Annotated in this window: 201 protein-coding genes and 14 pseudogenes (3 of these 215 only partly in view); 99 read left to right on the forward strand and 116 right to left on the reverse strand. The window is 59.7% G+C overall.

What is annotated here, in order from left to right:
• The 3 genes from ACSQ2W_RS23635 to ACSQ2W_RS23645 form a co-directional block, all read left to right on the forward strand.
• Window positions 1-326, forward strand: the 3' portion of a protein-coding gene (locus tag ACSQ2W_RS23635; RefSeq protein ID WP_436088576.1) for a hypothetical protein. 7 nt of this gene lie to the left of the window's left edge; only the last 326 of its 333 coding nucleotides appear in the window; its start codon lies off the left edge, out of view; it ends in the stop codon at window positions 324-326.
• A gap of 195 nt (window positions 327-521) precedes the next feature.
• A complete protein-coding gene (locus ACSQ2W_RS23640) occupies window positions 522-806 on the forward strand; it encodes a DUF1778 domain-containing protein (RefSeq protein ID WP_074063656.1) in 285 nt (94 codons plus the stop codon).
• Entirely contained in the window at window positions 806-1,294 is a 489-nt protein-coding gene (locus ACSQ2W_RS23645) for a GNAT family N-acetyltransferase (protein WP_436088577.1), read from the forward strand. The genes ACSQ2W_RS23640 and ACSQ2W_RS23645 overlap by 1 nt, the downstream gene beginning before the upstream one ends.
• 377 nt (window positions 1,295-1,671) lie before the next feature.
• Here the strand turns inward: ACSQ2W_RS23645 and panD are convergent, their stop codons facing one another.
• Both panD and ACSQ2W_RS23655 read right to left on the reverse strand, forming a co-directional pair.
• Window positions 1,672-2,124, reverse strand: coding sequence for an aspartate 1-decarboxylase (gene panD / locus ACSQ2W_RS23650; RefSeq protein WP_436088991.1), 453 nt, complete (start codon window positions 2,122-2,124; stop codon window positions 1,672-1,674).
• 968 nt (window positions 2,125-3,092) lie between these two features.
• Complete coding sequence (locus ACSQ2W_RS23655) at window positions 3,093-3,743, reverse strand: GntR family transcriptional regulator (RefSeq protein WP_436088578.1); 651 nt, start codon at window positions 3,741-3,743, stop codon at window positions 3,093-3,095.
• A 159-nt stretch (window positions 3,744-3,902) separates the two neighbouring features.
• Between ACSQ2W_RS23655 and ACSQ2W_RS23660 the strand changes: the two genes are divergently transcribed.
• From ACSQ2W_RS23660 to ACSQ2W_RS23690, 7 genes are all read left to right on the forward strand, one after another.
• Complete coding sequence (locus tag ACSQ2W_RS23660) at window positions 3,903-5,327, forward strand: malonyl-CoA decarboxylase (protein WP_436088579.1); 1,425 nt, start codon at window positions 3,903-3,905, stop codon at window positions 5,325-5,327.
• Window positions 5,324-6,838, forward strand: a complete 1,515-nt coding sequence (locus ACSQ2W_RS23665; protein ID WP_436088580.1) for a malonate--CoA ligase — start codon at window positions 5,324-5,326, stop codon at window positions 6,836-6,838. Before ACSQ2W_RS23660 ends, ACSQ2W_RS23665 begins: the two co-directional genes overlap by 4 nt.
• A gap of 96 nt (window positions 6,839-6,934) precedes the next feature.
• Entirely contained in the window at window positions 6,935-8,281 is a 1,347-nt protein-coding gene (locus ACSQ2W_RS23670) for an SLC13 family permease (RefSeq protein WP_436088581.1), read from the forward strand.
• 458 nt (window positions 8,282-8,739) lie between these two features.
• On the forward strand, window positions 8,740-9,927 hold the full coding sequence (locus ACSQ2W_RS23675) for an acyltransferase family protein (protein WP_436088582.1): 1,188 nt from the start codon (window positions 8,740-8,742) through the stop codon (window positions 9,925-9,927).
• Window positions 9,928-9,943: 16 nt separating this feature from the next.
• Window positions 9,944-11,047 carry a glycosyltransferase family 2 protein gene (locus ACSQ2W_RS23680; RefSeq protein ID WP_436088583.1) on the forward strand — a complete coding sequence of 368 codons (1,104 nt, stop codon included), beginning with the start codon at window positions 9,944-9,946 and terminating at the stop codon, window positions 11,045-11,047.
• 1 nt (window position 11,048) lies between these two features.
• Complete coding sequence (locus ACSQ2W_RS23685) at window positions 11,049-12,074, forward strand: glycosyltransferase family 2 protein (protein ID WP_436088584.1); 1,026 nt, start codon at window positions 11,049-11,051, stop codon at window positions 12,072-12,074.
• An 8-nt stretch (window positions 12,075-12,082) separates the two neighbouring features.
• Window positions 12,083-13,882, forward strand: a complete 1,800-nt coding sequence (locus tag ACSQ2W_RS23690) for an ABC transporter ATP-binding protein (RefSeq protein WP_436088585.1) — start codon at window positions 12,083-12,085, stop codon at window positions 13,880-13,882.
• Here the strand turns inward: ACSQ2W_RS23690 and ACSQ2W_RS23695 are convergent.
• Entirely contained in the window at window positions 13,767-14,216 is a 450-nt protein-coding gene (locus ACSQ2W_RS23695) for a GreA/GreB family elongation factor (protein ID WP_436088992.1), read from the reverse strand. The two genes, ACSQ2W_RS23690 and ACSQ2W_RS23695, sit on opposite strands and share 116 nt — an antisense overlap.
• Window positions 14,217-14,367: 151 nt before the next feature.
• On the opposite strand from ACSQ2W_RS23695, the gene ACSQ2W_RS23700 reads away from it, so the two are divergent.
• Window positions 14,368-14,622: a hypothetical protein gene (locus ACSQ2W_RS23700; RefSeq protein WP_436088586.1), complete on the forward strand. Its 255-nt coding sequence runs from the start codon at window positions 14,368-14,370 to the stop codon at window positions 14,620-14,622.
• Between the two features lie 232 nt (window positions 14,623-14,854).
• Here ACSQ2W_RS23700 and ACSQ2W_RS23705 read toward each other — a convergent pair whose 3' ends face one another.
• A complete protein-coding gene (locus tag ACSQ2W_RS23705; RefSeq protein ID WP_436088587.1) occupies window positions 14,855-15,616 on the reverse strand; it encodes a DUF429 domain-containing protein in 762 nt (253 codons plus the stop codon).
• Between the two features lie 778 nt (window positions 15,617-16,394).
• On the opposite strand from ACSQ2W_RS23705, the gene ACSQ2W_RS23710 reads away from it, so the two are divergent.
• The 3 genes from ACSQ2W_RS23710 to ACSQ2W_RS23720 all read left to right on the forward strand — a co-directional run bounded on the left by ACSQ2W_RS23710 (window position 16,395) and on the right by ACSQ2W_RS23720 (window position 18,937).
• Window positions 16,395-17,063: a DUF6946 family protein gene (locus ACSQ2W_RS23710; protein ID WP_436088588.1), complete on the forward strand. Its 669-nt coding sequence runs from the start codon at window positions 16,395-16,397 to the stop codon at window positions 17,061-17,063.
• Window positions 17,064-17,164: 101 nt separating this feature from the next.
• Window positions 17,165-17,626 carry a DUF1963 domain-containing protein gene (locus ACSQ2W_RS23715; RefSeq protein ID WP_436088589.1) on the forward strand — a complete coding sequence of 154 codons (462 nt, stop codon included), beginning with the start codon at window positions 17,165-17,167 and terminating at the stop codon, window positions 17,624-17,626.
• Window positions 17,627-17,746: 120 nt separating this feature from the next.
• The gene (locus tag ACSQ2W_RS23720) at window positions 17,747-18,937 is read left to right on the forward strand and encodes a hypothetical protein (protein WP_436088590.1); all 1,191 of its coding nucleotides are present in this window, start codon (window positions 17,747-17,749) and stop codon (window positions 18,935-18,937) included.
• A gap of 1,004 nt (window positions 18,938-19,941) precedes the next feature.
• Here the strand turns inward: ACSQ2W_RS23720 and ACSQ2W_RS23725 are convergent.
• From ACSQ2W_RS23725 to ACSQ2W_RS23750, 6 genes and pseudogenes are all read right to left on the reverse strand, one after another.
• The gene (locus ACSQ2W_RS23725) at window positions 19,942-21,693 is read right to left on the reverse strand and encodes an adenylate/guanylate cyclase domain-containing protein (RefSeq protein WP_436088591.1); all 1,752 of its coding nucleotides are present in this window, start codon (window positions 21,691-21,693) and stop codon (window positions 19,942-19,944) included.
• A 125-nt stretch (window positions 21,694-21,818) separates the two neighbouring features.
• The gene (locus ACSQ2W_RS23730) at window positions 21,819-22,232 is read right to left on the reverse strand and encodes a hypothetical protein (RefSeq protein ID WP_436088592.1); all 414 of its coding nucleotides are present in this window, start codon (window positions 22,230-22,232) and stop codon (window positions 21,819-21,821) included.
• A 459-nt stretch (window positions 22,233-22,691) separates the two neighbouring features.
• Window positions 22,692-23,821, reverse strand: a pseudogene (locus tag ACSQ2W_RS23735) (metallophosphoesterase).
• Between the two features lie 175 nt (window positions 23,822-23,996).
• Window positions 23,997-24,821, reverse strand: a complete 825-nt coding sequence (locus ACSQ2W_RS23740) for a nickel-binding protein (protein WP_436088593.1) — start codon at window positions 24,819-24,821, stop codon at window positions 23,997-23,999.
• A 756-nt stretch (window positions 24,822-25,577) separates the two neighbouring features.
• Window positions 25,578-25,757, reverse strand: a complete 180-nt coding sequence (locus ACSQ2W_RS23745) for a heavy-metal-associated domain-containing protein (RefSeq protein ID WP_436088594.1) — start codon at window positions 25,755-25,757, stop codon at window positions 25,578-25,580.
• 398 nt (window positions 25,758-26,155) lie between these two features.
• A pseudogene (locus tag ACSQ2W_RS23750) lies at window positions 26,156-27,168 on the reverse strand (metallophosphoesterase); the annotation flags it as partial.
• Window positions 27,169-27,502: 334 nt separating this feature from the next.
• Here ACSQ2W_RS23750 and ACSQ2W_RS23755 point away from each other — a divergent pair.
• Window positions 27,503-27,982 (forward strand): hypothetical protein, encoded by a 480-nt coding sequence (locus ACSQ2W_RS23755; RefSeq protein ID WP_436088595.1) that lies wholly within the window; start codon window positions 27,503-27,505, stop codon window positions 27,980-27,982.
• Window positions 27,983-28,259: 277 nt separating this feature from the next.
• Here the strand turns inward: ACSQ2W_RS23755 and pcaF are convergent, their stop codons facing one another.
• Genes pcaF through ACSQ2W_RS23770 form a run of 3 tightly spaced genes read right to left on the reverse strand, consistent with a single transcriptional unit; the run spans window position 28,260 to window position 31,103 of the window.
• Window positions 28,260-29,462: a 3-oxoadipyl-CoA thiolase gene (gene pcaF, locus ACSQ2W_RS23760; RefSeq protein ID WP_436088596.1), complete on the reverse strand. Its 1,203-nt coding sequence runs from the start codon at window positions 29,460-29,462 to the stop codon at window positions 28,260-28,262.
• Complete coding sequence (locus tag ACSQ2W_RS23765) at window positions 29,462-30,244, reverse strand: CoA-transferase subunit beta (protein WP_436083871.1); 783 nt, start codon at window positions 30,242-30,244, stop codon at window positions 29,462-29,464. The genes pcaF and ACSQ2W_RS23765 overlap by 1 nt, the downstream gene beginning before the upstream one ends.
• 10 nt (window positions 30,245-30,254) lie before the next feature.
• Entirely contained in the window at window positions 30,255-31,103 is an 849-nt protein-coding gene (locus ACSQ2W_RS23770) for a CoA transferase subunit A (RefSeq protein WP_436088597.1), read from the reverse strand.
• A gap of 134 nt (window positions 31,104-31,237) precedes the next feature.
• Between ACSQ2W_RS23770 and ACSQ2W_RS23775 the strand changes: the two genes are divergently transcribed.
• Together ACSQ2W_RS23775 and ACSQ2W_RS23780 are read left to right on the forward strand one after the other, a co-directional pair.
• Window positions 31,238-31,993, forward strand: coding sequence for an IclR family transcriptional regulator domain-containing protein (locus tag ACSQ2W_RS23775; protein WP_436088598.1), 756 nt, complete (start codon window positions 31,238-31,240; stop codon window positions 31,991-31,993).
• Window positions 31,994-32,097: 104 nt separating this feature from the next.
• Window positions 32,098-32,286, forward strand: a pseudogene (locus ACSQ2W_RS23780) (hypothetical protein); the annotation flags it as partial.
• A gap of 109 nt (window positions 32,287-32,395) precedes the next feature.
• On the opposite strand, the gene ACSQ2W_RS23785 reads toward ACSQ2W_RS23780, so the two are convergent.
• Window positions 32,396-33,904 carry a S10 family peptidase gene (locus tag ACSQ2W_RS23785; protein WP_436088599.1) on the reverse strand — a complete coding sequence of 503 codons (1,509 nt, stop codon included), beginning with the start codon at window positions 33,902-33,904 and terminating at the stop codon, window positions 32,396-32,398.
• Between the two features lie 676 nt (window positions 33,905-34,580).
• Between ACSQ2W_RS23785 and ACSQ2W_RS23790 the strand changes: the two genes are divergently transcribed.
• Window positions 34,581-35,462 (forward strand): Hint domain-containing protein, encoded by an 882-nt coding sequence (locus ACSQ2W_RS23790; RefSeq protein WP_436088600.1) that lies wholly within the window; start codon window positions 34,581-34,583, stop codon window positions 35,460-35,462.
• 79 nt (window positions 35,463-35,541) lie between these two features.
• Here ACSQ2W_RS23790 and ACSQ2W_RS23795 read toward each other — a convergent pair whose 3' ends face one another.
• The 5 genes from ACSQ2W_RS23795 to ACSQ2W_RS23815 all read right to left on the reverse strand — a co-directional run bounded on the left by ACSQ2W_RS23795 (window position 35,542) and on the right by ACSQ2W_RS23815 (window position 39,802).
• The gene (locus tag ACSQ2W_RS23795) at window positions 35,542-36,264 is read right to left on the reverse strand and encodes a hypothetical protein (RefSeq protein ID WP_436083866.1); all 723 of its coding nucleotides are present in this window, start codon (window positions 36,262-36,264) and stop codon (window positions 35,542-35,544) included.
• A gap of 89 nt (window positions 36,265-36,353) precedes the next feature.
• Window positions 36,354-37,715: an NAD(P)-binding protein gene (locus tag ACSQ2W_RS23800; RefSeq protein WP_436088601.1), complete on the reverse strand. Its 1,362-nt coding sequence runs from the start codon at window positions 37,713-37,715 to the stop codon at window positions 36,354-36,356.
• Between the two features lie 111 nt (window positions 37,716-37,826).
• The gene (locus ACSQ2W_RS23805; RefSeq protein ID WP_436088602.1) at window positions 37,827-38,942 is read right to left on the reverse strand and encodes a nucleotidyltransferase family protein; all 1,116 of its coding nucleotides are present in this window, start codon (window positions 38,940-38,942) and stop codon (window positions 37,827-37,829) included.
• A 21-nt stretch (window positions 38,943-38,963) separates the two neighbouring features.
• Window positions 38,964-39,380 carry a hypothetical protein gene (locus ACSQ2W_RS23810; protein ID WP_436088603.1) on the reverse strand — a complete coding sequence of 139 codons (417 nt, stop codon included), beginning with the start codon at window positions 39,378-39,380 and terminating at the stop codon, window positions 38,964-38,966.
• Between the two features lie 140 nt (window positions 39,381-39,520).
• On the reverse strand, window positions 39,521-39,802 hold the full coding sequence (locus ACSQ2W_RS23815) for a hypothetical protein (RefSeq protein WP_436083862.1): 282 nt from the start codon (window positions 39,800-39,802) through the stop codon (window positions 39,521-39,523).
• Window positions 39,803-40,109: 307 nt separating this feature from the next.
• Between ACSQ2W_RS23815 and ACSQ2W_RS23820 the strand changes: the two genes are divergently transcribed.
• The 9 genes from ACSQ2W_RS23820 (at window position 40,110) to ACSQ2W_RS23860 (ending at window position 55,862) form a co-directional block, all read left to right on the forward strand.
• Window positions 40,110-40,436: a hypothetical protein gene (locus tag ACSQ2W_RS23820; protein WP_436083861.1), complete on the forward strand. Its 327-nt coding sequence runs from the start codon at window positions 40,110-40,112 to the stop codon at window positions 40,434-40,436.
• Between the two features lie 631 nt (window positions 40,437-41,067).
• Window positions 41,068-47,733 carry a hypothetical protein gene (locus tag ACSQ2W_RS23825; RefSeq protein ID WP_436088604.1) on the forward strand — a complete coding sequence of 2,222 codons (6,666 nt, stop codon included), beginning with the start codon at window positions 41,068-41,070 and terminating at the stop codon, window positions 47,731-47,733.
• Window positions 47,734-48,159: 426 nt separating this feature from the next.
• Window positions 48,160-48,789: a LuxR C-terminal-related transcriptional regulator gene (locus ACSQ2W_RS23830; RefSeq protein WP_436088605.1), complete on the forward strand. Its 630-nt coding sequence runs from the start codon at window positions 48,160-48,162 to the stop codon at window positions 48,787-48,789.
• Window positions 48,790-48,968: 179 nt separating this feature from the next.
• Window positions 48,969-50,159 (forward strand): aminotransferase class V-fold PLP-dependent enzyme, encoded by a 1,191-nt coding sequence (locus tag ACSQ2W_RS23835; protein ID WP_436088606.1) that lies wholly within the window; start codon window positions 48,969-48,971, stop codon window positions 50,157-50,159.
• 22 nt (window positions 50,160-50,181) lie between these two features.
• Window positions 50,182-51,123: an HpcH/HpaI aldolase/citrate lyase family protein gene (locus ACSQ2W_RS23840; RefSeq protein WP_436088607.1), complete on the forward strand. Its 942-nt coding sequence runs from the start codon at window positions 50,182-50,184 to the stop codon at window positions 51,121-51,123.
• Between the two features lie 12 nt (window positions 51,124-51,135).
• Window positions 51,136-52,320 carry a malate--CoA ligase subunit beta gene (locus tag ACSQ2W_RS23845; protein WP_436088608.1) on the forward strand — a complete coding sequence of 395 codons (1,185 nt, stop codon included), beginning with the start codon at window positions 51,136-51,138 and terminating at the stop codon, window positions 52,318-52,320.
• Between the two features lie 13 nt (window positions 52,321-52,333).
• Window positions 52,334-53,233 (forward strand): succinate--CoA ligase subunit alpha, encoded by a 900-nt coding sequence (gene sucD, locus ACSQ2W_RS23850; RefSeq protein ID WP_436088609.1) that lies wholly within the window; start codon window positions 52,334-52,336, stop codon window positions 53,231-53,233.
• A complete protein-coding gene (locus ACSQ2W_RS23855; RefSeq protein ID WP_436088610.1) occupies window positions 53,234-54,205 on the forward strand; it encodes a 2-hydroxyacid dehydrogenase in 972 nt (323 codons plus the stop codon). It abuts the gene before it with no gap.
• An 85-nt stretch (window positions 54,206-54,290) separates the two neighbouring features.
• Window positions 54,291-55,862, forward strand: coding sequence for a BCCT family transporter (locus ACSQ2W_RS23860; protein ID WP_436088611.1), 1,572 nt, complete (start codon window positions 54,291-54,293; stop codon window positions 55,860-55,862).
• A 269-nt stretch (window positions 55,863-56,131) separates the two neighbouring features.
• Here the strand turns inward: ACSQ2W_RS23860 and ACSQ2W_RS23865 are convergent, their stop codons facing one another.
• The 5 genes from ACSQ2W_RS23865 to ACSQ2W_RS23885 form a co-directional block, all read right to left on the reverse strand.
• Entirely contained in the window at window positions 56,132-57,001 is an 870-nt protein-coding gene (locus ACSQ2W_RS23865; protein ID WP_436088612.1) for a glycerophosphodiester phosphodiesterase, read from the reverse strand.
• A gap of 53 nt (window positions 57,002-57,054) precedes the next feature.
• Window positions 57,055-58,119 (reverse strand): ABC transporter ATP-binding protein, encoded by a 1,065-nt coding sequence (locus ACSQ2W_RS23870; protein WP_436088993.1) that lies wholly within the window; start codon window positions 58,117-58,119, stop codon window positions 57,055-57,057.
• 5 nt (window positions 58,120-58,124) lie between these two features.
• Complete coding sequence (locus ACSQ2W_RS23875; RefSeq protein WP_436088613.1) at window positions 58,125-59,225, reverse strand: carbohydrate ABC transporter permease; 1,101 nt, start codon at window positions 59,223-59,225, stop codon at window positions 58,125-58,127.
• 1 nt (window position 59,226) lies between these two features.
• Complete coding sequence (locus tag ACSQ2W_RS23880) at window positions 59,227-60,180, reverse strand: carbohydrate ABC transporter permease (RefSeq protein WP_436088614.1); 954 nt, start codon at window positions 60,178-60,180, stop codon at window positions 59,227-59,229.
• 74 nt (window positions 60,181-60,254) lie between these two features.
• Complete coding sequence (locus ACSQ2W_RS23885; protein WP_436088615.1) at window positions 60,255-61,628, reverse strand: ABC transporter substrate-binding protein; 1,374 nt, start codon at window positions 61,626-61,628, stop codon at window positions 60,255-60,257.
• On the opposite strand from ACSQ2W_RS23885, the gene ACSQ2W_RS23890 reads away from it, so the two are divergent.
• The 14 genes from ACSQ2W_RS23890 to ACSQ2W_RS23955 all read left to right on the forward strand — a co-directional run bounded on the left by ACSQ2W_RS23890 (window position 61,620) and on the right by ACSQ2W_RS23955 (window position 76,800).
• Complete coding sequence (locus ACSQ2W_RS23890; RefSeq protein ID WP_436088616.1) at window positions 61,620-62,765, forward strand: LacI family DNA-binding transcriptional regulator; 1,146 nt, start codon at window positions 61,620-61,622, stop codon at window positions 62,763-62,765. The genes ACSQ2W_RS23885 and ACSQ2W_RS23890 overlap by 9 nt on opposite strands.
• A gap of 37 nt (window positions 62,766-62,802) precedes the next feature.
• Complete coding sequence (locus ACSQ2W_RS23895) at window positions 62,803-63,612, forward strand: glycerophosphodiester phosphodiesterase (protein WP_436088617.1); 810 nt, start codon at window positions 62,803-62,805, stop codon at window positions 63,610-63,612.
• Window positions 63,613-63,811: 199 nt separating this feature from the next.
• Entirely contained in the window at window positions 63,812-64,840 is a 1,029-nt protein-coding gene (locus ACSQ2W_RS23900; RefSeq protein WP_436088618.1) for a substrate-binding domain-containing protein, read from the forward strand.
• Between the two features lie 67 nt (window positions 64,841-64,907).
• Complete coding sequence (locus ACSQ2W_RS23905; protein ID WP_436088619.1) at window positions 64,908-66,446, forward strand: sugar ABC transporter ATP-binding protein; 1,539 nt, start codon at window positions 64,908-64,910, stop codon at window positions 66,444-66,446.
• A 28-nt stretch (window positions 66,447-66,474) separates the two neighbouring features.
• A complete protein-coding gene (locus ACSQ2W_RS23910; protein ID WP_436088620.1) occupies window positions 66,475-67,467 on the forward strand; it encodes an ABC transporter permease in 993 nt (330 codons plus the stop codon).
• 1 nt (window position 67,468) lies between these two features.
• Window positions 67,469-68,473, forward strand: a complete 1,005-nt coding sequence (locus tag ACSQ2W_RS23915; protein WP_436088621.1) for a sugar-binding transcriptional regulator — start codon at window positions 67,469-67,471, stop codon at window positions 68,471-68,473.
• Complete coding sequence (locus ACSQ2W_RS23920) at window positions 68,470-69,465, forward strand: aldo/keto reductase (RefSeq protein ID WP_436088622.1); 996 nt, start codon at window positions 68,470-68,472, stop codon at window positions 69,463-69,465. Before ACSQ2W_RS23915 ends, ACSQ2W_RS23920 begins: the two co-directional genes overlap by 4 nt.
• A 12-nt stretch (window positions 69,466-69,477) precedes the next feature.
• Window positions 69,478-71,226 carry an FAD-dependent oxidoreductase gene (locus tag ACSQ2W_RS23925; RefSeq protein ID WP_436088623.1) on the forward strand — a complete coding sequence of 583 codons (1,749 nt, stop codon included), beginning with the start codon at window positions 69,478-69,480 and terminating at the stop codon, window positions 71,224-71,226.
• Window positions 71,199-72,041, forward strand: a complete 843-nt coding sequence (locus ACSQ2W_RS23930) for a class I fructose-bisphosphate aldolase (RefSeq protein ID WP_436088624.1) — start codon at window positions 71,199-71,201, stop codon at window positions 72,039-72,041. Before ACSQ2W_RS23925 ends, ACSQ2W_RS23930 begins: the two co-directional genes overlap by 28 nt.
• A 33-nt stretch (window positions 72,042-72,074) precedes the next feature.
• Complete coding sequence (locus ACSQ2W_RS23935; protein ID WP_436088625.1) at window positions 72,075-73,604, forward strand: FGGY-family carbohydrate kinase; 1,530 nt, start codon at window positions 72,075-72,077, stop codon at window positions 73,602-73,604.
• Complete coding sequence (locus ACSQ2W_RS23940) at window positions 73,601-75,220, forward strand: GMC family oxidoreductase (protein ID WP_436088626.1); 1,620 nt, start codon at window positions 73,601-73,603, stop codon at window positions 75,218-75,220. Before ACSQ2W_RS23935 ends, ACSQ2W_RS23940 begins: the two co-directional genes overlap by 4 nt.
• A 226-nt stretch (window positions 75,221-75,446) precedes the next feature.
• Window positions 75,447-75,653: a cold-shock protein gene (locus tag ACSQ2W_RS23945; protein WP_183835065.1), complete on the forward strand. Its 207-nt coding sequence runs from the start codon at window positions 75,447-75,449 to the stop codon at window positions 75,651-75,653.
• 236 nt (window positions 75,654-75,889) lie between these two features.
• Window positions 75,890-76,321 (forward strand): antitoxin Xre-like helix-turn-helix domain-containing protein, encoded by a 432-nt coding sequence (locus ACSQ2W_RS23950; RefSeq protein WP_436088283.1) that lies wholly within the window; start codon window positions 75,890-75,892, stop codon window positions 76,319-76,321.
• Window positions 76,318-76,800, forward strand: a complete 483-nt coding sequence (locus ACSQ2W_RS23955; protein ID WP_436088627.1) for an RES family NAD+ phosphorylase — start codon at window positions 76,318-76,320, stop codon at window positions 76,798-76,800. Before ACSQ2W_RS23950 ends, ACSQ2W_RS23955 begins: the two co-directional genes overlap by 4 nt.
• 532 nt (window positions 76,801-77,332) lie before the next feature.
• On the opposite strand, the gene ACSQ2W_RS23960 is transcribed toward ACSQ2W_RS23955, so the two are convergent.
• The 4 genes from ACSQ2W_RS23960 to ACSQ2W_RS23975 all read right to left on the reverse strand — a co-directional run bounded on the left by ACSQ2W_RS23960 (window position 77,333) and on the right by ACSQ2W_RS23975 (window position 79,668).
• Window positions 77,333-77,575 carry a BrnA antitoxin family protein gene (locus ACSQ2W_RS23960; protein ID WP_436088628.1) on the reverse strand — a complete coding sequence of 81 codons (243 nt, stop codon included), beginning with the start codon at window positions 77,573-77,575 and terminating at the stop codon, window positions 77,333-77,335.
• 22 nt (window positions 77,576-77,597) lie between these two features.
• Window positions 77,598-78,002 carry a type II toxin-antitoxin system VapC family toxin gene (locus ACSQ2W_RS23965; protein ID WP_436088629.1) on the reverse strand — a complete coding sequence of 135 codons (405 nt, stop codon included), beginning with the start codon at window positions 78,000-78,002 and terminating at the stop codon, window positions 77,598-77,600.
• Window positions 78,002-78,256, reverse strand: a complete 255-nt coding sequence (locus ACSQ2W_RS23970) for a type II toxin-antitoxin system Phd/YefM family antitoxin (protein WP_436088630.1) — start codon at window positions 78,254-78,256, stop codon at window positions 78,002-78,004. The genes ACSQ2W_RS23965 and ACSQ2W_RS23970 overlap by 1 nt, the downstream gene beginning before the upstream one ends.
• A 638-nt stretch (window positions 78,257-78,894) precedes the next feature.
• Window positions 78,895-79,668 (reverse strand): TIGR01458 family HAD-type hydrolase, encoded by a 774-nt coding sequence (locus ACSQ2W_RS23975; protein WP_436088631.1) that lies wholly within the window; start codon window positions 79,666-79,668, stop codon window positions 78,895-78,897.
• A gap of 536 nt (window positions 79,669-80,204) precedes the next feature.
• On the opposite strand from ACSQ2W_RS23975, the gene ACSQ2W_RS23980 reads away from it, so the two are divergent.
• From ACSQ2W_RS23980 to ACSQ2W_RS23990, 3 genes are read left to right on the forward strand one after another with little or no spacing between them, the layout of a single operon-like run.
• On the forward strand, window positions 80,205-80,861 hold the full coding sequence (locus ACSQ2W_RS23980) for an ABC transporter ATP-binding protein (protein WP_436088632.1): 657 nt from the start codon (window positions 80,205-80,207) through the stop codon (window positions 80,859-80,861).
• Window positions 80,861-83,269, forward strand: coding sequence for an ABC transporter permease (locus ACSQ2W_RS23985; RefSeq protein WP_436088633.1), 2,409 nt, complete (start codon window positions 80,861-80,863; stop codon window positions 83,267-83,269). The genes ACSQ2W_RS23980 and ACSQ2W_RS23985 overlap by 1 nt, the downstream gene beginning before the upstream one ends.
• Window positions 83,259-84,350, forward strand: coding sequence for a lipocalin-like domain-containing protein (locus ACSQ2W_RS23990; protein ID WP_436088634.1), 1,092 nt, complete (start codon window positions 83,259-83,261; stop codon window positions 84,348-84,350). Before ACSQ2W_RS23985 ends, ACSQ2W_RS23990 begins: the two co-directional genes overlap by 11 nt.
• Before the next feature lie 310 nt (window positions 84,351-84,660).
• Here the strand turns inward: ACSQ2W_RS23990 and ACSQ2W_RS23995 are convergent, their stop codons facing one another.
• Window positions 84,661-84,888 (reverse strand): hypothetical protein, encoded by a 228-nt coding sequence (locus tag ACSQ2W_RS23995; RefSeq protein ID WP_436083223.1) that lies wholly within the window; start codon window positions 84,886-84,888, stop codon window positions 84,661-84,663.
• A 779-nt stretch (window positions 84,889-85,667) separates the two neighbouring features.
• Here ACSQ2W_RS23995 and ACSQ2W_RS24000 point away from each other — a divergent pair.
• On the forward strand, window positions 85,668-85,835 hold the full coding sequence (locus ACSQ2W_RS24000; RefSeq protein WP_436083224.1) for a hypothetical protein: 168 nt from the start codon (window positions 85,668-85,670) through the stop codon (window positions 85,833-85,835).
• 811 nt (window positions 85,836-86,646) lie between these two features.
• Here the strand turns inward: ACSQ2W_RS24000 and ACSQ2W_RS24005 are convergent.
• Together ACSQ2W_RS24005 and ACSQ2W_RS24010 are read right to left on the reverse strand one after the other, a co-directional pair.
• Complete coding sequence (locus ACSQ2W_RS24005) at window positions 86,647-87,531, reverse strand: transglutaminase family protein (protein ID WP_436088635.1); 885 nt, start codon at window positions 87,529-87,531, stop codon at window positions 86,647-86,649.
• 323 nt (window positions 87,532-87,854) lie between these two features.
• Window positions 87,855-88,124 (reverse strand): hypothetical protein, encoded by a 270-nt coding sequence (locus tag ACSQ2W_RS24010; RefSeq protein ID WP_436088636.1) that lies wholly within the window; start codon window positions 88,122-88,124, stop codon window positions 87,855-87,857.
• A gap of 721 nt (window positions 88,125-88,845) precedes the next feature.
• On the opposite strand from ACSQ2W_RS24010, the pseudogene ACSQ2W_RS24015 reads away from it, so the two are divergent.
• Window positions 88,846-89,926: pseudogene (locus tag ACSQ2W_RS24015) on the forward strand (IS630 family transposase).
• Between the two features lie 105 nt (window positions 89,927-90,031).
• Here ACSQ2W_RS24015 and ACSQ2W_RS24020 read toward each other — a convergent pair.
• Window positions 90,032-90,307 (reverse strand): hypothetical protein, encoded by a 276-nt coding sequence (locus ACSQ2W_RS24020; protein WP_436088637.1) that lies wholly within the window; start codon window positions 90,305-90,307, stop codon window positions 90,032-90,034.
• Window positions 90,308-90,318: 11 nt separating this feature from the next.
• Window positions 90,319-90,962, reverse strand: a pseudogene (locus tag ACSQ2W_RS24025) (Tn3 family transposase); the annotation flags it as partial.
• 1,340 nt (window positions 90,963-92,302) lie between these two features.
• On the opposite strand from ACSQ2W_RS24025, the gene groES reads away from it, so the two are divergent.
• The 3 genes from groES to ACSQ2W_RS24040 all read left to right on the forward strand — a co-directional run bounded on the left by groES (window position 92,303) and on the right by ACSQ2W_RS24040 (window position 95,473).
• Entirely contained in the window at window positions 92,303-92,599 is a 297-nt protein-coding gene (gene groES, locus ACSQ2W_RS24030; RefSeq protein ID WP_436088638.1) for a co-chaperone GroES, read from the forward strand.
• A gap of 59 nt (window positions 92,600-92,658) precedes the next feature.
• On the forward strand, window positions 92,659-94,284 hold the full coding sequence (gene groL / locus ACSQ2W_RS24035) for a chaperonin GroEL (RefSeq protein ID WP_436088639.1): 1,626 nt from the start codon (window positions 92,659-92,661) through the stop codon (window positions 94,282-94,284).
• Between the two features lie 310 nt (window positions 94,285-94,594).
• Window positions 94,595-95,473, forward strand: coding sequence for a beta-1,6-N-acetylglucosaminyltransferase (locus ACSQ2W_RS24040; protein ID WP_436088640.1), 879 nt, complete (start codon window positions 94,595-94,597; stop codon window positions 95,471-95,473).
• A 48-nt stretch (window positions 95,474-95,521) separates the two neighbouring features.
• Here ACSQ2W_RS24040 and ACSQ2W_RS24045 read toward each other — a convergent pair.
• From ACSQ2W_RS24045 to ACSQ2W_RS24065, 5 genes and pseudogenes are all read right to left on the reverse strand, one after another.
• Window positions 95,522-95,674, reverse strand: a pseudogene (locus ACSQ2W_RS24045) (Tn3 family transposase); the annotation flags it as partial.
• A gap of 19 nt (window positions 95,675-95,693) precedes the next feature.
• Entirely contained in the window at window positions 95,694-96,527 is an 834-nt protein-coding gene (locus ACSQ2W_RS24050; protein WP_436088005.1) for an IS5 family transposase, read from the reverse strand.
• A 77-nt stretch (window positions 96,528-96,604) separates the two neighbouring features.
• Window positions 96,605-97,065: pseudogene (locus ACSQ2W_RS24055) on the reverse strand (Tn3 family transposase); the annotation flags it as partial.
• A gap of 324 nt (window positions 97,066-97,389) precedes the next feature.
• Window positions 97,390-98,421: an L-idonate 5-dehydrogenase gene (locus ACSQ2W_RS24060; protein ID WP_436088641.1), complete on the reverse strand. Its 1,032-nt coding sequence runs from the start codon at window positions 98,419-98,421 to the stop codon at window positions 97,390-97,392.
• Between the two features lie 10 nt (window positions 98,422-98,431).
• Entirely contained in the window at window positions 98,432-99,379 is a 948-nt protein-coding gene (locus ACSQ2W_RS24065) for a 2-hydroxyacid dehydrogenase (RefSeq protein ID WP_436088642.1), read from the reverse strand.
• An 89-nt stretch (window positions 99,380-99,468) separates the two neighbouring features.
• On the opposite strand from ACSQ2W_RS24065, the gene ACSQ2W_RS24070 reads away from it, so the two are divergent.
• The 5 genes and pseudogenes from ACSQ2W_RS24070 (at window position 99,469) to ACSQ2W_RS24090 (ending at window position 103,270) form a co-directional block, all read left to right on the forward strand.
• The gene (locus ACSQ2W_RS24070) at window positions 99,469-100,227 is read left to right on the forward strand and encodes an SDR family oxidoreductase (RefSeq protein ID WP_436088643.1); all 759 of its coding nucleotides are present in this window, start codon (window positions 99,469-99,471) and stop codon (window positions 100,225-100,227) included.
• A 129-nt stretch (window positions 100,228-100,356) separates the two neighbouring features.
• A complete protein-coding gene (locus tag ACSQ2W_RS24075) occupies window positions 100,357-101,244 on the forward strand; it encodes an NAD(P)-dependent oxidoreductase (RefSeq protein WP_436088644.1) in 888 nt (295 codons plus the stop codon).
• Window positions 101,241-101,573, forward strand: coding sequence for a hypothetical protein (locus ACSQ2W_RS24080; protein ID WP_436088645.1), 333 nt, complete (start codon window positions 101,241-101,243; stop codon window positions 101,571-101,573). The genes ACSQ2W_RS24075 and ACSQ2W_RS24080 overlap by 4 nt, the downstream gene beginning before the upstream one ends.
• Before the next feature lie 258 nt (window positions 101,574-101,831).
• Window positions 101,832-101,954: pseudogene (locus ACSQ2W_RS24085) on the forward strand (ABC transporter permease); the annotation flags it as partial.
• A 26-nt stretch (window positions 101,955-101,980) separates the two neighbouring features.
• Complete coding sequence (locus ACSQ2W_RS24090) at window positions 101,981-103,270, forward strand: amidohydrolase family protein (RefSeq protein ID WP_436088646.1); 1,290 nt, start codon at window positions 101,981-101,983, stop codon at window positions 103,268-103,270.
• Window positions 103,271-103,319: 49 nt separating this feature from the next.
• Here the strand turns inward: ACSQ2W_RS24090 and ACSQ2W_RS24095 are convergent, their stop codons facing one another.
• Together ACSQ2W_RS24095 and ACSQ2W_RS24100 are read right to left on the reverse strand one after the other, a co-directional pair.
• The gene (locus tag ACSQ2W_RS24095) at window positions 103,320-104,006 is read right to left on the reverse strand and encodes a Vgb family protein (RefSeq protein ID WP_436088647.1); all 687 of its coding nucleotides are present in this window, start codon (window positions 104,004-104,006) and stop codon (window positions 103,320-103,322) included.
• A gap of 34 nt (window positions 104,007-104,040) precedes the next feature.
• Window positions 104,041-105,261: a helix-turn-helix domain-containing protein gene (locus ACSQ2W_RS24100; protein WP_436088648.1), complete on the reverse strand. Its 1,221-nt coding sequence runs from the start codon at window positions 105,259-105,261 to the stop codon at window positions 104,041-104,043.
• A gap of 121 nt (window positions 105,262-105,382) precedes the next feature.
• Here ACSQ2W_RS24100 and ACSQ2W_RS24105 point away from each other — a divergent pair, with 121 nt between their 5' ends.
• From ACSQ2W_RS24105 to ACSQ2W_RS24120, 4 genes are all read left to right on the forward strand, one after another.
• On the forward strand, window positions 105,383-106,180 hold the full coding sequence (locus tag ACSQ2W_RS24105) for a DUF899 domain-containing protein (RefSeq protein ID WP_436088649.1): 798 nt from the start codon (window positions 105,383-105,385) through the stop codon (window positions 106,178-106,180).
• A 7-nt stretch (window positions 106,181-106,187) separates the two neighbouring features.
• Window positions 106,188-106,496, forward strand: coding sequence for a hypothetical protein (locus ACSQ2W_RS24110; protein ID WP_436088650.1), 309 nt, complete (start codon window positions 106,188-106,190; stop codon window positions 106,494-106,496).
• Window positions 106,497-106,639: 143 nt separating this feature from the next.
• Complete coding sequence (locus ACSQ2W_RS24115) at window positions 106,640-107,086, forward strand: SRPBCC family protein (protein WP_436083826.1); 447 nt, start codon at window positions 106,640-106,642, stop codon at window positions 107,084-107,086.
• Between the two features lie 268 nt (window positions 107,087-107,354).
• Window positions 107,355-108,413, forward strand: coding sequence for an adenylate/guanylate cyclase domain-containing protein (locus ACSQ2W_RS24120; protein ID WP_436088651.1), 1,059 nt, complete (start codon window positions 107,355-107,357; stop codon window positions 108,411-108,413).
• Between the two features lie 125 nt (window positions 108,414-108,538).
• On the opposite strand, the gene ACSQ2W_RS24125 is transcribed toward ACSQ2W_RS24120, so the two are convergent.
• The 4 genes from ACSQ2W_RS24125 to ACSQ2W_RS24140 form a co-directional block, all read right to left on the reverse strand.
• Window positions 108,539-109,366 carry an HpcH/HpaI aldolase family protein gene (locus ACSQ2W_RS24125; protein WP_436088652.1) on the reverse strand — a complete coding sequence of 276 codons (828 nt, stop codon included), beginning with the start codon at window positions 109,364-109,366 and terminating at the stop codon, window positions 108,539-108,541.
• Window positions 109,367-109,439: 73 nt separating this feature from the next.
• On the reverse strand, window positions 109,440-110,453 hold the full coding sequence (locus ACSQ2W_RS24130) for a TRAP transporter substrate-binding protein (protein ID WP_436088653.1): 1,014 nt from the start codon (window positions 110,451-110,453) through the stop codon (window positions 109,440-109,442).
• Between the two features lie 40 nt (window positions 110,454-110,493).
• Window positions 110,494-111,774 (reverse strand): TRAP transporter large permease subunit, encoded by a 1,281-nt coding sequence (locus ACSQ2W_RS24135; RefSeq protein ID WP_436088654.1) that lies wholly within the window; start codon window positions 111,772-111,774, stop codon window positions 110,494-110,496.
• Between the two features lie 110 nt (window positions 111,775-111,884).
• On the reverse strand, window positions 111,885-112,442 hold the full coding sequence (locus ACSQ2W_RS24140) for a TRAP transporter small permease (RefSeq protein ID WP_436088655.1): 558 nt from the start codon (window positions 112,440-112,442) through the stop codon (window positions 111,885-111,887).
• 221 nt (window positions 112,443-112,663) lie between these two features.
• Between ACSQ2W_RS24140 and ACSQ2W_RS24145 the strand changes: the two genes are divergently transcribed.
• The gene (locus tag ACSQ2W_RS24145; protein ID WP_436088656.1) at window positions 112,664-113,743 is read left to right on the forward strand and encodes a LacI family DNA-binding transcriptional regulator; all 1,080 of its coding nucleotides are present in this window, start codon (window positions 112,664-112,666) and stop codon (window positions 113,741-113,743) included.
• Between the two features lie 288 nt (window positions 113,744-114,031).
• Here ACSQ2W_RS24145 and ACSQ2W_RS24150 read toward each other — a convergent pair whose 3' ends face one another.
• From ACSQ2W_RS24150 to ACSQ2W_RS24165, 4 genes are all read right to left on the reverse strand, one after another.
• Window positions 114,032-114,286, reverse strand: coding sequence for a hypothetical protein (locus ACSQ2W_RS24150; RefSeq protein WP_436088657.1), 255 nt, complete (start codon window positions 114,284-114,286; stop codon window positions 114,032-114,034).
• Window positions 114,287-114,649: 363 nt separating this feature from the next.
• On the reverse strand, window positions 114,650-116,215 hold the full coding sequence (locus ACSQ2W_RS24155) for an AAA family ATPase (protein ID WP_436088658.1): 1,566 nt from the start codon (window positions 116,213-116,215) through the stop codon (window positions 114,650-114,652).
• A 181-nt stretch (window positions 116,216-116,396) separates the two neighbouring features.
• Window positions 116,397-116,534 (reverse strand): hypothetical protein, encoded by a 138-nt coding sequence (locus ACSQ2W_RS24160; protein ID WP_436088659.1) that lies wholly within the window; start codon window positions 116,532-116,534, stop codon window positions 116,397-116,399.
• 107 nt (window positions 116,535-116,641) lie between these two features.
• A complete protein-coding gene (locus ACSQ2W_RS24165; RefSeq protein ID WP_436088660.1) occupies window positions 116,642-117,526 on the reverse strand; it encodes a LysR family transcriptional regulator in 885 nt (294 codons plus the stop codon).
• 126 nt (window positions 117,527-117,652) lie between these two features.
• Here ACSQ2W_RS24165 and ACSQ2W_RS24170 point away from each other — a divergent pair, with 126 nt between their 5' ends.
• Window positions 117,653-118,777: a TauD/TfdA family dioxygenase gene (locus tag ACSQ2W_RS24170; RefSeq protein WP_436088661.1), complete on the forward strand. Its 1,125-nt coding sequence runs from the start codon at window positions 117,653-117,655 to the stop codon at window positions 118,775-118,777.
• A complete protein-coding gene (locus ACSQ2W_RS24175) occupies window positions 118,774-119,535 on the forward strand; it encodes a class II aldolase/adducin family protein (RefSeq protein WP_436088662.1) in 762 nt (253 codons plus the stop codon). Before ACSQ2W_RS24170 ends, ACSQ2W_RS24175 begins: the two co-directional genes overlap by 4 nt.
• Before the next feature lie 183 nt (window positions 119,536-119,718).
• Here ACSQ2W_RS24175 and ACSQ2W_RS24180 read toward each other — a convergent pair whose 3' ends face one another.
• Window positions 119,719-120,732 (reverse strand): 1-aminocyclopropane-1-carboxylate deaminase, encoded by a 1,014-nt coding sequence (locus ACSQ2W_RS24180; protein ID WP_436088663.1) that lies wholly within the window; start codon window positions 120,730-120,732, stop codon window positions 119,719-119,721.
• 157 nt (window positions 120,733-120,889) lie between these two features.
• Between ACSQ2W_RS24180 and ACSQ2W_RS24185 the strand changes: the two genes are divergently transcribed.
• Together ACSQ2W_RS24185 and ACSQ2W_RS24190 are read left to right on the forward strand one after the other, a co-directional pair.
• A complete protein-coding gene (locus ACSQ2W_RS24185; protein ID WP_436088664.1) occupies window positions 120,890-121,354 on the forward strand; it encodes an Lrp/AsnC family transcriptional regulator in 465 nt (154 codons plus the stop codon).
• A 277-nt stretch (window positions 121,355-121,631) separates the two neighbouring features.
• Window positions 121,632-123,485 carry an ABC transporter ATP-binding protein/permease gene (locus tag ACSQ2W_RS24190; protein WP_436088994.1) on the forward strand — a complete coding sequence of 618 codons (1,854 nt, stop codon included), beginning with the start codon at window positions 121,632-121,634 and terminating at the stop codon, window positions 123,483-123,485.
• Between the two features lie 419 nt (window positions 123,486-123,904).
• On the opposite strand, the gene ACSQ2W_RS24195 is transcribed toward ACSQ2W_RS24190, so the two are convergent.
• The 8 genes from ACSQ2W_RS24195 to ACSQ2W_RS24230 all read right to left on the reverse strand — a co-directional run bounded on the left by ACSQ2W_RS24195 (window position 123,905) and on the right by ACSQ2W_RS24230 (window position 133,131).
• The gene (locus ACSQ2W_RS24195; protein WP_436088665.1) at window positions 123,905-125,068 is read right to left on the reverse strand and encodes a CapA family protein; all 1,164 of its coding nucleotides are present in this window, start codon (window positions 125,066-125,068) and stop codon (window positions 123,905-123,907) included.
• Window positions 125,069-125,306: 238 nt separating this feature from the next.
• Window positions 125,307-126,506 (reverse strand): efflux RND transporter periplasmic adaptor subunit, encoded by a 1,200-nt coding sequence (locus ACSQ2W_RS24200; RefSeq protein ID WP_436088666.1) that lies wholly within the window; start codon window positions 126,504-126,506, stop codon window positions 125,307-125,309.
• Between the two features lie 3 nt (window positions 126,507-126,509).
• A complete protein-coding gene (locus tag ACSQ2W_RS24205) occupies window positions 126,510-128,873 on the reverse strand; it encodes an ABC transporter permease (protein WP_436088667.1) in 2,364 nt (787 codons plus the stop codon).
• A 5-nt stretch (window positions 128,874-128,878) separates the two neighbouring features.
• Window positions 128,879-129,598 (reverse strand): ABC transporter ATP-binding protein, encoded by a 720-nt coding sequence (locus ACSQ2W_RS24210; protein ID WP_436088668.1) that lies wholly within the window; start codon window positions 129,596-129,598, stop codon window positions 128,879-128,881.
• Window positions 129,599-129,861: 263 nt separating this feature from the next.
• Window positions 129,862-130,479, reverse strand: coding sequence for a hypothetical protein (locus ACSQ2W_RS24215; protein WP_436088669.1), 618 nt, complete (start codon window positions 130,477-130,479; stop codon window positions 129,862-129,864).
• 56 nt (window positions 130,480-130,535) lie between these two features.
• Complete coding sequence (locus ACSQ2W_RS24220) at window positions 130,536-130,808, reverse strand: DUF2249 domain-containing protein (RefSeq protein WP_436088670.1); 273 nt, start codon at window positions 130,806-130,808, stop codon at window positions 130,536-130,538.
• A gap of 398 nt (window positions 130,809-131,206) precedes the next feature.
• Complete coding sequence (locus tag ACSQ2W_RS24225) at window positions 131,207-131,593, reverse strand: YybH family protein (RefSeq protein ID WP_436088671.1); 387 nt, start codon at window positions 131,591-131,593, stop codon at window positions 131,207-131,209.
• Window positions 131,593-133,131, reverse strand: coding sequence for an MFS transporter (locus ACSQ2W_RS24230; RefSeq protein ID WP_436088672.1), 1,539 nt, complete (start codon window positions 133,129-133,131; stop codon window positions 131,593-131,595). The genes ACSQ2W_RS24225 and ACSQ2W_RS24230 overlap by 1 nt, the downstream gene beginning before the upstream one ends.
• A 121-nt stretch (window positions 133,132-133,252) precedes the next feature.
• Here ACSQ2W_RS24230 and ACSQ2W_RS24235 point away from each other — a divergent pair, with 121 nt between their 5' ends.
• The 4 genes and pseudogenes from ACSQ2W_RS24235 to ACSQ2W_RS24250 all read left to right on the forward strand — a co-directional run bounded on the left by ACSQ2W_RS24235 (window position 133,253) and on the right by ACSQ2W_RS24250 (window position 137,380).
• Entirely contained in the window at window positions 133,253-133,852 is a 600-nt protein-coding gene (locus ACSQ2W_RS24235) for a TetR/AcrR family transcriptional regulator (RefSeq protein ID WP_436088673.1), read from the forward strand.
• A 230-nt stretch (window positions 133,853-134,082) separates the two neighbouring features.
• Complete coding sequence (locus ACSQ2W_RS24240) at window positions 134,083-134,394, forward strand: hypothetical protein (RefSeq protein WP_436088674.1); 312 nt, start codon at window positions 134,083-134,085, stop codon at window positions 134,392-134,394.
• A 217-nt stretch (window positions 134,395-134,611) separates the two neighbouring features.
• Window positions 134,612-135,957: pseudogene (gene hemN / locus ACSQ2W_RS24245) on the forward strand (oxygen-independent coproporphyrinogen III oxidase).
• Between the two features lie 952 nt (window positions 135,958-136,909).
• Complete coding sequence (locus tag ACSQ2W_RS24250) at window positions 136,910-137,380, forward strand: cupin domain-containing protein (protein ID WP_436088675.1); 471 nt, start codon at window positions 136,910-136,912, stop codon at window positions 137,378-137,380.
• Between the two features lie 370 nt (window positions 137,381-137,750).
• Here ACSQ2W_RS24250 and ACSQ2W_RS24255 read toward each other — a convergent pair whose 3' ends face one another.
• On the reverse strand, window positions 137,751-139,052 hold the full coding sequence (locus ACSQ2W_RS24255; RefSeq protein WP_436088676.1) for a mechanosensitive ion channel family protein: 1,302 nt from the start codon (window positions 139,050-139,052) through the stop codon (window positions 137,751-137,753).
• Window positions 139,053-139,451: 399 nt separating this feature from the next.
• Here ACSQ2W_RS24255 and ACSQ2W_RS24260 point away from each other — a divergent pair, with 399 nt between their 5' ends.
• From ACSQ2W_RS24260 to ACSQ2W_RS24270, 3 genes are all read left to right on the forward strand, one after another.
• Window positions 139,452-139,778, forward strand: a complete 327-nt coding sequence (locus ACSQ2W_RS24260; RefSeq protein ID WP_436088677.1) for a GYD domain-containing protein — start codon at window positions 139,452-139,454, stop codon at window positions 139,776-139,778.
• A gap of 237 nt (window positions 139,779-140,015) precedes the next feature.
• Window positions 140,016-140,399: a VOC family protein gene (locus ACSQ2W_RS24265; protein ID WP_436088678.1), complete on the forward strand. Its 384-nt coding sequence runs from the start codon at window positions 140,016-140,018 to the stop codon at window positions 140,397-140,399.
• A gap of 11 nt (window positions 140,400-140,410) precedes the next feature.
• A complete protein-coding gene (locus tag ACSQ2W_RS24270; RefSeq protein WP_436088679.1) occupies window positions 140,411-140,611 on the forward strand; it encodes a DUF4334 domain-containing protein in 201 nt (66 codons plus the stop codon).
• A gap of 151 nt (window positions 140,612-140,762) precedes the next feature.
• Here the strand turns inward: ACSQ2W_RS24270 and ACSQ2W_RS24275 are convergent, their stop codons facing one another.
• The 3 genes from ACSQ2W_RS24275 to ACSQ2W_RS24285 all read right to left on the reverse strand — a co-directional run bounded on the left by ACSQ2W_RS24275 (window position 140,763) and on the right by ACSQ2W_RS24285 (window position 144,999).
• Window positions 140,763-141,068: a DUF982 domain-containing protein gene (locus ACSQ2W_RS24275; RefSeq protein ID WP_436088680.1), complete on the reverse strand. Its 306-nt coding sequence runs from the start codon at window positions 141,066-141,068 to the stop codon at window positions 140,763-140,765.
• Window positions 141,069-141,355: 287 nt separating this feature from the next.
• Window positions 141,356-143,746: a phosphoketolase family protein gene (locus ACSQ2W_RS24280; protein WP_436088681.1), complete on the reverse strand. Its 2,391-nt coding sequence runs from the start codon at window positions 143,744-143,746 to the stop codon at window positions 141,356-141,358.
• 65 nt (window positions 143,747-143,811) lie between these two features.
• Complete coding sequence (locus tag ACSQ2W_RS24285; protein WP_436088682.1) at window positions 143,812-144,999, reverse strand: acetate/propionate family kinase; 1,188 nt, start codon at window positions 144,997-144,999, stop codon at window positions 143,812-143,814.
• Between the two features lie 722 nt (window positions 145,000-145,721).
• On the opposite strand from ACSQ2W_RS24285, the gene ACSQ2W_RS24290 reads away from it, so the two are divergent.
• Both ACSQ2W_RS24290 and ACSQ2W_RS24295 read left to right on the forward strand, forming a co-directional pair.
• Window positions 145,722-146,105, forward strand: a complete 384-nt coding sequence (locus ACSQ2W_RS24290; RefSeq protein ID WP_436088683.1) for a hypothetical protein — start codon at window positions 145,722-145,724, stop codon at window positions 146,103-146,105.
• Between the two features lie 409 nt (window positions 146,106-146,514).
• The gene (locus ACSQ2W_RS24295) at window positions 146,515-146,979 is read left to right on the forward strand and encodes a YbhB/YbcL family Raf kinase inhibitor-like protein (protein WP_436088684.1); all 465 of its coding nucleotides are present in this window, start codon (window positions 146,515-146,517) and stop codon (window positions 146,977-146,979) included.
• 207 nt (window positions 146,980-147,186) lie between these two features.
• On the opposite strand, the gene ACSQ2W_RS24300 is transcribed toward ACSQ2W_RS24295, so the two are convergent.
• Complete coding sequence (locus ACSQ2W_RS24300; protein ID WP_436088685.1) at window positions 147,187-147,435, reverse strand: cytochrome c peroxidase; 249 nt, start codon at window positions 147,433-147,435, stop codon at window positions 147,187-147,189.
• Between the two features lie 111 nt (window positions 147,436-147,546).
• Between ACSQ2W_RS24300 and ACSQ2W_RS24305 the strand changes: the two genes are divergently transcribed.
• From ACSQ2W_RS24305 to ACSQ2W_RS24330, 6 genes and pseudogenes are all read left to right on the forward strand, one after another.
• Window positions 147,547-148,227 (forward strand): LuxR C-terminal-related transcriptional regulator, encoded by a 681-nt coding sequence (locus ACSQ2W_RS24305; RefSeq protein WP_436088686.1) that lies wholly within the window; start codon window positions 147,547-147,549, stop codon window positions 148,225-148,227.
• Between the two features lie 118 nt (window positions 148,228-148,345).
• The gene (locus ACSQ2W_RS24310; protein WP_436088687.1) at window positions 148,346-148,630 is read left to right on the forward strand and encodes a CheR family methyltransferase; all 285 of its coding nucleotides are present in this window, start codon (window positions 148,346-148,348) and stop codon (window positions 148,628-148,630) included.
• Window positions 148,630-149,283: a chemotaxis protein CheW gene (locus tag ACSQ2W_RS24315; RefSeq protein WP_436088688.1), complete on the forward strand. Its 654-nt coding sequence runs from the start codon at window positions 148,630-148,632 to the stop codon at window positions 149,281-149,283. Before ACSQ2W_RS24310 ends, ACSQ2W_RS24315 begins: the two co-directional genes overlap by 1 nt.
• Window positions 149,280-150,930, forward strand: a pseudogene (locus ACSQ2W_RS24320) (methyl-accepting chemotaxis protein). Before ACSQ2W_RS24315 ends, ACSQ2W_RS24320 begins: the two are co-directional and overlap by 4 nt.
• On the forward strand, window positions 150,908-153,040 hold the full coding sequence (locus tag ACSQ2W_RS24325; RefSeq protein ID WP_436088689.1) for a hybrid sensor histidine kinase/response regulator: 2,133 nt from the start codon (window positions 150,908-150,910) through the stop codon (window positions 153,038-153,040). Before ACSQ2W_RS24320 ends, ACSQ2W_RS24325 begins: the two are co-directional and overlap by 23 nt.
• A gap of 8 nt (window positions 153,041-153,048) precedes the next feature.
• Window positions 153,049-154,095: a chemotaxis protein CheB gene (locus ACSQ2W_RS24330; RefSeq protein WP_436088690.1), complete on the forward strand. Its 1,047-nt coding sequence runs from the start codon at window positions 153,049-153,051 to the stop codon at window positions 154,093-154,095.
• Window positions 154,096-154,110: 15 nt separating this feature from the next.
• Here ACSQ2W_RS24330 and ACSQ2W_RS24335 read toward each other — a convergent pair whose 3' ends face one another.
• The 4 genes from ACSQ2W_RS24335 to ACSQ2W_RS24350 form a co-directional block, all read right to left on the reverse strand.
• Window positions 154,111-155,082, reverse strand: coding sequence for a type II secretion system F family protein (locus ACSQ2W_RS24335; RefSeq protein ID WP_436088691.1), 972 nt, complete (start codon window positions 155,080-155,082; stop codon window positions 154,111-154,113).
• A 7-nt stretch (window positions 155,083-155,089) separates the two neighbouring features.
• Window positions 155,090-156,091 carry a type II secretion system F family protein gene (locus tag ACSQ2W_RS24340; RefSeq protein WP_436088692.1) on the reverse strand — a complete coding sequence of 334 codons (1,002 nt, stop codon included), beginning with the start codon at window positions 156,089-156,091 and terminating at the stop codon, window positions 155,090-155,092.
• 31 nt (window positions 156,092-156,122) lie between these two features.
• Complete coding sequence (locus ACSQ2W_RS24345) at window positions 156,123-157,553, reverse strand: CpaF family protein (protein ID WP_436088693.1); 1,431 nt, start codon at window positions 157,551-157,553, stop codon at window positions 156,123-156,125.
• A 96-nt stretch (window positions 157,554-157,649) separates the two neighbouring features.
• Complete coding sequence (locus ACSQ2W_RS24350; RefSeq protein WP_436088694.1) at window positions 157,650-157,811, reverse strand: Flp family type IVb pilin; 162 nt, start codon at window positions 157,809-157,811, stop codon at window positions 157,650-157,652.
• A gap of 281 nt (window positions 157,812-158,092) precedes the next feature.
• Here ACSQ2W_RS24350 and ACSQ2W_RS24355 point away from each other — a divergent pair, with 281 nt between their 5' ends.
• The gene (locus ACSQ2W_RS24355) at window positions 158,093-158,587 is read left to right on the forward strand and encodes a pilus assembly protein N-terminal domain-containing protein (protein ID WP_436088695.1); all 495 of its coding nucleotides are present in this window, start codon (window positions 158,093-158,095) and stop codon (window positions 158,585-158,587) included.
• Between the two features lie 19 nt (window positions 158,588-158,606).
• Here the strand turns inward: ACSQ2W_RS24355 and ACSQ2W_RS24360 are convergent, their stop codons facing one another.
• The 4 genes from ACSQ2W_RS24360 to ACSQ2W_RS24375 are packed head-to-tail and all read right to left on the reverse strand — an operon-like array spanning window position 158,607 to window position 162,146.
• Window positions 158,607-159,032: a TadE/TadG family type IV pilus assembly protein gene (locus ACSQ2W_RS24360; RefSeq protein WP_436088696.1), complete on the reverse strand. Its 426-nt coding sequence runs from the start codon at window positions 159,030-159,032 to the stop codon at window positions 158,607-158,609.
• Window positions 159,029-160,780, reverse strand: a complete 1,752-nt coding sequence (locus ACSQ2W_RS24365) for an AAA family ATPase (protein ID WP_436088697.1) — start codon at window positions 160,778-160,780, stop codon at window positions 159,029-159,031. Before ACSQ2W_RS24365 ends, ACSQ2W_RS24360 begins: the two co-directional genes overlap by 4 nt.
• A 25-nt stretch (window positions 160,781-160,805) precedes the next feature.
• Window positions 160,806-161,597, reverse strand: coding sequence for a Flp pilus assembly protein CpaB (cpaB, locus tag ACSQ2W_RS24370; RefSeq protein ID WP_436088698.1), 792 nt, complete (start codon window positions 161,595-161,597; stop codon window positions 160,806-160,808).
• Between the two features lie 36 nt (window positions 161,598-161,633).
• Entirely contained in the window at window positions 161,634-162,146 is a 513-nt protein-coding gene (locus ACSQ2W_RS24375) for an A24 family peptidase (RefSeq protein WP_436088699.1), read from the reverse strand.
• Window positions 162,147-162,351: 205 nt separating this feature from the next.
• Here ACSQ2W_RS24375 and ACSQ2W_RS24380 point away from each other — a divergent pair, with 205 nt between their 5' ends.
• Window positions 162,352-163,638, forward strand: coding sequence for a pilus assembly protein TadG-related protein (locus tag ACSQ2W_RS24380; protein WP_436088700.1), 1,287 nt, complete (start codon window positions 162,352-162,354; stop codon window positions 163,636-163,638).
• A gap of 79 nt (window positions 163,639-163,717) precedes the next feature.
• On the opposite strand, the gene ACSQ2W_RS24385 is transcribed toward ACSQ2W_RS24380, so the two are convergent.
• The 6 genes from ACSQ2W_RS24385 to ACSQ2W_RS24410 all read right to left on the reverse strand — a co-directional run bounded on the left by ACSQ2W_RS24385 (window position 163,718) and on the right by ACSQ2W_RS24410 (window position 170,415).
• On the reverse strand, window positions 163,718-165,340 hold the full coding sequence (locus tag ACSQ2W_RS24385; RefSeq protein ID WP_436088701.1) for an FGGY-family carbohydrate kinase: 1,623 nt from the start codon (window positions 165,338-165,340) through the stop codon (window positions 163,718-163,720).
• A gap of 2 nt (window positions 165,341-165,342) precedes the next feature.
• Complete coding sequence (locus ACSQ2W_RS24390) at window positions 165,343-166,071, reverse strand: SDR family oxidoreductase (protein WP_436088702.1); 729 nt, start codon at window positions 166,069-166,071, stop codon at window positions 165,343-165,345.
• A 30-nt stretch (window positions 166,072-166,101) separates the two neighbouring features.
• Window positions 166,102-167,361, reverse strand: coding sequence for a sugar ABC transporter permease (locus ACSQ2W_RS24395; RefSeq protein WP_436088703.1), 1,260 nt, complete (start codon window positions 167,359-167,361; stop codon window positions 166,102-166,104).
• Window positions 167,358-168,179: an ATP-binding cassette domain-containing protein gene (locus tag ACSQ2W_RS24400; protein ID WP_436088704.1), complete on the reverse strand. Its 822-nt coding sequence runs from the start codon at window positions 168,177-168,179 to the stop codon at window positions 167,358-167,360. Before ACSQ2W_RS24400 ends, ACSQ2W_RS24395 begins: the two co-directional genes overlap by 4 nt.
• An 86-nt stretch (window positions 168,180-168,265) precedes the next feature.
• Window positions 168,266-169,324: an ABC transporter substrate-binding protein gene (locus ACSQ2W_RS24405; protein ID WP_436088705.1), complete on the reverse strand. Its 1,059-nt coding sequence runs from the start codon at window positions 169,322-169,324 to the stop codon at window positions 168,266-168,268.
• A 206-nt stretch (window positions 169,325-169,530) separates the two neighbouring features.
• Window positions 169,531-170,415 carry a helix-turn-helix domain-containing protein gene (locus tag ACSQ2W_RS24410; protein WP_436088995.1) on the reverse strand — a complete coding sequence of 295 codons (885 nt, stop codon included), beginning with the start codon at window positions 170,413-170,415 and terminating at the stop codon, window positions 169,531-169,533.
• Window positions 170,416-170,886: 471 nt separating this feature from the next.
• On the opposite strand from ACSQ2W_RS24410, the gene ACSQ2W_RS24415 reads away from it, so the two are divergent.
• Window positions 170,887-172,644, forward strand: coding sequence for an adenylate/guanylate cyclase domain-containing protein (locus tag ACSQ2W_RS24415; RefSeq protein ID WP_436088706.1), 1,758 nt, complete (start codon window positions 170,887-170,889; stop codon window positions 172,642-172,644).
• Window positions 172,645-172,740: 96 nt separating this feature from the next.
• Here the strand turns inward: ACSQ2W_RS24415 and ACSQ2W_RS24420 are convergent, their stop codons facing one another.
• Complete coding sequence (locus ACSQ2W_RS24420) at window positions 172,741-172,890, reverse strand: helix-turn-helix domain-containing protein (RefSeq protein WP_436088996.1); 150 nt, start codon at window positions 172,888-172,890, stop codon at window positions 172,741-172,743.
• 136 nt (window positions 172,891-173,026) lie between these two features.
• Here ACSQ2W_RS24420 and ACSQ2W_RS24425 point away from each other — a divergent pair, with 136 nt between their 5' ends.
• Both ACSQ2W_RS24425 and ACSQ2W_RS24430 read left to right on the forward strand, forming a co-directional pair.
• Window positions 173,027-173,311: an acylphosphatase gene (locus tag ACSQ2W_RS24425; RefSeq protein WP_436088707.1), complete on the forward strand. Its 285-nt coding sequence runs from the start codon at window positions 173,027-173,029 to the stop codon at window positions 173,309-173,311.
• Between the two features lie 358 nt (window positions 173,312-173,669).
• Window positions 173,670-174,011, forward strand: a complete 342-nt coding sequence (locus ACSQ2W_RS24430; protein ID WP_436088708.1) for a hypothetical protein — start codon at window positions 173,670-173,672, stop codon at window positions 174,009-174,011.
• Between the two features lie 245 nt (window positions 174,012-174,256).
• On the opposite strand, the gene ACSQ2W_RS24435 is transcribed toward ACSQ2W_RS24430, so the two are convergent.
• From ACSQ2W_RS24435 to ACSQ2W_RS24460, 6 genes are all read right to left on the reverse strand, one after another.
• Complete coding sequence (locus ACSQ2W_RS24435; RefSeq protein ID WP_436083776.1) at window positions 174,257-174,493, reverse strand: DUF6894 family protein; 237 nt, start codon at window positions 174,491-174,493, stop codon at window positions 174,257-174,259.
• A gap of 456 nt (window positions 174,494-174,949) precedes the next feature.
• Window positions 174,950-175,159, reverse strand: a complete 210-nt coding sequence (locus ACSQ2W_RS24440) for a hypothetical protein (protein ID WP_436088709.1) — start codon at window positions 175,157-175,159, stop codon at window positions 174,950-174,952.
• A gap of 102 nt (window positions 175,160-175,261) precedes the next feature.
• The gene (locus ACSQ2W_RS24445) at window positions 175,262-176,002 is read right to left on the reverse strand and encodes a MauE/DoxX family redox-associated membrane protein (RefSeq protein ID WP_436088710.1); all 741 of its coding nucleotides are present in this window, start codon (window positions 176,000-176,002) and stop codon (window positions 175,262-175,264) included.
• Between the two features lie 91 nt (window positions 176,003-176,093).
• Entirely contained in the window at window positions 176,094-178,082 is a 1,989-nt protein-coding gene (locus ACSQ2W_RS24450; protein WP_436088997.1) for a protein-L-isoaspartate(D-aspartate) O-methyltransferase, read from the reverse strand.
• 17 nt (window positions 178,083-178,099) lie between these two features.
• On the reverse strand, window positions 178,100-178,534 hold the full coding sequence (locus ACSQ2W_RS24455; protein WP_436088711.1) for a CBS domain-containing protein: 435 nt from the start codon (window positions 178,532-178,534) through the stop codon (window positions 178,100-178,102).
• 71 nt (window positions 178,535-178,605) lie between these two features.
• The gene (locus ACSQ2W_RS24460; protein ID WP_436088712.1) at window positions 178,606-179,070 is read right to left on the reverse strand and encodes a DUF2267 domain-containing protein; all 465 of its coding nucleotides are present in this window, start codon (window positions 179,068-179,070) and stop codon (window positions 178,606-178,608) included.
• Window positions 179,071-179,246: 176 nt separating this feature from the next.
• Here ACSQ2W_RS24460 and ACSQ2W_RS24465 point away from each other — a divergent pair, with 176 nt between their 5' ends.
• The 6 genes and pseudogenes from ACSQ2W_RS24465 to ACSQ2W_RS24490 all read left to right on the forward strand — a co-directional run bounded on the left by ACSQ2W_RS24465 (window position 179,247) and on the right by ACSQ2W_RS24490 (window position 183,666).
• Window positions 179,247-179,459 (forward strand): hypothetical protein, encoded by a 213-nt coding sequence (locus ACSQ2W_RS24465; protein WP_436088713.1) that lies wholly within the window; start codon window positions 179,247-179,249, stop codon window positions 179,457-179,459.
• A 100-nt stretch (window positions 179,460-179,559) separates the two neighbouring features.
• The gene (locus ACSQ2W_RS24470) at window positions 179,560-179,766 is read left to right on the forward strand and encodes a hypothetical protein (RefSeq protein ID WP_436088714.1); all 207 of its coding nucleotides are present in this window, start codon (window positions 179,560-179,562) and stop codon (window positions 179,764-179,766) included.
• A 75-nt stretch (window positions 179,767-179,841) separates the two neighbouring features.
• Window positions 179,842-180,069 (forward strand): hypothetical protein, encoded by a 228-nt coding sequence (locus ACSQ2W_RS24475; RefSeq protein ID WP_436088715.1) that lies wholly within the window; start codon window positions 179,842-179,844, stop codon window positions 180,067-180,069.
• A gap of 298 nt (window positions 180,070-180,367) precedes the next feature.
• Window positions 180,368-180,640: a hypothetical protein gene (locus ACSQ2W_RS24480; RefSeq protein WP_436088716.1), complete on the forward strand. Its 273-nt coding sequence runs from the start codon at window positions 180,368-180,370 to the stop codon at window positions 180,638-180,640.
• Window positions 180,641-180,702: 62 nt separating this feature from the next.
• Window positions 180,703-180,950, forward strand: a pseudogene (locus ACSQ2W_RS24485) (acetate/propionate family kinase); the annotation flags it as partial.
• A 175-nt stretch (window positions 180,951-181,125) separates the two neighbouring features.
• Window positions 181,126-183,666 carry an NAD-dependent epimerase/dehydratase family protein gene (locus ACSQ2W_RS24490; protein ID WP_436088717.1) on the forward strand — a complete coding sequence of 847 codons (2,541 nt, stop codon included), beginning with the start codon at window positions 181,126-181,128 and terminating at the stop codon, window positions 183,664-183,666.
• Window positions 183,667-184,069: 403 nt separating this feature from the next.
• On the opposite strand, the gene ACSQ2W_RS24495 is transcribed toward ACSQ2W_RS24490, so the two are convergent.
• The 6 genes from ACSQ2W_RS24495 to speB form a co-directional block, all read right to left on the reverse strand.
• Complete coding sequence (locus ACSQ2W_RS24495) at window positions 184,070-185,035, reverse strand: bile acid:sodium symporter family protein (protein WP_436088718.1); 966 nt, start codon at window positions 185,033-185,035, stop codon at window positions 184,070-184,072.
• A 23-nt stretch (window positions 185,036-185,058) separates the two neighbouring features.
• The gene (locus tag ACSQ2W_RS24500) at window positions 185,059-186,492 is read right to left on the reverse strand and encodes an NAD-dependent succinate-semialdehyde dehydrogenase (RefSeq protein ID WP_436088719.1); all 1,434 of its coding nucleotides are present in this window, start codon (window positions 186,490-186,492) and stop codon (window positions 185,059-185,061) included.
• A 22-nt stretch (window positions 186,493-186,514) separates the two neighbouring features.
• Entirely contained in the window at window positions 186,515-188,107 is a 1,593-nt protein-coding gene (ggt, locus tag ACSQ2W_RS24505; protein WP_436088720.1) for a gamma-glutamyltransferase, read from the reverse strand.
• Window positions 188,108-188,122: 15 nt separating this feature from the next.
• On the reverse strand, window positions 188,123-189,505 hold the full coding sequence (locus tag ACSQ2W_RS24510; protein ID WP_436088721.1) for an aspartate aminotransferase family protein: 1,383 nt from the start codon (window positions 189,503-189,505) through the stop codon (window positions 188,123-188,125).
• A 117-nt stretch (window positions 189,506-189,622) separates the two neighbouring features.
• On the reverse strand, window positions 189,623-190,465 hold the full coding sequence (locus ACSQ2W_RS24515) for a lysine/arginine/ornithine ABC transporter substrate-binding protein (protein ID WP_436088722.1): 843 nt from the start codon (window positions 190,463-190,465) through the stop codon (window positions 189,623-189,625).
• Window positions 190,466-190,517: 52 nt separating this feature from the next.
• Window positions 190,518-191,585: an agmatinase gene (speB, locus tag ACSQ2W_RS24520; protein ID WP_436088723.1), complete on the reverse strand. Its 1,068-nt coding sequence runs from the start codon at window positions 191,583-191,585 to the stop codon at window positions 190,518-190,520.
• A 189-nt stretch (window positions 191,586-191,774) separates the two neighbouring features.
• On the opposite strand from speB, the gene ACSQ2W_RS24525 reads away from it, so the two are divergent.
• The 4 genes from ACSQ2W_RS24525 to ACSQ2W_RS24540 are packed head-to-tail and all read left to right on the forward strand — an operon-like array spanning window position 191,775 to window position 194,749.
• Window positions 191,775-192,473: a GntR family transcriptional regulator gene (locus ACSQ2W_RS24525; protein ID WP_436088724.1), complete on the forward strand. Its 699-nt coding sequence runs from the start codon at window positions 191,775-191,777 to the stop codon at window positions 192,471-192,473.
• 30 nt (window positions 192,474-192,503) lie between these two features.
• Window positions 192,504-193,229 (forward strand): ABC transporter permease, encoded by a 726-nt coding sequence (locus tag ACSQ2W_RS24530; RefSeq protein WP_436088725.1) that lies wholly within the window; start codon window positions 192,504-192,506, stop codon window positions 193,227-193,229.
• Entirely contained in the window at window positions 193,229-193,933 is a 705-nt protein-coding gene (locus ACSQ2W_RS24535) for an ABC transporter permease (protein WP_436088726.1), read from the forward strand. The genes ACSQ2W_RS24530 and ACSQ2W_RS24535 overlap by 1 nt, the downstream gene beginning before the upstream one ends.
• Window positions 193,934-193,945: 12 nt before the next feature.
• A complete protein-coding gene (locus tag ACSQ2W_RS24540; RefSeq protein WP_436088727.1) occupies window positions 193,946-194,749 on the forward strand; it encodes an ABC transporter ATP-binding protein in 804 nt (267 codons plus the stop codon).
• Between the two features lie 468 nt (window positions 194,750-195,217).
• Here the strand turns inward: ACSQ2W_RS24540 and eat are convergent, their stop codons facing one another.
• From eat to ACSQ2W_RS24565, 5 genes are all read right to left on the reverse strand, one after another.
• Window positions 195,218-196,582: an ethanolamine permease gene (gene eat, locus ACSQ2W_RS24545; RefSeq protein WP_436088728.1), complete on the reverse strand. Its 1,365-nt coding sequence runs from the start codon at window positions 196,580-196,582 to the stop codon at window positions 195,218-195,220.
• A 26-nt stretch (window positions 196,583-196,608) separates the two neighbouring features.
• On the reverse strand, window positions 196,609-197,358 hold the full coding sequence (eutC, locus tag ACSQ2W_RS24550) for an ethanolamine ammonia-lyase subunit EutC (RefSeq protein WP_436088729.1): 750 nt from the start codon (window positions 197,356-197,358) through the stop codon (window positions 196,609-196,611).
• Window positions 197,355-198,752: an ethanolamine ammonia-lyase subunit EutB gene (locus tag ACSQ2W_RS24555; protein WP_436088730.1), complete on the reverse strand. Its 1,398-nt coding sequence runs from the start codon at window positions 198,750-198,752 to the stop codon at window positions 197,355-197,357. Before ACSQ2W_RS24555 ends, eutC begins: the two co-directional genes overlap by 4 nt.
• A 407-nt stretch (window positions 198,753-199,159) precedes the next feature.
• A complete protein-coding gene (locus ACSQ2W_RS24560) occupies window positions 199,160-200,146 on the reverse strand; it encodes a sugar-binding protein (protein ID WP_436088731.1) in 987 nt (328 codons plus the stop codon).
• 45 nt (window positions 200,147-200,191) lie between these two features.
• On the reverse strand, window positions 200,192-201,172 hold the full coding sequence (locus ACSQ2W_RS24565; protein ID WP_436088732.1) for an NAD-dependent epimerase/dehydratase family protein: 981 nt from the start codon (window positions 201,170-201,172) through the stop codon (window positions 200,192-200,194).
• Window positions 201,173-201,357: 185 nt separating this feature from the next.
• On the opposite strand from ACSQ2W_RS24565, the gene ACSQ2W_RS24570 reads away from it, so the two are divergent.
• Both ACSQ2W_RS24570 and ACSQ2W_RS24575 read left to right on the forward strand, forming a co-directional pair.
• Complete coding sequence (locus ACSQ2W_RS24570) at window positions 201,358-202,125, forward strand: ATP-binding cassette domain-containing protein (RefSeq protein WP_436088733.1); 768 nt, start codon at window positions 201,358-201,360, stop codon at window positions 202,123-202,125.
• A gap of 43 nt (window positions 202,126-202,168) precedes the next feature.
• Complete coding sequence (locus ACSQ2W_RS24575; RefSeq protein ID WP_436088734.1) at window positions 202,169-203,167, forward strand: ABC transporter permease; 999 nt, start codon at window positions 202,169-202,171, stop codon at window positions 203,165-203,167.
• Window positions 203,168-203,532: 365 nt separating this feature from the next.
• On the opposite strand, the gene ACSQ2W_RS24580 is transcribed toward ACSQ2W_RS24575, so the two are convergent.
• Window positions 203,533-203,970: a hypothetical protein gene (locus tag ACSQ2W_RS24580; RefSeq protein ID WP_436088735.1), complete on the reverse strand. Its 438-nt coding sequence runs from the start codon at window positions 203,968-203,970 to the stop codon at window positions 203,533-203,535.
• A gap of 329 nt (window positions 203,971-204,299) precedes the next feature.
• On the reverse strand, window positions 204,300-205,304 hold the full coding sequence (locus ACSQ2W_RS24585) for an AraC family transcriptional regulator (protein WP_436088736.1): 1,005 nt from the start codon (window positions 205,302-205,304) through the stop codon (window positions 204,300-204,302).
• Between the two features lie 510 nt (window positions 205,305-205,814).
• Between ACSQ2W_RS24585 and ACSQ2W_RS24590 the strand changes: the two genes are divergently transcribed.
• The 3 genes from ACSQ2W_RS24590 to ACSQ2W_RS24600 are packed head-to-tail and all read left to right on the forward strand — an operon-like array spanning window position 205,815 to window position 208,320.
• A complete protein-coding gene (locus ACSQ2W_RS24590) occupies window positions 205,815-207,209 on the forward strand; it encodes a TadE/TadG family type IV pilus assembly protein (RefSeq protein ID WP_436088737.1) in 1,395 nt (464 codons plus the stop codon).
• The gene (locus ACSQ2W_RS24595; protein ID WP_436088738.1) at window positions 207,206-207,733 is read left to right on the forward strand and encodes a TadE/TadG family type IV pilus assembly protein; all 528 of its coding nucleotides are present in this window, start codon (window positions 207,206-207,208) and stop codon (window positions 207,731-207,733) included. Before ACSQ2W_RS24590 ends, ACSQ2W_RS24595 begins: the two co-directional genes overlap by 4 nt.
• A gap of 11 nt (window positions 207,734-207,744) precedes the next feature.
• Window positions 207,745-208,320, forward strand: a complete 576-nt coding sequence (locus tag ACSQ2W_RS24600) for a TadE/TadG family type IV pilus assembly protein (RefSeq protein WP_436088739.1) — start codon at window positions 207,745-207,747, stop codon at window positions 208,318-208,320.
• Window positions 208,321-208,345: 25 nt separating this feature from the next.
• Here ACSQ2W_RS24600 and ACSQ2W_RS24605 read toward each other — a convergent pair.
• The 11 genes and pseudogenes from ACSQ2W_RS24605 to ACSQ2W_RS24655 all read right to left on the reverse strand — a co-directional run.
• Window positions 208,346-209,092 (reverse strand): annotated as a pseudogene (locus ACSQ2W_RS24605) (YoaK family protein); the annotation flags it as partial.
• Window positions 209,093-209,246: 154 nt separating this feature from the next.
• Window positions 209,247-209,519: a helix-turn-helix domain-containing protein gene (locus tag ACSQ2W_RS24610; protein ID WP_436083752.1), complete on the reverse strand. Its 273-nt coding sequence runs from the start codon at window positions 209,517-209,519 to the stop codon at window positions 209,247-209,249.
• An 87-nt stretch (window positions 209,520-209,606) separates the two neighbouring features.
• Entirely contained in the window at window positions 209,607-210,146 is a 540-nt protein-coding gene (locus ACSQ2W_RS24615; protein ID WP_436088740.1) for an NADH-quinone oxidoreductase subunit B family protein, read from the reverse strand.
• A gap of 12 nt (window positions 210,147-210,158) precedes the next feature.
• Window positions 210,159-211,673: an NADH-quinone oxidoreductase subunit C gene (locus ACSQ2W_RS24620; protein WP_436088741.1), complete on the reverse strand. Its 1,515-nt coding sequence runs from the start codon at window positions 211,671-211,673 to the stop codon at window positions 210,159-210,161.
• Window positions 211,674-211,689: 16 nt separating this feature from the next.
• A complete protein-coding gene (locus ACSQ2W_RS24625; RefSeq protein ID WP_436088742.1) occupies window positions 211,690-213,153 on the reverse strand; it encodes a hydrogenase 4 subunit F in 1,464 nt (487 codons plus the stop codon).
• Window positions 213,150-213,815, reverse strand: a complete 666-nt coding sequence (locus ACSQ2W_RS24630) for a hydrogenase-4 component E (protein ID WP_436088743.1) — start codon at window positions 213,813-213,815, stop codon at window positions 213,150-213,152. Before ACSQ2W_RS24630 ends, ACSQ2W_RS24625 begins: the two co-directional genes overlap by 4 nt.
• Entirely contained in the window at window positions 213,815-214,771 is a 957-nt protein-coding gene (locus ACSQ2W_RS24635) for a respiratory chain complex I subunit 1 family protein (protein ID WP_436088744.1), read from the reverse strand. Before ACSQ2W_RS24635 ends, ACSQ2W_RS24630 begins: the two co-directional genes overlap by 1 nt.
• Window positions 214,762-216,783, reverse strand: a complete 2,022-nt coding sequence (gene hyfB, locus ACSQ2W_RS24640; RefSeq protein ID WP_436088745.1) for a hydrogenase 4 subunit B — start codon at window positions 216,781-216,783, stop codon at window positions 214,762-214,764. The genes ACSQ2W_RS24635 and hyfB overlap by 10 nt, the downstream gene beginning before the upstream one ends.
• The gene (locus tag ACSQ2W_RS24645) at window positions 216,780-217,094 is read right to left on the reverse strand and encodes a helix-turn-helix domain-containing protein (RefSeq protein ID WP_436083745.1); all 315 of its coding nucleotides are present in this window, start codon (window positions 217,092-217,094) and stop codon (window positions 216,780-216,782) included. The genes hyfB and ACSQ2W_RS24645 overlap by 4 nt, the downstream gene beginning before the upstream one ends.
• Window positions 217,095-217,337: 243 nt before the next feature.
• A complete protein-coding gene (locus tag ACSQ2W_RS24650) occupies window positions 217,338-218,684 on the reverse strand; it encodes a sigma-54-dependent transcriptional regulator (RefSeq protein WP_436088746.1) in 1,347 nt (448 codons plus the stop codon).
• A gap of 4 nt (window positions 218,685-218,688) precedes the next feature.
• Window positions 218,689-220,563 carry a sensor histidine kinase gene (locus ACSQ2W_RS24655; protein ID WP_436088747.1) on the reverse strand — a complete coding sequence of 625 codons (1,875 nt, stop codon included), beginning with the start codon at window positions 220,561-220,563 and terminating at the stop codon, window positions 218,689-218,691.
• Window positions 220,564-220,788: 225 nt separating this feature from the next.
• Here ACSQ2W_RS24655 and ACSQ2W_RS24660 point away from each other — a divergent pair, with 225 nt between their 5' ends.
• The gene (locus tag ACSQ2W_RS24660; RefSeq protein ID WP_436088748.1) at window positions 220,789-222,120 is read left to right on the forward strand and encodes a dicarboxylate/amino acid:cation symporter; all 1,332 of its coding nucleotides are present in this window, start codon (window positions 220,789-220,791) and stop codon (window positions 222,118-222,120) included.
• A gap of 157 nt (window positions 222,121-222,277) precedes the next feature.
• On the opposite strand, the gene ACSQ2W_RS24665 is transcribed toward ACSQ2W_RS24660, so the two are convergent.
• Entirely contained in the window at window positions 222,278-222,931 is a 654-nt protein-coding gene (locus ACSQ2W_RS24665) for a Hint domain-containing protein (protein WP_436088749.1), read from the reverse strand.
• A gap of 708 nt (window positions 222,932-223,639) precedes the next feature.
• Window positions 223,640-223,852 (reverse strand): hypothetical protein, encoded by a 213-nt coding sequence (locus ACSQ2W_RS24670; protein ID WP_436088750.1) that lies wholly within the window; start codon window positions 223,850-223,852, stop codon window positions 223,640-223,642.
• A gap of 37 nt (window positions 223,853-223,889) precedes the next feature.
• A pseudogene (gene lhgO / locus ACSQ2W_RS24675) lies at window positions 223,890-225,090 on the reverse strand (L-2-hydroxyglutarate oxidase).
• Between the two features lie 55 nt (window positions 225,091-225,145).
• Window positions 225,146-225,436 carry a UDP binding domain-containing protein gene (locus ACSQ2W_RS24680; protein ID WP_436088751.1) on the reverse strand — a complete coding sequence of 97 codons (291 nt, stop codon included), beginning with the start codon at window positions 225,434-225,436 and terminating at the stop codon, window positions 225,146-225,148.
• Window positions 225,411-225,893 carry a hypothetical protein gene (locus ACSQ2W_RS24685; protein ID WP_436088752.1) on the reverse strand — a complete coding sequence of 161 codons (483 nt, stop codon included), beginning with the start codon at window positions 225,891-225,893 and terminating at the stop codon, window positions 225,411-225,413. Before ACSQ2W_RS24685 ends, ACSQ2W_RS24680 begins: the two co-directional genes overlap by 26 nt.
• Entirely contained in the window at window positions 225,890-226,141 is a 252-nt protein-coding gene (locus ACSQ2W_RS24690) for a hypothetical protein (protein WP_436088998.1), read from the reverse strand. The genes ACSQ2W_RS24685 and ACSQ2W_RS24690 overlap by 4 nt, the downstream gene beginning before the upstream one ends.
• Window positions 226,142-226,389: 248 nt before the next feature.
• Window positions 226,390-226,809 carry a WecB/TagA/CpsF family glycosyltransferase gene (locus tag ACSQ2W_RS24695; protein ID WP_436088753.1) on the reverse strand — a complete coding sequence of 140 codons (420 nt, stop codon included), beginning with the start codon at window positions 226,807-226,809 and terminating at the stop codon, window positions 226,390-226,392.
• A 52-nt stretch (window positions 226,810-226,861) separates the two neighbouring features.
• A pseudogene (locus ACSQ2W_RS24700) lies at window positions 226,862-227,252 on the reverse strand (WecB/TagA/CpsF family glycosyltransferase) (its annotated part continues 59 nt past the right edge of the window); the annotation flags it as partial.
• Window positions 227,218-227,252, reverse strand: the end of a protein-coding gene (locus tag ACSQ2W_RS24705; protein ID WP_436088754.1) for a hypothetical protein. 1,255 nt of this gene lie beyond the right edge of the window; only the last 35 of its 1,290 coding nucleotides appear in the window; its start codon lies beyond the right edge, outside the window; it ends in the stop codon at window positions 227,218-227,220. The pseudogene ACSQ2W_RS24700 and the gene ACSQ2W_RS24705, both read right to left, overlap by 94 nt.

Consider the following 227,252-nt stretch of genomic DNA (forward strand, 5'->3'; position numbering starts at 1 on the left):
CGATTGCCGTCGCGGCAAAAGAGCAAGCCACGGGGCTCGCGGAGGTCAACACTGCCGTCAACACCATGGATCAGGTGACCCAACAGAATGCCGCCATGGTGGAAGAATCGACGGCCGCGGCCACCAGTCTCGCGGACGAATCCGCCAAGCTTCGTGATCTTGTCGCCCCTTTTAAGATCAGTGGCACCGATCGGCAACCGCGTGTCGCAAACCAGCGAAGCCGGCCAGTGGCCTCACCGGCTCGGGTTCTCGGCAATAAACTTGCAAGTGCATTCAGTGGGCGACATACCACGACCGCCGCGTTGAACGAATGGCAGGAGTTTTGACTTCAACCAGCCGGCGCGATGCCCGGCAAGCTGACATATAAACTCATTGAGGGCCAGCCCGGTATTCTCGCCGAGCCGAAGAAGCCGGGTTATTCAGTGCCCATGCGGTCGATTGCGACAAGGCATCCCGTTCTTCCGAAATAGATACACATTGTGTATCTCAATGTGCTAGAATGGCAGCGGAAGGATAAAACTGTGTCAACAAAATCCGCCTCAGAAACCAGTACCCACCCCGTCAACTTGAGGGTACGTGACGACGTGCGCGTTCTGATCGACCGCGCCGCCAAAGCGCATGGCAAAACGCGCTCGGACTTCATGATCGACGCGGCTCGCCGCGCTGCCGAAGACGCCCTGCTTGATCAGACCCTCGTTCAGGTCGATCCCGAGAGCTATAAGCATTATCTGGCCGTCCTTGACCAGCCGCCCAGCGGTGAGGGTTTTGAGCGGCTTATGAGCGCACCAAAACCCTGGCAGGCATAATGCTTTCCGCCCCAACGCTTCTAGGCGAAGCGCATGAACTCGAACTGTTCGATAGCGGCCATGACAGCCTCGATGAATGGCTGCGCCGCCGTGCCCGAAGCAGTCAGGTCAGCGGCGCATCCCGGACCTACGTCGTTTGCGAAGGCGCAAGAGTGGTCGGATATTATTGCCTGTCCTCCGGCGCGCTCGCCGTGGCGTATGCACCGGGCGCTATCAAACGCAACATGCCGGACCCGATTCCGATGGCTGTGCTCGGAAGGCTGGCGATCGATCGAAGCTGGCAGGTAAAGGGCCTTGGCGCCGCCTTGTTGCGAGATGCCGTGATGCGGGTGGGGCAAGCCGCGCACATCATGGGCATTCGCGGGCTTCTTGTTCATGCGATTTCTGACGAAGCCAAGGCGTTCTATGAGCACTACGGTTTCGCTGCGTCGCCAACAAATCCGATGACGCTGATCATGTCGCTCAAGTATTTCGTAAAAACAGACTGAGGTGCCTTTTTCCAGTTCTTGTTCCTGCAGGCTGATGAGCTTGAGGAGTACGACGATATCTTGGCTTTTCATTTCAAATGTCCGCTGTCCTAGGACTGAGGACAGTAAGCCACACTCCGCGCAGGTTATCAAAACCAATGAAAAACTGAGCGCCGCTACTGAACCTCGCGCTGCGAGGAAGCCGTCAGCCAGATTTTGTCACAAGCTCGGCAGGATCGACACCCAGTCCCTCGGCTCCACGCGGCAGGGTTCCATCTTGGCGCGACATCCATCGGGCCGATTGCAGGCTCACGCCTCAGATCATGGCAGCCCGGCGTCGTTAGCCACGCCCGTGACATGTGAAGATCGGTGTGCCGGGCGTTGCTTCACGACCGTTGTTATGCGCCAGACACGAGTAAGGAAACGGGCAGTGTCGTATTGGCCTCATCGAGGATGTCGAACGTGTATCGTCCTTGCGGATCGATATCGACCGAATAGCTCGACCGATCACGAACACGGTTGTCTTCGTCGAACGTGAGCACCTTGGGCTTCAACGCCGTAATCCGGGTTTCGTCGAGATAGACCGAGTTGCAGATGATGACCTGATCACCGGGCTGACATGTGCGCGCGGCAGCTCCGTTTAGAATGCAGCACCTTGAGCCGCGTTCACCCAGGATGACGTAGGTGGAAATCCGTGCGCCGAAATTCTTGTTCCAGATCTCGACGAACTCCATGGGCAAAATACCGGCTTCTTCGCAATGGTCCGGGTCCAGCGTAATGGACCCGTGGTAGTTGAGGTTCGCTTCCGTCACGTAGATGCCATGGAGTTTCGCTGCGACCAGCTTTCTCAGAGTTCGGCAGCCCTTTTTCGTCGCGACTTTATTAGAGCAAGGCTTCACCGTCTGGAACGTGTTTCATTCAGCAACAATGTCCAATCTCCATTTCCAATTTCAGTGGACGCGTTATCCGATTGCCCATGGAATTTTGAACAAACGTGTAGGCAAACATCGCCCCGCCTTGCTGAAAGACGTGCTCGCGCTGAAATCCGGGCGATGACGCCATCATCGACCAGGCACACGCGCTTTATGGCAGCGATGCAGCGACCGCGGCCGCCTACTGTGGGCTGGATGCCTGGTTCGAGGGTGAGGAGATCGAGTTACGCCGCTTTGCGCGACTGTTTCGCAGGTTCCGGAACGAGAATCTCGGAGCCGTCTCCGGCCGGCGAATTTGTCATCGGCTTTTGGCGCTCCTGGCGACTTTGACGCGCGTGGCTGGTAGCAAGTGGCGGGCCATCGAATAGGAGAACCGCAGTTCAGGCGCCCTTTTTACCCTGCTCCGTTCCGGACAAGGCAGCCTGTGCGACAAGATTTGCGATGCGTTCGGACAGTACCGGATCGGAAACGGCGCGGGCCAACGTGACACAATGGGGCGGCTCTGCGGATCACCGAATTAGGGATTCGAACGTCCATGTTGAGATAATTCGGCTAGCCCAACACCCGTTCCACCAGCCACAGTTCTTGAAGCTTTTCAGCACGTTGATTGATCACATCCTTCCGCCCGGGATGGGTGCATGCCGTAATCGCTGACAAGGTTGCGGGTCATTTCCTCGAGAATGCGAGGTGACCAGTGAGACCGAAAGCAACCTGCCGCCGCAACACGTTGCAGCGTATCGCGCAGCAACATGGGAAACAGGACATTGGTATCAAGAACGGCGACTAGCATAGGCAGGGCGGCAAACCACCATCTCGGCGAGAACCAGGTTTCCCGCAGCGTCACGAAGTCCAAGATTGCCTGACCAGCCCGTTGCTTGAACACAAAGTCACTTGGTCGTCATGCTTGCGACTAGGTCGCTGTACCGCTCGCCCTGAATGCCAACGTGTCCGCGCAGCAGCCGGCGGGCTTCCTCTCCGTCGCCGGCAAAGATCGCGTCGACGATGCCGCAATGTTCCGAAAAGGACGTCGCCAGGCGGTTGCGCACGCGCAATTGCAGGCGGCGGTAAGGGCGCAGGCGCCGGTGCAATTGCGCACATTGCTCCTCAAGGAAGTCGCTTCGGCTTGCCGCGTAGATGGCCTTATGGAACTCCTCGTTGTCGTAATAATAAGCGTCGCTGTCACCGGCACCGGCTGATAGCTCACAGCGTCTGTGGGCGACCGTGATCGCTTCTCGAGAGTCCTCGTCCAGCCGTCGGGCGGCGAGCGACCCGGCCAGCCCCTCGAGTTCCGCCATAACCTCAAACATCTCATAGATGCGGTGCGGCCCCGGATCGATAACCACAGCACCTCGGCGCGGACGGATCTCAATCAGACCAATGGCGTCAAGCTGCATCAGAGCTTCCCGCACCGGCGTTCGCGAGACTCCGAACCTATTGGCAAGCACCATTTCGTCCAAGCGCGCGCCAGGCGCGAACTCGTTGGAAAGAATTGCATTTTCAATTTCATCGCGAAGCCACCGGCCGACATTTTCTGACATTCGTCTCTATTCCATCATACATGAGCATTATTCTTGTATACACGATAGTTGACGTCGTGTACGAAACATGACAATCTACATACTACCGGTGAAACCCGGCGAGGGGAAGTGGTCCGGTCCCTGCATCCTGGTCGATCATCCAGAAGAGAGGAGAATGGCATGTCTGAGGCTTCCTTCTTCACCGACATGATACAGAGCATCACGGATCGCGGACGCCAGCTTCTGTTTTCCGGCTCGCGCACCACTCAGGTCGCGGCCGAAGTCGATCTCCAAACGCTCTGTGAAATGCTGCTATCGAGCCGGGGCGAAGCTTCAGGCATGGCCATTGCTGCCGAAATACTCGAGCGCTGGGGGGCGCTCGAAAGCGAGGGTGCGCAGAAATTCCTTCATATGCTTCATGAAAAGTTTGGGCCTGATTCCACCAAGCTCGACCAGGCGATTGAAAATTACCGCACTGACAAAAGCTCCTCCGCGGTCATTGCTCTCCACCAGGCGGCCGAGCCGCGGCGACAGGAGCTCCTGCGCCGATTAAATCACGCCCCGAACGGCACCGCCAAGCTCGTCTGGATGCGGCAACAGCTTCTTGCTTCGAAAGAGCAATCGGCAGAATATCATGCGCTTGACGCCGACTTCGCACATCTGTTCGGCTCCTGGTTCAATCGCGGCTTTCTTACGCTGCGACCTATTGATTGGTCGACGCCGGCTTATATCCTTGAAAAGATCATCAAATACGAGGCTGTGCACGAGATCGCCGGCTGGGAGGAGTTGCGCCGTCGCTTGGCGCCGGCCGACCGTCGATGCTTTGCCTTCTTTCACCCTCGATTGGCCGACGAGCCGCTTGTGTTCGTTGAGGTGGCGCTTACACGATCCGTACCAAGGGCGATCGGAGATGTGCTGGATGAGGGCAGGGAGCAGATCAATGCCGACGAGGCGACGACGGCCGTCTTTTATTCGATCTCCAACTGCCAGGATGGCCTGCGGGGAATCTCGTTCGGTAACTTTCTGATCAAGCAGGTCGTGGACGATCTGCGCAGAGATCTGCCCGACCTGAAGAATTTCGTCACGCTGTCGCCGGTTCCGGGCTTCGCCCGTTGGCTTGCCAAGGCGCGCGCCGCGGCCGCTGATCGGCTGCTGTCAGATGCGATCCGCGAAACACTGATGCTGCTCGATGATCCGAACTGGGCCGAACACGGGAGCACGGTGATCGAGGTGGAGCGCGTATTGTTGCCGCTCGCGGCGCGTTATTTCCTGACCGAGCGGACACCGGAGGGCCGCCCGGTCGATCCGGTCGCCCGCTTCCATCTCGGCAACGGCGCTCGACTGGAAAGACTGAATTTTCTTGGCGACCGCTCGACCAAGGCGATGCAGCAGGCACACGGCCTGATGGTCAACTATCTCTACAAGCTCGATGACATCGTGGCCAACCACGAGGCATTGGCGCAGCGCGGCGAAGTGATTGCTTCGCCGGCCGTCAAAAGCTTGCTCAACCAGAACGACGAAAGCCGCCGCGGGGGCAATGGCCTACAAGGCTCCCGGCCATTCGCACACATCATGAACTCAACGCTTGGAGGAGGGCGAAAGTGAGCAACCATCTTTCCGACGCCATACGGGCTGCCGCGCCCGGTGACGCACCGTTCATCAGGACCGATAGCGGTCGCACATGGACCTACCATGACGCGCTCGCTCTTTCCGGTCGCATTGCCAGTGCGATGGACACGCTCGGCCTTCGCCCGGGCGACCGCGTTGCGGTGCAGGTCGAGAAAAGTGCCGAGGCCTTAATCCTCTATCTCGCCTGCCTTCGCAGCGGCGCGGTCTACCTGCCGCTCAACACCGCCTATACGCTGGCTGAGCTCGACTATTTTATTGGCGATGCAGAACCGCGCTTGGTGGTCGTTTCGTCGGTCGCTCGGGGTGGCGTCGAGAAAATCGCGAAGCCTCACGGTGCCATCGTCGAAACGCTCGACGCTGATGGCACCGGCTCGTTGCTTGATCTTGCACGCGATGAGCCGGCCGACTTTATCGATGCCTCGCGCTCCGCAGACGACCTTGCTGCGATCCTCTACACGTCGGGAACGACGGGACGCTCCAAGGGGGCTATGCTCACGCATGGGAACCTGCTTTCGAACGCCCTGACCCTGCGCGACTATTGGCGCGTCACCGCAAACGACCGGCTGATTCATGCCTTGCCAATCTTTCACACGCATGGGCTGTTCGTCGCCACGAATGTTACACTGCTTGCCGGCGCCGCGATGTTCCTTTTGTCGAAATTCGACGCCGACGAGGTGGTTTCACTGATGCCGCAGGCAACGATGCTGATGGGCGTGCCGACCTTCTACGTGCGCCTCCTGCAAAGCGCGCGCCTCAACAAAGAGGCGGTCGCCAACATCCGCCTCTTCATTTCCGGTTCGGCGCCGCTGCTTGCCGAGACGCATACCGAGTTTCAGGCACGCACCGGTCACGCGATCCTTGAGCGCTACGGCATGACGGAAACCAATATGAACACATCGAACCCCTATGAGGGGAAACGGATTGCCGGAACGGTCGGCTTCCCGCTGCCGGGCGTGACGGTGCGTGTCACCGATCCCGCCACCGGCGCCGTGCTGCCGGCTGAAGAAACCGGCATGATCGAGATCAAGGGGCCGAACGTCTTCAAGGGCTATTGGCGCATGCCGGAAAAGACCGCAGCCGAATTCACAGCCGACGGTTTCTTCATCAGCGGCGATCTCGGCAAGATCGACGGCGACGGCTATGTGCACATCGTCGGTCGCGGCAAGGACCTGGTGATTTCGGGTGGATACAACATCTATCCGAAAGAGGTCGAGGGCGAGATCGACCAGATCGAGGGGGTGGTTGAGAGCGCCGTGATCGGCGTGCCGCATCCCGATTTCGGCGAAGGCGTGACGGCCATCGTCGTGCGCAAGCCCGGTGTCGTCCTCGATGAAAAGGCCATTGTCAGCGCACTGCAGGACCGTCTCGCGCGCTACAAACAGCCCAAGCGCATCATCTTTGCCGAGGACTTGCCGCGCAACACGATGGGTAAGGTTCAGAAGAACATCCTGCGGCAGCAATACGCCGATCTGTACGCTGGGCCGTAAAGCGACCGCGCCCTCTGGGAGGAGGGTGCGTCGACATCCCGTATCAATCTTGACAACAACAACTACGGCGCCGGAGGCGTCGGAGGGAGGGGAATCATGGGTATTGAATTACTGTCCATAGGGCTGCTCGTCGCTATGTTCATCATCGCGACGATCCAGCCAATCAACATGGGTGCACTGGCATTCGCCGGCGCCTTCGTGCTCGGCTCGATGATTATCGGGATGAAAACCAGCGACATATTCGCAGGCTTTCCGAGTGATCTGTTCCTGACGCTCGTCGCCGTCACCTACCTTTTCGCCATCGCGCAGATCAACGGCACCATCGACTGGCTCGTCGAATGTGCTGTCCGGCTGGTGCGCGGGCGGATCGGCTTGATTCCCTGGGTGATGTTTCTCGTCGCCGCCATTATTACCGGCTTCGGTGCTCTTGGGCCGGCTGCGGTCGCCATCCTCGCACCCGTCGCCTTGAGCTTTGCCGTACAGTACCGCATTCATCCGGTCATGATGGGGCTGATGGTGATCCACGGCGCGCAGGCGGGCGGTTTTTCGCCGATCAGCATCTATGGCGGCATCACCAACCAGATCGTTGAGAAGGCCGGCCTGCCTTTCGCTCCGACGTCCCTGTTTCTCTCCAGTTTCTTCTTCAACCTGGCGATCGCCGTCTTGGTCTTCTTCGTTTTCGGCGGCGCAAAGGTGATGAAACAAAAACCGGCATCATCCGGCCCCCTGCCAGAGCTGCATCCCGAAGGCGTATCGGCGTCGATCAGGGGTCATGGCGGCACACCTGCAAAACCGATCAGGGAGCATGCCTACGGGACCGCCGCTGACACTGCCACGACGTTGCGCCTGAACAACGAGAGAATGACCACCTTGATCGGCTTGACGGCGCTCGGCATAGGCGCCCTGGTTTTCAAGTTCAATGTTGGCCTCGTCGCAATGACCGTCGCCGTCGTACTCGCGCTGCTGTCGCCAAAGACCCAGAAAGCGGCGATCGACAAGGTGAGCTGGTCGACCGTGCTGCTGATCGCCGGCATCATCACCTATGTCGGCGTAATGGAGAAAGCCGGTACGGTCGTTTATGTGGCGAACGGCATATCCAGTCTCGGCATGCCGCTGCTGGTGGCCCTCCTGCTTTGCTTCACAGGTGCTATTGTCTCGGCCTTTGCATCCTCGACCGCGCTGCTCGGCGCGATTATCCCGCTCGCTGTTCCATTCCTCCTGCAAGGGCACATCAGCGCCGTCGGCGTCGTGGCGGCGATCGCGATCTCAACGACGATCGTCGATACCAGCCCGTTCTCCACCAACGGCGCCCTCGTCGTCGCCAATGCGCCGGATGACAAGCGCGAGCACGTGCTGCGGCAGTTGCTGATCTACAGCGCCTTGATTGCGATTATCGGCCCGGTCGTTGCCTGGCTGGTATTCGTCGTGCCTGGACTGGTGTGAAAGCGGCTCGCATCGCCGGCCCAAAAGGCGTGCCGATTTCTATTCGGCACGCTTGCAATTGCTCGGAAGGGAGCGCGGAGCGTCTCGGAGGACGAGGTGAAAAAGAAAAGAGCTTTTGACCAACACCAATGATTGGCCCGCGACAACTATCCGAAAACGCTGCAAAAATGAATAAATCGGGTCGCGCCCGGCACCCGGCGTTACCCCACCTGTGCATCAAATTGCATTTGAGATTGCGCTCCACCGTTGAGAGGCCAGCCGTCGATTCTGTGACGCAATCTGCTGATCAAACAGTCGCTGTCAAAGTTTGGCCGAATTCACGCTTACAGTCTGGGCTCCGCCTCACCGCTTCATATGTCACACTTGTGACGCCAAAAACGATGCAGAAGGCGAGAACAGATGGGGAGCTGGCACCCGCAAGGAGAGTGGCAGACGAAGGCTATTGCCGAGGGGTGTCTATGTCGAATACACGCGACCGGCAGTTGGACGGGCTGCGAGCCGTTGCAGTCACGATGGTGCTGTACGCACATTTTTTCGCCACTGACGGGTCCCATTGGGGTCACCTCGGCGTACGACTGTTCTTCGTGCTTAGCGGATTTCTGATAACTCGGCTCCTTTTGGATGCGCGCTGCGCCGACCGGTATCAACCGTCTACTGCACTGAAATCATTTTATATACGTCGCGCACTGCGCATATTTCCTCCCTATTTCGCCATGTTGGGCTTCATCTGGGTTATCAATCTCGAAGGCGCCCGAGGCAACCTGATGTGGCACGCGTTCTATCTTTCGAACTTCTGGTATGCCCTGCAGGATGAGTGGGTTCCTTGGGTTCTATGTCACACATGGAGCCTGAGCATTGAGGAACAGTTCTATATCGTCTGGCCGCTGGTGATCCTGCTGGCGCCGCGCCACCTGATTGAGCGGATCTGCATCGCCGTTATCGCATGCTCGTTGGCATACCGCTTCTGCTGGCCCGTGACCGGGACGCCTTCTCTGATGCGTGATCTGCTCCCGTCAGCGTCGATGGACGCGCTCGCATCGGGGGCGCTGCTGGCCGCTTATCGAACGAGAAGCCCGTCCTGGCCGCAATGGATGCGGCTCAGCTGGATGCCATTTGCTGCTGCCTTCGTCATCCTGTTGTGGCTGCAATCGACACCGATGACCCCGACGCTTGATTGGGCGACCTGGATCGGCATGGAGGTTCTGCCCCTTCTGCCGCTGACAATGCTTGTGGGATGCTGTTCAGCAGGGGTCGGAGGCTATCTCGGCCGGCTGGCCGAGCTCTCTCCATTAACGGCACTGGGGCGCATTAGCTACGGCGTCTATCTTTTCCACCCGATCGTGCTCTCTCTGGTGGTCAAGGCTCAACCTTGGATTCCCGTTGATGTTTCGCAGCAGGGTCCCGGACGGTTTGTGGTCGCAGGCGCAGCCACAGTGTTGCTTGCCTCCATCTCCTGGTCGGTCTTTGAAAAGCGGCTTAATCTGCTCAAGCGCCACTTCCCCTACGTCGTCCCTCGAGACCACCGCCCATCGTTCGCGCATGCTGGCAACGCGGTCGACTGGGGTCACGGTAGAAGCGACCAACCGTCCGTGATTCATGCACGCGCCAATCGCGGCGATGCTTTCCAAACCTCCGATCTTCAATAAACACGCGAGCTGAAGCATGTCCGTTCCACTGGTCTCCGTCCTGCTGCCTGTCTACAATGGCGAACCCTATCTCGCTGCGTCGCTCGAGAGCATCCTGCGCCAGGATCATGATCGTCTGGAGGTCATTGCGATCGACGATGGTTCGACCGACCGCTCGCTGGAAATCCTGCAGCAGTATCGAAAGGCCGACGATCGTATTTCCATTGTCTCCCGGGAGAACCGGGGCCTTATTGCGACATTGAACGAGGGCTTGGCCATCGCCAAGGGCGACTTTATCGCCCGGATGGACGCCGACGACATTGCCTACCCCGCGCGTTTTTCCCGCCAGGTTTCATTGTTTATGCAACAGCCTCAGCTTGCGATCAGCGGCACGGGCGTCGATCGCCTTGTCGGCAATCGAATGGTGCGCGGCACGCCCAATCCGATCTACCAGTCGGGAAATTGGCACATATTGTCGATGTTCTTCACCATCTTCATGCACTCAACCGTGATGTATAACCGGCGGGTCATCCCGCAAAACATGTTGGTCTACGACGCGAGCTATGTGCATGCGGAGGATTTCGATCTGTTCCGACGGATTACCGCCCGCTTTCCCGCGGCGATGATCGATGAGAGCCTGGTCGCCTATCGCATCCACGACCACAGCGTCACAAACAAGCATAAGCGGTTGATGCGTCAGACGCATCTGAAGATTGTCGCGGAGAACCTCGAGCGTGAATCTCTTATCGACGATCTCGATGCCCTGCGCGACGTCGGTGTCGCGGTAACGCCCGATACCACACGACGTGCGGCTGAATTCGTTCTGACGCTGGAAGCGAAAATCGCCGCTCGCCCCAGAGCGGCGCAGTCCAGCTATGAGGACGGCGCCCTGTGTTTCTTCTATTTCCTCTATCAGCTCATCAACGACGCGGAGCAGCCTCGGCTGACGCATGAGTTTCTGACTCGGACCGGGAAATGGGGGCTCATTCGACGCCGGGAGCGATACGGCCTGCGCGCAGGTGCTTACGCGCCGTGGTGCAGTCGTCTCTCAATTGCGGCGGCCAGGCAGCTCGATGCGCTATCGCGGTATTTTGCGTCCGTGCCTGCCGCCACCGTGTTACCGCAGCATGGTCTTGGTTAGTATGGCTCCGGAACGTCCCAAAATCGTCCAAGAGTGCACCCGGGCCAATGTTGCCGCTCCATCACCTGCCGAGCGACGCGAACCGCTGGCAAGCTTCATTGTCTGCACAAGGAACCGCGCCGAGGCACTGGAGGCCTGCATCAAGTCGATTGAGGAAGCCTGCCGGTCTCATGCAACGGTCACGAGCGAGCTCGTGGTGGTCGACAACGGTTCAACGGACGACACGGCCGAACGGTTGATCCATATCGCCGCGACGTTAAGCATTGCGATTACGCTTGTAACAGAGCCGCGCCCGGGCCTGGCCGCCGCCCGCAATGCAGGAATGGAACGGTCGCGCGGCCGGATACTCGTTTTTATCGATGACGATTGCAAAGTCGACTGTCGCTACCTGCAGGATTTGGAACGGCATTACGCGACCGGCGAGCGTTGCATCATCCGCGGCGGTCGCGTCGAACTCGGCAGTTCGCTCGATTTCCCCTTCACAATCAAGCGGTCGCAGAGGCGCGAGCGGTTTACCCAAGATGTCCATCCTGGCGGCTTCATATTGGGCTGCAACATGACGATGCATCGTGAGATTGCACTCCGGGTCGGCCATTTCGACGAACGGCTTGGGGCCGGCAGTTCCCTGAAGTCGGCCGAGGACACGGATTACCTGGTCAGGGCTTTTCAACTCGGCATCCCGATTGAATATGTTCCCGACATGACCGTCCTTCACTATCATGGTCGAAACACACGCGAGGCAATCGAAAGGCTTCACAGAGATTACAGCCTTGGGAATGGGGCGCTTTGCCTGAAACACATCCTCAAGGCTCCCTGGCTGCTTCGCCATTTTTGCTGGTCCGTGAGGTCAGCGTGGCGGGAACTTTTTGGCGGCCCCCGGTTCGATCCTGAGGTTTCTCTGTCCCACTGGCCGATCGTGTTCATGAATCTGCTCGGAGCGGCCAAGTTCGCGCGCCTTGCCATAACCAGACGGGCGCGGCCCCCGGAAGTAACCCAGATCAAACAGGCGGCTCGTTCGCTGAGGTGATATCGATCATGTTGAAATTCCTCCTGCCGGGCTTTGAGGTACTGCGCAGCACACTTGGACGACAGAGGCGCCTGCTTGCGGCTGTCGTTGCTCTGGGGCTGGGCAGCGCCGTGCTTGAAGGCGCAGGCATCGGCCTCATCATTCCAATGCTCGGCATCATTGCCGGTCAGAAGGACGGCGCGGGCGCAAGCGGACTGTCTGCCCTCTTTGAACAGGTGGGGTCGGGCTTCGACGATGGAGAACGATTGATGGTGATCTCCGTTGCCGTTCTTGCATTGATTACCCTGAAGAACATTCTCGCCTTTGCGAATACCGTCCTTACCAATTTCATCTATGGCAAAGCCAGCGATGCCATACGAAGCGCGCTCGCCGATCAGCTGTTGAGGGTTGGTTACCCGTTTTTCCTGCAACAAAGCCCGGGGCGATTGCTGAACATTATTTCCAACGAGTCCTGGCGCGCGTCGGATGCGATGCAGACAGTCCTTGGTGCAATCGTGAACGCATCGGCCGCCGTCATTCTGCTCGGCTTCCTGCTGCTCCTGTCTTGGCAGATGACGTTGTGCGTCGCGCTTGGGCTCGTTATCGTTCAACTCGCACACGCGCTTTTGTCGGCAACCCTCAAAAATCCGAGCCGCAATGTCACATCGCTCAACAGTGAACTTGCCGCAAGGATGCTCCACCTCGTTCACGCCGGGCGGCTCATCCGCGTGTTCGGACAGGAGCCGCGAGAAAAGGCCGTCTTCGACACCGCATCGGACGCAGTTCGGAAAGCAGGCTTCGTCCTCCAAACCCGGCAGGGCGCTCTGCCGCCACTGACCGAAGTGCTGCACTCGGCTCTCTTTCTGGCGGCGGTCGTGAGCGCATGGACTTTGGGAGTGACCTTTCCCGTTATTGTGGCGTTCGTCGTCCTTCTCTATCGGTTGCAGCCGCATATCCGCGCCCTGCAGCTGGCGTGGAGCCAAATACAGGGCTGGAGCGGCTCTTTGGAAGAGGTGCGATGGCTGTTGGACCCGTCGGACAAGCCGCCACCGCCGGCAGGCGACGAACCGGCCCGGGCCTTGCGTCAACAGATCAAATTTGACCGCGTGACGTTCAAGTACCCCGGCGCGGACGCACGGCCTGGCGTGCTGCGGGCCGCAACATTTGAAGTCCGGAGCGGCTGTTCGACAGCCATCATCGGTCGATCGGGCGCGGGAAAGACGACGATCGTCAATCTCCTGTGCCGGTTTGTTGAGCCCGATCAGGGCCAAATTCTGATCGACGGGATGCCTCTGAACACAATCGATCCGGCCCAATGGCGAAGCCAGATTGCCCTTGCCAGCCAGGATCTTGAACTGGTGGATGGCACTATTCTGGAGAACATCACTTATGGTCGGATCGCTTCAATAGCCGATGCGGAACATGCCGCCCGGCTTGCAGAGGCGCACGAATTTATCGAGAAACTCCCTCAAGGCTACGAAACGATCGTCGGCTATCGCGGCGCAAGTCTGTCGGCCGGGCAGCGCCAGCGGATAGCGCTGGCGAGAGCCTTGGTGCGGGATCCCGAAGTCCTCATTCTCGATGAAGCAACAAACGCCATGGATGGCCTGTCGGAAGCAGCAATCGTCGAGACCTTGAGGTCGAGGGCCGGTCGCCGCACGACCATTGTGATCAGCCACCACCGCAGCACGATTTCGTTCTGCGACGACATCGTCATCCTAGGCGACGGCCGCGTGAGGAACCAGGCTCCGTTTGCAGCAGTCGCCTCGTTGAGCATGGACCAGCTCTACGAGCACGAAATCGACGAAACACGCCTTTCTTCGCTCTAGCGGCAAACGCTCTTTCTCGGGAACTCACAGGTCGCGCGTGGCCGGGACAAAGGCGAAGCACCACAGGCGTCCTGGCGACGCCTCTAAGCTCCGGTAACGGACAGGACGATGATTTCCTCTTCGTCTCCCGCGGCTTGGAACTCGACGACGTCGCCGGGGCTTGCCCCTCCAGCGCTCGCGCAAGAGGCGATGTCCAGGCAATTGCACCGGCCGCCGGATCGGCCTCATCCTCGCCGACAGTGTGAAGCTGCTTGGCCTTGCCGCCGCGCTTGATGGTGACGTGGTTTCCAAACGCGACTGTCGACGGCGTTGCGATGGGCTCGACAATCTCCATGGTGGCATGGCGTGCATGCCAGTATCGCAGACCGCGCTTGGCTGGAAGCGCGGCCCGACTATCGCCCGTCAATTTGGCACCTCCAAGAAGACCTGCCTCTCCTGCGTCCCGATCAGGAGGACTTCATCGACGGCGATCCCGTGTGGTTCCGATGGCGAAGGACGGAAGCTGGTTTTCGCCGGAACATACGCTGCATGATGGCCGCTTCCACGTCACCTGCGCCAAATACAAACAGGAAGAATCGTTTGACGACTACTGGGCCGCTCTCGACTTCCTCAGCCGTGCAGCCTCACCGCGATGGCGCTGTCCCGACGAGGCCGGCCGATGGTGCCTAAAACCCGCAAATAGTTGGGACAGGAAGACACGGCAGGAAATCGAAACCCTGATTAAACAGACAGATGAATAACAATGCCAGTGGAGGAAGGCATGAGCAAAAAACAACGGCGTTGCGAACCAAGTCGCTTTCGCCAAGATGGAGACCGATGCAGGCGAGGAAATCCACCAATCTCTAACCGCATGAACTGGAGTGGCTGGCTGGCGGCAGCTCGTGTCGAGGCATCGTTCAAGGGGTGCCGATCGAAACGCTGCGTTCCTAGAGTCGCATCCCGACGAAGGCAACGCGAGTCACAAATCGTTGGCTATGCGGCTCTCAGCAGATTCTGATCGAGCGCAGCTCGCGCCCAAGATGCCCACAGATCTGTTGGGGGTAACCATATCCACCCGCTTGCCACGTTGCCAATGACTTCCGCCTTTCCGGCCACTGCGCACCCCGCAGTCAGCAGACATATGTATGCGGCCCGTTTTTCATGATCCCGTTCGGTCTGCATACGGCGCAGCAGCTCCTGTGCATCCCAGCCGACAAAAGCCATCAACTCGGCGAGCCTGCCGGCTTCAACAACGTGCTCATACATCCAGTCGAATTTCTTGCCTCGCAAGATCTGGACTGTCCCAAAGGTCTGCTCAGGCATAAGGACGCCCAAGAAGCCGTTGGGGAACGCTTCAACGATTGCAACATCGCCAAAAACAGCGTTCGCGAACATAGGTGCCGATGTCAGATGCTTGATCTGTTCCGCGGTTTCGAGCGCGGCCCGCTTCAATTGTAGGCCGGTGCCGAAATGACTCGAACCTGGCTTGCACCTTTTCTGAAATGCACCGCGGGCCAAGGTCTGTTCGCACATCCGGACGAGTCGATCCGGTGATCCTGCCGGCACCAGCGGTCCGTCGATCGCGATTACCGAGTATGTCGTTACCGCGGGCAGGTGCTGCCGTCGCCTGTCCCAGTCCGTGTGGGTCTTCGCCGCTCCGAAAGTGCCGTTTGCGCTCCACGCGATACCGGTGGTCGGACGAGACTTGGAAAAACCGACGTCGATACCGAGAAGCGCAATATCACCGTAATTCATTTCGCTTTCCACGCCGATGCCCGAGCTGGTCAGGAGCCTACTTGCGCACAATCAGATTGTGAAGGATCGCGCGCCATCAAAGAGGAGAGGCATGGCCAAGGCATGGTGGAAAGAGTCGCGCGACGTCTTGGAATCCTGGCCGCTACGTGGACGTCGTCCCGGCGCCGTGTTGCCTACTCAATGCTGTTCGACCACATCCCCCTCGGCGGCGCGGCCAGGCCGATTCGATGATTAGTCTTCCACGGGCGCCCCGACCTGGTCATGGGTCACATACACGATAGTGGCGCGCAGCTCGGCATGCAGCCCTTCGAATTCAAGGGGCATTCAGGGGTACTAGCGTAATCCGATTGTTCAGCTTCCGCTGACAAAAATGCGTGTTTACGATTAAGGGCAGAAAAATCGCTGCGACATGATCAGCTGCGGCTGGCCGCGGTTTCAACGGGAGCATCGGATGCGGAGGGGGCCTTTTCAATCAAGCCGTCGGGCCCTGCTGCTCGCCCCGCTTCTCTACTTCGTTCCGGAAACTTCGCTAGCGCGTCATAGGGGCGGGGGCGGTTCCAGGAGCGTCCAATATTCTCACAAGGGAGCTGCCATCGCCATTCTGATGATTGGTGCGATTGCTCTTTTTGGCTGGCTGGACAATCGGTTGCAGCCGCCCGGCACCTCGAACAAATCGAAACACCCGCCTCGCGCGGTGCACTCAAAATATCGACGCCGTAACATGCGCGACTCGGGGAAATGAACGCGCTGCGTGCGCCAGGTTGGATGGGGTTAGAACTTGAAGCGAAACAGGATTTATATTCCAAGCCTGGGCCCTTCAGCCTGGCAGCAGCTTCTTGCAGAACCTGACAAACAGTGGCGCACCGGTATTTCGGCAAAAACGCTCGCGCACTGTTGGGAACAGAGCGATGGTCTGCCTCCGGAAATCGCAGCGATGTTCCCCGATACGACGGAGTTATTGCTTGCCCTTCCGGAGCATAAGGTTCCGCTCCTCGGCGGCAACCGCGATAGTCAAAATGATATCTTCGCGTTGATCCGGCACGGCGGCGCAACGTGCGCGGCGACGATCGAAGGGAAGGTGAATGAGCCTTTCGGACCGACGGTCGGGGAGTGGCTGACAGCCCCGTCTGACGGCAAGTTGGCGAGGATGCGCCATATCTGCGATGTCCTTGGTTTGGCAGAGACGCCACCGGCACATATCCGCTATCAGCTGCTGCACCGCACCGCGTCAGCGGTGATTGAAGCGAAGCGCTTCAAAACGGACGAGGCGGCGATGATCGTGCATTCATTCTCGCGCACAAGGATGTGGTTCAACGATTTCACCGCGTTCACCCGGTTATTTGACCTGGACGTTGCACCTGACCGCGCAGTTGGGCTGTCTTTGAGCAACGGTGCCCGGCTCAGGCTTGGATGGGCTACAGGAGATGAAGCCTTCCTCGAAAATTGACGTCATCCGAAACGGGCGCGTGCCCCGTCATTCCGATCGAAAAGACTTGGAGCTGCCATGAGAATTCCGTTTCGCCGACAGCCGCTCTCCTCCGAGCCAACATGCTCGCCTATGGAGATGAGGATTTTTTCAAACTTGAACAGTTCCGCACCGAGGCGCGCATCGTCAAGCAAATTCCCGTGGTCCGAGGAGAAGCAGGACAAGGTTGGTATGGGGGAGAGCCGAAGATGCCCTCCTATTACGCCTGGCCTGTCGGACCGGACGGTGAGCCGCTGATTTTCGTGGCGCAACTCGACTGCCGTGCGTTTCCCACGAAACTATGGGGCGGGGTTGGCCCGCGAGAGGGATGGCTGCTGTTTTTCATCGGGCACACGCCCGTGGAGACGGATTACGGGCGGTCCTTCACGGTTCAGGTGCTGCACACGATGGATCTCGGTCCCGAACGGGCACAGCGCTTTATCGGGAAGGTCGAGTGGCTTCGAAACCACCCTAAGAACCTCTCAGGCAATGCCCCCGTCATGTTGCCGCGATGGCCAATCGCTATCTACGAGAAGGAAAGGTGAGCGCAAGAATCTTACAAGCCTATTATCGGCATGAGGGCTTGGGACGAACAAGGCCGTCCGCGACCTTCTCTGCGTCGCTGGCCGGGGGGCGAGGCGGGAAACCCGCTGACTTGGGAAGGCGTGGAAATACTTTTCAAGGCGCTTGGTGATCGGCTCGATAAAGTCGAGCAGCGCAACGATAACCTTCTGGAGAAGTTTCACGCGCAGATCACCGCGTTCGAGGCCCACCAAGCAGGCACTCCGACGGACATAAGTGACGTCGATCAACTCCAATTCGAATATGCCGTGGCCAAACGCCGCCTCGACGAAGTCGCCGCCACGCACGCACTGAATAGCGCTGCCCGGACGAGGCTCGAAGCACTCACCGCCACCCAGCCGGCCGAACGCTGTGGTGGACTTCTTTCCGCGGCTGATTGGCAGCGTTTGTCGGACGAACTGGCAGCCATCGAATTCGCCGATGTCGAAGACCTTCATGTCGGCTTTGCCGTTTCGAGGGTGCTTGGCCAATCCTACAGCGAGCAACGCTACGAGCTGGAGCAGGCTACGAGTCTTGAAGACCTACGACGAAAAGTTCTCGCAATCGCTTACAAGATTCTACTCATCTCGAAGAAGCTGGACGTTGCGGCCTCCAACCGTGTTCACCTGCTGAACAGCCGCAACGACATGATGGCACAAGCACTCGCATTTCAAAGCGCGCACCTTGAGTATAGCGAAAGGACACTTGATGAGGCCCAACGCTACACAGCGGCGGCACAGACCGCACGCAAAGAGTTGCATGCGCTGGTAGAGCGATTGAGCAAACCGAACACCTCATTGGAATCTTCCGTCAATGAGGCGCGGGCGCTTGTCGCCGGCATCGTCGTCATGGATTTCAAAATTGATGAAATATCCAAGGGAATACCCGCAAAGCTGGACTACAAGGTCCGAATGCGAAGCCTGATCGACATGGACGGCAGCTTCGATAGCTGGTCGACGGACCTGGAAATCCGCCGGAACTTCTACGCCCGGTTTCTTTACTGCATCCGCTCACGCTCCCTGAACCGGTGCGTACCCATTTTGAAGCGCTCTGGTCTTCAGCAGCGCTTGATTGCCACGACGGTATGGGAGGGTTGCCCCGATGGGAGTGGGTTTCCCTGGAACACTTCAATGCGCCAATGTATTACAGCGCCAGCGATAGGGCGAGATTTCTCAAGGAGAACGCATTGCTCGCGCCCGCCTACATCGCAGATCCGCCCTTTGACAGGGACAATGCCGTTCTCCTGCAGCTATTCCCGGATGCCATTTTTGCCTGGCACTGGGGCAAACCGCTGACAGTGATTGTTCCGCGCCATGCGTTGGCACAAGCCAGCTTCGAGAATATTCGCGCCGTCATCGGCGGTTGAGCATTGCCTGTCTGCTAAACTCGATGAGAGTTTGGACGAAGTTAGATGAAGGCAGCGCACGTTCTGACGTTTTGCATGTTACTCGGCTACGGCGGTGAAGCATCCGCACAAGTCTTGGCGGGCCGACCGAACTGCCCGACGAACAATGGCTTCAAGACGAGTTGGTTGGATTGGGTGACGGCTCAGAAAAAGGACAATAACAACGCGTTCTCAATCTTCCTCAACAAGCAATCCCCGATGATCAGGTATCCTGAAGCCTGGGAAATGTCGCACCGCACTCGGACATAGGAACGGAATTCGCATTCGCCAAAGGGCCGACAAGGGCTGGCGCCTGGTACATCTCGGTAAGATCGACACAGAAACAAAGTCGTTCACCTATGACGAGCACACGCTTTCATTCAATGGGGCCGGCGACGTGTTCGACCTCAACCACGGACGCGTTGGCTCGTTTAAATGCACATTAGGATGCTAGAAAAAACCGACGGTTCGTTGGGGAGTAGGAGGAATTGCGGCCCGCGGGGATATCCGCTCCTGGGCGAAAAGTGGAAGCGAACGACCTGCGTTCCCGGTCTGTGCTTGCCGGATCGCATAATATCTCCTGCGGAACTTGCGCAATTCCGCCGACGTCCCATGGGTCGTTTTCCACGAAGTTGTGCAAGATGGCCGTACAATTGCTGTCTTCAAACTTTGTCAATCGGCCTAGTTCATCAGCCTGCGAAACATGCCCATTCTCAAATTAAGTGTCACGCTAAATAACTGAAGTCATTGGCACTGCATTCTCATAATTAAATGGCAAACGACACCTGCTCGCTTTCGTATTCCAGCACCCGCGCTGCTTCGGGTATCATGGTCAGCCACTCCGAGCCGACGCGCTCGATCGCCTCGGCTAATGTGTAGTTGGATGCTGGATCAGAAGTCTTCTAAGTGACGCGATTATTCTTCGATCAGACGCTTCTCTCCCGGGGGGAGCCCCTGCTCGATCAACCTGTCGAGGTAGTCGCAGTAAGGACTGCCTTCATAGAAAGGGTGGGCCGCCTCTCGGACGTATTCCGCATTCAGGTTTGGAAATTTCTTCAAAGCATCAGAGATCCAGATCCTCACTTCATCGGTATTGCCCGCCCTGAGGGCGAGCAACGCTGCCCCAATGAATGGATAGTAGGTCGTGCGTTCGAAGGACGCGCCTTGCCGTAGATGCATCTGGGCCGCTGAGAGGTCATCGGGCTCGCCTCTCAGCATCAAGCCAATACCGAGTAGTGTCTTGAACGCAAACATAGACGGATCGTGAGGACTGAGATCGATGGCATTTTGTGCGGCTCTAATCGTCGTATCGGAGTCCCTGAGCCGCACGGCTGCCATTCCATGTGCGAAGTGAAGAAACGCGTAGTTGGGATTTAATGCGAGGCCCTGTTCAGCGACGGGCACGGCCTCAACCGCTCGCCCGTCCACCGTAAGAAGGAGCGACATCATCGCGTACGCGATATCGCTCCGCCTGTCGATTTCTAAGGCCTTCGTGGCGAACGATAGTCCTTCCTTGACAGCGACAGGCACGTCTGCGGCACGCCCCCAAAGGACGAGTGCGTATCGGTGACGAGCTAAATAGGCGTAGGGAAGTGCGAAATTTGAATCGTGTTCGAGCGCTTGTCGAAGTAACTTCTCGGCAGTGGCTTGAGAACCTGCTTCGAAGGAAAGCAATTCAGCAAAGCCGCGGTGACAAAGTTCCCAAGCAGTAAGGTTGTCCGTCGATTTGGCGAGGGCGAGGCCCCGTTCGTGCGCTCCCAGTTCTGGTTCGATGCCCGCGATAATCCGGCGCGTTATCTCGTCCTGCACATCAAAAAAATCGGCGATCGGACGATCCCACCGCTCGGCCCAGATGTGTGCTCCGGACAGCGCGTCGATTAGCTGTACTGTGATCCTCAACCGATCACCGGACCGCCGAACCGATCCTTCCACGACATAGCGCACACCAAGTTCCCGGGCGATCTTGCGTACGTCCTTGGCTGTTCCCTTGTAGGCGAAGGTCGAGTTGCGAGCGATCACGAACAACCATCGAAAGCGACTTAGTTCCGTGATGACGTCTTCGACCAGTCCGTCGACAAAGAAGTCCTGATCGGGCGTGGCAGAAAAATTCTGGAATGGGAGAACCGCGATCGATGCACGTTCCTGTCCAGAGAGCCGAACCGGGTTGGGCGCCGTGCCGTCCACCTCGACCTGCCACACGTCAATTGGTTCGGGGATGTTCTTAACGGACTGTGGCCCGAGCCACGTCATCCCAGCCTCTATCTTGCCTTGCACATGATCGTAGATTGCCCGAGATATGCAGATGCCTCCGGCAGGTGCGATGGTTTCCAAACGCGCGGTGATGTTGACGCAGTCGCCGAGGATGTCGTCTCCATCGATCACCACGTCTCCCAGATGAATACCGATCCGGAAACGTAGACGTCGGTCTTCCCTTTGAGGAGACTCGCGCGAGATCAAGTTGCGCTGCATTATAAGAGCCGCTCGTACCGCCAGCACTGGCGATGGGAAATCGACTAGGAGCCCGTCGCCCATGGTTTTGACGATGCGGCCACCGCCTTCCATAAACGCCGGGTCAATCACGTAGGTTCGCGCATCGCGCAGCCGCGAAATGGTGCCTTCTTCGTCCGCCGCCATGAGACGAGAATAGCCGACCAAATCGGCAGCCATTATTGTGGTAAGCCGACGTTCCACGCTTGCCCCTCCGCCAAGGAAATACAGTATCGCCTGATAAGCAAATGGGAAAGGGGTCGGTTCCGGCTGGGGGCGGAATGACACTCTAAGAAACCAAGCGACTAAATTCGCATGTCGGATAGCATGAAGGCTCGCCCCTTAGGTGCGAAGAAACCGCGAACCATGTACCCATTATCGACAGGGGTTTGTTCCTGAGGCGCCCAAGAGAGACGGTCGGGCGTCAGGTGCACGTTAATCCGCACCCCGGCGTAGCCCAGCGCGGAAACGATTTCTTCCAGAGAAGGTATTGACGGGGCAACGATGTCCAGCAGGGTCATAGACGGTCCATTTCGTCCTTTGACCGCGACGACCGCATCAAGGTCTGACAGGTGGAGCAATTCTATCTCGGGCGTTTCAATCGCTTTCAACATAAACAGTGCTGGATGGTCGCAGGTTGACGCCACCAGGGGAGTCGGATTTCTGCGGAAAAAGATATCCCAGAGAAACGCAACATCCGTGTCCTGATCCAAGGACAACAGACGATATCCTGGTCGTGTTCGCTGTTGCGCCAACCCGTGTCGCTTCTTTGACCTGACGAAAGCCAAACGGCGTGTAGAGGCTTGGCGTGCCGGTTGCGAGAATAACGAGGTCGATCCTGGCATCGGTCGAAGCTGAGTGCTCGCCCCATCAGCATCGGGCGGTCGATCGACGCACGTTCGTAAACTTTCATTACAATCCCATTGTTGGTGTCATGACGACCGCTTGAATCTGCCCAATACGCTGCCCAGTTTTATCGGGATGCGCTGGCTGGCGGTGATCTCGTCTGCTCAATGGGTCGCATCGGACGGGGACGGTCCAGTGGGTAGCCTCCACTTGATGCGACGCCTCACGGGTCAAGAAAACCAGTTGGTCCGTTGTTTCGACGCCTTCGGCGATGATCGGCGGCAGTCCGCGCCCATTGCGTACCGTTCCGTCGCAAGTGGAGCGGAAAACCTTCATCGACCGCCGGCGCGGATCGTCTTGCTAAAGGCATGCGTGAATAAGACGCCTTTGCCGTCGGCAGCTTCCCCGAGCACCACGTCGAAAAAACCGGCGGCGATGCGTGCCACGGCAAAGCCCCCCTGAACGCCGCCTTCGGCTTGATGAGGTCGAGTCCGTCGCCGCGGTAGATCATCGGCGTCTCATGCTGGTGTCCGTGAAAGAGGCCGATCACATTGTAGCCGGCGATGGCCGCCAACAGGGCGCGTCTGTCGGCTTCGCCCCACCAATGCGGCAGACCGGATCCTTCGTCATCGAAGGTGCTCCGTTCCGAATCCCAATCTTCCAACGAGAAGGGGTCCCAGCCGTAGTGCTGGAACAGCACGACGTGGCGGCCGTCTGCGGCGGACGCCGCAAGATCCTGCTTCAGCCAGGGCAGACTGTCGACGGCATCCTTGGTTTTGTCTCCGCCGAAGCGATGAAGTTGGACAAGATGCAACTTGCCCCAATCCCAGGAATAGCGGTCGGATTCAGGGTCGTAGTTGCCCGCTGGAACCGGCGGCTTGAAAAAGACCCCAGGGCGATGGTTGAACTCGACATAGTCACGCAACTCACGACGATACCAGTCGACATGCGGAGTCGGCCCGTCCTGATCAAGATCGTGATTGCCCAGACCGGCATAGACCGGAAAATGCACCCGATCCTCTCCGAGGCCCTGCTGGTAGCGCTGGCTGAACTGCAGGAGCTGGGTGCCTTCGCCGGGCGTGGCAATCTGGCCGCCTCCGTCATCCGTCATGTCGCCGCCGACGACAAGTCCCGCGGGGATCGCGATTGGCATGCCGGCACCGGCAAGTCCCGTCTCCGGCCCGCCGATTTCTGTCGGCCACTTGTATTCCGCTATGCCGTTCAATGCGGCGATGTGGCGAAGCAGGTTTTCGTCCGTCTTACCTTCTTCCTGGCAGTTGGGACTGAGGCCGCTTGCCATCCGGCAGGCATGTATGTCGGCAGCAAAGAGAAAGGTGACCTCGACTGGCGGAAGCGGCGGGCGATCCTGGCCGAAGCTCTGGACAGGCACGAAATGCGACGCGCCGGCGCCGAGCGCCGCTCCCAGCATGGTGCGTCTGGAAAGCTGTCGGGCTTTGCTCATCCTTGGCTCGCTGGCATGGGCAACCTCACGGCCCCCAGTTAACTCCCGGGCCGCGCCGGCCAGCTCGAAGATGGCGGCGCCGTCGCAACGGGCATTCTAGCGGCTCGCGTCGACGCGCCGGACTAAGGCCGTGGCATGAGAACGCCGCTTCCCACGGGATAGGAGAAACGCGCTCTCAGATGCCAACCGGTCCGGCCCACGCGCATTCGAATGCAGGTATCGGCATAGAGAACCCCTTCAGTTGCAGTCGTGCGGTTTCCGTAAAGGTAGCGCTGCTGTGCTGATTCCGGAACACACTCTCCGATACGAGAATCTGATCAGTCGAGGCCGCTGAGCATAAGCGGGCAGCTAGCTGAACTGTCGTGCCAAAAAGATCGTTACTGTCCTCGACGGGTTCTCCGCAATCAATGCCGATCCGAATGTGTATCGGCTCGGCGTTGCCTCGGTTGTACCGGTGGAACCCCTGATGAATGGCGGTGGCGCAATCAACGGCCTGCGTGGTGGACACGAAGGACGCCATTATGCCGTCGCCAGTGTGTTTCACCTCGCTCCCGCTGTACTCTTTCAAGCATCTTCGGACTACGGAATCGTGTGCCCTGACCAGTTCCGTGCCCATGCGGTCGCCGAGGCGGGCGGTCATTTCCGTCGAGCCCACTATATCCGTGAACATGATCGCGCGGTGGGCGCAGTCTTTATTTTGTGATTTTCCTGCAAGAGGTTCGGGATCCTGGATCCGGCCAAGAAAAGCCTCCACGGCGGAAAGAGCTACCTCGACAACCTCGCCGGCTACATGGCCGTGTGCCACGCGATGGACGCACTGAGCGGTTTCTTTGTCTGGTGCATCTATCAGGCAAAACGCAGTGCCGCGCTGATGGTCGAACCAGTAGGTCAGGAACTTCACTCCATACTCATCCTGGACTTCGAGATCCTTCCGATGTGCCTCGGCAACGTCTGCGGCGCTGTATCCTTTGAGATCATGACGATCCATGAATATGGCCATCGTCTTCTCCTTCCCCGGTCTCCAGCAAGTGTATGCCCGATCGTAATATCGGGCAATCGATCGATTCCCATTCGGTTTGAAGGTGGGGGTCAGAACACCGCACACGACAGGACCGTCATGCGGTTGAGTTATCGTCTGCAATAGAAGATGATCATCAGCAAGTGAACGGACTTTCTGTAGAGGAGTGAAGCTGCCGGTAAATTCCGTAAAGCGCATGGGCCAACTCGACGCTGCCGGTGGCGGTTGATCCGCTCATTATAGCGATCCAGATACTCGGAACGCTGTTGCAGGCATGCCGTAAAGAATCGCGGCTACCGCTCACTCGAACGGGGCTGAATCATGGGCCGGTCATCCGCAGAGCAGGCGATCTCTTTGGATCGACCGTCAACATTGCAGCACGAATCGCCGCGCTGGTATCACCCGGTCAATTGCTTGCCACTCAGCCCATAGCCGAGGCGGCTGCCAACGGAGGCATCCTAGTGCGAGACCTCGGAATGGTGGCGCTTAGATCGGTAGCCGGGGAAGTCCCGCTCTATGAAATCGAGCTTGATCCGTCGGCTGACCCGGCCTGGATCGATCCGGTGTGCAAGATGCATGCACCGTATTCATCCTATAGGCGGGCCGCCCCGCAGGGCCCGTGGTTTTGCTCGCCCCGTTGTGAACAAGCATATCGACGGTCGCCGCAGACCTATGAGTCGCCCCGGTGACCGTAAACGGATGGGGACACCTGTTTAAACTGGCGGCCCGCTACGGTAATCAAATCTGTTTGAAGCTGGACGGATAGCCCGCTTTTTCGATGGCAGCGCTGATGGCCGCCGGTTCGAGCTTACTCTGCACCCTGGCAGTCCTGGCCGAAAGATCGATGGTAGCGGACGCTTCCGGGTCGGCTGCTTTGATTGCTTTTTCGACCGTGCTTACGCAATGGCCACAGGTCATATTCTGTGTCGAACTCGTACATGGTGGTCTCCATGATTTGCGACCATTCACATGTAGGGCTTCCCACCATGGCAAGGTCAAGAAGTCTTATGCGAAAAAGATTTGCCGCGCTTTGCCAGCTCTCGATAAAGCGCTTCCGCCGACACTCCGATCTCATCGGCGAGCCGAAGTTTCAAGGGCAGCTTGGGAAAATCGTCGTGGTCGCCAGTTCGACTCCCATCAAGGCGGCCAGATCACTGTTAGGAAATCAAAACTGCACCGTTTTCTCTACGTTGATTTCCAAGAGGTTTTCCGGACAGTTCCGTCCGAGGTTTTAAACCTGACGAGCGCATGCGTAGCAGTGTCAAGAAAACGGTCATTTTCCGTACAAAAGATGTTGCAGACAGGTAGCTTGCAAATCACTTCGTTTTCGCGCGGAAGGTGATTCTGGTCAGTTCCGATGGCACGCCGAGCCTTAACGCGAATCCAGGCCACAGGGCTGTTCCGTTGTTTACGTACAACGTCATGGCTCCGATTTGGTATCGACCCGAAACAAAGCCTCCATTGGCGCGCGCGATCAAGCGGTCGAGGCCGAGAACCATGCCACCATGTGTATGCCCCGACAGCTGAATCGCCACACCAGAGGCGGCCGCTTTTTCGGCCATCATCGGCTGGTGATCGAGCAATAGGATAGGGGTGTTCGCAGGAGCTCCCTTGATTGCCGCCGCGAGGTCCGGCGGTGGAGCGCTGTGCCCGCGGGCGGACACGTCGGTCACACCCGCCAGTACGATCTCGGCATTGCCTCTCCTGAGGACTAGTGGCTGTTAGACAGCATCCGCATGCCCAACATCTCGAGGTGGCGCATCCATTCTTGGTAATCGAAAAAATATTCGTGGTTCCCCGGAATTGCGTAGACACCGTCACGTGCCCTCAATCCCCAAAGCGGCGCGATATCGTCTTTGCGGTGAGCCACGTCACCGTCGATGAAGTCCCCGGTGATGACGATCAGGTCCGCATCGAGCGCATTGGTCCTCGATACGACCTCTTTAGTCCATGCGGCTGGGAACAGACGGCTGATGTGAAGGTCGGTCGGCTGAATCAGCCGATAGCCATCAAATTCGGGAGACAATCCAGCGATGGCAATTTCTATGTCGTTTAGCGGTGGCACTCTGATTGCCTGGTTGACACCGTACGCTGACAGGCCAAGGGCCAAAACTCCGATGGCATATCGCAGACCTGCCGGGGCAGAGGGGAAGCCTCCCTTGAATGGGATGATCGCGAGTGAGACCACATCTAGCGCAATCTGAAACACCGCTAGCAACACGATCGCGCCGAAAAGGACATTGAAAGCAATGACCAAAGGGCGCGGAAACTCTGGGTCGAAGACCGAGCCGGAAGAGAGGCGACTAACCAGATGAAATTGCGAGGCTAAGCGATGACAAGGCAACGAGGTTAAACATCGACGGTTCCTTCATTTCCGCAATTATAAGTTCGGAAAATTGGGAGTGGCATTCCATTTTGTTTTGTTTCGGTGTCCTACGACGCCTTCGAACGGGCTGACCGATTGGGCGCATTGGCAGTTCAAATATCTTTCCACACGGGTCGGGCTTGTGAGCGACAAATATATGGGACATTGGATCCCGCCTAACTAACCCGGTCAAACTTTAACGAGTGAAGCGGCACCCGCAACAAAACTAAACAAAACCAAACACAATCTTGCACTGGTAAAGGCTAGATTTTCTTCATCTCCGTATGAGGAACTCGCCATGTTTATAGAAGCCGTTCGCCCCAAGAAAATTCTTGTATTTCTGCCCCAGGCGGCGGCCGATGTGATTGTCACAAAACTGGCTGAGCGGGGGCATGAGTCCGTCGCAGTGTCGACGGTTCCGGAGGCTTTTGATGCACTCGGTTCGGATCATTGTTCCTTCGCCATAACGACGCGACCGGAGATCGATCTGCTGCGCAGCATCCGCGCGATACCAGTGGTCAATCTTGAGATTTTCTTCTACGCAGAGCCTTCCGGCGATGGTCCATTGATAACCTCAAAACGGTTCGACGGCAGCGCATTCATGAAACGGATCGAGTTTCTTGTTCAGCCTACGGCTACAAGAGCTGAACCGGCCGGCGTCGAGAAGGCAAAGAATGAAGGGATACGAGAATGCAGAGCGCCCCGATGGTGGACCGCGGCAAAGGTTATGTTGGGTTTGCCGCGCCACCGAGAAGGCTTGAGGGATCGTCGATCCTAAGAGGCTTCTTAAAGTCCCGGCGACTGCCCGCTCTCCAAGCTGACGGCGCCCTAATGGCCCCTAGTCGCCTTTAGGTAGGCCGTCGAGCGGAACGGAAAACGAATGAACCGGAGCCAGGCTGGCGGCTTAGCAAGTGCGCCTGCGCGCGAGCCATTCCGCAGCCTTCCGCGCATGGATACCCAAAATCTCACATTAAGTGCCAAGTCTCAAATTAACTGCCGGGCTATCTTGTTGAAATTCTTGCAGGCAGCGTCTTGCGATTAAGTGCAAAACGACATCAGACGCGCTCCAGCGCGACCGCGATGCCCTGCCCTACCCCGATGCACATGGTCGATAGCGAATAACGGCCGCCCGTCAGCTTCAGGTCGAGCGCCGCTGTGCCGGTGATCCGGGCGCCGGACATACCGAGCGGATGGCCAAGCGCAATAGCGCCGCCGTTGCGGTTGACGCGCGGATCGTCGTCGCAGATGCCAAGTTCACGTAGCACGGCCAGACCCTGGGACGCGAAAGCTTCGTTGAGTTCGATGACATCGAAGTCCCTCGCCTCCAGCCCAAGCCGCGCCATCAGTTTTCGCGACGCCGGAACCGGGCCGATACCCATGATGCGTGGCGGCACGCCGGCGGCAGCGCCACCCATGACGCGGGCGATCGGCGCCAGGCCATGTTTCTTCACTGCGGCTTCCGAAGCGATGATCAGTGCGGCAGCGCCGTCATTGACGCCGGAGGCGTTACCTGCCGTCACCGAGCCGCCTTCGCGGAAGGGTGCCCTGAGCTTGGCGAGCGTCTCGATCGTGGTAGCGCGCGGGTGCTCGTCTTTTTCGACCACGATCGGCTCACCCTTGCGTTGTGGAATCGCGACGGAGGTAATTTCCTGCTCCAGCCGCCCGTTTTCCTGTGCGGCGGCAGCCCTGTTCTGGGAGCGGACGGCAAAGGCGTCCTGATCCTCGCGGCTGACTTTGTAGTCCACGGCAACGTTCTCGCCGGTCTCCGGCATGGAATCCACGCCGTATTGCTTCTTCATCAACGGATTGACGAGGCGCCACCCGATGGTCGTGTCGTGGATTTCGGCTGAGCGGGAGAAGGCGCTTTCGGCCTTGGGTAGAACGAAGGGCGCCCGCGACATGCTTTCGACGCCGCCGGCGATCATTAGTTCCGCCTCACCGGAACGAATGGCTCGGGCGGCGGTGATCACTGCATCCATGCCCGAGCCGCAGAGCCGGTTGATCGTCGTGCCGGAGACCGCGAGCGGCAGGCCGGCCAGTAGTAGCGACATGCGCGCGACATTGCGATTGTCCTCGCCCGCCTGGTTGGCGCAGCCAAGGATGACGTCATCGAGGGCCTGCCAATCAACAGAAGTATTGCGCGCCATCAGAGCCCGCAGCGGGATAGCCCCGAGATCATCGGCCCGAACGGAAGACAATGCACCGCCGAACCGACCAATCGGCGTTCGGATATAGTCGCAGATGTAAGCGTCAGCCATTACGCAGCCTCCTTGTCGCCCTGATGGGCCTTTTTCGTGCGTGCGTTAATGTCGCGCAGCGTCTTCAGCTCGATCTCGGTCGGCACGGGCGTCTCGATCACCGTTTCGGCGAATTTGATCGACCAGCCGCAATTGTCGATGATCTGTTCGCGTGCGACGCCCTGATGAATCGATACGACGGCCAATTCCTTGGTGACCGGATCCGGCTCCAGAATGCAGAGATCTGTGACGACGCGTGTCGGACCCTTCGTCTTCATGCCGAGCCGTTCGCGGTGGTTACCGCCCTCGCCATGGCCCATGGAGGTAATAAAGGGCAACGTCTCGACGAAGCCGCGCTTTGAAAGCGCCATCGTGATAAAGACCTGGCCGCAATTGCTGGCAATCTCCGGCGCACCGCCGCCGCCGGGCAGGCGGACCTTCGGACGCGCATACGGGCCGACGACCGTGGTATTGAGGTTGGCGAACCTGTCGATCTGGGCGCCGCCGAGGAAGCCGGTGGTGATGCGGCCACCCTGCAGCCAATAGCGAAACATCTCGGGCACCGAGACGGTGAAGAGGGCGGTTTCACACAACTCGCCGTCGCCGATCGACAGCGGCAGCACGTCCGGTCTGGTGCCAACCGTACCGCTTTCGTAGATCAGTGTGATATCGGGCGCGTGGGTGAGGCGAGCGACGTTGCAGGCGGCGGAGGGCGCGCCGATACCGACGAAGCAGACGTCGTCATTCGTGAGCGCGCGGGCAGCGGCGATGGTCATCATTTCGGTGGGGGTGAAATCGGTCATTGTCGTCTCCTCACGCAGCTTTCTTTGCATGCTTGGCAAAGTCTTGCGGACCAGCCTTCATGACGTTTTCCTCAATCCATTTCTGGAAGCTGTCGCGATCGCGGGCGATCTCATCCCAGGCGATGTAAAATGCGTTGGACCGCGGATAATAGCCCTGTGCATAGGACGGGAAGGCGCCGCCGGGTACCTCGACAACGGTCGTGATTGCCCAAGACGGCAGGACGACGGAATTGGGCGAGGGTGGGGCAAGCTCGTCGACGATTTCCTCCACCGTGACGATCGAGCGCTTGGCGCCAAGTACCGCTTCCTTTTGAACGCCGACAATTCCCTCCAGCAGCACATTGCCCTTCCGGTCGGCTCGCAAGGCGTGGATGATCGTCACGTCCGGGCGGATGGCGGGAACGGCGGCCAGGATTTCGCCGGTGAAAGGGCAGGTAATCTGCTTGATGTTCGGGTTTACCTTGGGCAGGTCGGCGCCAATATAGCCGCGCAGGATCGCGAAGGGCAGGTTGGCCGCGCCTGCCTCGTAAGCGTTGGCCATCGCCGCATGACTGTGTTCTTCGATCTCCAGCGGTCGCGGCCATTGGTTCTCGACGGCGTCGCGAAAACGATGCAGTGAGCCGACGCCGGGATTTCCGCCCCAGGAAAACTTTATGCCGCGCGCAGCGCCCGCGCCGATCAGCTGGTCATAGAGAATGTCCGGCGTCATGCGGATCAGGAAGAGATCCTTCTTGCTCTGCCGGATCATCTCATGCCCGGCGGCGTATGGGATCAGGTGGGTGAAGCCCTCCATGGCGACCGTATCGCCGTCTTTCACGTTTTCGGAAATGGCTTCCGCCAGCGAAGTCAATCGCGCCAAGGCATTTTCCTCCTCAATGGATTTAGGTCGCCGTAAATAAGCGCTCAAATCTGGTGACCGTCAAATATTTTGTGCGTTATTTGACATTTGTTCGTATATCGCACATAATCGACTCGGCTTTTAAGGAGCGGGATATGCGGGAATCGGACTTTGTCAGTGGTTTTGCGCGAGGGCTGAAGGTCATCGAGGCTTTCGGCGAGACGCGGCCAAGGCTCAGCATTGCCGACGCTGCCAAGCTAACGGATCTTGACCGGGCGACGGTGCGGCGCTGTCTGCTGACGCTCGCTGATCTCGGTTACGCCGACTATGACGGCAAGTTCTTTACGCTGACGCCGAAGGTTCTGCGGCTTGGACACGCGTATCTGTCCGCCACGCCATTGCCTCTGTTGATCCAACCCTATCTCGACCAACTCTCGGAAAAAGCGGGACAAAGTGCTTCGGCTTCTGTCCTGGATGGAACGGAAGTCGTTTATATCGCGCGCGCGTCGCAGAAGCGCGTCATGTCGATAAATTTGTCGCCGGGCTCTCGCTTGCCGGCCTATTGCGCCTCGATGGGACGTGTGCTTTTGGCGGCACTGGCCGAGGCAGAGGCGCGCAATGTTCTCGAACGCTCTGACCTCAAGGCCAACACGCCGCTAACCAAGACCGATCCGGATGTGTTGATGGAGGAGTTTCGCCGCATCCGCGCCGAGGGTTATGCCGTGATTGACCAGGAGCTGGAACTCGGCCTCTGCTCGATCGCCGTGCCAATCGAAAACGATCGCGGCCGGGTGGTCGCCGCCATCAATATCGGAGCACCCGCCGCCCATGTGCCCGCTGCCGAGATGGCTGCACGTTATCTGCCCATGTTGACTGAGACACGGAAAGCGCTGCGGCTGGTGCTGCGCTAAGCGATCCGCTGTAGGGTCCTGAAATCCCCGTTAACCTGAGGTCACCGCCGTGGATCCCACCGACTTGAGCGCCGAAAACAGAGCTTGATCTTGTCCCTGCATGTGGTGGCCAGATCAATACGGCCGGCGGCCATCGACGCGACCTGACGCGGCGAGCGGAGAACGGCGAGTTTTCGCTCGGACCGATGATCTTGGCGCTGATGCCGCCAACGGTCATCCGCTTGGCAGGGCCGGCGGCAGTCCGGCCTACCTTGTCAGCCGATCAGACGGAGATACGCGCTGAGCGCGGGTGACCATGCAGCCGACGGAAACGAAAATTCGTGCTTATTGCGGAACCCCACGCTACTAGCGCGGTTCGACTCTGAGCCCAAGCCAACCCGCTCAAGTGATTTCGACTCACAGTTATTTCCACACAGTCTCGTAAAAGCGGCGTGTGTTCTGCGAAAATGCAGCCCGCGATGCCGGTGCCGTATAGAACATATGTCCGCCCCGATACAGATCGAGCTTCACACGTCCCGCGCCCAGAGACGACGGCAAATGGTCGAGAACATATTTGCTGAAGCCATAGGGTGTCAGCGTGTCGCTGTATCCATGCGATACCATCACCCGAAACTGAGGGATCACTGATAAGAGGTCGCGAATATTGGTTGCCGCAGACGCGGTAACGCGGCTATCAGAACCCCGGCCGCTGTTCCATTCCCAGCGGTGGTTCACATCCTCGTTCAAGAGCGTGTAGGTCATATCCGTTTTGAAGCCGAGTTCGTCGCGCGCGTAAGCGACGAAGGCAGCGCCGTAGGCCCGGGTATAACCGTCAAGGACCGGATCATCATTCCGGCTTGTGGCCGCGTCGGGATAGGCGTCGACAACAGAATGCGCTGCGTCATAGGGACTGATGACCCTGCCCGCGCCAGCTGACTGCTTTGCGTAAATGTCACCGATGAAGCCGCGCGTTCGCGAAACCTCCTGCTGCGGGATACCCGTAAGTGCCGAGACGCGCGCATACAGCGCATCAGCGGAAGCCCCCCTGGGGGAAGGACCTGCGAGCGAGACAAGATAGTCGGACATGGCAAACCGTTCGGCCTCTTCCACGAGGGTCGGATCGAACGCATTTTTCCGTTCAAGAGCTGCAGCGGCGAGCGATGGCAAGCGCAGAGCAGCGGTTAGTGGATCCTCATCGGCGCCCCACAGAAACCGGCCCTCGATCATCGGTGAGATCATGATGATGCCTGAGACAAGAATTCCCTGCGTGTCTTTCAAAGCCGAAGCAACCTTTGCGACGCGAAATCCGCCATAACTTTCACCTACAAGATATTTCGGCGACGGGAGCCGACCGTTCTTCTGCGTGTACAACGCGACTATCTTGGCAAGGCTTTCGGCGTCCTGACGAACCCCATGGAAACTTTTGGCATCCTCATTGCTGGCGGCGCGGCTCCAGCCAGTCCCGACTGGATCGATCAAGACGAGGTCGGTAAAGGCGAGCCAACTGTCCGGATTATCCGTGAGCAATGGTCGCGTTCCATCGTCCTGACGTGGACCGAACTCAAGTATGCGTGGACCGACCAGCCCTAGGTGAAGATACGCCGAAGCGGCGCCCGGGCCACCGTTGAAGACGAAGGTGAGGGGCCGGTCGATCGGCCGGTCGTTCGCAACATAGGCTGTGTAGAAGATTTTGGCTGAGCGCTCACCATTCTGCCCGAACACGTCGAGCGTGCCCATCGTTGCACTATAAGGCAGCGTCTTGATACCAAACCTCAAACTATGCTCCGTAACGGAGTCCGGCGGAATAAGGCTGAAAATCCCGCTCTGCGCGTCTTGCCGCTGTGGCCGGTCGCGCTGCTTCTGTGCCGGTGCGGATGTGACCAGAAGCGCAAGCAATAGCGCGACGATGTGTGTGACGTGAAACGCGCGCAAGGGGGTAGCTCCTCCGTGGCCGGGCCGTCCAGAGGAATGTAGTGCGGCTGCTGGCGTTCGGCGAAGTCAACTCGTTTTGATCGGCTTCGACTACAGAAACCCGTCGGGTGAGGGGCAGGTGGCATCGCACGCTTGAAAACGCGGGTGCGGGAAGCGGCTGCCCGGAGCGGCGAGAGCCCGTAAAGACTTGTTCCCGCCGAACCTGAGCATTATCGAACATTTTTGTTGCCTCGACATGCCGTGCGGTTTCGTCCGAATATGGCGGCGTTATAACTGCTCAATATGCCTGCGCTCCTGCAAGGCTTCGCTTCGTTTCCCGCACCAACTGCGGTTGCGCGCTGCCACGCTTGACGCCAGGGGGAGGCGACGATCGGGCGGCCATTGCGAGTCTTGGAAGAGGCAAGAGCCGGGTGCCACGAAGCCTCGTCAGCGCTGTGCAGTCAGGATGCAATCACAGCCTCAGCGAAAACGCCGGTCGTCTCCACCACCCGACCTTGCGATGGTAGAGTACAATTCCTCCATCAAAAGGTCTGCGGCCCCCTCCGGCGCCTACGCCCTATAGCGCGCGCGAGTTACGGCGCATGCACGAAAAGGGCGATATCCTGATACGGCGTTCTGATGCAAAATCGACGCGTGTTTCCTGGACCGGCTTAAAAAACCTAATGAGGAGAGCAAGATGCCCGGCAATGAACCAAATATGCAGCTCAATCGGGCACGCCGTCACTCCCTCGGGTTGGCGGCCGCAACGAGTGCCAGGATTGCGGCGATGGGTACGCTTGCGGCGGCGGCAATGTTTCCGTCTTCGACCGAGGCCAGGGGAAGGAAATGGTGGAAACACGACGGCAAGCCCCATAGCCAGCCCGGAGGCAAATCCCATGGCCAGTCCGGGGGCAATGGCCAGTCCGGGGGCAGCCCGATGTGCTTCCTGCGCGGCACCGCCATCCTGACCCCGACGGGCGAGGTCTGCATTGAGGATCTTCAGATCGGTGATCGCGTTGAAACGGTGCGAGGCGAAGCCCTGGCGGTCAAATGGATCGGTCGCCATCTTTACAAGCGAAGCGGATCATCCTGGAATGACAGCGTCGTGCCGATCCGCATTTCGCGACACGCTCTTGACCATCAGACGCCCCACCGGGATCTCTATCTCTCTGCCGGTCACGCCCTGTTCATCGATGGTGTGCTCATCCGGGTGAAGGACCTGGTCAATGGGATCTCGATTGCGCCTGCCCTTCCGGAAAACCAGGAGATGATCGAATATTTCCACATTGTGCTCGATACCCATGAAGTGGTCCTGGCCGAGGGGCTTGCCGCCGAGACGTTCCTGCTCCAGTCCTATAACCACGAGGATTTCACCAACTTCGTCGAATTCGTGCGCCTCTATCCTGCCGATCAGACCACTGTCATGACGCCTTTCGCCCCCATCGTCGGCCTCGATTCCGGCCGAGAGCACCTGAAGGCGCTTCTGCCCCAGGGGGTCCGTCGCGCTTTTCAGATGCGTGAACTAATTCATGACATCTACGAAAGAATCGCCACACGCGCCCGGCAACAAATCCGCTGAGATCAGCAACCGCTATGCGTCAGCGGCGAAGCGGACGGCGTCTCGGATTTTTGATGCGGCGCCACTGCTGGGATTTATGCTATCGAGAGAGCAGCCTTTGCTTGCTCTGCAAGGAAGTCCTGGTTGGACTGCCTCTCCCGCGGTAAGTTGCGTTGTCAACGTGATGGACAATGCAGTCGACTATGTCGGTATCCCGCGTGTTTTCGTCTTGTGGAACGACGAGCCAACCCCGTTCGCGGGCCATGTGAAGCAAGAGCTGTTGGATCGTCGATTGATAGGCGCAGTAAGCTTCGCAGGGATCGCCGCAATAACCGTCCCAGCGGCCGATCTCGGTCTCTTTGAAGGCTGTGCGGCGACGCCATGATACGTGCGGGTCGATCTCCAACAGGACGACCAAATCGGGCTCGGCAGCCTGTGCGAACAACCTGAAAAGCTGAGTGAGTTCGATCCGCGCCCTGCAATGCGCCTTGGCAACGACGCGGTAATGCGACCCGTCCATCACCGTGACGCGGTCGCCGGAGCTTTGCTCCCGATGAAGTACCTGACCCACCGCGGAGAACCAGGAGGCAAGTAGGAACAGATAGAAATGCGTGCCAAGCAAGTCTTGCGCCGGTTCTCCCCGTTCCGGCCAGATAATCTCCCGCAGCAGCCCAAGCCGGCTGTCGGCAAAGTCATCCCCCAACGATATATCACTCTTGTTTAGATACCGAGCATCATACCCTCGGTCATTCAGATAGGGAGCGAGCTTTCGCGCAATGTGGGTTTTGCCCGCCCCGTCAATTCCTTCAATAGCTACCAGCATTTTCCGTCCTTGCTGATGATCGCCCGTGGCGCCGGCTTCAGCAGCCGGCCCATCTACGGGGTGTTCAAAATGGCTGCCAGTTCCTGATGCTACTGCGCCGCGGCCACCCGCCATTCGCCCGGTGCCGTCATGTCCTGCTTTTCGCGCAGATGAGCCGCGATGGCCGTTCCCACATAATATCCGCTCACGAGGGCCGGTACGAGCCCGCGGAACCGACCGACGACGTCGCCGCAATACCAAATGCGTCCGCAGTAATCTCGCAGACCCGCGTCGATGGCCGGAAAAGCGCCGACGCCCTCCACCGCCGGAAACAGGCAGACTGCCTCCGGCGTTGCCATGTCGGGAAACCGCTGGATGATCTTGCGCGCGCTCTCGGCGAGGATTCGGTAGAGTTCGGAAGGCAGCTGGGCGGCAACGTCGCCGCGGCGAAACTGTTGCTGCGGGAACCAGGGGCGACGAGCCGGCTCCGGATCGCGTTCGTTCGGTGCGGATGCGCCCCCAAGGAACTCGGCCAGCGGTTGCCATGTCGCCGGCACATCGTCCCCGAGCTGATGCCGCAGCTCCGCCCAGATCTGCCGGCCTTTGTCGAGGTTATCTCCCGTGAACCGCGCCAATAGCCCGAAATTGGAGTATCCGCTCGGCGGTCCGTCCGAGCGGCCGGAAAGCGCGGCGACATTGCCGTAGGGGATCATCCAGACTTCACCATCGCGGCAGGTGCAAAAAGTCCGCACCTCGGCTTCGGTTGCGTCCAGGATGTATTTGACGTCGGGCCGCTTCACCACCTCCAGGAAACCGACTCCGTTTGGATGTTCGATACGAATGCCGAACTCGTATCGCAAGTCGGTCATCTCCGGCGCTGGCAGCATGTCCGGCAGCGCCTGCGGACCAAAGCGTCCGGTTGCGATCGCAAGGTGATCGAAGGTGTCCTCTGCAATGGTTCCATCCGCTCCGCGGCTGCGCACCAAATAGCCGGCGGGCGAGGGGAGGATCGATTCCACACGCGTATTGGCGCGGATCCTTTCGCGAAACTCATGGCTCATGGCCGCAATCAGCGCGTTGCGTTGTTCAAGCGAGCCGTAGGTTGATAGATAAGGCTTCGAAACCATGCTTTCACCTTCACCGGAAAAGCCGGGGACAGCTTCATCGATCAAGGGGGGAGCTGATATACCGACCTCGGTCAGTTGGCACTGGATCGCGCCATAGGCTTGATGAAGGCGGGCGGAGTTCTCCAGATTGTAAAGGTGCGTGCCGGAGGGAAAGAAGCTGAACTTGCCGTCCGAAAAAAGCCCGGCCCCGCCAATTCCGCTGCCCAGTTGGGCTGCCGCGTCGTGCCTGCGTTCGGCAAGCGTGGGACCGGCCTCGAAGAGAACAAATTCGATTCCCTGTCTGGCGAGCGCCTGACCAGTCGCAAGGCCAGCTGGCCCCCCTCCGATGATAGCCACGCATTCCATTATTTTCTCCTCATGAGGATGGGCATTGCGCTGCCATGCGGCGGCGTGTCCATGCCCGCTGTGATTGAAGTGTAAAAGGTGTTGCCTGCGAAACGGCTGCTGACGCTGCGGTTAGGCGAGTTGCAAGTCGCTTACGACGGTTCGCGATAGTAGTTTCGGGATGATATCTCCGAAGTCAGCCGGATCCGGCTGTCGTTGTGGATCCGGCATTAGCAGAGCCAGGACCTTTAAGGGCACCGGCGCGTCGAATAGACGCCGCACCTGCTCCAAAACGTAGAAGATTGCCGCCGAGAAACCGTATTTTGTCGCGACGGCAAGCAGTTCAACCCAATCAATGTCTGCGGGGTGGAGACGCAGCAGCGCGTCAATATCCCCTAGCATCTGCAATTTTAGCGTGCCATGCTGATAGGCTTCAAAATAGATGCGGGCCGCGCTGAACCAGAGGGCGGCAGTGAGCGATTGGCAAGGCACATCGTGGCCGAGCAGCTTGAGCGCGCGTGCGTGGCGCCAGACGTCAATCTCGTCCATGCCGGCCCCGAGATTGAAATGGATGTCGACGAACACCGGCATCCTTACCGATCCATCCACTTGAACGAAGGATTTGATCTGCCGCATTCTCCATTCCGGCGCGATCAGGCTCGTATCGAAACTCGGCCGTATCACCTCGACCTTGGTGACCGAATGAAGCGCGTATTTGTGCTCCAAGGTTTCGGGCGTGATCTTGCGGAACATGTGCGTGAAAACACCGTCGGCCGGATTAAAGACGCCGTGCTTGTACCCGAGCCGGTAGAGTTCCTTCTGCACCCGCCGGACATCCGCCGTGCGTACCATGATGTCCAGATCCTGCATGGGCCGCCACGCCGGGTCAGGATAGAGTAAGGCGGACAACAATGGCCCCTTGAACAAATAGTGCTCCAGGCCGCAGGCGCGGAAATGGCCCAGAAGTTCACCAAGCTGACGGAACTGCACTTCGCTCCGCGCCTTGGACAATTGCGACCACGTGTGAATGTAGCTGATGACCCAAGCCGGCGTCCGGGAGATCAGGCCCAGTCGACCGAGGTGGAAGCCGCACAGTGACAGCGTCTGATAGCTTTCCGCGCGCCATAGTACAAAGGACCAATCCAGGTCCGGATCGACGATTTGTAGCAGGCGTTGATCGTCGGAGGGCGTCAGACACGGCCTGCAAGTCAGCAGGAGAAAGGTCTCCTCGCGGGACAGTTGAACCATCGTTTCTCTCCCTGGGTACTCTTAGGTTTTGATCTCGGCTCTCTTTGGCCTGGCGGCATCGTTCGCCTCGCCCTTCGTGAATGGCACTTCGAGCCCCGGGCCGACTGCGACGGTCGCTGACAATAGTTCCCGATAACGCCCCACTTGCCGGTCGAACTCGCCGAGGTCCTTGTCGAAGCCCTGACCGAAGATATCCGCCAGCGTGGCGTCCTCCTGTTCATCGGCCTCGCCTCCCGCCTGAACGGTCATCCTGACGGCGTGGGATGCCAGAAGGCTGTAGGGAAACATCATCGGCAGTCCCGGCGTAGCTGCGCCGCCGGGGCCGATATTGGCGGCAATATCCTGCATAATCGGAACCGCCAGTGTGCCCGCCAGCGTAATTACAAACTTGCCGCCGTTCTCTTCTACCGAATATCCAAAAAGCAAGGAGTCACTCATCTCATTCTCTCCGAACAAGTCGTTCCTCCAGAGATCGAAGCGGCTGCCGAGAGGCAGGTTGCCTGTGGCAAGGCAACCGTCCTCCGCCGCCGAATGAATCCAGTGGGAACAGGGTCCTAAGCAAGGGTGGACCGGTCCGCCTAAGCGGTTCGGTGGATCGCGTAAGACTTGCGCCGGATGCTCTGCCCGCGCTTCCAGAGATAAATTTCCTGCCGCGCCAGAGCCAAGGCTCCGCGACCCGTCTTCAGCAAGTTCCAGTATTTCTTTTTGTTGCCAGCCGTCTGGTGCTTCTTGGCCAACGCGAAGCAGCTTCTGGCCAGACGCACATGTTTTCCGGCCGGCGAGGACCAGAAACCGCTGCTGGGTTTGGTCGACGATGTTGCACGCGCTGCTTGAAGGAAGGGGTTTTTTGCGTATGCCATTTGCATTCCTCCTCTTGGTTGCATTTAACTCTTAGCGCGAATAAAAATGCTTGTCAATTTCAGGTTGTAGAAGTTTTGTTAATTCTTTTGAAAGCAAACGTTGCGGCAGACCTCATCGCCGCCGCAGGTACGAGTGAGGCGTGGATGGTCGCGGGACGGCGTGGTCACAGAGGGGCCGCGTCAACCGCCTTCATCGTTACGCAGGCCGACAAAATCGTCTCGCCTCCCGCACGTGACACCTAGAATATTCTGATATCTTAAAACGTTAGCTCTCTCGTACACAACTCTCACCACAGGACAATCCTACATGAAACGCCTCGCCTTCGCCGCCGCCGCGGCTGTTCTTTTTGCCGGCCCCTCCTTCGCGGAAGACCTCGTCTTCACGCTGAAAAACGGGACGAGCGAAACGCTCACGCATTTTTATACATCCCCCGTCGGCGTGAACGATTGGGAGGGGGATGTTTTCGGTAACCAGGTTCTCGAACCGGGCGAAAGCATCGAACTGACGATCGCGGACGGGCGGACCGTCTGTGAGTACGATATGCGCATGGAATTCGAGGGAAGCACGAAACTCGATACCACCGAAGATAAGAAGAATCTCTGCGAACTCGGCGAGTATACGATCACCGAATAGGCGTTGCTGCCGCTCTGATTTTACGCCGTAGCGGCATGTACATCCGCGATCGCCTTGGTGATTTCACCACAGGAAACGACATGCTTCTTGACGGAGACCGAGACGATTTCGGTCGGCGCCACGAGCCGATCGGAGGACGTTGTCGTCGATGGTACGTGGATATCCCGTTATGGTTGTTGCAACGTAGATAGATGAAGCTGCAGCCCTTCAACGGCATTGCGGGCGGGCCAGGCGTGCGCCGAAGGCGTTACTGCTGTTTTGAGGGAAGAGAGGCGTGCGGTCCTCTCTCCCGGCAAACCGCGGTGGGCGCACCATCCTTCGCCTACTTCAGAACAAAGGCAATTTGCCCCTCGGAAAGACTTCGGACCTTGATGGAACCAAATGGCGCTCAATTTGCCGGGAGCACCTCACAACTTCAGGTTCGGGCAAGCCAATTCACCTAAAATCTTTTCCTGTGAGGTGGTCGGCTTGAATGACCGGTAGCAATGTCAGCGTCCGGCCAGACAGGCAACACCGGCCGCTGGTCGTGGATGCGCTGCAGGTTCTTGCATGGAGGTCCATCCTTCTACGGGGCGACTGTCGGTAAATTAAATTGATTTAGACAATCGGCTTACATCAAGGGCTTTCACGCATGACCTCGACCATTTCTTCCCTGAGCACCGGTCAGATCAGGTCTCTTTCAACTGCGGCAGTATCGGCCTGGACCACGGAAGATGTGGCGTCGCTTTCCACAACTCAGATCAAAGCGCTTTCTTCAGCTCAAATCGCCGCTTTAGACACCGAGGATGTCGATGTCCTCAGCAGTCGGCAGTTAAACGCCATTTCACAAAGCGCCGTCGTTGGTTTGACTCTGGATCAATTGGCTGTTCTGGATAAATATGACGTCGAAAGTTTGGGCTCGAGCCAGGTTGCAGCACTCACCACGACGCAGATTAGTGCTTTAACGACGGGCCAGGCGGAAGCCTTGACCTCCTCTCAAGTCAGCGCCCTTCGTGCGTCGCAACTCGCGGCCTTGAGCACGGATGACCTGGCAACCTTCTCAACCGCTGATATCGCGGCTATCGGAAGCGCGGCAGCGGGCCTGACCACGGATGTTATTGCCTCCCTTTCCACTGACCAGATTGCTGCCTTTAGCACAAGCGCGGTTGCGAGCTTGACGACTGCACAGATCGGCGCGTTGTCCTCCGGCCAGACTGCGGCATTGTCCGTCGCACAGGTCAAGACGTTGAGTTCGACGCAAGTCGCTGCCTTGGGCACGAACAATGTTACGGTATTGTCCACCGATCAGGTCGCTGCCCTCAGCACAAAGGGCGTCGCAGGCCTAACGACCGCGCAGATCGGGGGCCTGTCGACCGGCCAGGCTGAGGCACTATCCGCCTTACAAGTGAACTCGCTGAGCTCGGGACAACTTGCGGCCCTGGGGACGGACGACATAGCGACATTTTCGACCGCCGACATGGCAGCGATCAGTAATAAAGCCGTATCGGGCTTGACCACGGGCGTTATCGCGGCGCTTTCCACCGCTCAGGTTGCCGCCTTGAGCACGAGTGCGGTCGCGAGCCTGACGATCGCACAGATCGCTGCCCTGTCCACCGGCCAAACTGAGGCGCTATCGGCTTCACAGGTGAAGTCGCTGAGCTCGGCACAGCTTGCGGCTCTGGGGACAGACGACATAGCGACATTCTCGACGGCCGACATGGCAGCGATCAGTAATAAAGCCGTATCGGGCTTGACCACGGGCGTTATCGCGTCGCTTTCCACCGCTCAGGTCGCCGCCTTGAGCACGAGTGCGGTCGCGAGCCTGGCGACCGCGCAGATCGGCGCGTTGTCCTCCGGCCAGACTGCGGCATTGTCCGTCGCACAGGTCAGGATATTGAGTTCGACGCAAGTCGCTGCCTTGGGCACGGACAATGTCACGGTATTGTCCACCGATCAGGTTGCCGCCCTGAGCACAAACGGCGTCGCAGGCCTAACGAGCGCGCAGATTGGCGCATTGTCGATCAGCCAAGCTGAGGCGCTATCCGTCTTACAGGTGAAGTCGCTGAACGCCAGACAGCTTGCGGCCCTGGGGACGGACGACATAGCGACATTCTCGACCGCCGACATTGCCGCGATCAGCAACGCCATATCGGGCTTGACCACGGGCGTTATCGCGGCGCTTTCCACCGCTCAGATCGCCGTCTTGAGCACGAGTGCGGTCGCGAGCCTGACGATCGCACAGATCGCTGCCCTGTCCACCGGCCAAACTGAGGCGCTATCGGCTTCACAGGTGAAGTCGCTGAGCTCGGCACAGCTTGCGGCCCTGGGGACAGACGACATAGCGACATTCTCGACCGCGGACATGGCAGCGATCAGTAATAAAGCCGTATCGGGCTTGACCACGGGCGTTATCGCGTCGCTTTCCACCGCTCAGCTCGCCGCATTGAGCACGAGTGCGGTCGCGAGCCTGACGACCGCGCAGATCGCGGCCTTGTCCACCGGCCAGGCTGCGGCATTATCCGCCGCTCAGGTGACGACGCTGAGTTCGACGCAAATCGCTGCCTTGAGCACGGACAATGTCACGGTATTGTCCACCGATCAGGTTGCCGCCCTCAGCACAATGGGCGTCGCGGGCCTCAGCACCAATCAGATTGAAGCCTTTTCCACGGGCCAGGTTGAAGCCTTGTCTTCGGCACAGATCGGTGTTCTCAGCTCTGCACAGCTTGCGGTCCTGGATACGGACGACATAGCAACTTTCTCGACCGGTGATATCGCGGCGATCAGCTCGAGTGCCATATTGGGATTGTCGACGGACCTCATCGGGGCCCTTTCCACTGACCAGGTCGCCGCCCTGAGTGTGAAGGCCACTGGGGGCCTGGGCACCGATCAGATTGAAGCCTTGTCCACGGGCCAGATTGAAGCCTTGTCCTCAACACAGATCGGTGTTCTCAGCTCTGCACAGCTCGCGGTTCTGAATGCGGACGATATAGCAACTTTCTCGACCGGTGATATCGCGGCGATCAGCTCGAGTGCCATATCTGGATTGGCGACGGACGTCATCGGGGCCCTTTCCACTGACCAGGTCGCCGCCCTGAGCACCGCTGGCATTGCGAGACTGAACACGGACCAGATTGACGCCCTCAGCACCAGCCAGATCGTTGCTTTGAGCACCAAACAGATTGTGGTGCTGAGCTCGACCCAGGTCGCTGCCTTGAGCACGGACAATGTCGCGGCATTGTCCTCCGACAAGATCGCCGTCTTGAGCACGGCTGGCATCAAGGGCCTGAGCACCGGCCAGATTGACGCCCTGAGCACTAGCCAGATCGCCGCATTGAGCACCACGCAGGTTGCAGCGCTGGGTTCGGGGCAAGTCGCTGCCTTGGGCACGAACGATATCGCGATCCTCTCGACCGACCGGATTGCCGCCCTGAGCACGGCTGGCATTGCAGGACTGAGCACCACACAGATCGTTGCCCTGAGCACCGATCAGGTTGGGGCCTTGACCATTGCTCAGGTCGGCACTCTCAGCTCGACACAGGTCGCTGCCCTGGGCACGGAAGACATAGCAACCTTCTCGACCAAGGACATCGCGGCGATCAGTCTGAGTGCCATATCGGGCCTGTCCACCGCTGTTGTAACGGCCCTGTCCACTGATGAGATTGCCGCCTTGAGCACGGCTGGCATTGCGGGACTGAGCACCAACCAGATTGCTGCCCTGAGCACCAGCCAGGTCGCCGCCTTGAGCACCAAGCAGGTTGCCGCGCTGAATTCGGCGCAAGTCTCCGCCTTGGGCACGAACGACATAGCGATCCTATCGACCGACCAGATTGCCGCCCTGGGTACAGCTGGCATTGCTGGACTGAGTACCAAACAGATCGTTGCTCTGACCACTGATCAGGTTGGGGCCTTGACCACTGCCCAGGTCGGCGCTCTCAGCTCGACACAGGTCGCTGCCCTGGGCACGGACGACATAGCAACTTTCTCGACCAAGGACATCGCGGCGATCAGTTCGAGTGCCATATCGGGCCTGTCCGCCGCTGTTGCAGCAACCCTCTCGACAGACCAGATTGCCGCCCTGAGCACGGCTGGCATTGCGGGACTGACGACGACGCAGATTGACGCCCTGAGCACCGGCCAGATTGAGGCCTTGTCGACCAAGCAGATCAGCGTTCTTAGCTCCCAGCAAATCACGGCGCTTGATACGGACGACATCAAGGCCTTTTCGACCACGGATATCGCGGCGATCAGCGCGGATGTCATATCGGGCCTGTCGACAGATGTTATAGCAGCCCTCTCGACCGACCAGATTGCCGCGTTAAGCACGGCGGGCACTGCGGCATTGAGCACGAAGCAGATCAACGCCTTGAGCACCGATCAGGTTGCCGCGTTGACCACTGCCCAGATCGGCGCTCTCAACTCCAGACAAGTCGCTACCTTGAGCACGAACGATATAGCGGTCCTCTCGACTGACCGGATTGCCGCCCTGAGCACGGATGGCATCGCGGGACTGAGCACCATAGATATCGTTACGTTGAGCTCTGACCAGGTTGAGGCCTTGACCACCGTTCAGATCAGCGCCCTCAGCTCCAAGCAGGTCGCTGTCTTGAGCACGGATGACATCGCAACTTTCTCAACCGCCGATATCGCAGCGATCAGTTCGAGTGCCGTATCGGGATTGTCCACAGCTGTTGTAACTGCCCTTTCCACGGATGAAATTGCTGCCCTGAGCACGGCTGGCATTGCTGGCCTTTCCGCGAGCCAGATCAATGCGTTGCGCACTGACCAGATTGAGGTCTTGTCGACCAATCAGGTCAGTGCTCTCAGTTCCAAACACGTTGCGGCCCTGGGCACCGACGACATAGCGGCTCTCTCGACCGACCAGATTGCCGCCTTGAGCACGGCTGGCATTGCAGGACTGAGCACCACACAGTTCGTTTCTTTGACTAACGACCAGCTTGAGGCTTTGACCACTGCCCAGGTCGGCGCTCTCAGCTCCGCCCAAGTCGCGGTCCTCGGAACGGACGACCTAGAGGCCCTCTCGACCAAGAACATCGCGGCGCTCAGCTCGAGCGCCACGTCGGGATTGTCGACAGACCTCATAGCGGCCCTTTCTGCGGACCAGATTGCCGCCTTCAGCACGGCCGGCATTGCGGGCCTTGCGACCGACCAGATCAATGCGTTGCGTACTGACCAGGTTGAGGCGTTGACCACTTCCCAGATCGGCGCTCTCAGCTCCAAACACGTTGCGGCCCTGGGTACCGACGACATGGCGGCCCTCTCGACCGACCAGATTGCCGCCCTAAGCGCGGCTGGCATCAAGGGCCTGAGCACCATCGATATCATTACGTTGAGCGCTGACCAGCTTGAGGCCCTGACCACAGCCCAGGTTGCAACACTGAGTTCGACGCAGATTGCAGCCCTGGGCACGGACGATCTGGAGGCCTTCTCAACCGCTGATATCGCGGCGATCGGCTCGAGTGCCATATCAGGCTTGTCCACAGGCGCGATAGCTGCGTTTTCGACGGACAAGATTGCTGCCTTGAGCGCGGCCGGCATTGCGGGTCTTTCCACAGACCAGATCAATGCATTGAGCACTGACCAGCTTGAGGCATTGACAACTGCTCAGGTCAGTGCACTCAGCTCCAAACAGATTGCATCCCTGGGTATAGACGACATAGCGTCCCTTTCGACGGACCAGATCGCTGTCTTGAGCACCGCTGGCATTGCGGGCCTTTCCACTGGCCAGATCAATGCGTTGAGCACCGACCAGATCGAGGCCCTGACCTCTGTCCAGGTTGCAATGTTGAGTTCGACGCAGATTGCATCCCTGGGTATGGACGATCTGGAGGCTTTCTCAACCGCCGACATGGCGGCGATCAGTTCGAGTGCCATTCTGGGCCTTTCCACGGACACAATCGCCGCGTTTTCGACGGACCAGATCGCTGCCTTGAGCGCGGCCGGTATTGGGGGCCTTTCCACCGGCCAGATCGCCGCCTTGAACACCAGCCAGGTTGAGGCCTTGACGGCTGCTCAGGTTGCTGCGCTGAGCTCAAAGCAGATTGCGGTGCTCGGTGCGGACCACCTGGAAACTTTCTCGACCGCCGACATCGCGGCAATCAGTTCGAGAGCCATAACGGGTCTGTCCACGAACACGATTGCCGCGCTTTCAACAGACCAGATCGCCGTGTTGAGCGCGGCCGGGATTGCGGGTCTTTCCACTGGCCAGATCGCTGCCTTGAGCACCGACCAGGTTTCGGTCTTGACCACTGCCCAGGTCGGCTCTCTCGGTTCCAACCAGGTGGCAGTTCTGGGCACCGACGACATAACGGCTCTCTCGACCAATCAGGTTGCCGCCTTGAGCACGAGCGGTATTGCAGGCCTGAGCAGCGATCAGGTCGGCGCATTGAGCGCCGAGCAGGTCGCAGCGCTTTCCACCAGCCAAATTGCCGCTTTGAGTGCGGATGGGCTTGCAGGCCTGACCGCGGGGGATCTGGAGGCATTCTCGACCGCTGAACTCGCGGCGATCAGCTCGACCGCTATAAAGGGACTGTCCGCGAACTTCATCGCGGCACTTTCCACTGGGGAGATCGCCGCTTTGGGCACGGCTGGCATCAAAGGCCTGAGCAGCAATCAGGTCAGCGCCATGAGCACCGAGCAGATCGAAGCGTTTTCCACCAGCCAAATTGCCGCTTTGAGTGCGGGTGGGCTTGCAGGCCTGACCGCGGAGGATCTGGAAACATTCTCAACCGCCGAACTCGCGCTGATCGGCTCGGACGCCATAAAGGGACTATCCACGGCTGTCATCGCGTCCCTTTCCACCGTCGAGATTGCCGGTTTGACGACAAGCCAGATTGGCTCGCTGGGGTACAACCAAGTGGCGGCGATGAGCACCAGCCAAATCGCGGCATTGTCCACGTCGCAGGTCGGCGCCCTGAACGCAATACAGGCCGCAGCGCTCGGCACAGACGACATAGCTCAGTTCTCCACCGATGATATCATCGTGTTAAGCACGAACGCGGTCGCTGGATTGAGCACCGGGGTCATTGCCGCCTTGACGACAGAGCAGGCCGAGGCTTTGACATCGGGCCAGGTCAGTGCCCTGACGTCTGCGCAAGTCGCGGCATTGACCACGGACGATCTGGCAACCTTCTCAACGGAAGATGTCGCATCGTTCAGCTCAGCCGGTGTAGCGGGGCTGTCCACGGAAGACATTGCGAACCTGTCCAGCGAACAGCTGGACGCTTTGATGGACTCCCAGATGGGGGCTCTGAATTCGGATCAGATAGCGGCAGTCATTGGGGCTTATCTGGCAGTCTAATTTTTCTTCCCCGTCGACCCGAAATCTGCACGGTTTGGCGTCAATACCATGACGATGAACAGTCCGGGGTGATGGGCGGCGGCTTGACAACCCATCGAGGCGATCTGATTTCCTTGGCACTCCGGCCGGATATCTTGAATAGTTCTTGTTTCAGCTCCCATGTGCGACCGTATTCTGCTGATGAAGGACGGATTTTTGTCTGGAAGCGGGACGCAGGCATGCGGACTACTCGTCGGTTTTGTTTCAACGAGCTTTCTGTGAAACGGAAGACCTTGTGTCGAATGCTGCAAGGGCACCTTGGTGAACAGCGGAGGCGTTTTAGGACAAGTTTCGTCGCTCGACGATGAAACGTGGGTGATTTCTGATGTTAGTGTTCCCTCGGCGCTGGATATATCCGCATGGCCGGCATACGGCACAGGGAGGCACATGTCGCACGATGGAGGAGGCCGGGTTCTGGTCGCGGAGCGCAATCCGTTGGTGATTGCCGCTCTTCGCGGACTCTTTTCGGAAAACGCCAAGTTTTCCATCACCGATACGGCGCGGACATCCGCCGAACTCTGTGAGAAGCTGGCCTTCATCGAGATTGATTGTGTGCTGCTCTCATGGCAGCTCGAAGATGCCGAGGCTCCGGATGTGCTGGCGGATATCGGCCGTCTAGGTTTCGATCCAAAAATCGTGCTCTTTGCCGATACCAGTAATCCTTCGATGGTCAATGAGACGATCCGGCTCGGCGTGAACGGGCTTTGCTACCAGTTCGAAGACCCGGAGATTCTCTTCGCGACCCTCACCGCCGTGATGAAGGGTCGGATCTGCATTCCCTATACGATGCTCTCGAAAATCTCCAACACGCCCTTCCGACAACTCACCGCACGGGAGGCGGAACTGCTTGGCATGCTCGCCAACGGTTGGTCGAATACACAGATCGCCAGCCGCACCGGCATTTCTGAAAATACGGTGAAATACCACCTCAAGAATCTCTACGACAAGCTCGAAGTGCGCAATCGCGCCATGGCGGTTGCGCTTTACGCCAAGGAGCGCCGGCGAAACTCGGCTTGAGACTACCTGCGGGTAGGTCGCGCCCTACCCATTCTTCCCAGCAACCACCCATCGGGGCGGCGCTCGCGCTGCCCGTCAGGCATTCTTTTCTGCCTGAGCGAGTGTTGTGCGGACATGTCCCGGAAGGCACTTTTGGTGCCGAGGAACAGTCCGCCCGCGGACACAGAATCGGAGGAACCATGCCAGGCTACAATCATCTCTTCATTCCCGGCCCCACCAACATTCCCGAGCAGGTTCGCCAAGCGATGAACCTGCCGATGGAAGACATGCGTTCTCCGAAATATCCGGAGCTGACGCTGCCGCTCTTCGCCGACGTCAGACGCGTCTTCAAGAACGAGAAAGGCCGCGTCTTCATCTATCCATCCTCGGGCACCGGCGCCTGGGAAGCCGCGATGACCAACGTCCTCTCGCCCGGTGACAAGGTGCTGATGAGCCGTTTCGGACAGTTCTCGCATCTCTGGGTCGACATGGCAGAGCGCCTCGGTTTCGAGGTTGATTGCCTCGATATGGAGTGGGGCACCGGCGTGCCGGTCGAGCTCTATGCGGAAAAGCTGGCTGCCGACAAGGCGCACAAGATCAAGGCGGTCTTCGTGACGCATAACGAGACCGCGACCGGCGTGACCTCGGATGTCGCCGCCGTGCGTGCCGCCCTCGACGCCTGCGACCATCCGGCACTGCTCTTCGTCGATGGCGTCTCCTCGATCGGCTCGATCGATTTCCGCCAGGACGAATGGGGCGTCGACTGCGCCGTTTCCGGTTCGCAGAAGGGCTTCATGCTGCCCGCCGGTCTCGGCTTTCTGTCCGTAAGTCAGAAGGCGCTGGAGGCGGCGAAGACCTCCCGCCACATGCGCTGCTACTTCTCCTTCGAGGACATGATCAAGACCAACGACACGGGCTATTTCCCTTATACACCGCCGACACAACTCCTGCGCGGTCTGCGTACCTCGCTGGACCTGATCTTCGAGGAAGGCCTCGAGAATATCTTTGTCCGACACCGTCACCTCGCCAACGGCGTGCGCGCGGCGGTCTCGGCCTGGGGCCTCAAGCTCTGCGCCACCGAGCCAAAATGGTATTCCGACACCGTCTCGGCAATCCATCTGCCCGAAGGCGTCGATGGTGCCGAGGTCATCCGCCACGCCTTCCGCACCTATAACACTTCACTCGGCAGCGGGCTGAGCAAGGTGGCGGGCAAGGTGTTCCGCATCGGCCATCTCGGCTCGCTGAACGAGGTCATGATACTCGGCGCGCTCTCCGCCACTGAACTCACACTGCTCGATTGCAACGTAAAGATCGAGCCGGGCTCGGGCGTGGGGGCAGCGATCAACCAGTTCCGCTCCGCCGCCACGACGAGAACCGCCAAGGCGGCCTGAAGAACAAGAAGGGGAGGATTTCATGAGCCATACGATAAACCATTTGCGCCGGTTGCGGCTGCAACGCAGCGAGCTCGCCGTGCCGGGATCGAATCCCGAGATGATCGAGAAGGCGGTCAATTCGGATGCTGACTACATCTTCCTCGACATCGAGGATGCCGTTGCGCCGCCGGACAAGGAGCGCGCCCGCGCCAACATCGTCGCGGCACTCAACCAGATCGACTGGCGCGGTCGCGGCAAGACGATCTCGGTCCGCATCAACGGGCTGGACACGCACTACATGTACCGCGACGTCGTCGACCTCATGGAACAGGCCGGCGACCGGATCGATACGCTGCTGGTGCCGAAGGTGGGCGTGCCCGCCGATCTTTACATGGTCGAGGCGATGGTCAACCAGATCGAGATCGCCAGGGGCTACAAGACTAGGGTCGGTCTCGAGGCCCTGATCGAGACCGCGCTCGGCATGGCCAATGTCGAGACCATCGCTGCTTTCGGCGGCAGGCTCGAGGCCATGCATTTCGGCGTCGCCGACTATGCCGCGAGCCTTAAAGCCCGCACGGTTAATATCGGCGGCCTCAACCCTGATTATCCGGGCGACCAGTGGCATTTCGGCCTGTCGCGCATGACGGTCGCCTGCCGCGCCTATGGCCTGCGCGCCATTGACGGCCCCTTCGGCGATTTCTCCGATCCCGACGGCTACATGGCGGCCGCCCGCCGTGCCGCGGCCCTCGGCATCGAGGGCAAGTGGGCCATCCATCCGAGCCAGATCGCTCTCGCCAATGACATCTTCTCGCCACCCGAGAAAGAGGTCGATCGAGCCCGACGCATCATCGATGCGCTGAAGGTTGCCGAACGCCAGGGCAAGGGCGCCGCTTCGCTCGACGGCAAGATGATCGACGCCGCTTCCGAGCGCATGGCGCGCAACGTGCTTGCCACACATGAAGCCATTACTGCCAACCGCTGAGAGGAGGAAGACATGGATATCCACGAATACCAGGCCAAGGAACTTCTCTCCCGCTACCAGATCCACATTCCACGTGGCGGGCTGGCATACAGCCCCGAACAAGCAGCGTATCGCGCGAGCGAGATCGGCGGCAACCGCTGGGTTGTGAAGGCGCAGATCCATTCAGGTGCGCGCGGCAAGGCGGGCGGCATCAAGCTCTGCTCCTCCGATCATGAGATCGTCGAGGCTGCCGATGCCATGCTTGGCGTCAAGCTGGTGACGCACCAGACCGGGCCGCAGGGCAAGCTGGTCAGCCGCCTCTATGTCGAGGAGGCGATGGACATCGAACGCGAGATCTATCTCGGCTTTGTGCTCGACCGCAAATCCGAGCGTATCATGATCGTCGCCTCGTCCTCGGGCGGCATGGAGATAGAGGAAATCGCCGAGGCCGAGCCCGACTCCATCATTCGCGCCACCGTCGATCCCGGCGTTGGCATGCAGGACTTCCAGGCCCGCGAGATCGCATTCGGGTTGGGCATCGACAATGCCTTGATCGGCCGCGCCACGCAGACGCTGCTCGGCTGCTACCGCGCCTTCGTCGATTATGACGCCGCAATGCTGGAAATCAATCCGCTGGTCGTGACCCGCGGCGGCGACCTCGTGGCGCTCGACGCCAAGATGAGCTTCGACGAGAATGCGCTCTTCCGCCGGCCGCATATTGCCGAGATGCGTGACAAGAGCCAGGAAGACCAGCGCGAGACCTTCGCTTCCGACCGCGGTCTCTCCTATGTCGGTCTCGACGGCAATATCGGGTGCATTATCAATGGTGCGGGGCTCGCCATGGCAACCATGGACATGATCAAGATCGCCGGCGGCGAGCCCGCGAACTTCCTCGATATCGGCGGCGGCGCCTCGCCCGAACGGGTGGCTAAATCCTTCCGCGCGGTGTTGCGCGACAGAAACGTCGAGACGATCCTCGTCAACATCTTCGCCGGCATCAACCGCTGCGACTGGGTCGCCGAGGGCGTGATCAAGGCGTTGAAGGAAGTCGGTGTCCCGGTCCCACTCGTCGTCCGGTTGTCGGGGACCAACATGGAGGAGGGCCGACGAATCCTTGCCGAGTCAGGTGAAGATATCATCGTTGCGGAGACGCTTGCGGAGGCTGCCGACAAGGCAGTTGGCGCGTGGCGCGCCTTCGCTGCAAACAAGGCTGCTTGAGGGAGATCGAGACATGTCCATTCTACTCGACAAGAATACCCGCGTCATCGTCCAGGGCTTCACCGGCAAGATCGGCAGCTTCCATGCCGAAGACATGAAACGCTACGGCACCAACGTGGTCGGCGGCGTCACCCCAGGCAAGGGCGGCCAAACCCATCTCGGCATGCCGGTTTTCAACACCGTGAAGGGCGCGGTGCAGGAAACCGGCGCCGAAGCCTCGATCGTCTTCGTGCCGCCGCCCTTTGCTGCCGACTCGATCATGGAAGCGGCGGATGCCGGCATAAGGCTCTGCGTCTGCATCACCGACGGCATTCCCTCCCAGGACATGATCAGGGTCAAGCGATATATGAAGCGTTATCGCTTCGAGGATCGCATGACCCTGATCGGGCCGAACTGCGCCGGTATGATCACGCCCGGCGAAGCGATGATGGGCATCATGCCGGGCTCGATCTACCTGGCCGGCCGCATCGGCATCGTGGGCCGCTCCGGCACACTCGGCTACGAGGCAGCGAGCCAGATGAAGGCGCTTGGCATTGGCGTCTCGACCTCGATCGGCATCGGCGGCGACCCGGTCAACGGCTCGTCCTTCAAGGACATGCTGGAGCTGTTCGAGAAGGACCCGGGCACCGACGCGGTGCTGATGATCGGCGAGATCGGCGGACCCCAGGAAGCGGAGGCCGCTCTCTGGGCACGCGACAACATGAAGAAGCCGCTGATCGCCTATATCGCCGGCCTCTCCGCACCGAAGGGCCGTCGCATGGGCCATGCCGGCGCGATCATCTCCGCCTTCGGGGAATCGGCACAGGAAAAGGTCGAGATCCTGAAAGGCGCAGGCGTCACCATCGTGCCGACGCCATCCGCCTTTGGCGAGACGGTGGCCGAGGTGCTGTCGGCCATGAGCAAGGCTGCCTGAATGGCAAAGCCCCGCGTGCTCGTAACCCGGCGCTGGCCGAAAGAAGTGGAGCGCGTGCTACAAGCGCGCTTCGACACCACGTTGAATGAAGCCGATCGTCCTCTCACCGGAACGGAATTCGTCTCGGCGATGAAGGACTACGATGCTGTCCTGCCGACTGTCAGCGACAGGCTGCCATCGGGACTCTTCGGTGAGCCGGGGCTACGCGCCAGAATCCTCGGCAATTTCGGCGTCGGCTTCAACCATATCGACATATCAGCCGCCAAGGCGGCCGGCATCGTTGTCACCAACACGCCCGGCGTGCTGACCGATGCCACCGCCGATATCGCGCTCACCCTGATGCTGATGATCGCCCGCCGCGCTGGTGAAGGCGAAAGGCAGCTTCGGGCCGGTGAATGGAAGGGCTGGTGCCCCACCCACATGCTGGGCAGCCAGCTCAGCGGCAAGACACTTGGCATCATCGGCATGGGGCGGATCGGCAAGGCCACCGCCCGCCGCGCCCATTTCGGCTTCGGCATGAACATCGTCTTCTTCAACCGGTCCGTCGTTGAGGACGACGAGACACGGGCGATGAAGGCCAAGCAGCTGACGTCGATCGACGAAGTGATGGCCACGAGCGACTTCGTATCGCTCCACTGCCCCGGCGGTGTCGAGAACCGGCATCTTGTCGATGCGCAGCGGCTCAAGCGGATGAAGCCTTGTGCATATGTCATCAACACGGCGCGGGGCGATGTCATCGACGGCGACGCGCTCGCCGAAGCGCTGAAATCCCGCACGATCGCGGGCGCGGGGCTCGATGTCTATGAGGGCGAGCCCGCCATTCCCGCCGGGCTGGCCGACCTCGAAAATGTAGTTCTCCTTCCGCACCTGGGCAGCGCGACATCAGAGACGCGGACGGCAATGGGCATGAAGGTGGTGGAGAACATTACCGCCTTTTTCGACGGTCACGCTCCGCCGGACAGGATCGCGTGAGTGGGCAGGCGGTCGGCGGGAGAGCGGGGTGGGCGCATTTATTAAACAAAGGGAAACGTCAACACATAAATATGGAGGGATAAACATGTCGACTACAGACAGACTGCGAAGCATAGATCCGGCGGTATTCTGGCCGGCCATAGCAATAACGGCCGGGTTCATCTCATGGGGAGCCGTGGCTCCGGACAGCCTCGCTTCCGTCACCCAAGCCACGCTTTCGGCGATTATCAGCGGTTTCGGATGGGGCTTTGTTGTCTCGACCGCGTTGTTCCTGGTCTTTGCCGGGTTCCTGGCGATCAGCCGTTTCGGCAAGATCAAGCTCGGGGCCGATGACGAACTTCCGGAATTCCGGACAGTTTCGTGGGTGTGCATGATGTTCAGCGTCGGCATGGGCATCGGCCTGATGTTCTGGGGCGTTGCCGAGCCAGTTTTCCATTTTGGCGCACCGCCTCACGGGCTGGCGGCCGCGCAATCCAAGGAAGCCGCGCTGGTCGCGATGAAATATTCCTATTTTCATTGGGCGCTGCACCCTTGGGCGATCTATGCCATTGTCGGTCTGGCGATCGCCTACTTCACCTACCGCAAGGGCTTGCCAATCCTGATCTCGAGCGCATTCACCCCCCTTCTCGGCAGCGCCGTCAGCGGGCCGATTGGCAAGACGATCGATATTCTCGCCGTCATCGCCACGCTGTTCGGTACTGCGACATCGCTCGGTCTTGGCGCGCAGCAGATCAACAGCGGTCTGAATTTTCTCTGGGGAACCGGCGAGGGGACAGGCATCGCGCTTACGATCATCGCGGTGCTGTCGGTGCTGTTCATCCTGTCGGCAGTGTCCGGGGTGGGCAAGGGCGTTCAGTTCCTAAGCAACATGAACATGGTGGTCGCTGCCGCGCTACTGCTGTTCCTGGCCATCGTCGGCCCGACCATCTTCATTCTCAACACCTTCACCGAAGCGCTTGGCGACTACCTGGCCGACCTCGTCACCATGTCGTTCCGCACAGCCGCCTTCAGCGACGGCAAATGGCTGGGCAGCTGGACGATCTTCTACTGGGCCTGGTGGGTATCCTGGGCACCTTTCGTCGGCGTCTTCATTGCGCGCATCTCCAAGGGGCGGACCATCCGCGAATTCGTCATTGGCGTCCTGCTCATTCCGAGCGGCGTAACCTTCCTCTGGTTCACCATCATGGGCGGCACCGCGCTGCATTCCGAACTGATGGGAATCGGCGGCCTCGTCGAGGCGGTCAACAACAAAGGTGCCGCTATCTCGCTGTTTGCCCTCCTCGAACAATATCCAGGAACTGCGTTCACCTCGTTCGTCGCGATCTTCCTTGTCGCCATCTTCTTCGTCTCGGGAGCGGATGCCGCCTCGATCGTGATGGGCATGCTGTCGTCTCGCGGCACGCTTGAGCCAGCACGCGGCGTCGTCGTCCTCTGGGGCGTCCTTGCAGGAGCGTCAGCCTGCGTGTTGCTGGTAATGGGAGGCTTGCAGGGTCTGCAGACCGCATCGATCATCGCGGCAGCGCCCTTCCTCGTCGTCATGGTCGGGCTGTGCGTCTCCTTATGGATGGCGCTATTGGACGACCTCGAAGGGCGAAGCGAGCAGGCCCCTCCCATACCCGAAGGCTCACCATTGGCCGATGCGGTCGCGGCTGAGTAGTCACGGCGACATCATCCAGGCGCTAACTGGCCGCACCTGAAAACAACCTTCAGGTGCGGTTTTGGCCGGGGAGCGAGCGCCGATAAAATCCATCCGGCCCCGCTCTTCATCCTGAGCAAGCCAATAGGCTTGTCCAGCGTGGCACCGACTTCGCGCTCTATAGAGAACGTAACCCTGGCTGCCATAAACGCCTCGGGTTTGACTTCTTCCAGCGGCTATAGTTCGGGGCGGGCCACAGGACCGAGACACCGGCCGCCAACGGAACATGCTCAAAGCGAGCGGATCAGGCTGAAGATCTCGCTCGAAACATCGGTCGTGACCTGGCGCACTTTGGCCTCCACGAGCGTTCGCAGAATAGCGTGGCCGATACCTCGGCCCGGATTGACCGTCCAGGCGTCCGTCTCGATGCCGAGGTCGAGCAGGCGCGCAACGAGGGGGAAGCCCTGGCTTTCCGCGGCAACGATGGCATCGAACCGGAGATAGGCGAGGCTCACGCCGGCCCTGCGCCGCTCGATGTGGCGCAGCAGCCGCTCCGGATCGCGCAGACCTGGCTGGCGGGATACCGCCAGCATCGGGTCGTAGCCGAGCCGGGCGCCGGGAATGGCGGCGACGAGACGTCGTGCATCATCCAGATGATGCGATCCGACGACGATGGCGTCCTCCAGCCCGGCGACGGCCGCTGCCGCATCGGCGATCGCCGAATCCGGAAGCGGGTGTCCTTCGAGCAGCTTGAGGTCGAGCTGAAGGTTGGCGGATGGCGCTCTTGGCCGCCCTCGAAGCGGGGTTATCTGTTCGGCGAGCGACAGCACCGGCGCGTCGGGGTCGGGGGCACCGTCGGCGTTTCGGTGGAAAAGTCCCCTCAGCGATGTGATCGGCATGCGCGGAACGCGGCCGCGGCCGGTCGTTGAGGGGCCGAGCGTCGGATCGTGGAGAACCGCGAAGCGGCCATCGGCGGTGGCGAGTATGTCGACCTCGAGGCTCGCGCCGAGCTGCCAGCCGAGGGCGAGGTTCGAACGCTTGAAGGGCGCCTCGGCGAGGTGCGTGCGCAGTTTGTGCCACTTGAGTCGGACAGGGCCGTACGGACCTTCAACTACCACCGGCGTGTTCGACGTCTGGTTGCTCGTCTCAAACGCTGCCACTGGCGCGCCCTCCTCTCCGCCTCGAGAAATGGGGCGGCTGTCGCTCGGTCGTGTCAAGCCGGTTCACGGATATGCGCGCCCGCAATGAGCTTCTGCCGCGCCGTCTCGAACACAAGCGAATTCTCGGGAAGGAAACCGATCTTTACCTGCTCGCCTGTCGAGTGCCCGGCGGACGAACCCTGTTCAAGCACGCGAACTGCGCCCACGCCGGTTTCAACGACATAGAGGATCTCGCGGCCCATCGGCTCGATCTGCGCGATACGGCCGGCGAAGCCGGTATCACCGATCCTGAGGTGCTCCGGCCTCAGACCGACCGTCAGCGACCCCGACGCGCCCTCGACCGGAAATCTGGCGCCGTTCACGGTGACCGTGCCACTCTCGGCTTCGCCGGCAATGAGGTTGATGGGCGGCGAGCCGATGAAACCGGCTACGAACAGGCTCGAGGGCCTGAGATAGAGGTCGTCCGGCGTACCGACCTGTTCGATCCGGCCGGCGCGCATGCAGATGATACGGTCAGCCATCGTGGTCGCCTCGATCTGGTCATGCGTGACGAGGACGGTCGTCACGCCGAGCTGCGCGTGCAGCGACTTGATCTCGGTCCGCATCGAAAGGCGAAGCGAAGCGTCGAGGTTGGAAAGCGGCTCGTCGAGCAGCAGCAGCTGCGGCTCCTTCACGAGGGCGCGCGCAAGGGCGACGCGCTGCTGTTGACCGCCGGAAAGCTCGCCGGGGCGACGGTCCAGCAGTTCAGCGACCCGGACAAGATCCGCCGCTGCCTTCACTCGGCCGAGAGCTTCGTCGCGGGGCGTTTTCTTGAAGCGCAGCGGAAACAGGATGTTGTCGCGCACGCTCATGTGCGGGTAGAGAGCGTAGGATTGAAAGACGATGCCGACATTGCGGTCGCGGGCCTCTACCTCGTTGACGACATGGCCGTCAAAGAGGAGCTCGCCGCCACTCGGAAGGTAGATGCCGGCGAGCATGAACAGGCTCGTCGACTTGCCGCAGCCGGAGGGGCCGAGAAGTGCGACGAACTCGCCGTCCTCAATGACGAGGTTCATTTCGGGGATAACCTCGACGGCGCCGAAGCGCTTCACCACGTTACGGAATTCGATCTTCGCCATCGTCATCAGCCCTTCACGCCGCCGATCGACATTTGCATGAGGTAGCGCTGCGCGGCCATGTAGAGGATGAGGCTCGGGACAAGGTAGAAGACGCCGACCGCAGAGACGACGCCGTAGTCGACACCCATGACATCATCGCGCACCCAGTACATGTAGAGGCTCATTGTCCAGTTGCTGTTCCTGATCAGGAACGTGAACACGAAGATGTACTCTTCCCAGCCGCGGATGAAGGTGAAGACTGCGATGGCGAGGATGCCGTTCCTCACCTGCGGCAGCACCACGCTCACGAATGCCTGCCGCCGTGACGCGCCGTCGGTCAGCGCGCTCATCTCGATGTCCCATGGCACTGCGTCGAAGAAGCCCTTCATGATGAAAATCGCAAACGGCAGCTCGAAGGCGACAAGCACAAGGATGACGCCGTAAAGCGTGTCGAGGAGCCCGATCCAGTAGAGCATCAGGAACATCGGCACGATCAGCGTCAGCACGGGAAAAGCGTGGAGCACCAGAAGCCCGCGCAGCATCGAGGAGCGGCCGGGGAACTGGAAGCGCGACAGGTAGTAGGCTGCCAATGAGGCGACGGTGACGACGATGGCGGTCTGCGTGCCGGCGATTAGGATCGAGTTGCCGAAGGCATGCCAGACGCTGGGAAACCGGACCGCGCCTTTAACCTCCCCGATCCGCGACCGCACCACCGAGGCGAAATCCGGCTCCCACAGGAAGATGAAATTGCCGAGGTGCAGGTCGGGGCCGACCAGCACGGCGAAGGCGAAGACAGCGATCGCGGCGACTGCGGCAATGCCGATCCATAACTGGCGCCAGCTTTGCGCGACCGCGGCAATGAGCCAGAAGGCGACGACGGCCGGCACGACCACGGCCATCGAGCGCCATAGAACCGCTGTCTCCGCAACGCCGGTCTTGGCCGAGAAGGCGATGGTGACGAGCCAGAAATAGGGGAGGATGATCGGCAGCGACACGGCGATCAGGAAGGCGTAGAGGACGACCGCCTTTGTGCGCCGGACGCCACGCGCCCGCGCTGCCAATGTGTCCCAATCAACCGCTGGCTCGGATGCCGCCGTGGGTGCCATGGGGATCGGTTGCGCGGCCATCTCAATGCACCTCGATACGCGGGCGTTGCAGCAGGCGCTCCATATCGAAGAAGCGCCAGCCGAGCAGCGCGACGACTACGCCGATGACGATGAGAAAAAGCGCCAGCGCGGCTCCGTAGCCGTATTGGCCGCTCTCGAAGGCGCGACGGTACACGTAGAGGGCATAGACAGTCGTGTCGTAGAACGGACCGCCCTTGGTGAGGAGCAGGATGTATTCGAAGCTGACCAGCAGCGAGAGTGTCTGGTAGATGGTCACAAAGCTGATCGGCCAACGCAGCGCCGGCAGGGTGATGAAGCGGATCGTTGCGAACGTTCCGGCGCCGTCCACTGCCGCGGCGTGGAACAGGTGCTCGGGGATGCCGCGGATCGCGGCGGTGAAGATGATCATGCCCATCGAAGCGCCAATGAAGCCGTTCGAGATGATGATGAGCGCGATCGGCGCCGAGGTCAAAAGGTCGAGCGGTGCGTCGAGGCCGAACGCCTGCATGAGGACCTGGTTTACGAGGCCGGCTTCGGTGGGGCTCACCGCCCACAGCCAGAGCAGGATGTAAAGAACCGACGGGCTCATCCGTGGCAGCAGCCACACACCCCGGAAGAAGCTGCCGGATACATTCCTGATCGCCGCGGTGGTGATGGCGAGGATCAGGCCAAAGGTCACGTTGAAGATAGCCAGTGTGCCGAAGACGTAGATGAAGGTCAGCCCTATGACCTGCGACAAGCGGCGATCAGTTCGAAAGACCTTCTCGTACTGCTCGGTGGTGAACTCGCTGATGCGGAGCGAGCGGCTGAGGTCGGTGAATGACACTGCGATATCGATGACCACGGGGACAACGAAGAAGAGGACCGTCAAGACGATCGCCGGGCCGAGAAAGATCACAAAATTCGTGCGCCTGCGTGCAACCGAGCCCGCATGGCCGCGTCGCTCGATCGTCAGTTCATCTGCTATCGTCGTCATCGTTTGGCTCGCGCGGCGGACGTCGCAACCGCCGACCCGGCGCGCCAGGTTGACGGTCGCGAGACGTATTGGACCTATTTGACGATCACGTCCTCGAGAGTGGACGATGCCTCCTCGATGACGAAATCAGCTGCTTTCTGCGCCGTCAACCGCCCCGATTCTATGCCTTGAATTCCGGCATAGATGATGCCGTTGAGCTCGCCGAACTGCGAGTTGTTGGGCAGGAACTTGGTGATCTTGAGCAGTTCGGTTGCCCGGGCGAGCGGCCAGGCCTTGGCATAGCGCGGGTCTTCGAGTTGCTCGGGTTTGATGCCGAGATGTGTCGTTGTGACCGCGTGATCGGTGTTGAGGTCAGCCGCCGAAGCGTGGCCAAGCAGGCGGGCGGCCAGTTCCGGCTCCTTCGTGTCGGCAGCGATCGCATAGACGACCGGATGGGTCAGACTGACCGGCGAGCCGCCCTTCTGGGGTGCCGGCCCCGCGATCCAGCCCCAATCCGCGAAGAAGGCCTTCTCGTCCTGCGGCAGCCCGTAGGTCGGGAACGCGACGCTGCCAAGATCCCAGATGCCGTACATAAAGAATGCGGCGTTGCCGGTGTAGAATTCCTTGCGCAGCGCATCGAATTCCATCGCGGTGTTGTTGGCCGGGATGACCCCTTCCTTCACCCCGCGCTCGAACCAACCGAACGCGGCGGCGAGCTTGTCGCGCTCGAGGAGCAGTTTGCCGGTTTCCGGATCGGCGAAGTTGCTGCCATAGGCCTGGAAGACCATGATGTAGTCCGGCCCCTTGTTCGGCCGGTGAAGCACACCGTATTGTGCTTTTGTCTTGTCGACGACCTGCTTGGCGATCTCCAGCACCTCGTCCATCGTCAGGTCACCCGACAACGCCCGCTCCGGCATGGCATCGACGAAGGCAGCGTCGTAGCCGGCCTCACGCAGGAGCTTCTTGTTGTAGAAGAACATCCTCGCCTCGGCGTCCTGCGGAATTGCGTAGGTGCCGTCGGGACACTTCGCCGATGACCAAAGCGACGGAAAGATCGTGCCGAAGTGCTGAGGGTACTTGGCGATATAGTCGTCAAGCTTGAGAACGAAGCCATCCTCCTGGAAGGCGCAGATCCATTCGTGCGCGGCAATGAATATATCGGGGCCTTCGCCAATGCCGAATACCTTGAGAAGTTGTAGTGCGTCGTCGTCGAAGCCCTTGGCGGGGCTCTCGCGCACGGCAACCTCGACGCGCTTGGAGGAGCCCTCGGCCTCGAGTTCCTTGTTCAGCCGCTCGGCTGCCTTGATCACATTGCCGGGGCGCAGCGGCCCCGAGGGATCCTGACGCGACCAGAGCTCGAGCTTCACGGTTTCTTGCGCGAACAGAGGCGTCGCCGCAAGGAAGACCGCACTGCCGCCGACCAATGCCGCGCTCAGAAGCGCAGCGGTTCCGATTTTCCAGTGAATCATCCTGATTTCCTCCCAGCAGCGACACGTTTTTTCATCGTGCCGTCATTGATTGTTGCAATGCTGTGCAACACAATTATGAATGCGTTTCGGGGAATGTCCAGCGGAGTCGAGCCGGTGTCGGATACCAGAGACAGCAACCAAGGCCGCTTCGTGAGCGCCCAGGCAGTCGCCGAGCGTGCAGGCGTGTCCCGGTCGGCGGTTTCGCGGGCCTTCACCCCTGGCGCAAGCATCGCACCGGCAACGTTGGCGCAGGTGCAGGAGGCAGCCGCGGCACTCGGATACCAGGTCAACGATCTCGCCCGCGGGCTTCTCGCCAACCGGAGTCGGCTCGTCGGGCTCGTGACCTCCGACGCCGATGCTCCATTCCAGGCCCAGATGGTTGCCGCCATCTCGCATGCTTTGATCGAGCGCACCAACGTCCCGGCGATTATCAGCATCGGGCCTACGGCGGACGACATTGCGAATGCCAGCTGCCAGTTGTTGCGCTATCGGGCGGAGGCGACCGTCTTCCTCTCGGGCTCGCCGCCGGCCAGCCTGCTGGAGCTCACGCGGCGAAACGGACAGCCGCTCATCCTGGTCAATCGAGCCGAGACCGGCCTCGACAGCGTCCATTGCGATGACAGGGACGGTGCGCAGCAGGCCTTCGAGGCCCTACGCCTGGCAGGAGCCTGTCGTTTCGCCGTGGTCAACAGGGCGAATCCGAGCCTGAGCTTCTCCGTCCGCGAGCATGCCTTCGTTGAATTTGCCGCCGCTTCCGGATTCGAGACGAAGATCGTTCGGGCCGGCCGCGCCGACTATGATGGCGGGAAAGAGGCGGCGCGACAGCTCCTGGCGAGCGGCCCGGCGCCCGACGCGGTGTTCTGCGTGGATGATCTCATGGCGTTCGGCACGCTTGATCACCTTCGCGGCGCGGGCCTGCGCGTTCCCAACGACGTGTCGGTCATCGGCTTCGACGATATCCCCATGGCCACATGGTCCTCCTACCGTCTGACCACTCTGCGGCAAGATCCTCGGCGGATTGCCCGGGATGTCATATCGATTCTCGACCGGCGCCTCGCCGAACCCGACTCGCCGCCGATTTCGCTGTACTTCCCGGTGGAGCTCGTTGTTCGCGAAACAGTCAGAGCGCGCCGGTAGACAACTCGCGTCCAAACGATGGAGGATCAAATCGAAAATGGCCTTCAGCTTCCTTGCCCGCAAAGCGGGACGTGTCCATGTCTGTGGCCACCGCGGCTACAGCCTCCGTTACCCGGAAAATACGTTGCCGGCATTCGAAGCGGCAAAGGCTGCAGGGGCGACCACGGTCGAGATCGACGTCGTCCTGACCGCAGACGGTGAGCCGATCGTCCTGCACGACTTGACCGTCGATAGGACGACAAACGGACACGGCTTTGCAGCCGACCTCAGCCTCGAGCAGATCCGCAGATTGGATGCGGGGGGGCGGTTTCATCCCACTTTCGCCGGAACGAAGGTACCGACCGTAGCGGAGGCGCTCGATTGGGCGAAGGCGGACAACATGGGGGTTGTGCTCGAGATCAAGGAGGCGGAGCGGCCGGACATCGCCGTTGATCGCGTGGCAGCTTTGCTGCGAACAACGCGCACGGCCAACCGGGTCATTGTCATCAGTTTCGACCATGTGATGCTGAAGCGTGCGGTGGAACGCCATCCAGGCCTTACGACCGAAGCCATCACTCATGCCCGCCACGCCGACCTCGTTGGGGTTTTGAGGGCATGCAGCGCGACCTCGGTCTCGATCGAGCTCGACATGTTCCGCCCCGACGATGCGAAGGCATTGCATGAAGCGGGCTTTAGCAACCGCGTACACGTGCCTCGCCCCGACGTGCTCGCCCAGTATTGGCGTGGCGGACGCGATCCTTTGCCGGAGGTTGTGCAATGGATCGCTGACGGGCTTATCGATACCGTCTCTGGTGACGACGTGCCGTTCATCGCCATGCTCGTCAAGCGCGCTGGCTGCGCTGGGTGAGGCGGCCTCCGGATGCGGCTGAACGCAAACGACCTTTTCGAGTGTGAAATATATTTCAATGGATGAATTATATTGACAGAAGTCTTATCTCAAGGCTAACTGCGATCACCGGGGTTCGAGGAGGAAACCCGGTTTCACGAACACGGCGCGATCCGCGTCATCGGTTTTTTGGGAGGGGCTTCGGCCTCGAGGAGGAATCTTGCGCAATTTTCTAAGCACGACCGCGTTGGCGGTCTTTGCAACCACGTTTTTTGCTGGCGCTGCCAGCGCGGAAACGGACAATCCGTTTCGCTGCAAGCCGGGCGAAAGATATGTCATGAACGTCATGGTCTCGGGCGTCGAATACTGGTTCCCGGTCTATGAAATGTTCAAGCAGGCGGGCCAGCAGCTCGGTTGCGAAACGGCCTATACGGGCACGCCGGAATATGACGTCAACAAGCAGATCGCCACTTTCGACCAGGCGCTGGCGCAGAACCCGGCTGGCATCCTCGTCCATCCGATGAACTCCGATCCGTTCATCGAGCCGATCAACCGGGCAATCGATCAGGGCACGGCGGTCGTTACCTTCGCGGCCGATGCGCCGCTCTCAAAGCGCATCTCGTTCATCACGTCGGACAATACCCGCGAAGGTACCTATGCCGCCGATGCGATTGCCAAAAAGATGGGTGGCAAGGGTGAATATGCCGTTCTGGAAAATCCAGGTCAGGACAACCACGACAAGCGCATCGCCGCCTTCATCACTCGTATGGAGGAAAAATATCCGGACATGAAGCTGGTCGGCCGGGCTGCCTCGAACCAGGATCCGAACAAGGCCTATCAGGGCCTGATGAGCCTGGTGCAGGCGCATCCGAACATCGGTGCCGTCTTCATGCCGGAGGCGAACTCCGCGATCGGCGCCGCCCAGGCCAACAAGGAAAGCGGCGGCAAGATCCTCGTCATGTGCGCCGACGTCAACGCCAACATCCTCGACATGATCAAGGCTGGCCAAGTGTTCGGCTCGATCAATCCGAACCAGGGCATGCAGGGCTACATGGGCTTCATGATGCTGTGGCTCGCCAAGCATCCGGAACTGATCGACCCGATGAACGATGCCAAGCGTTCGGGGTTCAATCCGATGAGCATTCCCTTCGTCGATAACGGCCTGTCGATCGTGACAGCCGAAAATGCTGAAGACTTCTACTGGGACAAGTATCTGAAGCGGCGGGGCACCAAGGGCATCGAGGAATAACCCTTTGTGCCAGCTGTCCGGGGTGTCAAATCCCGGACAGCCAAGCAAGCGTGAGGAGAAAACTGTGATGGCGTCGGTGCCGGTTCTGGAAATCCGCAATGTCAGCAAGCACTTCGGTGCGGTGAAGGCGTTGACGGACGTGAGTTTCAGCCTCGAAAAAGGCGAGGTCCACGCGCTTTGCGGTGAAAACGGCGCCGGCAAGTCGACGTTGATGAACATCATCGCCGGCGTGCTGCAGCCGAACGAGGGAGAAATCCTAGTTGATGGAGCGCGCGTAAAAGTGACGTCGCCCGCTGTTGCACAATCGCTCGGGCTTGGCCTCGTGCATCAGGAAATTGCGCTGTGCCCGGATGCGACGGTGGCGGAAAACATGTTCATGGCGGCGACGAACCGCCGCCGCTCTCCTTTCATGAATTATGGCAAACTGACGCGGGATGCGCAGGCCGTGATGAACCGGCTGGCGCCGATCGACGTGCGCCGCAAAGTCAGCGAACTCTCGATTTCCAGCCGGCAGCTGGTCGAGATCGCCAAGGCGCTGACGCTCGATTGCCGCGTCCTGATTTTCGACGAGCCGACAGCGGCGCTGACAGAATGCGAGGCGCAGGTGCTTTTCAGCATCATCCGCGACCTCAAGGCGCATGGCATCTCGATCATTTATATCAGCCACCGCATGGCGGAAATCTTCAGCCTCTGCGATCGCGCCACCGTGTTCCGCGATGGACGGTATGTTTCGACGGAGAAGGTGGCAGATGTGACGCCGGATGATGTGGTGCGCCGCATGGTCGGACGCGAGATCACGCAGCTCTATCCCGCAAAACAGCCGGAAGACGAGCGTTCAGGGAAAAACATTCTGAGCGTCCGCGATCTTGGTGACGGCATCCGGTTCAGCGGTGTGAACTTCGAACTGCGCAAAGGCGAAATCCTTGGCATCGGCGGGCTGATCGGCTCGGGCCGGACGGAGATGGCCGAAGGCATCTGTGGACTGCGTCCGATAACCGGAGGCGAGGTCCGCCTGCACGGGCAACCGATGCACGCCAGATCCTATGCCGATGCTGTGAAAGCTGGCATCGTCTATCTTTCCGAGGACAGGAAGGGCTCCGGCGTGTTTCTCGACCTGTCGATCGCGCAGAACATTGCCGTTCTCGATCTGAAGGCACTAACGGGGAGAGCGGGACTTTTGAATGCCAAAGCCGAGGCCGATCTCGCGCGCGATCTCGTCAAGCGGCTCGGCGTGCGCATGGGCGGAATCGACATGCCGGTCTCCTCGCTGTCGGGCGGCAACCAGCAGAAGGTGGCGATCGCCAAGCAACTGGCGGTCCATCCCAAGGTGATCCTGATGGACGAGCCGACGCGCGGCATCGACGTCGGCGCCAAATCGGAAATCCACCGGTTGCTGCGCGATCTCGCGCACTCCGGCATCGGCATCATCGTCATTTCCTCGGAACTGCCTGAACTTCTTGGTCTCTGCGACCGGGTGCTGGTGATCCGCGAGGGCCGCGTGATGGGTGAGGTCGGGGGAGAGGCGATGACGGAGGAGACTATCATGCGGCTCGCATCGGGAATCGGCGGCCACCACAATTTAAAGGCATCAGAGCATGCCGCCTGAAGTAAAAACGGGGACGGGAGACAAGGTCATGGCCGAGGGCACATTGGTAGCGGCACACGAGGCGCGGGCGCCTGGCTGGAAGAGGCTGGGGGCGATGCGCGAAGCGGGCTTGATCGCCATCATCCTGGCGCTCTGCATCGTCATGAGCTTTGCCTCGCCGCACTTTCTGACGCTCGGCAACTTCCGCGCGATGCTGATGTCGTTTTCGGTCGAGGGCATCGTCGTCGTCGGCATGACCATCCTTTTGATCGTCGGCGGCATCGATCTGTCCGTCGGCTCGGTCGTCTGCTTCTCAATGGTGCTGTCCGGGTCGTTGTTCCTCATGGGGTTTGACCCCTGGAGTGCATCGCTGATCGGCATCCTGGCCAGTGCCGCGATCGGATCCGTCATGGGCTTCTTCGTGACAGTGATCGGATTGAATCATTTCATCACCTCCCTTGCAGCCATGGTGATCGTGCGTGGCGTCTGCCTGATCATCACCAAGGGGACGCCGCTGTCGCTCTTCACGCTGCCGCCGGGCTTCAAGGCGGTCGGGCAGGGGACGTTCTATGGCGTACCCTATGTGATCCTGATCTTCGTCGCGGTCGTCGTCCTGTTCGATTTCCTGCTGCGCCGGGCAACGGCCTTTCGCAAGGTGTTCTACACCGGCAGCAACGAGAAGGCTGCGCTCTATTCCGGCATCAAAACAAACCAGGTGAAGTTCTGTGTGACGGTTCTCTGCGCCACGCTCTCCGGTGTCGCCGGCGTGATCTACATGTCGCGCTTCGGTGCAGCGACGCCGACTTTCGGGGTGGGGATGGAGCTCAATATCATCGCCGCGGCCGTGATCGGGGGGGCGTCGTTGAAGGGCGGCTCGGGCACGATCCTCGGTGCGATCCTGGGTATCGCTCTGCTCTCGGTCGTGACAAGCTCGCTGATCCTCGTCGACGTATCCGTCTATTGGCAGGACATGATCAAGGGGTGCATTCTGCTCGCCGCCGTCTCCATCGACCATTTCCTGCACAAGCGGAAGGCCGCCTGATATGCCGATAGCCAAACTTAAACCCGCAAATGCGCCGCGCGAGGAAATCGTCATCGCCCGGCAGATGCACCAGGCCCTGGTCCTGCATTTCCTCGAAGGGCTCACGCAAGCGCAGATCGCCGACCAGCTCGGCATCTCGCACGCCACCGTCAACCGGCTGATCAAGCGCGGCCGCCAGCTCGGCCTGGTCGAGATCAAGATCAAGTCGCCGGTCGAGCCACTGGTCGATATGGAGGAACAGCTTCTGACGCTCGGCGGCATCAGCCGCGCCGTGGTCGTGCCGACCGTGTCCGACAATCCGCAAACAGCGCTTCAGGCCGTCGGCGAAGCGGCAGCCCGGCTTTTGTTGGAGGAAATCGTCGATGGCGATACGATCTGCATCACCGGTGGAAAGGGCGTCAGCGCCGTGGTTGCCGGTCTGCAGGCGCAGCGTCGCTTCGATGTCGAGGTGATACCGGCGACCGGCTGTGTCCAGGGCAAGCACTATACCGACGTGAACCATGTCTCGACGCTGATGGCCGACCGGCTCGGCGGACGCTCCTATCAGATTCATGCACCGCTGTTTGCCGATAGCGCCGCGGAACGGGGCATGCTGATCAACATGCGATCCGTCGCCGATGTCTTCAAACGGGCGCGCGAGGCGAAGATCGCGGTGGTCGGCATCGGTTCGATCCTGTCGGATGATTCCAGCTATTACGACCTGCATCCGTCCTCGAGCACCGATCGCGCCGCGATCGAGCGGTCCGGCGCGTCCTGCGAATTGCTGGCGCATCTGCTCGATAACCAGGGTCAGGTCTGCGATTACAGCCTCAACCGTTCGCTGGTATCGCTCACGCTTCAGGAATTTGCCTCGATCCCCACCAAGATCGGTGTGGCGAGTGGACCGAACAAGGCGGGGCCGATCCTCAGCGTTCTTCGCGGCAATCATCTGGATACGCTGGTGACCGACGAAGCGACGGGTGCGCGCGTGCTCGCACTGGCGAATGGCGAAGGAAAATGGGCATGAGCGGGCAACAATTGACACGCGAAATCGGCAAGTCCGGCGTTTCCGCCTCGGCGGTCGGGCTGGGGACCTGGGCGATTGGCGGCTGGATGTGGGGCGGGACCGACGAAAAGGAATCCATCGCCGCAATCCAGGCCTCGCTCGATGCCGGCGTGACGCTAATCGATACGGCGCCGGCCTACGGGCTCGGACGCTCCGAGGAGATCGTCGGCAAGGCACTGACTGGCCGTCGTGGCAAGGCTATCATCGCCACCAAATGCGGCCTTGTCTGGCATACGCGGAAGGGCCGGCATTTCTTCGATCAGGACGGCAAGCCGGTCCACCGCTATCTCGGCCGCGACGCGATCCTGCATGAGGTCGAGGAGAGCCTGACGCGGCTTAGAACCGACACTATCGACCTTTACATCACCCATTGGCAGGACCCGACGACACCGGTCGACGAGACGATGCGGGCGCTGGAAGACCTGCGCACATCCGGCAAGATCCGCGCGATCGGGGCCAGCAATGTCAGCCGCGACGACCTCGATGCCTATATTGCCGTCGGTGGACTCGATGCGATTCAGGAGCGGTTCAGCATGATCGACCGCGAGATCGAGGTTGACCTTCTGCCGCTGACAAAGGCCAACGGCATTGCGACACTGAGTTACTCGTCACTGGCGCTGGGGCTGCTCTCCGGCACGATTGGATCCGACCGGGTCTTTTCCGGCGACGATCAGCGCAAGGACAATCCGCGCTTTTCGGTCGGCAACCGCCAGAAGGCAACGTCCCTTGCCGACGCCATCCGGCCGGTTGCCGAAAAACACGGCGCCAGCATTGCCCAGACGGTGATTGCCTGGACGCTTTCGCAACCGGGCGTGACATTTGCGCTCTGCGGCGCGCGCAATCCGGCACAGGCAATCGACAACGCGCGGGCCGGGACCATCCGGCTGGAGGCGGCCGATCTTGCCGCCATCGATACGGCCATAACGGCGAAACTGACTGATATGGACAGGTAGCGGATCGCCATCATGAAACGTGAAGAGATATTGGACGGGCTCCGCCGGAGCCCGAAGGTGGACGTGTGTGTCGTCGGCGGCGGCATCAACGGCATCAGCGTCTTTCGGGAGCTGGCGCTGCAGGGGCTGAACGTGCTGCTTGTCGAGAAGCACGACTATTGCTCCGGCGCCAGTTCGGCTCTGTCGCGCATGGTGCATGGCGGGCTGCGCTACCTGGAAAACGGCGAGTTCAAGCTGGTGCAGGAATCGCTGGTCGAGCGTGACCGCCTGCTGCACAATGCACCGCATTATGTTGCGCCGCTGCCGACGACGGTGCCGGTGTTCGATATCTTTTCCGGCCTCAGCAATGGCATCGTCCGGTTCCTGGGGCTGAGCCGTCGGCCGAGCCGCCGTGGTGCTGTCGCCATCAAAGCCGGCCTCAGCATCTATGATTTCCTGACGCGCAAGCGGGCGCTGATGCCGCGCCACCAGTTTCGCGGCCGTCGCACGACGCTTGAAAAATGGCCGGCGCTCAATTCGGGCATCAAGAGTTCCGCCACCTATTTCGATGCCTGGGTCAGCCATCCGGAACGGCTGGGCATCGAGCTGTTACAGGATGGTCTTGCGGCAAACAATGAGGCCACGGCGCTGAACTATGCGGAACTGCGCCGGACTGCGGATGGTCGGTATTGTGTTGAAGACCGGATCGGCGACGTGTCCATTGCCGTCGAACCGGCGCTGATCATCAACGCGACCGGCGGGTGGATCGACATCGCCAATCAAAGCCTGTTTGCGCCAGAAGCGCGGCCGGCACCGCTGATGGGGGGCACCAAGGGCTCCCACCTCATTGTCGATAATGCGCAGCTTCGCGACGCACTCGCCGATCACATGATCTATTACGAGAACGAGGACGGGCGAATCTGTATCTTGTTTCCCTATCTCGGCAAGGTTCTGGTCGGCTCGACCGATATCCGCGTCGATGATCCGGAAACGGTGCGCTGCGAGGCGGACGAGCGGGATTACATCCTGCAATCGCTCGCCTTCGTGCTTCCGGGCATCACCATCCGACCGGAGGAGATCGTCTTCCGGCTTTCCGGCGTGCGGCCACTGCCGGCTAGCACTGACAGCTTTACCGGGCGCATTCCGCGCGATCACTTCTGCACGGTCGTTGATCCGCTGGATGGTGGTCCGTCGGTGCTATGCATGATCGGTGGCAAGTGGACGACGTTCCGGTCCTTCGGGGAACTGGCGGCCGACATGGCTCTAGAAAGGCTCGGCAGGCAGCGCCGTGTCGCGACAACCGATCGGCCGATCGGTGGGGGACGAGCGTTTCCCGCAAACGCGTCTGTCTGGCTTGCGCATGTTGCGGCAAGCAAGGGCGTTTCCGCCGGTCGTATGGCCGAGCTGTTTGATCGATACGGCACCGAGGCAGAGGCGATCGCCGGGTTCATCGCCGCGGGGCCTGATGTGCCGTTACCGCATGCCGGCTACTCAGTGCGGGAACTTCAGTTCCTGATCCGTGGGGAAGACGTCGAACATCTCGACGACCTGCTTTTACGGCGAACGACCCTGGCCGTCTCGGGCGAACTGTCATTCGACATGATGGGTGCCGCCCTCGATGTGCTCGCCGGCGAAAAGCACTGGACACACGCGCAGCGTGACAGCGAGCGCATCCGTTTTCTCACCCTTCTCAGTGAACGCCACGGCGTCGACGAAGACATGCTTTCCGGAAGGAACGAACCAAGGAGCACAGAATGCGACACAACAGCAAAGTCCGGATGAACCGGTTGTTCGGCGGCGGCCGCTGCCTCGATGTGGCGATCGATCACGGCGTCTGCAACGAGCCATCTTTCCTTGACGGGCTGGAGGATATTCAGGCTGTCGTCAAAGCGCTGGTCGATGCCAGGCCGGACGCGATCCAGATGAATTACGGCCAGGCCGATCTGCTGCAGAATGTGCCCGGAAAGGACAAGCCGGCGCTGGTGATGCGCATCGACATGGGCAATCCCTACAATCGTATCCGACACCGCGACATGTGGGCGGTGCTGCAGAACGAGGCCGAGCCGTTGATCGGTGCGATCGAGATGGATGCGGCCTGCGTCGTCGTCAACCTGTTCATGCTGCCGGATGAGCCGGACCTGTTCCGCCAATGCGTGCGGAACATTTCTCGCGTGCGGGCCGATTGCGATAAATACGGCATGCCCCTGATGATCGAGCCGCTGGTGATGCAGCCGGTCACCGAAAAGGGCGGCTATATGGTCGATGGCGATGCCGACAAGATCGTCACGCTAACACGGCTTGCGCGCGAGATGGGTGCGGATATCGTCAAGGCCGATCCGACGACCAACACGGAAGATTTCCACCGGGTCGTGGAGGCGGCGCGTTGCCCGGTTCTGGTGCGTGGCGGCGGCAAGGAGGATCTTCGTGCCGTTTTCGATAAATCCGCGGCCTTGATGCGGCAGGGCGCGGTGGGCATGGTCTACGGGCGCAACATCTATCAGCATGCCAACCCGAGCGCGGTGGTCCGCGGGCTGATGGCGATCGTGCACGAGGATGCAGGCGGCGACGAAGCTTTCGAGCTTTATCAGCACGGCTGAGAATGAAGATCTGAACCTTGGGAGGGGTTCTGCATGGCAGATTATCTATTGGGGCTCGACGCCGGCAACACGGTCATCAAGGCGGTGATCTTTGATCGGCATGGCAACGAGATCGCGGCTGCGTCGGCGGAGGGGCATAGCCGCATGCCATGCCCTGGGCATGTCGAGCGCGGGCTGGACGAACTCTGGACGAATGCGCGCCGGGTCGTCCGCAACTGCATTGAGCAGGCGAAAATCCGGCCGGAGGAGATTATCGCCGTCGGTTGCGCCGGCCATGGAAATGGCCTCTACGCGCTGGACCGTGACGACCAGCCGCTGCTCGGCATCCAGTCGCTGGATACGCGAGCCGCAGCCCTCGTCGAGGAATGGCAGGCGCAGGGCGTTGGCGATCGCACCTACCCCATTGGGCAGCAACGGCCCTGGCCGTCACAGACGCCGACGCTGCTTGCCTGGCTGAAGCGTTATCGTCCGGAAACCTTCAACAAGATCGGCACGGTTTTCCTGTGCAAGGACTTCATCGTCAACCGGCTGACGGGTATACGCGTCAGCGAGATGTCCGACATGACCGGATGCGGATTGCTTGATGTTGCAAACCGTCGTTATGATCAGGAGCTGATGGAAGCCTACGGTCTTGGGGACTGCCTTGATTTGCTGCCAAGGCTTATCGAAAGTTCCGACATTGCCGGCCAGGTTACCCAGGGGGCTGCGGCGCAGACCGGGCTGGCAGTCGGAACACCTGTTGTCGGTGGCTTGTTCGATGTCATCGCTTCCGCCATCGGTTCCGGGGTGACACGCACGGGTGCCGCTTCGATCATAGCCGGGACATGGAGCATCAATCAGGTCATCATCGATACGCCGCACCTGGCAGGTCCAGTCTTCATGGCGTCCACCTTCGACCGCGAGCGCTACATGGCGATCGAGTCGAGTGCGACCTCCGCTGCCAACCTCGAATGGCTGGTGCGCGAATTTTTCCCCGAAGGGTCGCCCGATGGGCGCTCGCCCTTTCAACTCTGCGGCGAGCTTGCCGCAGCCATCGAACCGGCCGCTGACGATCCGCTCTATCATCCCTTTCTCTATGGTGCGCAGCAGGACGGCAATGCGCGCGCAGGTTTCTATGGCGTGGCCGGCTGGCACACCAAGGGACACATGGTTCGCGCGGTGTTGGAAGGTGTCGCCTTCGGGCATCGCCAGCACATCGAGGCGATGCGCAAGGCCGGCGCCCTCTTCAAGGAAGCCGTCATGTCCGGCGGCGGCTCGCGAAGCCTGGTGTGGCCGCAGATATTTGCCGATGTCCTGGGCGTGCCGGTGTCCATCGCCCGTTCGCGCGAGACAGGCGCGCTCGGCGCCGCGATCACCGCGGGAACAGGCGCCGGCGTCTTCTCGGATTTCGCAGCAGGTGCCGCATCGATGGTGCGCATGGAGCGCAACTACGTTCCAGACACGCGTCTGGATGGTCACTACGCACGTCGCTATGGCCTCTATCGGGATATCGCCGAAGCAATGACCCCAATCTGGCGGCGGCTCGCGTCGGCGCGTGCGCAAGTGGCGGGGGTCGCGGCGTGAGCGGAGGTTACAACGAAGCGGCTGCAAATGCAGGTTCCTATGATTTCATCATCGTGGGAGCAGGCTCGGCCGGGTGCGTGCTGGCCAACCGGCTGTCAGCTGATCCGGCAAACCGTGTGCTGCTGCTCGAGGCAGGCGGAAGCGACAGGTATCACTGGGTGCACATTCCGATCGGGTATCTGTTCTGCATGGGCAATCCCCGAACGGACTGGATGATGAAGACGGCCAGCGAGCCGGGGCTCAACGGTCGTTCGCTTCCCTATCCGCGCGGTAAGGTGCTCGGCGGTTGCTCATCGATCAACGGAATGATCTACATGCGCGGGCAGGCGGCCGACTATGACGGATGGAGACAGGCTGGCAACGAGGGCTGGGGCTGGCAGGATGTACTGCCCTATTTCCTCAAGTCGGAAGACTATTATCGCGGCAAGTCGGCCATGCATGGGGCAGGCGGCGAATGGCGGGTAGAAAAGCAGCGGCTGTCCTGGCCGATTCTTGATGCCTTTCGTGACGCAGCCGAAGAACTCGGCATCCGCAAGACCGACGATTTCAATGGCGGGGACAACGAGGGCTCGGGCTATTTCGAGGTCAATCAGCGCGGCGGGGTGCGTTGGAACACCACCAAGGCCTTTTTGCGCCCGGCGATGAAGCGGTGGAACCTGCGCGTGCTGACAGGTGCGGAGACGGAACAGCTGATCCTTGATGGCCGGCGCGCCACGGGTGTCCGTTTTCGCATGAACGGCCGGACCCATGTCGCCCACGCGACCCGCGAAGTCATCCTCTCGGCCGGTGCAATCAATTCGCCCAAGATTCTCGAACTCTCCGGTATTGGACGCCCCGACCTGTTGTCCGCAGCAGGCATCGACGTGGCGCATGCGCTTCCCGGAGTCGGCGAGAACCTGCAGGACCATCTTCAGATCCGGACGGTCTTTCGCATCGAAGGTGCAAAGACGCTGAACCAGCTTTACCATAGCCTTTTCGCCCGCATCGGTATGGGGCTGGAATTTGCACTTCGCCGCTCCGGCCCTCTGTCCATGGCGCCAAGCCAGCTCGGTATCTTCGCAAAGAGCGATCCGGCCTTGGCCACCGCCGACCTCGAATACCACGTCCAGCCGTTGAGCACCGATCGGCTGGGAGAACCACTGCACCGCTTCCCGGCCGTCACGGTTTCGGTTTGCAATCTGCGCCCGGAAAGCAGGGGCACGGTCCATGTGGCGGGACCGAACGCTTTGACGGCACCCGACATAAAGCCAAATTATCTGTCGACACGCGGAGATCGTGCCGTAGCGGCGAAATCGCTACGCCATGCGCGCAGCCTGATGCAGGCTAGGGCAATTTCGAGGTTCGCACCGAGGGAAATGCTGCCGGGTGTCGAGTTCCAGAGCGATGAGGAACTGATCCAAAGGGCAGGGGACATCGCAACGACAATTTTTCATCCGGTGGGGACGTGCAAGATGGGAAGCGGCGAAGGGGCGGTTGTTGACGCGAAGCTCCGCGTGCATGGCACCGGTGGACTGAGGATCGTTGACGCGTCGATCATGCCGAATATCGTTTCAGGCAACACGAATTCGCCGGTCATCATGATTGCCGAGAAAGCCGTGGACATGATTGTCAATTGAGTGCGCGTTGATGGGATCGCCTCGCTGGCTACCGTAGCAAGGCGATCGCGCATTTTCTCTTGTCAATTGCGGCCGACCACGATCACTCGCTTGGGAGCCGTTGGACTTGCCTCGACGCTTGGATAGAATTTTCAGCTTTGTGCGGAGCGCGGAAGCGTCTATCTGTGCTCCGCACGGGGCCAGTCCGCCGATGGGGCGGTAAGGCAAATGATCGAAGGAAGGCGCTATGGCGACCGGGACGGTAAAGTGGTTCAACGCAACGAAGGGGTTTGGATTCATCCAGCCTGATGATGGTAGCACGGACGTTTTCGTCCATATTTCCGCGGTGGAGCGGGCCGGAATGCGCGGCCTCAACGACGGCCAGAAGATCACCTATGAGCTGGTGAAGGATCGCAAGTCCGGCAAGATGTCCGCGGACAACTTGCAAGCATAATTGCCGAGGATTTCCTCTTGAAGAGAGGCCGGCGCGATCGCCGGCCTCTCTCGGTCTTGTCGACAAAAATGAGGAGAGGAGGGGACGATCCCGCCAACGGATAAGAGCGCGTCAGCGAAGAAAAGTTCAGTCGGAGTCTTGGCGACCGAGACGCTCCCGTAGGATGGCTTATCCATTTTAACTTGCTGTCGGCTCATATGAGGCTATGTTTCGTCTCAACTGAAAAGGACGAGACGATGCTTGCATTCTCAGGTGTAGCGGACGTGCTGGGCCTTCCGGCAAAGGAGATCGCCGCGCGTTCCCCGTTTGGATTGATGTCCCGCATCGAGGAGGGGTTGCCAATCGGCGCCCTTGAGCGAGTTGCTCATCTTCTCGCACCGAGCGATGCGCAGTTCAAATATCGACTGATTGCGAAAGCTACCTATGAGAGGCGCAAGACCGCGCTCCGTCTGTCCTCGGACGAGGGCACGCGTCTTGCGCGGGTAGCCCGTGTCTGGAGCCTGGCGTTGGATGTCTGGCAAACAGAAGAGGAGGCTCGCGATTTCCTGTTTCGGTCCCACCCTATGCTGGAGGACAGACGCCCCATCGACGTCGTCATCCAGAGTGAGATCGGTGCGGAGCTTGTTCGCGACGTTCTGGGAAGTCTGAAATATGGCAGTGCTGCGTGACAGCGCAGGTTCTCGACCGAACATTGACCAGTTTCAGGATTGGCGATCCAAATGGCGCCTATCCTATTTTTGACGCGACCGGCTCTACGATTGCGCCGGGCCGGTGGAACACGCCCGGCAGTCCTTTGATCTATACCAGCGACCACTATTCGACGGCATTGCTCGAGAAGCTGGTACATGGTAGCGGCCGGCTGCCACCGAACCAGCACTACGTCGAGATAACGCTTCCCGTCGGTTTGTCCTATGAGGTCTTTTCTGCGCCGGCGCTACCGGGATGGGACAGCATGCCGGCGACGGTCAGCAAAGACTTTGGTGAACGATGGTGTTCGGAACGGCGCAGCGCCATCCTCATGGTGCCGAGCGTCGTGGCCCGGCTTGATCACAATGTACTGATCAATCCGGCCCATCCGGAGTTCGCAATGATCCGGGCCGGCCTGCACCAACCGGTATACTGGGATCGCCGTCTTTTCGGCTCGTAGGGGGGAGGGGATCGCTGCTGCTTTCTCCGAGAGGCGCAGTCTGCCGGCAAAACCCGGCAACGGCATGGCCCGGTCGCGCATGCCACGTATGCCACCGCGATCAACCGTCTCCAATATCGCGTAGGTGTTCCGGCCGAACGGCTCCCTTTTGACGAGAACGGCCTTCATGCCACGTTTCGCGGCTTCGGAAGCACAAGCGGTGACATAGGCTGCGGGCGAGGATATCGCTGCATTTTATGACTCACGCAGCAATCCGACCCCAATGCCGGTACGACACCATAGCTTGAAGAGCGAGATGGGGTCGCTGATGGCTGGAAGCCTGGGGCAGGGACGCGGTTGCCACTAGAGCCGCGATAAGCCGATATGCAGAGCGAGACGCCATTCGGCGCTGACACCTAGTCTCGGCCCAACTATCCGCATGTCGCGCCGCTTGTGCCCTACGCCATTTGAGAGGCATGCGGCTCGCGGGCGCGCTGTGCAGTTTCGTGAGGCGCTTTCCTAGCTAAGTCGAGGAGGGCCTGAACACCTCTCTTCAGGGCCATGGCTTCAACGCATCGCGTGACAATCGGCTAGGTCCGGCCGCCTTCCTTAGTGCTTCATTCATCCGCACCCGCCAGTCCTCGCCGGTGGCCTTGAAAGCTTCCAGTACATCCGGCTCGACCCGCAACGTAACAGGCACCAATGGCTTTTCCACCTTAGGCCGCCCACGACCTCGACGAGCCTCGGCCAAGCCTTGGAAGAATGATGATGGCAGAACGTCTTTGGCAGGCTTCATCGCAGGGCGCGCCTTGTGTGCCTCATTGAACGAGGTCCCATGGGTTGATGACCGATACGCCAGTGTCGGTAAAGTCGCTCACGTTGCGGGTAACGACAATGAGATCATGAACGATGGCGGTCGCTGCAATCAATCCGTCCGCATCACCTCGCGGTCGTAGCGCCGCAACGCGCCCCCATTCGACCGCCACTTGGTCCGTGATAGGAAGGATCCGTTCGGCATGGTCATGTCGGAGCTTGCGCAGCCACTCGGCGAGGTGAGCCGCTGCCCTCGCATCTGACTGCTTGAGAGCAATGCCGCGCATGATCTCGCCAAGGGTGATGACACTCAAATAGACCCCAAGTGGGTCTTGGGAGCGCAACCAGGTGACCGCTTCAGGTGTCCCACGACGCGCCTCGGACACAACGTTGGTATCGACAAGATACATCAGAAGGCCACATCACGGCTGGGGGATTTGACGCGGGTCGAAACACTCTCGGCAAATGCATCATCCCACGGGGCTCCCGTCAGGAGATCATCAACGAGCGTCGGCCGGCCGGCCCGCAATGCGTCGTAGTCTTTCGCCGACAGCACCACCGCGGTCCGCTCTCCGCGTAAAGTTACGACCTGTGGGCCCTCGAACTTGGCTTTCTGGATGACTTTCGAAAACTGGTTCTTCGCATCCTGCAACTGCCATTCCATATTCTGCTCCAATCTAGCCTGTCTAGCTATATACCCGTTCCGGACTTGGGTGACAAGGCCGCGGTGCTGGCGACGAACTGAATCCGATCGGCAAGCCGTCAAGACGGGGAGAAGCGGGGAGGAGTAACTTCGACCGACGGCCAGGTGCACTTTACGATATCCAATGTGGCAGAGTGCAGCGTCGTCCGCAGAGGCGTTTGTCGGTCTCCTGTCCATCAAACGGGGAGAGAAAAAGGGCGCGGCCACGCCAAGGCATGGTCAAGCGTGTTTTATCGAGTCTCATAAATGGCCGTAGAGCGTTTTCCGGGTTCTGCGCGGCGATTTGGGCCATTCTCCCGCCCACGAACAGGACGACCGATAAGCCGGCATTATCGGTCGTAATGCGGTGGCGGCGGGTGGTGCGGTTTTATGGGATTCTGTGCTATAAACCGCACACGTGAAACGTTGCTCGCGGTATCGAATCGGAGTTCGCATAATGAAAATTGGAAGCGAATAAAGGGGCCTGCGGTTCTGCGGCCCAATAAGGGAGGGGGCGAGCTTTAGAGCCGCTTCACAATCTGTCGCGGTTTTATACAGGATCTACCGCCGCATAACGCCTATTTGGTTCAACGCGCCGGCCCGATATTCTGATCCAGGTGTTAGCGCTTACGCATCTTCAGAATGAAGCAGCCAGCTGCCCGGATATCCTCGACCACCGCAGATGGTTCGGGCTCAACACTGTTCTCGTCCCCATGGCGATATTTCCCGGTCCGAACGAGAATGCCCTTTCCGACACCCGCAGAAAGTGCGCCGGCGACATCGTTCTCCGCATCGTCGCCAACCATGGCGACATCGGCCGGATCGCAACCAATGCTCGCCACAGCCGCGAGGAAGAATTCCGGCGACGGCTTGCCGAAAAGCCTCGCCTTCGTGCCACTGGCACATTCGAGCGCCTCGACGAAGGGGCCTGCGTCCAGACTGAGACGCCCGTCAAGATCTAGGAACACCCGGTTGCGGGCAAGTGCTAGAAGTGGTGCACCATTCTGCAGTTCGCGGAAGGCCACATTCATATTGTCATAGGTAAACCGCTGAGCCGCATCGCCGAGGACGACAGCAGCTGGTCCATCCGCGCGGCAATCGGCGAAGTCTTCCTCAAGGTCGGGATGGACCAGCAAATGCGGCGCGTAACCGTTCTTATCCAGCCAGGCACGCGCGGCCGCAACGGGTGTGAACACCTCGTGCGGAGCCGCGCTGATGCCGAAGGACTGGAGTTGATGAATAAGCTGCCGTTTGGATTGTCGCGTTGTGTTTGTCAGGAACCTGATAGAGATTTCGGCAGCGCGCAGGTGCGACATTGACTCGACGGCCCCAGGCATCGCCGCGTAGCCATCACAAAGCACGCCGGAGATATCCAGCAGGACGCCTTTGATCATGAGAGAATACTGCATGAGCGCGAAAGGTTGGTCAACGACTGTGGATCGGATGCTACTCGATCGATCCGATAGGGAGGGTCAAGGCGCCATGATTTCCGTGGGCCACGGTTTATCGCCAATCTCACCCCCAGGGGCACAAGCGTGATGGTGTCAGGGCCAATCGAAAAGATCGAGTTCGTGTACTTCGCGTCTTGCACGGCGCCCAGATGTGGCCCGAAGACATCACGACGGAATAACCTCAAACCACGCTCCTCACCCTGACCAGCATCACTGCGATGCATCAATGTCCGCTGGTCGGTGGTCCAGTTCGATTCCCGTCGTGAGTCTCCCAACCGGAACGGCGTCTCCTATAAGCGGCCGCACGGTTTCACATCAATTTAGGAGCTTGTCGGCCCCCTTCAACGGTATCTCGAGCCCATAATGTCCTTGGCCGCGTCCTCGTTTTATGCTGAAGCAACATTATGGTCATGGCTTCTCAGAGTTTCGACCTTTATCGATGACGGAATTGCGTGTGATCGGGCAACGATAGGAGCTCCATGATCCTCGTGCTGCAAAGTGTTTCAAAATCCTACCAGACTGCAGAAGGTCGGCTTGAGGTTCTGCACGACGTCAACCTTTCGCTGGAGACCGGAAGAAGCCTTGCGCTGACAGGCGAGTCCGGCAGCGGAAAGAGCACGCTCCTGCATCTTGCCGCGGGCCTTGATCAACCCGATTCCGGCCGGATTGAGATCGCCGGGCAGGAGATTTCGCGGCTCGGGGATGTCGGACGCGCAGCCCTCCGCCGTTCCGTGGTCGGGCTGGTGTTTCAGCAGTTCAACCTGATCCCGTCGCTGGATGTTGCCGCGAACCTTGCCTTTCATACGCGTCTTGCCGGTCGGTACGATCCCGTGTGGCAAACGGAACTGACGGAACGGCTTGGGCTAGGTGCCCTGTTGATGCGCTATCCGGAACAGCTATCCGTCGGTCAGCAGCAGCGCGTAGCGATCGGGCGGACGCTGGCCGCACGGCCAAAACTTGTATTGGCCGACGAGCCAACCGGCAATCTGGACGAGACGACCGGCGATGCAGTTCTGGCGCTAATGCTGTCGCTGGTGGCCGAGACCGGGGCAGCCCTGCTGATGGTTACGCATTCCATGCGGCTTGCCGAACGACTGGATGCCCGCGTACACCTTCGCTCCGGACGGATTGCGTGATGTGGCGCGCCGCCATGTCTGCTTTGCTGTCCCATTGGCGGCGCCGACCGATGCAGCTGGTCATGCTGCTGATGGGCCTGTCGCTGGCGACGGCGCTGTGGTCCGGGGTTCAGGCGATCAATGCCGAAGCCCGTGCTAGCTATGATCGCGCCGCTTCAATTCTCGGCAAGGACCGGCTGGAGCAACTAGTGCACGCGGACGGCGGAGTGATCCCGCAGCACGTTTTTGTCGAACTCCGTCGGGCAGGGTGGCTGGTGTCACCCGTCATCGAGGGACAGCTACGTGTCGGCGCAACCCGGTTGCACGTGATCGGCATCGAACCGCTGAGCCTGCCGGTTGAAGCGCAGCAGGTAGATCTCGGAAGCGGCGACGGTCTGCTTCAGTTCATCATGCCGCCGGGGCTCATCTACGTTTCGCCCGAAACCGCGCGGCAGTTGTCGGGTCAACAACTGCCGCCAATACGCACTGCGGCCAATATACTGCCTGGCACCGCCATAACAGACATCGGGATTGCGCAGAGACTTCTCGAAAAGCCCCAGCAGATCAGCCGGCTGATCCTCTCCCCGGACCAGCCGGAAGACCGCACGTCACTTGCGGCAATCGCGCCTAAACTGGTGCTGAAGAAACCAGATGCGCAAGGCGATCTGGCAAGGCTAACAGACAGTTTCCATCTGAACCTGACCGCATTTGGCTTTCTTGCCTTCGCCGTCGGCCTCTTCATCGTCTATTCCGCAATCGGCCTTGCCTTCGAACAGCGCCGTCCGACCTTTCGCACACTTCGTTCGCTAGGATTATCGGCGCGCGCTCTGACCGGTCTTCTTCTGGCCGAACTCATCATGCTTGCACTGGTGGGCGGCATCGTCGGCGTGGCGATCGGCTATCTCGTGGCCTCGTTCCTCCTTCCGGGAGTCGCGGCCACCCTGCAGGGACTTTATGGTGCAAGCGTACCCGGCACGCTCACGCTGCGTCCGCAATGGTGGGTGACAGGTCTGGGGATCGCCGTGTTCGGCACGCTCGTTTCCGCTGCGCAAAGCCTTTGGCGGGTGTGGCGTATGCCATTGCTGGCGCCGGCGCAGCCGCGCGCCTGGGCGCGCGCCTCGGAAATCGCACTGCGGTTCCAGGCATTTGCGGCTCTTGGCCTGTTTGCGACGACGATCGGGCTCGGCCTGTGGGGGTCAGGGCTGGTCGTGGGGTTTTCCGTTCTTGGCGGTTTGCTGCTGGGGGCTGCGCTGCTGCTGCCTGTGGTCCTCGCGCTCTTCCTGGCTCTGATGCAGCGATGGGCATCCGGGCCTGTCGCGCAATGGTTCTGGGCCGATACACGCCAGCAGCTTCCAGGTCTTTCGCTGGCTCTGATGGCGCTGCTCCTGGCTCTCTCGGCCAATGTCGGCGTGGGCACGATGGTATCGAGCTTCCGCCTGACCTTCACCGGCTGGCTGGATCAGCGGCTGGCCGCCGAGCTTTATGTGACCGCGCGTAGCGAGATTGAGGCGCAGGCGCTTCGCGAGTGGCTCCGCCCCAAGGTGGACGCGGTGCTGCCGATCTGGAGCGTGAATGGCGTGGTCAACCAGCAACCGGCGGAAATCTACGGCATGGCGGATCATTCGACCTATCGTGACAACTGGCCACTGCTTGAGGCGCTCCCCGACGTCTGGGATCGGGTTGCGCGCGGCGAGGCCGCGCTGGTCAACGAACAGCTAGCACGCCGCGACAACCTCGTTGTCGGCGACAGGCTCCTTCTGCCCGGAGACTGGGACACTCTGTTAGCAGGCGTCTATTCCGATTACGGCAATCCGACGGGACAAGTGATCGTCGGTATCGATGCGCTGATAGCGCATTATCCGGATGTGTCGCGGCTTCGATATGGTCTGCGTCTGTCGCCGCCGGAAGCGGCGGGTCTCGCCATTGAGCTTCGCAACGCGTTCGATCTTCCGCGCCAAAATCTCGTCGATCAGGCGAGCCTGAAGCGGCGGTCGCTACAGATCTTCGAGCAGACGTTTGCCGTAACCGCCACGTTGAATGTACTAACGCTCGGCGTCGCGGGTCTGGCGATGTTCGCAAGCCTGATGACACTTTCGGGCATGCGGTTGCCGCAGCTTGCACCGATCTGGGCGATGGGGTTGACACGACGACATCTGGTTCTCCTCGAACTGGCGAGAACGATGGTTCTTGCCGTCATCACCCTGGTCGCGGCACTGCCAGTCGGTCTTGGCCTCGCCTGGGTTCTGCTTGCTATCGTCAATGTCGAGGCATTCGGATGGCGGCTGCCGATTTATCTGTTCCCCGCGGACTGGCTGCGCCTCGGCGCGCTGGCGCTTGCTGCCGCCCTGCTTTCGGCGCTAATCCCGCTGCGGCGGCTGGCTGCGATTGCGCCCTCCGACCTTCTTAAGGTGTTTGCCAATGAACGCTAAGCCTTGGCTTTTATGCCTCTGCGCCATCGCTCTCATGCTGAGCGGATTCGCCTTGCGAAGCCCGGTCAAGGCGCAAGGATTCGCCGGCCTCGGCACGACGGCGGAAGGTTTCACGGTTCCCCGGCCAGGTATCTCGTTCAGCTTCCCGGTCGATCATGGGCCGCATCCTGACTACCGCATCGAGTGGTGGTATCTGACCGCCAACCTCGAGGCGGCTGACGGCACCAAATATGGCGTGCAGTGGACGCTTTTCCGCTCGGGCCTTGTGCCCGGCGAGAAGAACGGCTGGTCGAGCCCGCAGGTCTGGATGGGGCATGCGGCGGTGACGACGCCGGAAAAGCATTACTTTGCCGAGCGCCTTTCCCGCGGCGGAACCGGACAGGCTGGCGTCACTGCCGCACCTTTCGAGGCATGGATCGACGACTGGCGGATGCAGCGCCTTTCACCGGCTTCCCCCGGTAACGTCGACGAGCTATCCGAAGCCGTGCTTCACGCCTCAGGCAAGGACTTCCGCTATGACCTCCAGCTTCAGGCTAGAGGTCCGATCGTGGCCCAGGGACAGGGCGGATATTCGGTGAAGTCTGCCGCGGGGCAAGCCAGCTATTATTACTCGCAGCCATTCTACACCGTCGACGGTATGCTCGCGCTTCCCGAAGGAGAAATCGCTGTTACCGGTCAGGCATGGTTGGATCGGGAATGGTCGTCACAGCCGCTTGCGGCGGATCAAACAGGTTGGGACTGGTTCTCGCTGCATTTCGAATCCGGCGAAAAGTTGATGGGTTTTCGACTGCGCGACAGCGGCCAAGGCTACACGTCCGCTACCTGGATTTCAGCGGATGGAAAGCCGGCGGCGCTGGCTCCGGGAGAACTCAAGGTAATACCGCTCGAAACGGCCGATGTCGCCGGGCGCAAGATCCCTATCGTATGGCGTATCGAGCTGCCATCTCTTGGGTTGGATGTGACGACGAGTGCGCTAAATCCACTGGCCTGGATGGCAACGCGGACGCCCTATTGGGAAGGACCGATCCGCTTCGAAGGCACGCATGGCGGCCGGGGCTATCTCGAAATGACTGGATATTGAGAGGCAGATCTAGTGTGTAGCCATTCTCTACCACGATCTCATCGGCAACCCCCCTTCCGTCTATGGATGGGAAAGCCTGTGCCGGGACCACGTTTGAAACGGCAGTGGCCAGCGAAAGCCCAAGGATTGCCCAAATCTTCCTTTGCGTCACCAATTTGCCTTTCGAAAAGCAAAACGGTTGAAACGTTGTTTTGTGCCGCTTCAAGACGGGGTAACGGCATCGTATCGGCGCAACCAGAAACGAGCGGACTATCGACGCTTCCAGCGCAGCTCCGTACTGTCGCCAACCGATCTGTCTGACAAGATGCCATCACGTCGCGGTTTTGGCGCTGGCGCTGATGTTTTGCATATCAAGCAAATACTGCTCAACATCTCCGTTGCATGCCTCTTTCAGTTCAGCAACGGAATAACCGGCAGCTTCTGCCTTCAGCCAAAGTGCTTTCGCTTCAAGTTGAAGATCGGCCTTTTGTTCGCGATGTTTCTGGAAGCTCACAAGTTCCGGAATTCTAGATTCCAACCATTCCTTGATGCTTTGCATGTTCCCGCTCCTATCAAGGCACAGAAACAGAGTGCAGTCCATCGAAGGCAAATCAGTTACGGCGCCCGGATCTCCTGTGATCGAATACCCGGCGCTGAGGGTGGGGAACGCTGATTTCACGACAGTTCCGCGGAGCAGCGAGGTGACAACAAAAAAGGCCGGGGCGAAACCGCACCGACCTTCCTCATTATCGCTTCTACACCAGTGCCAGTACATCCGTGGTCAAAAGTCTTAAGCGATATCCGGTCATTGCGAGCTTCCGCGAATTTAGGTGGGACGCTCAAGTAGCAATGCCGATGACCGGTATATAGGTGGCCAGTATGTTCAAAACAAGTTGGCAAGTTCGGAAGTCCTCTTACGACAAGGGCGAGTAGCTCTCTTGCTCTGGATCGTCCTTGTCGTTGCCAACGCCGAGAAGTGTGATCAACGCTTGGCGCTCGGGGCTCATCGACCCCGCATTCAGAAAAGCCTGAACGTCGGTTCGCGTTTCATGCCCCCCGGATGAGTCGTTCGCCCTGTGAAGCACGAACGTTCTCCGGGTTGCCTCGTCCGTGCCGAGGTACCACCGATCGCCGTTGGAGCTAGAAGCGAATTGCTGAAGGTTTTCCATAGTCCACATTCCCTCGTTAAGAGAGATATGGTGCAGTCGGACCGATTTGCGAGGGGAGCGATCCGTGCCGGTCCCGGCCATCCATCGCTGACCTTCAGCGCACGATCGGACAAGGCGAGACAGGAACTTCCCCGCCCATCATCAGTTATAGCCTCCAAGGAGGTATGACATGGATTACGCTACGTGGATGTTTGCACTGCTCGTTGGAACCACTGTCATCGGTTCTGCGATCGCATATGGCGTGTTTAGCAATCGCCGATGCACTTCCGAAATGAAGCCGACCAAGCAGGACAAGATCGATGAGATGGCTTGGCGAAAAGAACTGCTTCGCGAGTAGATGCCGCGCCGGCCCCCGCGCCATCGAAGCGGCTGAGCGACAATGAGAGCACGTACTTTACTCCTCGGCATTGTGGTTGGGCGTCGGCATGCTCAGCCTGCTTTTCCGCTTGGCCCTCAGGCCCTTCCCGATCGTTGCTCAGAGGCCTCGGATTTGCGCATAGGCTGGCGTCGGTAGCGATAATCACCTTTATCGCTACCGACCGTCGGACTTTATGCGCAATATGCACGCTACCCGGCCTCCGGCGCATCATTCACCGTCGTCCATGTCAGCGACCACTCGTCCTTGCTGCCTTCGTTGTGAACGTAACGGCCGTGCCCGGCGATTTCATCTCCGTGGGTACTCATTACTACCCAATGGGGTGGAGCTATCCCCGGAAGTTCCAATGTGCGAAGAACGTCCTCCAGTTCGTCCAACGTGGTGACCTTGTGGATGTCTTGACGGCCACTCGCCTTAATCGTCAAAGGCTCTGGGGCGGTTTCTTGCCAAAGCTGATTAACCTGTCCAACGGCTGCGCGATCTTTGGTCGCATCCATTTCAAGTATATTGCACCATGTCACCCCGCCTAGTTGTCTCTCTACTACTTGTCGCCCTATCTGGCGTGAGGGCATTTCGCCCGCCACAAGGCGAGATTAGCCCGTATTATCTGTCGTCAACAACATGTCCCGACGGCAAGCCTGAGAGCACGTCCCAATTCTAGATGAGCACTCTCAGCATCCGTTGGCGAAGGGAGGAACGCTGCCTCGATTATCACCCCGCTGGTCGGGATTATCATCACCGAGCCTCCGAGGAAGGAGGCTGTCGGCGGCGGCTACGCCGACGTGTCTGCAAGCGCGCTCGAAACCGAGACATCGACCCGCATTCCGTTGAAAGAACCAGGCATACCGACAAAGCTACCTGACACGGGTACGACCTGTACTATATCGCGGGCAACTGCCACGGGAATTAGATTGAAGCCGCCGACGCTTCGGTTCGTCGGATCGAAGGTGATCCAGCCCGCCCCCGGCACATAGACCTCCGCCCAAGCATGGGTGGACCCGGACAAAATCGAACCCGCTTGCTCTGTGTCAGGACTGTAGAGGTATCCGGAGACTAATCTCGCACCGAAACCAAGGCTTCGCGCCGCATCGACAAAGAGCACTGCGAAATCGCGGCAGGTTCCCCAGCCGCGATCGATCGTTTGGAGAGGCGCCTGCGTGCCTTCCTCGTCCCTGCTCTGGTATGCGATCCATCCGGTGATGCCAACGCTCAAATCCTTGAGCAGCGACAGTGTGTCTGTTCCGGGCCTGGCGACAAAGGCGGATGCCCATCTCTGTAGGCGACGGTTTGGATCCGCATAGCTCGGCACGGTCAGCGTGCCGAGATCCTGCCATTCGTCCGCCGAATGCAGGAAGGGATAGGAAGTTGCAGAGGGCGCGATCGTGACGATTGGCCAGGGCGCGGCATTGAGCTCGACTTCGCAGTCGCTTGTGACAATCAAGTGGTCGGTGAGTTGGAAAAACGAAGCGGTCGCCACAGCATTGCCGAAAACGTCGCTGGCCCATGTCAATGTTGCAGAAGGTGATATCTCGATGCTGCTCGTCTTCACCCGCACATCGCGGCTTTCCCTAGGCCGCAGCATCAGGCGGTGCGGCGAGAGGCTTACGAGCCGATCGTAAGAATAGCTCGTCACATGGTGGATGCGGATAGTTGACAAGGCACCGTTACTGCGTGTTGAGAAGATAAACCGCCAACGCGGCGACCATCTTGTCAGGGCGAATTATCCGCAGGCTTTATCCTTCATAACTTGGCTCGGTGGCGGCGGTTGGGACCCAGCTCAAATTGTCCTCCTTGGATACCCGCTCTTGCCCGAGCTCGTCGTTGCGAAGACGATATTGCGGAGAAAGATCCATTACCGGGAGAAGTGTTATTACCCGGTACGTCTGGGCCGCGACTGGGGAGAGCCCAGCTCGGCTTAGGAGCCGAACCTCTGCGCCGACTGCAAATTTGTGACGGGCCATGCCCCACCTGCCTTTCTAACTATCGTCCCTCGCCCATGCCATCACGCCGCAGCATCTCTTCGAGCGCCTCGGCATCGACCGGAAACATGCAAGAGACACGGCCGTTTTCCGGCGTCGCCGGTATGGTGATAAAAGTAGCGACCCGGCGATAGGCGAGCCAGGAAAGACCCTCAATCAATTCTTCGTCCTCGTTTACTTGATAGTCGCCAGGCGCCAGCGGAACATCGAGGCCATCCAGCGATGCCGGCGCGTTGAAATGAATGGTTCGGTGTGTCGTCCGTGTCATCATGATCGTAGGTCTCTATGCGGCCGTCTCAAACGAGGTCGCGTTGACTTGGCCCGAGATGCTGAGACTCGTGCCGCGCGCTGACAGCTTCAAGCGCTCCGAGAAACTCGCCATAACCGGTCTTCTCAAGGCAGCTTTACTGCGCCGCCTTCGTTCTCCCAAGACGCAAGCGCAGTTACGTCTTCGTGTTTCCGGCGTCTCACCGTATGTGGATAGTTCTGTGAAGCGATAGAGCCCGCAAGGATTCTACGAATGATCGCAACCTCTTCTGGACCAGTTTGTCCCTCCGAGGCCCGCATATCTGACGTGGAATAGTTTGCGCGTTTGAGAATTCGCCGCAATACGAGGCTGCCGCGGTTTGTGGTAGATGCGGCTCTCAAGGTCGGAATTTTCACCATAGCCATCCCTCAAGCGTCACATACAAGATGAAGGCAAGGCTAAACAAGGCCACGGTTCGTAAGGCCGTATCCCTATAGTCGTAGTCGCGAAGTTGTCTAAATGCGGAAGACATCACGTCCTCCCTATGTTGGGGCAGGGGGAATACCCCCGAAGCGACAGCGCCCGTATTGATAGCTGCCAGAAACGCAACAGTGCGCTTTCCTGATAACATTAGCAAACATCGAATTATATTCTGCCGGAGCCTGACAATCAGCCTAGTGGTTTGATCGAGACAAAGGAGTCCAACTAGGATTCCAATTTTTGCGCGAATATGCGACGATCCGGCATGCGCACAGGTGTCACATTTGAGGTTTCCGCTGCCGACCGGGTTCGGCTGAACGCAATTGTTTCGGCAGGCAGCTCGCCGCAAAAGCATGTGTGGCGGGCGAAGATCATCTTGATGAGCGACGCGGGTCTGGGAACGGTCGCGATCATGGAGGCGACGGCTAAGTCGAAGACCTGCGTCTGGCGTTGGCAGGAGCGCTTCATGACGGAAGGCGTAGACGGCCTTTTGCGCGACAAGAGCCGGCCGCCCGGCACTGCGCCACTTGAGGTTGATCTTGTCGACCGGGTTGTTGCTCTGACGCAGGAGCCGCCCACGCAGGAAGCCACTCACTGGACGGTTCGTGCGATGGCAAAGGCTGTGGGGATTGCGGCGTCCTCAGTCGTCAAGATCTGGCATGAGCATGGTCTCGCACCCCATCGGTGGCGCAGCTTCAAACTATCGAACGACAAGGCTTTCGCCGAGAAGCTTCACGATGTGGTCGGTCTCTACGTCTCGCCGGCCTGCCCATGCGATTGTCCTCTCCGTCGATGAGAAAAGTCAGATCCAGGCGCTGGATAGGACGCAGCCGGGTCTTCCCATGAAGAAGGGGCGTGCCGGCACGATGACCCATGATTACAAGCGCCACGGCACCACCACACTTTTCGCTGCCCTGAATGTTATCGACGGCTCCGTCATCGGCCGCAACATGCAGCGCCACCGGCATCAGGAGTTCATCCGCTTCCTCAACACGATTGAGGCTCAGTTGCCAAAAGACAAGGCGGTTCACGTCATCCTGGACAACTACGCCACACACAAACAGCCCAAAGTCCGGGCCTGGTTGGCGCGGCATCCACGCTGGACCTTCCACCTGGTTCCGACATCCTGTTCCTGGTTGAACGCCGTCGAGGGTTTCTTCGCAAAACTCACCCGTCGTCGGCTGAAGAACGGTGTCTTTCATTCGGTCGTTGATCTTCAGGCAGCCATCAACCGCTTTATCAAAGAGCACTATGAAGAGCCGAAGCCGTTCATCTGGAAAGCAGACCCTGACGACATCATCGCAGCCGCCAGACGTAGGCACCAAATGTTGGAATCAAACCACTAGCAACTTTCTCGAGGCGGATCGCCCATCCCAATCTCGACCGCAAGGTGATCGCAGCAGCGCCATTCGGCGATCCGCGACCGCGCTCCTTTCCGAACGCTGCGCACTTCACGCATCCTTCCTATTTTCGATCGCCAGTTCCATCACCAAATCCGCGACTTCGACGAGTGCCGCTGCCGCCTCTTCACGCGTCCATCCGGCGTGGATTGCTTCTTCCATGACCTGTTGGATCTTGTTCTCAATCGCTTCCTGACAATCGAGAAATCGGTCGTCGTAGTCGCCATCCTGCTTCGGGGCTTTGATCGGCTGCATGTTGGTTCCTCCGGCCGGCGACGGGACAGTGTGTGCCAATAAAAATTGCCAGCACGACATCGTCTTCCTCACGCCTGCCTTCTCTAATATACCGCAAAAGATACCGGATGTGCCGGTGAAGATAATTGTTCGGCATGCGGCCAATTCACGAGGACAAGGAGCGTATCAATCGGCCTAGCTAAAGAAACCCGTATGCGCGCCAGAAGTTCGGGCGGCACATCAAGTCCTTCGTTCCGTCGCTCTACGACTGCCCGGCCGAGATGAACGGTATTCCAGTAGATGATGACCGACGAAACCAGGTTGAGCCCGGCGATCCGATAGTGCTGGCCTTCTGTGGTGCGATCACGGATTTCACCTTGGCGACCGATGCGAAGCGCATTCTTGAGCGCATGGTAGGCCTCGCCCTTGTTGAGGCCGATCCGGGCGCGGCGCTGCATGTCCGTGTCGAGAATCCATTCGATAATGAACAGCGTGCGCTCGATGCGACCGACCTCGCGCAACGCAGCCGCCAGATCATTCTGGCGGGGGTAGGAGGCAAGCTTGCGGAGCACGGCTCGTCCTGATCTTGCCGGCCGCCATGGTGGCGGCACAACGGAACAGGTCGGGCCAGTTTGCAATGAACAGTTCGTCGCGAATTTTGCCACCGACCAGCTTGCGCAGGTCTTTGGATGTCCCTAAGGGATCGAAACACATAGAGGCGCTTCGAGGGCAGATCGCGGATGCGCAGGACCAGCCGATACCGGAAGCCGGACTCGGCGCTGCTAGTGGTCGAGCAGGCTGCTCCGACATAGGCGCGGGCGCGGTAGGTCCATCAAGAGGGCAGGAAATGGCAGGCCGGTGGCGCGATCTTTACAATATCGGAACCGCTGCTTGTAATGTAGTGCATGCGCGTGTGAAGGGGCAGTGTCCGGCGTCTGCAGGAAAATGCGGGCCAATGCCTCGATCAGGAGCAGAGTCGATGTCCACTTGCGCGGCTTGCGGGGTTGAACGGCAGTGCATCGTACTCGGTTCCTTCGTTGATTCCCACGGATTGAAGCACCGCTTTGATCTCGTGCACATGGCGTCCGGTGATTGCGAAATCGACGTCATGAAATTTCTCCTGTTGAGACAGGCCGAACGGTACGAATTTTCGTTTGTTCAGTGACCGTCGAATGCTTGATCGGGCAACACGCTACGGAGGCTGATCAGTATCAATGGCTTATTGGCTTTTTGCCAACGCGTTTCCTGCGAAAGCCCTTAGTTCGTCATACAACGCCTCGACGGTGACGGCAGCGAGGTCGGCTGATGCCGCGTAGCCTTGCGAAGCAATGGCAGTTTCGCTCCTGATATTCGACCAATGCCACAACCCCTTGAACCGTGGTCGTGGCTCCAGAAATATCCGCCCGATCAGGACCTCTCCGTCGAAGCCGATGAAATCATTTTCCGGAGAGAGCTCCAGCGGCCGCCATTGATATCGTGGTCGCGTAATTTCAGATGATCTCACAGGCGTTATCTCCCCGGCTGGGCCGCGGCCGCTGGGCTTCTTGGTACAAACCCGCGCACGTTTAGTCGCCCGCGGACGTCTTCGCATCCGGAAACTTCGTGGTGTCGGGTTTGCCCGGCGCAGGGGCAGGGGGTTGCTTCTTCTCCTCAGCTTCAGTCTTTGGGCGAAACTTAATCATCAATGATCCTTTGGTCGCGCTTCAGGAAACTGACGGCGCGCTTCGTCACATGTGAATTGGGGCCGTAAAAGGAAGATCAGCCGAACAAATTCTCTAGAAATATGCCTCGTGTAGCGCCAGATAGGCGCCAAGCATCAAGGACAACGCCAATGTCCACTTGATGAGAAAAAGCACATAGTCAAAGTGATAAATGGAATCGAAGAACGATTTCATTGGAGGCCTCCCGTATTAATCGGATAGCCGCGTCTAGATAGCATACTAAACCGGGTCGATGTTTTAAATATTTGGCTAAACGGGATTATCATTGTCGCCTGCTGCCGAATGATTGCTAGCACTCTGAGGTAGAGAGTGCTACAGTATTCTATGGGAGAAGCCATTCGGCTACGATCCCGCTAAGGAACCCAAAATGGCTGATACCAAATTTCGTCCGCTGCACGATCGCGTCGTCGTGCGCCGTATCGAGGCTGAAGCAAAGACCAAGGGCGGCATCCTCATTCCGGATACCGCCAAGGAAAAGCCGCAGGAAGGCGAAATCGTTGCCGTCGGCACCGGCACCCGTGACGACAAGGGCGCTCTCATCGCTCTCGACGTCAAGGCTGGCGACCGCGTTCTGTTCGGCAAGTGGTCGGGCACCGAAGTCAAGCTCAACGGCGAAGACCTTCTGATCATGAAGGAAGCCGACATCATGGGCGTCATCGGCTGATAGCCGGTCGTTTTCTGTCCCTTTATAAACCATTGGGCGTCACGCCCGGGAGTTCTTCAATGGCTGCCAAACAAATCAAATTCGGTCGAGACGCGCGCGAAAAGATGCTGCGTGGCATCGACATCCTCGCTGACGCCGTCAAGATAACGCTCGGCCCGAAGGGCCGCAATGTCATCATCGACAAGGCCTATGGTGCACCACGCATCACCAAGGATGGTGTAACTGTCGCCAAAGAAATCGAGATTGACGACAAGTTCGAGAACATGGGCGCCCAGATGGTCCGCGAAGTTGCTTCGAAGACCAACGACATCGCCGGCGACGGCACCACGACTGCAACGGTTCTCGCCCAGGCGATCGTTCGCGAAGGCACAAAGGCTGTTGCCGCAGGCATGAACCCGATGGACCTCAAGCGCGGCATCGACCTTGCAGTGACAGAAGTGGTCAAGGGTCTTGTCGCGAAGGCCAAGAAGATCAGCACTTCGGAAGAAGTTGCCCAGGTCGGCACGATCTCTGCCAATGGCGAAACGGAAATCGGCCAGTACATCGCTGACGCGATGCAGAAGGTCGGCAATGAAGGCGTCATCACGGTTGAAGAAGCCAAGACCGCCGAGACCGAACTCGAAGTCGTCGAAGGCATGCAGTTCGACCGTGGCTATCTCAGCCCTTACTTCGTCACCAATGCCGAGAAAATGGTTGCTGAACTGGAGGACGTCTACATCCTTCTGCATGAGAAGAAGCTCTCCAACCTGCAGGCCATGCTTCCGGTTCTCGAAGCCGTCGTTCAGACCGGCAAGCCGCTCCTGATCATCTCGGAAGACGTCGAAGGCGAAGCGCTTGCGACCCTCGTCGTCAACAAGCTGCGTGGCGGCCTGAAGATCGCTGCCGTCAAGGCTCCGGGCTTCGGCGATCGCCGCAAGGCCATGTTGGAAGACATCGCGATCCTGACCGGTGGCCAGGTCATTTCCGAAGACATCGGCATCAAGCTCGAAAACGTCACGCTCGAAATGCTCGGTCGCGTCAAGAAGGTGACGATCACCAAAGAGAACACCATCCTCGTCGATGGCGCTGGCAAGAAGCCGGAGATTGACGGCCGCGTTGCCCAGATCAAGGGTCAGATCGAAGAAACCACCTCCGACTACGACAAGGAAAAGCTGCAGGAGCGCCTGGCCAAGCTTTCGGGCGGCGTTGCGGTCATCCGCGTCGGCGGTGCGACTGAAATCGAAGTCAAGGAAAAGAAGGACCGTATCGACGACGCGCTGAATGCGACACGCGCTGCGGTCGAAGAGGGTATCGTTCCCGGCGGCGGCACGGCGCTTCTGCGTGCCTCGATCGTTCTCGACATCAAGGGTGCGAACGACGACCAGACGGCCGGTATCAACATCGTCCGTAAGGCGCTTCAGTCTCTGGTTCGCCAGATCGCCGAGAACGCCGGTGACGAAGGTTCGATCGTGGTCGGCAAGATCCTCGAAAGCGACACCGACAACTACGGCTACAATGCCCAGACCGGCGAATATGGCGACATGATCGCCATGGGTATCGTCGATCCGGTCAAGGTCGTTCGCACCGCTCTGCAGAACGCAGCTTCGGTTGCCGGTCTGCTCGTCACCACCGAAGCCATGATTGCAGAACTTCCGAAGAAGGAATCTGCTGGCGGCGGCATGCCCGACATGGGCGGCATGATGTAACGGGTTTCATTTCGGAACCACGGTCGTCATTCGATGCGAAGAGGGATCCGGCCAACCGGATCGCTCTTCGCGACGCATCGGCAATGCTCCCGGACTGAATCTCTAATCTCGATGTGTCGTTGAACGCCGAAAGGCTGGTTTGCGCCACTGACTCCCCGAACCCAAGCTTGTCGAACGCAATTGGCGTGGGCTGATTGCGCGCTGACGCGATCCTGAAAGGATCATTCATGGTAATGTTTTGTCTCAGCCTGAAACTGAAAGGCGAGGGGCTAAGCTTTGTCCGATGCCCGGCAACGCGCGGTGCCGCCACATGATCGCATATCTCCTCCTCGTCCACCGTTACCCCGAGCAATTCAAGCGCCTGTTCAAAGCCATCTATGACCGGCAAAACCATTACGTCGTGCATGTCGACAAGAATTCCGGCCCCGAACTCGCATCCGAAATCCGCGCCTTCCTGCTGCCCTATGGCAATGCCGATATGCTCGACGGCAAGAAGGCGCTATGGGGCGGTTATAGTCTTGTGGAGGCTGAGCTTCGCGGTATGGAGCGTCTTTTGCAGATGGGGGAATGGAGCCATTTCATCAATCTCAGCGGCCAGGATTTTCCGCTGAAAAGCCAGAAGCAGATCATCGCGTATCTTACCGCCAATAAGAATCGTGAGTTCATCAAGGTCCTGGACCAAGCGCGGGACCGCCCTGACACCATGCTCCGCGTCGGCGAGTTCGTGGTTGAGTTGGACAATCGCATCGAACAAACGGCGGTTTCCAGACCGTTTCTATCCGGCGCAGCGCCGTATATCGGCAATCAATGGATGATCGTCAGCCGGGCATTCTGCGACTTCGTCTGTCACGATCAGCGTGCCGACCGTTACAAGACATTCTACCAGAACACATTTATCCCCGACGAGGGCTTTTTCCAGACGGTTATGATGAACACTTCTGTCCACAGCGATATCGTTAGCGACGACCTGCGTATGATTGACTGGGTGCCGGATGGCGATATCAAGTTGCGTCCGAGAACCTATGTCAGCGACGATGCCGATGCGCTGAAGGCGAGCCCCGCCCTGTTTGCCCGCAAGTTCGATCAGACGGTTGATGGGGATATTATCGCGACGCTGGAACGACATCTCGCCATTCAGGATGTGGCGAATATCGACACGCCTGCCGTGCTGCCGGCAAACGCAGCGTGAGGGCTTTCCTCGGCACTGTAAACTTATCGGCGTCGGTAGGACGTGAGGTCTATGATCAGGCGACCTGAAGATGAGCGATGCTCGCTTGAGGGCATGGTGGGCTTCCCCCTTGTTCAACCCGATCTGAGCCCGGCGCTGCAAATCAATGTCCAGCCAATCGAGCATGAAGATCGAGCGCTCCAGACGGCCGACTTCTCTGAGAGTCGGACTCGAAAAGGCTTTAACGATATCCGTATCTTGCGAGGCGTCTGGTGAGCATGCGGATGTGGGCGATGGTTATCCATGCTTCTGCTGAAGCGATGGATTTTTCGAAGTCCTTAGCCAGTCTTCTGCATCGGCCCAGCCATGCGAAGGTTCGCTCAACAACCCAGCGTCGCGGCAGGATTTCGAAACCCTTCGCCTTGTCGGAACGCTTGATGATCTGGAGTGTCCATTTCCCGATTTTCTGCAGCCGCTTTTTCAGCTTGCCGCCCGCATAGCCGCCATCGGCGAAGACATGAAGGAGCCATGGCCATCGGTTGCGGATGGATTTCAGGAGATCGGGAGCACCATCGCGGTCCTGGATATCGGCGCTGTGCACTGTGAGGCCGACCATCAGCCCGAGCGTATCGACGATGATGTGGCGCTTGCGCCCTTTGATCTTCTTGCCCGCATCAAAGCCCCGGATACCGCCGCTTTCAGTCGTTTTGACGCTTTGGCTGTCGATGGCACCGGCCGTCGGAGAGGCTTCTCTCCCCTCCAGTTCTCTCGCCTCCATGACGAGGTGATGGTTGATCCGTGACCACAGACCCATTGCTCGCCATTCATAGAAATACCGCTGCACCGTCGAACAGGGCGGAAAGTCCTTCGGTAGCATCCGCCACTGGCAGCCTGTCGAGGCGATATAGAGAAGGGCGTTTAGAACATCGCGCAAATCGGTCTTGCGCGGCCGGCCCAGACGCCGTGGCGCAGGCAGGAACGGTGCAATGAATTCCCATTCGCGATCCGTAACATCGCTTGCATAACGGCTCGTCCGACGGACATAATACCGCCGGGTGGTTTCAGTCCAGGCCATCGTGATCTCCATCGAATCTTCGCAAATCCGAAGGAATCACAACTGGCTGAAATCACTCACATCTTTTTGAGGCAGCCTCTGAGAGCTAGCGCTAGGCTGTTCTGACGTGGATAGGCGGCGAGTTTCCGAAGGATTTGACTCGGCACGACGGTTCCAGCGGCCATACTGGCAGCGACCCTCAGAATATCGGGCCAATTTTCACGGATCAGCCGGATGTTGATCCGTCCGCCGATCAGCGGCTGAAGAGCAGGCGGCACGTGATCGGGAGCGGGGGCGTAAAGCCGCTTGTCCGGCAGGTCGCGGATTCTCGGCGCAAATCGGAATCCGAGGACAGAGCAGATGGCGAACACATGGTCCGTAAAGCCGCCGGTATCGACATAGTGCTCACGGATTTGCCTTCCGGTGTCATTCTGCAGCAGACCGTCGAGAATATAAGGTGCCTCGTGAGCGGTCGCGGGAATGATCTGGGTAGAATAGGGGCATACTGATCGGACACATGGCTGTACGCCGAAAGGCCCGGCTCATTGCCGTACCGGGCGGGGCAGAATCTTACGTTTAAATGCAAAACGACACGGGCGAACCCCGCTTGTGAACGTCCCCTCGAATGGTGATCAAAAGGATCAGAAGCAGGACGCTGACGAGAAAAGGGAGCGGGACGAACAGCATGAAGTCCGCAGTGAGATGGGCAGAGAGACAGTCTCTGCCAGCATGGCCTGCAGGGCAACTGTTCGCGACCTTGCTCGTGTTCCAGGTCCCCATCAGGAGCTTCGACTGCGGAATTTGGGGCGAGCGTGACACCGCCGCGCAACCTTCACCGGTTGCGCACCGGCGCACATTCGGGCAGGCTACGGCAGTTCCTTCCTTAGGCGAATGCGATCTGCGCCTTCATCGCCTGGCTACGGTCGCTGGCCAGTTCGAAGGCCGAGACAGCGTCTGTCAGCGCCACGGTATGGGTGATCAGAGGCTTGACGTCGATCAAGCCTTTCTGCATCAATTCGACACCCATGGCGAATTCCTCATGGAAGCGGAAGGAGCCGCGCAGATCCAGTTCCTTCGCGGTTATCGCCATCATCGGCAGGTTCATATCGCCGCCGAGCCCGAGCTGCACGATGATGCCGCGCGGCCGCAGTGCACTGATGCCGGCGATCAGGGCCGGGGCAGCGCCGGAGCATTCGAACAGCACATCGAATGCGCCTTTGTTAGCAGCATAAGGGGTCAGTGCATCCGGCTCGTTCCCCATATTAATCACGCGGTCCGCGCCGGCCTTTCGCGCCACCGACAGGGTGAAATCAGAGAGATCGGTTGCCACGATTTCCCCCGCACCGGCACGCCGCGCCCCCAGAATGGCCAGAACACCGATCGGACCGCAGCCGGTGACCAGAACCCGCTTGCCCAGCATCTCTCCGGCGCGACGCGTTGCATGTAAAACGACCGCCAGCGGTTCGGCCATGGCCGCTTCGCCCGGCGTCAACCCGTCAGCCGGAACGCACTGGATCACATCAGCCACAAGCTTTTCGCGGAAAGCGCCCTGAATATGCGGAAACGGCATGGCGCTGCCATAAAAGCGCATGTTGAGGCACTGATTGTGCAGCCCCTCCAGGCAGAAGCGGCAGGTCCGGCAGGGACGCGACGGCGACACGGCCACCAGTTGCCCCGGCACCAGACCGTCGACGCCCGTCCCCAATTCCTCCACATAAGCCGAGACCTCGTGGCCAAGGATCATCGGTTCACGCAGCCGGATCGCGCCAAAGCCGCCATGGTTGAAGTAATGCAGGTCACTGCCGCATATCCCGCCTGTCGCAAGCTGGAGCAGCACCTCATTGGGACCGGGTTTTTCGGCCGCACGCTCTTCAATCCGCAGATCCCGAGCCGCATGGACAACGATTGCTTTCATGGATGTCTCCTCACAAGACAGGGGTCAGCAGGGGCTGACCGGCAAAATGCGCCGAGAGATTGTCACGGACCAGCTTGCCCATGGCCTTGCGGGTCTCGATCGTGCCCGAAGCATGATGCGGCTGGAGCAACACATTCGGCAGATCGATGAAGCGCGGGTTGAGGGCCGGCTCGCCTTCGAACACATCCAGCGCTGCGGAGCCCAAAGCGCCGGTCTCCAACGCGTCGAGCAGGGCGGCCTCGTCGATGTTGGAAGCGCGGGAAATGTTAATCAGAATACCCTCCGGACCGAGCGCGGCAATGACATCGCGCCCCACGATATGACGCGTTGCCGTCGAGGCTGCGAGGGTGACGAAGAGAAAGTCCGAGCGCGCGGCCAGGGCCACCGGGTCGGCGATGAACTCCCAGTCGGGCGCATAGTCCTTGGCCGCAACATCGGAATAGGCGACCTCCAGGTCGAAGCCTTTCAGGCGCTTGGCCACTTCGAAGCCGATGCGGCCAAGGCCCAGAATGCCGGCGCGCCGGCCCCAGACCCGGCGCTTCAGCGGATAGAGCCCCTTGGCAGCCCAGCTGCCATCGCGCACCCAGGTCTCGGCGCCTATCATGCCGCGTGACTGGCAGAGCATCATCGCAACGCCAAGGTCCGCGACATCATTTGTCAGAACATCGGGCGTATTGGTGACGCGGATGCCCCGTTCGCGGCAGGCCGCCAGATCGACGGCATCGAAACCGACGCCATAAACGGAGATTACTTCGAGCGACGGGCAGGCCTCGATCATGGCCCGGTTTGCACCCAGCTCGCCGCGCGTGGCGATGGCGCGGATCGACGGGCCAACGCTTGCCAGAAAGGCCGACTTGTCAGCGGCGTCGAAATAGCGATGAATGACAAATGCCTCGTTCAGCGGGACCTCATCCCATTCCGGATAGGGTCCGACCTGCAGGATCTGGTGTCTGGTCATTTTGGTATCTCCGTCCCTTGACAATAAATGTTATCGATAACATAAGCATGCGGAAGGAGCGTTGTCGAGATGAAAAACGGAGGAAAGCGATGACTCACGAATTGTTCGATCTGACAGGCAAACGCGCCCTTGTGACGGGATCCTCGCAGGGTATAGGCTTTGCTCTGGCGCGCGGATTGCGCGAAGCCGGCGCGAACGTGGTGCTCAACGGCCGTGATGAGGCAAAGCTCGACGCGGCGGCAAAAACGCTCGACGGCACGGTCCATCAACTCGTTTTCGACGCAACCGATCACACGGCCGTGCGTACCGCTATCGACGATTTCGAGGCGAAGATCGGGGCGATCGATATCCTGGTAAACAATGCCGGGATGCAGCACCGTGCGCCGCTGGAAGATTTCCCCGCGGATGCTTTCGAGCGCCTGTTGCGCACCAATATCTCGACGGTCTTCAATGTCGGCCAAGCCTGCGCCCGCCACATGATCAGCCGCCGGGCGGGCAAGATCATCAATATCGCCAGCGTCCAGACGGCTCTCGCCCGGCCTGGCATCGCGCCTTACACTGCGACTAAGGGCGCCGTCGGCAATCTTACCAAGGGCATGGCGACCGACTGGGCCAAATACGGCCTGCAATGCAATGCCATCGCGCCGGGCTATTTCGATACGCCGCTCAACGCTGCCCTTGTGGCCGACCCCGATTTCTCGGCCTGGCTCACCAAGCGGACGCCGGCCGGCCGCTGGGGCAAGGTCGAGGAGCTTCTCGGCGCCTGCATCTTCCTGGCGTCCAACGCTTCGTCTTTCGTCAATGGGCATGTGCTCTATGTCGACGGCGGCATAACAGCGTCGCTCTGACATGGCGGCGCGCATGGTGCTGATGGGTGTGGCAGGTTGCGGCAAGCCTTCCGTCGGTACCGCATTGACGGCACGGATTGATGCCATTGCGGCACAATTGGGAGACATCCGGGTGGGAGGAGTTCCGAAATGACGAACAATGTGGCCTTGATAGGCGCCGGCGCGATGGGGGGCGCCATCGGCACTCGGCTGGCAGAGACGGGCAACCGGCTGCTGGTCTTCGATCTTGATCCGGTAAAAGTGCAGGCGATGGTCGACAAGGGGGCCATTTCAACGCCCAGTGCAGCGGAAGCGGCCGCCCAATCGGACTATGTGATCCTCAGCCTCAACTCGGCGAAGGTCGTCCGGGCGGCCGTATTCAGTGCCGGCGGCGTCGCCGAAGGTGCCCGACCGGGGACCTTGATCATCGACATGTCGTCGATCGATCCGGAAGCGACAAGGGCGCTGGCGGCGGATGCGGCGGAAAAGGGCCTGCGCTGGGTCGACAGTCCGCTTTCGGGTGGCGCACCAAAGGCGCTGATAGGCCAATTGACTTTGATGGCCGGCGGTGCGGACCAGGACGTCGCCGACGCTTACGAGGTTCTGAAGCATGTTGCCAGCAATTACACGCATATGGGTCCGTCGGGTGCAGGACAGACGACCAAGCTGATCAATCAGGTGCTGTGCGGCCTCAATTTCCTCGCCGTCGCGGAAGCCACGCAACTGGCGCTCGATGCCGGCGTCGAGGCGGCAAAGATACCGCAGGCACTCAAAGGCGGGCGCGCCGACAGCGCCATCTTGCAGGAATATATGCCGCGCTTCGTCACCAAGGACTACAGGCGCACCGGGCGCATCGACAACATGGTCAAGGATCTGAACGGCGCGCAGGACCTGGCGCGCCTGACCAATACGGCCATGCCGCTGACGGCAACCTGCGCCGAGGTGCATCGCATGCTGACGGCCGCCGGCCTTGGCGGTGAAGACCAGGCCGCATTGATGGAATTTTTCCGGGGACCAAATAAGGATATCAAGCAATGATCACACGTTACGCTCTGTTTGAAGGCAAAGTAAAGGACGGTCAGACCGAGGCATTTCGCGCTGCCGTGCTCGACTTCATCCTACCGAAATGGAAGGCCTTTCCCGGCGCTCTTGATGTCCGCGTCAGCTTCACAGACGCGCGCGACGATGGTGCACCGGAAATCCCGATGATCCTAGCCATCAATTATCCCGATCTGCCCTCTGTCGAGGCCGCCCTTGCAAGCCCGGCCCGCGCTGCTGCAAAAGCTGCGACGGAACAGGTAATGGCCCGTTTCTTCGACGGTCGCATCCACCACCACGTCACTCAAGCGAACGAATTCCCACTCTGATCGGGATGATCGACACTGGCGGCGCGGCACCCTTTTCAAGCACCGCGCCGCCTCATTCAATGCTAACGACGTGCCTCCCACAAGTCTGCCGAACCCATTGCAATCGCCGGTTAAACCGGATCTATTGGGCTGGTAGCGATGACATGGCGCCGTGCATTACACGCGCAAACCTCCAACCATGGTGGATGTGGCCAAGAAGGCCGGCTTGTCGCCGAGGACAAGGGCGCGACTGGTTTGCATTGTGCTCGTTGTGTTCGTGTGCCCTATCCGCTCTTTTTGATGACGCCCTATATCCTTTCTATCGTCGCCCCTGGCATCATGGCTCGCCGCGCCCTCGTTCCGCAGGCGTTGATGACGCCTTATCGCCGCGGCGAACGTTGACATAATCCAATTCCGATGAGGTTCCCATGTTCGATCTGATCGTCAGAAATGCAAATCTCCCCGATGGCCGCACGGGCGTCGACATAGGCATCGCCGGCAAGAAGATTGTCGCGGTCGAGAGGAATCTCGAGGCGCAAGCAAAGGACGAAATCGATGCAACGGGGCGCCTGGTCACGCCGCCATTTGTCGATCCGCATTTTCATATGGATGCGACCCTCTCCCTCGGCCTGCCGCGCATGAACGTTTCGGGCACGCTGCTGGAAGGCATTGCGCTGTGGGGAGAACTCCGCTCGAACGCGACTAAGGAGGAACTGGTCGATCGCGCGCTACGTTATTGCGATCTGGCCGTCACGCAAGGCCTGCTTTTCATCCGAAGCCATGTCGATACCAGCGATCCGAAACTGGTAACCGTCGAAGCAATGATTGAGGTCCGGGAGAAGATCGCGCCCTATATCGACCTGCAGCTGGTCGCTTTTCCCCAGGATGGTTACTATCGCTCGTCGGGCGCGATCGACGCCCTTGACCGCGCGCTCGACATGGGCGTCGACATCGTTGGCGGCATTCCCCATTTCGAGCGCACGATGGGCGAAGGCACTGCTTCGGTTGAAGCGCTCTGCCGCATCGCTGCTGATCGCGGGCTCCCGGTCGACATGCATTGCGACGAAACTGACGATCCGCTCTCACGCCATATTGAGACGCTGGCTACGCAAACCATCCGCTTTGGCCTTGAGGGACGCGTCGCCGGCTCGCATCTGACGTCGATGCATTCGATGGACAACTACTACGTCTCAAAGCTCATCCCGCTGATGGCGGAGGCGCAGATCAACGTGATCCCCAATCCCTTAATCAACATCATGCTGCAGGGCCGGCACGACACCTATCCGAAACGCCGCGGTATGACCCGCATACGCGAGCTGATGGATGCCGGGCTCAATATTTCCTTCGGGCACGATTGCGTCATGGATCCCTGGTATTCGATGGGATCGGGCGACATGCTGGAGGTCGGCCACATGGCCATCCATGTGGCGCAGATGGCCGGCATCGAGGACAAGAAGAGAATCTTCGACGCGCTGACTGTCAATTCGGCAAAGACGATGGGCATCGAAGGCTACGGTCTGGAACCGGGTTGCAATGCAGATCTCGTCGTCCTTCAGGCACGGGATACGCTGGAAGCGTTACGACTGAAACCGAACCGGCTGGCAGTGATCCGATGCGGCAAAACCATCGCCCGCTCGGAGCCGCGCATTGGTGAGCTTTTCCTGGAAGGGCGCCCGGCAAAGATTGACGGCGGTCGAGATTACGCGCCTCGCCATTGAGGTGCGATATCGGCGCGCCCCGCCAGCGCCGCTTCGGCTTGCTCGTGGTTCAACGGGGGTCTCGGCGCCGGGGCCCGCCCTCGGTGCCTGGTCTGGGCTGGCGGAGCCTGGGCCGGCGGACTGCGCGCACCTTACCGCTGCCTCCGCCCCCACAGAAAAACTGATCGCCGCCATCAGACTCAAGTCCCGACACACCCACTCCAAGCGGCATCTCGAGCCTCTCCAGGACCTCTCCCGTTTCAGGGTCGATACGCCTGACATCGCTTTCGTCACCTTCCCAGGTGCCGTGCCAGAGTTGGCCGTCGACCCAGGTGACGCCTGTGACGACACGCTTGGACTCGATGGTGCGAAGAACCGCCCCTGTTTGGGGATCGATTTGATGGATCTTCCGGCCTCGATGCTGGCCCACCCAGAGTGTGCCTTCGGCCCAGGCGAGCCCGGAATCGCCACCGTCGCCGGGCGCAGGGATCGTGGTGAGTATGCGGCCGGTCTTCGGATCGATTTTGTGGATGCGATCCTCGGCGATTTGATAGAGGTGCTGACCGTCGAAAGCCGTCCCAGCATGCGCGGCGACATCAATCGACCGAACCACGTTGCCGCTCGCCGGATCAAAGGCGTTCAGCTTGTCGCCTGACGCAAACCAGACGTTCTGACCGTCAAACGTGACGCCATTCACGCGGTCGGCTCCCGGAAAGGGGCCATATTCACGGAGTATCTCGGCAGCGGAACGCTTCATGATTGCATCCTCATCAAATGTGGTACGTATCATATTAGTCACTCGGCAGCGGACCGGGGAGTAACAAGATAGTCGGGAAACCTGGCACCGGCGGCGTCATCCAGCGACGCGCTCGCCCGCGACCGAACGATTGCACCTTGCCTGTTGTTGAAAGCTGATCAAGCGCCCGCTGCACAGTGCGCGGGCTGGCGCCGAGCGCAATCGCGAGCGCTGAGCTCGACCACGCCTCGCCGTCGGCAAGAAAGGCGAGCACACCGGCATGCTGCTCGTCAACGGGCGGGGCCAGCATGACGACTTCGCACGCGCGGCGCGGCTCTATTGCAAAGCCGCGCTTCGTTGCACTGACGTCAGCAAGCGTCCCGAGCGCGGCGCGCAGTCGCCCGACCTCGACCCGCAGCCGCGCGCGATGCGATTCGTCGGCATGTTTCCCCCCGAAGGCGCGTGCGATCAGCGTACTGCGGCCGACGTCTCCGGGCCATGCCTCAGCCAGTGCGCGCGCCAGCGCGAACAGGACCGGGCGTGTCGCCAGCGAAACTGTTGTGCCTCGCTCACGAACGGCAAAGCGGCACGCGTCGACGACAAGTGTCTCTGACGCCAGCAGTCCTTCGACATCCTCGAGCAGCAGGGGACGCTCCTCGCCATGCGCGATTAACCGTGCTGCGGGCGTATTCAGGACGAGGAACGCGCTTTCGACCTCCGCGGTCAGCGCAGGAATGTCAACCTGATGAGCGGCTTGCCCTGCCCGCAAGAGCGCAGTGCGGGCCGCCTTCGTATCAAGGCGCCGGATCGCGATGCCCGCAACCACAAGGGCGTGCGCCGCTCTTGTGGCAGGCGGGAGCGACGTGGGATCAAGCTCAGTGAGCGTGCGCTCGGCCTCGTCAAGGCGGCCGAGCAGCAGCAGGCGCCGGACTTCGAGATTGCGCGCATGCGCGGCATTGACGCCGTCGCCATGCGCTTCCAGCGTCGCCCGCGCCACCTCGAGCGACTTGGCCGGCCAAGAGAGGTCGCGCGAGACAAGCGCGATCTCTGCTTGGGCGACGATACATCGCGCCCGCGCCACCGCCTCTCTCGGGCCGAACGCGCGCGCGGCACTTTTCAGAAGTGCTTTTGCTCGCGCGAAATCGCCGAGCTGTGCCATCACGATACCTCGGAGCGCCAGCGCCGGCGCGTCATCACGCAAGGCGACCCGCTTCAATGCGCCGAGGCGATCACCTGCCGCGAGCGCCCGCGCTGCAGCGGTGATCAGCGAGTCCATCGGAATCCCGTCACACTTGTAACTCCCATGAGTTCGTTCTCCGGCCCTAATCTATTCACGACCAGCAAGCAACACGTCGCACCGGCAATGGTGGACGACAGACAGGCAGAAGGAAAGAACGATGATGGATCATATGACAGGGACACGTGAAGAGTGGCTGAAAGCGCGGCTCGATCTGCTCCAGGATGAGAAGGAGCTCACTCGGCGCAGCGACGAGTTGGCACGGCGACGGCAGGAATTGCCCTGGGTCCGGGTCGACAAGGAATACCTGTTCGACACCGATGAAGGAAGCGCCTCGCTGGCGGATCTTTTTAAGGGGCGTTCGCAACTCCTCGTCTACCATTTCATGTTCGGGCCTGACTATACGGCCGGGTGCCCATCATGCTCTTCGATCGCGGACGGGTTCAACGGCATTACCACCCATCTAGAGAACCACGATGTCGCCTTCTCGGCCATATCGCGCGCGCCGCTGGCAAAATTGGAAGCCTTCAAGGGTCGGATGGGGTGGAGCTTTCCTTGGGCCTCCTCTTTCAGCAGCGATTTCAACCGCGACTTCAGCGTCTGGTTCACCGCGGAGCAACAACGCGAGGGCAGCATCGAATACAACTTCCGCCGCGAGGCGCCGAGCCCCGAGCCACTTGAAGGCCAGACCATGCAGGAATGGAAGTTACGCGGCAGCGAGGGACCGGTTGCGCAAATCGCTGCCATGACGGGCACCGACGTCGCAACATACACCCGCGATAGGCCCGGCCTCAGTGCCTTCGTGCTCAACGAGGGCACCATCTACCACACTTATTCCAGCTATGCGCGCGGACTGGACGGCATCTGGGGCATGTATCAATGGCTCGATCGTGCGCCGATGGGGCGAAACGAAAACGGTATTTGGTGGCGCCTCCACGACGAATACGGCCAAGGCTGAACGTTCGATGGCCCTCCACTCCAATAACGCACAGGGGATGCCACCCGCAGGCAGCGGATCTGCGGGTGGCGGCAGCGGCAGCGTTGCCGCCCGCAGCGCCGCCGATTGGTTATGTCTCGCGGCCGCGCCGACATTTGCGACCATGACGCTGCTGACAGCATTTGACGGTAATGCCGACATGATCTGCTCGGCCGCACAAGAGGTTTCACCGTCCAGCGGAATGGCTGTCATGTACGCGCTGATGAGCGTCTTCCATTCGGCGCAGTGGCTAAGATTGATCGCCAGTCGGCGAAACGGGGCCGGCCGGCGATTCTGATCCAGCGATACCAGCCAACGGCGCCCTTGTTGAGGACGAACGGTCGCCTACATACTGTCGCCTGAGGACGTCCCACGATAGCACAGGACGCTCCGGTCCATCCGCCGCTTAAGGGGCTAGCCAAGCAACCATGGGAGAGACCGATGCAGGAGCCAAACGTCGTTCGCCGCGAGACGCGCATCCCGGCGCCGCCCGCCGCGGTGTTCGCGCTCATGACTGATCCAGAGAATATTCTCCGCTGGATGGGAACAGAAGCGCAGGTCGAGCCTCAGCCTGGAGGACTCTATCTCGTCAACGTCACCGGCGCGAGATTTGCTCGCGGCTCATTTCGCGAGGTGGTGCCGGTACACCGCCTGGCCTACAGTTTCGGCTGGGACGGTAGCGAGGTGGTACCGCCTGGGTCGAGCTTGGTCGAGATCGACCTGATCGAGCAGCCGGACGGAACGCTTCTGCGCCTGACCCACAGCGGCCTGCCCAATGCCGAGCAATGCGCCGGCCATGCGGAAGGCTGGGCTCATTACCTCGACCGGCTGGCCGAGGTTGCAGCCGGGCGCGAACCGGGTCCGGACCCCTGGGCAGGCCGGGTGTGACTGTTTTCCGCTTCGAAATCGTCGCCCTTGATGCAGCCGCCGGCTCGCATGCGTTGAGCCGTCCTCAAGAGATTCGGCTGCACGTCTGGAACATGGTGTGTTGTGAAGGGGCGTTGTGACAGCCGCAGTCCCATGGGCTTACCTCGAATGTCACCTCACCGCCCGAAGGGTGTCCTGTCGTGGGATGCTCGCAGGCGACAACATGCCAGGCAGAAGCACCAGCGCCAGCGCGGATGACAGCATGGGTCCGCCATGGCATGATCGATGCATGGATCTGCCCGCGCCCCTTGCCTGGCTGGTTGACGAGGCCGGTGCCTCGCCCGGCCCTGAATCGTTTCTGGCCGAGCTCGGCGACCGGCTGCTGGCCGACGGCCTGCCACTTGCCGGTGGGGCTCTGACGCTCGCAGTGGCGCATCCGATCATCGCCCGCCGCACGTGGCTGTGGCGGGCGGAGACTGGAGCGGTGATGGAGGCGCTGGGTTTCGTCGGCGGTCCGCCGAGCCAAGCGGGTCGCAACTGGCTGGCCGGGCTAGGCCCGGTGCAGGAGGACACTGTCGCGTCGGCGTTGGACAATCCGGTGCTGGGCTGGGCCGGAGCCAGGCCATTCGCCCCCTCCGAAGCCAGCCGGCTGCGCCAAGCTGCGCGCTTTGCCGCAGCGCCCTTAGCCGCCTTGGGCGCGCGGGCGGCGCTGACGGCGCTGCTCGAGGCCTATCTCGGCCGGCGTAGTGCCGCCCGGGTGCAGGCCGGCCCGCTATGCCGCGGCACAGGGGAGACCATCCGCGCTGCACTGCTCTGTGCCGATCTGCGCGACTTCACCGCCATGTCCGAGGTGACGGAGCCCGCAGCGGTGATCGCCGCCCTCGACGCCTGGTTCGACCGCATCACCGGGGCGGTGCATGCTTTCGGGGGTGAGGTGCTGAAGTTCATCGGCGACGGCGTGCTGGCGATTTTCCCGGTCACCGGCGCGCCAAGCGAAGCCTGCGAGGCGGCGCTGCGCGCGATCGCCGCCGCTCGCGCCGGGATGGCCCATCTCGACGCAGTGCGGCAGGCGCAAGGGCTGCCTCCGCTACCCTTTGGAGTGGCACTGCATTTCGGCGAGATATTATGGGGCAATATCGGCGCGGCCGACCGGCTGGACTTTACCGCCATCGGTCCCGCGGTCAATCTGGTCAGCCGGCTCGAAGGGCTATGCAAGCCCCTTGGTCGCAGTGTGCTCATCTCGGGCGCAGCCGCGAACGAGACGACGACGGCTTTGACCCCCTTGGGCGAGCACCTATTGCGCGGTATCGCCCATCCCTGCTCGGTCTTCACCCTGCTAGAGGACTGAGCTGCCTCCGCAACGTCGAAAGCTGGCGCGGTGAAGTTCACGCCTGGCCTCGGCCGCCGGCAGCGGGCCTCAGTCCACCGAACCGTGCTGGCACACTGCTGTCAACTTTACGATACCCCCGCACATCAGTAGGATTTCTGCATGTGGTTCGTGGCTGCAGCCTTCCTACCGTCGGTATGGGATTGACAAAGTTCGCGATAATCGGCCATCGCCGCCAGCCCGGCATCGCGCAGCAGTGCCACATCGTGCGGGCCGGCGATGACGCGGTAGCCGCGGTCGATCAGGTCGCGGACGGACGCACCGGCGTTCGGCACTGTGCCCATGATCTTGCCGGAGGCGAGGATCGCCTCCTCCGCCCGGCGCACCAGTTCGCGCACGTCCGGATGCCCAGTCTGCTCCAGCCGGCCGATCGATCCGGCCAGATCGTTGACGCCGATGAAGATGATGTCCGCGCCCTCGACCGCAGCGATACCCGCCGCATTGTCGACGGCCGTGTAGGACTCGATCTGTACGGCGATGAGCATGTTCTCGTTGGCCTTGTGGATGTAGTCCGGCTCCAGCCCGAAGGTAGAGGCGCGTACGACCCCGGCCGCATAGCCGCGAATGCCGTCCGGCGGATAGCGGCAGGCCCTCACGGCGGCGAGAGTGGCTTCCGCCGTATCGACGGAAGGGATCATGACCGATTGCACGCCCGCATCCAGCACCCGCTTCAGGAAGACGTGGTCGTTCCACGGAATGCGCACCAGCGCCGGCGAAGGCGTCGTTTCAACCGCACGCAGGGTGTCGATGATCTCGCGGGTTTCGCCAACGCCGTGCTCGTGATCAACGAGCAGGAAATCGAAACCAATGTGACCGAGGATTTCGGCATTGGTCGGCGAGCCGCCGCCGACCCAGCATCCGAACGCGACATGACCGGCGGCCAGATGGGCTTTCAGGCGGTTGGGTGTGTACATGAGCAATCAGCCTCGACTTTGATGGGAAGGAAGGGATGGAGGGCGAGCCCCCTCCATCCCGATATTCGAATTTTCAGTTTCCGGCGCGCACGCGCTGGATCGTGTCGGTCAGAGCCTTTACCAGGTCCGGGTTCGCGGAAGCCGCGAACTTGTCGGCAACCGATTTGGTTTTCTCGCGGAAACGGGCGATTTCCTCGGGCGGCAGCTTGGTCACCGTCATGCCCGAAGCGGCGAGCGCCTCGACGGCTTTCGCATCCGCATCACGTGAAAGCTGGCGCTGGAAGGTAGCCGCCTCGCTCGCCGCCGCTTGAAGCAGATCCCTCTCTTCCTGGTCCAGTTGTTCCCACAGGGGCTTGGAGAACAGCAGCACCATCGGATTATAGGTGTGGCGGGTCAGCGTGATGTATTTCTGCACTTCGTTGAGCTTGGCCGTCAGGATGCTTGGCGCCGGGTTTTCCTGCCCGTCGACCGTGCCTGTTTCGAGCGCGGTATAGACCTCCGGGAAGGGCATCGGCACGGCATTGGCCCCGAGTGCCTGGAACATTTCCAGATAGATCGGCGATTGCACGACGCGGATTTTCAGGCCCTCTATATCGTCAACCTTCTCGACCGGGTGGCGGCTATTGGTCAGGTTGCGGAAACCGAGTTCCCAATAGGCGAGGACGACGAGGTTCTTGTCCGCGAGTTCCTCGGTGAAGGTCTTGCCGACCTCACCGTCCATCACCGCATCGGCTTCCTTCGCGTTTTCGAACAGGAACGGCAGGTCGAGCAGGGCGAAATCGGGCGCGAGGCTCGCCATCAGGCCGGCATTCATGACCGACATCTGCAGGAGGCCTCCCTGCAACGAGGCGACTGACTGCAGGTCGCCGCCGAGCATGCCGGCCGGAAACACCTTGACGTCGATCTTGCCGCCGCTCTTTTCCTTGACCATCTCAGCGAATTTACGCTGGCCGATCACCAACGGCGAGCCTTCAGCCCCGGCGCTGGCGAAACGGATGGTCTGTTCGCGGATTTCCGCGTTTGCCGCGGGCGGCGAGACCGATGTCAGCAGCAGGCCGGCCATGAACGCCATGAGAGTTTTACGCATATCGCTTTCCTCCGTGTTACGATGCGAAAAATTCGAAAAATCAACGTCCCAGCCAGGCGGCGGGCACGGTAACGAGTTCGGGAAAGGCGATCATCAGCCCGAGCACGACGAGTTGCGCGACCATGAACGGCGTGACGCCCCTGATGACGGTTTCCATATTGATCCGAGAAACGCCCGCCACGACGTTGAGCACGGTGCCGACAGGCGGCGTGACGAGGCCGATGGAATTGTTGATGATGAACAGCACGCCGAAATAGATCGGGTCGATGCCGGCTGCCTGAACCACCGGCACCAGCACCGGCGCGAGGATGAGGATGGTCGGCGCCATATCCATCGCCGTGCCAACGATGACGACGAGGATCATAATCATCAGCATCAGCAGCTTTGGGCTGTCCATGAAGGGCGAGAGTAGCTCGACCACCTGTCCGGGCAGGTCGGCGATGGTGATCAGCCAAGCCGAAACGAGGGCCGCTGCAACGAGGAAGATGACGACACTGGTCACCTTGGCGGAGGAGACGAAGACCGCATAGAGCTGACCGAGGCTCAGTTCACGGTAGACGCAGGTGGCAACGAACAGCGCATAGACGGCGGCGACCACGGCGGCCTCGGTCGGCGTGAACAGGCCGAATTTCAGGCCGAAGATGATGATGACCGGCAGGCCGAGCGCCCACAGGCTTTCACGCAATGCCCTCAGCCGCTCGGCGCCGCTAGCGCGCGGCCTGAGCTCGATCTCTTCCTTGCGCACCATGATCCACCAGGCGACGGCAAGGCCGATACCGATCATCAGGCCCGGCGCGATGCCAGCCATGAAGAGCTTGGAGATCGACAGGTTGGCGGTGACGCCGAAGAGGATGAAGGCGATGGAGGGGGGAATAATCGGCCCGATGACCGAGGCGGAGGCCACAAGGCCAGCCGAGCGCGCCTTGTCGTGCCCGGCCTTGACCATCATCGGCACCAAGAGCGCCCCGAGTGCGGCCGCGTCTGCAACGGCGGATCCGGAGAGCGCGGAGAGAACGCAGGCGGCGATAATCGCGACATAGCCGAGCCCGCCGCGCACATGGCCGACCAGCGTCAGGGCAAGTGCCACGATCCGTTTAGACAGCCCGCCGGCATTCATCACCTCGCCCGCGAGCATGAAGAAGGGAACCGCAAGCAGCGTGAAGCTGTCCGTGCCGCTCACAAGGTTCTGCGCCAGGATTTGCGGATCGAACATGGCGAGCTGCACCATCAGTGCCACACCGCAAATGAGCAGCGCGTAGGCGATAGGCATACCGATTGCCATGGCGGCGAGAAGGGCTGTGATGAAAATGAGAATTGTCATGGCGGATCAACCCTTGGCGCTTATGACCGGGGAACACGTCCGGTCGACTTGCGGCTGCAAACTTTGAAAAAGGCGCCGGCGCGGCGCTATGGAAACCCCCGCGAGGGCCTTCAGCGTGACGGCGCCCCCTTGCCGGACGACGGCAGCGCGCTGATGTCAAAATCCTCTTCTGACTCCCTGATTCCAATGAGCTCCTCGTCGCTCATCCGTCCACTCAGCGAGCGCAGCAGCGACAGGCAGAACCAGCCGGCTGCAAGCACCGTGAAGACCAGCACCGGAACGAAGAACCAGGCCTGCGATACGCCCATCACGGGCGTCGTCATGCCGAGATTGATCCCCGCCTGTCGCCAGGTGCCCGAGAAGATCAGCCATGTCGTGTAGAGCATCAGCAGGTTGGAAAGCGCGAAGCAGACAATACGCCCCTTGCGCGACAACCGGCGCACCAGCGTATCGACGCCGAGATGCGCCTGCTCGAAGAGCGTCACGGCGGCGCCGAGGAAAACCATCCAGACGAACAGCAGCCGCGACAGCTCATCCGATACGGAGATCCCGGTGTTGAAGGCGTAACGCAACACGACGTTACCGAAGACGAGTATCACCATGACTGCCAGGCAGGCGGCGATGACGAACTGCAAGGGGTTCAGCAAGAATTTGCGTATCGCGACCAAGGGTGTGCCTCCTCCAGGACCAGCTGCAGCAAGACCATGCGCATCAGTCGATGCTCGCACGGTCGCCTCCCAACAGCCTCACTTGATGTAAGCGCTTACATATCAGTTTCGCGTTCTTTGTCAACTTGACACGAAGATGCTGGAAAACAAGCGGGAAATACCTTGGAAAAATTGCTGTAAGCGTATACAAATCTAATCGATTGAGAAAGGACCTGGTTGGCATGGGGCGTGGAGGTAAAGACGGCAATGGACGCTCGCAACCGCGCGCGCTGGATATTGCGGCGCTCGTTGGCGTTTCGACGGCCACTGTCTCACGTGCGTTTAATGCACCGGAAAAGGTTGCACCTGAGATTCGTGAAAAGGTTCTCCAGGCAGCAGCCGAACTCGGCTGGATGCCGCATCCGGCCGGTGCCGCACTGGCGAGCCGGCGCACTTGGCTCGCCGGCGTGCTCATCCCGACGCTCGACAACGATGTCTTCGCCTCGCAGGTTGGCGCGCTGCAGACCCGGCTCTCGGCCGACGGCGTCACCGTGCTGATCGGCTGCTCCAACTACGACGCCGACCAGGCCGTCAATCAGGTGCGCACCATGCTGGCGCGCGGCGTCGAGGCGCTGGCCATTGTCGGCGAATCTCATCGGCCCGGCATGTTCGAGACCATCGCCGCGCGAGGCGTGCCGTACGTGGTCACCTATTCCCATCGCCCCGGCTCCCCGCATCCCTGCATCGGCTTCGACAACGCCGCCGCTTTCCGTCGCATTGCTCGACACCTGCTCGATCTCGGGCATCGTGATTTCGCGCTGATCCATCAGCCGTCGATCGACAACGACCGTGTCGTCGCCCGTCTCAAGGGCTTACGCGAGACGCTGGCCGAGGAAGGTCTGGCACTCAGGCCGCAGCACGTGCACGAGGGGCCTTCGAGCATCGTTTTCGGCCGGCAGAGCCTGCGCGCAATCATGGGGGCGCCCGGGCCGCGCCCGACTGCGGTCGTCTGCGGCAACGACGCGCTGGCAATCGGCGCGCTGATCGAAGCCCGCGTCCTGGGCCTCCGTGTGCCGGACGAGCTTTCGATAACGGGTTTCGACGACGCGGCGATGGCGGAGCAAACCGATCCGCCCCTGACGACCATGCGTGTCGATAACGCCGAAATCGGCAGACAGGCGGCAGACTATCTCCTTGCCTGTTTGAGCGGCAAGATTCCTGCCCGCCCGGCACCGCTCGAGAGCCACCTGATACCGAGAGCCTCGACAGGCCCTGCGCCGACTCTCTTAGTCAGGTCTGTGGCCCGAGGTGACGCGAGCTGAAGCTTTTGGGGACCTCTGCATCATTGACGATTACCAAGAAGGAGCACCCGTCGCCCATGGAGGAATTCTTGCGCGCGCTTCACTTGCACCATCTACTCCTTGCCGGTCTCCCGGAGCACCAACTGTATTGCCAGTGAGCGGTGGTGCCGTATTAGTCTCTATCCCCGTACAAAGCGCGTGAGCGCGTAGGCGGCCCTGGGGCGAGGTCGCCAATCGGGAAATCATCACTTGATCGCGTGCCGGTCGGTAAACCAGGAAAGCACTGTGTCCGCCGCGTTCGATAAAGGTTTAGATGCCGAGCATCTTCTTTGCTTGGTTGAGTGCAGCCATTGATCCGGCGTGATCGCCGGCGGCGTGCAATTCTTCGCCTTTGGCACGCAGTTCCTTAACTTTCGTCATATCGGGCTCTGCAAGGGTTGCGGTTGGCAAGGCCGCATCGATCGCGGCCATGATGCTCGGGCATTCATTGGCAAAAGCGGTCGCGGGGATGACCGACAAGAATAAGGCAAGCAGAACTGAACGTAACATGGCCGTTTCTCCCATACCCGGCCCGCGGAATGCGCCGCGTCGACGACCGGCACGCAAATGGTAGCTCTTAACTCCGGCTGCGGCAATCACGATGCGGAACTGTCGCCCGGCCCATTTGGGTCGGCCGATGTTTTGCCGGATCTGTTGTCGTTCAAGATCTCTTAGCTGACCTTCTGGCCGCCATTGAGGGAACGGAGCCGACGCTTTCACCGCGCCGATATGGACAACATCGTCCTGCCCTTGAACCTAAAGCTCTGAGCCCGTTTCCTTATCCGCGCCGTGCCCGACCGGACCTGCAAAGATCAGGAACGTACGGATGAGCCAGCCCACCTACCGTGCTGTCCGATAGTCGACCTTGGCCTCGTCCCGGCATGATGATCAGACTTGCGGCATCTTAGGGGGGCCATGTCGATTCAAACGAGAAACATCACGCTCCAAGATCTCGCGGACGATTTGGTCCGCCCCTCGCTCAACATTGATCCTAGACCAGGGAATAGTCCCCGTCTCGCCAGCAAGTTGCCCCGCGAGGATATCTAGGTCCGCATCGGACGGTCCAGCCAGCCTGGTGGCGACGCGCTGGCTAAGGACTGCCGGATCCGCCTCGAGCCAAACAGTCGTGCACGGCACCTGAGCCTCACGCGCCACCTTCTCGATCCGCTCGCGGTTGATGGCCTTGTCGAACACCGCGTTAACGATGACGGAGCCGCCCGCGTTCAGAATCAAGGCGGCGCGACGTCCCATCTCGCGATACACCCTTTCTGATACCTCCGGACGATAGGCGGTGGGCGGAAGCCTTGTTTCGGCCAAAACCCCGTGCATGGCCTTGCGAATGCGATCGCTCTCGACAACCCTGGCGCCCGGAGGCGAGCCGAATTGTGCTGCCAACATTTCTGCCAAAGTTGTCTTGCCGGAACCGCTCAAACCACCAATGACGATCAGTCGCGGCGGCTCTGTATCAATCAAAGCGAGCGCCAGATCGAAATAGGCTCGGGCCTCAGCGACAAGTCGTCCTGCGTCATTGCTGCCTTCCTCGACCTGCGTGGCGGTAACATGCGCCCTCACCGCCGCGCGAATTGCCATGAGATAAGGCAAAAGCACGAAGCCGTCGTCATCATCCGATTCATCAAGGTATCGATTCATCACCAGGTTCGCGAGCTGCGGGAAACCGCGATGCCAGAGGTCCATAAGAAGAAAAGCAAGGTCGTAAAGCGTATCGACCGTGGCGATCTGATCGTTGAACTCGATGCAATCGAACAACCGCGGCTCGCCATCGAGAAGGCAGATATTGCGAAGGTGCAGGTCGCCATGACAACGCCTCACCTTTCCGGCCGCTTCACGCGCATCCAGCAGTGATGCATGAGCTGCCAGTTTCCTCTGGAATGCAAGATCGAAGGCTGCGAGCTCGTTGGCATTAAAAACCCGGCTGGTGGCGAAACCCGCGGCGTTAATGCGGAGCACGGCGGCGATATTCGCCGAACCGGGGCCTTGGTGGGCGATTGGAGCGCCGCGATGAAAGCGAGCGATCATGCGCGCCGCTCGCGTCATAAGCTCGGCGTTCAGCCTGCCCTCGATGGCCATACGATCGAACAATGAGCCCTGATCGAAACGAACCATTTCGATAACGGCATCGACAAGCTCTTCCCCGTTATCGAAACTGAGGCGGCCCTCTTTGTCGCGCATTATTCGTCGAACACCGATATATAGACCCGGCGCTGTCGTCGCGTTCAGCTCGACTTCCCTCCTGCAGGCCCCCAGGCGCAGCGTCGGCGACGAAAAATCCACATAGGGCAACTTTACCGCACGTTTCATCTTGAAGGCACGATCGCCGACGAGAAAGATGCAGGAGATGTGCGTTTCGATCGTTTCAACCGCGTCGGCTCCATGTCCATAGGTGTCGGGGTCGTTGAGAAATGCGACGACCGCGGTCTGGTCCTGGGTAAACATGAATTGCCTCCGATGTTCGTCATTCTTCGCGCAGAATGGCGTGGAACTATGTCCATACGCATCGTCTTTCAAAGACTTGGCCGGATATCGCGAGAAGCGACTTTGCGCCGCCGTTGCCGGAGTGGCTTTCAGCACCTGGCAACAAAAGAGAACGTCTCGAGCCGAGCTGCATTGATAGCAATCAACACATGCCGGCGGGTCGCCATGAAACCTCTTTGGCCTGGCTCGTCGTCATCAGGCCGGCATAATTGTCCTTGTGGCGGGTTACCCAGCCCTTGACGGTATAGGCGAGGAAGACCCGACCTGCGGTCGTGATCAATGATAAGCGGAAACCTCGGTCAGCGCCTCCAGGCAATGGCCGCCGAGATTGCTCATCAGCGTCGCCAGCGGGGTTATGGTACTCAACCAGCTTTTTTGGGCATCATTTCAATATCGAAGGTTTGTGATCCATCCCGTCAGAAGCTCCACCGCCTCCCTTCGCTCTGCCGCGGCGGGACAAACCAGAAAAAACGCTTCCTTGGGATGATAAGCCGTTGCGCCAAACGCGACGAGCCGTCCCTGGCGAACAAGGTCACCGGCGTTCGATTCCCATCCAAGCAACACCCCTTGGCCTGACAAGGCGGCCTGCGTCGCCTGAACGTAGTTGGTAAAATAGCGGCCCAACGCGCGATTTTCGGGCAATCCGTTGAGGCTCAGATAGTCCTTCCATGTGAGCCAGCTGTTGTCGTCGCTCCTGACATGCAGCAAGGTTGCGGTCGAAAGACCTCCCTCCGCCTCAATCCGATCTACAACTGCCGGGCTACAGACGGGTAAAACTTTCTCGTCAAAGAGCTTGATGCTTCGACCATCTTTCCAGTTGCCTGTACCGTAGCGGATGACGAGATCCACCCCAGGTTGGAACTCCGGCGCACCCGCCGTGGTCAGCACGTTCACCGCGATGTTTTGATGCTCGCTGTAAAAGTCCGCCAGTCGTGGCATGAGCCAGTAGGTTGCCGTACCAATGCTGCTGGCAACGGTGACAGATTGTTCTGCTGCATTCTGAAGAGAACGTATCTGGACGAAGGCCTCCGTAATTCGTCCAAACCCTTCCGAAATGCCGACGTGGAGGATCCTGCCGGCTTCCGTGAGCGTGGAGGGGCGCTTGCTGCGATCCAGCAGTCGCGTCCCGACATGGTCTTCAAGCGCCTTGAGCGACTGGCTGACTGCTGGCTGTGTTACATTTAGATCGGATGCTGCCTTTTGGACGCTGCCAGTGCGCAACACAGTTTCGAAAACCGTTAACAGGCGAAGGGGAGGCAGGCGAATGTCCAATATAACTCCCAACTTATATTATGTGCATTTTTTTCGATGTTCAAATTAGCGGATGTCGGCAATATTCTCAATAAACAATGGGTTTTCAAGTAAACCCTTATGATTACTATAAGTGGAGAAGGTGAAATGGATACGAGTGTGCCTGTGAGACTGGACCACCGCGGTCTCCATCTCCGCGTGACAGGTGGTGCAGCAAGCTATTTCAATTATTATTGGCTGCGAGACAATTGCCCGACATCGTTCGACAGTCAGACGCGCGAACGTGTTTTTGATATTTTCCATCTTGACGGCGCTCCTGTCCCGGAGCGGGTCGCAGTGGTCGATGATGCCTTGGAGGTCGTCTGGAAAGGTGAAGGACATAAAAGTCTCTATCCGCTGGAGTGGCTGGCGCAATATGACAGCGGCAAGCGCCGGCCCGACCCTGCAGATCTTCCACGGCGGGCGTGGTATTCGGATCACTATCCGGCGATAGCGAGGTTTGCGCAACCGGACCTTCTTGCAAACAAGTCGGCCGTCGCCAAATGGCTGGAAGCGATCATTGTTGAAGGCGTCGCAATCGTGACGGACATGCCAGACAGCAATGAGGGACTGACAGAGTTGGTCCGCCTGATGGGGCATGTGCGCCCGACATTCTTCGGCGAATATTTTGACGTACGCATGCATATCAAACCGACAAACCTTGCCTATACGGCGAAGGCGCTGGAGTTGCATACCGATACCCCAGCGGAAGAAATGGCTCCTGGCGTGCAGTTCTTGCATTGCCGAGCCAATACCGTCGAAGGTGGCCGGAACCTCTTTCTCGACGGTGTGGCCGTCGCCAATGACCTGAAGAGAGAATTTCCCGAAGATTTCAAGCTTCTATCGGAGACGGAAATCCCTTATTTCTGCGAGCACGACACGTATGATGTTCGCTCCCGCCAGAGGGTCATCGAGTTGGATAAACACGGAGAGGTGTCCGGGGTCACCATCAGCCAGCATATGGCCGATATCTTCGACCTGCCGCAGACTTTCCTCGATCAATACTATCCGGCATTCTGCCGTTTTGCGCGCATGCTGCAGTCCGACAAATACCTGATGCGCTTCACCCTGAAAGCCACGGAATGCATCGTCTTTGACAATCACCGCATCGTGCATGGTCGGTCAGCCTATTCAGCGACCAGCGGCGAGCGCTATCTGCGCGGTTGCTATGCCGACCGTGGTGAGATGCGCAGCACCTATCGCGCGCTGACGTCAGAAGGGCGATTCAAATGAGCGGGTCTACTTCATCTACCGATGTTGCCGGCAACGATTTTGCGCAATTGCGAATCGATCTGGCGGCCGCCTTCCGTCTCTGTGTCGAATTCGGCTGGAGCGAATCCGTAGGTAATCATTTCAGCGCAGCCGTCTCCGCGGACGGCAAACGGTTCCTAATGAACCCGAAATGGAGACATTTCGGATCGATCCGGGCAAGCGATCTTTTGCTGCTCGATGCGGATGATCCGACGGTGATGAATGGTCCGGCCGCCCCTGACGCTTCAGCATGGACGATTCATGGCACGCTCCATCGTGAGTGCCCTGCAGTGCGTGTGCTGCTGCACTGCCATCCACCCTATGCAACGGCGCTTTCCACGCTCAGGGATCCGTCGATGAAGCCGATCGACAACAACACTGCGCGTTTCTTCGGCGCGCTCGGAATCGATCTCGGCTTCGGTGGCATCGCGGATGAAGCTGAAGAAGGCACAAGACTGGCTCAATCCCTCGGCAAGAACAAAACTCTGATAATGGGCAATCACGGAGTGACTTGTACCGGTGAGACAGTCGCAGAGGCATTCGAGGATCTCTATTTCTTCGAAAAAGCCGCGAAAACCCTGATATTAGCCTATTCGACCGGACAGGCTCTGAACATCTTGTCCGATGAGGTCGCCCAAAAAACTGCGGAAGGCTGGCATGCCTACAAGGGCATGGCCTTCGCACACTTCGACTACCTCAAATCGAAGCTCGACCAGACCGATGCCTCTTACAGAGAGTGAGGAACGGTGATCGCCGACAGATCGCGTGCAAACATGCGAGATGAATGCACGAGCATTCCGATCGCCCTATCCGAGGGTTGAGCGGTCGCCTGGCTGCTTTTCGCTTTGCTCCGGCCGGTATCCGGTTCCCATGTCTGCGACGGCCGGCCGGGTATTTTCCGGCCGGACGGGTTTGGCAAGGCATCAGCCGTTGCGAAACGTATAGGCATATCCGTTGATTGCCGGTGCACCGCCCAAATGGGCGTAGAGCACCTTGGAGCCCTCTGGGAAGTAGCCCTTTTTTACCAGATCAATCATGCCCTGCATCGACTTGCCCTCATAGACCGGATCGGTGATCATGCCTTCGAGGCGAGCGCAGAGCCGTATGGCTTCCTTCGTCTCGTCCGACGGCACACCATAGACCGGATAGGCATAGTCTTCGACCAGGATGATGTCGTCTGCCGTCAGTTCTCGGCCAAGCTCGACCAATTCGGCGGTGCGCTGGGCAATCTCCAGCACCTGCGCCTTGGTCTGGGTCGGGGTGAAGGAGGCATCGATACCGATGACAGTGCGCTCGCGGCCATCCCTGGCAAAGCCGACGGTCATGCCGGCATGGGTGGAGCCGGTCACCGTGCAGACAATGATGTAGTCGAACTTGAAGCCGAGCTCGGCTTCCTGGGCGCGGACCTCTTCAGCAAAGCCGACATAACCCAGACCGCCATATTTATGCACGGAAGCGCCGGCCGGGATCGGATAGGGTTTGCCACCTTTGGCCTTGACGTCCTCGATCGCTTCTTCCCAGCTCTGACGGATGCCGATGTCGAAGCCTTCGTCGACCATCTGAACATCGGCTCCCATGATGCGGCTCAGCAGTATGTTGCCGACGCGATCATAGACCGCATCTTCATGTGGTACCCAGCTTTCCTGGACCAGTCGGCATTTGAAGCCGATCTTGGCCGCGACCGCGGCGATCATGCGCGTATGGTTTGACTGCACGCCGCCGATCGACACCAGCGTGTCGGCCTTCGAGGCTATCGCATCGGGAATGATGTATTCCAGCTTACGCAGCTTGTTGCCACCGAAGGCCAGGCCAGAATTGCAATCCTCGCGCTTGGCATAGAGCTCGACCTTGCCGCCGAGATGTTTCGAAAGCCGTTCCAGCTTCTCGATATGGGTCCGTCCGAATGTGAGCGGATAGCGCTCGAATTTCTCTAGCATGGGTCCCTTCTCCTTGTTGTGACGCGAAGGAAACGCTAGCATCACTTCAATGAAATGTGCTCTCAAAGATGGTGTTCAGATTTTGTGAGACTGATACAATCTTCGAAAAAGAGAGAGATAGCTTTCACAATATGCTATGTTTTCGGAAGATTCTTTCATGGCCTCTGAACTGGATCGTATCGACCTGAAAATGCTGCGCCTGCTGCAGAAAAACGGCCGCCTCAGCAATGCCGAACTCGCGCAGCTGGTCGATGTCAGCGCCGCCACCTGCCATCGCCGTACCCAGCGGCTGTTCGAAGAAGGCTATATCAAGTCCGTGCGGGCGATGGTCGAGCCGCAGAAGGTCGATCGCGGCGCGCTGGTCATGGTGGGCGTGGTTCTGGACCGCTCGACGCCGGAAAGCTTCGGCGCCTTCGAAAAGGCGGTCGCCAAGCTGAATTTCGTGCTGGATTGCAATCTGGTCGCCGGAGACTTCGACTATTTCCTGAAGATCCGCGTCGGCGACATGGCGGATTTCAACCGCATCCATGGCACGCAGTTGATCGCATTACCCGGCGTGCGTCAGACCCGGACTTTTTTCGTGATGAAGGAAGTGGTCGACAATGCGCTGCTGGACTTTTAAAACTGCTCTCACGCTTGGAAACTTGTCCGAAGATGGCTGACGCGCCTTGAATATGACCGGAGCTTTTAACACTACTATCATGATGACTTAACCAGCTGCCAGCGGCTTTCGCCGAATTATATGCACGGCCTGGTCATTGGCCGCCCGACAGCACCAATCCGAATGTGCTCAATTGGGCTCACGTTTCTCGGTCAGCGACTTGATCACGTCGTTTCCGACCGCCTCTCTGGTGGAGCCTCGATTGAAAAAGCAGCCGCAGTCTACCCCCGTTTCTTCGATGCGCAGCTTTTGGGGGCTGATGTTCGCCTATTGGTTTTCCGACCGATGGCGAGAGGCTTGGGGCCTTGCGGCGATCATCCTCGTACTTACGGCACTGTCAGCAATGGCCAGCGTCTGGTTTGCCGAGGCGTCGGGCGAACTTGTGAGCGCGATCGCCTTTCTTCACCACCCTGAAAACCCGTCAACACTCAAGACCATTCTTTCGAGCGCGGTCACGTTAGCGACAATCGTCGTGGTCAAGGAAATCGGGTTCACGGCAGTCCGCCACTTCTTCTCGACGAGCCTGCATCGCAAATGGCGTGTCTGGCTCGACCGTCGCTTCAATGACGCACTGCTCGATCGCAATCACACGCATTTTCACCTGCAGCAGGGTCCGGCGAAGACCGTCCCGACGAAGGCTGCCGTACCGGACAACATCGATCAGCGTATCCAGGAATCGATCAAGGGCATGACCGGTGGCGCCATCGGTCTCGCCATGGGGGTCGCCGGCGTAGTTCTGTCGCTGTTCTTCGTCGGCGGCAAAATTATCGAGACCTCGACAGAGGTCAGCGGACTGGAGTTCCTTGGTAGTTACGCCAGCGCCTCTCTGACGGCTGCAGCCGTCGTTGCCTACGTCCCCATCAGTACGCTGCTGGCAGCGAAGCTCGGAGCGATCCAGCAACGGCTGGATGTCAGAATGCAATCGGCCGAGGGCAGCTATCGTCGAGAGCTGACGACGCTCCTCAACCGCAGCTTCCACGTAGCGGCCGCCGGTGGGGAGGGAGCACAAAGGCGACTTCACGGGCGACGCTATCTCGAGGTCGACCGTATCTGGGCGAGCGTCAACATCCTGACAGCGATCTATATGGGTTTCGAGCTCGTCTACAACTTCTTCGGCTCGCGCATCGTCGCCTACGCGCCAGGACTGCTTCCCTATGTCGAGAACAAGATCAGCCTGCAGGCCTACGTTACCGGCGCCGAGCTGGCCAACGCGATCATCAACGATTGTTCATGGTTCATCCACGTCATGCCTGACATTGCACGGCTAAGGGCGAACGCTCGTCGCGTAACCGACCTTGCACAGGCGATCGAGGACGTGCAGCAGCCGCGCGAATTCCATGCCCGCACCGGACTTTCCGAACTGCTCTATGACGAGCAGGATGCGCAGTCTGGCCTGTCGATCGAGCATCTTGAACTGATGCATCCGGACGATGATGAACCCTTCATCCGGGCCGGGAACCTCTATTTCGAACCTGGCGAATGGACGCTTCTCGTCGGGAACTCGGGTAGCGGCAAGTCGTCCTTGCTCAGGGCGATCAACGGCCTCTGGCCACACGGCCGCGGTAGGATCGTATTGCCAAGGAGCGTGCGGACTTTCTTTGCCGCGCAGGAGGTACACCTGCCAGCAGTGTCGTTGAGGGAACTGGTCTGCCTGCCCGATGCCGTCGGAGCCTGCTCGGACGCAGAAGTGGCAGCGGCACTCGGCGAGGCCGGACTCGCCCACTTTGCCGGCGACCTTGTCGAGGAAGGCATGGACAACCAACGCTGGGACCAGCTTCTTTCCGGCGGCCAGAAGCAGAAACTCGTGCTGGCGCGAATTCTGCTACTGCGCCCGGGACTCATCTTCCTCGACGAACCGACGAGCGCCCTCGACAGCGAGGCGACCATCGCGTTTCACCAGGCCATTCGGGACAACTGCCCCGGGGCGACGGTGATCAGCGTCATGCACGACGCCACGCCTCCGAAGTCTGCGAAAGGCGAGGAATTCTACGACAGCGTGCTCTCGATTGCTGATGGCACTGTGACCAAGACGCCAATGCCGCGGCAGACAAGCCGCCCGGTCGGTCCCGCGCGCGTGAGGCCGCGGCCGTAGATTAAGCTGAAACCACGTCGGTCCTCGTCCGAGGGACCATGGCGGCAGGGGGGTAGGTGCCACTTGTCTGCGCCATGGCTTGCGATCGTTCGGGTTTTGCCAGCCGCGGAGATCGGGCTCTCCACAACTGTCGATCCCGAGATCGCGTTCGATCCGCCTGGACGGGACGGCGTCGATGAACTTGACGCGCTGGGGATGCAGTTCGCGCACAAGTTCCATGACGACCGCGATCAAATCGCGCCCCTCGCTCTCAGAAGCCTTCACCGGCCTCGTCGTGATCCGGATCGCGTCCGCTATCGGACTTGGACCGCGACCGTCAGCATCGCGCATGAAGATCGACCCAGGTTGCAGCCGAACTGGTTCGAAATCATCAGGCTATCCATTGAGGTGTGTGCCGAAAATCTGCATGACATCTTATTTCACCCCGCTCGCTTCTCGGGCCAAAGCAGGGCAAGTCGCCCGTTTCGCATCTGCCTTATGCTTGCCCCCAATCGTAGGCTCACCCGATCTAGGGTTTGACGGAGCCATTCGACATCTCCTTTCGAGGACCGAACAAGACGAAACTGCCTTATCTGAACGGGCACCATTTCAAGCGCCGCGAGGTCGCCGGTCAGGGAATCGATGTCGGCTAAATACATTAGACACAAGTCGCCCCGGTACTCCTCGTATCCCCTAATTCCTTCGTAGTCGTTCAAAAGGTCGCCGCAGCCATGAAGAATAAGTCGACCGCAATGGACTTCGATTGCCTTCGCGTGGTGCGATGAATGCCCATGCACCACGGCAACGCCGGCCTCGGCGATCAGCGCGTGCGCAAATCGTCGCTGAACCGCCGGAATTTCATGCCCCCAATTTGCCCCCCAATGAATGGACACAACGATCACGTCGCGCGGCCGACGGACTCTGGTGATCTGATCGGCGATGCACCGGACATCTGAATAGAAATGGCCTGCCAACAGGTTCACGCCCATGGCTTCTTTCGTCGCCGCCCAGCTCCGCGGTGTACCGCTTGTGACCGAGGCGAACGAGAACACAAGCACGCGGCTCTTACCAGCTATCTCAATAATTGCGGGCGCGCTGGCCTCTCCCGGATTACGCCCGGCACCGGCCGTCTTGATCGAAAGGCCGTTCAATGTTGCCAACGTATCGATTAGCCCGGCAGGCCCGAAATCGAGCACGTGATTGTTGGCAAGCGTGCAACAATCGATGCCTGCGGCAGTGAGGCAATGTGCATTCTCGGGACTCATGCGATAGTTGATGCCTTTCGGAAGATAGTCATCGCTACGGGTCACGGCTGTTTCGAGATTGACGATGCGCGCGTCGACCCGCGCCCGATCGAGTTCATCGAGCGCAACACCCCAGATATAGGATGAGTCCGCATTCCGCGGGATCGGCCCATGCGCCTGCTCTGCCAGTCGAACGTAACCCCGCGCCGAGTGAACGTAACCTTCACGAAGGGCCGGATCACAGGGATAACGCATCACCTGGTCGATACCCCGTCCCGTCATGACGTCGCCGGACAGAAACAGCCGTATGGTTCGTCTTTCCCGAGACTCTCCTGAGGATTCTTCCAAGGGCGCGCTCATGGGGAAACTCCCTTGCCGCTAACCACGATCATGCGGAACGCATCGTACTGCAGCAAGCCCCATCTGCAAGACGTTTTGGATCGACCAAGACTGCCCTTGGGCGAAATGCCGATCCGGCGCGCCGCTGAGCGAAAGACTGGAGACCGAGTTCGTCGCGACCATCGTCGCCTTTCCGCGCTTGCTGGACGACGTCCTGCGGGTCACTGCGTGCCGTGGCGCAGTTAGTTCGTGACCTAAATTAGCGTTCTGCGATGGCCACGCCGCTTATGATGCGGTCACTCGGATAGAGGATGACCTTCTCCCCGGATCGCATCCCGTCGCGGATTTCGACCGAAAGGCTGTTTCGCTGGCCGACGACAACGGGCCGCAGTTGTGCCCGTCCCTGATCCGCAACGAAGACAGCCCAGTGATCATCTTCTCGAAATAAGGCCCCGAGCGGCAGTTTGAGGACGTTGCCTTCGAACAGAACGACTTGCACGTCGACGCGATAACCATGTCCGAGAGAGCGCCAACGCTCAGGTGACTCGGCAAAATCCAGCACAACATCGACCCGTTGCTCCTCAATTCCGAGTGCAGACACCTTGGTTTGCCCGAAGGGGTCAACTCGCCGTACGACCGCCTTCAGGTCCTGCCCACCCCAGTCCGTGATGATGGCTTTCTGCCTGGTCCTGATCTTGACCGCATCTTCCGAGAGGAAGTTGACTACGATCTCCAGATTGGCGGGATCGCCGATCTCGATCAAGGGGGTTCCAGCCTCAACGACCCCTTCGCTGCGGCGTATGACCTGCAGAACCACGCCGCTCACGGGCGCGGTTAGCGGCACGCATTCGCAGGGGCCGCTACGACTGCGGATCTCCTGGCGCGATAGCAAGCGCGACCGCGCTTGGTTGAGCTCATGCTGACGTACATTCAAGGCTGCCTCGGCGGTGGCGAGGTTGGCTTCCGCAACCTTATAGGCGCGCTCCGCATCCTCCAAGGCCCGCTGCGAAATCGTGTTGCGCTCGATCAGGAGCCGGGCGCGGGCCCGCTCTCCCTCGGCGAAGGCTAGATCGGCTCTGGCCTTGTTGAGTTCGGCGGCGGCGAGGTTATACGCCGCCCGTGCCGCCTCTACGGCCGCCTGCTGCTCCGCCTCCGTCCGCGCATCCAGAAATGCCGGTTGTGCAGGCTCGATTTGTGCCAGTTGTGTCTCCCCGGCCGCGACGACGTCGCCTGGCTCCGCGGTGATGCGCTCCAATTGGCCGCGAAGCGGTGCGTGAAGGGTGTACACGTCGCGAACCCGCGTCTCGCCTTCTTCGTCGATAGTGACCCGCAGCAAGCCGGTCTCGGCGGCGGCGAGGTCCACCTGTATAGGCTGCGGTCGCAAGGCATAGGCGATGCCAGCTGCCAGAAGGGCGAGAAGGCTGCCCCAGATTGCCAATCTGCGTCTTGCGATGCTCATAGACTACTCCCTTGTCTTCAGCACCGCGATCAGATCTAGACGATCGAGCCGCCGCCGCACGATGGCGGCGCAGATCAGCGTGGCCGCGAGGGCAATCAGTGCAGCCTTGCCGTAGGTTGCGTCCCGCAGTACGAGCGGCACGCGGTACAGTTCAGTCTCGAAGGCGCTGGTCATGTACCACGCAAGGCAAAAGCCGATGACTGCCCCGAGCGGAATGGCGACCCACGTTAGAATGCCGACTTCCCCAAGAAGGATGTAGGAGATTTCCAAGCGGCTGAAACCGAGAACGCGCAGGGTCGCGAGCTCGCGCGTCCGCTCGGAGAGCGCGATGCGAATGGAATTGTAGGTGACGCCGACGGCGAGCGTCATCGAAAAGACGACGAAGAAGCCGATGAAGATGAAGATCGTTTCGCCCATCGTCTTGTAGAACGTATCGATGGCAGCCTGCCGAAAAAGAACAGCGGCGATGTTAGGAATCTCCTTGAGCCTCGCCAGCAAGGTCGAGCGGCTCAAGGCATCAACCCGGATGTGCAGCCCGCTGACGACGCGGCCGTCTCCGGCCAAACGATTTAGGACGGTCATATCCATATAGGCGGGCTTGCCAATATGGGTTTCGAAGATTTGCGCGACGGGAAGGCTCAACCGCGGCTGTCGCCCCTCCAGGAACTCGACGGCGACGGTGTCGCCAGTCTTCACATCGAGAAGTTCGGCCAGTTTTCGCGACACCACCAGCCCGCCGGAGGGCACTTCAATGCGTCCGCGCTCGACGTCAAAGATGGGGCTAAGGATGGCGCCGCCCGGTACACCGATAATACCCTGGCGCTCGACAAGATGCCCGTGGCTGATGCGCGCCGGCACATGGCGGTAGGGTTCCGCCGCCAGCACTCCGGAGAGGTTCTCGAAGTCTCCAATCGTGTCAATGGGTTGCAAGTCCCCGAACGCGACGGTCGCGTCCTGGTGCTGTCCGCGCTCGAAGGCGGTTTCGGCAAGGGAATCGATAGCGTCGACCCATTGCAGCGCCATGATAAGCACGGCGATCGACATGGCGAGACCCAGACTGGCGAGGAACGCCCGCACCGGCCATCGGATTATTCGCCGCAGGATCATCCGCGACGGCTCGTCCAATGCCCCGGCGAGAGCAGTTCGCGACGCCCAGCTTCGTCGGTAGATCGGCGGGGAGGGGGGCTGCATGGCTTCTGCAGGAGGAAGCCGGACTGCGCGGCGCACGGCGGACAGGCTGCCGGCGAGCGCCGCGACCACGCTGATTGCGCCTGCGATCACGAATCCGGCCGGGCCGGGGCGATAAAGCAGAAACGGAAAGCGATAGAACTGGGTGTAGAGCTCAGTGTTCCAGTGGCCGAGCCAGGCGCCGGTCAACGAGCCGATGAGGACGCCGATTGTCCCGATGACGAGGACCATCTTGGCGTAGTGCCAACCGATCGCCCAGTTACCGTAGCCGAACGCCTTGAACAGGCCGATCTCTCGACGCTCGGTTTCAATCAGCCTTGCCATCACCATGTTCGTCAGGAACGCGGCGACCGCAAGGAAGATGGCTGGCATGACCCGGGACATGTTCTTCTGCTGGGCAATCTCACTTTCCAGGAACCAGTTTGAGGTCTGATCGGAACGGCCATAGCCCCCGGCACCGCCGAAGGGGGCGAGGAGGCTATCGAGCCGCCGAATGACATCCTTGGCGTCTGCATCGGGCAGAAGGCTGAGCGCTACGCTGTTGAATGAGGCCTGCAGGTCGAAGGCTGCCGCCAGCGCATCCCGGCCCATCCATAGGACGCCAAAACGCTTGTCGTCCGGCATCAAGCCGCCGGGCGCGATCGCGTAGACGAATTCCGGGCTGAGCGCAGTGCCCACCAGTTGCAGCGTGCGCTTACGGCCCCTCAGGATGGCATCGAAACTGTCACCCGGTCTCAATCGGTGTGCTTCGGCGAAGGGTTCGCTCACGACCACCTCATCGGGCCGGGTGGGGTCGACCAGACGTCCCGACCGGATCACCAATGCGTTCAAAAGTTGAGGACCCCGTTCGGGTAGCGAAAGCAACTCGGCAACGACAGGCTCGGGAAAGCCGGCCATGTCAAGAATAGCGCCTTCCACGATGCGTGTTTCGACGAGCCGCACGCCGGGAATTTCCGCGATATCGCGTGCCAGCTGTTCCGGCGCGCGCTTGGTTTGGGCAAACACGTCGGCAAAACGCGTCCGTTCGTAGTAGGCGGTGGTCGTCTCTTCGAGAGCCTCGATCGTCGTCAGCGCCATAATGAGCAGAGCCGTGCCCGAAGCGATCACCAGTGCGATTGCCAGCACCTGCGCCTTCAGTCGCCAAAGTTCACGAAGAAGCTTTTGGTCGAGGCTACTCATCATGGTCACCAGGCGAGCTCGCCGGGGGCGCGCTGTGAAGCGTTTCGACGCGTCTCCACAATACGCCCGTCGGCGAAGTAGAGCACGCGATTGGCGATCTCGGCAATCACTGCGTTATGAGTGATGAGCGCCGTGGTCGTGCCGAGTTCCCGGTTGATCCTCAGGATCGCTTCCAGAACGAGGATACCGGTCTTGCTGTCGAGCGCCCCCGTCGGCTCGTCGCAAAGAAGCAGATCCGGCCGCTTGGCGATGGCGCGGCCAATAGCCACTCGCTGCTGTTCGCCGCCGGAGAGTTGTGCTGGAAAATGATCCAGCCTGTCGCCCAGTCCAACCATCATCAGCGCTTCGGCCGGTCGCATCGGATGCTTCGCGATTTCGGTGACGAGAGCGACGTTCTCACGCGCAGTCAGGCTCGGTATGAGATTGTAGAACTGAAAGACGAAGCCAACATGGTTGCGCCGGTAGAGATTAAGCGCCCGTTCACTGTCCATCGTTAGCGGCTGATTGCGAAACATGACTGAGCCGCCGCTCGGCGTATCAAGGCCGCCGAGGATATTGAGCAAGGTCGATTTGCCGCTTCCGGACGGCCCCAGCAGGACGACCAGTTCGCCTTCATACAGGTCGACGTCAACGCCGCGCAGAGCATGGACCTCCACCGTGCCCATCCGGTAAATCTTGGTGAGCGCCCGTGCCTGGAGGGCTATGGCAGACGTCTCCTTTTCCATCCGGTCGCTCCTTGGCTTGCGAGGCGTCACTGCGGTCGCGAAGACCCTTCTGCTCGGGGTCGGCCAAATCTCATTCCAAGAGATAGCGCTCGATGCGGAATTGGAAACTTTACCAAATCCTTTCCCACCTCTGCAGTCGCTGAGACGTGTATCGCGGGATTCAAGCGCTTGCGCCGAATGTCGAGCACGCGCGGCGGCGCGCCGGGAACGGGACTGGCGGCATCTTTGGCGGCCGTGGCGACAGACAGAAGATAGAGGGCGAGTCAGCGCGATGCGACACGCTCGCGACGGTAGCTGACCCCGATTGCCGTCACCGTCATCCATCCCCATAGGCCCATCGTCGCATGCAGGCCGACCCCATCCACGAGCAGATTGGTCAGGTGGGCTTCGTTCACAAAGCCGGACAGCCCGAGCGTGAAACACAGACCCGTCACCGCGGTGGCGATCATAGCAACCAGGCCGGTTGCGATGAACTTGTCCCGAAGCGCCAGGGGGCGGGCTGACAGGAGCGTCGCGGGAAGACTCCAGCCGAGCGAACCGAAGCAGCAGGCAAGAAGGAACCCGCCGCTTGGCAACATGTCCGGCCAAACCGCGAACCTGCCGCTCAGACCGAGAAACCCCAGGATGAGCATCGAAAGCCCGCAGAGGATGAAAAGACGCGCAGGCAGGGCCAGCCTTGGCGCACGCAGGGGGTGCGACCAGAACCGGCACGAATTGCAGGAGCGCACCCGAAAACAGAAGTCCGAGCCAGCCGATCGCAAGGTGTGGATGATGACCAGAGTTTCGGGGGGCTTCGATCGCAAGAGCCGGTAGCCGAAACCACCCGCCAGCAGAGCTTCGCCGGTCACCAGGAAGACAAGCGCCGCTGCGAAGTAGGACATCGTGAAAGTCTAGCGCCCGGCATTTTTTGTCCTCATCTGAAAGGCTCCGCCAACGGTCAGTGACCGCAGGCGCAATCGCAGCCCGAACTTTCGTATCGCTTGATCTCGTCGCGCCACACATCCGGCCCTTGCTCGAGATACTGCCATTGGAACTGGTCCGGGTAGCGGGTTTCGATCTGGTAGTGGAGCGGCTGCGGATCATGATCGCTGGCCACATGCATCGACCCTCCGGGCGCCAGCGCGGTGAGTGTGCCGAATATCCTGGGGTGGCGTTCGGCGGGAGCAATGGTCCTGACATCGATTAGCGGTATGTTTTCGGTGCTTGGCATGAAACGTTCCATAATGCCGAGCGCCGGATTATGCCGCGCCGGAGGCGCTGGAACCGCAGTTTGGTGGGCTTTCCCGCGCCCTATATCGGCACAATAGACGCCTATTTCAGATCTAAAGAGTAGTGCTCGGCAGGCAGGTGGAATGGTATGGCCACGCACGCCGGACTCGGCAGGAAGGTCGCAGAAGGGTGGAAAGCGGGAGTTCAACAGGAAATCCGTGAGCGTCGGCATCGCAGAGTAAACCTGCCGACTGCCTGGCCAGTGTGGTTGTCGATGAACAAAGTGTCGACCTCGACAGCGTTCGTCGACGATATCCGTTCCCGCGGTCGCAGTATCTTCTTTGAGGCAAACGGCAGAGGCAACCTGATGCGTCGCCGCCGCCTGTATGGTTTCCGGCATTAGTCGAGCTTGATGGGAATCGAATGATGCTCGTGTGTCACGTTCCAATCGCCGTCGGTACGCCGCAAGCCGAGCGTGAGGCGGCAATGGGCGTCGCCGCCGCCGATCGTGAGTAGCCCATGGGCGTAGGCGACATCGTCACTGGCAACGATCTGAACGTCACTGAGCCTGAAGCGGTCAGGCCCCGCCGCGTTGTGTTCGAAGAAGAGCTTCCATGTCTCCTTATAGGCCTCGATCCCTGTTACCTGGATCGGCTCAGGCACGTCGTACATGACGATATCGTCTGTTCGGTTTTCCAGAACGCGGCCTATGTCGCCCTTGCAGATGGCGTCGGTCCAGTCGTCGATCAGGGCACGAATTGCCTGTTCATTGCGCTGATTGGTCATCAGACTTCTCCCTTGTTTTCAATTGGGCACAGGGCACCACGGCGCAGGTTGGTCCACGCAAAGAAAATTGCGGTGGACAACAGGACGCAGAATCCTGCTCCCGAAGCGAACACCAAGCCCTGTTCGAAAGCCTGCTGAGCCGATGCAAGCAGGACGGAACCGGAAGGGCCTGGCAGGGCGTTGGCGACGTCGACAGCGGCCCCAAGTGTGTCACGCACAGCCGCGGCACGGTCTTGGCTCAACTCGTCGGGTACGGCGACAACAGTTCGATAGACGGCTACGCCGACGCTTCCGAGCACCGCCACGCCGAACGAACCGCCAAGATCGGCGCCGGTTTCAGAGATGGCTGAAGCCGCGCCGGCCTTTTCCGGTGGCGCCGTCATGAGGATCAGATCGGTGCCCAGCGTCACGATGGTCGCGACGCCGAGCCCCAGAATGATCATGCCTGAAATGATCGCCACCACTCCGAAGCCGGATGTGAATGCCGCCATGATCGCGAAGCCGGTCGCCACCAGCAGAAGGGCGAGCATGACAACTGCTGCGGGCGCGATCCGCTGCACCAGAATGGGTGCGCCCAGGCACCCGACCACGCAGGCGATAGCCGGCGGAATGGTCCACAGTCCCGCCGTCATGGGCGACATGCCGATTACGAGTTGCAGATATTGCGCGATCAGCAGCGATGCACCGACCCAGGCAAACAGGGCCATCATGTTCGCACCGAGTGCAGCGGTGAACGCGCTGTTCCTGAACAGGCTGAGATCGACCAGCGGTGCAGTCAGCCTTGATTGCCGGAGGATGAACGCCCAGCCAACCGATCCGCCAACCATGAATGCGGCGACGGCAATCGCGGTGATACCGCTTTCGGCCAGATGCTTGACGCCATAAGCGATTGCCAGCAAGGAGACCATCGACATCGCCACGCTTGGGACGTCGACCGCGTGCCCGTCGGCTTCCCGGAACTCGGGCAGGAAGATCGGACCGAGGAACACGAGCGTCGCCATCGCGGGAACGCCCACGAGAAAGACGGAGCCCCACCAGAAATGCTGGAGCAGCAGACCGCCGACCAGCGGGCCGAGTACGCCGCCGAGCGTAAAGCATGTCGTCCAGATACCAATGGCGAAGCTGCGCTCTCTGGGCGAGTGGAACAGGTTGCGGATCATCGCCAGTGTGGAAGGCAGCAGGGTCGCACCAGCGATACCGAGGATGGCACGGGCCGCGATCAGCATGGTGGCACTGGTCGAGAACGCTGCCAGGATCGAGGCAAGTCCGAAGAAGACCGAGCCGATTAGAAGCAGGCGGCGTCGGCCGATGCGGTCGCCGATGGCGCCCATGGGAATAAGCGCGCCGGCAATCAGGAAGCCGTAGATGTCGGAAATCCACAGCAACTCTGCACCGCTCGGCTGGAGCGCGGCGCTCAGCGACGGCGTCGCTAGGTAGAGGATTGTCATGTCCATCGACACGAGCAGGGTGGGAAGCGCCAGAACGGCAAAGCCGAGCCATTCTCTGCGGCCGGCCGGAGGGTGGGTTGTCGGTTGCATTTTCCGCTCTCCTCACAACGTCAGGACCCGCGCTGCGCGGGAGTGGCTTGATTATTAGAATGATCCCTATAATATTAACAGCAACGGACGTGTCAAGAATTTTCTAGCGAAGGTTATAAAAATGCCCAGAGGACGGCCGAGACAGTTCGACGAAAGCGCGGCGCTCGATACGGCGCTGCGCCTGTTCTGGCGCCATGGATATGAAGGGACGCCGATTTCCACCCTGGCTCGGGCGATGGAGCTAACAGTGCCCAGCCTCTACAATGCCTTCGGCAACAAGGAGAGCTTGTTCATGAAGGCCGTCGAGCACTACGACCGCTACAGCGAAGGTCTATACGAGGAGGCTTTCGCCAAGACATCCGCCCGCGAGGTGGCGCGGGGAATTCTGATGGGCGAGGTCGATCTAGTCTCGGGCAAGGGTACCCCGGAGGGCTGCCTGATGATTCAGGGCGCGCTCGCCACCAGTCCGGAATCAGAGGCGGTCCAGCAAGCAATGGCGAAACTCAGGCGGCAGGCCGAAGCCGACGTCGCCGCACGGTTCGAGCAATTCCAGGAAGCCGGTCAACTGCCATCGGGCTGGAACGCGAAAGCGTTGGCGGGCTATGTGATCACCGTCGCGACCGGCATGGCCGTGCAGGCCAAAAGCGGTGCGTGGCGGCGAGAATTGATCGATGTTGCTGACATGGCCATGAAAATTTGGCCAGAAGAACGAGAGGGGTAGCGTGCCGGGAGGGCTTGCTTGGAACGCGGGCAAATCTGAATGACGGCAACAAGCGCGTAACTGTCCTTGAACTTGGCCTCGTCAAGGACTGGTAAGGGTCGAGAGCGGTCCAACCGTAAATTCAAGGTAAGGGATGATCAACGCCCGCAGAAGCGAAGTATGAGGATGCGTATATTGCGCTGGGGGTGAAATGATCGCCGTCTGTCCTTGTTGAAAGCAAGGAGAACAAGATGACGATCAATCGATATCGATATTGTTATGAGCGCGCCTTCTCGCTGTTTGGCGATCATACACGATGCTTCATTGAAAAGCTGGCTGAGCAGGAGCATGCGGCCAGCACGATCAAGCTCTATCTCAGTTGCATAAACGGCGCGCGCGATCGAGCTTGTCACCGCCATCGGATGGATTCAATCACGCGAAACCTATGCCAACTTTATGATGAAGCGCTTCGTGAGCTTCCTCGCGGACCGCGGAGTGAGAACGGAGCGTCCAGCTCTTTCGCCGAAAGAAGTTGCACGCTCGGAATTGCGGGCGGCCTATGAGGATTATCTTCGACGCCAGCGCGGTTTGAGCGAGCGCACGATCGTCGACAGTTGGCGGTTCTCACACGCCAAGTGCACCATGGCGCCGGCTAGCCCGTGCAATTTGCTGCCGAGCAAACAATCGTCGCAAATGCGGGCAATTTCATTGACCTTGCTCAAAGACCGGCAGGCGGCCGTCTTTTAGATTTGCTGTACGATGAACAGCAAAGAAAGCCCGATGTCCCAGGCAATCATGGAAAAATACGGCGAGGCGCGTCTGCCCCGCTACACCAGCTATCCGACCGCGCCGCACTTTGCCGCGCTGCCCGACAAGACGATCTATACCGACTGGATCGCATCCATTCCCTCCGGCGAACGCACGTCGCTCTATCTTCATATCCCGTTTTGCCGCTCGATGTGCTGGTACTGCGGTGCCATACGACAATCACTGAACGGGATCGGCCGATCCTGGATTATCTCGATGTTCTGCATCGTGAGATCGAGCTGGTCGCACAGGTACGCAACCAGAGCCTATCGGTCGGAGAAATCCATTTCGGTGGCGGTACGCCGACGATTATTCAGCCCGGCGAATTCGTTGCGCTGATGGACGCGATCCGAAACAAGCTCGGATGCGCGCCGGATATCAACACGGCGGTTGAAATAGACCCTCGAACCTTGACAGGCGAGATGGTAGCCGCTCTTGGCCAGGCGGGCGTCACGCGCGCAAGCCGTGCAAAGCTTCGACCCGGTCGTCCAGAAAGCGATCAACCGCATTCAGAGCGTCGAGGTCATCGCCGCGGCCGTAACGCATTTGAGAAGGCGGGCGTCACGCGTCTGAATTTCGACCTGATTTATGGCCTGCCGCATCAAACGGCCGAATCCTGCGGCGCAACGGTCGAGGCGGCGGTCGCCATGCGTCCGGACCGGTTTGCCGTGTTCGGTTATGCCCATATCCCGGCCTTCAAGAAACATCAGCGGATGATCGACGAAGCCGCGCTGCCGGATGCGCATGCGCGGGCCGAGCAGGCCGACGCGATCGCAAGGGCCCTCGTTGCCGTCGGATACGACAGGATAGGGCTGAACCACTTCGCCTTGCCCGAAGACGAACTCTCCGTGGTGCAGATGAGCGGTCGGCTCCACCGCAATTTTCAGGGCCACACCACGGATGACTGCACGACGCTCATCGGCCTTGGTGCCTCGGCGATCGGAAAATTCGCTCAAGGTTATGCCCAGAACGAAGTGCCCCCAGGCCTTTACGCCAATCGCGTCGCTGCCGGCGAGCTTGCCATCACCAAGGGCTATCATCTGACACCGGAGGACCGGTTCCGGGCAGAGCTGATCGAGCGGGTCATGTGCGATTTCACTGTCGATGTCGCAGCAATCGCCGGAAGGAATGGCTTCGATCCTCAGCTTATCCTCGAGGATAACCGAAAACTCGACGAACTGCGCCGCGACGGCCTCATTCATATGGCGGGGGGCGCAATTCGCGTGCACAAGCAGCACCGCTTCATCGTCCGTTCCGTCGCTGCGGCATTCGACGCCTATCTCGGTAAGGAAGGACGAACCTTCAGCAAAGCCGCCTGAGGCAATTTCGCGCTCAGGCCACGCAGCTGAAAGGCTGGGCATCCGCCAGTGCCCGGCCTTTTACCTAACGGCAATCCCCTCTATGCCGTCAGACCACGATAACCCCGGTCCCCGGTTAGTATAATTCCGTATTTGCAAGGTAGCCTCCGCAGCCGGAGCCATCAGCTAAAGCCAGAGATACCAAAGGAAAGGGCGCGTCTGCCGCCGGCCATCGAAGCGCCTATCCGGATTGATGAGCTGGTTATAGCCGGTGTCCAACCACCGTGCGCCTTATGGACGAACCGGCCGACGAGCGGGCACCTTTCCTACCCGGCAGGCGTAGCAGTGATGTGCACGACATCAAACGCCGTTCGCTCGCGAACCGTCAAGATGATGATGTCCGCTGACATTGCGAACATATCTCATATTGCTAATATTAAGTGCCGATCCAAGACGCAACCTCCTTCGATCGGCTGGAGGCTTTGTCGGTCCCCGAGGCCAAGCCTCCAAAAGTCGCCGCCATCATTAGTGGAAAAAGCGACAAGAGGCCCGGGCTGTCACCGCAGCGCGGGCCTCGCCCTCATCGCGCATAACTCGTCGCGAACCGGCTCCAAGCGCACGCTGGGCAAGCCTGCTTCCGGCTGACTTCCAGCCAGGCGCCGATCGCGTCCCGGTTGGCACCAGCTTGTCGCAGTCCGAGTTCAATCCGGAATCGCGCGTTGTAGCTGGTGTTCCGCCACAATTGAGCGGGTTCCCGGCGGTTCACGACTACGTCTTTCGACGGGAGCGTTCTTGATCATGCTCTGGACTGTCGCGTTGGTGACGCTGGAATCGGTTTCCACGGCGATCTCGGTGCTCGAATGACCGAGGAGTGCTTGCTCAGACGTGGTCTACGGCCTTATTCTGGGCGTTTCGCGAGCCTGCCCCAGCGCGCAGCCGAGGTGGAAGGCCCGGCGATATAGGGAGGGTTATCATGAAGATCGCATCGATAATTGCAATCGGCTGGATCGGATTCTGCGGAATCGCCTCCTTTGCCTCGGCAGAGGATGCGCACACAATGATCGCGCCCAACGATATCAAGTGGGCCCCGGCCCCCAAAATGCTTCCTGCCGGAGCAGAAGCGGCAGTCTTGTTCGGCGATCCCACCAAGGAAGGTTTGTTTGCCCTTCGGCTCAAAGTGCCGTCTGGGTATGCGATCGCACCGCACACGCATCCGGCAAATGAGGTGGTCACGGTCATATCAGGGACGACTAATCTTGGGATGGGCGAAACCGCTGATCGGAGCGCTACCAAGGCACTGCCTGCAGGCAGTTTCTTCGCGTTACCGCCCGGCACTGCGCATTTCGTTTACTTCGATGAGGAGACTGTCGTCCAAGTCACCACCAATGGCCCATGGGGCTTCAAATATGTCAATCCGGCGGACGATCCTCAAAAGTCGCAATAGGTAGCCGCGGGCTTGAAGGCCAACTGCCCCGCTGCCCAGGCGGCGGGGCGTGCCAACAGTCAGGCGGCCAAGAAAAACGGTGTCACCAGGAGCCTGCGGACAGGTGTTCGGCGGCCCGCTCTGCTTCAGTCGGGCAACCCCGGCAAGACGTAGACCAGGCCGCCGCTCGCCAAGCAATGTCTCGCGGATGCCTTATCGGGAATCGAAGGTTCTTTGTCGGCGGTTCCAGTCCGTTTACAAGCAACAAGCGAAGGGACGCTGGTCGGCGTCAACCTGTCATCATGTCGTAATGGCTGCGTTGAAAGTCACACTCGGTATACTCTCAACTCGGGATACGCCGACCAGACTGGGAAGTATAAGAAGGAGCTGGCTAGTCCGTCTTCACGGTGCCCCGCCCCGGCGGTCGTTGAATCTCCACGGGCGTCTTCATGATGATTTCTCGATGCGGGAAGGGGATGGATATCCCCGCCTCCTTGAACGCATCCCATAATGCCATCAGAACTTGGCCGCGCACATTCGTCAGACCGTTTGCCGGATCGGAGATCCAGAAGCGAAGGCGGAAATCCAGCGAGGAGGCACCATAGGCCGTCATCCAGCAGACCGGGGCCTTGTATTCGTTAGCGACGCGGGGAACGGCCGATGCAGTTTCGATCGCGATCCGAACCACGTCATGCGGATTGCTATCGTATGACGTGCCGAAATCGACATCGATACGGACATAGTCGCTGGAAAAGGACCAGTTCACCACCTGCTGCGAGATGAAGTCCTCGTTGGGGATAAGGTATTCTTTCCCGTCGCGGGTAATGACCGACACGAAACGTGCACGGAGATCGCGAATGGATCCGAATGTGTCGCCAAGCGTGATCGTGTCGCCCGGCTTGATCGACTTGTCGAGCAGGATGATGATCCCGGAAATGAAATTGGACACTACCTTCTGCAGTCCGAAGCCAATTCCAACACCGACAGCACCCGAAAAGATTGTTAGCGCCGTGAGATCGATACCCGTCGCGGACAATGCGATCGCGCCGGCGATTATGATCAGAACGATCTTGATGACCTTGCTGATCAGTACTTTGAACGATGGCGAAAGGTCGCCCGAGCGTTGGACCCAATGGGAAAGCACATTGCCGATCAGCACTGCGACCCAGATAAGGGCGATTGTTAGGACAACCGCCTTTAGGACGATCAGCAGCGAGAAACGCATCGCCCCCAGATTGACAGCGGCACCATCCAGCGTCGACAGGACAGGACCGTCAAGCCCGGTGGCGTATAGGGCGAGGTACCCCCAGCTTACGATGGCGACCCCGCGCGACAAGGTCGGGTTGCGGATGATCTTGGTAAGCACGGAAATTACAAACCAGGCGGCCGCCAGGGTCAGCGCCGTCGAGACCAGCCAACGCTGCGAGGGCCAGGTACCCTGTGTGAGAATGACGTTCGCAAGCCACAGCCAAAGGATCAGAAAAAGCCATTTCAGGCGACGCATGAAGGCGATGATGACGCGCAGCAGATCTGGGTTGCCCTTGATGCGCCGGGCCCTGGTTTCCATCGCCGGCTCGGTTCTGGATGCGACGAAGGAGGCGAACATGTACCCGACCGCGATAATCCCGAGCTGGTAGAACGTCCATTCGCTCAACACGAATGTACTGAACCAGATTTCAAGCGGTCGAATCATCTGCGCGAAATCCACGGCAGTGCCTCTTGATGTAGATCTGATATTAACCCTCTGAATTCAAGAATGTTCACTTCATTCTCGGTTGCAACGACCATTTGCCGCGATTGCGGAGGCCGGAAGGAACGTATCCACTGTGAAAGGCGCTCCACGATGCCACTCGCGTGCCAACACGGGCCACGGGAAGGCGTTTGATAGCCGGGTATTGTCCGTTTGCGATCAAGGGGCGGAAAATCGCTGGACAATCGGTCGCAGCGGCCCGGCACCTCGAACAAATCGAAACCGTCGTCTGGACGTAACCTGCGCGACTCGCGGAAATGAACATGCGGGTGCAGTCAATGATTGTCGTTCCTGCATCCACTGCGAAATGTCCCGTTTGGCATGAAGCGGAGGAGGCAAGCCATGGCCATGTATCTCACGCGCTTCAGCTACACGCCCGAGACTTGGGCGCGCATGATCGAAAACCCCGAGGATCGCCGAGACGCGGCGCGTACTTACATTGAATCTGTAGGCGGAAAGCTCCATGGGTTCTGGTACGCCTTTGGCGAGCATGATGGTTGGAATTTGTGGGAGGCGCCTGACAACGTTTCAATGGCGGCTGTCTCGCTTGCTATTGGCGCAGGAGGCGCGCTCAGCTCGTGTGAGACCACTGTCCTCCTCACCGTCGAGGAGACAATGGAAGCCCTGGGAAAGGCAAAGTCGATTCGCTATCGTCCACCGGCAGCATAGGCGCGGCCACCTTCTTCATCGATACTCGTTCAATCGGCATAGTGTCTGCGCGGAGAAATAGCCATCTTCCCGCTGGTTGTGGTCACTGAAGCAGAGCACGGCAGGGCAGAGGTCGCCGGAAGCAACCGAACGCATAGTTCGAGGCAGAGGGCGAGACGACGAGGTATCAAAACATCACGTGTCCACGCCACTGCCGGGCCGAAGGTGGCTCGGCGGTTCTAAGGTCAGGAGGCAGGAATGTCAGACACTATCGTCAATGTGCGCTACATGGTCGATGACGTCGAGGCTGCCGTCGAATGGTACGCCAGACACTTGGGCTTTTCGCTTCTCTCCAGTCACGCACCCGCTTTTGCCGACATCAAGCGCGGATCGTTGCGGCTATTGCTCAGTGGGCCGACCAGCTCGGCGGGACGACCGATGCCCGACGGTGAGCGACCGCGGCCTGGTGGCTGGAATCGCATTCACCTCATCGTCGATGATTTGCCTGCAGAGGTCGTTCGTTTACGCACTGCCGGAGTACAATTCCGTAACGATATCGTCATGGGGCCGGGCGGATCGCAAATCCTGTTGATCGATCCTTCCGGGAATTTCGTTGAGCTGTTCCAGCCCGCTCGCAACTGACTTCTGATTTAATGGTAAAGTCGTGTAGGCTGCCCCTCTGCAGAGCTGAAAGAACTGAGCTACAATGCGCCAAGAGTGCAGCGATGACCTATGATCGGCAGCCCATCAGCGATTATTTCCACCAGGCCGATCATCCAACGATACTGGTCTCATGCGAGAGCCGGCCTGTGAGGTCGTGCGACCCGCCAATCGCTCTTTTGCTGGCGCCATGATAGCCACAGTGATGGGCGCGGCGTGGAATTTTAATGGGATGCGTTCAAGTGGCATTCGGGTTGAAAAAGAACCCGGCGCCGGGCCGGGTTCAGGTATCGCCACAGGAGCTATGAGTTGGGGCAGCCAAGTTGCCCGTGCAGCCTTCGACAATCAGACTTCAGCCGAGGGTCCGCGTTGGCTTAACCGACCGTAAGGAAGCGGCGCGGCCATTACCGCCGGCATGTCAGCCTCCTGGCATGCGGCAATAAATGCCTCACGCGCCACCGCCGGTGGTGTCATCCGGTCCAATGCCCGCCTGCAGGAGGAGATGGCGCGACCATAGCGTTCTCCTTGCTTGAGGGGCCATTCGTTTTGCAGGAAATCGAGGGCTTCGTAGACGCTGCCGAAGGTGCGTTCCAAACCGGAGCGCAAGGTAACTTTCAACGGATGGGTCCACAGGACATCGCGCACAGCCATCTCTTCCTCCTTTTGACTATAACTTCGCGGATAGGGGTAATGTGGGAATTGAATTCCACCTCCTCTGATGCGTTCATATAACTCCCCAACGGGCGAACTGGTGTCTTGTTCCGATGTGACTGGGCGTGTGCGGTAGCGGACAGAGCGCCTCACAGAAATGTAGTAGCGCAGCCACATATCGCGGACCGGTAGGTGGTCGTTGGAAACCGCCCGAACGGTGGGCGCCGGAACTTGCCCCGCTTCCGGCCGTCTGCCTCGCGGGCAGGGTCATTTGGACAAGAAAGCTCTTAGCGATCCCAAATCCAGTCGCGGATTTCCGGCATGTCCTCGCCATATTGGCGGACGTACCGGTGATGTTCGGCTAGCTTCGCCTCGAGTGCGTCAATGGCGCCGGTCGCCTTTTCCTTAAGCCCCGGCACCCGTTTGATCACCTCGAGGGCAAGGTGATAGCGATCGAGCTGGTTCAATACCGCCATGTCGAAGGGAGTCGTCGTCGTCCCCTCTTCTATGAAGCCGCGAACGTGGATGTTGCCGTGGTTGGCGCGCTTGTAGGTCAATCGGTGGATCAAATAGGGATAGCCGTGATAGGCAAAGATTACCGGCCGATCCTTGGTGAACAGCCGATCAAAGGCCTCGTCGGCGAGGCCGTGCGGGTGCTGTTCCGCCGATTGCAACGCCAAGAGATCGACAACATTAACCACCCGGATCGTCAGGTCGGGTAACGCCTGCCGCAGCAGGGTCACGGCTGCCAATGTCTCCATCGTAGGCACGTCGCCGGCGCAGGCCATCACCGCATCCGGCTCGACCGCCTCAACTTCGTTGCCAGCCCAGTCCCATCTGCCGATGCCAGCTTCGCAATGCCGGATCGCCTCGTCCATCGGCAGCCATTGCGGTTCCGGCTGCTTGCCGGCAACAATGACATTGACGCGGTCCCAGGTCCTCAGGCAATGGTCGCCAACCCATAGCAACGTATTGGCATCCGGCGGCAGATAGATGCGCACGGTATCGGCGCGCTTGTTGGCGACCAGGTCGATAAAGCCGGGGTCTTGGTGGCTGAAGCCGTTATGATCCTGCCGCCACACATGCGAGGTGAGGAGATAGTTGAGCGAGGAGACCGGTTTGCGCCAGGGAAGTTCGCGGGACACCTTCAGCCACTTGGCATGCTGGTTGAACATCGAATCCACGATGTGGATGAACGCTTCGTAGCAGGAGAAGAAACCGTGCCGACCGGTCAGGAGATAACCTTCCAGCCAGCCCTGGCAAAGGTGTTCGCTCAAGACCTCCATAACCCGGCCCTCCCGCGAAAGATGCACGTCGTAAGGCTCGATCTCCTGCATCCAAATGCGATCGGTGACTTCGAACACACTGCCCAGACGGTTGGAGTCCGTTTCATCCGGGCCGAAGATGCGGAAATTGGCGTTCTCTGCGTTGAGCTTCAGGATATCGCGAAGATAGCGTCCGAGAACCTCGGTTGTCTGGACGATTGTCTCGCCGCGGTTGTTCACCGTCACCGCGTAATCGCGAATATCCGGCACCGCGAGTTCTCTGCGTAAGAGACCGCCATTGGCATGCGGATTGGCGCCCATTCGGCGCTGACCCTTCGGCGCAAGCGCCCGAAGCTCCGGTTTCAGCGTACCTTTGGCGTCGAACAGATCGTCCGGATCATAGCTGCGCATCCAATCCTCGAGGATCTTGCGATGATCGGCATCGTCCCGGCAATTGGCGACCGGCACCTGATGCGCTCGCCAGAAGCCTTCCACCTTCTTGCCATCTACTTCCTTCGGACCTGTCCAGCCCTTTGGGCTGCGGAGTACGATTATCGGCCAACGTGGGCAGTCGTCGAACGGGCTTCCTTCGCGAGCCTGGCGCTGTATCTCGCGAATCCGATCGAATACCTTGTCGCAGGTTGCGGCCATTTGCCGATGCATGTTTTCCGGCTCTTGTCCTTCTACGAAGAAAGGCTCGTAGCCATGACCCCGGAAAAGATCCGAGAGATCCTCGTCACTGGTGCGCGCAAGCAGTGTCGGACTGGCGATCTTATAGCCGTTGAGATGCAGGATCGGCAGTACGGCGCCGTCGCGAGCGGGGTTGATAAACTTGTTCGAATGCCAACTTGCGGCGAGCGGTCCGGTCTCGGCCTCGCCATCGCCGACGACGCAGGCGACAACCAAATCAGGATTGTCGAAGGCCGCGCCACAGGCATGGACCAGCGCATAGCCGAGTTCGCCGCCCTCATGGATGGAGCCGGGTGTCTCGGGCGCCGCATGGCTCGGAATGCCGCCTGGGAAGGAGAACTGGCGGAAGAGTTTTTGCATGCCGGCGGCGTCCTGGGTGATCTCCGGATAGATCTCACTGTAACTGCCTTCGAGATAAGTGCTCGCCACCATGCCCGGCCCGCCATGGCCGGGACCACAGACATAGATCATACTGAGATCGCGGTTGCGGATGACCCGGTTGAGATGCGTATAGATGAAATTGAGGCCCGGCGTCGTGCCCCAGTGGCCAAGCAGGCGTGGCTTGATGTGCTTCGCTTCCAACGGTTCGCGCAGCAGCGGGTTGTCGAGCAGGTAGATCTGCCCGACGGACAGATAGTTCGAAGCGCGCCAGTAGCGGTCAATGAGCGTGAGTTCCGCATCATCGATTTCCGGCGTTCCTGTGGGAAGGGTGGCTGGCTGCATCTGTTTGCTCCCTTGAGTAAGTCAACACATTTATCGCGCAACACGGGCTGCTGCCATGACATGGATCATTTTGCCGAATTGCGAGCGACGGACAGCGCTTCTTCCGCGATTGTCTGCTCTTCATCGGTAGGAACGACGAAAACCGCAACTCGGCTTGTCGACGAGCTGATTTTCCACGCGTGGTTTTCGTTCTCGATGGGATCCACCTCGACGCCGAGCCATAGCAGCCGCTCGCAGACGAGTGCCCGGATTTTCGGCTGGTTCTCGCCGATGCCTGCCGTGAAGACGAGTGCGTCCAAGCCTTCAAGCGTGGATGCCAGGCGCGCCACTTCGCCGGCAATGCGCAACGTAAAGAGGTCAATAGCCTCCTTGGCTTGTACCCCACCGTCCATGACGAGATTACGGATATCGCCGCTCAACCCGGAGACGCCCAGCAAGCCCGACTGGTAGTAGAGCATGTCCTCCACTTCCTTGACGGATTTGCCCAATGGGCCGAGGAAATGCAAAAGGACGCCCGGATCCAGCCAGCCCGGTCGCGTTGCCATCGGAATGCCGTCGAGCGTTGAAAAGCCCATGCTGGAATCGCGGCTGATCCCCTTGTCAATGGCGCAGAGACTAGCGCCGCTGCCGAGATGGGCCATGACAACCTTGCCATCCGCGACATCGGGCGCTTTGCGGGTGAGTTCGCCCGCCACATGCCGGTAGGACAGGCCGTGGAAACCGTACCGTTTGACCCCCTGGTCGTGATAGGCGCGGGGTATCGCCAGCCGCCGGACCAGATCGGCCTGGGTCGCATGGAAAGTGGTGTCGAACGAGGCGGTCTGGAACAGGTGCGGACGCAGGTGCTTGACGGCGTTGACCAGTCGCAAAGCCTGGGGCTGGTGGAGAGGCGCCAACTTCGTCAACGATGTGATTTCTGCGATCGCCTTCGCATCGAGCTCAACAGGGCCGGAAAACACATCGCCGCCATGGACGATCCTGTGGCCCGCCGTGGTGACAGCGTCGAGATCGAAATGCACGCCAAGTCCCCTCAATACCTCGTCTGTCAGATCCAACAGATTGTCCCCGGCATCGGCTTTCAAGGGCAGGTCGAATTGTGCCGGGCCTTCCTTGAGGTGCAATGTCCGTGCTTGAAACGCGAAGTCGACGACGGCTTTGCCGATCCGCCCCGGCTTTCCACCGCCCACCTTGTAGATACCGATCTTCACGGTGGATGAGCCCGCATTGAAAGTGAGGAGAAGGGTTTCTTTCATGTGCTAACCTTTGGTTCGCGCCGCAGTGATCGATCTGGCAAGTTGCGGCTATCAGCAGGTTGCGTTCGATTTCCGTGGTCTGAGCGCAGGATAATCCTGCCTTTGCGCTGCTTGCCGCGTCCGGCGACGTCCGGTTTTGGTGCGTTCCCTGTCGCCGATGTCGTAGGTGATGCCTTGCTTTCCAGCTCTTTTCCGTAGTCTTGGCGGGGCAAGCGTGGCGCCGAGCCATACGCGCCAAGCCGTGTCCGTTCGTGTCTCTGAAGACAAGACGGGGGCAGGGCGCTCCCGGATCGCGGCGCTAATCCATCGCCCTGTTAGCGACGGTTGAGCTTCGACGAAAATGGGCCTGTTAAGCCCAAGCTCCAAGCATCAAGAGAACCGCCCCTGCAACCAGCAAAAACAGACCGGGCCAATTCCTCACCAAGCCCAGAAAGCTGAGGCCCTGTTGCCGCGGCTCCAACGTAGGTTCGGTATCGGCTCCATAAGATCGATGAGGATCGCTCAGTCGACGACGGCCCAGCGCTTCCCAAAAAAGATATAGCACACCGCAGATTATTAGAATTGCGCCAACCAGAATTGCCAACATGGCTGTCTCCTCTTTCGTGCTGCAGTTCGACCCATCTATTATCTAGCGCAGAGGTTCCAGATGACGATTTTCTTATGACGTGTCTGATGCGGCGTGTCGTTCAAGGTTCTTTGCAGGTTCACAAATGGAGCCCGGATTGATCCGTCTCGCTGCATCATACACCACCAACATCGCATCCATGGCCTACGACCTCGTCGGCGACACCTGCGAAAGCTGCAACGAAGCACCGGTCTTTCCCACCGTCGGCAAAATCCCGCGCGGTCACAGGATCGAGAATTGCGGCATCTGGGAAAAGAAAAGAACCCGGGGCGGCGTTGACGAATACATTCTTTCGGCCAACACCGATTTCGCGCATATTGTTCCGATAGCTGATCAGGCGCAAAATACCTTCGGGAATGGTTTGGCAACGGGAGGATGCGATGGTGGTCCAATTCCAGCCTTATACCGCCTACGACATTCGGGTTATGCGCGATGCCTTGGCCATTTGGTGTGCCAGCAGAAGTATCGCGAGCGACAGTGACGCGGGGAAGGATGTTGCGTTACACATCCTCCATATGATGGCAGCTGAAAGATACACGCAGGAGCAGTTGTTGGAACAACTCGAAACGCTGTGGCCGAAGTTGCGATAGCTGTGGCAGAGCAGGTTGTCGGGGCAGCACATGTCCTTTGATCGCCGTTTCCACCTCAACAGATTCGATTGTTACCTGCCTGGGACGGTTGGGATGGAGGAAACGGGACGGTCACATCCGCATGTTTGTCCGGCGCACGCGGACAGATTTGGTCCGCAACGCCATCAAATTCGGCATCGGCTGGAAAGTCGGGTAACTGCGTCCAGGCATGGGAACAATTCAGGCGCCCGTTTTGTTACAACACACACCACCACCAGCAGCAGAGAACGCCGACGTGCGAAGTTCAAACAGGAGGCTGAGATGTCGCTGACACTTGTAAGTTCCGCCTTTGCCGATGGCGGCAGGATACCAGCGAAGTATTCAAGAATGGGCGAGAACCTTTTTCCGCCCTTGGCTTGGAATGGCGCCCCGGAGGGTGTGCAGAGTTTTGCGTTGATCGTCGAAGACCCTGACGCGCCCAGCGGCACGTTCAGGCACTGCGGCGTTTTCAACATACCGGCCGAAGTAAACGAGCTACCAGAAAGCCCGGATACCGCACCCGGCGGCGGCCCTCGGTTTGCGGAAAACGATTTCGGCAACGCGCGTTACGACGGGCCTCAGCCGCCAAAGGGTCATGGCGTGCATCACTACCACTTCCGGCTGGCAGCGCTCGACGTTCCAAATCTCTCCGTGCCGTCGTCTGCCGGCATTGAGGCGATGTGGCGTGAGGCCAGGAAGCATACGCTCGCCCAGGCGGGCCTGACCGGAACGTTCGAGGTTCCATGAACCGACATCCCGGTTAACTCTCTCGGTTCCCGTTAACGAGAAACGTAGAGGCGCCGAAGAAATCGAAGCTCAAAAGGCGAGCGTAGGCCCGCGCTTTATGCCACGCGCGGATGGAGATGAGCCGCTATACGAGCCGCTCGGAGGCTTGCCGCGCGGCAACGGCGCCCCACGCGGCATTTACGATGGTCGGGGAACGTCGGCTGAGCCTCACCATACCGTGCCGACGCCCACGGCCAGACCGTCGCCCCACCCATGCCTGGGCTGTGACCAGTTTGCGCACGATTGCGTGGACGTGGCTGAAAGCCGCGGATCGAAATAGAGTTTTTTGCCGAGAGGCGCCTTCTCTGGTGTGGACGGATTGTCCGCCGGAACGGAATCAATGCCGGTCGTACGGTGCACAGTTGATTGATCGCCAATGCGGATAAATTCAAAATAGGAGATTTGACGGGAACCCATCCCCCGGGACGATCGTTAGTTGTAAATCATTCTGTAGCCTCTTTCGGAGGAACCGCCTTGAGGGTCAGGATCATCCAACGGCGGGTTCATAGTTGGCGGGGGAGAGTTTCGATGGATGGGTTGCGCGTCGCACTTATTGCCGATGATGACGAATTCTTCAGGATCGCGCTAAACGCCATTCTGAAGAGCAAACTCGGCTTCACCGAGGTGGTCGAGGCGGGGTCGCTTGACGAGGCAATCGAGCGGCTGTCCGACCGTGACGACGTTTCGCTGGCGCTATTCGACCTCGCCATGCCGGGCATGGAAAGCGCGGTGAGCCTAGGCGCCGTTCGCGACGTCCACCCGGATCTGAAGGTGGCGGTCGTTTCGGGTTCGTCGCGGCGGGCCGATATTCTAACCGCGCTGACAGCGGGAGTACACGGTTACGTACCGAAGGGACTTGGCGCGACCGAGCTTGCCGCTGCGATAAAAGCCATTCTCAACGGAGCCATCTATGTTCCACCGTCCGTCGCCGGCCGCACGCCCTACTCGGTGGAAACGGTGGCGACGCCGGTCGCAAAAGGGGGGGCGGACGGGGCTAATCGCGCCATAGAATTCCTTACGCCCCGGCAACGCGAGGTCCTCTTGCTCCTGATCGAAGGTTTTTCCAACAAGGAAATTGCCCGCAAGCTTCACCTTGGCGAAGGAACCGTGAAGATTCACATGGCGGCCCTTTTCCGCAGCCTACGGGTAAGGAACCGGCAAGAAGCCGCCGCGGCTGGAGCACGCCTGTTGCCCATAGCTGGAAGATAGCTCGCCGATAGTCCGCTCGGATAGTCCGTTTCCCAGTCGACTAGCCATCAGGACGAATAGCGTAGGTGCTTGGCAAGACATAGTTACAGGAGCAGCCAAATCGATGTGGGAAGGGAATATGTACCAAGCTTCTGTGAAACTTAGGCCAACGCGGCGGGCATTCGCTGCAAAATGCTGCCGGTCAGGCGGCTCTCCGATCCGGATCTGGAGCGCTGGATGTGCGACAGCGGAAGAGCCGTATTCACTTGCGATCTTTCTCGAAGAGGAACGTCTCGCCGAGAAGGCGAAAGTGGCCGAATATAGCGCGTGGCCTCTTATGCCCGCAGAAGTGGCGGGCCATCCTGCGGCGCGCTCTAGGCGGGAGGTCGCAGACCTCGCGCGGAGCCTGGCGGGATACTCTTGATGACCCAAGTTTCCAAACACTCCCGTTCCTCCATTGATTGGGCGGCTATCAGACAACGGATGGCGACCGCGATCGAACAGACCGGAGCACTACTGGATCCACTCCAAAGCGATGCCCATCCGACGAGCCAATCCGGAGCGACAACGCCTGCGGTCGCCCCGGTGGCTGCCGCCGATCCCGAGTCCTCGACCGGCTTCGTATTCTTCCCACTTTCTTTCCGCCGTTACGCGGTCGACATCCGCTATATCCGTGAGATTGTCACGAAGGCGAATGTCAGCCCTCTGCCGGGTATGCCCGCGCATGTCGTGGGCGTTCATGATCTGCGCGGGCAGTTGCTTCCGATCTTTGATCTGCGTGACCTTCTCGGTCTTCCCGCGCAGCCGGTGGCAACCGTCGATTGGGCGATCGTCTGCGGCGAAGCGCAACCCGAGTTCCTGGTCCTGACCGACGGAATTCCAGAAGTCGTGGAGCTCGCTCCTGACGCGATCTCCATGACGGAGGCGGACGGGAACGATGGCCTCTGGAGCCGCGGCAGCACGGCCGAGGGCGTGGCCGTCCTTGACGGTGCCGCTCTCCTTAGCGACCGCAGATTTATCCTCGAAGGCGAGCAAATGATCGACGAGGATGAGAATGGAAGGGGCTCACGGCCATGAACCCGCGGTGGACGAAGAGTCTCTATGGCACCTTGGGCGTGGCAACGCTGCTGTCTGCGGCCGTATCGGCCATGCTCGTCGGGTCAAGCTTTGTCTCCTTGAATAGGGTGAGATCCGATCTTGCCGCAACCTCCTCACTTAACAATGAGCACATCTTCTACCAGATGCTTTACCTGGCTGGGCGCTTGCCCCGACCGCAAGATCCGCAGTGGACAGCGGCTGCTGCCGAGCTTCGCGACCTCATGGTTCGCAACGAGCGGATGCTTGCCAGGCTGATCAACGGGGATGATGCGGTTGGCTTTTCGGGTGAGACCGATCCGGAGAGTCTGGCGCGGCTCCAACAGGTTCGGCAGCGCTGGTTGCGTGAAGTGAAACCGGCCCTTGAAAGTGCGATAGCCGAGGCGCCGCCGACTCGGACCGCGCTGGACCAACTCGATCGTCAGATCAGGACCTATGCGGATCAGATCAACGAAAGGATTGATATGATCGAGCAGGCAGGAGCGAAAAGAATCGAGCGCTCTCAACTGCTACAGCTCGGGCTCTCGGCCGTGGGCGTGATCATGCTGCTCGTCGTCCTATGGGTCATCCGCCGCTTCGTGCACCGCACGCGTGCTCTCGCCGGTGTAGCGGAGAAGGTTCGCGCCGGTGATCTGGCGCAGAAGGCGACCGACGAGGATGGCGACGAACTGGCGATCCTTGGTTCATCCTTCAATGCGATGACGACAAAGCTCGCCGGCATGATCGAGAACGAACGAGCCGATCGGAACAGGCTGGAGGAACTCTTCGCCACGATCTCAGAGACGGCACAACACCTCTCCTCTTCGGCAGCCGAGATCCTGGCCGGAACCACGCAACAGGTCGAAGGCATGCGTGAACAGTCCTCGGCTGTGGCCGAAACAGTAACGAGCGTCGATGACGTCCTGCAGACGTCGGAACAGGCGGCGCAACGCGCACAGCAGGTGGCGGCCTCGTACGATACCGCCGTCAAGGTTAGCGGCGACGGGCGCAAGGCACTCGACGACACGGTGCTGGTGATGAACACAGTCAGCGCGCGGACCGAAGCGATCGCTGGCGATATTCTGTCGCTAGTCGAAAACAGCCTGGAAATAGGCGAGATCGTCTCTGTGGTCGCGGAGATAGCCGACCAGACGAATCTACTGGCGCTCAATGCTGCGATCGAAGCCTCACGTGCCGGCGAGCATGGAAGGGGCTTTAACGTCGTCGCAACCGAGATCAGAACGCTTGCGGACCAGTCGAAATCCGCAACCACCAGAGTCCGTCGCATCCTCATGGAGATACAGAAAGCGACAAATGCGGCTGTCGTCGGGGCCGAAGAGGGAACCAAGAGTGTCGGTCGCGCTCTCGAAACAGTGAACGCAGCCGGGGAAACGATCAGGCAACTAGAAACAATCATTGCAGATTCGGCGCGCTCGGTCGCCCAGATTGCCGCCTCGGCGGGCCAGCAGAAGGCGGGCATGAAGCAGATACACGACGCGATGCATTATATCGAACAGACAAGCAGCCAGAACCTCTCGGCGATACGACAGGCGGAAGAGGCCGCAAAGGACCTCAACGAGCTCGGGTCGAGGCTGAAGGACATGCTCTCCGATCACGGCAAATGAACATGATGAAACCCGAAGAACTTGACCACCAACTGCTGGAACTGTTTACCCAGGAAGCAAGAGAACGCTCGTCCGACATAGAACGCACCTTGCTCGCATTAGAAGACGCTGACGGGGTGGACATAAAGCGCAAGCTGCAGACCCAGCTCCTGAGCATGGTCCACAGCCTAAAGGGGGCCGCGGGCTTGGTTCAGGTGCGGGCGGTGGAGTCGATCTGCCACTGGATAGAGGAGTTGCTCTCTGTTGCGGCAAGGGAGGAGCGTGTTCTCGACAGGCCGGAAGTGGACCTGTTTCTTGCAGCCGCGGATGCCATCGCCGACGCCGTTCGACTGCTGGAGAGCGGCGAGAAGCCTTCGTCAAAACACGCCGAAAACGTGCTCTTCCAGTTGGAGGCGGCGATCACAGGACAAACGGAACGCGACGGAGAAGGAACGGGATCACACCGTTCCCGCACCGAAATACAGGTCCCGGTGCGCGTGAGCGACACGGATGGCTCCATGCGGGTGTCCGCCGATCGGCTCGATGCGCTTCTGTACCGGAGCGGCGAGTTGCTCGCCTGGAATGCTGTCGTGCGACGCCATGCCGAAGAGGCGTCGCGCCTGAGGCAGCAAACTAGGAAACTGCGCGCCCGGGGATCGAATTCCGCCGCCGAGGCCGCGAGCATTGAAAACGGCTTACGCGCGCTTGCCGCTTCCCTCAATCACGATGGGAGACTGATGCATAGCGCCGCCACTGCGCTTGAGAACGAGGTGCGGCGTGCGCGCACCCAGCCTTTCGCCGAGGCCTGCAAGGGACTTGCCCGGATCGTCAGAGACATGGCGGCAAGCTCGGGAAAGTTGGCGGAACTGGAGGTAAGGGGTGGAGAGATAGAGATCGACCGTTCGATCCTTGCAGGCCTGCAGGATTCGCTTCGGCATCTCGTACGCAATGCCATTGCCCATGGCATTCAGGAGCCTGCAAAGCGGCGAATGGCAGGAAAGCCGGAAAAGGGAAGGATCGTCATTGCGGCTTCCATATCCGGCGATCGCGTACAGGTGCTGGTGGAGGACGATGGCCGCGGCCTGGACACGGCTTCCCTGCGCAGCGCCGTTGGTAAAGCGGATCTGCAACAGCCGGAAGACGAAAGACAACTTCTCCGGCAGATTTTCGAGCCCGGTGTGTCAACGTCGACTGCTGTCACCAAGCTGTCCGGCCGCGGCATAGGTCTGGACATTGTCAGAACCGCAGTCGAAGCAATGCGCGGTGTAGCTGACGTATCGCAGGTTTCGGGCGGAGGCGCCGCCATTACCCTCACACTACCCCTTACGCTTGCAACCGTCAGGGCCTTGGAGGTCATTGTCGGAGGGCATGTTTTTGCGATCGATACCGCTTCGGTCCAGAGCGTCATACGAGTTTCGGCGAAAGACATTACCACCTCGGCAGAAAAGCGCGTCGTGACGACCCGCGCGGGGCCGATACCCCTCATAGATCTGGCGCGCTGGCTTGGGCTTCGACCAGCAAGTCGTCGCACATCCATGGAATTCATGCCGGCGGTCATTGTTGGGGCTGCGGGCAGGGAAGCAGCCGTGCTGGTGGACGAAGTCGCTGGCGAGCAGGAGCTTCTCGTCCGTTCTCTGGGGCCGCGTCTCGCGAAGGTGCGACGTTATAACGGCGGTATTGTCCTGCCCGACGGACGCATCGCCCTCCTGCTTAATGCCGCGGCGCTGGCCGAGGCGGCCACGAAGAAGAACCCAGGAACAGATGCTCTGATACGACCCGTCGCACCTCGTGAAAACCGCAAGGTGCTGGTCGTCGACGACTCGATATATGTCCGCAGTCTCATTAGGCTGATCCTGGAGGGTGCGGGATACCAAGTGGCGATGATAGCCGATGGTGGGGAAGCCTGGGAGCACTTGCGGCAGTATGGGGCCGATATCGTTATCGCCGATGTGGATATGCCGTCGATGAATGGCTTTGCGCTGACGCAAACAATTCGCGAGTCCGGGGACTTCCAGGACATGCCTGTCATATTGGTCACCGGGCGCGAAACGCCGGAGGACAAGCTGCGTGGCCTGCATGCCGGCGCCAATGCCTATCTGACTAAGAACGAGTTTGACTCGTATCAGTTTCTGGAAACTGTTCGCCAGTTCGTGTGAGGGGAACGATGGTCCGGATACTTCTCGCCACAGGCAGGTCCGATCTCCAGGAGCTCGTCGAAAAGGCGGCACTGGACGACGCGGACGTGAAGCTCGTCGGAACCGCAAGGAGTGAAACCGAGGCGGTCAGGTTGGCCCGGGAACTTTCGCCTGACATCGTTGCGGTCGAACTCCTACTCAGTGGCGAAGACAGCGCGGACACCGTTAAGGAGATCATGATTTCGGCCCCGGCTCCCATCATCATGGTGTCGTGCGACAACTACGCGGAATTGGGAAGTCTCTCCGGCCGTGCACTCGAGGCCGGGGCGCTGGCCGTCATTCCTGCCCCTCCCTTAGTCGACGGTCGGCTGCAAAAAACAGGCACCGACAAGTTCCTGTCGACGATCAAGGCGATGTCGCAGGTGAAGGTGGTCAGACGGCGGCGCAACAGGTCCGGCGCGGACAGGCGCGCTGACGTCCTTCCGGTCGGCCGCAACGCGCCGATCGGAATTGTGGGCATCACCGCGTCCACCGGCGGTCCGGCCGCTATCCGGTCGATACTGAAGAATGTTTCCGCCGGTTTTCCGGCTCCGATTCTGATTGTCCAGCATATTTCCAGCGGGTTCATCGAAGGCATGGCCGTCTCCCTCGACGCCACAGTTCCTCTCAAGGTCAAGGTTGCCGCGGACGGTGAACGTTTGAAACCCGGAACTGTCTATCTGGCTCCGGACGGGCATCAGCTTGGAGTATCGGGCCGAACACGGATCTGCGTCACCGATGACGCTGCTGGTTACAGTTTCACGCCCTCCGGGTCCTACCTGTTCAGTTCCATCGCGCGAGCATTCAAGACCGAATCCCTCGCGGTTGTCCTGACGGGAATGGGCGATGACGGCACCGAAGGCCTCCGCTCGCTCCGAAAGGCTGGTGGCAAGGTGATTGCCCAGGATGAGAAGAGTTCGATTATCTTCGGCATGCCAAAAGCGGCCATCGGGGCAGGTCTTGTCGATTTCGTGTTGCCGTTGGAAAGGATAGCCGGGAAGATCGTCGCGCTGAGCGGCAACGGACAGGGAGGTTAGCCCGCCCCTGTCCGTTCATGGAATGCCGGCTATCTGTATCGCCGCAGGGGTCATGATGACTGCGAAGAGCACAGGCAGGAAGAAGAGGATCATCGGTACGGTCAGCTTGGGTGGAAGAGCGGCTGCCTTTTTCTCCGCCTCGCTCATCCGCATGTCGCGGTTTTCCTGCGCCATGACGCGCAGCGCCTGACCAAGCGCCGTACCATATTTCTCCGCCTGTATCAGACTGGTTACGACCGCCCGGACCCCCTCGACGCCGGTGCGCTTTCCGAGATTCTCGTAGGCCTGCCGCCGGTCTTGCAGATAGGAAAGTTCGGCGGTGGTCAGCATCATTTCTTCCGCGATTTCGGGCGACTGCATACCGATTTCCTCGCCCACTTTGCGGAACGCGCTTTCTATACCCATGCCCGCCTCGACCGTGATCAGCAGAAGGTCGAGCGCTTCGGGCCATGAGCGCTGGATCGATTTCTGTCGCTTCGTGATCCTGTTCTTGATGAATATCGCCGGTACGAAATAACCGAGCGAACCCACAGTAGCGGCGATGGCCACGACCAGGAGGAGTGGCGCCGCCGGTCTGACAATGAGGAGGAGGTAGAGCAAGCAAGCGGCGAAGATCGCAAGCGGAGAAATCAGCCGAACTGCCAGAAAGGTCGTCACCGGAGCGTGCCCACGATAACCGGCCATCCGCAATTTGTTGACGATCTCGCCATCCTCGGCCTGCTTGGCGAGGTTGAAGCGGTCAACAATCTCCTGGAACAGCTTTCTGGGTTCCGCGCGTAGCGAGACGGGACGCTTCACTGCATTCAGTCGGGCTCGCTCGCGCTGGCGGATGCGCTCCTGTTCGCCCTCCACCTTGTGCAGGCGCGCCGCGAGATTATCGCGAAACATGTAAGGCCAGGAAACCGCGACCACGGAGGAGAATGCAGCGAAAGCGGCCATCATGGCAGAAAGCTTTTCCGGTTCAGGGATGTAGGCGGCGATATTCATGTGCTTCTCAGAAATCGAAGTTGATCATTTTTCGCATGACGAGAGTTCCGATGCTCATCCAAAGGGCACAGCCCGCGAGCACGATCTTCCCGGTCAGCGTGGTAAACAAAAGCGACATGTAGTCGGGACTGGTGAGATATACTGCACCGGCCACGAAGAACGGCAGGGCACCGATAATCCCTGCGGAGGATTTCGCCTCCGCACTCATCGCCCTGATCTTTCCTTTCATCTTCTTACGCTCTCGCAGCACCTTGGAAAGGTTTCCGAGCGCCTCCGACAGGCTGCCACCGGTGCGGCTCTGAATCGTGATGACTATAGCGAAGAAGTTAGCCTCCGACAGCGGCACACGGTCCCACATTTTTTGCACCGCTTCATCGATTGGGATTCCGAGTGTCTGGTCCTGAGCAATGGCGACGAATTCGCTTTTGACTGGTTCCTGGGCTTCCGTTGCGATGACGCGCAGACAGTCTGCCATCGGCAGGCCGGCCTTGAGGCCACGTACGATCACGTCGACTGCGTTGGGGAATTCGGCGCTGAAGCGCTTGAAGCGTGCCTTCCGCTTCGAGTTTACATAGATGTGCGGCAGCAGTAGACCGCCAGCCACGCCACAGCCAAGCATGGCGATCGTATTAAGCCCCAAGAGGAGCGCTATTACATAGGAGGCGAGGCCCGCGCCGACGCAGACAAGATAATAGGTCTTGCGAGTCCAGTTTAGGCCGGCCTGGCGAATCCTGCCTGCCAGCGTCGGCTTGCCGCCTTTCTTCGCATTGGCCTTTTGCTTCTCGTCGATTTCGCGCAGCGTCTTTTCCACGAAGCGGCGGCGGTCGCGGCCATCCTCATCGACGGACTCTGCGGTGTTGCGATCGGTAAGCGCTGCTATTCGTTCGAACCTCTGCTTGTAAACACTGGCTTTGGCCACATGCGGATAGAGAATGGCGAGCATAACCCCGCCAACGCTCGTGGAAGCGAGGACGAAAACAAACAACGGAAACAACGGGGACGTTAGCATATGTGTCCAATCTGGGTCAGAAGGGTCCCACTCACGCGGCCGCTTTCATTTCAGCCGCATCGAGCGCCGCCGCAAGGCGTGCTTCCTCGCCGTAATAGCGTGCGCGATCCCAGAAGGCGGGGCGTCCGATACCGGTGGAGCGATGCCGTCCAATAACGTTGCCTTTCGAGTCTTCGCCGAGAATGTCGTAGACAAAGAGATCCTGCGTCGTCACAACGTCGCCCTCCATGCCCAGCACTTCAGTAATGTGGGTGATGCGGCGCGAACCGTCGCGCAGGCGCGATGCCTGCACAATCACGTCAACCGATGAGACAAGCATCTCCCGGATGGTCTTGGCCGGTAGCGAGTGACCACCCATGGTGATCATGGCCTCGACGCGCGAGATCGCCTCGCGCGGAGAGTTGGCGTGGAGTGTTCCCATCGAGCCGTCGTGGCCGGTGTTCATTGCCTGCAAGAGGTCGAAGGCCTCCGGCCCGCGCACTTCGCCGACGATGATGCGCTCCGGCCGCATGCGCAGGCAATTCTTGACCAGACTGCGCATGGTTATTTCACCCTGGCCCTCTATGTTGGGTGGACGCGTCTCGAGCCGCACGACATGTGGCTGTTGAAGTTGCAGTTCGGCGGCGTCCTCGCAAGTAATGATGCGCTCGCCAGCATCGATATATCCGGTCAGGCAGTTCAGCAGCGTCGTCTTGCCGGAACCCGTGCCCCCTGAAATAAGTATGTTGCAGCGCACCCGGCCGATGATCTTGAGGATCTCGGCGCCTTCGGGCGTGATCGAACCGAAGCGAACCAACTGATCGAGAGTTAGCTTCTCCTTCTTGAACTTGCGGATAGTAAGCGTTGGCCCGTCGATTGCCAGCGGAGGCGCAATGACGTTGACGCGAGACCCGTCGGCCAGACGGGCGTCGCAGATCGGGCTGGATTCATCGACGCGCCGGCCGACCTGGCTGACGATACGTTGGCAGATGTTCAAGAGCTGCTCGTTGTCGCGGAAACGAATATCTGTTTCCTCGACCTTGCCACCGACTTCGATGAAGACGTGGTTGGCGCCATTGACCATGATGTCAGCGATGTCGTCGCGCTCGAGCAGCGGCTCGAGGGGGCCGTAACCAAGTATATCGTTGCAGATGTCGCAAAGCAGATCGTTCTGCTCGGTCATCGAAATCCCGGCCTTCTTGGCCGCGACGATGTCATTGACGATTACGCCGATCTCTTTGCGCGCCTGATCGCTATCCATGGTGGACAAGGCGGCGACATCGATGGTGGCTATGAGGGCGCTGAAGATTTCCTTTTTCAGACTGTAGTATTGTTCGGCCTTTTCAGCCTTGGCCGCCACCAGAACCTCGACTGTCGTCTGAGGTTGGCTTGGCACCAAAACGGGTTGCCGTTCGCGCGCCCTCTCAGGCTGGGCTACGGTCTCGATGACCTTTTCCTCCGATATGGACTTTTTGCCGAACATCGATTTGGCCAACCTGAGTTGATTCAAACTGGGGCTAGAAACGAGCTGGCGGAGATGGGTGTCTCCGCCTTGCTCTGCAACATGTTGGCGCGCTTATTAGATCGCGGTGGAGATGCTGGTGAACACGGCGGCGACATCGGTGCCGACGGTTCTCACCGCGGTAATGATAGCGACGGCGATCAGGCCGCCGATCAGGCTGTATTCGATGGCGGTAGCGCCGGCTTCGTCGCGGGCAAAGCGAACAAGGAGCTTTTTCATGATTCGGTCCTTCAGTGGTTGGGGTTGTGCCGACTCCAAGTTCGGCATCACAGGTCGGGCCGGGTTTCAGCCTCGTTTCCCGCTTGCTGTGTGGTCCTCATATAGACTTTCTTAACCCTTTTGATCCATTCAGCCTGATGGCCGATACCCCTTCCGGAGGAGATCAGCCTGTTGGTCTAGTCCGATCGTCAAGCCGCGACTATGCTATGCTCTTGCTGGTTACCGGAACGGATGAGGCTTCCGTCCGTTTATCAAGATCGGCAGCAACTGGGAGTGGTCGAATGCGCACTGGCGTGAAATGGCCCGTTCTCGTCTTGGCGATGTGCGCTGTGGTCAATGCGGTTCAAGCCGCGGAAGATCCCCCCCGAGGCGATAATGCGCAGGAGCCCGCCCGGCAAACAGATGCCGTGGTGAAGGTCATCGTCGATTTTGCGAGACCTTTTATCCTTGATCGCCCCGCGAGCACGGTCATCATCGGTAATCCGGCGATCGCGCAGGCAACACTCAGCGACGACAAGACGGTGATCCTCACCGGCAAGACACCGGGATCAACGAACCTGATCGTCATGGACGCCGACGGCGCCGAGGTCGCCAATGTCGTCCTCGACGTGGTCGCTGCTGGCGGACGTTTAATCACCGTGCACGAGGGCAACGGACGCGCGACCTATAGTTGCTCGAAGCGCTGCGATCCGGTTCAATCCAGTGAAGAAAGCCCTACGTCGAGCCCCCCTCAAGCCACGGAGAACGGCAATGCGACAGATGCCGGCGGGCCATGACCGGCGCGGGCAAGAAGCATCAGCCGATCGGGATCCGCCGCGACAGCTCCAGGCTGACGGGACTCTCCGTCCATCCGGGGATGAAGAACGCAAACGGATAACGGATCGACATCACTCGAAAGGCAATTCCGTCTACCGTTTCCTTGCCGACGGAAATTTGTAGCAACTGCGGCTCTCCGCTGTCGAAATTGTCACGTACGGCGCTTTCCAGCTTCGCTTGCGCTTCGCTGTCGGGCGCGTCCCGGGAGATTTGTCCGATGAGCACCTGTCGCTCCGCGACATCTGCAGCGTAGGAAAGGTCGTTTTGCACATGGAGCGCGCGGCCGAACTCGATGATCCCGAGCATGAGCAGCAGCAGGGGAAAACACACGAGCGCGAATTCGACTGCCATAGCGCCGGACTGGCTGCGCCAGACGCGACGCAGGAGTTTGGGCGACGCCGTCATCGAACCTGCACCTGCATCGAGGAACTGAGCTGGAAAGGCGGAAGTACCTCCGGCAGAGACATCGGCTGATAGGATTTCGCCGCCTCCAGGCGGTAATACACCAATTGCGGAGCCGAGCTTGCACAGGGCGTCTTTCCGCATTCCGGTGCAGCCGCCGGCGTGACATCGGCGTTTTCCGGGCAGGCACAGTAGCGTTTTACGGGGGCGAGCGTGACATTGGCGGGTCTTGCGCCTTGCGCGAGCGTCGACTGCAGCACCTTGTCGACCTTCATCGGTCCTGGATCGGCCATGGCGGCTTGCGCACCGGCGCGAAGCACGTGATCGATCGTCATCCGTTCGGTGATCGCGAGTCCGACGTCGGCCATGGCTACCAGGCTGAGCGCGAGCACCGGAGCAATCAACGCAAACTCCACGGCAGAGACGCCTGCCTCGGACTTCCTGAGTTCGCTCGCCATCGTGCACAGGGCCGACGGGGCTCTCTTCGGTTTTCCGCCTTTGAAGAGTTTCCGCGCCCATGCGCGCAAGCCTTTTTGCCGGGGTCGTCTCTCCCCGGTTCCACCGACGTGCCAGGCAAGCGAAGCCATGGCCTTGCCGGGCTTGGACTCGGGCGCCGTCTCGATGACCAACTGGCCATTGTTCGCCGCCTTACCGAAGAGCTGCGGATCGAACGGAATGCATATGCTTTCATGAAGTCCAACGGCCTCGACAAAGTCCTTCGGTTTGATCTCGGGAAGCTTCGGCGTGTCAGTCTTGTTGAGCACGAGTCTCGGCGGCGGATCGTTGGGACGTTCCTTCTTCAGGAGTTCGATCAGGCTCTTGGCGTTGCGCATGCTGGCAAGATCCGGTGTAGCGACGACGACGATCTCATCAGCCTCCAGCAGGATTTTCCGCGTCCATTGCATCCAGATGTGAGGCAAGTCGACCACGACGTGCCAGGAGTTTGACCGAGCGACATCGAGCAGATGATCAACATGGTTCTCCTTCAGGGTGAGGAACCTGTTGAGGTCGGCGGCGGAGGGAAGCAGATGCAGTCGCTCGCCATAGGGTACAGTCAAGCGCCGCAGGAGGACGTCGTCGAGACGGTCCGTGCCGTTGAGCACGTCAGCCATGCCTTGTGTCGCCTCTACATCGAAATTGAGGCCCACGGTGCCAAATTGGAGGTCAAGATCGGCCACCAGCACATCGGCGTCGACGCGCGTCGACATCGCAAAGGCCACGTTGTGCGCCAGCGTGGAGGATCCGGTTCCTCCCTTGGCGCCGACGAAGGCAACGATGCGTCCGAGCTTTTCTTCCGTCGAGTCACGAAAGCAGCGATGGACTGCAGCGACGAACTCGATCGGTTCAAGCGGCATGACGAGATAATCGCTCACGCCGGCGTCCAGCAGCTTCTTGTAGAGGCCGACGTCGTTGGAGCGGCCGATGAGGATGACCTTGGTGCCGGTGACGCACTCCACCGCCAGCGCCTCGAGCGCCGCCATCAGCCGAACCTCGTCGTCGTCTTTGTTCTCGACAACGACGAGGTTCGGCGAGGTGATGCCGCCATAGAGGGCCGTCGCCTCCATGATTCCGCCGTCCTTGATCGTCACGTTGGCCCTCGCCATGCGGCGGTCGATCGACGCGATGCGGATGGTCTCGCTCACCTCCTCCGACCGGCAGAAGACCGCGATATCGACCTTCGGGATGGGTAGAAGCGGCGGGGCGGCCGCTGACTGCGACGATTTCTGTGTTTCGTTGCCGAGCTGTTTCATCTGTCTGAGACTTCCTTGAAATCGATCAACTGCCGTCGGAGCGGGACGGGACTTCGACCATCGACATGCGTCCGCCACTGACAATGCGCACGACGCCCCTTCGGTTTCCCTCGGTTTCCACAACCGGCGCTTCATGATTGTCGGCGACCGCACGGAGCGCGAGCGAAACAGTGCCGGAGGATTCCGCAGCGGCGATGATTGCGATCTGCTCGGGGCCTGCCTCGAGCGTTGCGGTTTTCCCAACGACCGAGGTGCCGTCCGCCCCCTCCGAGATTGTCTGATCGACCGCGAGCACCCGTATGTTGGAAAGGATCGCGCGGCTTATGACCTTGCCGTCCTTGCCGGAGGAATCCTGACGGGTAACGGTATGGATGACGTCGACATGATCGTTGGGGAGGATGAAGCCGCCGGCCGTGCTTTCCGCCGTCACGCGAACGGCGATCGCCCGCTTTCCGGACGGCAGCATGCTTGAGAGAAAGCCCGCTCCACGATCAGCCAGCTTGTCTTCGCGGATCGGTTCGCCAGCGACGAAGCCGCTCTGGGCGAGCATGCCCTTGAGCGCCACTATCGCATCCGGCCGTGACGCACGGCTGATGAACACAGGCGGAATGTCGCCTTCCCACGACTGCCAACGGAGATTGACCTCCTCAAGCACCACCCCACGGGCGAGCTCGGAAGCGGCGACGAGCACTTCTTGTTCCGGCGCCCTTTGGATTTCGGCGGCAGCGACCGTCGGCTGCACGGAGACACCAAGCGCCAGCCAGGAGGCAGCGCCGCCGGAGGCAAGTGCGAGCAGGAGAATGGCGATGCGGATCATGGCTTACCTCGTGGGGTTGTCTCGGGGCTCGACGCATCAGATGAACGCGGAAAACCAATGGCTTTCTGGAAGCAACAGCAGCGCCGCTGGTGCCATCGCCGCTCCGTAGGGAATACCCGGTTCACGAGCATGCAGCCGGTTGGACCAGGTGCGTCGTTGCAGGACGATCGGCAGCGGGGCCTGGCGAAACTGGAGCACCACAAGCGTAAGGGCCGCGCCAATCACCGATGCATAAAGGACGAAATGGAGGGCCAGGTCGGCCCCGAGCCAAAGCACGGCGACCGGAAGCAGTTTTGCGTCGCCGCCACCGATCCAGCCGAAGGCGAAGAAGGCAAAGGTGCAAGCCAGCACGGCGGAGGCAACGAGACTGCTCGAGGAGATCGTCGCCAGGTCCACGCCTGCGGCCGGCGCAAGGATCGCATAGGCGGTCGCCAATGCACCGACAAGGCGGTTCGATATCGTCATCGTCACCACGTCCCTGATGCCGGCATAGGTCATTGTCCCGGCGAACAGGAAAAATGCGAGCCAAGCCGCGACTGTCGAAATCATGTGCAGCGCCTTTCACGAGACTAGAAGTGATTTCTCGAACTGCGGCGGAATGTGCCGTTTGGCCGGCAAAAGCGCTATTCGGCCTGATGGCCTACTGAGCCGGGGACTAAGGACGCTGCGCGGCCTAGGCCAAGTGGCCGAATCGTAAAACCTTGGAGGAAGGAGATAATCGCCGGACCTTAAATGAGGACTCGGGTTACATCGAATGAATGCCAACATCGGAGCCGCTTTCAGAAAGGCGCGCCACCTTCTGCGTTGCTTGCAGGAGGACGAGCGCGGCGCAGTCGCCGTCATCGCCGCGATCCTCTTCCCTGTCGCGGTGGGCGCGATGGGGCTGGGTGCGGAGACTGGATATTGGTACCTGAAGGATCGTAAGCTGCAGCACGCAGCGGACGTTTCCGCGCATGCTGCAGCCGTCCGCTATCGCGCCGGAGACAGTCAGCCTGGACTCGAGGCCGCGGCTCTCAGGATAGCGAGCGCGTCAGGTTACCTGCCGCAAGCCGGCGGCATGACGGTGAGTGCACAAGTCGGGGTGACCGGAGCAAGCGGTAAAGTGACCGTCGTGCTGACGGAGACGCATGCGCGTTTGTTCTCCTCTGTCTTTTCGGGCGAACCGATGCAGTTGACCGCCCGAGCCGTTGCCGAGGTGAAGGGCGGCGCCAAGGCATGTGTGCTCGCCTTGTCGAATTCTGCGTCGGGAGCGATCACCGTGACCGGCTCGACAGAGGTCCGGCTGTCGGACTGCAGCATCGCATCCAATTCGAGCGCTGCGGACGCGTTTCTGATGAAGAACGGCAGCGCCGTGATGTCGACCGACTGCGTGTACACGGTGGGGGAGGCCGTGACGACGACCGGTCTCACGATGACCGGATGCAGAGAGCCGGTCGAGCGCGCGCCTCCGACGCCGGACCCGTATGTGTCCGTTCGCGAGCCGGACAATATGCACATTCAGCAGCTTCCTTGTCGCACGCTCGACTATGTCTCGAACGCCACCTATGTTTTCGATCGCCTCCCAACGGGCGAGGAGGCGATCAGATTCTGCGGCGGACTGGAGATCAAGGGAACCGTGACGCTGAAGCCCGGCCTCTATATAATTGACGGCGGAGATTTCACGGTGACTGCAGGCGCCAAGCTCTCAGGTGACGGCGTCACGCTGTTCTTCGCCAACTCTGCCGCGGCCAAGCTGACGGGCAACGGCGATATCGATTTGTCCTCTCCCACGAACGGACCTTATGCCGGCCTTTTGTTCTTCGGCAGCCGTCAGACGTCCGGAGTGGCTCACCAGGTGACCGGTAACTCCGAATCGACGTTGAAAGGCAGCCTTTATATGCCGACCGGAACTATCGATTTCACGGGCAATTCCACCGTATCGGGAGGGTGCACCCAGATCGTCGCCGATCAAGTTACTTTCACGGGCAATTCGACGATGGAAACCTGCGCTTCGGCAGCCGACGAGATCCTGGTCGGGGCGACTGTCTCGCTTATCGAATAGTCTTTGCGCACCGGGCGTAATCGCTCCGTTGTATGAATAATTCAGCCATGCAGTGATGCTGAGCCTCGCTCCCTCTATGCTAAGACGCGAGCCTGATTTCACGGCCGACAGACTGCAGTCTCTCGAAAATCCGATATCGCCTCTCGTGTACCAGCTCGATTTCGCCCACTGCGGGCTTGAAGATTTTCGAGGCGGTCGACATTTCCATCATGGCATCGGCCAGCGCCGGGTAGCGGCCTGCTGCCACCGCCGCCAGCATGGCCGCGCCGAGAAGGACAGGTTCAGGCGTGTCCGCAAAAGTAAGGGGCACACCGGTTGTGTCGGCCAACAACTGGCGGACGAGATTGCTCTGCGCCGCTCCGCCGCTTGCAACGATAAGGTCGATCGGAATTCCCTCGTCGGCGAGTTTTACCAGCAACTGCCTCAGCCCGTAGCCGATACCGCATAGTCCGGCGACATAGAGAGAAATCAGGCCAGAAATGCTGGCGTCCAGCCCGAGCCCCGCAATGAGCGCACGGGCATCGGGATCCGCGTGGGGAGAGCGGTTTCCGAGAAATTCGGGGACGACGTGGATGGACCCCGCTAGCGTGACCGCGTTGTGCAGACTTGCGCACATTTTCGAGGCCTCGCCCTCAAGCCAGGCTACCAGGGAGGATCCGGCCGCTTCGGCTTGGGCGCAAGCCTGCGGTGATGCTGGATGCATCGCCACAAGATAATCGATTGCGGCACCAGCTGCCGACTGTCCGCCTTCGTTGAGCCAGAGGCCCGGGATCATGGCGGAATAGTATGGCCCCCACACCCCATCGACAAAGACGGGTTCTTTGCTTGACGCCATTGAACAGGCCGATGTTCCAAAGATATATGCCAGTCTGCGGCCGACGTCGGAACTGGCGCCGTCGACAGCGACGCCCAGCGTTCCGATGCCGCCCGCATGCGCGTCGATGAGGGCTGCTCCGACAGCCGTTCCGGTCCTCAGCCCCAGATCGGCGGCCGCCTCCTCGGTCAGGCCGCAACCAAGCGACATACCGGGTTTCACGATGTCGGTGCCAATTCTGGCAAACCCGTCCGCCACGAGCTCGCCCAGGCCGATCGTCTCGAAGTAGTCCGGATCCCAACGGTTCTCATGGGCGAGATAGGTCCATTTGCAGGTCACCGTGCAAATCGAACGGCTCAGCGAGCCCGTTGCGCGCCAGGTCAAATAGTCGGCGAGGTCAAAAAAGTGGCCGGCGACGGCGAAGGATTCCGGAAGATTGCGTTTCAACCAGAGCAGTTTCGGCGTTTCCATTTCCGGCGAGATCCGTCCACCGGCGTAGTTCAGAACCGTGTGATGCCCCGCATTGATCTCGGCCGCCTCGCCCGCCGCCCGATGGTCCATCCAGACCATGATATTGCGGGCAGGATCCCCTGAAGGCCCGACCGCCACCGGCGAACCATCCGCGTTGACGACGACCAGCGAGCAGGTCGCGTCAAAACCGACACCGGAGACTTCGGCGATCGCGACACCTGCCGCACCGACCGCTTCCTTGACGCTGCCGCATACCGCTGCCCATATCTGCTCGCTGGACTGCTCCACGATGCCGCCGGCCTCATGCCAGATCGTGATCGGTCGTTTTGCCGAAGCGAGCAAACCTCCCTTCTCGTCGAAAACGCCTGCGCGGGCGCTGCCTGTGCCAACATCGATCCCGATGAAAAAACGTCCCATCGTCATAGGTCCGTGCTGAACGGCAGGATGACGAGATCGCGGATCGTGACGTTGCGGGGTCTCGACAGCATGAACAACACCGTTTCCGCCACTTCGGTCGCCTCCATCAATCCGCCCGAAGCGATCGCCTCATCGAGTTTTTCCTGAGGCCAGTCGCTGATGAGTGCCGTTGCCACGGGACCCGGCGCAACCGCGCCCACGCGGATGCCGTGCTTCACGACCTGCCGCCTGACCGTGTGAACGAAGGCCTGTACCGCATGTTTGGATGCCGTGTAGATTGGCTCCCATACCACCGGAACCAGGCCGGCAATTGAGCTGGTCATGATGATATCACCCGTCTTCCTCTCAACCATGTGGGGCAACACCGCTTGCACTGATCTGAAGGCAGCGTTGACATTGAGATTCAGCATCTGGTCCCAGGCATCGGGATCACCGTCCACGACTTCCCCGCCGATGTAGGATCCCGCATTGGCGTGGAAGATATCAAGCTTACCGAACTTCTCGAGAATTCGTGGCATCATCGTCGCGACACTTGCGGGATTGGCAAGATCAACGACCAGAGGGAAAGCTTGCGGACCCAATTCCGAACATACGGTCTTCAGGGTATCCTCGGCTCTGTCGATGAGGATGACGTTTACGCCCTCCCGCAACAGCGATTTGGCGCATTCAAGGCCGATCCCCGAGGCAGCCCCGGTAATCGCTGCTACCTTGCCAGAAAGTTCCTGTTTCATATCAATCCTTACTTGGCGTTTGTCGTTGTGTCAGGCGCGACCGTGCGAAACCCGCGACCGGCGCGCCAGGGAATCGACGATGACAGCGATGGCGAGAACGGCACCGGTGATCATGTAGCGAAGCGACGACGACAGATCGAGCAGCGTCAGCCCGTTGGCGATCGACTGGATGACGATGATGCCGAGTAGCGCGGAGTATGCGTTGCCGCGGCCGCCGAAGAGGCTCGTTCCACCGATTACAGCTGCCGCGATGGCATTCAAATTGACGTCGCCGGTTCCCGCCTGTTGGCTTGCGGATGCGAGACGCGCAGCGGCCAGGACGCCACCAAGCGCGGCGAGCATCGAGCAGAGCACGAAGGCACTGGTGTAGACGCGCCGGACGTTGATACCGGCGCGACGTGCGGCCTCACGGTTACCGCCTACAGCGGTCATCGAGCGGCCCCACTGCGTCCGCGTCAGCGCATAGTTCATGATCATGACCAATCCGACGAAGAGGCCGAACATCCAAGGAACACCGCGGTCCTGGTTCAGGTAGAGAACGATGAGTTCCAGCGCGATGGTGATTGCCGCAGCCCGAACAATGATGCTGCGGAGCGACGGTGCGGAAAGGTTGGCCTCGCGGCGGCGGCTTATCGTGCGGATACTCGTGACCAGCAAAATGATGCCTGGCAGTGCCGCAAGAACATGGGCGACGAGACGCGGCATGACCATCATCTGGCCGAAGTTCACCACGGCCGAACCATAGGGCAAATTGATCGAGCCGGTGGAGCCGAGAATATAGAGCTGCATGCCAAGAACGGCGAGCAGGCCGGAAAGCGTCGAAACGAAACTCGGCATGCCCAGGCGATTGAAGAGCAGCGCGTAGATGAAGCCGATCATCCCGCCGAAGGTTACGGCAGCAAGGATGGCAAGCGCGACCGGCGCGCCCTGGTTGACCCAGAGCGTGCCGACAATGGCCGAGGCGAAACCGCTGATCGAACCGACGGAAAGGTCGATCTCACCGACCATGAGTACGCAGACGATACCCAGCGCAATCACGCCCACTGTCGAGCAGTCGAAAAGCAGATTGACGAGGTTGTTGCTCGACAAGAACACTGGATTGAGGCTTGCGAAAACGGTCCAGATCAGCACCAGCCCGACAATGACCGGCAAGGAGCCAAGATCCCCCGACCGTATCCGATCGATAAAGGCGCGGATGGCTCCGCTGATGCCTGTTTCATGCTTCACGCGAATGTCGCTGCGATCCAGCATCGTCACGACGCCCGCGTTCTCGTTGGCCGTGCCGGTCATAGCTGCCCTCCCTCGGAGATTTGCTGCTGTGCGTGTCGCCGCCCGGCTCTTCTGGAGACCGAATTGTCTGCGGCGCCGGTGATCGCTCCCACGAGCTCGTGATTCGACGCGTCGGGTGTGAAGACGCCGTTGTTGCGACCAAGGCGGAGCACGACGATGCGGTCAGCAACGGCGCGAACGTCTTCCATGTTGTGGCTGATCATGATGACGCCGAGGCCGCGGTCACGGACCCTTTCGATCAGGTTGAGAACTTCGGCTGTCTGCGCCACACCGAGTGCCGCCGTGGGCTCGTCCAGCAGAATGAGCTTCGGCTCGAGGAGCAGCGAACGGGCAATCGCGACGGTCTGGCGTTGGCCGCCGGAAAGCGAGGCAATCGGAATGCGGACACTGGGGATGCGCGCTGAAAGCTCGTTCAAAAGCTTCCAGGACCGCACCTCCATGGTCGTTTCGTCAAGCTGAAGCCTGTTGAGTTCTCGCCCAAGAAAGATGTTGGCGACCACATCCAGATTCTCGCAGAGTGCGAGATCCTGGAATACCGTCGCAATGCCGAGATTGAGCGCCGCACTCGGGTCCGTCAGCGTCACAGGCTTGCCGCAGAAGGTTATGGTCCCGGACGTCGGCTGATGCACGCCGGCAAGCGTCTTCACGAGGGTCGACTTCCCGGCACCGTTGTCGCCAACGAGTGCAACGACTTCGCCCGCATGCACGTCGAGATCGATGTTGGTCAGCGCCGAAACGGCACCGAAGTTCTTGGAGATGCCGCGCAGGCTAAGCACCAGCTCGCCCGCTGGGTCCATGTGGTTTTGAGTGTCGGTCATGGCTGGCAAGCCTTTCGATATGATCGGTTGAGAAAGTGAACCCTCCGGCCCGCGAAAGGCGGCCAGAGGGTAGCGCTCAAAGCCGATCAGCCGCCGATGCCGAGCGCCTTGCAGCCGTCTGCATAACGGTCGACGCAAAGCTCTTCCGCCTTCAGGATGTTCTTGTCGATGATCTCAGCCTTCAGGTTCTCTGCGGTAACGACCGCCGGGGTGAAGAGCTGCGAGGGCGTGTCGTACAAGGTCATTTCAGCTTTCGGCGTCTTGCCCGCAAGCAGGTCTACCGCAACGTTGGCGGCTGCAGCCGCAACGATCTCACTTGGCTTGGAGATTGTATTGTACTGGTCGCCAGCGATGATCAGTTGAAGTGCTGCGATCGTTGCGTCGTTGCCGGTGACCGGCGGAACCGGATCCACGCCGGCTGCCTTGAGAGCGGCAATTGCGCCGCCGCCGGTGCCATCGTTCGCCGCAACGATGCCGATGATTTTCTTGCCGAAGCGCGTCACCTGACCGCTCGCCCATTGCTGTGCCTTCGGCGGAGCCCATTCCGGCGTGTCGTATTCGGCAAGGATCTCGTAGCCGCTGCCGTCGAGGCCAGCGTGAATACCCTTCTTGATCAGGCCAGCGGCTGCATCGGTTGGCGACCCATTGATCTGGAGCACGCCGCCGTCGGCGGACGATACGCCCTTCGCCTTCAGATGTGCCACGAGCGAGTCTGCGATAGCCTTGCCGATGCCCTCATTGTTGAACGAAACGTAAAAGTCAGCCTTGGCATCCGGAATGGGGCGGTCGTAGGCAATCACCTTGACGCCTTGCGCCTGCGCCTGCTTGACGAGGGACGCGGCCGCGGTGGAATCGACCGGATCAAGCACGATCACTTTCGCGCCCTGAGACATGACCGCGTTGAACTGCTGCTGCTGCCGGGACGCGTCGGCGTCGGCGTTCTGGTAGAGGACTTGGCAGTCCGCGCAGAGTTTTTTCATTTCCGCGGCAAAGCCCGGATAATCGTGCTCCTCGTATCGGGTCGACGCCTGGTCAGGCATTAGGAAGGCGACCGTTGAGCCCGACTGGGCGAGCGCGGACGTTCCGCTGAGAAGACCGGCGACAAGTGCTGCCACGCCAGTCATTTTCATTGTGAATTGTTTCATTGGGTTTTCTCCATTTTCAATGGCTGTGACGTTAGGTTCCCGCTCGATTGCTCAAGCTCGATAAGGCATCGCTCCGAGCCCGGGTTTCGGACCCGTCTCGACCCGCAGATGCCAGTGTTAAGGACAAGCGATCTCACTTACGGAATCGCCGTTGCGATCCGCTTGCCTGTTTCTGCGATGTGTGTTGCTCCTCCCGGTCCTCCCTTTTAGGCGGCCTCCACCGCTCTTACGTTTTGCGCCAGCAAGGTCCTGAAGCGCGAAGGAGCCATGCCCTTTTGCACCAGGAACTGGCGGTTAAAATTGGAAATGTTGTTGAACCCGGCCGAAAAGCAGATGTCGGTGATCGACATCTCGGATTTGCTCATCAACAGGTGGCATGCGAAATTGATCCGCAGCCGATTGACGTATCGCACGAGCGCCATGCCGGTATGGCGGCGGAAACTGCGTGAAAATGCGCTCGGACTTTGCCCGCTGAGGTCGGCGAGATCGCCTTCCGTAAAGGGCTCGGTCAGATGGCTGTCGATGTAGGCGAGCGCCTCGTTGACCCCGGTTGACATGAAGCCTGACGGATCCGGCAGATACCGGGCACTCGCCAGCGAACGAGCATCATCGGACGAACACATCGCGCCCAGCACGCCGAAGAAAAGCTCGATGCGGCGCACCCCCTTCGCTTTTACCAGTTCTTCCAGCATGGGGCCGACCCGAGACGCGGCGGCAGCGGAAAACAGCGCGCCTCTCCGGCTTAATTCAAGCATCTGTGAACAGGCATCGAGCTCCGGAAAGGTCTTGATGGCATTGGCGATGAATCCTTCGGTAAACTGGACCACTCTTCCGCGCAGGGGCACATCTGTGCCAGCGGGAATGTTGCTAACCCAGTTGTGAGGAAGGTTCGGTCCCGTCAGGACCAGGTTTCCAGGTTCGAACTCGCCGATGAAGTCTCCCACGAAATACCGGCCGGTCGTCGCAACGACATGGTGGATTTCGTATTCCGGGTGAAAATGCCAGCGAACCGTATGGAAGGGATAGCCGTGTTCCCACGCCTTGAACGACTCTCCCCGTCCGATCTGAACCACCTCCAAGTCCGGATTCACGCCACTTTCCTCCTTCGTTTCTAGGGATTTCAACTCCATCCCGGCGCCTTCTCCCAAGGCACCAGAGTTCGCATCTGCAATGACTGAACATTACCCAGCCTATCGAGCCGCCGCTACCACAGCATCGGCATACAAGTGATACTTTTTTGACATTTTGGTGGTCACGAAATTATTATTTCGCACATGCGAAATGATTGCATTGCTGAATCTGGTGGTCACTGACGATAACGAATGGTTCTCCACGGTCTTTGATGAAGAAAGCCTCATGGCCAGCTGCCGTTCGCGCACGGATCGCCTGAATAGAGAAAGCCCCTGCAGGTGATCCGAACGTCAGGGTGTCGAACGTACGGCCCCGAACCCCAATTAGAAGAAGACGCTAATTTAAATAGGAGATTTTATTGGGGTGCTATAGAATCGCCTCTCCTAGTCCGAAAGAAGGCGCGTCCCTTTTATCGTTATGTTGGGAAATCAATGGAACAGAGACTAGCCGCAGTCCTGGCGGCCGATATGGCAGGCTATAGCCGGCTGATGGAGGCCGACGAAGCAGGCACGCTCGCCCGCCTCAGAACGCATCGGATAGAATTGATCGACCCTGCCATCGCAAAGAACAAGGGCCGGATCATTAAGACGACGGGCGACGGCATGCTCGTCGAGTTCCAGAGCGTGACCGATGCAGTAAAGTGCGCCGTGGAGATCCAGCAGCGCATGCAGCGGCGGAATTCGGATGTGCCTCAGGATCGGCGGATCGAATTCAGGATCGGCATCAATCTTGGCGACATTATTTTCGAAGACGAGGACATTTTCGGCGACGGTGTGAATATTGCTTCTCGTATTGAGCAGCTGGCCGACGTCGGCGGCATCTGTGTCACCGCTGCGGTGGCAATACAAATTGCCGACCGTCTCGAAGTCTCCATCGAGGATCTGGGGGAGAAGACGCTCAAGAATATAAGCCGTCCTGTTCGTCTGTTTCGTATCGGGCTTGAGCGCTCCGATTCGCCCCATCAGCCGGCGGATTTAGATGCAAAGCGATCTGTCTCCAAACCATCGATAGTGGTTCTGCCCTTCAACAACATGAGTGGTGATCCCGATCAGGAGTTCTTCGCGGATGGCCTGACCGAAGACATTCTCACCGAATTGTCTCGCCGCCACGAGTTGTTCGTCATCTCGCGCAACTCCAGTTTCGTCTACAAGAACCGAGCCGTAAACGTACGCGAAGTCGCCGAGAAACTCGGGGCGCAATACCTGGTGGAAGGAAGTGTCCGTAAGAGCGGCGATAGGGTGCGCGTCACTGTCCAGCTCATCGACGCAGCCAGTGATGGCCACATATGGGCAGACAAATACGACCGGAAGCTGGACGATATATTCGCGATCCAGGATGAAATAACAGCGGCGATAGCAGCAACCTTACCCGGACGCGTCGAGGCGGCTCAGCGCGACCATCTTGCGCGGACGAAACCTGCAAACATGGCCGCATACGAGTGTGCGCTAACCGCAAAGGTGCTGCATCATAGAGGCACCGTTGCCGACAATGAGCAGGCGCAGTCCCTGATAAACCGGGCCATTGCGCTCGATCCGGATTATGCCCATGCCCATGCTTGGCGGGCATGCATTCTTGGCCAGGCCTGGGTCCACAGCTGGTGCGAAGACAAGGATGCCGTCTGGAACGAAATCGTTGCTGCTCTGGATCGGGCGTTGGCGCTGGATGACAACGATGCCGACGTGCATCGCATTTTGGCTGCGGTGAGCGTGAACAACAATGCGCTGACCACAGCGCGTTATCACCAGGAGCGTGCCCTTTCCCTCAACCCCAACTACGACCTTGTGGTGGTTCAGCAAGGGGAACTGTTGACTTGGCTGGGGTCGCCTGAAGAGGGAATCGAATGGATCCGCAAGGCAATGCGGCTGAATCCCCATCACCCTGAAAGATTTTGGAGCCATCTTGGAAAAGCACACTTCGCCGCGCATCAGTACGCCGAGGCGATCGAAGCATTCATGCACCTGTCCGTCATGGATTACGTCCAGCACGCATTCGTTGCTGCGTGTTACGGCTGGCTTGGCGATGGAGTCGCTGCTGCAGCGCATGTTAAGAAGGTTAGAACGCTCCTCCCCGAATTCGGCATCGAATCCTTCCTCGCCACGCTGCACTACGCTCGGCAATCCGATGTGGAGCACCTCCGCGGAGGGCTTGTCAAAGCGGGAGCGGACGACGGCTTTTCGGCAGCGCAGTAGAGCCTAATCGATCGGCGACACCACTCGGCCGGTGCGAATCTCCTTCGTCGGCAAGGCGCAGTGATCGCCAGCGGTGCGGCGTTTAACTCTGCAGAATCACCAGGGAAATGCAGATGTCTTCCCCCATACAGGCGCGAAACTTCCTCGTAGTAGCTCGCCCACCTCGGTCAGGATGAGTTGCGATCCTGACCATTCAAACAGGCTAAGGCCAAGAAAATTTCCAAGATTTCTAATCTGTCGGCTGATGCCGCTCTGGGTGGTTCTTCGGGCGCGCGGGGTAAAGCTTAGGTTAGATTGGCACGCTCATCCGGGATGAAAACACGCTTGCATTCGGCCCCGAATGCCCCAGATTCAAAAAAGGGTGGCGTTGATGGAGACAGCGATGACGGATGATCGCAAGGCGGCACTTGTCCACATATCGGGAAGAGTACAGGGCGTCAGCTTCCGCATCTGGACGCGTGCTCAGGCGCAGCGGCTCGGCCTGACCGGCTGGGTCCGCAACGAAGACGACGGATCCGTAACAGCCCTGATCGCCGGGCCGGATGACGCAATTGCCGCCATGTTGAAACAGTTTTGGAACGGGCCGATCGGTGCGTCCGTTTCCAGCGTCAAGGTCGATCCAGCACCTCCAGGCGAGATTCCATCAGCGTTCGTTATCAAGAACTAGAACCACTTTGCCACCAAGCAGACCTTGATATAGCGCGTTTCTCATGCACGCCCGGTCGAGAGGGTTGAGTGGATCCTATCTCTTGAGTCATTCCGCTTTATCTTGTGTCGTCCGCATCTGCAGACGGATGAAAACGCCGTTTTACCGGCTGTTGTCAGCTCAATCGTTAGCGGCACAAACCAACGGCAGCGCGCCGAAAGGGGAAGCGATCGCTCTGACTGCCCAATCCCGTAATTTTCCTGACTCCGGAACAATTCGGACGACCTTTGGTTCTCTCTCTGCCGTACTTGATAGAACTGCAGGACAATCACCCGGCGAGCGGTTGATGCCGTCAGTTCTTTATAAACAGGAGGAGACAATGAAACCGATCATCACACTTGTTCTTGCAGCCGCACTCTCGACTACGACCATCGGCGGCTTCACCTATGCGCAGACAACGGGCTCGACCACGCCGATGATGACTGAGGACATGGTCACCATTATCAATGTCACGCAGCAGCAGGGAAGCGAAGACGACACCTCGAAGCAAATCCCACCAGAATTCCAAAATGCAACTCCGGAATCCATGAGCAAGGCGCAGGCCGAACTGCAGCAGGACGCCGCTCTCATAGCAATTCTTCAAAAGAAGAATGTGCAGCTTACGAATGTGGTTGGCGTTCAGACAGCGGCCAACGGCGGCAAGATCGTCTATGTGAAGTAATATGCGGTGAACAGAGCCCCGGCGCGCTGGGGCTCTTCTCCCGAGAACAACTAAACAGACTGCGCGCCGACGGCTCTTTTTCTGCATGGAAGTGTTCCGCAGCCCATCGCGTCGTACGGATCGATGGAGGCGCAACCAGCGATGAGTATTAAGAAGCGACAGGAGGCCAGCGCGGTGAAACTCGTTCGCGCTCGGGTCTCATTTATGCTTCATAGCCACATGATCCGTCTCCATTTTGACCACGATCAAGGTGGGGCCATGTCTTCCATGGTAACGTGCATCGTCACCGAGAAAAGCGCATTGCCGCCACTATCGGCGCCAGCAACTGCACCGATGATTTCGCCGGACCGCCGGTCATCTTCCAGCATCCACCCAACCAGCGCGCGGAGCGCTTCCTGCTTTGCGGCCTTCAGGTCATCAAAGTCCTGTGCACCGCCCGGCTCCACGCCATGTCCATCGTTAAACGTGAAGTGAATTAACATTGGTGTCGTCTCCGGTCACGTCACTGTCGAAGCAAGAACACTGTGGCATGCCGATGGTTCCAAAAAGTCGGGCCTCGGTACATACACTCACTTTCAGCGGGAACCTTCAGCCTGCCAGCCGGTTCCTGTTGTGGAAGCTGGAGTAACTGGCCATGCCGAAAAAAATCGATGGGACGCCCAAGATGATCGACCCAAAAGAGAAGCCTGTCCGCCGTCCCGATGACCAGGAAGCGCCACGGGAGCCTGACGACCAACACCCGTGCCGAGACACAAGAGAATCGCCGTCGCCGAACCCAAACGGTGAGCCTGTCGATGCGCCTTGGCCTCAACCAGCCGCCGCAACGAAGTCTCGCAGCGGCGATGGCCGACGCTAGACCGACAGATATGCTGCTGCAGTTGGCGAACGGCCGGGCCCGGCGAACCCTAGGCTGGTTCTACGATGCATTCGAACCCCGCTTACCGTTTCCAGGCAGCTTCGTTCTTTTGCTGAAAGTCGTTGAACGCCTTGATCAGGCCACCGATCACTTCCGCAGACGTCTCGAGTAGGGCTTTGAACTGCGGGTCATCAACCTTGTCGACGTCTCCGCGCAGGTGCCGAACAAGCGCATTCATTTCGGATTTTATCTTTTCGGTATGATACGCCGGATTAGATTGGGCCTGGGCCATCATGCTCCCCTCGCAACGCGTTGCTCACAGTCCTGAAACGCTCAATCGATCCTTTCGTTCATTTCGTTAAGCCGACGCCTGCTTATCTTAGGTAGTGGAACCCTATTTCACGAGCATCCAGATCGCCATGGCGATCATCATGAGATTTTCCGTCAGCGAGATGAAACCGAGGGGCACGTTGCTGCCGCCGCCGACACAGGCGCATTTGAGTTCGCGCCTGTCGATGTAGACTGCCTTGATTACCGAGGTCGCGCCGATCAAGCCTATGACGAGGGCGATGGGAATAGCCAGCCAGAGGAGTGCTCCGGCGATCATGAGGACGCCCGCCAGGGCCTCGCCGAATGGGTAGAGAAAGGCATAGCGCACCCAGCGTTGCGCCAGCAGGTCATACCCGAGGAACATATTGGAAAAACTCTCGACATCGCGGAGCTTCAGGACAGCCAGGATGCACATGGAAATCGCGATGAACCACTCAGCTGCCCGGATCGTCAAAAGGTCGCCCAGAGCCGCCCAGCTGATGGCCAACGCCATCAGCGCTGCCATGCCAAAGACCGTAATCACCGGCTGATATGTAATAGCCTTCGGATCATGGACAGGCTTGCCAAAGTACCGCCGGAGATCGGCATAACCGCCGATGCGTTTGCCGTCGATGAATGTCTGCGGCGTTGTCTTCACATGATGTATGGCCTTGAATGTGTCGGTTTCCTCGCGGCTTCTCAGCCAATGATCGTCGACGGAATAGCCTTCCCGCTGGAGCAGGTCGCGCGACTTCAGGCCGAACGGGCAAATGTGGTCGTCCATGACCATGCGGTAGAGCTTCGCTTCGCGCGGAAGTGCCGTCATCACCTCGTTTCCTTTTTCTCCCGGTCCAAGTGTCACAATCCTGCGGGATGAAGTTGTTCGGTCCCGAGTTGTCGCCGCCCCCCGCCTTTGATCACAACCCGAACGGATAGGTCTCCGGCGCGCCGGGGCGTGCATGCTGTGGACCGAGCGGCGTCAGTGCCGACGTTTGATCGAACCAGACGAAGGCATCGAACTGCCGCGGCAGCGTGGCCTGCGCATAGTGGCTCATGAGTTCCGTCTCGGGGCGATAGATCACGCCGACGAAGCGTTCAAGCCGGGGCGACAGCAGCTCGCGGCGCAAGGTCTGGTCGCGACCAGGATCAAGCAGGAAGCGGGACACGCCGGATTCGTGGCAGAGGTGTTCATAACTGTCGGGATGTGCTGAGCGCAGGCTCATCACTTCCATGTCGGCGTCCCAATCGGATGCCGCCGCGACCGTACCCGCATGGGTGCCGAACCCGATCAGGGCTGCATCTGCACCAAAGCGCTCACGGCAGAGCTGACCGACGTTCAGTTCTGCTCGCACGACACCCATTTCGGTATGGCGGGCATCCCCGATGTGGGAATTGTGAGCCCACACCACGGCCTTGGCCTTCTCGCCATGCATTGCAAGGATATGCTCCAGCGTCTGGAACATCGTGGTATCGCGCAGGTTCCAAGCCTCGGATCCACCATAATACATGATCCGGTAATAGCGTTCGGCCGATGCAACGAGCCGTGCATTCTGCGCCGCATCGAAAAGGCTTGCCTCATCTTGGGCGTCCGCGATCCGTCGTGCGAGCATATCGCGGCATTGCGTGATAACGGCGCTCTCGCATGATCGATAGCTTTTCGTCAGCACGGCGCGCCCGTAGCTGGAGGGCTCTTTCTGCCACGGGGTGAGGCAGCCGTATCGATGGCGGCCGATGGCGGCGGCCTCGGGGTCCACCTTGTCGAGGTAGTCGAGCACGGCCGCTATCGAGCCGCTCATGTTGTAGATATCGAGCCCATAGAAACCGGCCTGGCGATCTGGGTTCACATTTCCGTTGTAGCTGCGCATCCATTCGATAAACGCTTCGACTTGCGAATTTCGCCACAACCAGGTTGGAAACCGGCGGAAGGGTGCTTCGGTTTTTGCCCGCATCGGACGATGTCGCACATACCGGTCGATCGTTGCTGCATCGGGCCAATCCGCCTCAACCGCGACAATCGTGAAATTGTGGCTTTCGATGAGATGGCGGGTGATAGCCGCACGCGCCCGGTAGAATTCCGCGGTACCGTGGCTCGCTTCACCCAGAAGAACGACACGCCGATCGGCGAAGCGATCGAATAGCCGTCCAAACGCCGGATCGTCAAGATCGGGAAGGGGTTCCGCGGCGTCTGCGATCATCTTTGGCAGTGGGACAGACTGCGAGGGAAGCGCTTCGGAACGATGATGCAGTGCCCCCGTTCCTTCGTTCCATCCTTGTTCTCCGATCAGCGGTACGAACAAAACCGCCCCGATGTCCTCGGTCCTAAAGTCTGCCTCACTCTCACGGGTGATTTTCAGAAGTGTCTGGCTGCGCTCCTCCGTTCCGACGGGTATCACGAGCCGCCCGCCAATGGCGAGCTGCTCCTTCAGGGACGCAGGTATCCTCGGCCCGCCGGCTGATACGATGATCACGTCAAACGGCGCCTTTTCCGGCCAGCCTTTTGTTCCGTCCCCCGCGCGCAGACTAACGTTGTCGTAACCGAGATCGCGCAGGCGAGCACGGGCAGTGGCAGCGAGTGCCGGATGCCGTTCGATCGTAAACACCTGGTGGGCGATCCGGCTAAACACCGCCGCGGCATAGCCTGAGCCGGCGCCGATTTCGAGGACGGTGTCTCCCGGCTTTACTTCACCGGCTTCGATCATCATCGCGACGACATACGGCTGGGAGATCGTCTGACCTTCGGCGATCGGTAGCGGACTATCCTCATAAGCGAACTCTTCACAGCCTTCGTCGACGAACGCTTCCCGGGGGACTTCACGCATTGCGTCGAGTATACGCTGATCCCGGATGCCGCGGCCGGCGATCTGCGTGTCGACCATATGGCGCCGCGCACGGGCAAAATCCGACACGTCAAGCATAGCGCAACTCAGCCTATTTGATTGTGCTCGCCGCCAGGCCGGGAAATGCCAGTTAACGCTACACCGGCTAGTCCCTCTTCGTTGGTGACGGCAACATCGCCGAGCGACAAAATGCCGACGAGGCGTTTGTCGTGGTCGAGCACCGGCAGGCGCCGAACCTGAATGTCAGCCATATTGAGGGTCACATCGGCGATCTCTTCGTCTTCGTAGCAATATTTGACGTCGGACGTCATGACGTCCCGTACCTTCGCATCCGGACCCTTTCCTTGCGCGACGCCGCGGATGGCGATGTCGCGGTCGGTGATCATGCCGACGAGCCGGTCATGCTCGCCGACCGGCAGCACACCGGCATCCAGGCTCGCCATCATCCTGGCAGCCTGCTCGATCGTTTGTTCGGGGCTTGCGACGCGAACGTCGCGGGACATGGCTTCACTTACTTTCATCTCTTATCTCCTTCAGGATACAGTCTCGAACGCCGCGGCTTCCCTTCGCCATGCCGGCAATCACCGCACGATCAACGCGCTTTGGTTGGCAGTCCAAACCCCGCGTCTTCTTCGGCCGACTGCCAGACGGACCTCAGTGCTTCCGGCAACGCGTTTTGAACCTTGTCGATCTGGCCGCGGGGCAGATGGCGCGAAAGGACCTGGAAAACAGCTTGGATGGCGAGGTCGGGGTCAACCGGTCTTGTATCGGACAGCCATTTCGACACTTCAGAGACGAATTCGTCATGATCCCACCGCATCGGCAGTTTGTCCGGCTCGAACTGATCATAGTAAACGCCGCGCACAAGCAGCGGAAGTTCCGCACTCAGGTGGGCCGACAACTCTGCCGGCAAGCGGTCCCGCAGTTTATGAAGGACGACGGACAGCACCTTCCACGCGACGCGGCGGTCCGGGCCAAGCGCGGCAGTGATCTCATCGAGCCAGATATTGGTGGTTTGAAGCGTCTTTTCGAAAACATTGAGGTTGCCCGTACCCATACGACATCCCTCCCGTCTCATGTCTCGCTGGTCCTGAACGTATGACGCCGATGATGGTTCCGAAATGAGAATTTCCGGGACATTCGATGCGCGAAATACCGGAACATTTCTCGGCTCGGCGAGTTCGACGCATTTGGAGCGCGTTAACGGCGCTTGGCGAAGAGCGAGGATGAGCAATGGCGAACGCAGACAAGAAACATGCCGGTGCAGGGTCACAAGGCAAGGGCGACGGACGTGGTGCGATGTCGGAAACCTCCGATGCAACGCTTCCGCCCAACAAGGTGCTTTCCAATCGGGACAAGGCACAGCACACCAAGGAGCGTGGTCAGGATAGCAAGCATATTCAGACCGAGCAACGTCAGGATCACGCCGCCAATCGGCGGTCGTGAACGGATCGAGTCCGCGACGAGCGCTTCGATCCCGGATTGGGCAGCCGGTTCGAACCAGCATCGCTGCCCGCTGCGGCTAAAAATTTTTGTGAAGGGACAGATGATGACGAGCAAACATTCCAAAACAACTACACCGTCCGATGCAGATTTGCGGGATGATCCGGGAATCGGCCGCTCGCGCGGAATACGGCAGCCAGGTGACGATGAGGTATTGCAGGGCGAAAACACCGTCGAAGGTGATGTGGCGAATGACCCCACGCCTACCGGCGGCGTAGACCCTCGGCAGAGAGGCCGGACGAATAAGTAAGACGTCTCGCGAAACCGCTTGGAGCAAACTCGCCGGCACCCCAACCCGAAGACGTCTCGTGTCAAGGAGAGCATTATGCAAAGCAAGAAAACCCATGACCAACAAGTCAAAATCATCGAGAAACGCGAAAAAACCGCCAACGCGGGCGCAGACTTCGACGCCGCCGCCGACCTCAAAAAGTCTCCGGCCGCGCGCAGTGCATCAGCCCGCGGAAGAAATCTCAAGCAAGGTGGGGCTGTCCAAGACGAGGATCGCGGTTTGGTGCGGGGACGAAGCCAGGAGAGCCAACATAAAAAGCGATAACCGAACTGATGGCCCAGCAACCTTCGTTGGCTTCTGAAAAGACGGCATATTGGTTTTCGCGTATGGCGTGGCGTATCAGTGGAACTGACACGCAGGGGCCGAGTTGCAGCTTCGACAACGAAAGCCTGATCTTTAAGTCGCGTAACTGTATCCCCGCGTGGGAACAATTCAGGCGCCCGTTTTGTTACACAGGTCCGACGCCACACGAACGCAGAGCGCCGGAGGAAATCGAAGCTGTGAGGCGCCTTCCGCCAAACACAAAACCACCGGCAAAAAGTGCGTTGGGCGGCCGGGCGCAATGGAGACTACGACAGCGTCACACACCACAACCGATCACAGCAAGATCCAGAAATGGATCGAGGCCCGCAACGGCCGCCCCTCGCGCGTTAAAGGCGCCAAGGAAGGTGGAGTGTTGCGGATCGATTTCGGAGCGCCTGAAGAAACACTCGAAGAAATTTCCTGGGACGAGTTCTTTCAGATCTTCGATGAAAACGAGCTTGCCTTCCTTTATCAGGACCGGACGGAAAGCGGCGATACCAGCCGCTTCAACAAGTTTGTCAATCGTCCTTGACAAAGATCGGCTAGCCCTTGCCGTCCGGTGTTTGCGGCAACATCGGCCGGGTATTGGTTACCGGACCCCGCGTAGTCCACGGCGGCGAGTTTTTTGTGGTCCCGTTCCTCTTGATGATGACCGTATTCGAGCAATCGAAGCGTTGACACTGCTTGCGCCGCGTCACCAGCCGCAGGCGCTGCGCGTTCGCGCGATCGGCCATCTGCAGCCGACGCTCCAAGTTGCCTCCTTCGATACGGCTTTCCACACAACGCAATCAAATCTCGTCCGGCGCCTCGCCATTCCGCGTCGATTGCATGGACCGGGCTTGGTCGCCAATACCTATCTTGAGGCACCTATAGCGAGATCTATCCGGATGTCTCCGAGGATGCCGAGGGCTTGCGCAAGCTCTTTCGCCACCGGGCCGTTCCACCGCCAAAACACGGCTTGGTGGAACCTTCTCTTTGGAAGAGACGTTTGCGAGGAGTTCCCGCAAAGGCTTCGAGATGCCGAAAGAGACAAATAGACCGACCATTCTTATCACGGGATCGACCGGCTTCCTTGGACAGGCGATCGGTCAGGCTTTGGGAGATCGATACCGTGTGCTGGGTTTCGACCTGGCCGCTTCGAAACCCTCGGACAGCTTCGAAACGATCGCAGTTGACCTTACCTCCGATGATAGCGTGCGGCAGGCGGTGGAGGCGGTGCGCGAGCAGAGCGGTGGTCGCCTGGTCTCGGTGATCCATCTCGCCGCTTATTATGACACAACCGGCAAGAGCAACCCAAAATACGATGCGGTCAATGTGCAGGGAACGCGCCGGCTGCTCGCCGCGTTGCAAACCCTGAAGCCCGAGCAGTTCGTCTTCGCCAGCACGCTGCTGGTGCATGCGCCTAGTCCGCGCAAGGGCGTCAGGATCGACGAGGACTCTCCTCTCGAGCCTTCCTGGGCCTATCCGAAGTCGAAAGCTGAGACTGAGGCGGCGGTCGCAAAGGAGCGAGGTAAGATCAAGACCGCAATCCTGCGACTTGCCGGTGTCTATGACGAGGACTGCCGCGCCGCGTTCATCGCGCAACAGATCTCCCGCATTTTCGAGCGGCTTCCGACTGCCTATCTGTTCAGCGGCGATCTCGAGGCAGGACAGCCCTATCTGCACAAGGACGACCTTGTCGAGGCAATGGTACGCACCATCGAGCGTCGTACCGAGCTTCCGGATGAAAGCGTTATGCTGATCGGCGAAGAAGAAACCCTGTCCTATGGCGAGCTGCAGAGACGTATCGGTCGGTTGCTTCATGGTGAGGACTGGCGCACGTTCGTCCTGCCGAAGAGCCTCGCCAAGAGTGGGGCATGGGTCCAGACGGAGGTGTTGGATCAGGATACCGACATCAAGCCTTGGATGCTTGATACCTCGGACGACCATTACGAAATCGACATTTCCCGGGCGCGCGCCTTGCTTGCGTGGGAGCCGAGGCACAACCTCGCCGCCACGCTGCCGGAAATGATCCGGCGGCTGAAAGAAGATCCGACCGCCTGGTATGCGAAGAACAAGCTGGAACCGTCAGTTGTGGCCGCGTCCGAGCCGGAGATCGACGAAGCAGCCAGAAGGCTGCGCGCGCCGCTTGAGCGGAGCAACGAAAAGGTCGAAGCCGCTGTGGAACGACACCGGCTCCGGACGCTTTGGGCGCCGCTGGCAAATGTCGCCCTCGGATTGTGGCTCGTTAGCTCGCCGATGACGCTCGGGCTTTTTGATCCGATCGTAGTACCGCCGCCGCCTGCGCTGGGGCACGAAATTGCAGAGCCGACCGTCCGCGATGCGCGGCTCGGGGCAAGCGAAGTAATGTCCGGTTTACTCGTGGTGACATTCGCGCTTCTGGGCATGTACCGCCGCTGGTCCTGGGCGCAATGGATCACCGCGGGTCTCGGTATCTGGATCATGCTCGCCCCGCTCGTCTTCTGGACGGCAAGTGCGGCCGCCTACGCGACCGACACGCTGGTTGGCATGCTGATCGTCGCGTTCGCCGTCATGATCCCGCCAACGCCAGGGATCAGCGCACGGTCGCTTGCGGCGGACGACGATCGCCCGCTCGGCTGGAGCTATTCCCCATCCTCTTTCACCCAGCGCATCCCGATCGTGGCACTCGCCTTCGTTGGCTTGTTCGTTTCGCGCTATCTCGCTGCCTATCAGATGGGCCACGTCGATGGCCTCTGGGATCCGTTCTTTGTCCCGGGCGGGACATCCGTGCGCAATGGCAGCGAAGCCGTCGTGACGTCCTGGGTGTCGAAAGGCTTTCTGATCGCCGATGCCGGGCTCGGCGCCTTTGCCTACGGGCTCGATATTCTCGCCGGCGCGATCGGCGACCGCCGACGCTGGCGTACCATGCCCTGGATGGTACTGCTGTTCGGCTTGCTGATCGTCCCGCTGGGCGCAGTGAGTGTTTCGTTCATCATCATCCAGCCGCCGCTGATTGGCGCGCTGTGCACGCTCTGCATCGTGCAGGCGGCCGTCACTGTCGTGTTGATCCCGTATTCGATCGACGAGGTACTGGCGACCATCCAATATCTGTGGCGAGCCAGGAGGGCGGGCGAACCGTTCTGGCGGACCTTCTGGATGGGCGGCCCTGCGCTTTCGGAGAACCAGACCCCGGAGCCCGATCTTGACCGTCCGGCTTCGCAACTGCTGAAGGAATTCATCACAAGCGGTGTCAATTATCCCTGGACGCTGACGGCGAGCGTTCTGCTTGGCGCAATCCTCATCATGACGCCACTCATCGTCAGCAGTGATCCGCCGCTCTACTTCAGCGATCATGTCGCCGGGTGCCTCGTCATATTAACCGCGGTCACGGCTATGGCGGAGGTCGTCCGCCCGGTGCGCTTTCTCAACGTGGCGCTCGGGGCATGGGTGGCGATATCGCCATTCCTGCTTGCGGGCGGCAATATTGCAGGCACCTTGGCCAACCTGGCGATCGGTCTGGCGCTGGTCGCGTTCAGCCTATCGCGTGGGAAGCGCAGCGACGAGCATTATGGCGGCTGGGACCGGGCAATCGTCTAAAGGCGTGTCAGAATATTGGCAATTCGTTTGCCACGGGCCTGCGACGCCGGCATCAATGAGCGGCGCCCCCGGCGGGGGCGGAGGGTTACGTGCCTCCGCGCCTTTGGGCCGAACCCAGCCACCGTTGTCGCCCGTCCTGGTCCATCGCGGGTCAATCCGCATTATTTTTCGCAAATTCGGCGATCGCCGCGGTAGGGCACGCAGCCTGCGTTACCCCCGGCAGCCCAGTATTCGCGAAAAGGCCGGACATATGGGCGCACCAGCCCTCGGAAATCGAAGATTAAACCTTGACCGCAGAGCCGTTCCACATATGGGAATTCGAAAAAACGGCGACAGGCTTTAGGGATCTCGGCCGTTTGGCTCTGGTTGGTATTCCCGGTCACATGTTACTGCTCTGCACTTGTCATGCGGTAGCAGCGGAAGCAGCATATTTCTGAGCGATTACTGCACAAACCATCAATTGGATCTGGTGGAAGAGCATGAGGGGCAGGACGATCGCACCGATCGACTGCCCGGCGAAGATGACGCCTGCCATTGGTACGCCACTGGCAAGGCTCTTCTTCGATCCACAAAACGTGATGGTGATCTGGTCTGGCTTGCTGAAACCCATAACGCGGCTGCCGCGCATGGTGAAGGTCAGCACAAAGGCGAGCAGGAGCATGTCGAGCCCGACAACCATGGCGATGTCTCGCAGCGAGTAGATCTGCCACAGTCCTTCCACCACGGCCTGACTGAAGGCGAGATAGACAACCATCAGGATTGAACCTCGGTCGACAGGCGCGAGGATTTTCTTCTTCGAGCGGATCCATTTCCCGATCCATGGCTGCAGGATCTGCCCGACGACAAAGGGCGCAAGCAGTTGCAAAAGGATATTCTGCAAGACATCCCAGGAAAGGCCGCCATGGCCGCCGACGGAAAAGAGCAAGCCAACAAGCAGCGGCGTCAGCAACATACCGAATATATTGGAAGCCGAAGCCGAGCAAATCGCAGCCGGAACGTTGCCTCCGGCCATTGAGGTGAATGCGATTGAAGACTGCACCGTGGACGGTAGGACACACAGGAAGAGGACGCCGAAATAAAGCGGCTGTGGAAGGACCGAATCCGGGATGAGGCCCAGCGCCATGCCAAGCAAGGGGAAAACGCCGAATGTCGTCAGAAGAATGACGAGATGCAGGCGCCAATGAAGGATGCCGGCGATGACAACATCGGTGGACAGGCGTGCGCCATGCAGGAAGAAAAGCAATCCGATGGCGAAGCTGGTCGCGATCCCGAAATAGTCGGCAAAACTGCCACTTGCCGGAAGCAGCGAGGCAAGGGCGACGCTGCAGACGAGGAGGATCGTGAACGTGTCGGGCAAAAAGCGGCGCATGATGCTTCCTCGCATTCAATTGGTCAGATGGATTCTGTGATCAGCTTGGAGTTGAAGAAATTGTCCATCGCCTCAGTCCCGCCTTCGGACCCATAGCCTGAGTCCTTTATGCCGCCAAAGGGAAGCTCCGGCAGCGCCAGACCATGGTGATTGATTGACAGCATTCCGCTTTGTACGTCGCGGCCGAGTGCCGCACTTGTTTTCGCGGACGTGGTATAAGCATACGCCGCCAAGCCATAGGGGAGGCGGTTGGCTTCCTCAATTGCGGCTTCATAGGTCGAAAAAGGGCTCACTACGGCAATTGGGCCAAACGGTTCCTCGTTCAACACCCGGGCGCCGAGAGGCACGTCGGAAAGCACTGTAGGTCTGTAGAAATATCCTCGGTTTCCAATCCTCTCACCGCCGGTGGCGATCTTCCCACCGCACGCGACAGCGTCGGCCGTCAGTTCTTCCATTGCCTCGACCCGCCTCCCGTTAGCAAGCGGCCCCATTGTGACGTCGTCATCCAATCCATTGCCAACCGTGATCGCTTCGGCCGCCTTGACGAAGCCATCGAGGAATTTGGCATAGACCTTCTCCTGTATGAGGAAGCGGGTCGGGGCAACGCAAACCTGTCCCGCATTGCGGAATTTCGCGCCAGCCAAGATCCGGACCGCCAGATCGACGTCGGCATCGTCGAACACGATTGCCGGCGCGTGACCGCCAAGTTCCATGGTCACCCGCTTCATATGCGCACCTGCGAGTGCGGCAAGCTGTTTGCCGACAGCCGTCGAACCCGTGAACGAAATCTTGCGAATGATCGGATGGGGAATGAGGTGGTTGGAGATATCAGCGGGTACGCCATAGACAAGATTGAGCACGCCGGCAGGCAGGCCAGAATCGACGAACGCACGGACAAGTTCGGCACAGCTCGCCGGTGTTTCTTCCGGTCCCTTGAGAATGACGGAGCAGCCAGCCGCAAGACCCGCAGCCACCTTGCGCACGGCCTGGTTCAACGGAAAATTCCAGGGGCTGAACGCGGCGACCGGGCCGACCGGCTCCTTGATGACAAGCTGGCGAACATTGAGAGACCGAGCAGGGACCACCCGGCCATACGCGCGCCGCGCCTCCTCGGCGAACCAATCGATCGTATCGGCTGCTGCCAAAGTCTCTGATCTGGATTCCGCGATTGGCTTTCCCTGTTCAAGGGTCATCATTCTCGCGATCTTCTCAACCCGGTCCCGCAGTAACTGGGCAGCGCTGTGCAATAGCTTGGCGCGTTCGAATGCGCTGAATTGAGACCAGACCGTGAACCCGGTTGCGGCTGTTGCAAGGGCATCGTCAAGATCATCCCGCCCGGCATTTGCTACGGTTCCAATGATCTCATCGGAGGCAGGATTGACGATCGAAATGCGCTCTTTGGAGCCGTCGCGCCAGATGCCGCCGATATGGAGTTGGGTTTGTGGATAGTGGGACATCACGTTCTCCGATGTTCTGAAATCAGTACCCGAGGGCGCAACCATCCTTGCGATGATCAGACGCGCCAAACAGGGTTCCGAGTTGATGATCGATCCAGACCGCCTGTGCCCCGCCGATGGCCCATTTCGGTGGGATCACCTTGAAGCCTCGGCCCCTGAGATTTTCGCCGATCGCGGTTCGGATTGTTTCCTCGGCTTCAATGGTCAAGGTGCCGGGGAGGGGGAACAGACGAGGAAGGTCGACTGCCGATTGGATGTCCATGCCATAATCGAACAGCTTCGAGAGAAAGTGCGCATGTCCCATTGCTTGATAGTGACCGCCCATAACACCGAACGAGAGGGTTGCCTTGCCGTTTCGCGTCACCATCCCCGGGATGATCGTGTGCATCGGCCTCTTGCGCGGGCCGATCGCATTTGGATGCCCCTCCGCTAGTACGAAACTCTGGCCGCGATTGTGAAACAGCACCCCCGACTTCGGTGCCATGAGGCCACTGCCGTAAGGATGGAAAATCGAATTGATGAAGCTGACGGCATTGCGGTCTTTGTCGACCACCGAGATGTAGACCGTGTCGGAGTGCTCGACGCCGTCGATGAGACCGCCAGCATCGCAAACTTCATTCGATTTGATCTTTGAGGCAAGGCTGTCGGCCAGTTCGTCTGATAGAAGAAAATCGACCGGGACGTTTGACGTTGCCGCGTCTGCCAACCAGCGTTCGCGAGCGGCATAGGCAAGCCTGGTCGCCTCGACTTCGATGTGCAGATTGTCGGCGTTTAAGGGATGACCCGACGGCGTGAAACGTTCGAGAATCTTGAGGATCATCAGCGCAATGATGCCTTGTCCATTCGGAGGGCATTCATGCACCGTCCATCCGCGATAGGTCGTGCTGATAGCCGTGACATATTCTCCCGTGGCGGATGAGAAATCCGCGATGGTGTGCAGACCGCCAAGCGAGCGAAGATAAGAGACCATGTCTTCGGCGACGTCACCGTGATAAAATGCATCCCGGCCGTGGCTGCCGATCGCCGACAACGTCTCGGCGAGTTCCGGCTGGCGCTGGATGGATCCAACTGCGGGGACTTCATCATTGTCGAGGAAAATGCGGCGGGTCGACGGGTCGAGTGCGAGCATGGCGCGCTGATGCGAAATGTCGGCGGAAACGCGCGGCGTAATGCCATAGCCGTCTCGCGCAAGCGCGATCGCTGGCGCCAAGATATCGGCCATCGACATGCGACCATGATCTGCGACGAGGCGCGTCCATGCATCGACGGCGCCTGGAATGGTCACCGCATGAGGCGACGACCGCGTGATCTCGGAAACTCCTTGGTCCTTGAACCATTTCAAGTCCGTTGCGGCTGGCGTTCGGCCAGACCCATTAAACGCGATCACCTGGTCGCCACCGTTGGGTGCCAGCAACGCGAAGCAATCCCCGCCAATGCCGGTGGAGCCCGCCTCGACCACGCACTGGACGGCACAGGCTGCCACCGCAGCATCGATGGCCTTGCCGCCACTTTTGAGGATGTCGATCGCCGTCAAGGTTGCCATGGGATGGGAGGTTGCAGCCATGCCGCTGCGGCCAACGGCAATCGAGCGTCCCGGTTGTTCGAAGTTCCGCATGCTATCTTCCTTTATTCAATAGAGATTATTGGCGCGCGCCCAGGTGTAGGTGTCATCAAGGGCCCTCTCGGAGCGGTCGAACATGTCGTTGATCTGTGCTTCCGTGATGATGAGGGGAGGACAAAGAGAATAGTTGTCGCCGAGCGCACGCGTAACGACGCCGTGCACTTGTGCCCTCTTGCCAGCATGGATCGCGATACCGTCCCCCGGTTTGAAAGGCTCCTTGGTTTCCTTGTTGCGAACAAGCTCCAGCGTACCGATCAGGCCGCGTCCGCGCGCGTTTCCGACGAGCGGATGTTCACTCAGCGCGCGGAGTCTTCGTTGAAAGAGCGGCGCCACGTTTTGCACATGCCCGACGATGTCGCGCTCCTCGTAGATTTTTAGGGTTTCCAATGCGACGGCAGTGGCAACCGGGTGCCCGCTATAGGTGAAGCCGTGCCCGAAGGTTCCGATCTTCTCGCTCTCGGCGACGATGGCCGCGTGGACCTTCTCGTTGACCATCAGCGCGGAGATCGGCTGGTATGCCGCCGAAAGCTGCTTGGCCATGACGATCATGTCGGGGCGCAGCCCGAAACTCTCGGAGCCGAACATCGTGCCGAGCCGGCCGAAACCGCAGATCACCTCATCAGCAATCAGCAGAATGTCGTACTTCCTCAGAATAGCCTGTATCTTCTCATAATAGGTCGGCGGCGGAACGATGCAGCCGCCGGACGCCATCAGCGGCTCAGCGAAGAAGGCGCCGATCGTGTCGGGCCCTTCGGCAAGGATCAGTTCCTCAAGCGAAACCGCGCAACGGGTCGCAAATTCCTCCTCGGTTTCGCCCGGACGGCCATAGCGATAATATTCCGGGCAGTCGGTGTGGAGAACCCGGTCGATCGGCAAATCGAAATCGCGATGGTTGTTGGGAAGCCCCGTCAGGCTTGCCGAGGCAATTGTTACCCCATGATAGGCTCGCCAACGGGAGATGACCTTTTTCTTTTCCGGCTTGCCGATCGCGTTGTGGTAGTACCAGACAAGTTTCAGGGCCGTGTCGTTGGCTTCTGAACCTGAATTGGCAAAGAACACCTTCGACATGGGGACCGGAGCCAGGCGGATCAGCCGCTCTGCGAGTTCGATGGCCGTCTCATGCGACTTGCCACCAAAGCTGTGATAGAACGGCAATTCCTGCATTTGCCGTGTGGCAGCGTCGACGAGCCGTTGCTCGCTAAAGCCAAGCGAAGCGCAGAACAGTCCACCGAGACCTTCGATATACTTATTGCCGTCGCTGTCGATAATGTAGATTCCTTCACCCTTGGAAATGACAAGCGGGCCGTCCTTCAAATGCTGTGACGCATTGGTATACGGATGAAGGACAAACGCCGCGTCGCGCGCTTCCAGGGAATTGAGAAGAATGGTCACGATAGCCCTCCAGTGGTGATCTAGGCGCGTTGAAAACTCGCAGCAGTCTCATGCCGCCGCCGAGCAGCTTGAGCGCTCGACGGCCGTAGTTTTTCGGGTCGGAAGGGGATCGGTCGATTATTCGAGGCCGATCTTCATCCATTTTTTCGAGAGCTTGTTGATTGTGCCATCAGCCTTTGCGGCGCCGATCGCTTCATCGAACATCGCTTTCAGTTCGGTGTCGTCCTTGCGCAGGCCGGCAGCAATTCCTTGACCGAAAACCCCGCCGGTGAAGGTTGGCCCAGCAATCGTGTAGTCCTTGAAGTCCTCTTTCGAGAGCGTCGCGGTCAGCGATGTCTTTTGTGCCACGACAGCGTCGATGCGACCCGCCTGCAGATCGAGGTCGTGTTGCTCGACGGTCTTGTATTCGCGCTGGTCGACGACACCCTTGAAATAAGTGTCAAGGAAAGCCACGTTTGCCGTGGAGACCTGCGCGCCAACCGCCTTGCCTTTCAGGGCGTCGCGAAGGGGCTGCATTTCTTGTTCGACCTTTGTTTTGTCGCCTGCGAGGTCGACAGTCGTTCCGGTGCCGGGCAGATTTGCGAGCGGGCCGGACTTTTCAACCATCATGGCTGCCGCGGTTGGAGCGTAAGGCTCGCTGAAAGAGATGACGGCAAGGCGTTTCTCGGTGACGATCATCGATGCCATGATGGCATCGAACTTCTTGGCAGTCAGCGATGGGATGAGCCCGTCCCAGTCCTGCGCAACAATGTTGCATTTGATTTTCATGCGTGCGCAAAGATCATTGGCGAGATCGACTTCAAAGCCGGCAAGCTTCCCGTCGGGCCCGGTAAAATTCCAGGGCTCGTAGGCGCCTTCAGTGGCAATGGTGATCTCGGTTGGCTTGCTCTGGGCATGGGCGCTGCTCGCAGCAATGATGCCAAGAACGAGGCTGGCGAGTGCAAGTTTGCTTTTCTTCATTTTATTCCCCTTTTTGGTTTGCCGCTCGTTGTCGAGCGGCGGTTGCTTTTGATCAGCGTGAGGGCTCAATCCTGCCGGACACGCGGATCCTTATCGCCTCTGCGGCAAGGCAGAGGAGTTCGAACAAAACTTGCGCGGCGGCGTGCGCCGTGTTCGTTGTCGGATCGTATTGAGGGGCGATCTCGACAACGTCACCGCCGACAATGTCGAGACCGGACAGACCGCGAAGGATGCCAAGCGCCTGCGTTGAGGTGAGCCCGCCGATTTCCGGTGTGCCGGTACCCGACGCAAAGGCCGGATCCAGGGCGTCGACGTCAAAGCTGACATAGGTTGGGCCATCGCCTGCTATCGCGCGGGCTTTTTCGATCACGCGTTTGATGCCGAGTTCCTCAACCTCCTCGGCGTGAATAACTGTCATTCCAGAGGCGTAGGAGAACTCCCAGAGATATTCCGAATTGCCGCGAATACCGATCTGTATGGTCCGGCGGGGATCCAACACGCCGTCGAGCACGGCTTGTCGGAACGGACCGCCATGGTGAAACTTGCAGCCCTCAAACGAGCCGCTCGTATCGCAATGAGCATCGATGTGGATCATGCCAACCGGACGATCGCGGCCAACGGCGCGAAGCAATGGCAGTCCTATCGAGTGATCACCGCCGACCGAGAGCGGCACGACCCCAGCCTCGACGATACTTCGAACATACCGCTCTATATCCTCGTGCGAACTGGTCAGATCAAATCGGCTGCGAAAGGGCACATCACCCACATCTGCGACGCGGAGGTGCGCCGCGGGAACCGAGCGCAGCACGTGATCATAGGGCCCGACTCTCTCGACGTTGCGAACGGCGCGAGGACCGAAACGTGCGCCCGGGCGGTTCGTTACGCCTAGATCCAATGGGATCCCCAGAAGCGCGACATCGATGTCTGCAAAACGAGGAGTGGCATCTTGCCGAAGAGGGGCCTTCAGCAAAGTTGGAACCCCGCAATAGGGTGCCTGGCGGTTATCGCCTTCCCCGAAGACCAGGTCCGCAACTTTGCGAAACTCTGGATCGAAAATGTCAGCCCCGGATGCGTTCTCATACCGGGCTCGGAGTTCCTCGATCGATAATATCTCCGGCATGCAAGCCCTCCGTTCGTCCCTATGCCCGTTCGGTTGTACCGTCAGTCACTTGTCGACAAAATTCGATTGAATGTTGTGGGCAACATTGTATACATATTCGTATTCCGCTTGATCCTGCAAGAGGAAAAAAGATATCGTCTTCGCAGAGGCCTGGATTTTCGGGTCCGGGGACGATGAAAGGGGATTGGCTTGGCACTCAGTAAAAACGAGCCGCGCGGCTCGCTGCGTGAAACGACATATGCTCAACTGAAGGATTTGATCCTTACCGGGCAACTCCGCCCGTCCGAACGACTATCTGAAAATACGCTTGCAAAGAGGTTTGGGGTAAGCCGAACGCCGCTTCGTGAAGCGCTGATGAAGCTCGAAGAGGAAGGTCTGGTCGTTGGCCAAAGAAACCTTGGCTACACAGTTTCGGATTTGGATATCACCGCGTTCTGCAATCTTCTTGTTGTCAGAGAGGCGCTCGATGTGTGTGCGGCCCGGCTGGCATGCGCCACGGCGACGGACGAGGACCTCGACAGGCTCCGCGGCGTCATCGTGCAGATGGTCGAACTCAAGGAGAGTGCGAACGACACGCCTTCCGATGCGGCGCGAAACCTCGATCTCGGGCTCTACATCCACCGGGTAATCCTCGAGGCGACGCGCAACGATGCGCTCGTTCGGTTAAGCGACCAGGTGTATCAACAACTGCGGCTGGCGCTGTGGCTCGAGGTTCTGTGGGTGGATCTTGAACACACCGATTTGGACGAACATCGCGCTATCTCCGATGCCATTTGCGCGCGCGATCCAGAGGCGGCCGAGGCGGCTGCGCGAGCGCACGTTCAGAGTTCACTCAAGAACATGTCGAAGCTGCAGCGTATTTGGGCGCATCGACGGGCTGCGGATTAACTCGCCAGGCGCAGAGAGGCCAGGATATATATGGAGCTCATTGACAGATATTCGGTGCTCGTCGGGTTTGGCGTAACCGGTTGGGGTGCATTGCTGCTGAGTGCGGCGGCTATGACCCTGGGGGTCTCCGTTTGCGGTTTCCTGACGGGTACGATCCTTGGATCGGTCATCACTTTCATGCAACTATCGCGCTACGTGGTTCTGCGGTGGCTAGCGGATGGTTACACGACCATCCTGCGCGGTGTGCCGGATCTTCTTGTCATCTACCTGTTCTATTTCGGCGGGAGCGCATTTCTTGGGTATGTCGGCGGCCTCTTTGGCTACCAAGGATTCATTGGCATGCCGGCTTTCCTTACCGGCACATTGGCTCTCGGCGTCGTTTCGGCGGCTTATCAATCCGAAGTGTTTCGCGGCGCTTTCAAGTCCGTTGCTGGCGGCGAGCTTGAGGCGGCGAGTGCTGTCGGGATGCGGCCTTGGCCGAAGTTTCGTCGCATCATCGCGCCGCTGGTTCTCCGCTACGCCGTCCCTGGTTTGGGCAATACCTGGCAGCTCGTGCTGAAGGAATCGGCGCTTATTTCCGTTACAGGACTCGTCGAACTCCTGCGTCAATCTCAGATCGCGGCCGGTTCGACCAGGCGGCCTTTCGAGTTCTACCTGACCGCCGTCGTTCTATATCTCGTCATCACGTGGGCATCCTCGAACGTTTTCCGCCACTTGGAAACGAGAACCCTGCGTGGCACCCGGAGGGCTTTGTAATGGACGTCGCCTTCATGTGGGACACGTTTCTCACCCTGCTGCCAGGTCTCCCGCTCACATTGGAGCTTGCCGCGACATCCATTCTCGCCGGCGGTATCCTCGCTCTTGTCATTTCCCTCGTTGCGGTGGTCGGGGGGCCGATCGGCCGTGGTTTCACGCGGGGCTACGTCTTCGTCTTTCGAGGGTCGCCGCTGCTCGTGCAGATGTTTTTGATCTACTACGGCCTTGGACAATTCCGGCCGCTGCTGCAGGAACTGGGGCTTTGGGTAATCTTTCGTGAGCCCTATTGGTGTGCAGTGATCGCACTGACGTTAAACACAGCGGCCTATTCAAGCGAGATATTCCGCGGAGGATTACAGGCGGTTTCCGTTCAGCAGGTGGAGGCAGCCCGTGCCTGCGGCATGTCGGGCCCGCTGCTGTTCAGGCGCATCGTCTTGCCAATCGCCATCCGGCAGGCGCTTCCAGCCTACGGCAACGAAGTCATCTTGATGCTCAAGGCAACCGCGCTGGCGTCTGTTATCACCATTATGGAAGTCACCGGCCTTGCGGGAAAGCTGATTGCCGACAGCTTCCGAGCCTTTGAGGTCTTCATTGTCGCCGGTGCGATTTATCTCGCCGTTACCTTCCTCGTCACGCGGTTGCTGATGATCATCGAATTCTGGCTCTCGCCTCATCTTCGTATGAGGCCACCATCCTTGACATAAACGGGAGTGCACATGTCTGACAGGGGAATATTTCCAACGGCCGACAATAGGAATGGCATGGCCGCCGTCTCAGTTAAGGATCTGCGTAAATGCTTTGGTCCACTTGAAGTTTTGAAAGGGATTTCCCTGGAAGCTCAGGAAGGCGACGTGATCTCGATTCTCGGCTCGTCCGGATCCGGAAAGTCGACGATGCTGAGATGCATCAACATGCTCGAAGTTCCCGACAGCGGTGAAATCCGTATTGGTGGCGAAATGTTCGCGCTGAAGAAGGGGCGTCACAGGACTCAGCCGGCCGATCGGCGGCAGGTTGACCGCCTTCGCGAACACATCGGAATGGTGTTCCAGAGCTTCAACCTCTGGTCTCACATGACGATACTAGAGAACGTGATCGAAGCACCCGTGCATGTGCAAAGGCGCAATCGCGCCGAATGCGTTGAAGAGGCGGAGGCATTGCTCGAGCGGGTCGGTATCGCCGACAAAAGAAATTACTATCCAGCACACCTGTCCGGCGGCCAACAGCAACGGGCGGCAATCGCGCGTGCGCTCGCGCAGCGGCCAAAGGTCATGCTCTTCGACGAACCGACATCTGCACTTGATCCGGAGCTTGTTGGTGAAGTCCTGAAGGTCATGCGCTCTCTGGCCGAAGAAGGCCGGACGATGCTCGTCGTCACTCACGAGATGGCGTTTGCACGCGACGTATCCAATAGAGTTGTGTTCCTGCATAAAGGCGTAGTCGAGGAAGAAGGCGATCCCGGCGAGATTTTTCGGAACCCAAAATCCGACCGTTTCAAGCAGTTTTTGTCGAATGAACGGTAGCCTCAGGGTCAGCACAGGACGTAGCCAAGTTCAAACTTGGACGCTGCCTTTGCAGCCGGGCACTCCATCACAACCTTCACTACGTTCGGTTCCAATTGAAACCAGGCATTGCGTAAAACCAGCGCAGCCTGACCTGGATGGTTCGCAAAAAGTCGTGCGCGGAGATACCCCCGTGTACAACCGCCGCCTTGAAGAGCACATCGGCAGGGCCTGGTCGTCGCTGCAGACCTTTTCGGCCGGGGCATGTCATTTGTCCGGTGGTCGCAAGCGACAATCAGGACGCGATTGCTGTTCTGGATACCGCATGATGCCAGATCACTGGGCGTAAAGCTGGCAGCGAAGTCCACCTGCTGACGCACGCGGAATTGGGTAAAACTGGCCGCAGCGTCGCCAGTAACTATCCCACGAAAATGGCCGCATTCGTTTCCGATGCGGCCATTTTCGACGTTTTGCCAACAGGAAGCCTCGTCAGGCTGACGCTACAGCTTCCTTCGCAACACCGCCCGAAAACAGGCGCCAGATACCGAAAGCCACTACGCCCATGGAGAGGAAGATCACGAAAATCAGGAAGTTATAGTAGATCATCGCGGCCAGGGCGACGAGAGCCAGTCCGAGGGCTATGGCTGGCACAACGGGATAGCCCCATGCCTTGAACGGACGGGCAAGCTCCGGTTCGGCGCGGCGAAGCTTGAACAGCGATGCCATGGAGACGATGTACATGATGATCGCCCCGAACACCGACATGGTGACAATATTGGCCGTCAGAGGCAATCCGCCGATCTGTATGAGGCTGTCGGAGAAGATGGCGGCTATGCCGACCGCGCCGCCGGCAAGAACGGCGAGATAGGGCGTGCGGAACTTCGGATGGATCTTTGCCAGGACTTCCGGCAGATAGCCGGCGCGGCCCAGCGCAAAGATCTGCCGCGAGTAGCCCATGATGATGCCATGGAAAGACGCAATCAAGCCGAAAAGGCCTATCCAGACCAGCATATGCAGCCAACCGGAGGATTCGCCCACCACAACTTTCATCGCCTGCGGCAGCGGATCGTTGATATTGGACAGCGTGCGCCAGTCGCCCACACCGCCAGCAAAAATCATCGTGCCGAAGGCAAGGAAAACGAGAGTGAGGATGCCCGCAATATAGGCAATCGGCACAGTGCGGGTCGGGTTCTTGGTCTCCTCGGCCGCCATGGCAGCGCCTTCGATCGCCAGGAAAAACCAGATGGCGAAGGGGATGGCAGCGAAAATCCCGCCGATCGCGCCAATCGAAAATTCTGAGGTGCCAGCCCAGCCGTTGGCCGCGAAATTGGCAAAGGAGAAGCCCGGCGTGACGACGCCCATGAAGATCAGCAATTCGGCGATCGCAAGGATGGTGATAAGCAGTTCGAACGTCGCGGCGATGGTGACGCCAACGATGTTGAGCGCCATGAAGACGACATAGGCGCCGACTGCCGCCACTTTCGGGTCAAGCCCGGGAAATTGCACATTGAGATAGGCACCAATGGCAAGCGCGATCGCCGGCGGAGCAAACACGAATTCCACCAGTGTCGCAAAGCCGGCCAGGAAACCGCCCAGCGGACCGAAAGCCCGCAGCGCATAGGCAAATGGTCCACCGGCATGTGGAATGGCCGTCGTCAGTTCCGTGAACGAGAAGATGAAGGTTGTGTACATGACGGCAATCAGGATCGTGGTGATCAGGAAGCCGAGTGTGCCAGCGGCAGCCCAGCCGTAGCTCCAGCCGAAATATTCACCCGATATGACGAGGCCGACTGCCAAGCCCCACAAATGCAGTCCAGTCAGGCTTTTGGCGAGCGTGGGTCCGGATTCAGACATAATTGTTCCCCTATTTTTTGAACGGATTATGATTTTGATTTTGGTAGCGCTTCTGTGGCGCCTTCGGCGTTCTCCTTGAGATCCACGCCGGTCAGTTGCAGGCGAAGCGCCTCCCCGACAATCCAGACGATTTTGCCCGCGGCGGCCTCATAGCTCAGGCCGTCGGCATGGATATTCGAAATACAGTTGCGCTCGCTATCGCGCCGACCTGATTGCGGACGGAACGTGATATAGGCACCAAGGCTGTCCGGCACGCTGAGCCCCGGCCGCTCGCCGATCAGGACGATGGCGATTTCTGCGCCAAGGGCCGCTGCGGCCTCATCGCCAAAGGCCACGCGGGCCTGCTCGCCCAGTATGACCGGGGCGACACTGAACCCACCGAGACGTTTCATGCAGGCCTTGAACAGTGGAACCGCGTGCCGCTCAACTGCTGCGGCCGAAAGACCGTCGGCAATGATGAACGCGATATCGTGGCGTTCGCCTGGCTCGGGAAGATCCGCACTGTTTGCCTGGCGGCCCAGATCCGGACGGGCGAGATAGACCGTGCGATCCTTGGCGCGCGATCGAACCCGAATGCTCGGTACGGGGGCAAGTTCATCGGCGAGAGCCGTAAAATCGACCTGCCCATGCACCGCATCCCGCGCCCGGGCATGCGCCAACTGGAAATCGAGAATCGCCCTGGTTGGAATGGCATCGCCGGATCTGCCAAGCCCGATGCGTGCTCTCGTAACATCGCGAAACCGTGCAAACGGGTCGCGTTCAATCGCCTTTGTCATGCAGACGCCCTGTAGTCCAGAAGGTTGCGGGAAAAGGCGCCGGTAGATCCGGCGGGTGCCAGCCGGCCCTTCCGGTCCAGCATGCCCATGCGCTCAAGCCAGGCTTCAAACTCCGGCGCGGGCGGGCGGGAAAACTGGTGCCGCAAGCCGACGATATCGTGATAGGACAGGCTCTGGTAATTGAGCATGACATCATCGGCGCCCGGGACGGCGATCAGAAAATTGACGCCTGCGACGGTGAGCAGCACCATCAAATTGTCCATGTCGTCCTGGTCGGCTTCGGCATGGTTGGTGTAGCAGACGTCGACCCCCATCGGCACGCCGAGAAGCTTGCCGCAAAGATGATCCTCGAGGCCTGCCCTGATGATCTGCTTGGCGTCGTAGAGATATTCCGGCCCGATAAAGCCGACCACCGTATTGACGAGCAACGGCTTGAATTCGCGCGCGACGGCATAGGCACGGGCTTCGATCGTCTGCTCGTCGACGCCGTGATGGGCATCGGCCGACAGTGCGCTGCCCTGGCCGGTTTCCAGATACATCACATTGTTGCCGGCGGCGCCGCGGTTCAGCGAAAGCGCGGCCTCCTGACCTTCCCTGAGAACGGCCAGATCGACCCCGAAACCGGTGTTGGCAGCCTCGGTGCCGGCAATCGACTGGAAAACCAGATCGAGCGGCGCGCCTGCCTCGATTGCTTTGATGGAGGTGGTGACGTGCGTCAACACGCAGGATTGGGTGGGTATCTCGAACCGTTCGCGCAGCCTGTCAAAGAGAACCATCAATCGGGTGCAGGCATCGAGATTGTCCGTGGCCGGGTTGATGCCGATCACGGCATCGCCGACCCCGTAAAGCAGCCCGTCCAGTGTCGAACCGGCTACGCCTTCCGGGTCGTCGGTCGGATGGTTGGGCTGGAGACGGCTCGAAAGCCTGCCGGGCAGGCCGATGGTGGAGCGGAAAGCGGTGACCACGCTGCATTTTCCGGCAACCGTGATCAGGTCATGATTGCGCATGAGCTTGGAGACCGCCGCGACCATTTCCGGGGTAAGGCCCGGCGCAAGCGCAGCCAGCCTTTCGGTCGTGGCTTCGTAGGAGAGGAGCCAATCGCGAAACTCACCGACTGTCATGTGCGAAACCGGCGCAAACGCGGCCAGGTCGTGGCGGTCGATGATCAACCGGCTGACCTCGTCGGCCTCATAGGGTATGAGAAGGTCATTCAGAAACGTCCTGATCGGCATATCCGCCAGCAGGTAGCGAGCAGCCACCCGCCGTTCATTGCTTGATGCTGCGATCCCCGCCAGCACATCGCCCGACTTTAGCGGTGAGGCACATGCCATTACCGATTTCAGATCCTGAAAAACATGGCGCTCGCGCCCCAGAACTACCGAATATGCTGTCATTTGCTCCTGGCTATCAATCAATCGACGTTTTGCCGAAGAAATAGGCTGATCCGGCCTTGTTCATCGGATGGGCTGGCGTTTTTCATGCCGATGCAACTCCGCCCGCGCTCTAGATCCGGAAACGCAAGTACCGTGCCATTTTATATGCGTTGCACAAAAGAGATGTTTTTGCGAATGTCGGCCGCCGTCGTCAGCTCGACGCTACGTCGGACATGGTGCCGGTGCCGACCTTAGGCAACACCCTGTCCCGCATCGTGCCTGCCTGGAATGGCGCTCGTGAAAATTGTCCATGCGGCTGGAGAACGTGCCGGGTCCCCGTTGGCGGTCGCTGTCCTTGGTTCCAGTCGTCTCAAAATCATCGTGGCCGTTCGGAGCGCCCATGGGCTGAGGCGCTCCGAACGGCTCGATTACTTCTGAATGCAGGTGTCGACGGTATCCTTGGTGCATTCATCAAGACCCGTGAAAACGGGATCTTCAACCGGCTTGCCGGCGATCAGGTCCAGCATCACCGAGGGTGCCTTGTATCCCATCTCGAACGGGCGCTGGCCGACGAGTGCCGTGACCAGGCCTTCGCGCGCGATCGCCACTTCGTCGCCGATCGTGTCGGCAGCGCCGATGACGAACTCATTGCTGGCGATCTTTTCAGCCATCGGCTTGAACAGATCGCGATAGGGCTGCGGTGCGCCGAACAGCGGCCAGCCGCCCATAATGCCGAAGGCGTCGAGATCGGGATTGGCGGCAAGGATGTCGGTCATCGCCTGGACGCCCTTCGCCCCGTCGTCATTGGTGAAGACTGGGCAGCCGGCGACCTCGGTCCAACCGCCTTCGCCCTTCAGTTCCGCCAGCCCCTTCTGCCCGGTCAGCGTATCGCGCATGCCTTGGGCGCGACGTAGAATGTTGTCAGCGCCCGGATTGCCTTCGATCGTGCAGATCTTGCCACCGTTTGGCTTGGCTTTCTTGATGTAGTCGCCAATGCGCGCGCCCATCAAGTAGTTGTCGGTGCCGAGATAGGTCTTGCGCAACGCAGAGTCTTCGGCGGCAAGATCCGCGTCCAGCGTCATCACCGGAACCGTCGGATTGGCGGTCCTCAGCGTCTGGGCGATCAGCTTGGCGTTGGACGGCGAGATGGCGATCGCCGCGGTGTCGGCCTTGCCCAGCATGTCCTGGACGATCTGCGCCTCTCCGGCCTCATCCGAGGTCGAGGCTGGGCCGGTGTAGAAGCATTCGTATTCCGAGTCCGGGTTTTCCTTGTTCCATTTCTGGCAACCCTGGTTGATTGCCTCGAAGAACGGGTTATCGAGCCCCTTCACGACGATGACAAGCTGCTTTTTGGCCAAAGCCTGTCCGGCACAAAGCGCCAGAACGGCAACGCTTAGCAATAGTATCTTCCTCATGCCTTCCTCCCTTGATACAGGCGGGCACGGCGTGCCCGCCACACATCAACCCGGATACCAGACGATGCGAGGGTCATCCTGTGAGCGCTCGTACTTCCAGGCCGAGTCGATAAGCAATTCCAGATCGTAATCGGGTCGCCAATCCAGCAGGTACTTGGCCTTGCTGTTGTCCATCCAGTTCGAATGGAACTGGCTCGGTATATCGACCGAATCGAGGCCGCGGCTGCGGGCGAGGTAGCCGGCGACTTCACCGTAGTCGACAGGCCGGTCCATGCTGATGTTGAAGAGTTGCCGCTTCGCGCGCGGATTGTCGATGGCGGCCAATATGGCGCCGACCAGATCATCGACATGCACGAAGTTGCGCTTCAGCGGGCGTCCGTCGGCATCGCGCAGCAATGGCACAGTGCCTTCGATGGCGTAACGCCTCGCGTCGGCTTCCGGAACGAGTGTTTTCCAGTCAGGCCCGCCGAACACGTCATCGCCAAAGGACAACGTGTATCTGAAGTCATCCTTTTCCATGATCCACGGCGCACGCAGACAACAACCGTTCAAGTCATACTGGATACCGAACTGCTCCAGCATCACCTCTTCCAGCACCTTGGACAAGGCGTAGCTTCCCGGATAGGCGCTGTGTGGCGTGTCCTCGGTAATCGGTCCATCATGGCGATAGTAAAAATGGCCAATCCCGGCATCGCCGCCGATGAGGACGAACTGGCGCGCGGTGGTGCTTAGGCGAAACGCCTCGAGCAGCCAGAAGAGGCCCTTGACCGTCACGTCCATGACGTCAGACGGCGTCTCCTTGCAGGTGGCGAGATGCACGACATGGGTAACGCCGGCAATTGCCGCGGTCGCGACAGCTCGATCGGCGACCGAACCGCGCATCACTTCAACCCGGTCGGTCTCATCGCACAACCGGTTATGACAAAGGGCACGTATGCGCGCATTCGAAAATCGCGGATCGTCAAGCAGCCCAGCAATGAAGCGCCGCCCGACCTTGCCCGTAGCACCGGTAACAAGGATAAGCATGCTCTCCTCCCGGAAACAGCTAATATCCGTGCACTACGCACGTCAATGGATATTTATACTACAAATGAGACATGATGAGATATAGTTTGATCCATAGTACAATTGGTTGACGCTGCCGCGGGATTTTGCGACCGTTCTCCCGGGAAGAAAATCGGGAAGGCGATGCGCGATGGCTCCACGGGCAAGTGCGGGCTTGGGAGGCTAGAAGGCTGGTGGCAGTTCTCGAACTCACCAACATTTCCAAACATTTCGGCGCCATCCAGGCGGTCAATGATGTTTCGTTTGTCCTCGAGGCGGGCCAGGTGGTTGGCCTCATGGGCGACAACGGAGCCGGCAAATCCACCTTGGTCAAGATGATCGCCGGCAATTTTAGGCCGAGCCACGGGACCATGCACATGGACGGCCGCGAACTCGCCCTTCACCGCCCAGTGGAAGCGCGCCAGCATGGCATCGAGATTGTTCACCAGGACCTTGCGCTGTGCAATAATCTAACCGCGGCGGCGAATGTGTTTCTTGGGCGCGAGTTGCGCCGCGGCGTCGGGCCCCTGAAGGTTCTGGACTACAAGACAATGTACCGGCGCGCCGGCGAGATCTTTAAGGAATTGAAGTCGGAGACGCGCCCGCGCGACCTCGTCAAGCAGATGTCGGGCGGCCAGCGACAGGCGGTCGCGATCGCCCGCACCATGCTCTCCGAGGCGAAGATCGTGCTGATGGACGAGCCAACAGCGGCCATCTCGGTGCGGCAGGTGGCGGAGGTGCTCAACCTGATCCGCCACTTGCGCGACCGGGGCATCGCCGTCGTCCTGATCAGTCACCGCATGCCGGACGTCTTTGACGTCGCCGACCGCGTCATCGTGATGCGGCGCGGCAGGAAGGTCGCCGACAAGCCGATTGCGGCAAGTTCGCCTGAGGAAGTAACAGGGCTCATTACGGGCGCGATCGAACAGGTATGAGCAAAGCAACCTAACGGTACCCCGCTGGAAACGAAGGTCGACGATGACAATTACCCTTGATCAGACGATCAAACAAAAGCAGCAGAACTGGCTCGGGGCGATACTTGGCAGTCAGACGATCTGGATCTTGCTCTCTGTCATCCTCGCCTGCATTTTCCTCTCCTTCGCCACCGACTCCTTTGCCACTGCGAAGAACCTTTACAACATCACACGCAACGTCACTTTTGTTGCAATCATTGCGCTCGGCATGACGATCGTCATCATTACCGGCGGGATCGACTTGTCGGTGGGATCGGTGCTTTGCCTGTGCAGCATGGTGCTGGCGGTTGTCATGCATGCCGGCTACAGCATCGAGGTAGGCATCGCCGCCTCGATCGGCACGGCTCTTGTCGTCGGAGCGTTCAACGGCGTACTGATCGCCTATCTGGGCTTTCCGCCATTCGTCGTTACGCTCGGCATGCTTTCGATTGCCCGCAGCCTAGCGATGGTTGCGTCCAACAATACGGTCGTCTTCCAGTTCGGGCCGGATCACGACAAATTGCTGGCATTGGGCGGCGGCGCATGGTTCTTCGGTATCGCAAACCCGGTCCTCTACATGATCGTGCTGGCGCTCCTCACCGGCTTCGTGCTGCGCTGGACCAGATTTGGCCGCTACGTCTTTGCTATCGGCGGCAATGAGCACGCTGCCACGCTCACCGGCGTTCCCGTGCAACGGATCAAGGTTGCCGTCTACATGATTTCCGCCCTGTCGGCGGGGGTCGCCGGCATCATTCAAACCGGCTGGCTCGGCGCTGTCACGACGAACATCGGTGCGGGAATGGAACTCCAGGTCATTGCCGCTGCCGTCATCGGCGGCGCCAATCTCGCCGGTGGCGTCGGTACCGCCTTCGGCGCGTTGATCGGGGCAGCATTGATTGAGGTGATCCGCAACAGCCTCGGCTTGCTGGGAATCAACGCTTTCTGGCAAGGCACGTTTATCGGCGGCGCCATCGTGCTTGCCGTTCTCTTCGATCGGATTCGCAATTTCAGACAAAGTGAATAGGAGGGGACCGCCAATTCCTTGGCATCTCTCTTCAACCAATAAGGTATCGGGCTGCAAGCGACGCTGGTAATGCCGATTGTTTTTCAGAACACCGACGCCAACGATTGGATGCGCTGCTTTGACGGTTCTTCAAGGCAGCCGATTGGCAACTGGCAACACACCGACCCTTCTCGTCTGTAACAGCATTCGCGCCGCTACTCGACGAGTTGGTGAGCCGAGGGTCGCCTCTCATCGAGGCAGAACAACATCCGCACCGGGCCTTTTCATCCGGCCAAGACGCGCGATCCGTATAGGAAATGTCCGACTTCTTCTCGGACGCCTCCGCAATGGCTTAGCGGATCAGCCGACAACGCCACCTTGCCGCCTTAGCCAACGAACATGTCGCGCAGGCGAGCCCAAATGCCCTCCTGCCTGTCAACATGCTTTGCCCGGATATAGCGAGCGGTCGTGTCAGCGCTGACCGTCGCGCCGAAATGGCAGTAGCAGACGATTCTGTGCAATTGCCTGTCGGACAGTTCGAAAAACCGTTTCGCTTCTCCGTAGGTGTCGTTTTTCATCCCGGCGGCCCGAAGGACAGGATCGTTGAAAGCAACCGAGATCGCCGAGTTGTCGCAGTGCAGGGCAGCGCGCACGGCGTGCGGTTGATATTCGGTTTCGTGCAGCGTCGACAGAAGCCGCTGCGGGTCTGCTTCGAGGAGTTCCGCCCAACGTTGCAGACGCTTGTCGCGCGGCATGACGTGATGGGGGTAATCCTGGTTGATCCTGGCAAGATTCTGCAGTTGGTCGAATTCATGGTGCTTCATTTCGCCCTCCATTGAACGATTGATGCTCCGGCCTTTCTTTCTTTCTTTCTTCAGCGTGACTCGGACGAGGGAATAAGTCCAATCACGATTGGCCTTCCGGAAGATTCTGACCGCCGCGAGATGGCGCTCCGCCAGTCACATCAGCGTCCCGCGAGTGGGATTCTGTTAACCATTCGGCGGCGGCCATGAAGGGCGCATGCCTGAAAGTGATACCCGCCCATCGATCTTGTTACCGCGATGGGCGGTTTCCGTTTTGTCCGTCGTTCATGATGGCCGCGCGAGGCCCTTTAATCAGGCTGCAGGCATGGCGGGCGCGATGCGCAAGTTCCCTACTCTGCCATGCTGCGTTTCTTCGTTTCACTCCAGCGCATCTTGGCTGTCTCTGAAGGCGTTTCTCCAAAGGCTTCATAGTAGGCTGCCGCAAAGCGACCCATATGTGAAAACCCCCAGTTCCGTGCGATATCGGCGATAGACAGGGAATTGGCATCGTCCGCCAGGGCTTTTCGAGCGCCTTCAAGTCGGATCATCCGCAAATAATTCAACGGCGTGGTGGCTTTGAACTGCTGAAAAGAAGTTTGCAACGCGCGCACGCTGGTGCCGGCTTCGCGCGCGATATCCGCGACGGTTATCGAGCGCGATACGCTGGCATACATATACTCGATCGCTCTCTTTAATCGTCTGGGGACAGCGGGAGAAACCGGTCGTGTCAGCCGCGGCATGTAGTTGTTCGGAACCACCTCCAGAAGCACGGTCATCATGGTCTGAAACAGACGCTCGATGGCGACGGGCGACAGCTGGTCGGCATCATCGTCGTCAAGGCAATTCCAGACAAGGGTTCCAAGCGCCGCCAACCGTGAGCCTTTCACCGTTGTAAGATCAACCGTGCCGGCAAATTCGATGCTGTCCGTGACTGGCCCGTCCAGCAGTTCGCTCAGTTGCTGTATCATCGCCGATTTTTCGAATGCCATGCCGATATGGCTCCGGTCTTCATGCAGTACCAGCTTTTCGAAGCGCGACATGTCACCAAAAAAGCCGGTCGTCGCCGTAGATACGACGCGGTGCCGGCCGACATCTATCTCCATGGCGCCCGAGGACGGGAGGTAGAGGACGTAGGCGTCTGGCGCACCCGCGAGCGCAACCTTCATGCCGGAATGGCATCTCCCGTTCCACACGCTGTAGCGGCCGGCGGTGTAATGCCGGTCTTCGACAGAGGTTCGTTGGCGCGGCTTCAGGGGCTCCACTTGGGCGGGGGACAATGTCTTCGCATAGTGCTCCGACATCTCGTCAGCATCGGCTTCCACGATACGGAAGGCAGAATGAGTAACGTACCTCATCAGAGCTCCAAAAAAGAAAGAGCCCCTAGGGAACTCGAGCGATAGGACCGGGCCGCATGGTGCAGACCGCCAACCTCCAATTATCATACGATTAAGTTGAGTTGAATATAGGCCCGCACGCAATATCGACGGCAGCATCGGCCCATTTGCGCAACTTATATCCATAATAAGCGAAAAACATCATGAGGGGAGGATGCGGCCGGTCAGCGAAAACGCGCGCTTGCAGATATCTGTCAGCGGCGCGCCTTCCTGAAGTCATTATCGCAACCGGGCGCCAGCCTTCATCTCCGCGCCCTTCCCGGCCAGGAAACGTTGAGACGATGTCAGACGTCCCTGATTTTGTCCGCAAGCATAAAGAGCTGGAGCCGAAACGGAATCAGCGCGCTTTTTTCTGGCGCGGACCGGATAATGCTGCGTTATCTGGCTAGTATGGGCATATCATCGTTGACTGATGAATAAGCTTCATCGTGGATCATCGGCCTTCAACAAGCTGAAAAGGTCCACGGCGTAATGAAATCCGCTCTTGCCTCTGGTTGCAATCGCCTCGCTTCATGGATGAAGTCGATGATCGCCGACAGGCGGGGCAATGTCGCCATCTCGGCTGCGATCTGTACCGTGCCGATGATCCTAGCAGTTGGCGCAAGCCTGGACTACACGCGCGCATACAATGTCCAAAGCAAGATGCAGGCCGATCTCGACGCCGCCCTGGTTGCCGCCATCAAACAGATCGACACTTATGACGAAAAGAAGCTCGAGCAAAAGGTCATTGATTGGTTCGAGGCCCAAGCGGACAAGAGCGACTCCAGCTACGACATCGCCGGCGTCAAGATTGATCAGACGGGCCACACCATCACGGCATCCGCCACGGGAACCGTGCCGACCACCATCATGACGATCGCGAATATTGAATCGGTTCCCGTCGGGGTTACTAGCGCCATCAAGGGACCGGCGACGTCCTACCTCGACGTTCACATCGTTATCGACAAGTCGGCTTCGATGCTTCTCGCCTCGACATCCGCGGACCAGGCGATGCTGCGCAGTGATGCGAACATCACGTGTGAATTCGCCTGTCACAGCACCGCCGATCCGGTGAAGAACAAGACCACCGGCGTGACATTGTCGCCGACGTACTACGACTATATCAAGGCGCTCGGCGTCAAACTCCGCTCCGACGTCGCGCTCGATGCCGTCGAAGAAGTGCTCGACATGGTCGATGAAGCCGACGACGACCACAAGAGGATCAGGGTCGGTCTCTATAGCCTGGGCGAAGATGTTTCAGAGGTCCTGGCGCCGACCTATTCGACCAGTGCGGCTCGCAAGAAACTATCCGATGACGACAGCGGCCTCACAAGCGCCAGCTCGAAAGAAGCCACCTATTTCGACACGTCCCTGACGACACTCGCCAAGAAAATCGGCACAGGCGGTGACGGATCGTCATCTTCCAGTCCTATGAAACTCGTGCTCCTGCTAACGGACGGCGTTCAATCGGAGCGAAACTGGGTTTTGCAAGACAAAAAATTGACGACGCTTCGCAGCCCAACATCCCTCGGCAACCTTCGAAAAGTGGTGACACCACTCAATCCCGACTGGTGCGCCGGGGTGCAAGACAAGAACGCCACGATTGCAGTGCTCTATACAGAATATCTGGCTATACCGAATGACTGGGGGTACGACGCCACGCTGGCAAAAAACATGGCCGGCAGTCGCTGGGACTCCGTCTGGGGCGGCACCCTTCACAGCGGCGTTAGCGGCAGCATCAGCCGCCAGGATTACATCCCAATTGCCTTGCAGGACTGCGCCTCTTCGCCCGACCTCTTCATATCAGCAGCCTCGGAAGACGAGATCACCGACGGCCTCTCCACGCTCTTCACCCAGTACCTGACCTCGGTGCGGCTGACACAATGATGCGACGTCTCCCTTCATCTTTACACCGCCTTGTCGGCGATAAAAGGGGCGCCGCGGCCATTGAATTCGCGATCCTCTCACTTCCGCTTTTCATGCTCATTTTCGGTATTCTCGAGCTCGCGGCGATGTTCTTCGTCGATACCGCCCTCGACGCCGCTGTACACAAAAGCGCCCGGCTCATCAGAACCGGGCAGGCCGCCGAAAAGGCGACGTCGCTTGCGACCTTCAAGGCAGAGGTCTGCGCCAATATGGTCTACCTTCTCAACTGTGAGAGCAACTTGCTCGTCGTGGCGAACGTGGTCAGCGACATCTCGGCTGCATCCGGCATGATGCCTGCTGATTCCGATGGCAATGTCAAAATCACCGAGAGTTTCAACATCGGTTATGGCAGCGACTATGTTCTCGTGCAGGCATTTCTGCCCTGGTCACCGGTGGTAAAGCTCTATTCGCTCTCCAGTCAGACATTCGTTGATGGCAGCTATGTGCTTGGCGCTGCCGTGTTGTTTCGCAACGAACCCTTCTAAGGAGAGCATCAATGATACAGGTTCTCGCAAGGTGGGTCAGATTGTGCCCGCCGCGACGGCTTTGGCAGGATCGTGCTGGGGCATCCGCCGTGGAATTCGCGCTGCTGCTTCCGGTTCTCCTCCTTCTCCTTGCTGGATTGGCCGACCTCGGCCACGGACTGGCTGTCCGCAGGAAGGTGAACCAGATGGCTTCCACCGCCGGCGAAATGATTTCGATGCAGACGGCCTGGATCAGTTCGGACGTGTCCAGTATTCTTTCCGGCGTGAGTTCGATCTTACAGCCTTACGACCTCGACCACCTTACCATCCTGCTTTGCGTCGTGGACATCGACAAGAAAGGTCACGCGACGGTCGCCTGGTCGTCGGCCTATGGCACGACGGCTCTCTCGGCCGGACAGGCCTCACCCATCGATATTCCCGAGGACCTGCGGGAAGTAGATGTGCAGATGATTGTGACGCGCGTCGAGTACAAGCTTGGCACGATGTTATCAGGGCTGTTCGGCAGCTTTACCGGAAACGGCGCCTACGCATATGAGCAGTATTTTCTGACACGCCCGCGTAACGGCGACACGATCGCCTACAATTAGAGGCCGATACCGCTTATTACCGAAGCCGTCTCACGCGGATAGACACGTCGTCCAGAACCGGCACTGCAGCGAGCAATAGCAGGATGACCGCGAGAGGCAGCGTCGCCGCGAAGCCGATATGTTTGAAACTCATTGCACCGATGACACCTCCGACAAAAAACAGTGTGACCAACGATGTCAGCAGTTTCAACTTGTTACGATCTGCCCGAACAAATGGCGCCTCCGGGCTACGCTGCGACACGTTCCAGTAGAACAACTTGCCGAGTTCGATGCCCATGTCGGTGACCAGGCCGGTGATGTGCGTCGTCCGGATCCTCGCTTGCGACAGTTTGGTGATCATGGCGTTCTGTAATCCCATGATAAAGCACAAGAGCACGACAGTCGTCGGCACAAACAGTCCTTCCTGACGCGCAAGGTGGCCGCCGAGCAGGCCGAAGCAGATCAGCAGGGCAGCTTCCAGGACGAGCGAAAACGCATACTCGCTCTGCAGACCTTGACGCCGTCCCCAGTTAACAAGCATCGCCGAACAGGCAGCTCCTGCGACAAATGACAACAGGGCACCCAACCCGGAAAGCACCAGCCCGACATCGCCGAGCGCCAGATTGTCGGCCATTGATGAAACTATGCCGGACATATGGGAGGTGTATTGCTGGACCGCCAGAAAACCACCGGCATTGGCCGCGCCTGCGACAAATGTCAAAAAACGAGCGAGGTGCCCGTCGGCCTTGTCGCTTCGTTCTCGTCCGGTCAGGCGGCGCAGATACGGGATCATGAGTGAGCTCTGCCGCAGCACGCGGATAGGCAGGGACGAAGGAGGAAGTGCCAGCACGGGCTCATCGGGATTCCAAGATCGCAAGATCGAAAGAGAGAGAGAGAGAGAGAGAGAGAGAGAGAGAGAGAGAGAGAGAGAGAGAGACGTCCCTGATCTAACCAGGTTCGCCCGAAGGCGTCCCTGCGCGCCGGAACCGAACGCCGCGTCCGCCACCGTCGTTGTGCGTGTATTCACTGAGCAGTTCGATACCGGCCCGATTGAGCGCTTCGATGACCTTGGTGAGGCTGTCGACGATCCCTCGCACATTGCCGAGGCTCGCTTCCATTCGCTGGATCGTCGGCAGCGAAACACCGGCCATCTCGGCCATGGTTTTCTGGTCGATATCAAGGAGTGCGCGGGCGGCACGAAGCTGGGCGGCGGTGATCATCGGGATTCCGTGTCAGTCTATGAGAAGTCACGTTATTACTATTATCATTGATATATAAAACATCAGTATAAAGCGATAATATGTTGATTACCGTCGCGACGTGGGCGCTCTCATGTCTGCGTGCTCGAGCAATGCCAGCAGGCCTTTAAGGATATCTGCCGGTGGCGGCGGGCAGCCTGGAATATGGAGATCGACCGGTATGACCGCCGAAACGCCGCCAACGACAGCATAGCTATCAGCAAAGCAGCCGCCGTCGCGCGCGCAGCTACCCAACGCGACCACCCATTTCGGATGAGGCGTGGCGTCATATGTCCGTTCCAAAGCTTCGCGCATGTTCTTGGTCACCGGTCCAGTGACAAGGAGTACATCCGCGTGCCGCGGCGAAGCGACGAAGCGGATCCCGAAGCGCTCGATGTCGTAGAAAGCATTGTTGAGAGCGTGCATCTCAAGTTCGCAGCCATTGCAGGAGCCGGCGTCGACGGCGCGGATCGACAGGCTGTGGCCGAGATGCCGGCAGGCAGCTTTGTCAACGGCAGCAGCGAGCTCATCCATTGCGGCGTCCGAACGAGGCGGAGCTCGCTCGGTCAGGGGCACTCGGATCAGACTTTCAAAGAGGAGTTTGCGCATGATGGCCTGCCTTCAGAGATCATGACCGGAATAGGAGCAGTTGAAAGACTTGTTACAGAGCGGAAAGTCGGCGACGATGTTGCCTTCGATCGCGGCTTCCAGAAGCGGCCATTGGAACCAGGACGGGTCGCGCATATGGCAGCGGTCGATCCTGCCGTTTTTGCCGAGGCGGAGCCAGATCAGCACGTCGCCGCGAAAACTTTCAACAAGAGCCAGCCCTTCGCGTGTCTCACCAATGTCCAAGATTTCGGTGCGCACCGGACCAGCTGGCAGCTGGCCCAGGATCTGCTCGATGAGCGACAGGCTCTGTTCGACCTCGCGAATGCGAATCCATACGCGGGCATTGACGTCGCCCTCGCTGAGCACCGGAACATCAAAGACGAGACTGTCATAGGGCGGGTAGCGAAGCTCGCGCCGGACGTCGAAACCGCGCCCCGACGCCCGCCCGATAAAGCCGCCGGCACCGTACTGGCGGGCAAGCTCCGGCCTGAGCATGCCGGTGCCAACGGTCCGGTCCTGAAGTGATGCGGTATTGTCATAGAGCTCGACCAAAACCGGGAACTTCTGGCGGATCTCTGCAACCAGGGACAGCAAGGCGACGATCCCGTCATCCTCCAGGTCGGTGGTGACGCCGCCGGGCTTGACGCGGTCGCGCATCAGGCGGTGGCCGAACGCGGTGTCGGCGGCGCGCAGTATGCGCTCGCGCAGCACGCCGCAATGCGTATGCATGAGTGGAAACGCAGCGTCGTTGCAGACCGCGCCGATGTCGCCGAGATGGTTGGCGAGCCGTTCGAGCTCGGCCATCAGGGCGCGCAGCCAGGCGGCCCGCGGTGGAACCTCGAGCTGGATGGCGGCCTCGACCGCCCGCGAAAAAGCGAAAGCATAGGCAACTGTGCTGTCGCCGGACGTGCGCCCAGCAAGTTGCACCGCCCGGTCGAGGCTTGCTCCTGTCATGAGCGCCTCTATCCCCTTATGAACATATCCGAGCCGCTCTTCGAGACGGACGATCGTCTCGCCGTAGGCGGTGAATCGAAAATGCCCCGGCTCGATGATGCCGGCATGCACCGGACCGACAGGAATCTGATGCAGGCTTTCACCCTCGGCGCGCAGGAATTCGTAAGGCATCGCCTTGACCACCGGCGCCGCGCGACCCGCCAACGGGAACCGCGTTTCCCAGCGACCATGATCGAGCCACGGACGCGTGTCAGGCAAGCCCTGTGGTTCCAATCCGACCAGATCACGGATTGCGCGTTCCAGGCGCAACGCCGGCGGATGGTGCTGTGCGACGGAGGGGTAGCTGTCTTCCAATCCCTCCAGGCTGATGATGCCGACCGCGCCCGCCGGCTTTTCAAGCAGCGCCATGTGCACGGCATTCGTTTCGCCCCAGAGACCAAGCAAGGTCCAATGTTCCTCTGCAAGCATCAGGGCTGCGGAGGTCCAGGTTGTCGGATCGACGACAGTGCGTGGCCAGGGATGATGGCCTTCTACGGGGCGGCCTTCCAGGATCAGATCGGTCAGCGCTGGCATTGCTGAGGTTCCCCCATCATCCAAGAAGGTTGGCGATATGCTGGAACCAGGAGACCAGCGGCGGTGGCAGGTAGATACCGGCGCCCAGCACCAAGGCGAGGTGGGAATACATCGGTATGTAGGACGCTTCGGCCGGCGCGGTACTGCCGCGCGGCTGGCCAAAGGCGACGCCGGTTAGGCGCAGCAACAACGCGCCAAAGGCGATCAAAAGTCCGAGGACAAGCGGAATGGCAAGCAATGGTTGGCGCGCAAATGTCGAGCTCACGACCAGGAATTCGCTCATGAAAATCCCCAGGGGCGGCAGCCCGGCAATGGCAACGACGCCGATCACCAAGCCCCAACCGAGCCCTGGATGGGTCTCGGTCAGGCCGCGGATGCCGGAGAGCCTCTGCGTTCCTTTGATCTGTGCGATATGGCCGACAGCGTAGAAAATCGCCGATTTGGTCAGCGAATGCATCACCATATGCAGCAGCCCGGCGAAATTGGGGATCGGTCCGCCCATGCCGAAGGCAAAGACGATGATGCCCATGTGCTCGATCGAGGAGTAGGCAAACATGCGCTTGATGTCGCGCCGGCGGTAGAGCATGAAGGCGGCGAAGACCAATGACGTGAGCCCCATCGTCACCATCAATGGCCCCGGAGCAATCGTCTCAGGGCTGGCGGCGAGCAGGATCTTGAAGCGCAGCACAGCATAAAGCGCGACATTCAGAAGAAGGCCCGAGAGCACGGCGGAGATGGGTGTCGGCCCTTCCGCATGCGCGTCGGGCAGCCAGGCGTGCAAGGGGGCGAGGCCGACCTTCGTGCCATAGCCGAGCAGCAGAAACACGAACGCGACATTCAGTAGCGCCGGGTCGAAGGCAGCGGCATGCTTGACCAGAAGGCTCCAGACCATCGCATCATAGCCGTCACCGACTACTGGTTGTGCCGCCATGTAAACGAGGATAGTGCCGAAAAGTGCAAACGCGATGCCGACGCTGCCCAGAATGAAATACTTCCAGGCCGCTTCCAGCGCTTCGTGTGTGCGATAGATGCCGACCATCAGTACGGTGGTCAGGGTCGCAAGCTCGACGGCGACCCACATCAGACCGATGTTGTTCGACACGAATGCGAGATTCATACCGAACATCATGATCTGGTACATGGCGTGGTAGAATCGAAGGTTTGAGGGCGTCAGCCGGCCAGAATTCAGCTCATGCGCGATGTAGCTGGCGCTGAACACGCTGGTGGTGAAACCGACGAAGGTATTGAGGATAATAAAGACAATGTTGAGATCGTCGATGAGCAGATACTGCCCTGGCACTCGCCGCTCGGTCGCGAACAACGAAAGAGCGGCAATCAGGGTCAGCAGGCTCGCGAATACGTTCAGTCGCGCCGTCATTCGATAGCCGGGCAAGAGCGCCAGGAGGGCGGCCGCGGCAATCGGTATCAAAAGGACGGCCGCCACGGGATCGAAAGGCAAGGCGGGCAGAAAGCTGCTCATCTTCGCCTCCTTCCCTTGAAATCATCGAGCGCGCGGACGTCGACCGTGTCGAACCGCTCGCGGATGCGAAACAGGAAAACGCCGATGACGATGAAGGCGATGAGGATAGAGAAGGCGACACTGATTTCCACCACCAGAGGCATGCCCTTGGCGCCGGTGGCGGCAAGCACCAGCCCGTTCTCGAGCGACATGAAGCCGACAACCTGGCTGACGGCGTTGCGGCGGGTAACCATTATCAGGAGCCCGAGCAGCAGAACCGACAATGCAAAGGCGAGATCCTCGCGCGCCAAAGGGTCTGCTTCAGGCGTCACCCGCAGCATCACCACCATCGCCAGAGCGACAAGTCCGAGGCCGGCGAGCATCGTCGGGCCGATGCCGACAACGGTTTCGATTTCGCGGTGAATGCCGAGCTGCCGGATCATGCGGTGGAGCGCCACGGGGATGAGGATCGCCTTGAAGACGAGCGCGATCGCTGCCGTCACATAGAGGTGCGGGGCGTCCTGGACAAAGGCCTGCCAGGCCACGGACAGCGTGAGCACCAACGAATGCAGCGCGAAGACGTTAAGCAGCGCATAGAGACGGTCCTGGTACAGCATCATCATGCTGACCAGAACCAGGCCGCCGGCAAACAGATGAGCAATATCGAAGACAAGACCGTTCATCATAGACTCCTTGAGACGAACAGCAAAAGAGTTGCAAGCAGGCCAAGCATAAGGGCCGCACCAAGGAATTCGGGCACGCGGAAAACTCTCATCTTGGCGGTTGCCGTCTCAAACAGCGCAAGCAGTGTGCCGCCAACAGCAAGCTTGGCGAGATAGGCGAGCATGCCGGTCAGATAGGCCGCCAGACCGGCGTCCGGCGCCGCCAGTTTCCACGGCACGAACATGCAGGCGATCAGGGAGATATAGAGCAATAGCTTGAGAGATGCGGCCAGTTCTATCATCGCGAGGTGGCGGCCGGAATATTCGAGCACCATTGCCTCATGCACCATGGTGAGTTCGAGATGGGTCGCCGGATTGTCGACGGGGATGCGGGCATTCTCGGCAATCCCCACCATGATCAGAGCGATCAGCGCGATCCCGAGCGAAACGCGTAACCCCACCTGTGGAGAGGTCATGAAGGTCGCGATGGTGGAAAGCTGGGTCGAGCCGGCGACAAGGGCGAGCGTAAAGATGATGAGCAGCATCGCCGGCTCGGCCAGCGACGCGATCATCACCTCGCGGCTTGAGCCGATACCGCCGAAGCTGGTGCCGACATCCATGCCGGCGAGTGCCAGGACGAAGCGGGCGCTGCCAAGCAGGGCAATGATGGCAATCAGATCCGCCGTCCAGCTGAACATGAGCCCTGTCGCGAAGGTGGGAATGATCGCCGCCGAAACCCAGGTCACGGCGAAAATCACATAGGGGGTCACCCTGAACAGCCAGGACGCATTCTCTGCCAGCACGACTTCCTTGCGCAGAAGCCGCAGGAGGTCGCGATAGGGCTGGATGACGGACGGCCCCCGCCGGCGCAGCAATCGCGCCTTGACCTTGCGTATGAAGCCGGTCAAGAGCGGCGCAAGCAACACGACCGCTGCCATCTGAAGAGCCTGGATGAAAAGCGCGGAAATCAAGACCATAGCGCCAGCACCAGGAGCAGGATGACGAGAGCGAGGAAGACCAAGCTCAGATAGCGCCGGATAGTAAGAAATTGCAGGTGGTTGAGCTTTTCGGCGGCAAACCCGACGGCGCCTGCGATCGGCATATAGAGGCCGTCCCAGATCAGATCGCGGGATGCGACGGTAAAACGAGCCGGGCGGAGATCGCCTGGTGCCGGCATCTCGACCCGCTCACGTGTCTGGAAGACGAGCGTCCCGAAAACCCGGCTGATGGGTTGGGCAAAGCTGCCGGCCGTATATTGTGTTGCGACGCCAGCCTCCGGAAAGCCGCAGTCCCAGGCGGGTGCCCGGCGCAACTGCCGCGAAGCAAATCGGTGAACGACATAGGCCGTAAGTGACGCTGACGACACTGTGAACAGGAATACCAGCAAGCCGTTGTAGGAGCTGCGGCTCTCGGCGATCGGCACGATCGACAGCCACGGTATGCTCATCTGCTCCGGCATTTTGTCGCCGATCAAAGAGAGTGTCACAGGTGCAAGACCGTCGATGATGATCCCGGGGAGAATGCCCGCGAGAAGGCAGAACACCGCCAACGTCAACATCGCTGCAAGCGAAAAGCGGTCGACCTCTCGCGCATGCTCGGCCACCTGGGTTCGTGGCCGGCCGAGGAAAATCACACCGAAAACCTTGACGAAACAGGCCGCCGCAAGTGCCGCCGACAATGCCAGCAAGCCCCCCACCGCCGGCACCATGATCTTGAGCCCCCACTGCGGCAGGTCGGGGCTCTGCAGGATGGCCTGGAAGGCCAGCCACTCCGAAATAAAGCCGTTGAACGGTGGCAGAGCGGAGATTGCCACGCATCCAGCAAGAAACGCGCAACTGGTGAATGGCATGCGGTGGATGAGGCCGCCCAGCTTCTCCATGTTCCGCTCGCCCGTCGCCGTCAGCACCGCGCCGGCGCCAAAGAAGAGCAGGCTCTTGAAGAACGAGTGGTTGAGAACATGGAACAGCGCGGCCGTGAGCGCCAACGCCGCTGCCAAGCGCATGTCATTCGCGGCAAAGGCAAGCGCAAGCCCCAGACTGACGAAGATCACGCCGATATTCTCGATGGTGCTGTAGGCAAGAAGCCGCTTGAGATCCTTTTCCATCAGCGCATGCAGGATGCCCAGGACTGCGGTTCCGCCGCCGAACAGCAGCACGACAACACTTGACCACGCCGTGGGTGTGCCAAGCAGGTCGAAGACAACCCGGATGAAGCCATAGACGGCGACCTTCGTCATGACACCGCTCATAAGGGCCGAGACATGGCTTGGCGCGGCCGGATGGGCCAACGGCAGCCAGACATGCAGCGGCACCAGCCCGGCCTTGGAGCCGGCGCCAAGCAACAGCAAAATGAGCACACTGCCGGCCGTAAACGGCGCATGCCCGGCAGCGCGCATAGCGGCGAAATCGTAGCTGCTCTGAGGACCAGCGAGGAGACCGAATGCGAGCAGGAGGCTCAGTGTGCCGAAGCTCGCCATGACTATATAGAGATAGCCTGCTTTCCGGTTGTCGGCGTCTCGATGGTTCGCCATCACGAGTGCCCATGAGGCCAGCGACATGAATTCCCAGGAGAGCAGGAAGGTGAAGGCGTCGTCCGCCAGAATTACGAGGTTCATGCCGGCCAGAAAGGCAGGAAAGAACGGCAGGACCCTTTGTGGCGCGTGTTCATGACGGCCATAACCGAGGGCGTAGAGACTGGCCAGGACGCCGCCGAGATCGACGACCACGAGGAAGAAGGCGGCAAGCGTATCGAGCCGGAAATGCGCTCCCAGCCACGGCAAGCCGAGAGGAAGGACGAGCGTTGATTCCGCAGCCGGTGAAATCGCCGAGGCAAGCTGAATGAGCGAGGTCGCAAAAGCGATACTCGAAATAACGAAGCTTGTGCCGTAGATCACCTGTGTGGCCCGGATCGACCGCGCGACGAGGATCGCGACGACCGCCGTTCCCACAAAGGCCATCGCACATAACAGCATGACGACAGCCGGCGTCATGGGCGCCCCCTTGGTCCGCGCACGGTGTCGGATAATTTCGAGGCTTTGCGTTGGAGGGGCTTGACGGTTGCCTTCAGCCGCACGCCGCGCCCGCCGTCTTCGCTGACTGCTCCCTCGTTGATCACCTCGACGCCGGCGATCTCCAGGGCGGAGAGCAACCGCATGAGCGAGTCCACATTGCCGCGAACCACCTCGGCGCTTGCCTCCATGCGCTGGATGGTCGGCACAGAAACTCCCGCCAATTCGGCCAACTGCCGCTGGTCGATGCCGAGAAGGGCCCTGGCGGCCCGCAGCTGAGCGGCAGTAATCACGATTCAACCATCGCTTATGTTACTCAGGCTCTGATATTCAAAGTCTATGACCTCTTTATTGATGTTTCAAATCAATATTCCGATCGGCCAAGCAAGATGTGAGACTGGTCGCAATGGCCGTGTGAGCACGCTCTCCTGGACCGCGCCGGGCTTGTCGCGCCAATCCTTGCGGTTTTCCTGGGGGAGCCACGGCAGCCACTCGCCGAGTCGGGAGCGACGGCGGCGAGGCGACTGGATGTCGCATCATTTGCGCGCGGCGTAGCCGGTTCGATTGATGCCGTGGCGCTGCAGTTTGTCGTAAAACGTCTTTCGTGGAATGCCGAGCGCTTCGATCGTCCGGCGCACATCACCGTCATTGGCCGCCAGCGCTTCGCGAATGATTTCCGCTTCGTACTGCTCCAGCTTCTCCGGGAGCGTGGCGGTGGCTGCCGGCAGGGAAATCGCCTTCTCGGTGCCTCCTTCAAGCCCGAGTACCAGCCTTTCGGCGAAATGGGAAAGCTCGCGCACATTTCCCGGCCAGGCATGCGACAACAAGTGGCGGCGCACGCTCTCTGAAAGGGGAGGCACGTCCCGATGAAAACGGGCCGCGGCACGGGCGGCAAAATGCGAAAACAACAGGGGAACATCCTCGCGGCGTTCCCGAAGGGGAGGAATGGAGATCGTCACGACATTCAGCCGATAATAGAGATCCTCTCGAAAATCGCCGCGCGCTTCGGGATCACCGAGATCGATCTTGGCGGCGGCCACGACCCTGAGATCGACCGGGCGTACCTCGTTTGTACCGAGCGGCGTGATTTCGCGCATTTCGAGAACGCGAAGCATCTTCACCTGCGTGGCCACAGGCATGCTTTCGATCTCGTCCAGAAAAAGCGTGCCGCCGCTCGCATGCTCTATCCGCCCCATGCGACGCTTTTGGGCGCCGGTAAAGGCGCCGGCTTCGTGGCCAAACAGTTCACTCTCGATTACGGTCTCGGGCAGGGCGCCGCAATTAAGCGCCACGAAATTGCCTTTTCGCCTTCGGCTCCACTGGTGGAGAAGCTGGGCGACCACCTCCTTGCCGCTGCCGGTTTCGCCAGCAACAAGCACGTCGACGTCGGTATCGGCGATGTGCCGCAGGATATTCCGCAGGTTTTCCATCGCCGGCGTCTGGCCAATCAGCGGCAGACTGTCCTGCGCGTCCTCGGCCGCCCGCCGCAACGCACGGTTTTCCATCACCAGCCGTCGTTTCTCGCTTGCACGACGCACGCTCTGGACCAGGCGATCGGCCGCAAAAGGCTTTGTGATGAAATCATAGGCGCCGTTCTGGATCGCCTGAACAGCCATTGGAATGTCGCCATGGCCCGTAATGAGGATTACCGGCAGGTCGGCGTCGAGCTCCTTCAGGATGTTGAACAGTTGTAAGCCGTCGATCTCCGGCATACGGATATCCGTCACGACGGCACCGGCAAAGTCCGGCGACAGATCGACAAGTGCCGCCTTGGCGCTGCCGAACGCTGAAACGGTAAACCCGGCCAGTTCGAGCGTCTGCGCGGTGGCGCGGCGAAGATCCTTGTCGTCATCAACGAGAGCGACTGGCGGCAACGGGTCCATGATCTCATGCCTTCTTCAGATAAACGACGAATTGCGTTCCGCTGTCATCGCTCGATACCTCGAGCTGGCCGCCATAGTCGGCGACGATGTCCTTGGATATGACCAGTCCCAGACCGAGGCCGCTTTCCTTCGAAGTGTTGAACGGCGTGAACAGCCCTTCGCGGATTTTCGGCGAAATGCCCGGTCCGTTGTCTGCGACGGTCAGCATCACGGTGTCCGCATCGCTCACCACCCTGATCTCGACGCGGCCCTGCGAACCTTTCGGCGCCACCGCCTCCAGCGCATTCTGCAGAAGGTTGATCAGCACTTGCTCCAGCCGGATGCGGTTTCCCATCACCATGAGGCCGGCCTCGGGCAGGTCGATGTCCAGTGTATCCATCCGCCCGGCAAACCGGCTGCGCAGCAGTATCACCGCACCCTCGATGACATCCATCACCGCGGTGGGTTCCGCGGCGCCGCGGCCCTTGCGAGCAAATGCCTTCAACTCTTCGGTGATCGAGCCTATCCGGTCGGTCAGCGCGGCAATATTTTCCAGGTTCTCGCCAGCGGGCGCCGTTTGCCCGCGGCCGAGGAGCACACGCGCATTGTCAGCATAGGCTCGAATGGTGGCGACCGGCTGATTGATCTCGTGCGCGACGCCAGCCGCGACCTGGCCGAGGATGGCCAGCCGGTTGGCTTGCACCAGATCCTGCTGCACCGCTTGCAGTTTCTGTTCGGTATTTCTGTGATCGGTGATTTCCGCCTGCAGACGGTCGCGCGCCTGGCTGAGATCCAGCGTTCGCTCCGTCACGCGGCGTTCCAGTTCCTCCCGCGCCCGTTGCTCGCGGAGTATCCGCAACGCGAGGGAATGGCGCCGGCGTAACAGGAAGGCGCCTGCTGCCAAAAGCGGCAAAAGGACGAGCAGCGCCAGCATGCGCGCCTCGCGCACGCTGGCGTCGATTGGCACTTTCAGTGACACCAGATGCTGTAACTGCCATGCCGTGGTCGGTACGGAAACCTGCACATTCAGAAACGACGTCTCGCCGGCATCGCCCGGCATGACGATCCGGACCAGATCGAGCCCGTCGCCGAGGGCTCCTACGACATGGATCGGCAGGGGCCGCAACGGCGCGTCACCGAACTGAAGGCTTTCGCGTATGCTGGCGAGGCGATCGGGAGCGATTTCGCCGACAGTCATGAAACGCCAGGACGGAATGCTGGTGACGAGGACAATGCCGCGCTCGTCAACCACATAGGATGGCTTTCCGGAGGCGTTCCAATCAGCCTCGACATCATCGAATTCGACCTTGACCACGACGACGCCAAGCGGGACGTTACTGCTGCCGATACGCTGCGAAACATAGAGTCCCGGTTTCTTGCTGACGCTGCCAAGCGCGAAGTGCTCAGCCTGCCCCTTGGCCAGCGCGCGCTGGAAATACTCGCGAAAGCGATAGTCATTGCCGACGAAGCTCGTCGGTTCGTGCCAGTTGCTGGCCGCGACCGCGACGCCGTCGTTTCCGATAACATAGATGACCGCAGCCTTCGTGCCTGCGGCCAGCATTTCCAGCTTGCGGTTGAGCTGGTCGAACGCACCGGCGTCGTTTGCCGCCAGCGCCGTGGCAAGCGCGCCATCCTGCGAAAGCACAAAGGGAAGCGCTCGATATTTTTCCAGGGCCGTGCGCAAAAGCGCTGCATTCAAACTGGCATCGTTGTGAGCTTGCGCTTCGAGTGCAACCTCAGCGCGTCGCCGCCCGATCTCGCCGCTTGCCCATAATCCGGCGACGATCACCACCAAAGCCATGCCGGCATAGATAAACCACGCCCAGCGGATGCGCGTTTGCAATAGAGCGGACGGCGCCCGCCATTGGAATCCCAAAACAGCCATGGCGAAGTTGTGCATATTTTCGCACAAACATCAACAATTCCTGTGTGAAGTTTCGCATAGCATGGCCTACCGCTGTGGTGGGATACTGATTTTAATGGCGTATTTTCAATGGTTTACCGACAGATGAAAAAACTGGCACGGCGATTGCGAAGCATTTCCTCAACAGCGGCTCGACCGTTGGACTTGAAGCGAACGGCTCGGGAGGCGGAACGTGTTCCGGCGAGCCAGAAGGAGGAAATCATGATTGCAGCAGTCGCCGCGGCCGAACGGCCCCAAGGCAAGACACCTTTCTACAGGCATCTCTATGTCCAGGTTCTCGCAGCCATTGCCGCGGGTATCCTGCTTGGGCATTTCTACCCGGAACTCGGCACACAACTGAAGCCTTTGGGCGACGCCTTCATCAAACTTGTCAAGATGATCATCGCACCGGTCATTTTTCTGACCGTGGCAACCGGCATTGCCGGCATGAGCGACCTGCAGAAGGTCGGCCGCGTCGCGGGCAAGGCCATGTTGTATTTCCTGACCTTTTCGACGCTTGCCCTGATTATTGGCCTCGCCGTCGCCAACCTGGTCCAGCCCGGCGCGGGCATGCATATCGACCCAGCCTCGCTCGATCCTACGGCTGTCGCCACCTACACCGAAAAGGCGCATGAGCAAAGCATCACGGGCTTCCTCACCCACATCATCCCGACCACGATTGTCGGCGCCTTCGCGGATGGAGATATCCTGCAGGTCCTGTTCTTCTCCGTGCTATTCGGCATTGCGCTTGCAATGGTGGGTGAGAAGGGTGAGCCGGTCATCAATTTCCTCAACGCGCTGACGGCGCCGATCTTCAAGCTCGTCGCCATTCTGATGAAGGCAGCTCCGATCGGCGCCTTCGGTGCCATGGCATTTACCATCGGCAAATATGGCGTCGGCTCGATCGCCAACCTCGCCATGCTGATCGGCACCTTCTACGTCACCGCGCTGCTTTTCGTGCTCGTTGTCCTTGGCGCTGTTGCCCGCTACAACGGCTTCTCGATCCTGGCGCTGCTGCGCTATATCAAGGAAGAACTGCTGCTGGTCCTTGGCACCTCATCCTCGGAAGCTGCCCTCCCGGGACTGATGAACAAGATGGAAAAGGCCGGCTGCAAGCGCTCGGTCGTCGGCCTCGTCATTCCGACCGGCTATTCCTTCAACCTCGATGGCACCAACATCTACATGACGTTGGCCGCGCTGTTCATCGCTCAGGCGACCGACATCCACCTCTCCTGGGGCGACCAGATCCTGCTGTTGCTTGTTGCGATGCTGAGTTCCAAGGGCGCAGCAGGCATCACCGGTGCCGGTTTCATCACGCTCGCCGCCACGCTCTCTGTTGTGCCTTCCGTGCCGGTCGCGGGCATGGCGCTCATTCTTGGCATCGATCGCTTCATGTCCGAATGCCGGGCGCTGACCAACCTCGTCGGCAACGCAGTCGCCACGATCGTTGTTGCTCGCTGGGAGAATGAATTGGACGCGGAACAGCTTGCCAAGGCGCTCGACGGAAAGGCCGTTGACAGCCTCCCGGCAACCGGCCTCCAGCCGGCCGAGTAGCACAAACGGTACCTGTTGCCGCTTTTTCCGAGAAAACATGCAACGGCTCGCCACAGGCGAGCCGTTGCATAAGCAGGCGACCTCCAGACGCGGAGATCGCCGAACTTGTCATCTTTATCCAATGCGTCGGTTGCCGTCGTGCACCCGTCATCAGATCTCAGCTGAACAATTGCCGGGCGCGCGTGGCAATTTTTTCGTAGGCGCCATGAGCCGGTTCACGCATCTGAAAAGCGCGACGGACCCCCTGCGGCAGAAGCGCCTTCAGGTGCTCTCGGCCGCCGACGAGGGGGGCGAAAGGCGTCATGGCGGTGTTCTGATCGGCAGGATAGAGGCGCGCGAATTCAACGAAGTTGGTGAAATCCTCGTGGTTATAGGACTGGAGCAGGAACGTCTCGGCGGCAAGCCCCTCGGCCAGGACCACTTCATGGGTATCGAGCACAATGTGGAAATATTCGATCATCTCCCGGTTTGCCGGAAGGGCAGGCGCAATCGAGATCCCATTGACCAGGTCCTTCACCCGGATGAGCACACCATCGATGAACAGGGCGTGACCGGCAGAGAGATAGAGATCCCGGTGGGGCGTCTGATGGTCAAGAGCGTGTCGCGAAATGCGGATCGGCACGACGCTGTCATTCCAGGATGATCCGCTTCGCTTGTAAAGATGGCGACCGATCCATTTGACCGCCAGGGCTTCGCCGCGCACCGTTTCAACGCGATCAGCGACGCTCAACGACTGAAACCATCGCATCGAGCCTGGCGATATCGCAGAGCGCCGCGCCCGTTTCATCCTTGAAAGAGAAGGTCGCCGCATCGGCAAGGGTTCGGCAATGCCTGTCGCTTCGATGAGGAGGTAGTCGAAGCGTCCTTCCGCCGCGAGCCGGCGGACTTCGCCGAGCAGGTCATCGCGGAGCGTGCAGCAGATGCATCCATTGGTGAGTTCGACCAGCGTCTCGTTTGTACGCGACAGATCGGCTCCGCCATCGCGAACGAGATCCGCATCAATGTTGACCTCGCTCATGTCGTCGACGAGGACGGCGACGCGCAGGCCATCACGATTGCGCAGAACATGGTTCAGTATCGTCGTCTTGCCCGCGCCAAGAAAGCCTGACAGCACTGTTACAGGGAGCCGGTTATCGCCTTTCATGCGGCCCCCATTCCTGCCCCCCGGTTCGTCCCTCCGAAGACGATCACATGCTTCTTGCTCCTGGTATGGATCCTCAACATGCGCCCCCTCGATCGCTGTATGAAACTGATTGGCTAAGGTTTTAATCCAGCCATCTTGCCAATTTTCTCGTGTTCGCGAACGACACCAATCGGTGGTATGCCGCACGGTGATCGCAATCCACCGATGTGATCAGGTACGGTCTACTTAACAACAGATCTGGCCTGTGAACCGAGCCTGTACAGTGGCCACTGCAGGGGCGGCCGTCGTGGCCAGATGATGGGCTGGGTTTGCCAACCGACCGCGCCTATTCCCCTTGTCTGAAGAAATGAGGCCGTTACTCCGTTTGTGGAAATATCAATCGCTGGTGAACGCGATATGATCGACGCTTAATCCCGCCGCGGATGAAATCGAGCCGCGCTCCTGACGCCTTTCTTCATTTTGACTGAAGAAAGGCGTTTTTTTGATCCGTTCACCCGCTCCTGCGGCAAACGCGAGGAACAGCGATCGCTCGCCAGCGTGGACTGCGGATGTAAGACTTTTGATCTCCGAGATCGCCCAGATACCCAAACGCGCGGTGGTCCTCAGCTTCCAAATGGTGGCGGGATTATGAATAGTTGAAATGGGCGCCGGCGATGTCGGCGATATGTCTGCCGATTGGCAATGCCGAAGTTGCGGCGGGTGACGGCGCGTTGAGCACATGAACAGCGCGTGCCGTGCGCTCGATCAAGAAATCATGCAGCAGACGGCCGTCACGGTTGACGGCTTGGGCGCGGATGCCGGCGGGGTGCGGCTGTAGGTCAGTCAGTCTCAATTCCGGGCAGTAGCGCTGGCACAAGGCAAGATAGCGCCGGCGGCTGAGCGAATTGGCGACCTCCGTCAGCCCGGAGCGTATATTTTCGACGATCATCCGGCGGAAGCCACGGAAGCGTGCCATCTCCCACAGGTCTTTGGAATTGATGTCACCGAAGCGGTAGCCGTAGCGCGCAAAGGCAAGCACAGCATTCGGGCCGACCGTCACGAACCCGCCGATCATCGGTGTCAGGTGCACGCCGAGAAACGGCAGTGACGGGTCCGGAATTGGATAGATAAGGTGCTCGACGATACGGTTCCTGGTGGGTCGTAGGCGGAAGTATTCGCCACGAAAAGGAATAATGGCGAGGTCGGCGGCAAGACCGCACAGTCGCGCCAAGCGATCGGCATTGATGCCGGCACAGGCAACAACATGTCGCGCGCGAAGCAGAACGCCGTCGTTCAGAACAATCTCGACACCGTCATTTTGTTCGCTGATGCCGCGAACTTCGGCGCTTCGTGCCGCCGCCTTCGGTGAGGATCGTGCCCATGCGGCGGGCGATCTGGCTGTAGTCGACGATGCCGGATTCGGGAACGAAGAGCGCCCCACGGCCGGTGACATGCGGCTCTCGCTCGGTGAGTTCCTGCCTGCTGACCCGGCGAACCTGAAGTCCATTGGCGAGCGCACGCTCGTAAAGCTTTTCCATGCGCGGCAGTTCATCCGCGCTGGTGGCGACGAGCAGCTTGCCGCGCTGTTCGAAGGGAATGTCATACTCCTGGCAAAAGCGCATCGTTGCGGCGCTGCCCTGCCTGCAGAACTGGGCTTTCAGGCTGCCGGGTTCGTAGTAGACCCCGGCGTGGATGACGCCGCTGTTGCGTCCCGTCTGGTGGCCGGCAAGGATCGGCTCCTTTTCCAGGACGGCGATGGCAATTCCCGGAAAGCGCCGCGACAGCTGCATGGCAGTCGACAGTCCGACGATGCCGCCGCCAATAACCACGATATCGAAATCCGCCATCCGTCCGACACCCCTTCCTCTCAGTCACCACCAGATGGGAAGTTCGTAGCACATGTCAGTGCCACGCTCCACGCGTGTCGTACAAAATTTTACCTCCAAGGCGTGTGTGTCTCATAGCCTTGAACGGTTCGTGTTCTACAAGAAGGACGACAATGTCTACGCGCTCGACCGCCTGATGGGCACTTTCAAGATGGAGATTGCCATACTCCGACAGCGATCTGGGCATGACGCTGACATAGGGATCTGACACGAAGATGTCCACTTCCGGCAGCGCTTTGGCGATAAGCCCGACAACTTCTATTGCCGGACTTTCCCGGACATCATCGACGTTTGCCTTGAAGGTCATGCCCAGGCACGCAACCGTCGGCGAACGGAACCTTTTTGCCTTCTCGACGACCTGCGGCGACATTGTGCGGCCGATGATCATTGACCCCGCGTGCTGTACGGATCAAGCGTGAGAGTCGTGGCGCGGCGGAAACGATGAACCACGGGTCCACTGGAATGCAGTGTCCGCCGACGCCGGGACCAGGGCCCAGAATATTCACGCGTGGATGCCTGTTGGCCAGGCGGATCACTTCCCAAACATCGATGTGAAGAGATTCGCTGATCAGGGAAATTTCATTGGCGAACGCAATGTTGACATCGCGATGGGCGTTTTCAACCAGCTTGGCCATTTCGGCGCTTGCTGCATCGGTCAACAGGATTTCGCCCTGAGCGAACAGGCGATAGATGGACGCCGCCTTTTCGGCGCATCTCGGCGTCAGGCCGCCGACCACTCGGTCGTTGGTGATGATCTCAATCATGATGCGGCCGGGAAGAGAACCCGCTCCGGGCAATGGGCGACGAATATGTCTGCGCCGGTTTCGCAGTCTGTGGCATCTTGAGATCCGGGCGTAGGGCGCCGATCCAATCTCCCACCATCTGCGTGGTCCCGGGAGGCGGACTCCAGAACCACGATGTTTCCGGACCTCAACATGGGAGCAATCTGCTCGGCCGCTGCCTTTACATAGGACAAATCGGCAGTTCGATCCTCGTTGAAGGGTGTCGGCACCGCGATGATGAAAGCATCCGCTTCGGGGGGCGGCGAGGTGCCGTTCGTCGAGCCGGACCTTGCCGTGGGCGTCAGCGGTGCCGTCGCCATGGGCCGGCTGACCGCGACAACCGAGACGTCATAGGTGTCGATATCAACCCGGCGACTGTCGAGGCCTTGTGGCGTCGATGCCGCGCGTCGCGATAGCGACGGCGGTCGGCAAACCGATATATCCCATTCCCAGTATGGCCAATCGGCCCTTGAACACGTCAGTCATCGGCAAGGCTCCGAAGTTGGGCAACCGGGAGCATCGGACTGCCAGGGGCTACATTGCGGTCTGCGCCAGCGCTGAAAAGGCGGTCGGGATGAAGCATTTCGCGGGCAGTGAGCCGGGCAAAGCTGGTGTTGGTTTTCAGATAGCGCCACCAGAGCCGCCGGGGTTCCTGCAGCAGCCTGTATGCCCACTCCATCACGCATTTCTGCCAGGCAATCGGCGCGAGTCTCGTCAGACCTGCCATGATATCGAAGGAACCGCCGACGCCGTGCAGCACCGGAACGTTGAGCGACGCGCCATGAGAGGCCAGAAATATCTCTTTCCTGGGCGACGTCATTCCAAGGAAGAGCATATCGGCCCCAGACCCTCTGATGTCGGCTGCGATCTGCCCCGCTTCGGCGGCCTTGTAACCCATGATGACTGTAGGTGATTTTCAAACCGGGAAAGCGACGGGCAACAACGCGCTGCATCTCCTCGAGGACCTCGGGCTTTGCCCCCAGAAACGCGACGGAGCGTTCCTCTCGATGCGCAAGTAAGAGAAGACGGCTGAAGATGTCGATACCGGCGACACGCTCAGGCAAGGGCCGGCCGAGCAGCCTGCTTGCCCAAACGATGGACTGACCATCCGCCAGCAGAAGATCGCATTCCATCAGCGATTCACGCAGCAGCGCATTTTTGCGCAACTCCACGACCTTGGCGGCATTGAGAACTCCAAGAAGGATTGACCGCCGGGTGATGAGCGCCGTAAGGCAGCGCGCGATAACGTCATCCATACGCATGGCATCCATGTACATACCGAACAGAAGGACGTTGCGCTTGCATCTCAAATCTCCTTGGAGGGCGCAGCCGTGTCCTTTA

Source organism: Pararhizobium sp. LjRoot255, from assembly GCF_964252905.1.
In the GTDB taxonomy this organism is placed as follows: domain Bacteria; phylum Pseudomonadota; class Alphaproteobacteria; order Rhizobiales; family Rhizobiaceae; genus Pararhizobium.

Excerpts from the sequence above, each read along its gene's own strand:
- ACSQ2W_RS24575 (WP_436088734.1), top strand. The coding sequence starts at position 202,169 with ATGACAATTACCCTTGATCAGACGATCAAACAAAAGCAGCAGAACTGG.
- ACSQ2W_RS24400 (WP_436088704.1), bottom strand. The coding sequence starts at position 168,179 with ATGACCGACACTCAAAACCACATGGACCCAGCGGGCGAGCTGGTGCTT.
- ACSQ2W_RS24590 (WP_436088737.1), top strand. The coding sequence starts at position 205,815 with ATGAAATCCGCTCTTGCCTCTGGTTGCAATCGCCTCGCTTCATGGATG.
- ACSQ2W_RS24650 (WP_436088746.1), bottom strand. The coding sequence starts at position 218,684 with ATGGACCCGTTGCCGCCAGTCGCTCTCGTTGATGACGACAAGGATCTT.
- ACSQ2W_RS23695 (WP_436088992.1), bottom strand. The coding sequence starts at position 14,216 with ATGGAGATTGTCGAGCCCATCGCAACGCCGTCGACAGTCGCGTTTGGA.
- ACSQ2W_RS24115 (WP_436083826.1), top strand. The coding sequence starts at position 106,640 with ATGCAGGAGCCAAACGTCGTTCGCCGCGAGACGCGCATCCCGGCGCCG.
- ACSQ2W_RS23800 (WP_436088601.1), bottom strand. The coding sequence starts at position 37,715 with ATGGAATGCGTGGCTATCATCGGAGGGGGGCCAGCTGGCCTTGCGACT.
- ACSQ2W_RS23925 (WP_436088623.1), top strand. The coding sequence starts at position 69,478 with ATGAAACGTGAAGAGATATTGGACGGGCTCCGCCGGAGCCCGAAGGTG.
- ACSQ2W_RS23715 (WP_436088589.1), top strand. The coding sequence starts at position 17,165 with ATGCTCGCCTATGGAGATGAGGATTTTTTCAAACTTGAACAGTTCCGC.
- ACSQ2W_RS23805 (WP_436088602.1), bottom strand. The coding sequence starts at position 38,942 with ATGGTTCAACTGTCCCGCGAGGAGACCTTTCTCCTGCTGACTTGCAGG.
- ACSQ2W_RS24325 (WP_436088689.1), top strand. The coding sequence starts at position 150,908 with ATGATGAAACCCGAAGAACTTGACCACCAACTGCTGGAACTGTTTACC.
- ACSQ2W_RS24660 (WP_436088748.1), top strand. The coding sequence starts at position 220,789 with ATGATTGCAGCAGTCGCCGCGGCCGAACGGCCCCAAGGCAAGACACCT.
- ACSQ2W_RS24405 (WP_436088705.1), bottom strand. The coding sequence starts at position 169,324 with ATGAAACAATTCACAATGAAAATGACTGGCGTGGCAGCACTTGTCGCC.
- ACSQ2W_RS24130 (WP_436088653.1), bottom strand. The coding sequence starts at position 110,453 with ATGCGTAAAACTCTCATGGCGTTCATGGCCGGCCTGCTGCTGACATCG.
- ACSQ2W_RS24345 (WP_436088693.1), bottom strand. The coding sequence starts at position 157,553 with ATGTTCGGCAAAAAGTCCATATCGGAGGAAAAGGTCATCGAGACCGTA.
- ACSQ2W_RS23945 (WP_183835065.1), top strand. The coding sequence starts at position 75,447 with ATGGCGACCGGGACGGTAAAGTGGTTCAACGCAACGAAGGGGTTTGGA.
- ACSQ2W_RS24305 (WP_436088686.1), top strand. The coding sequence starts at position 147,547 with ATGGATGGGTTGCGCGTCGCACTTATTGCCGATGATGACGAATTCTTC.
- ACSQ2W_RS24365 (WP_436088697.1), bottom strand. The coding sequence starts at position 160,780 with ATGAAACAGCTCGGCAACGAAACACAGAAATCGTCGCAGTCAGCGGCC.
- ACSQ2W_RS24155 (WP_436088658.1), bottom strand. The coding sequence starts at position 116,215 with ATGTTTACCCAGGACCAGACCGCGGTCGTCGCATTTCTCAACGACCCC.
- ACSQ2W_RS23670 (WP_436088581.1), top strand. The coding sequence starts at position 6,935 with ATGGGTATTGAATTACTGTCCATAGGGCTGCTCGTCGCTATGTTCATC.
- ACSQ2W_RS23885 (WP_436088615.1), bottom strand. The coding sequence starts at position 61,628 with ATGATTCACTGGAAAATCGGAACCGCTGCGCTTCTGAGCGCGGCATTG.
- ACSQ2W_RS24415 (WP_436088706.1), top strand. The coding sequence starts at position 170,887 with ATGGAACAGAGACTAGCCGCAGTCCTGGCGGCCGATATGGCAGGCTAT.
- ACSQ2W_RS24225 (WP_436088671.1), bottom strand. The coding sequence starts at position 131,593 with ATGACCAATCAGCGCAATGAACAGGCAATTCGTGCCCTGATCGACGAC.
- ACSQ2W_RS23840 (WP_436088607.1), top strand. The coding sequence starts at position 50,182 with ATGAGCCATACGATAAACCATTTGCGCCGGTTGCGGCTGCAACGCAGC.
- ACSQ2W_RS23830 (WP_436088605.1), top strand. The coding sequence starts at position 48,160 with ATGTCGCACGATGGAGGAGGCCGGGTTCTGGTCGCGGAGCGCAATCCG.
- ACSQ2W_RS23970 (WP_436088630.1), bottom strand. The coding sequence starts at position 78,256 with ATGGAATGGCAGTTGCAGGATGCGAAGAACCAGTTTTCGAAAGTCATC.
- ACSQ2W_RS24195 (WP_436088665.1), bottom strand. The coding sequence starts at position 125,068 with ATGAGCGCGCCCTTGGAAGAATCCTCAGGAGAGTCTCGGGAAAGACGA.
- ACSQ2W_RS24620 (WP_436088741.1), bottom strand. The coding sequence starts at position 211,673 with ATGCCAGCGCTGACCGATCTGATCCTGGAAGGCCGCCCCGTAGAAGGC.
- ACSQ2W_RS23775 (WP_436088598.1), top strand. The coding sequence starts at position 31,238 with ATGCGGGAATCGGACTTTGTCAGTGGTTTTGCGCGAGGGCTGAAGGTC.
- ACSQ2W_RS24255 (WP_436088676.1), bottom strand. The coding sequence starts at position 139,052 with ATGATTCGACCGCTTGAAATCTGGTTCAGTACATTCGTGTTGAGCGAA.
- ACSQ2W_RS24215 (WP_436088669.1), bottom strand. The coding sequence starts at position 130,479 with ATGTCCTACTTCGCAGCGGCGCTTGTCTTCCTGGTGACCGGCGAAGCT.
- ACSQ2W_RS24395 (WP_436088703.1), bottom strand. The coding sequence starts at position 167,361 with ATGACCGGCACGGCCAACGAGAACGCGGGCGTCGTGACGATGCTGGAT.
- ACSQ2W_RS24075 (WP_436088644.1), top strand. The coding sequence starts at position 100,357 with ATGACGAACAATGTGGCCTTGATAGGCGCCGGCGCGATGGGGGGCGCC.
- ACSQ2W_RS24385 (WP_436088701.1), bottom strand. The coding sequence starts at position 165,340 with ATGGGACGTTTTTTCATCGGGATCGATGTTGGCACAGGCAGCGCCCGC.
- eutC (WP_436088729.1), bottom strand. The coding sequence starts at position 197,358 with ATGACAAAGGCGATTGAACGCGACCCGTTTGCACGGTTTCGCGATGTT.
- ACSQ2W_RS24190 (WP_436088994.1), top strand. The coding sequence starts at position 121,632 with ATGCGCAGCTTTTGGGGGCTGATGTTCGCCTATTGGTTTTCCGACCGA.
- ACSQ2W_RS24220 (WP_436088670.1), bottom strand. The coding sequence starts at position 130,808 with ATGCCAAGCACCGAAAACATACCGCTAATCGATGTCAGGACCATTGCT.
- ACSQ2W_RS23920 (WP_436088622.1), top strand. The coding sequence starts at position 68,470 with ATGAGCGGGCAACAATTGACACGCGAAATCGGCAAGTCCGGCGTTTCC.
- ACSQ2W_RS23795 (WP_436083866.1), bottom strand. The coding sequence starts at position 36,264 with ATGCTGGTAGCTATTGAAGGAATTGACGGGGCGGGCAAAACCCACATT.
- ACSQ2W_RS24540 (WP_436088727.1), top strand. The coding sequence starts at position 193,946 with ATGTCTGACAGGGGAATATTTCCAACGGCCGACAATAGGAATGGCATG.
- ACSQ2W_RS24680 (WP_436088751.1), bottom strand. The coding sequence starts at position 225,436 with ATGACCTTCAAGGCAAACGTCGATGATGTCCGGGAAAGTCCGGCAATA.
- ACSQ2W_RS24625 (WP_436088742.1), bottom strand. The coding sequence starts at position 213,153 with ATGAGCAGCTTTCTGCCCGCCTTGCCTTTCGATCCCGTGGCGGCCGTC.
- ACSQ2W_RS23880 (WP_436088614.1), bottom strand. The coding sequence starts at position 60,180 with ATGACGACGATAGCAGATGAACTGACGATCGAGCGACGCGGCCATGCG.
- ACSQ2W_RS23825 (WP_436088604.1), top strand. The coding sequence starts at position 41,068 with ATGACCTCGACCATTTCTTCCCTGAGCACCGGTCAGATCAGGTCTCTT.
- ACSQ2W_RS24315 (WP_436088688.1), top strand. The coding sequence starts at position 148,630 with ATGACCCAAGTTTCCAAACACTCCCGTTCCTCCATTGATTGGGCGGCT.
- ACSQ2W_RS24665 (WP_436088749.1), bottom strand. The coding sequence starts at position 222,931 with ATGCGGCGACCTTCTCTTTCAAGGATGAAACGGGCGCGGCGCTCTGCG.
- eat (WP_436088728.1), bottom strand. The coding sequence starts at position 196,582 with ATGTCTGAATCCGGACCCACGCTCGCCAAAAGCCTGACTGGACTGCAT.
- ACSQ2W_RS24615 (WP_436088740.1), bottom strand. The coding sequence starts at position 210,146 with ATGCGCAAACTCCTCTTTGAAAGTCTGATCCGAGTGCCCCTGACCGAG.
- ACSQ2W_RS24205 (WP_436088667.1), bottom strand. The coding sequence starts at position 128,873 with ATGAGTAGCCTCGACCAAAAGCTTCTTCGTGAACTTTGGCGACTGAAG.
- ACSQ2W_RS24295 (WP_436088684.1), top strand. The coding sequence starts at position 146,515 with ATGTCGCTGACACTTGTAAGTTCCGCCTTTGCCGATGGCGGCAGGATA.
- groES (WP_436088638.1), top strand. The coding sequence starts at position 92,303 with ATGGCTGATACCAAATTTCGTCCGCTGCACGATCGCGTCGTCGTGCGC.
- ACSQ2W_RS24500 (WP_436088719.1), bottom strand. The coding sequence starts at position 186,492 with ATGTCCCACTATCCACAAACCCAACTCCATATCGGCGGCATCTGGCGC.
- ACSQ2W_RS24515 (WP_436088722.1), bottom strand. The coding sequence starts at position 190,465 with ATGAAGAAAAGCAAACTTGCACTCGCCAGCCTCGTTCTTGGCATCATT.
- ACSQ2W_RS23990 (WP_436088634.1), top strand. The coding sequence starts at position 83,259 with ATGAACGCTAAGCCTTGGCTTTTATGCCTCTGCGCCATCGCTCTCATG.
- ACSQ2W_RS23935 (WP_436088625.1), top strand. The coding sequence starts at position 72,075 with ATGGCAGATTATCTATTGGGGCTCGACGCCGGCAACACGGTCATCAAG.
- ACSQ2W_RS24595 (WP_436088738.1), top strand. The coding sequence starts at position 207,206 with ATGATGCGACGTCTCCCTTCATCTTTACACCGCCTTGTCGGCGATAAA.
- ACSQ2W_RS24300 (WP_436088685.1), bottom strand. The coding sequence starts at position 147,435 with ATGGGTTCCCGTCAAATCTCCTATTTTGAATTTATCCGCATTGGCGAT.
- ACSQ2W_RS23995 (WP_436083223.1), bottom strand. The coding sequence starts at position 84,888 with ATGCAAAGCATCAAGGAATGGTTGGAATCTAGAATTCCGGAACTTGTG.
- ACSQ2W_RS23680 (WP_436088583.1), top strand. The coding sequence starts at position 9,944 with ATGTCCGTTCCACTGGTCTCCGTCCTGCTGCCTGTCTACAATGGCGAA.
- ACSQ2W_RS24535 (WP_436088726.1), top strand. The coding sequence starts at position 193,229 with ATGGACGTCGCCTTCATGTGGGACACGTTTCTCACCCTGCTGCCAGGT.
- ACSQ2W_RS24185 (WP_436088664.1), top strand. The coding sequence starts at position 120,890 with ATGGCCTCTGAACTGGATCGTATCGACCTGAAAATGCTGCGCCTGCTG.
- ACSQ2W_RS24435 (WP_436083776.1), bottom strand. The coding sequence starts at position 174,493 with ATGTTAATTCACTTCACGTTTAACGATGGACATGGCGTGGAGCCGGGC.
- ACSQ2W_RS24330 (WP_436088690.1), top strand. The coding sequence starts at position 153,049 with ATGGTCCGGATACTTCTCGCCACAGGCAGGTCCGATCTCCAGGAGCTC.
- ACSQ2W_RS23870 (WP_436088993.1), bottom strand. The coding sequence starts at position 58,119 with ATGGCGAAGATCGAATTCCGTAACGTGGTGAAGCGCTTCGGCGCCGTC.
- ACSQ2W_RS24265 (WP_436088678.1), top strand. The coding sequence starts at position 140,016 with ATGTCAGACACTATCGTCAATGTGCGCTACATGGTCGATGACGTCGAG.
- ACSQ2W_RS23860 (WP_436088611.1), top strand. The coding sequence starts at position 54,291 with ATGTCGACTACAGACAGACTGCGAAGCATAGATCCGGCGGTATTCTGG.
- cpaB (WP_436088698.1), bottom strand. The coding sequence starts at position 161,597 with ATGATCCGCATCGCCATTCTCCTGCTCGCACTTGCCTCCGGCGGCGCT.
- ACSQ2W_RS23875 (WP_436088613.1), bottom strand. The coding sequence starts at position 59,225 with ATGGCCGCGCAACCGATCCCCATGGCACCCACGGCGGCATCCGAGCCA.
- ACSQ2W_RS24560 (WP_436088731.1), bottom strand. The coding sequence starts at position 200,146 with ATGAGGAAGATACTATTGCTAAGCGTTGCCGTTCTGGCGCTTTGTGCC.
- ACSQ2W_RS23755 (WP_436088595.1), top strand. The coding sequence starts at position 27,503 with ATGTTTATAGAAGCCGTTCGCCCCAAGAAAATTCTTGTATTTCTGCCC.
- ACSQ2W_RS23985 (WP_436088633.1), top strand. The coding sequence starts at position 80,861 with ATGTGGCGCGCCGCCATGTCTGCTTTGCTGTCCCATTGGCGGCGCCGA.
- ACSQ2W_RS24285 (WP_436088682.1), bottom strand. The coding sequence starts at position 144,999 with ATGAAAGAAACCCTTCTCCTCACTTTCAATGCGGGCTCATCCACCGTG.
- sucD (WP_436088609.1), top strand. The coding sequence starts at position 52,334 with ATGTCCATTCTACTCGACAAGAATACCCGCGTCATCGTCCAGGGCTTC.
- ACSQ2W_RS23765 (WP_436083871.1), bottom strand. The coding sequence starts at position 30,244 with ATGACCGATTTCACCCCCACCGAAATGATGACCATCGCCGCTGCCCGC.
- ACSQ2W_RS24145 (WP_436088656.1), top strand. The coding sequence starts at position 112,664 with ATGGGGCGTGGAGGTAAAGACGGCAATGGACGCTCGCAACCGCGCGCG.
- ACSQ2W_RS23855 (WP_436088610.1), top strand. The coding sequence starts at position 53,234 with ATGGCAAAGCCCCGCGTGCTCGTAACCCGGCGCTGGCCGAAAGAAGTG.
- ACSQ2W_RS23815 (WP_436083862.1), bottom strand. The coding sequence starts at position 39,802 with ATGGCATACGCAAAAAACCCCTTCCTTCAAGCAGCGCGTGCAACATCG.
- ACSQ2W_RS23745 (WP_436088594.1), bottom strand. The coding sequence starts at position 25,757 with ATGACCTGTGGCCATTGCGTAAGCACGGTCGAAAAAGCAATCAAAGCA.
- ACSQ2W_RS24060 (WP_436088641.1), bottom strand. The coding sequence starts at position 98,421 with ATGAAAGCAATCGTTGTCCATGCGGCTCGGGATCTGCGGATTGAAGAG.
- ACSQ2W_RS23960 (WP_436088628.1), bottom strand. The coding sequence starts at position 77,575 with ATGAAGCCTGCCAAAGACGTTCTGCCATCATCATTCTTCCAAGGCTTG.
- ACSQ2W_RS23965 (WP_436088629.1), bottom strand. The coding sequence starts at position 78,002 with ATGTATCTTGTCGATACCAACGTTGTGTCCGAGGCGCGTCGTGGGACA.
- ACSQ2W_RS24600 (WP_436088739.1), top strand. The coding sequence starts at position 207,745 with ATGATACAGGTTCTCGCAAGGTGGGTCAGATTGTGCCCGCCGCGACGG.
- ACSQ2W_RS24270 (WP_436088679.1), top strand. The coding sequence starts at position 140,411 with ATGGTAAAGTCGTGTAGGCTGCCCCTCTGCAGAGCTGAAAGAACTGAG.
- ACSQ2W_RS24445 (WP_436088710.1), bottom strand. The coding sequence starts at position 176,002 with ATGACGGCACTTCCGCGCGAAGCGAAGCTCTACCGCATGGTCATGGAC.
- ACSQ2W_RS24340 (WP_436088692.1), bottom strand. The coding sequence starts at position 156,091 with ATGCTAACGTCCCCGTTGTTTCCGTTGTTTGTTTTCGTCCTCGCTTCC.
- ACSQ2W_RS24350 (WP_436088694.1), bottom strand. The coding sequence starts at position 157,811 with ATGAAAAAGCTCCTTGTTCGCTTTGCCCGCGACGAAGCCGGCGCTACC.
- ACSQ2W_RS23910 (WP_436088620.1), top strand. The coding sequence starts at position 66,475 with ATGGCCGAGGGCACATTGGTAGCGGCACACGAGGCGCGGGCGCCTGGC.
- ACSQ2W_RS24200 (WP_436088666.1), bottom strand. The coding sequence starts at position 126,506 with ATGAGCATCGCAAGACGCAGATTGGCAATCTGGGGCAGCCTTCTCGCC.
- ACSQ2W_RS23915 (WP_436088621.1), top strand. The coding sequence starts at position 67,469 with ATGCCGATAGCCAAACTTAAACCCGCAAATGCGCCGCGCGAGGAAATC.
- ACSQ2W_RS24465 (WP_436088713.1), top strand. The coding sequence starts at position 179,247 with ATGGCGAACGCAGACAAGAAACATGCCGGTGCAGGGTCACAAGGCAAG.
- ACSQ2W_RS23685 (WP_436088584.1), top strand. The coding sequence starts at position 11,049 with ATGGCTCCGGAACGTCCCAAAATCGTCCAAGAGTGCACCCGGGCCAAT.
- ACSQ2W_RS24150 (WP_436088657.1), bottom strand. The coding sequence starts at position 114,286 with ATGGGAGAAACGGCCATGTTACGTTCAGTTCTGCTTGCCTTATTCTTG.
- ACSQ2W_RS24065 (WP_436088642.1), bottom strand. The coding sequence starts at position 99,379 with ATGACCAGACACCAGATCCTGCAGGTCGGACCCTATCCGGAATGGGAT.
- ACSQ2W_RS24695 (WP_436088753.1), bottom strand. The coding sequence starts at position 226,809 with ATGGGTTACAAGGCCGCCGAAGCGGGGCAGATCGCAGCCGACATCAGA.
- ACSQ2W_RS24070 (WP_436088643.1), top strand. The coding sequence starts at position 99,469 with ATGACTCACGAATTGTTCGATCTGACAGGCAAACGCGCCCTTGTGACG.
- ACSQ2W_RS23645 (WP_436088577.1), top strand. The coding sequence starts at position 806 with ATGCTTTCCGCCCCAACGCTTCTAGGCGAAGCGCATGAACTCGAACTG.
- ACSQ2W_RS24530 (WP_436088725.1), top strand. The coding sequence starts at position 192,504 with ATGGAGCTCATTGACAGATATTCGGTGCTCGTCGGGTTTGGCGTAACC.
- ACSQ2W_RS24080 (WP_436088645.1), top strand. The coding sequence starts at position 101,241 with ATGATCACACGTTACGCTCTGTTTGAAGGCAAAGTAAAGGACGGTCAG.
- ACSQ2W_RS24180 (WP_436088663.1), bottom strand. The coding sequence starts at position 120,732 with ATGCTAGAGAAATTCGAGCGCTATCCGCTCACATTCGGACGGACCCAT.
- ACSQ2W_RS24380 (WP_436088700.1), top strand. The coding sequence starts at position 162,352 with ATGAATGCCAACATCGGAGCCGCTTTCAGAAAGGCGCGCCACCTTCTG.
- ACSQ2W_RS24235 (WP_436088673.1), top strand. The coding sequence starts at position 133,253 with ATGCCCAGAGGACGGCCGAGACAGTTCGACGAAAGCGCGGCGCTCGAT.
- ACSQ2W_RS24310 (WP_436088687.1), top strand. The coding sequence starts at position 148,346 with ATGTACCAAGCTTCTGTGAAACTTAGGCCAACGCGGCGGGCATTCGCT.
- hyfB (WP_436088745.1), bottom strand. The coding sequence starts at position 216,783 with ATGACGCCGGCTGTCGTCATGCTGTTATGTGCGATGGCCTTTGTGGGA.
- ACSQ2W_RS23705 (WP_436088587.1), bottom strand. The coding sequence starts at position 15,616 with ATGAATTACGGTGATATTGCGCTTCTCGGTATCGACGTCGGTTTTTCC.
- ACSQ2W_RS23820 (WP_436083861.1), top strand. The coding sequence starts at position 40,110 with ATGAAACGCCTCGCCTTCGCCGCCGCCGCGGCTGTTCTTTTTGCCGGC.
- ACSQ2W_RS24010 (WP_436088636.1), bottom strand. The coding sequence starts at position 88,124 with ATGATGACACGGACGACACACCGAACCATTCATTTCAACGCGCCGGCA.
- ggt (WP_436088720.1), bottom strand. The coding sequence starts at position 188,107 with ATGCGGAACTTCGAACAACCGGGACGCTCGATTGCCGTTGGCCGCAGC.
- ACSQ2W_RS24480 (WP_436088716.1), top strand. The coding sequence starts at position 180,368 with ATGGAGACTACGACAGCGTCACACACCACAACCGATCACAGCAAGATC.
- ACSQ2W_RS24125 (WP_436088652.1), bottom strand. The coding sequence starts at position 109,366 with ATGTACACACCCAACCGCCTGAAAGCCCATCTGGCCGCCGGTCATGTC.
- pcaF (WP_436088596.1), bottom strand. The coding sequence starts at position 29,462 with ATGGCTGACGCTTACATCTGCGACTATATCCGAACGCCGATTGGTCGG.
- ACSQ2W_RS23950 (WP_436088283.1), top strand. The coding sequence starts at position 75,890 with ATGCTTGCATTCTCAGGTGTAGCGGACGTGCTGGGCCTTCCGGCAAAG.
- ACSQ2W_RS24580 (WP_436088735.1), bottom strand. The coding sequence starts at position 203,970 with ATGAAGCACCATGAATTCGACCAACTGCAGAATCTTGCCAGGATCAAC.
- ACSQ2W_RS23790 (WP_436088600.1), top strand. The coding sequence starts at position 34,581 with ATGCCCGGCAATGAACCAAATATGCAGCTCAATCGGGCACGCCGTCAC.
- ACSQ2W_RS23655 (WP_436088578.1), bottom strand. The coding sequence starts at position 3,743 with ATGTCAGAAAATGTCGGCCGGTGGCTTCGCGATGAAATTGAAAATGCA.
- ACSQ2W_RS24050 (WP_436088005.1), bottom strand. The coding sequence starts at position 96,527 with ATGGCCTGGACTGAAACCACCCGGCGGTATTATGTCCGTCGGACGAGC.
- ACSQ2W_RS24460 (WP_436088712.1), bottom strand. The coding sequence starts at position 179,070 with ATGGGTACGGGCAACCTCAATGTTTTCGAAAAGACGCTTCAAACCACC.
- ACSQ2W_RS24095 (WP_436088647.1), bottom strand. The coding sequence starts at position 104,006 with ATGAAGCGTTCCGCTGCCGAGATACTCCGTGAATATGGCCCCTTTCCG.
- ACSQ2W_RS24335 (WP_436088691.1), bottom strand. The coding sequence starts at position 155,082 with ATGAATATCGCCGCCTACATCCCTGAACCGGAAAAGCTTTCTGCCATG.
- groL (WP_436088639.1), top strand. The coding sequence starts at position 92,659 with ATGGCTGCCAAACAAATCAAATTCGGTCGAGACGCGCGCGAAAAGATG.
- ACSQ2W_RS24585 (WP_436088736.1), bottom strand. The coding sequence starts at position 205,304 with ATGAGGTACGTTACTCATTCTGCCTTCCGTATCGTGGAAGCCGATGCT.
- ACSQ2W_RS23930 (WP_436088624.1), top strand. The coding sequence starts at position 71,199 with ATGCGACACAACAGCAAAGTCCGGATGAACCGGTTGTTCGGCGGCGGC.
- ACSQ2W_RS24210 (WP_436088668.1), bottom strand. The coding sequence starts at position 129,598 with ATGGAAAAGGAGACGTCTGCCATAGCCCTCCAGGCACGGGCGCTCACC.
- ACSQ2W_RS23700 (WP_436088586.1), top strand. The coding sequence starts at position 14,368 with ATGGCGAAGGACGGAAGCTGGTTTTCGCCGGAACATACGCTGCATGAT.
- ACSQ2W_RS24135 (WP_436088654.1), bottom strand. The coding sequence starts at position 111,774 with ATGACAATTCTCATTTTCATCACAGCCCTTCTCGCCGCCATGGCAATC.
- ACSQ2W_RS23895 (WP_436088617.1), top strand. The coding sequence starts at position 62,803 with ATGGCCTTCAGCTTCCTTGCCCGCAAAGCGGGACGTGTCCATGTCTGT.
- ACSQ2W_RS24170 (WP_436088661.1), top strand. The coding sequence starts at position 117,653 with ATGGATACGAGTGTGCCTGTGAGACTGGACCACCGCGGTCTCCATCTC.
- ACSQ2W_RS23975 (WP_436088631.1), bottom strand. The coding sequence starts at position 79,668 with ATGATCAAAGGCGTCCTGCTGGATATCTCCGGCGTGCTTTGTGATGGC.
- ACSQ2W_RS24230 (WP_436088672.1), bottom strand. The coding sequence starts at position 133,131 with ATGCAACCGACAACCCACCCTCCGGCCGGCCGCAGAGAATGGCTCGGC.
- ACSQ2W_RS24470 (WP_436088714.1), top strand. The coding sequence starts at position 179,560 with ATGATGACGAGCAAACATTCCAAAACAACTACACCGTCCGATGCAGAT.
- ACSQ2W_RS24455 (WP_436088711.1), bottom strand. The coding sequence starts at position 178,534 with ATGAAAGTAAGTGAAGCCATGTCCCGCGACGTTCGCGTCGCAAGCCCC.
- ACSQ2W_RS23845 (WP_436088608.1), top strand. The coding sequence starts at position 51,136 with ATGGATATCCACGAATACCAGGCCAAGGAACTTCTCTCCCGCTACCAG.
- ACSQ2W_RS23675 (WP_436088582.1), top strand. The coding sequence starts at position 8,740 with ATGTCGAATACACGCGACCGGCAGTTGGACGGGCTGCGAGCCGTTGCA.
- ACSQ2W_RS23835 (WP_436088606.1), top strand. The coding sequence starts at position 48,969 with ATGCCAGGCTACAATCATCTCTTCATTCCCGGCCCCACCAACATTCCC.
- ACSQ2W_RS24175 (WP_436088662.1), top strand. The coding sequence starts at position 118,774 with ATGAGCGGGTCTACTTCATCTACCGATGTTGCCGGCAACGATTTTGCG.
- ACSQ2W_RS24425 (WP_436088707.1), top strand. The coding sequence starts at position 173,027 with ATGACGGATGATCGCAAGGCGGCACTTGTCCACATATCGGGAAGAGTA.
- ACSQ2W_RS24475 (WP_436088715.1), top strand. The coding sequence starts at position 179,842 with ATGCAAAGCAAGAAAACCCATGACCAACAAGTCAAAATCATCGAGAAA.
- ACSQ2W_RS24685 (WP_436088752.1), bottom strand. The coding sequence starts at position 225,893 with ATGATTGAGATCATCACCAACGACCGAGTGGTCGGCGGCCTGACGCCG.
- ACSQ2W_RS24490 (WP_436088717.1), top strand. The coding sequence starts at position 181,126 with ATGCCGAAAGAGACAAATAGACCGACCATTCTTATCACGGGATCGACC.
- ACSQ2W_RS24635 (WP_436088744.1), bottom strand. The coding sequence starts at position 214,771 with ATGGTCTTGATTTCCGCGCTTTTCATCCAGGCTCTTCAGATGGCAGCG.
- ACSQ2W_RS24610 (WP_436083752.1), bottom strand. The coding sequence starts at position 209,519 with ATGATCACCGCCGCCCAGCTTCGTGCCGCCCGCGCACTCCTTGATATC.
- ACSQ2W_RS24240 (WP_436088674.1), top strand. The coding sequence starts at position 134,083 with ATGACGATCAATCGATATCGATATTGTTATGAGCGCGCCTTCTCGCTG.
- ACSQ2W_RS23725 (WP_436088591.1), bottom strand. The coding sequence starts at position 21,693 with ATGGCTGCCGATTTGGTCGGCTATTCTCGTCTCATGGCGGCGGACGAA.
- ACSQ2W_RS24105 (WP_436088649.1), top strand. The coding sequence starts at position 105,383 with ATGATGGATCATATGACAGGGACACGTGAAGAGTGGCTGAAAGCGCGG.
- ACSQ2W_RS23980 (WP_436088632.1), top strand. The coding sequence starts at position 80,205 with ATGATCCTCGTGCTGCAAAGTGTTTCAAAATCCTACCAGACTGCAGAA.
- ACSQ2W_RS24000 (WP_436083224.1), top strand. The coding sequence starts at position 85,668 with ATGGATTACGCTACGTGGATGTTTGCACTGCTCGTTGGAACCACTGTC.
- ACSQ2W_RS24555 (WP_436088730.1), bottom strand. The coding sequence starts at position 198,752 with ATGACAGCATATTCGGTAGTTCTGGGGCGCGAGCGCCATGTTTTTCAG.
- ACSQ2W_RS24110 (WP_436088650.1), top strand. The coding sequence starts at position 106,188 with ATGGCCCTCCACTCCAATAACGCACAGGGGATGCCACCCGCAGGCAGC.
- ACSQ2W_RS24375 (WP_436088699.1), bottom strand. The coding sequence starts at position 162,146 with ATGATTTCGACAGTCGCGGCTTGGCTCGCATTTTTCCTGTTCGCCGGG.
- ACSQ2W_RS23905 (WP_436088619.1), top strand. The coding sequence starts at position 64,908 with ATGGCGTCGGTGCCGGTTCTGGAAATCCGCAATGTCAGCAAGCACTTC.
- ACSQ2W_RS24120 (WP_436088651.1), top strand. The coding sequence starts at position 107,355 with ATGGATCTGCCCGCGCCCCTTGCCTGGCTGGTTGACGAGGCCGGTGCC.
- ACSQ2W_RS24565 (WP_436088732.1), bottom strand. The coding sequence starts at position 201,172 with ATGCTTATCCTTGTTACCGGTGCTACGGGCAAGGTCGGGCGGCGCTTC.
- speB (WP_436088723.1), bottom strand. The coding sequence starts at position 191,585 with ATGCCGGAGATATTATCGATCGAGGAACTCCGAGCCCGGTATGAGAAC.
- ACSQ2W_RS24280 (WP_436088681.1), bottom strand. The coding sequence starts at position 143,746 with ATGCAGCCAGCCACCCTTCCCACAGGAACGCCGGAAATCGATGATGCG.
- ACSQ2W_RS24260 (WP_436088677.1), top strand. The coding sequence starts at position 139,452 with ATGGCCATGTATCTCACGCGCTTCAGCTACACGCCCGAGACTTGGGCG.
- ACSQ2W_RS24275 (WP_436088680.1), bottom strand. The coding sequence starts at position 141,068 with ATGGCTGTGCGCGATGTCCTGTGGACCCATCCGTTGAAAGTTACCTTG.
- ACSQ2W_RS24430 (WP_436088708.1), top strand. The coding sequence starts at position 173,670 with ATGAAACCGATCATCACACTTGTTCTTGCAGCCGCACTCTCGACTACG.
- ACSQ2W_RS24355 (WP_436088695.1), top strand. The coding sequence starts at position 158,093 with ATGCGCACTGGCGTGAAATGGCCCGTTCTCGTCTTGGCGATGTGCGCT.
- ACSQ2W_RS24440 (WP_436088709.1), bottom strand. The coding sequence starts at position 175,159 with ATGGCCCAGGCCCAATCTAATCCGGCGTATCATACCGAAAAGATAAAA.
- ACSQ2W_RS24655 (WP_436088747.1), bottom strand. The coding sequence starts at position 220,563 with ATGCACAACTTCGCCATGGCTGTTTTGGGATTCCAATGGCGGGCGCCG.
- ACSQ2W_RS24360 (WP_436088696.1), bottom strand. The coding sequence starts at position 159,032 with ATGACGGCGTCGCCCAAACTCCTGCGTCGCGTCTGGCGCAGCCAGTCC.
- ACSQ2W_RS24390 (WP_436088702.1), bottom strand. The coding sequence starts at position 166,071 with ATGAAACAGGAACTTTCTGGCAAGGTAGCAGCGATTACCGGGGCTGCC.
- ACSQ2W_RS24495 (WP_436088718.1), bottom strand. The coding sequence starts at position 185,035 with ATGCGCCGCTTTTTGCCCGACACGTTCACGATCCTCCTCGTCTGCAGC.
- ACSQ2W_RS23740 (WP_436088593.1), bottom strand. The coding sequence starts at position 24,821 with ATGGCCATATTCATGGATCGTCATGATCTCAAAGGATACAGCGCCGCA.
- ACSQ2W_RS24040 (WP_436088640.1), top strand. The coding sequence starts at position 94,595 with ATGATCGCATATCTCCTCCTCGTCCACCGTTACCCCGAGCAATTCAAG.
- ACSQ2W_RS23660 (WP_436088579.1), top strand. The coding sequence starts at position 3,903 with ATGTCTGAGGCTTCCTTCTTCACCGACATGATACAGAGCATCACGGAT.
- ACSQ2W_RS24630 (WP_436088743.1), bottom strand. The coding sequence starts at position 213,815 with ATGAACGGTCTTGTCTTCGATATTGCTCATCTGTTTGCCGGCGGCCTG.
- ACSQ2W_RS23810 (WP_436088603.1), bottom strand. The coding sequence starts at position 39,380 with ATGAGTGACTCCTTGCTTTTTGGATATTCGGTAGAAGAGAACGGCGGC.
- ACSQ2W_RS24090 (WP_436088646.1), top strand. The coding sequence starts at position 101,981 with ATGTTCGATCTGATCGTCAGAAATGCAAATCTCCCCGATGGCCGCACG.
- ACSQ2W_RS24100 (WP_436088648.1), bottom strand. The coding sequence starts at position 105,261 with ATGGACTCGCTGATCACCGCTGCAGCGCGGGCGCTCGCGGCAGGTGAT.
- ACSQ2W_RS24250 (WP_436088675.1), top strand. The coding sequence starts at position 136,910 with ATGAAGATCGCATCGATAATTGCAATCGGCTGGATCGGATTCTGCGGA.
- ACSQ2W_RS23690 (WP_436088585.1), top strand. The coding sequence starts at position 12,083 with ATGTTGAAATTCCTCCTGCCGGGCTTTGAGGTACTGCGCAGCACACTT.